At 56.2% G+C, this 230,686-nt stretch carries 204 protein-coding genes, 9 pseudogenes and 2 riboswitches (1 of these 215 cut by a window edge); of the genes and pseudogenes, 107 read left to right on the top strand and 106 right to left on the bottom strand.

Going from position 1 to position 230,686, the window contains the following annotated elements:
- A protein-coding gene (gene adhP, locus HF679_RS06560; protein ID WP_123754264.1) for an alcohol dehydrogenase AdhP crosses the window boundary here: on the bottom strand, positions 1-80 show its beginning. The gene continues 931 nt to the left of window position 1, outside the view; the window shows 80 of its 1,011 coding nt (coding positions 1-80); it begins with the start codon at positions 78-80; its stop codon lies beyond the left edge, outside the window.
- Positions 81-336: 256 nt separating this feature from the next.
- On the opposite strand from adhP, the gene HF679_RS06555 reads away from it, so the two are divergent.
- Positions 337-936 carry an inorganic diphosphatase gene (locus HF679_RS06555; RefSeq protein WP_123754265.1) on the top strand — a complete coding sequence of 200 codons (600 nt, stop codon included), beginning with the start codon at positions 337-339 and terminating at the stop codon, positions 934-936.
- A 201-nt stretch (positions 937-1,137) separates the two neighbouring features.
- Entirely contained in the window at positions 1,138-2,118 is a 981-nt protein-coding gene (locus HF679_RS06550) for a helix-turn-helix domain-containing GNAT family N-acetyltransferase (RefSeq protein ID WP_187042757.1), read from the top strand.
- Positions 2,119-2,141: 23 nt separating this feature from the next.
- On the opposite strand, the gene HF679_RS06545 is transcribed toward HF679_RS06550, so the two are convergent.
- The 4 genes from HF679_RS06545 to HF679_RS06530 all read right to left on the bottom strand — a co-directional run bounded on the left by HF679_RS06545 (position 2,142) and on the right by HF679_RS06530 (position 7,037).
- Positions 2,142-3,857, bottom strand: a complete 1,716-nt coding sequence (locus tag HF679_RS06545) for an ABC-F family ATP-binding cassette domain-containing protein (RefSeq protein WP_187042756.1) — start codon at positions 3,855-3,857, stop codon at positions 2,142-2,144.
- Between the two features lie 354 nt (positions 3,858-4,211).
- Positions 4,212-5,909: an NAD-dependent malic enzyme gene (locus HF679_RS06540; RefSeq protein ID WP_187042755.1), complete on the bottom strand. Its 1,698-nt coding sequence runs from the start codon at positions 5,907-5,909 to the stop codon at positions 4,212-4,214.
- Positions 5,910-6,082: 173 nt separating this feature from the next.
- Positions 6,083-6,223, bottom strand: a complete 141-nt coding sequence (sra, locus tag HF679_RS06535) for a stationary-phase-induced ribosome-associated protein (protein ID WP_123754269.1) — start codon at positions 6,221-6,223, stop codon at positions 6,083-6,085.
- Positions 6,224-6,398: 175 nt separating this feature from the next.
- Positions 6,399-7,037, bottom strand: a complete 639-nt coding sequence (locus HF679_RS06530; protein ID WP_154143796.1) for a LysE family translocator — start codon at positions 7,035-7,037, stop codon at positions 6,399-6,401.
- Between the two features lie 490 nt (positions 7,038-7,527).
- On the opposite strand from HF679_RS06530, the gene HF679_RS06525 reads away from it, so the two are divergent.
- Positions 7,528-8,505 (top strand): DUF1852 domain-containing protein, encoded by a 978-nt coding sequence (locus HF679_RS06525; RefSeq protein ID WP_187042754.1) that lies wholly within the window; start codon positions 7,528-7,530, stop codon positions 8,503-8,505.
- Between the two features lie 25 nt (positions 8,506-8,530).
- Positions 8,531-9,562, top strand: a complete 1,032-nt coding sequence (locus HF679_RS06520) for a methionine synthase (protein ID WP_123754272.1) — start codon at positions 8,531-8,533, stop codon at positions 9,560-9,562.
- A 67-nt stretch (positions 9,563-9,629) separates the two neighbouring features.
- On the opposite strand, the gene HF679_RS06515 is transcribed toward HF679_RS06520, so the two are convergent.
- From HF679_RS06515 to HF679_RS06505, 3 genes are all read right to left on the bottom strand, one after another.
- Positions 9,630-10,025, bottom strand: coding sequence for a DUF1360 domain-containing protein (locus HF679_RS06515; protein ID WP_123754273.1), 396 nt, complete (start codon positions 10,023-10,025; stop codon positions 9,630-9,632).
- Between the two features lie 145 nt (positions 10,026-10,170).
- The gene (locus tag HF679_RS06510; RefSeq protein WP_261802984.1) at positions 10,171-10,575 is read right to left on the bottom strand and encodes an Rrf2 family transcriptional regulator; all 405 of its coding nucleotides are present in this window, start codon (positions 10,573-10,575) and stop codon (positions 10,171-10,173) included.
- Positions 10,576-10,762: 187 nt separating this feature from the next.
- Positions 10,763-11,614, bottom strand: coding sequence for a Vmh family MBL fold metallo-hydrolase (locus HF679_RS06505; RefSeq protein ID WP_123754275.1), 852 nt, complete (start codon positions 11,612-11,614; stop codon positions 10,763-10,765).
- 113 nt (positions 11,615-11,727) lie between these two features.
- Here HF679_RS06505 and HF679_RS06500 point away from each other — a divergent pair, with 113 nt between their 5' ends.
- From HF679_RS06500 to HF679_RS06465, 8 genes are all read left to right on the top strand, one after another.
- Positions 11,728-12,612, top strand: coding sequence for a LysR family transcriptional regulator (locus HF679_RS06500; RefSeq protein WP_154143800.1), 885 nt, complete (start codon positions 11,728-11,730; stop codon positions 12,610-12,612).
- A 236-nt stretch (positions 12,613-12,848) separates the two neighbouring features.
- On the top strand, positions 12,849-13,631 hold the full coding sequence (locus tag HF679_RS06495; protein ID WP_187042753.1) for an SDR family oxidoreductase: 783 nt from the start codon (positions 12,849-12,851) through the stop codon (positions 13,629-13,631).
- Positions 13,628-14,005 (top strand): nuclear transport factor 2 family protein, encoded by a 378-nt coding sequence (locus tag HF679_RS06490; RefSeq protein WP_123754278.1) that lies wholly within the window; start codon positions 13,628-13,630, stop codon positions 14,003-14,005. Before HF679_RS06495 ends, HF679_RS06490 begins: the two co-directional genes overlap by 4 nt.
- Before the next feature lie 11 nt (positions 14,006-14,016).
- Complete coding sequence (locus HF679_RS06485; RefSeq protein ID WP_123754279.1) at positions 14,017-14,895, top strand: fumarylacetoacetate hydrolase family protein; 879 nt, start codon at positions 14,017-14,019, stop codon at positions 14,893-14,895.
- Positions 14,892-16,115 (top strand): DUF3500 domain-containing protein, encoded by a 1,224-nt coding sequence (locus HF679_RS06480; RefSeq protein WP_187042752.1) that lies wholly within the window; start codon positions 14,892-14,894, stop codon positions 16,113-16,115. The genes HF679_RS06485 and HF679_RS06480 overlap by 4 nt, the downstream gene beginning before the upstream one ends.
- Positions 16,116-16,418: 303 nt before the next feature.
- Positions 16,419-17,597, top strand: coding sequence for a hypothetical protein (locus HF679_RS06475; protein WP_227540098.1), 1,179 nt, complete (start codon positions 16,419-16,421; stop codon positions 17,595-17,597).
- A 48-nt stretch (positions 17,598-17,645) separates the two neighbouring features.
- Positions 17,646-18,026 carry a RidA family protein gene (locus tag HF679_RS06470; protein WP_123754282.1) on the top strand — a complete coding sequence of 127 codons (381 nt, stop codon included), beginning with the start codon at positions 17,646-17,648 and terminating at the stop codon, positions 18,024-18,026.
- 135 nt (positions 18,027-18,161) lie between these two features.
- Positions 18,162-19,007: a DUF2218 domain-containing protein gene (locus HF679_RS06465; RefSeq protein ID WP_187042751.1), complete on the top strand. Its 846-nt coding sequence runs from the start codon at positions 18,162-18,164 to the stop codon at positions 19,005-19,007.
- A 450-nt stretch (positions 19,008-19,457) separates the two neighbouring features.
- Here HF679_RS06465 and HF679_RS06460 read toward each other — a convergent pair whose 3' ends face one another.
- The 4 genes from HF679_RS06460 to hpaD form a co-directional block, all read right to left on the bottom strand.
- Complete coding sequence (locus HF679_RS06460) at positions 19,458-20,504, bottom strand: amidohydrolase family protein (RefSeq protein WP_123754284.1); 1,047 nt, start codon at positions 20,502-20,504, stop codon at positions 19,458-19,460.
- A gap of 41 nt (positions 20,505-20,545) precedes the next feature.
- Positions 20,546-21,835 carry an FAD-dependent monooxygenase gene (locus HF679_RS06455; protein ID WP_123754285.1) on the bottom strand — a complete coding sequence of 430 codons (1,290 nt, stop codon included), beginning with the start codon at positions 21,833-21,835 and terminating at the stop codon, positions 20,546-20,548.
- 79 nt (positions 21,836-21,914) lie between these two features.
- Positions 21,915-23,156, bottom strand: coding sequence for a CynX/NimT family MFS transporter (locus HF679_RS06450; protein ID WP_187042750.1), 1,242 nt, complete (start codon positions 23,154-23,156; stop codon positions 21,915-21,917).
- Positions 23,157-23,244: 88 nt separating this feature from the next.
- Entirely contained in the window at positions 23,245-24,258 is a 1,014-nt protein-coding gene (hpaD, locus tag HF679_RS06445; protein ID WP_123754287.1) for a 3,4-dihydroxyphenylacetate 2,3-dioxygenase, read from the bottom strand.
- Between the two features lie 340 nt (positions 24,259-24,598).
- On the opposite strand from hpaD, the gene HF679_RS06440 reads away from it, so the two are divergent.
- From HF679_RS06440 to HF679_RS06420, 5 genes are all read left to right on the top strand, one after another.
- Positions 24,599-25,030 carry an OsmC family protein gene (locus HF679_RS06440; RefSeq protein WP_123754288.1) on the top strand — a complete coding sequence of 144 codons (432 nt, stop codon included), beginning with the start codon at positions 24,599-24,601 and terminating at the stop codon, positions 25,028-25,030.
- 135 nt (positions 25,031-25,165) lie between these two features.
- Positions 25,166-26,035 carry an oxygenase MpaB family protein gene (locus tag HF679_RS06435; protein ID WP_187042749.1) on the top strand — a complete coding sequence of 290 codons (870 nt, stop codon included), beginning with the start codon at positions 25,166-25,168 and terminating at the stop codon, positions 26,033-26,035.
- 426 nt (positions 26,036-26,461) lie between these two features.
- Positions 26,462-27,379, top strand: coding sequence for a bestrophin family protein (locus HF679_RS06430; protein ID WP_123754290.1), 918 nt, complete (start codon positions 26,462-26,464; stop codon positions 27,377-27,379).
- 178 nt (positions 27,380-27,557) lie between these two features.
- Positions 27,558-29,858 carry an FdhF/YdeP family oxidoreductase gene (locus HF679_RS06425; RefSeq protein ID WP_187042748.1) on the top strand — a complete coding sequence of 767 codons (2,301 nt, stop codon included), beginning with the start codon at positions 27,558-27,560 and terminating at the stop codon, positions 29,856-29,858.
- 227 nt (positions 29,859-30,085) lie between these two features.
- Positions 30,086-30,970: a LysR family transcriptional regulator gene (locus HF679_RS06420; RefSeq protein WP_123754292.1), complete on the top strand. Its 885-nt coding sequence runs from the start codon at positions 30,086-30,088 to the stop codon at positions 30,968-30,970.
- Positions 30,971-30,989: 19 nt separating this feature from the next.
- Here HF679_RS06420 and HF679_RS06415 read toward each other — a convergent pair whose 3' ends face one another.
- From HF679_RS06415 to katG, 5 genes are all read right to left on the bottom strand, one after another.
- Positions 30,990-31,427, bottom strand: a complete 438-nt coding sequence (locus HF679_RS06415) for a hypothetical protein (RefSeq protein ID WP_123754293.1) — start codon at positions 31,425-31,427, stop codon at positions 30,990-30,992.
- A 134-nt stretch (positions 31,428-31,561) separates the two neighbouring features.
- Positions 31,562-32,971 (bottom strand): MFS transporter, encoded by a 1,410-nt coding sequence (locus HF679_RS06410; RefSeq protein ID WP_187042747.1) that lies wholly within the window; start codon positions 32,969-32,971, stop codon positions 31,562-31,564.
- Positions 32,972-33,233: 262 nt separating this feature from the next.
- Positions 33,234-34,247 (bottom strand): ABC transporter substrate-binding protein, encoded by a 1,014-nt coding sequence (locus tag HF679_RS06405; RefSeq protein WP_123754295.1) that lies wholly within the window; start codon positions 34,245-34,247, stop codon positions 33,234-33,236.
- Between the two features lie 8 nt (positions 34,248-34,255).
- A complete protein-coding gene (locus HF679_RS06400) occupies positions 34,256-36,379 on the bottom strand; it encodes a TonB-dependent receptor (RefSeq protein WP_123754296.1) in 2,124 nt (707 codons plus the stop codon).
- Between the two features lie 235 nt (positions 36,380-36,614).
- On the bottom strand, positions 36,615-38,792 hold the full coding sequence (gene katG / locus HF679_RS06395; RefSeq protein ID WP_154143809.1) for a catalase/peroxidase HPI: 2,178 nt from the start codon (positions 38,790-38,792) through the stop codon (positions 36,615-36,617).
- A 677-nt stretch (positions 38,793-39,469) separates the two neighbouring features.
- Positions 39,470-39,568: riboswitch (guanidine-I (ykkC/yxkD leader) on the top strand.
- A gap of 59 nt (positions 39,569-39,627) precedes the next feature.
- Between katG and HF679_RS06390 the strand changes: the two genes are divergently transcribed.
- From HF679_RS06390 to HF679_RS06335, 12 genes and pseudogenes are all read left to right on the top strand, one after another.
- The gene (locus HF679_RS06390; RefSeq protein ID WP_123754298.1) at positions 39,628-40,686 is read left to right on the top strand and encodes a putative urea ABC transporter substrate-binding protein; all 1,059 of its coding nucleotides are present in this window, start codon (positions 39,628-39,630) and stop codon (positions 40,684-40,686) included.
- Between the two features lie 24 nt (positions 40,687-40,710).
- Positions 40,711-41,526 (top strand): ABC transporter permease, encoded by an 816-nt coding sequence (locus HF679_RS06385; RefSeq protein ID WP_187042746.1) that lies wholly within the window; start codon positions 40,711-40,713, stop codon positions 41,524-41,526.
- On the top strand, positions 41,523-42,302 hold the full coding sequence (locus HF679_RS06380; protein ID WP_187042745.1) for an ABC transporter ATP-binding protein: 780 nt from the start codon (positions 41,523-41,525) through the stop codon (positions 42,300-42,302). Before HF679_RS06385 ends, HF679_RS06380 begins: the two co-directional genes overlap by 4 nt.
- Before the next feature lie 4 nt (positions 42,303-42,306).
- Positions 42,307-43,035 (top strand): urea amidolyase associated protein UAAP1, encoded by a 729-nt coding sequence (locus HF679_RS06375; protein WP_187042744.1) that lies wholly within the window; start codon positions 42,307-42,309, stop codon positions 43,033-43,035.
- A gap of 10 nt (positions 43,036-43,045) precedes the next feature.
- Positions 43,046-43,681: an urea amidolyase associated protein UAAP2 gene (locus HF679_RS06370; protein WP_187042743.1), complete on the top strand. Its 636-nt coding sequence runs from the start codon at positions 43,046-43,048 to the stop codon at positions 43,679-43,681.
- Between the two features lie 170 nt (positions 43,682-43,851).
- A complete protein-coding gene (gene uca, locus HF679_RS06365; RefSeq protein ID WP_187042742.1) occupies positions 43,852-47,457 on the top strand; it encodes an urea carboxylase in 3,606 nt (1,201 codons plus the stop codon).
- Positions 47,454-49,253: an allophanate hydrolase gene (atzF, locus tag HF679_RS06360; RefSeq protein WP_154143813.1), complete on the top strand. Its 1,800-nt coding sequence runs from the start codon at positions 47,454-47,456 to the stop codon at positions 49,251-49,253. The genes uca and atzF overlap by 4 nt, the downstream gene beginning before the upstream one ends.
- A gap of 208 nt (positions 49,254-49,461) precedes the next feature.
- Complete coding sequence (gene mrdA / locus HF679_RS06355; RefSeq protein ID WP_187042741.1) at positions 49,462-51,384, top strand: penicillin-binding protein 2; 1,923 nt, start codon at positions 49,462-49,464, stop codon at positions 51,382-51,384.
- A 197-nt stretch (positions 51,385-51,581) separates the two neighbouring features.
- Positions 51,582-52,574 carry an alpha/beta hydrolase gene (locus HF679_RS06350; protein WP_123754306.1) on the top strand — a complete coding sequence of 331 codons (993 nt, stop codon included), beginning with the start codon at positions 51,582-51,584 and terminating at the stop codon, positions 52,572-52,574.
- Positions 52,575-52,658: 84 nt separating this feature from the next.
- Positions 52,659-53,411 carry a response regulator gene (locus tag HF679_RS06345; protein ID WP_187042740.1) on the top strand — a complete coding sequence of 251 codons (753 nt, stop codon included), beginning with the start codon at positions 52,659-52,661 and terminating at the stop codon, positions 53,409-53,411.
- Positions 53,408-54,751, top strand: a pseudogene (locus HF679_RS06340) (sensor histidine kinase). Before HF679_RS06345 ends, HF679_RS06340 begins: the two are co-directional and overlap by 4 nt.
- A gap of 102 nt (positions 54,752-54,853) precedes the next feature.
- Positions 54,854-56,041 (top strand): cytochrome c biogenesis protein/redoxin, encoded by a 1,188-nt coding sequence (locus tag HF679_RS06335; RefSeq protein ID WP_187043037.1) that lies wholly within the window; start codon positions 54,854-54,856, stop codon positions 56,039-56,041.
- A gap of 116 nt (positions 56,042-56,157) precedes the next feature.
- Here HF679_RS06335 and HF679_RS06330 read toward each other — a convergent pair whose 3' ends face one another.
- The 6 genes from HF679_RS06330 to HF679_RS06305 form a co-directional block, all read right to left on the bottom strand.
- Entirely contained in the window at positions 56,158-57,639 is a 1,482-nt protein-coding gene (locus HF679_RS06330) for a pyridoxal phosphate-dependent decarboxylase family protein (protein ID WP_187042739.1), read from the bottom strand.
- A 9-nt stretch (positions 57,640-57,648) separates the two neighbouring features.
- Positions 57,649-59,034, bottom strand: a complete 1,386-nt coding sequence (locus HF679_RS06325) for a diaminobutyrate--2-oxoglutarate transaminase (RefSeq protein WP_123754310.1) — start codon at positions 59,032-59,034, stop codon at positions 57,649-57,651.
- A gap of 306 nt (positions 59,035-59,340) precedes the next feature.
- Complete coding sequence (locus HF679_RS06320) at positions 59,341-60,276, bottom strand: ABC transporter substrate-binding protein (RefSeq protein ID WP_123754311.1); 936 nt, start codon at positions 60,274-60,276, stop codon at positions 59,341-59,343.
- 27 nt (positions 60,277-60,303) lie between these two features.
- The gene (locus tag HF679_RS06315; protein ID WP_123754312.1) at positions 60,304-61,044 is read right to left on the bottom strand and encodes an ABC transporter permease; all 741 of its coding nucleotides are present in this window, start codon (positions 61,042-61,044) and stop codon (positions 60,304-60,306) included.
- Complete coding sequence (locus HF679_RS06310) at positions 61,041-61,769, bottom strand: ABC transporter ATP-binding protein (RefSeq protein ID WP_187042738.1); 729 nt, start codon at positions 61,767-61,769, stop codon at positions 61,041-61,043. Before HF679_RS06310 ends, HF679_RS06315 begins: the two co-directional genes overlap by 4 nt.
- Positions 61,766-62,461, bottom strand: coding sequence for a TenA family protein (locus HF679_RS06305; protein ID WP_123754313.1), 696 nt, complete (start codon positions 62,459-62,461; stop codon positions 61,766-61,768). The genes HF679_RS06310 and HF679_RS06305 overlap by 4 nt, the downstream gene beginning before the upstream one ends.
- 65 nt (positions 62,462-62,526) lie before the next feature.
- A riboswitch (TPP riboswitch) is annotated at positions 62,527-62,628 on the bottom strand.
- A 296-nt stretch (positions 62,629-62,924) separates the two neighbouring features.
- Here HF679_RS06305 and HF679_RS06300 point away from each other — a divergent pair.
- The 8 genes from HF679_RS06300 to HF679_RS06265 all read left to right on the top strand — a co-directional run bounded on the left by HF679_RS06300 (position 62,925) and on the right by HF679_RS06265 (position 71,206).
- Positions 62,925-64,052 (top strand): BamA/TamA family outer membrane protein, encoded by a 1,128-nt coding sequence (locus HF679_RS06300; protein ID WP_123754314.1) that lies wholly within the window; start codon positions 62,925-62,927, stop codon positions 64,050-64,052.
- A gap of 16 nt (positions 64,053-64,068) precedes the next feature.
- On the top strand, positions 64,069-65,028 hold the full coding sequence (locus HF679_RS06295) for a hypothetical protein (RefSeq protein ID WP_154143816.1): 960 nt from the start codon (positions 64,069-64,071) through the stop codon (positions 65,026-65,028).
- Between the two features lie 52 nt (positions 65,029-65,080).
- Positions 65,081-66,202: a DUF4056 domain-containing protein gene (locus HF679_RS06290; RefSeq protein ID WP_123754315.1), complete on the top strand. Its 1,122-nt coding sequence runs from the start codon at positions 65,081-65,083 to the stop codon at positions 66,200-66,202.
- 217 nt (positions 66,203-66,419) lie between these two features.
- On the top strand, positions 66,420-67,661 hold the full coding sequence (locus HF679_RS06285) for a GGDEF domain-containing protein (protein WP_123754316.1): 1,242 nt from the start codon (positions 66,420-66,422) through the stop codon (positions 67,659-67,661).
- Between the two features lie 19 nt (positions 67,662-67,680).
- Positions 67,681-68,313 (top strand): class I SAM-dependent DNA methyltransferase, encoded by a 633-nt coding sequence (locus tag HF679_RS06280; RefSeq protein WP_187042737.1) that lies wholly within the window; start codon positions 67,681-67,683, stop codon positions 68,311-68,313.
- A 156-nt stretch (positions 68,314-68,469) separates the two neighbouring features.
- The gene (locus tag HF679_RS06275) at positions 68,470-69,423 is read left to right on the top strand and encodes a hypothetical protein (RefSeq protein WP_410003354.1); all 954 of its coding nucleotides are present in this window, start codon (positions 68,470-68,472) and stop codon (positions 69,421-69,423) included.
- A 167-nt stretch (positions 69,424-69,590) separates the two neighbouring features.
- The gene (gene hipB / locus HF679_RS06270; RefSeq protein ID WP_123754319.1) at positions 69,591-69,848 is read left to right on the top strand and encodes a type II toxin-antitoxin system antitoxin HipB; all 258 of its coding nucleotides are present in this window, start codon (positions 69,591-69,593) and stop codon (positions 69,846-69,848) included.
- Positions 69,848-71,206, top strand: coding sequence for a type II toxin-antitoxin system HipA family toxin (locus HF679_RS06265; protein ID WP_187042735.1), 1,359 nt, complete (start codon positions 69,848-69,850; stop codon positions 71,204-71,206). Before hipB ends, HF679_RS06265 begins: the two co-directional genes overlap by 1 nt.
- On the opposite strand, the gene HF679_RS06260 is transcribed toward HF679_RS06265, so the two are convergent.
- A complete protein-coding gene (locus tag HF679_RS06260; RefSeq protein ID WP_123755473.1) occupies positions 71,112-72,500 on the bottom strand; it encodes a glycoside hydrolase family 10 protein in 1,389 nt (462 codons plus the stop codon). The two genes, HF679_RS06265 and HF679_RS06260, sit on opposite strands and share 95 nt — an antisense overlap.
- Positions 72,501-73,297: 797 nt before the next feature.
- On the opposite strand from HF679_RS06260, the gene HF679_RS06255 reads away from it, so the two are divergent.
- The 5 genes from HF679_RS06255 to HF679_RS06235 all read left to right on the top strand — a co-directional run bounded on the left by HF679_RS06255 (position 73,298) and on the right by HF679_RS06235 (position 78,262).
- On the top strand, positions 73,298-74,356 hold the full coding sequence (locus HF679_RS06255) for a branched-chain amino acid ABC transporter substrate-binding protein (protein ID WP_187043036.1): 1,059 nt from the start codon (positions 73,298-73,300) through the stop codon (positions 74,354-74,356).
- A gap of 109 nt (positions 74,357-74,465) precedes the next feature.
- Positions 74,466-75,380 (top strand): ABC transporter permease subunit, encoded by a 915-nt coding sequence (locus HF679_RS06250; RefSeq protein ID WP_123754322.1) that lies wholly within the window; start codon positions 74,466-74,468, stop codon positions 75,378-75,380.
- Positions 75,381-75,390: 10 nt separating this feature from the next.
- Complete coding sequence (gene livM / locus HF679_RS06245; RefSeq protein ID WP_187042734.1) at positions 75,391-76,677, top strand: high-affinity branched-chain amino acid ABC transporter permease LivM; 1,287 nt, start codon at positions 75,391-75,393, stop codon at positions 76,675-76,677.
- Positions 76,674-77,549, top strand: a complete 876-nt coding sequence (locus HF679_RS06240; protein WP_154143820.1) for an ABC transporter ATP-binding protein — start codon at positions 76,674-76,676, stop codon at positions 77,547-77,549. The genes livM and HF679_RS06240 overlap by 4 nt, the downstream gene beginning before the upstream one ends.
- On the top strand, positions 77,546-78,262 hold the full coding sequence (locus HF679_RS06235; protein WP_123754325.1) for an ABC transporter ATP-binding protein: 717 nt from the start codon (positions 77,546-77,548) through the stop codon (positions 78,260-78,262). Before HF679_RS06240 ends, HF679_RS06235 begins: the two co-directional genes overlap by 4 nt.
- Positions 78,263-78,417: 155 nt before the next feature.
- On the opposite strand, the gene HF679_RS06230 is transcribed toward HF679_RS06235, so the two are convergent.
- Entirely contained in the window at positions 78,418-79,056 is a 639-nt protein-coding gene (locus HF679_RS06230) for a TetR/AcrR family transcriptional regulator (protein ID WP_154143821.1), read from the bottom strand.
- A gap of 113 nt (positions 79,057-79,169) precedes the next feature.
- On the opposite strand from HF679_RS06230, the gene HF679_RS06225 reads away from it, so the two are divergent.
- From HF679_RS06225 to HF679_RS06200, 6 genes are all read left to right on the top strand, one after another.
- Positions 79,170-80,192 carry an HlyD family efflux transporter periplasmic adaptor subunit gene (locus tag HF679_RS06225; RefSeq protein WP_154143822.1) on the top strand — a complete coding sequence of 341 codons (1,023 nt, stop codon included), beginning with the start codon at positions 79,170-79,172 and terminating at the stop codon, positions 80,190-80,192.
- Positions 80,176-81,963, top strand: coding sequence for an ATP-binding cassette domain-containing protein (locus HF679_RS06220; protein WP_187042733.1), 1,788 nt, complete (start codon positions 80,176-80,178; stop codon positions 81,961-81,963). Before HF679_RS06225 ends, HF679_RS06220 begins: the two co-directional genes overlap by 17 nt.
- Complete coding sequence (locus HF679_RS06215) at positions 81,956-83,083, top strand: ABC transporter permease (protein WP_187042732.1); 1,128 nt, start codon at positions 81,956-81,958, stop codon at positions 83,081-83,083. The genes HF679_RS06220 and HF679_RS06215 overlap by 8 nt, the downstream gene beginning before the upstream one ends.
- A gap of 3 nt (positions 83,084-83,086) precedes the next feature.
- Positions 83,087-84,205, top strand: a complete 1,119-nt coding sequence (locus HF679_RS06210) for an ABC transporter permease (protein ID WP_154143825.1) — start codon at positions 83,087-83,089, stop codon at positions 84,203-84,205.
- Positions 84,206-84,218: 13 nt separating this feature from the next.
- Positions 84,219-85,715 carry an efflux transporter outer membrane subunit gene (locus HF679_RS06205; RefSeq protein ID WP_154143826.1) on the top strand — a complete coding sequence of 499 codons (1,497 nt, stop codon included), beginning with the start codon at positions 84,219-84,221 and terminating at the stop codon, positions 85,713-85,715.
- Positions 85,716-85,934: 219 nt separating this feature from the next.
- Complete coding sequence (locus tag HF679_RS06200) at positions 85,935-86,807, top strand: NAD(P)-dependent oxidoreductase (protein ID WP_187042731.1); 873 nt, start codon at positions 85,935-85,937, stop codon at positions 86,805-86,807.
- A gap of 139 nt (positions 86,808-86,946) precedes the next feature.
- Here the strand turns inward: HF679_RS06200 and HF679_RS06195 are convergent, their stop codons facing one another.
- From HF679_RS06195 to HF679_RS06175, 5 genes are all read right to left on the bottom strand, one after another.
- On the bottom strand, positions 86,947-88,866 hold the full coding sequence (locus HF679_RS06195; RefSeq protein WP_187042730.1) for a heavy metal translocating P-type ATPase: 1,920 nt from the start codon (positions 88,864-88,866) through the stop codon (positions 86,947-86,949).
- Positions 88,863-89,942 carry an SPFH domain-containing protein gene (locus HF679_RS06190; protein WP_187042729.1) on the bottom strand — a complete coding sequence of 360 codons (1,080 nt, stop codon included), beginning with the start codon at positions 89,940-89,942 and terminating at the stop codon, positions 88,863-88,865. The genes HF679_RS06195 and HF679_RS06190 overlap by 4 nt, the downstream gene beginning before the upstream one ends.
- Positions 89,939-90,943, bottom strand: coding sequence for a protease modulator HflC (gene hflC, locus HF679_RS06185; protein WP_154143829.1), 1,005 nt, complete (start codon positions 90,941-90,943; stop codon positions 89,939-89,941). Before hflC ends, HF679_RS06190 begins: the two co-directional genes overlap by 4 nt.
- 31 nt (positions 90,944-90,974) lie before the next feature.
- Entirely contained in the window at positions 90,975-92,849 is a 1,875-nt protein-coding gene (gene hflK, locus HF679_RS06180; RefSeq protein ID WP_154143830.1) for a protease modulator HflK, read from the bottom strand.
- 438 nt (positions 92,850-93,287) lie between these two features.
- Entirely contained in the window at positions 93,288-95,264 is a 1,977-nt protein-coding gene (locus HF679_RS06175) for an alkyl/aryl-sulfatase (protein WP_123754327.1), read from the bottom strand.
- A gap of 718 nt (positions 95,265-95,982) precedes the next feature.
- On the opposite strand from HF679_RS06175, the gene HF679_RS06170 reads away from it, so the two are divergent.
- The gene (locus HF679_RS06170) at positions 95,983-97,695 is read left to right on the top strand and encodes a pectate lyase (RefSeq protein ID WP_187042728.1); all 1,713 of its coding nucleotides are present in this window, start codon (positions 95,983-95,985) and stop codon (positions 97,693-97,695) included.
- An 85-nt stretch (positions 97,696-97,780) separates the two neighbouring features.
- Here the strand turns inward: HF679_RS06170 and HF679_RS06165 are convergent, their stop codons facing one another.
- The gene (locus tag HF679_RS06165) at positions 97,781-98,128 is read right to left on the bottom strand and encodes a response regulator transcription factor (protein ID WP_187042727.1); all 348 of its coding nucleotides are present in this window, start codon (positions 98,126-98,128) and stop codon (positions 97,781-97,783) included.
- Complete coding sequence (locus HF679_RS06160; protein ID WP_187042726.1) at positions 98,125-98,370, bottom strand: hypothetical protein; 246 nt, start codon at positions 98,368-98,370, stop codon at positions 98,125-98,127. Before HF679_RS06160 ends, HF679_RS06165 begins: the two co-directional genes overlap by 4 nt.
- An 890-nt stretch (positions 98,371-99,260) precedes the next feature.
- On the opposite strand from HF679_RS06160, the gene HF679_RS06155 reads away from it, so the two are divergent.
- Together HF679_RS06155 and HF679_RS06150 are read left to right on the top strand one after the other, a co-directional pair.
- Positions 99,261-99,809 carry a fimbrial protein gene (locus HF679_RS06155; RefSeq protein ID WP_187042725.1) on the top strand — a complete coding sequence of 183 codons (549 nt, stop codon included), beginning with the start codon at positions 99,261-99,263 and terminating at the stop codon, positions 99,807-99,809.
- Positions 99,810-99,882: 73 nt separating this feature from the next.
- Positions 99,883-100,437 (top strand): fimbrial protein, encoded by a 555-nt coding sequence (locus HF679_RS06150; protein WP_123754333.1) that lies wholly within the window; start codon positions 99,883-99,885, stop codon positions 100,435-100,437.
- A 337-nt stretch (positions 100,438-100,774) separates the two neighbouring features.
- Here HF679_RS06150 and HF679_RS06145 read toward each other — a convergent pair whose 3' ends face one another.
- Both HF679_RS06145 and HF679_RS06140 read right to left on the bottom strand, forming a co-directional pair.
- Entirely contained in the window at positions 100,775-101,239 is a 465-nt protein-coding gene (locus HF679_RS06145; protein WP_187042724.1) for a hypothetical protein, read from the bottom strand.
- Between the two features lie 33 nt (positions 101,240-101,272).
- A complete protein-coding gene (locus HF679_RS06140; protein ID WP_187042723.1) occupies positions 101,273-101,644 on the bottom strand; it encodes a nitrogen fixation protein NifS in 372 nt (123 codons plus the stop codon).
- Positions 101,645-101,854: 210 nt separating this feature from the next.
- On the opposite strand from HF679_RS06140, the gene HF679_RS06135 reads away from it, so the two are divergent.
- Positions 101,855-102,871: an alcohol dehydrogenase gene (locus tag HF679_RS06135; RefSeq protein WP_261802981.1), complete on the top strand. Its 1,017-nt coding sequence runs from the start codon at positions 101,855-101,857 to the stop codon at positions 102,869-102,871.
- 116 nt (positions 102,872-102,987) lie between these two features.
- Positions 102,988-104,292 (top strand): type II toxin-antitoxin system HipA family toxin YjjJ, encoded by a 1,305-nt coding sequence (gene yjjJ / locus HF679_RS06130; protein ID WP_187042722.1) that lies wholly within the window; start codon positions 102,988-102,990, stop codon positions 104,290-104,292.
- A gap of 43 nt (positions 104,293-104,335) precedes the next feature.
- On the opposite strand, the gene HF679_RS06125 is transcribed toward yjjJ, so the two are convergent.
- A complete protein-coding gene (locus tag HF679_RS06125) occupies positions 104,336-104,725 on the bottom strand; it encodes a hypothetical protein (protein WP_187042721.1) in 390 nt (129 codons plus the stop codon).
- A 280-nt stretch (positions 104,726-105,005) separates the two neighbouring features.
- Between HF679_RS06125 and HF679_RS06120 the strand changes: the two genes are divergently transcribed.
- Together HF679_RS06120 and HF679_RS06115 are read left to right on the top strand one after the other, a co-directional pair.
- Positions 105,006-106,172, top strand: coding sequence for an efflux RND transporter periplasmic adaptor subunit (locus tag HF679_RS06120; protein WP_123754338.1), 1,167 nt, complete (start codon positions 105,006-105,008; stop codon positions 106,170-106,172).
- A 3-nt stretch (positions 106,173-106,175) separates the two neighbouring features.
- The gene (locus HF679_RS06115) at positions 106,176-109,283 is read left to right on the top strand and encodes an efflux RND transporter permease subunit (protein ID WP_187042720.1); all 3,108 of its coding nucleotides are present in this window, start codon (positions 106,176-106,178) and stop codon (positions 109,281-109,283) included.
- Positions 109,284-109,286: 3 nt separating this feature from the next.
- On the opposite strand, the gene HF679_RS06110 is transcribed toward HF679_RS06115, so the two are convergent.
- Positions 109,287-109,958 carry a helix-turn-helix domain-containing protein gene (locus HF679_RS06110; RefSeq protein ID WP_123754340.1) on the bottom strand — a complete coding sequence of 224 codons (672 nt, stop codon included), beginning with the start codon at positions 109,956-109,958 and terminating at the stop codon, positions 109,287-109,289.
- Positions 109,959-110,232: 274 nt separating this feature from the next.
- On the opposite strand from HF679_RS06110, the gene HF679_RS06105 reads away from it, so the two are divergent.
- Genes HF679_RS06105 through HF679_RS06090 form a run of 4 tightly spaced genes read left to right on the top strand, consistent with a single transcriptional unit; the run spans position 110,233 to position 112,604 of the window.
- Positions 110,233-110,727, top strand: a complete 495-nt coding sequence (locus tag HF679_RS06105; RefSeq protein ID WP_187042719.1) for a fimbrial protein — start codon at positions 110,233-110,235, stop codon at positions 110,725-110,727.
- 42 nt (positions 110,728-110,769) lie between these two features.
- Positions 110,770-111,279: a fimbrial protein gene (locus HF679_RS06100; RefSeq protein WP_123754342.1), complete on the top strand. Its 510-nt coding sequence runs from the start codon at positions 110,770-110,772 to the stop codon at positions 111,277-111,279.
- A gap of 38 nt (positions 111,280-111,317) precedes the next feature.
- A complete protein-coding gene (locus tag HF679_RS06095) occupies positions 111,318-111,980 on the top strand; it encodes an EAL domain-containing protein (RefSeq protein WP_187042718.1) in 663 nt (220 codons plus the stop codon).
- Positions 111,981-112,004: 24 nt separating this feature from the next.
- Entirely contained in the window at positions 112,005-112,604 is a 600-nt protein-coding gene (locus tag HF679_RS06090) for a helix-turn-helix transcriptional regulator (protein ID WP_123754344.1), read from the top strand.
- Positions 112,605-112,645: 41 nt separating this feature from the next.
- On the opposite strand, the gene HF679_RS06085 is transcribed toward HF679_RS06090, so the two are convergent.
- Genes HF679_RS06085 through HF679_RS06075 form a run of 3 tightly spaced genes read right to left on the bottom strand, consistent with a single transcriptional unit; the run spans position 112,646 to position 116,324 of the window.
- Positions 112,646-113,902, bottom strand: a complete 1,257-nt coding sequence (locus HF679_RS06085) for a glycerate kinase (protein ID WP_123754345.1) — start codon at positions 113,900-113,902, stop codon at positions 112,646-112,648.
- Between the two features lie 2 nt (positions 113,903-113,904).
- Positions 113,905-114,993, bottom strand: coding sequence for a tartrate dehydrogenase (locus tag HF679_RS06080; protein ID WP_123754346.1), 1,089 nt, complete (start codon positions 114,991-114,993; stop codon positions 113,905-113,907).
- A gap of 14 nt (positions 114,994-115,007) precedes the next feature.
- Positions 115,008-116,324: an MFS transporter gene (locus tag HF679_RS06075; protein WP_187042717.1), complete on the bottom strand. Its 1,317-nt coding sequence runs from the start codon at positions 116,322-116,324 to the stop codon at positions 115,008-115,010.
- 130 nt (positions 116,325-116,454) lie between these two features.
- Here HF679_RS06075 and HF679_RS06070 point away from each other — a divergent pair, with 130 nt between their 5' ends.
- On the top strand, positions 116,455-117,363 hold the full coding sequence (locus HF679_RS06070; protein ID WP_123754348.1) for a LysR family transcriptional regulator: 909 nt from the start codon (positions 116,455-116,457) through the stop codon (positions 117,361-117,363).
- A gap of 58 nt (positions 117,364-117,421) precedes the next feature.
- Here HF679_RS06070 and HF679_RS06065 read toward each other — a convergent pair whose 3' ends face one another.
- Entirely contained in the window at positions 117,422-117,571 is a 150-nt protein-coding gene (locus tag HF679_RS06065) for a helix-turn-helix domain-containing protein (RefSeq protein WP_187042716.1), read from the bottom strand.
- Here HF679_RS06065 and HF679_RS06060 point away from each other — a divergent pair.
- The 3 genes from HF679_RS06060 (at position 117,555) to HF679_RS06050 (ending at position 120,597) form a co-directional block, all read left to right on the top strand.
- Positions 117,555-118,841, top strand: a complete 1,287-nt coding sequence (locus tag HF679_RS06060) for an MFS transporter (RefSeq protein WP_187042715.1) — start codon at positions 117,555-117,557, stop codon at positions 118,839-118,841. The two genes, HF679_RS06065 and HF679_RS06060, sit on opposite strands and share 17 nt — an antisense overlap.
- A gap of 144 nt (positions 118,842-118,985) precedes the next feature.
- Positions 118,986-119,855, top strand: coding sequence for an aldo/keto reductase (locus HF679_RS06055; protein ID WP_123754350.1), 870 nt, complete (start codon positions 118,986-118,988; stop codon positions 119,853-119,855).
- 34 nt (positions 119,856-119,889) lie between these two features.
- Positions 119,890-120,597 (top strand): carboxymuconolactone decarboxylase family protein, encoded by a 708-nt coding sequence (locus HF679_RS06050; RefSeq protein WP_123754351.1) that lies wholly within the window; start codon positions 119,890-119,892, stop codon positions 120,595-120,597.
- A 56-nt stretch (positions 120,598-120,653) separates the two neighbouring features.
- Here the strand turns inward: HF679_RS06050 and HF679_RS06045 are convergent, their stop codons facing one another.
- The 4 genes from HF679_RS06045 to HF679_RS06030 form a co-directional block, all read right to left on the bottom strand.
- The gene (locus HF679_RS06045) at positions 120,654-121,718 is read right to left on the bottom strand and encodes an alpha/beta hydrolase (RefSeq protein WP_187042714.1); all 1,065 of its coding nucleotides are present in this window, start codon (positions 121,716-121,718) and stop codon (positions 120,654-120,656) included.
- Positions 121,719-121,825: 107 nt separating this feature from the next.
- Positions 121,826-122,410, bottom strand: a complete 585-nt coding sequence (locus HF679_RS06040) for a flavodoxin (protein WP_123754353.1) — start codon at positions 122,408-122,410, stop codon at positions 121,826-121,828.
- A gap of 12 nt (positions 122,411-122,422) precedes the next feature.
- Positions 122,423-123,184 (bottom strand): carboxymuconolactone decarboxylase family protein, encoded by a 762-nt coding sequence (locus tag HF679_RS06035; RefSeq protein WP_123754354.1) that lies wholly within the window; start codon positions 123,182-123,184, stop codon positions 122,423-122,425.
- On the bottom strand, positions 123,162-123,641 hold the full coding sequence (locus HF679_RS06030; protein WP_123754355.1) for a cupin domain-containing protein: 480 nt from the start codon (positions 123,639-123,641) through the stop codon (positions 123,162-123,164). The genes HF679_RS06035 and HF679_RS06030 overlap by 23 nt, the downstream gene beginning before the upstream one ends.
- Before the next feature lie 618 nt (positions 123,642-124,259).
- Between HF679_RS06030 and HF679_RS06025 the strand changes: the two genes are divergently transcribed.
- Both HF679_RS06025 and HF679_RS06020 read left to right on the top strand, forming a co-directional pair.
- Positions 124,260-125,309 (top strand): alpha/beta hydrolase, encoded by a 1,050-nt coding sequence (locus tag HF679_RS06025; protein WP_154143847.1) that lies wholly within the window; start codon positions 124,260-124,262, stop codon positions 125,307-125,309.
- 301 nt (positions 125,310-125,610) lie between these two features.
- Positions 125,611-126,570 carry an alcohol dehydrogenase catalytic domain-containing protein gene (locus HF679_RS06020; protein ID WP_187042713.1) on the top strand — a complete coding sequence of 320 codons (960 nt, stop codon included), beginning with the start codon at positions 125,611-125,613 and terminating at the stop codon, positions 126,568-126,570.
- Between the two features lie 13 nt (positions 126,571-126,583).
- Here HF679_RS06020 and HF679_RS06015 read toward each other — a convergent pair whose 3' ends face one another.
- The 3 genes and pseudogenes from HF679_RS06015 to HF679_RS06005 all read right to left on the bottom strand — a co-directional run bounded on the left by HF679_RS06015 (position 126,584) and on the right by HF679_RS06005 (position 128,621).
- Complete coding sequence (locus tag HF679_RS06015; protein WP_154143849.1) at positions 126,584-127,207, bottom strand: helix-turn-helix domain-containing protein; 624 nt, start codon at positions 127,205-127,207, stop codon at positions 126,584-126,586.
- Positions 127,208-127,218: 11 nt separating this feature from the next.
- Positions 127,219-127,653 (bottom strand): annotated as a pseudogene (locus tag HF679_RS06010) (dihydrodipicolinate synthase family protein); the annotation flags it as partial.
- A gap of 77 nt (positions 127,654-127,730) precedes the next feature.
- Positions 127,731-128,621: a DMT family transporter gene (locus HF679_RS06005; RefSeq protein WP_187042712.1), complete on the bottom strand. Its 891-nt coding sequence runs from the start codon at positions 128,619-128,621 to the stop codon at positions 127,731-127,733.
- 104 nt (positions 128,622-128,725) lie between these two features.
- Between HF679_RS06005 and HF679_RS06000 the strand changes: the two genes are divergently transcribed.
- Positions 128,726-130,060 (top strand): PLP-dependent aminotransferase family protein, encoded by a 1,335-nt coding sequence (locus tag HF679_RS06000; protein ID WP_123754360.1) that lies wholly within the window; start codon positions 128,726-128,728, stop codon positions 130,058-130,060.
- Positions 130,061-130,172: 112 nt separating this feature from the next.
- Here HF679_RS06000 and HF679_RS05995 read toward each other — a convergent pair.
- A pseudogene (locus tag HF679_RS05995) lies at positions 130,173-130,397 on the bottom strand (alpha/beta fold hydrolase); the annotation flags it as partial.
- Between the two features lie 63 nt (positions 130,398-130,460).
- Here HF679_RS05995 and HF679_RS05990 point away from each other — a divergent pair.
- Positions 130,461-131,041 (top strand): annotated as a pseudogene (locus HF679_RS05990) (integrase core domain-containing protein).
- A 176-nt stretch (positions 131,042-131,217) separates the two neighbouring features.
- Here HF679_RS05990 and HF679_RS24965 read toward each other — a convergent pair.
- Positions 131,218-131,589: pseudogene (locus HF679_RS24965) on the bottom strand (hypothetical protein); the annotation flags it as partial.
- Between the two features lie 312 nt (positions 131,590-131,901).
- On the opposite strand from HF679_RS24965, the pseudogene HF679_RS24840 reads away from it, so the two are divergent.
- From HF679_RS24840 to HF679_RS05970, 3 genes and pseudogenes are all read left to right on the top strand, one after another.
- Positions 131,902-132,285, top strand: a pseudogene (locus HF679_RS24840) (ISNCY family transposase); the annotation flags it as partial.
- Positions 132,286-132,843: 558 nt separating this feature from the next.
- Positions 132,844-133,902: pseudogene (locus HF679_RS05975) on the top strand (FAD-binding oxidoreductase); the annotation flags it as partial.
- A gap of 116 nt (positions 133,903-134,018) precedes the next feature.
- The gene (locus tag HF679_RS05970) at positions 134,019-135,296 is read left to right on the top strand and encodes a TonB-dependent receptor (RefSeq protein ID WP_187042711.1); all 1,278 of its coding nucleotides are present in this window, start codon (positions 134,019-134,021) and stop codon (positions 135,294-135,296) included.
- A 73-nt stretch (positions 135,297-135,369) separates the two neighbouring features.
- Here HF679_RS05970 and HF679_RS05965 read toward each other — a convergent pair whose 3' ends face one another.
- Positions 135,370-135,972, bottom strand: a complete 603-nt coding sequence (locus HF679_RS05965; RefSeq protein ID WP_187042710.1) for a DJ-1/PfpI family protein — start codon at positions 135,970-135,972, stop codon at positions 135,370-135,372.
- Between the two features lie 567 nt (positions 135,973-136,539).
- On the opposite strand from HF679_RS05965, the gene HF679_RS05960 reads away from it, so the two are divergent.
- The 4 genes from HF679_RS05960 to HF679_RS05945 all read left to right on the top strand — a co-directional run bounded on the left by HF679_RS05960 (position 136,540) and on the right by HF679_RS05945 (position 140,695).
- Positions 136,540-137,565 carry an amino acid ABC transporter substrate-binding protein gene (locus HF679_RS05960; protein ID WP_123754368.1) on the top strand — a complete coding sequence of 342 codons (1,026 nt, stop codon included), beginning with the start codon at positions 136,540-136,542 and terminating at the stop codon, positions 137,563-137,565.
- A gap of 65 nt (positions 137,566-137,630) precedes the next feature.
- Positions 137,631-138,809, top strand: coding sequence for an amino acid ABC transporter permease (locus tag HF679_RS05955; RefSeq protein WP_410003353.1), 1,179 nt, complete (start codon positions 137,631-137,633; stop codon positions 138,807-138,809).
- Positions 138,810-138,824: 15 nt separating this feature from the next.
- Entirely contained in the window at positions 138,825-139,925 is a 1,101-nt protein-coding gene (locus HF679_RS05950) for an amino acid ABC transporter permease (RefSeq protein ID WP_410003352.1), read from the top strand.
- Positions 139,926-139,933: 8 nt separating this feature from the next.
- Positions 139,934-140,695 carry an amino acid ABC transporter ATP-binding protein gene (locus HF679_RS05945; RefSeq protein WP_123754371.1) on the top strand — a complete coding sequence of 254 codons (762 nt, stop codon included), beginning with the start codon at positions 139,934-139,936 and terminating at the stop codon, positions 140,693-140,695.
- Between the two features lie 45 nt (positions 140,696-140,740).
- On the opposite strand, the gene HF679_RS05940 is transcribed toward HF679_RS05945, so the two are convergent.
- Genes HF679_RS05940 through HF679_RS05920 form a run of 5 tightly spaced genes read right to left on the bottom strand, consistent with a single transcriptional unit; the run spans position 140,741 to position 149,944 of the window.
- On the bottom strand, positions 140,741-141,634 hold the full coding sequence (locus HF679_RS05940) for a transglutaminase N-terminal domain-containing protein (RefSeq protein WP_187042708.1): 894 nt from the start codon (positions 141,632-141,634) through the stop codon (positions 140,741-140,743).
- Positions 141,631-144,177, bottom strand: coding sequence for a circularly permuted type 2 ATP-grasp protein (locus HF679_RS05935; RefSeq protein WP_123754373.1), 2,547 nt, complete (start codon positions 144,175-144,177; stop codon positions 141,631-141,633). The genes HF679_RS05940 and HF679_RS05935 overlap by 4 nt, the downstream gene beginning before the upstream one ends.
- A 24-nt stretch (positions 144,178-144,201) precedes the next feature.
- Positions 144,202-147,546 (bottom strand): DUF2126 domain-containing protein, encoded by a 3,345-nt coding sequence (locus HF679_RS05930; protein ID WP_187042707.1) that lies wholly within the window; start codon positions 147,544-147,546, stop codon positions 144,202-144,204.
- The gene (locus HF679_RS05925) at positions 147,543-148,493 is read right to left on the bottom strand and encodes an alpha-E domain-containing protein (protein ID WP_222618226.1); all 951 of its coding nucleotides are present in this window, start codon (positions 148,491-148,493) and stop codon (positions 147,543-147,545) included. The genes HF679_RS05930 and HF679_RS05925 overlap by 4 nt, the downstream gene beginning before the upstream one ends.
- Complete coding sequence (locus HF679_RS05920) at positions 148,490-149,944, bottom strand: circularly permuted type 2 ATP-grasp protein (protein ID WP_154143857.1); 1,455 nt, start codon at positions 149,942-149,944, stop codon at positions 148,490-148,492. The genes HF679_RS05925 and HF679_RS05920 overlap by 4 nt, the downstream gene beginning before the upstream one ends.
- Before the next feature lie 389 nt (positions 149,945-150,333).
- On the opposite strand from HF679_RS05920, the gene HF679_RS05915 reads away from it, so the two are divergent.
- Positions 150,334-150,726, top strand: coding sequence for a cell envelope integrity TolA C-terminal domain-containing protein (locus tag HF679_RS05915; protein ID WP_123754375.1), 393 nt, complete (start codon positions 150,334-150,336; stop codon positions 150,724-150,726).
- A gap of 52 nt (positions 150,727-150,778) precedes the next feature.
- On the opposite strand, the pseudogene HF679_RS05910 reads toward HF679_RS05915, so the two are convergent.
- Positions 150,779-151,048 (bottom strand): annotated as a pseudogene (locus HF679_RS05910) (SDR family oxidoreductase); the annotation flags it as partial.
- A gap of 682 nt (positions 151,049-151,730) precedes the next feature.
- Between HF679_RS05910 and HF679_RS05905 the strand changes: the two are divergent.
- The 3 genes from HF679_RS05905 to HF679_RS05895 all read left to right on the top strand — a co-directional run bounded on the left by HF679_RS05905 (position 151,731) and on the right by HF679_RS05895 (position 153,944).
- Positions 151,731-152,258, top strand: coding sequence for a fimbrial protein (locus tag HF679_RS05905; RefSeq protein WP_187042706.1), 528 nt, complete (start codon positions 151,731-151,733; stop codon positions 152,256-152,258).
- A 124-nt stretch (positions 152,259-152,382) separates the two neighbouring features.
- Positions 152,383-153,198, top strand: coding sequence for an EAL domain-containing protein (locus tag HF679_RS05900; RefSeq protein WP_187042705.1), 816 nt, complete (start codon positions 152,383-152,385; stop codon positions 153,196-153,198).
- Between the two features lie 131 nt (positions 153,199-153,329).
- Positions 153,330-153,944: a maltose acetyltransferase domain-containing protein gene (locus tag HF679_RS05895; protein WP_187042704.1), complete on the top strand. Its 615-nt coding sequence runs from the start codon at positions 153,330-153,332 to the stop codon at positions 153,942-153,944.
- A gap of 51 nt (positions 153,945-153,995) precedes the next feature.
- Here HF679_RS05895 and oxlT read toward each other — a convergent pair whose 3' ends face one another.
- The gene (gene oxlT, locus HF679_RS05890; protein WP_123754377.1) at positions 153,996-155,267 is read right to left on the bottom strand and encodes an oxalate/formate MFS antiporter; all 1,272 of its coding nucleotides are present in this window, start codon (positions 155,265-155,267) and stop codon (positions 153,996-153,998) included.
- A gap of 326 nt (positions 155,268-155,593) precedes the next feature.
- Positions 155,594-156,793 (bottom strand): MFS transporter, encoded by a 1,200-nt coding sequence (locus HF679_RS05885; protein WP_123754378.1) that lies wholly within the window; start codon positions 156,791-156,793, stop codon positions 155,594-155,596.
- A 108-nt stretch (positions 156,794-156,901) separates the two neighbouring features.
- Between HF679_RS05885 and HF679_RS05880 the strand changes: the two genes are divergently transcribed.
- Entirely contained in the window at positions 156,902-157,849 is a 948-nt protein-coding gene (locus HF679_RS05880; protein WP_123754379.1) for an AraC family transcriptional regulator, read from the top strand.
- A gap of 13 nt (positions 157,850-157,862) precedes the next feature.
- Here the strand turns inward: HF679_RS05880 and HF679_RS05875 are convergent, their stop codons facing one another.
- The 4 genes from HF679_RS05875 to ttrB form a co-directional block, all read right to left on the bottom strand.
- Positions 157,863-158,141 (bottom strand): VF530 family DNA-binding protein, encoded by a 279-nt coding sequence (locus tag HF679_RS05875; protein WP_187042703.1) that lies wholly within the window; start codon positions 158,139-158,141, stop codon positions 157,863-157,865.
- Positions 158,142-158,246: 105 nt separating this feature from the next.
- Positions 158,247-161,327 carry a tetrathionate reductase subunit TtrA gene (ttrA, locus tag HF679_RS05870; RefSeq protein ID WP_187042702.1) on the bottom strand — a complete coding sequence of 1,027 codons (3,081 nt, stop codon included), beginning with the start codon at positions 161,325-161,327 and terminating at the stop codon, positions 158,247-158,249.
- Positions 161,320-162,333: a tetrathionate reductase subunit TtrC gene (ttrC, locus tag HF679_RS05865; protein ID WP_187042701.1), complete on the bottom strand. Its 1,014-nt coding sequence runs from the start codon at positions 162,331-162,333 to the stop codon at positions 161,320-161,322. Before ttrC ends, ttrA begins: the two co-directional genes overlap by 8 nt.
- Complete coding sequence (gene ttrB / locus HF679_RS05860; RefSeq protein WP_123754383.1) at positions 162,320-163,069, bottom strand: tetrathionate reductase subunit TtrB; 750 nt, start codon at positions 163,067-163,069, stop codon at positions 162,320-162,322. The genes ttrC and ttrB overlap by 14 nt, the downstream gene beginning before the upstream one ends.
- Positions 163,070-163,236: 167 nt before the next feature.
- On the opposite strand from ttrB, the gene ttrS reads away from it, so the two are divergent.
- Together ttrS and ttrR are read left to right on the top strand one after the other, a co-directional pair.
- Positions 163,237-164,982, top strand: a complete 1,746-nt coding sequence (gene ttrS, locus HF679_RS05855) for a tetrathionate respiration histidine kinase TtrS (RefSeq protein ID WP_227540101.1) — start codon at positions 163,237-163,239, stop codon at positions 164,980-164,982.
- Entirely contained in the window at positions 164,979-165,557 is a 579-nt protein-coding gene (gene ttrR / locus HF679_RS05850; RefSeq protein WP_123754385.1) for a tetrathionate respiration response regulator TtrR, read from the top strand. The genes ttrS and ttrR overlap by 4 nt, the downstream gene beginning before the upstream one ends.
- On the opposite strand, the gene HF679_RS05845 is transcribed toward ttrR, so the two are convergent.
- A complete protein-coding gene (locus HF679_RS05845) occupies positions 165,529-166,629 on the bottom strand; it encodes an NAD(P)H-dependent flavin oxidoreductase (protein WP_123754386.1) in 1,101 nt (366 codons plus the stop codon). The genes ttrR and HF679_RS05845 overlap by 29 nt on opposite strands.
- Before the next feature lie 95 nt (positions 166,630-166,724).
- On the opposite strand from HF679_RS05845, the gene HF679_RS05840 reads away from it, so the two are divergent.
- Positions 166,725-167,567, top strand: a complete 843-nt coding sequence (locus HF679_RS05840) for a LysR family transcriptional regulator (protein ID WP_123754387.1) — start codon at positions 166,725-166,727, stop codon at positions 167,565-167,567.
- A 6-nt stretch (positions 167,568-167,573) separates the two neighbouring features.
- Here HF679_RS05840 and HF679_RS05835 read toward each other — a convergent pair whose 3' ends face one another.
- The 3 genes from HF679_RS05835 to HF679_RS05825 form a co-directional block, all read right to left on the bottom strand.
- Positions 167,574-168,752 (bottom strand): YbfB/YjiJ family MFS transporter, encoded by a 1,179-nt coding sequence (locus tag HF679_RS05835; protein WP_187042700.1) that lies wholly within the window; start codon positions 168,750-168,752, stop codon positions 167,574-167,576.
- Positions 168,753-168,843: 91 nt separating this feature from the next.
- Positions 168,844-169,464, bottom strand: a complete 621-nt coding sequence (locus HF679_RS05830) for a LysE family translocator (RefSeq protein WP_123754389.1) — start codon at positions 169,462-169,464, stop codon at positions 168,844-168,846.
- A gap of 154 nt (positions 169,465-169,618) precedes the next feature.
- A complete protein-coding gene (locus HF679_RS05825) occupies positions 169,619-170,062 on the bottom strand; it encodes a glyoxalase (RefSeq protein WP_123754390.1) in 444 nt (147 codons plus the stop codon).
- 192 nt (positions 170,063-170,254) lie between these two features.
- On the opposite strand from HF679_RS05825, the gene HF679_RS05820 reads away from it, so the two are divergent.
- From HF679_RS05820 to tam, 3 genes are all read left to right on the top strand, one after another.
- Positions 170,255-171,445 (top strand): MFS transporter, encoded by a 1,191-nt coding sequence (locus HF679_RS05820; protein WP_123754391.1) that lies wholly within the window; start codon positions 170,255-170,257, stop codon positions 171,443-171,445.
- Between the two features lie 228 nt (positions 171,446-171,673).
- Positions 171,674-171,964 (top strand): hypothetical protein, encoded by a 291-nt coding sequence (locus HF679_RS05815; RefSeq protein ID WP_123754392.1) that lies wholly within the window; start codon positions 171,674-171,676, stop codon positions 171,962-171,964.
- 193 nt (positions 171,965-172,157) lie between these two features.
- Positions 172,158-172,919: a trans-aconitate 2-methyltransferase gene (tam, locus tag HF679_RS05810; RefSeq protein WP_123754393.1), complete on the top strand. Its 762-nt coding sequence runs from the start codon at positions 172,158-172,160 to the stop codon at positions 172,917-172,919.
- 215 nt (positions 172,920-173,134) lie between these two features.
- On the opposite strand, the gene HF679_RS05805 is transcribed toward tam, so the two are convergent.
- The 7 genes from HF679_RS05805 to sad all read right to left on the bottom strand — a co-directional run bounded on the left by HF679_RS05805 (position 173,135) and on the right by sad (position 180,347).
- The gene (locus HF679_RS05805) at positions 173,135-173,575 is read right to left on the bottom strand and encodes a GNAT family N-acetyltransferase (RefSeq protein WP_187042699.1); all 441 of its coding nucleotides are present in this window, start codon (positions 173,573-173,575) and stop codon (positions 173,135-173,137) included.
- Positions 173,576-173,891: 316 nt separating this feature from the next.
- Positions 173,892-175,343: a tagaturonate reductase gene (locus HF679_RS05800; protein ID WP_123754396.1), complete on the bottom strand. Its 1,452-nt coding sequence runs from the start codon at positions 175,341-175,343 to the stop codon at positions 173,892-173,894.
- A gap of 102 nt (positions 175,344-175,445) precedes the next feature.
- Complete coding sequence (locus HF679_RS05795) at positions 175,446-175,973, bottom strand: GNAT family N-acetyltransferase (protein WP_123754397.1); 528 nt, start codon at positions 175,971-175,973, stop codon at positions 175,446-175,448.
- A gap of 81 nt (positions 175,974-176,054) precedes the next feature.
- On the bottom strand, positions 176,055-177,476 hold the full coding sequence (locus tag HF679_RS05790) for a GGDEF domain-containing protein (RefSeq protein WP_154143869.1): 1,422 nt from the start codon (positions 177,474-177,476) through the stop codon (positions 176,055-176,057).
- A gap of 115 nt (positions 177,477-177,591) precedes the next feature.
- Entirely contained in the window at positions 177,592-177,957 is a 366-nt protein-coding gene (locus tag HF679_RS05785) for a DUF4186 domain-containing protein (RefSeq protein ID WP_123754399.1), read from the bottom strand.
- Complete coding sequence (gene glsB / locus HF679_RS05780) at positions 177,957-178,883, bottom strand: glutaminase B (RefSeq protein WP_123754400.1); 927 nt, start codon at positions 178,881-178,883, stop codon at positions 177,957-177,959. Before glsB ends, HF679_RS05785 begins: the two co-directional genes overlap by 1 nt.
- 78 nt (positions 178,884-178,961) lie before the next feature.
- A complete protein-coding gene (sad, locus tag HF679_RS05775) occupies positions 178,962-180,347 on the bottom strand; it encodes a succinate-semialdehyde dehydrogenase (protein WP_154143870.1) in 1,386 nt (461 codons plus the stop codon).
- Between the two features lie 105 nt (positions 180,348-180,452).
- Between sad and ptrR the strand changes: the two genes are divergently transcribed.
- A complete protein-coding gene (ptrR, locus tag HF679_RS05770) occupies positions 180,453-181,331 on the top strand; it encodes a putrescine utilization regulator PtrR (RefSeq protein WP_123754402.1) in 879 nt (292 codons plus the stop codon).
- On the opposite strand, the gene HF679_RS05765 is transcribed toward ptrR, so the two are convergent.
- Positions 181,285-181,767 (bottom strand): GNAT family N-acetyltransferase, encoded by a 483-nt coding sequence (locus tag HF679_RS05765; RefSeq protein WP_123754403.1) that lies wholly within the window; start codon positions 181,765-181,767, stop codon positions 181,285-181,287. The two genes, ptrR and HF679_RS05765, sit on opposite strands and share 47 nt — an antisense overlap.
- A 143-nt stretch (positions 181,768-181,910) precedes the next feature.
- Here HF679_RS05765 and HF679_RS05760 point away from each other — a divergent pair, with 143 nt between their 5' ends.
- Positions 181,911-182,858 carry an L-lactate dehydrogenase gene (locus tag HF679_RS05760; RefSeq protein WP_187042698.1) on the top strand — a complete coding sequence of 316 codons (948 nt, stop codon included), beginning with the start codon at positions 181,911-181,913 and terminating at the stop codon, positions 182,856-182,858.
- 63 nt (positions 182,859-182,921) lie between these two features.
- On the opposite strand, the gene HF679_RS05755 is transcribed toward HF679_RS05760, so the two are convergent.
- On the bottom strand, positions 182,922-183,716 hold the full coding sequence (locus HF679_RS05755; protein WP_123754405.1) for a PhzF family phenazine biosynthesis protein: 795 nt from the start codon (positions 183,714-183,716) through the stop codon (positions 182,922-182,924).
- 9 nt (positions 183,717-183,725) lie between these two features.
- The gene (locus tag HF679_RS05750) at positions 183,726-184,520 is read right to left on the bottom strand and encodes a PhzF family phenazine biosynthesis protein (RefSeq protein WP_123754406.1); all 795 of its coding nucleotides are present in this window, start codon (positions 184,518-184,520) and stop codon (positions 183,726-183,728) included.
- 202 nt (positions 184,521-184,722) lie between these two features.
- On the opposite strand from HF679_RS05750, the gene HF679_RS05745 reads away from it, so the two are divergent.
- Positions 184,723-185,919, top strand: a complete 1,197-nt coding sequence (locus tag HF679_RS05745; protein ID WP_187042697.1) for a sugar transporter — start codon at positions 184,723-184,725, stop codon at positions 185,917-185,919.
- Between the two features lie 88 nt (positions 185,920-186,007).
- Here HF679_RS05745 and HF679_RS05740 read toward each other — a convergent pair whose 3' ends face one another.
- A complete protein-coding gene (locus tag HF679_RS05740; protein ID WP_123754408.1) occupies positions 186,008-186,676 on the bottom strand; it encodes a MarC family NAAT transporter in 669 nt (222 codons plus the stop codon).
- 234 nt (positions 186,677-186,910) lie between these two features.
- On the opposite strand from HF679_RS05740, the gene marR reads away from it, so the two are divergent.
- The 3 genes from marR to marB are packed head-to-tail and all read left to right on the top strand — an operon-like array spanning position 186,911 to position 187,980.
- Positions 186,911-187,345 (top strand): multiple antibiotic resistance transcriptional regulator MarR, encoded by a 435-nt coding sequence (gene marR / locus HF679_RS05735; protein WP_123754409.1) that lies wholly within the window; start codon positions 186,911-186,913, stop codon positions 187,343-187,345.
- A 17-nt stretch (positions 187,346-187,362) separates the two neighbouring features.
- Positions 187,363-187,743, top strand: coding sequence for an MDR efflux pump AcrAB transcriptional activator MarA (gene marA, locus HF679_RS05730; RefSeq protein ID WP_123755483.1), 381 nt, complete (start codon positions 187,363-187,365; stop codon positions 187,741-187,743).
- Between the two features lie 30 nt (positions 187,744-187,773).
- Positions 187,774-187,980 carry a multiple antibiotic resistance protein MarB gene (gene marB / locus HF679_RS05725; protein ID WP_123754410.1) on the top strand — a complete coding sequence of 69 codons (207 nt, stop codon included), beginning with the start codon at positions 187,774-187,776 and terminating at the stop codon, positions 187,978-187,980.
- Between the two features lie 64 nt (positions 187,981-188,044).
- On the opposite strand, the gene HF679_RS05720 is transcribed toward marB, so the two are convergent.
- Positions 188,045-188,521 (bottom strand): GNAT family N-acetyltransferase, encoded by a 477-nt coding sequence (locus HF679_RS05720; RefSeq protein ID WP_123754411.1) that lies wholly within the window; start codon positions 188,519-188,521, stop codon positions 188,045-188,047.
- A 73-nt stretch (positions 188,522-188,594) separates the two neighbouring features.
- Positions 188,595-189,494 (bottom strand): O-acetylserine/cysteine exporter, encoded by a 900-nt coding sequence (eamA, locus tag HF679_RS05715; protein ID WP_123754412.1) that lies wholly within the window; start codon positions 189,492-189,494, stop codon positions 188,595-188,597.
- Between the two features lie 192 nt (positions 189,495-189,686).
- Here eamA and ydeE point away from each other — a divergent pair, with 192 nt between their 5' ends.
- Both ydeE and HF679_RS05705 read left to right on the top strand, forming a co-directional pair.
- Positions 189,687-190,886, top strand: a complete 1,200-nt coding sequence (gene ydeE, locus HF679_RS05710; RefSeq protein WP_174509283.1) for an efflux MFS transporter YdeE — start codon at positions 189,687-189,689, stop codon at positions 190,884-190,886.
- 116 nt (positions 190,887-191,002) lie between these two features.
- Entirely contained in the window at positions 191,003-191,473 is a 471-nt protein-coding gene (locus HF679_RS05705) for a helix-turn-helix domain-containing protein (RefSeq protein ID WP_187042696.1), read from the top strand.
- Positions 191,474-191,514: 41 nt separating this feature from the next.
- Here the strand turns inward: HF679_RS05705 and urtE are convergent, their stop codons facing one another.
- The 7 genes from urtE to HF679_RS05670 all read right to left on the bottom strand — a co-directional run bounded on the left by urtE (position 191,515) and on the right by HF679_RS05670 (position 198,894).
- Positions 191,515-192,213, bottom strand: coding sequence for an urea ABC transporter ATP-binding subunit UrtE (gene urtE, locus HF679_RS05700; RefSeq protein WP_123754415.1), 699 nt, complete (start codon positions 192,211-192,213; stop codon positions 191,515-191,517).
- A 9-nt stretch (positions 192,214-192,222) separates the two neighbouring features.
- Positions 192,223-193,020 carry an urea ABC transporter ATP-binding protein UrtD gene (gene urtD / locus HF679_RS05695; RefSeq protein WP_123754416.1) on the bottom strand — a complete coding sequence of 266 codons (798 nt, stop codon included), beginning with the start codon at positions 193,018-193,020 and terminating at the stop codon, positions 192,223-192,225.
- Positions 193,020-194,093: an urea ABC transporter permease subunit UrtC gene (gene urtC, locus HF679_RS05690; protein ID WP_154143873.1), complete on the bottom strand. Its 1,074-nt coding sequence runs from the start codon at positions 194,091-194,093 to the stop codon at positions 193,020-193,022. The genes urtD and urtC overlap by 1 nt, the downstream gene beginning before the upstream one ends.
- Positions 194,093-195,658, bottom strand: a complete 1,566-nt coding sequence (gene urtB, locus HF679_RS05685; protein WP_123754418.1) for an urea ABC transporter permease subunit UrtB — start codon at positions 195,656-195,658, stop codon at positions 194,093-194,095. Before urtB ends, urtC begins: the two co-directional genes overlap by 1 nt.
- Before the next feature lie 102 nt (positions 195,659-195,760).
- Positions 195,761-197,032, bottom strand: coding sequence for an urea ABC transporter substrate-binding protein (gene urtA, locus HF679_RS05680; RefSeq protein WP_123754419.1), 1,272 nt, complete (start codon positions 197,030-197,032; stop codon positions 195,761-195,763).
- A 175-nt stretch (positions 197,033-197,207) separates the two neighbouring features.
- Entirely contained in the window at positions 197,208-198,311 is a 1,104-nt protein-coding gene (locus HF679_RS05675) for a cobalamin-independent methionine synthase II family protein (RefSeq protein WP_123754420.1), read from the bottom strand.
- Between the two features lie 190 nt (positions 198,312-198,501).
- Complete coding sequence (locus tag HF679_RS05670; RefSeq protein WP_123754421.1) at positions 198,502-198,894, bottom strand: rhodanese-like domain-containing protein; 393 nt, start codon at positions 198,892-198,894, stop codon at positions 198,502-198,504.
- A gap of 68 nt (positions 198,895-198,962) precedes the next feature.
- Here HF679_RS05670 and ftrA point away from each other — a divergent pair, with 68 nt between their 5' ends.
- From ftrA to HF679_RS05650, 4 genes are all read left to right on the top strand, one after another.
- The gene (ftrA, locus tag HF679_RS05665) at positions 198,963-199,979 is read left to right on the top strand and encodes a transcriptional regulator FtrA (protein WP_123754422.1); all 1,017 of its coding nucleotides are present in this window, start codon (positions 198,963-198,965) and stop codon (positions 199,977-199,979) included.
- Between the two features lie 50 nt (positions 199,980-200,029).
- Positions 200,030-200,245, top strand: a complete 216-nt coding sequence (locus HF679_RS05660; protein ID WP_123754423.1) for a DUF4177 domain-containing protein — start codon at positions 200,030-200,032, stop codon at positions 200,243-200,245.
- A gap of 147 nt (positions 200,246-200,392) precedes the next feature.
- Positions 200,393-200,488, top strand: a complete 96-nt coding sequence (mgtS, locus tag HF679_RS05655; protein ID WP_004102377.1) for a protein MgtS — start codon at positions 200,393-200,395, stop codon at positions 200,486-200,488.
- Between the two features lie 727 nt (positions 200,489-201,215).
- Positions 201,216-202,994, top strand: a complete 1,779-nt coding sequence (locus tag HF679_RS05650) for a tannase/feruloyl esterase family alpha/beta hydrolase (protein ID WP_123754469.1) — start codon at positions 201,216-201,218, stop codon at positions 202,992-202,994.
- A 105-nt stretch (positions 202,995-203,099) separates the two neighbouring features.
- Here HF679_RS05650 and HF679_RS05645 read toward each other — a convergent pair whose 3' ends face one another.
- From HF679_RS05645 to HF679_RS05635, 3 genes are all read right to left on the bottom strand, one after another.
- Positions 203,100-203,543, bottom strand: a complete 444-nt coding sequence (locus tag HF679_RS05645) for a GNAT family N-acetyltransferase (protein ID WP_123754470.1) — start codon at positions 203,541-203,543, stop codon at positions 203,100-203,102.
- A gap of 141 nt (positions 203,544-203,684) precedes the next feature.
- Complete coding sequence (gene yajD / locus HF679_RS05640) at positions 203,685-204,032, bottom strand: HNH nuclease YajD (protein ID WP_123754471.1); 348 nt, start codon at positions 204,030-204,032, stop codon at positions 203,685-203,687.
- Positions 204,033-204,159: 127 nt separating this feature from the next.
- Positions 204,160-204,801 carry a helix-turn-helix domain-containing protein gene (locus tag HF679_RS05635; RefSeq protein WP_123754472.1) on the bottom strand — a complete coding sequence of 214 codons (642 nt, stop codon included), beginning with the start codon at positions 204,799-204,801 and terminating at the stop codon, positions 204,160-204,162.
- Between the two features lie 342 nt (positions 204,802-205,143).
- Here HF679_RS05635 and HF679_RS05630 point away from each other — a divergent pair.
- A pseudogene (locus HF679_RS05630) lies at positions 205,144-205,596 on the top strand (DUF1214 domain-containing protein); the annotation flags it as partial.
- 84 nt (positions 205,597-205,680) lie between these two features.
- Here the strand turns inward: HF679_RS05630 and HF679_RS05625 are convergent.
- Complete coding sequence (locus tag HF679_RS05625; RefSeq protein WP_154143875.1) at positions 205,681-206,532, bottom strand: helix-turn-helix domain-containing protein; 852 nt, start codon at positions 206,530-206,532, stop codon at positions 205,681-205,683.
- A 176-nt stretch (positions 206,533-206,708) separates the two neighbouring features.
- Here HF679_RS05625 and HF679_RS05620 point away from each other — a divergent pair, with 176 nt between their 5' ends.
- Positions 206,709-207,347 (top strand): helix-turn-helix transcriptional regulator, encoded by a 639-nt coding sequence (locus HF679_RS05620; protein ID WP_154143876.1) that lies wholly within the window; start codon positions 206,709-206,711, stop codon positions 207,345-207,347.
- Here HF679_RS05620 and HF679_RS25005 read toward each other — a convergent pair.
- The 6 genes from HF679_RS25005 to HF679_RS05590 form a co-directional block, all read right to left on the bottom strand.
- Entirely contained in the window at positions 207,323-207,481 is a 159-nt protein-coding gene (locus HF679_RS25005) for a small membrane protein (RefSeq protein ID WP_154143877.1), read from the bottom strand. The two genes, HF679_RS05620 and HF679_RS25005, sit on opposite strands and share 25 nt — an antisense overlap.
- Positions 207,482-207,746: 265 nt before the next feature.
- Positions 207,747-208,577 carry an alpha/beta fold hydrolase gene (locus HF679_RS05610; RefSeq protein WP_123754475.1) on the bottom strand — a complete coding sequence of 277 codons (831 nt, stop codon included), beginning with the start codon at positions 208,575-208,577 and terminating at the stop codon, positions 207,747-207,749.
- A 229-nt stretch (positions 208,578-208,806) separates the two neighbouring features.
- Positions 208,807-209,142 (bottom strand): TonB family protein, encoded by a 336-nt coding sequence (locus tag HF679_RS05605; protein ID WP_261802980.1) that lies wholly within the window; start codon positions 209,140-209,142, stop codon positions 208,807-208,809.
- 143 nt (positions 209,143-209,285) lie between these two features.
- Positions 209,286-209,714, bottom strand: a complete 429-nt coding sequence (locus tag HF679_RS05600) for a glycine zipper 2TM domain-containing protein (RefSeq protein ID WP_123754477.1) — start codon at positions 209,712-209,714, stop codon at positions 209,286-209,288.
- An 80-nt stretch (positions 209,715-209,794) separates the two neighbouring features.
- The gene (locus tag HF679_RS05595) at positions 209,795-210,205 is read right to left on the bottom strand and encodes a Spy/CpxP family protein refolding chaperone (RefSeq protein ID WP_123754478.1); all 411 of its coding nucleotides are present in this window, start codon (positions 210,203-210,205) and stop codon (positions 209,795-209,797) included.
- A gap of 451 nt (positions 210,206-210,656) precedes the next feature.
- Positions 210,657-211,721 (bottom strand): LacI family DNA-binding transcriptional regulator, encoded by a 1,065-nt coding sequence (locus tag HF679_RS05590; RefSeq protein ID WP_123754479.1) that lies wholly within the window; start codon positions 211,719-211,721, stop codon positions 210,657-210,659.
- 222 nt (positions 211,722-211,943) lie between these two features.
- On the opposite strand from HF679_RS05590, the gene HF679_RS05585 reads away from it, so the two are divergent.
- Positions 211,944-215,054, top strand: a complete 3,111-nt coding sequence (locus HF679_RS05585) for a beta-galactosidase (RefSeq protein WP_154143879.1) — start codon at positions 211,944-211,946, stop codon at positions 215,052-215,054.
- A 183-nt stretch (positions 215,055-215,237) separates the two neighbouring features.
- Positions 215,238-216,503, top strand: a complete 1,266-nt coding sequence (locus HF679_RS05580) for an MFS transporter (protein WP_123754481.1) — start codon at positions 215,238-215,240, stop codon at positions 216,501-216,503.
- Positions 216,504-216,558: 55 nt separating this feature from the next.
- On the opposite strand, the gene HF679_RS05575 is transcribed toward HF679_RS05580, so the two are convergent.
- Positions 216,559-216,819 (bottom strand): hypothetical protein, encoded by a 261-nt coding sequence (locus HF679_RS05575; RefSeq protein WP_174509397.1) that lies wholly within the window; start codon positions 216,817-216,819, stop codon positions 216,559-216,561.
- 355 nt (positions 216,820-217,174) lie between these two features.
- On the opposite strand from HF679_RS05575, the gene bla reads away from it, so the two are divergent.
- Complete coding sequence (bla, locus tag HF679_RS05570; RefSeq protein ID WP_187042695.1) at positions 217,175-218,041, top strand: PLA/ORN/TER family class A beta-lactamase; 867 nt, start codon at positions 217,175-217,177, stop codon at positions 218,039-218,041.
- A 77-nt stretch (positions 218,042-218,118) separates the two neighbouring features.
- Here the strand turns inward: bla and HF679_RS05565 are convergent, their stop codons facing one another.
- The 3 genes from HF679_RS05565 to HF679_RS24835 form a co-directional block, all read right to left on the bottom strand.
- On the bottom strand, positions 218,119-218,349 hold the full coding sequence (locus HF679_RS05565) for a hypothetical protein (protein ID WP_123754483.1): 231 nt from the start codon (positions 218,347-218,349) through the stop codon (positions 218,119-218,121).
- Positions 218,350-218,514: 165 nt separating this feature from the next.
- Positions 218,515-220,560 (bottom strand): peptidyl-dipeptidase Dcp, encoded by a 2,046-nt coding sequence (dcp, locus tag HF679_RS05560; RefSeq protein ID WP_187043031.1) that lies wholly within the window; start codon positions 220,558-220,560, stop codon positions 218,515-218,517.
- Positions 220,561-220,662: 102 nt separating this feature from the next.
- Entirely contained in the window at positions 220,663-220,785 is a 123-nt protein-coding gene (locus tag HF679_RS24835) for a hypothetical protein (protein ID WP_255417649.1), read from the bottom strand.
- A gap of 365 nt (positions 220,786-221,150) precedes the next feature.
- On the opposite strand from HF679_RS24835, the gene ydfG reads away from it, so the two are divergent.
- On the top strand, positions 221,151-221,900 hold the full coding sequence (gene ydfG, locus HF679_RS05555; RefSeq protein WP_123754485.1) for a bifunctional NADP-dependent 3-hydroxy acid dehydrogenase/3-hydroxypropionate dehydrogenase YdfG: 750 nt from the start codon (positions 221,151-221,153) through the stop codon (positions 221,898-221,900).
- Positions 221,901-221,992: 92 nt separating this feature from the next.
- Positions 221,993-222,679 carry a GntR family transcriptional regulator gene (locus tag HF679_RS05550; protein ID WP_123754486.1) on the top strand — a complete coding sequence of 229 codons (687 nt, stop codon included), beginning with the start codon at positions 221,993-221,995 and terminating at the stop codon, positions 222,677-222,679.
- Between the two features lie 57 nt (positions 222,680-222,736).
- Here the strand turns inward: HF679_RS05550 and HF679_RS05545 are convergent, their stop codons facing one another.
- The 5 genes from HF679_RS05545 to HF679_RS05525 form a co-directional block, all read right to left on the bottom strand.
- Positions 222,737-223,165, bottom strand: a complete 429-nt coding sequence (locus HF679_RS05545; RefSeq protein ID WP_187042694.1) for a universal stress protein — start codon at positions 223,163-223,165, stop codon at positions 222,737-222,739.
- A 343-nt stretch (positions 223,166-223,508) separates the two neighbouring features.
- Complete coding sequence (locus HF679_RS05540; RefSeq protein ID WP_187042693.1) at positions 223,509-224,975, bottom strand: mannitol dehydrogenase family protein; 1,467 nt, start codon at positions 224,973-224,975, stop codon at positions 223,509-223,511.
- Between the two features lie 214 nt (positions 224,976-225,189).
- A complete protein-coding gene (locus HF679_RS05535; RefSeq protein ID WP_187043030.1) occupies positions 225,190-226,566 on the bottom strand; it encodes an MFS transporter in 1,377 nt (458 codons plus the stop codon).
- A gap of 49 nt (positions 226,567-226,615) precedes the next feature.
- A complete protein-coding gene (locus tag HF679_RS05530; protein ID WP_187042692.1) occupies positions 226,616-227,629 on the bottom strand; it encodes a Zn-dependent oxidoreductase in 1,014 nt (337 codons plus the stop codon).
- 410 nt (positions 227,630-228,039) lie between these two features.
- A complete protein-coding gene (locus HF679_RS05525) occupies positions 228,040-228,366 on the bottom strand; it encodes a YnfA family protein (RefSeq protein WP_123754491.1) in 327 nt (108 codons plus the stop codon).
- A gap of 142 nt (positions 228,367-228,508) precedes the next feature.
- Between HF679_RS05525 and HF679_RS05520 the strand changes: the two genes are divergently transcribed.
- Positions 228,509-228,850 (top strand): DUF1283 family protein, encoded by a 342-nt coding sequence (locus HF679_RS05520; protein ID WP_123754492.1) that lies wholly within the window; start codon positions 228,509-228,511, stop codon positions 228,848-228,850.
- A 60-nt stretch (positions 228,851-228,910) separates the two neighbouring features.
- Positions 228,911-229,471, top strand: a complete 561-nt coding sequence (speG, locus tag HF679_RS05515; protein WP_123754493.1) for a spermidine N1-acetyltransferase — start codon at positions 228,911-228,913, stop codon at positions 229,469-229,471.
- Here speG and HF679_RS05510 read toward each other — a convergent pair.
- On the bottom strand, positions 229,465-230,142 hold the full coding sequence (locus HF679_RS05510; RefSeq protein ID WP_410003358.1) for a YnfC family lipoprotein: 678 nt from the start codon (positions 230,140-230,142) through the stop codon (positions 229,465-229,467). The two genes, speG and HF679_RS05510, sit on opposite strands and share 7 nt — an antisense overlap.
- 137 nt (positions 230,143-230,279) lie before the next feature.
- On the opposite strand from HF679_RS05510, the gene HF679_RS05505 reads away from it, so the two are divergent.
- Positions 230,280-230,543 (top strand): DUF1161 domain-containing protein, encoded by a 264-nt coding sequence (locus HF679_RS05505; RefSeq protein WP_123754495.1) that lies wholly within the window; start codon positions 230,280-230,282, stop codon positions 230,541-230,543.
- Positions 230,544-230,686 lie beyond the last annotated feature (143 nt).

Here is a 230,686-nt window from a genome sequence, read left to right as displayed (position 1 = left end):
GCCTCTCCGTGTTGCAGAGGGCGCAGTGTTTTTTCCGTTACATTGACCTGATGATCCTGGGTGACAACGGCTGCCTTCATATCTACTCCTTGAAATTTGAGGAAAAAATAGTGGTATTACTTAGGAATAATACTCATTAAGGATTAACCCATATGGCAAGGAATGCAAGCGCAGTAGTCAAATGTGTGGGATTTGTCAACACGGATAGTGAAAAAGATGGCTATCTTCCGCTCGCATGGCTGTTAATAATGATGAAACACAAATGTCATTATTCTTTCATAGCTTATCGGCACGCTGTCAGCGACAAATTTCTTATAACGACAGAGTGATACAACAATGCATCTGGTAAAAACCATCTTCAGCGCTGCACTTTTCCTGTCTGCTGCCGTTCAGGCTGACAACATCCTTGATTTTCCACAGCCGGAGAACAACCCGGAAGAGTTCTACGCGGTCACCGAGATCCCGACCGGTGGGATTATCAAGTATGAAACCGACGCCAAAACCGGCTTTATTATTGCCGACCGTTTCCAGTCAATGCCGGTGGCCTATCCGGCCAACTATGGTTCACTGACCCAGTCGCTGGCGGGGGATGGCGATCCGCTGGACGTGGTGTTCTACACCCGCGCACCGATGGCACCGGGGACGCTGATAAAACTGCGGGCCATCGGCGTGCTGAAAATGATCGATGGCGGGGAGAAGGACGATAAGATCATTGCGGTCCCGGCCAGCAAAATCGACCCGACCTATGACGACATCAAAAACATCAGCGACCTGCCGAAAATTGAGCAGGAACGCCTGCAGGCCTTTTTCCGCGTCTATAAGCAGTTACCGGATGGCCGCAAAAAAGTGGAGCTGAACGGCTTTAATGATGCCGATGCCGCGAAGCAGGAAATTAAACAGGCCTGGGATGCCTGGAAAGCCAAAAAACCGCAATAAGATAAAAACAGGCGTCTGACGGCGCCTGTTAACCACTCAATCTGCAAAGACTACCGCCTGCCATTTTTTCTTCTGACTCGCTGGCGATAAGCCAGAATATCCCGCCAGTGACGGGCCGGGTGCCGCCAGCCACGCCGGTTGACAGGGCAATATCAACAATGGTTGTATTGTGCAACTATAAATCACCTTGCTACGACGCCAATGACTAATACACCGCTGATCAATGATATCCGCCGCGCCTCCCGCCTGATGGTTCGCGAACTCGGCTTTATGAATTCCACTCTCGCAGCAACCGAGTATTCCCCCTCCGCCGTCCATACGCTGCTGGAGATCGCCGGACACGGGGCGATGACCGCCGCGCAGCTGGTACAGATTCTGGGCCTTGAGAAATCGAGCGTCAGCCGCATGCTGTCGCGGCTGCTGGCGGCGGGGGAAATTGAGGAGAAAACCGCCGAGAACGACGCCCGCTTTAAGCAGCTTGAGCTGACGGATAAGGGCCGGGCAACGGTGGTCAGGATCAACGAATACGGCGCAATGCGGGTGGTTGACGCGCTGGCGCATCTCAATGCTGAACAGCAGATCGGCGTGGCGCAGGGGCTCAACGCCTACGCGCAGGCGCTGGCACAATGCCGCGATCGGCCGCTGGCGGAGGCCGGAAAGCGTATTGAGATCGTCACCGGCTATCATCCTGGAATGATTGGCCGTATCGCGCAGATGCACGGCGAGTACTACGCCCGGAACTATAATTTTGGTCACTTTTTTGAGGGCAAAGTCGCCAGGGGCGTGGCGGAATTTTCCCCACGGCTTAGCGCCGAACGCAATCAAATCTGGCTGGCGATACACAACGGCACGATTGTCGGCTCGGTGGCCATCGATGGCGAAGACCTCGGTGATAACCAGGCCCATCTGCGCTGGTTTATCCTTGATGACAGCTGCCGGGGCAGCGGCGTCGGACGACGCCTGTTGGCGCAGGCGATGGCCTTCTGCGATCGCCACGCCTTTTCGGGGGTGCAGCTGTGGACCTTCAGCGGTCTGAACGCCGCGCGCAAGCTGTATGAATCCTTCGGATTTACGCTGTCTAAAGAGTGGCAGGGCGATCAGTGGGGGATGATGATGACCGAACAGCAGTTCAGCAGAATAATCTCCTCGACCGTTGGTGAGGAAAAGCCGGCTAAGGGGTGACCTTAGCCGGCGGTCGTGCGGGATTATTGCAGTCTGGCATGAAGCGCAGCGATAGCCTCTCGCCATTGCGCCTGAAGCTGGGGCTTCTGGTGCTTCGGCTTGCGGGACAGATCTTCCGCCAGCCGTTGCTCCAGCACAATCAGCTGTTCCAGCAGATCGTCCTCATCTTCAGCAGGCGCTGCGGGTGCCGTCGTGCTAGCAACGTGCATGGCGGGCTGGTGCGTCGTCTCGCGCAGACGCGCGTAAATCTCATCCGCGCTGTACCACTCGCTCAGTCCGTTTTCGTCAATCAACCAGAAGCGGTTACAGCTCTGGTCGATCAGCTGACGGTCGTGACTGACCAACAGCAGGCCGCCGGGATAGTCCCGCAGGCAGCCTGCCAGCGCCTCTTTGCCTTCCATATCCAGATGGTTGGTCGGTTCATCCAGCAACAGCAGACTGTAACGAGCCAACGACAGGCCGACAAACAGCAGCCGCGAGCGCTCGCCGCCGCTGAGGGTACTGACCTTTTGCCCGTGACGACTCCAGCCAAAACCGGCGCCGATCAGCGCCCGTTTGCGGGATTCCGCGGTGGGTTCAAAAGGTTCCAGTGCCTCCAGTAAGGTGGCGTCATCCGGCAACTGACGCAACGACTGGTCATAGTAGCCAGGCTTCAGCCGGGGATGCAGGCTGAGTCCGTCAACCACAACCGACTCCTGCATCTGCCGCCAGAGCAGGCGCAGCAGCGACGATTTGCCGCCGCCGTTACGCCCCATGATTGCCACCCGATCGCCGCTGCGCAGGCGCGCGTGTTCGGCGGTGAACAGGGCAGGCAGGCCTGGGGCCGGAGCGACCGGGAGCTGCGAGATTTCAAGCAACCGGTCAGCGCGCAGCGCATCGCCGTTTAACGCCAGTCGCCACGGGGTGCCGTTGGTCAGTTCGGTCTGGCTCTCCTTCAGGCGGGTGACCTGCTTTTCCATCTGCTTGGCTTTGCGCGAGAGATCTTCGTTGTCATAGACCTGTCCCCAGGTCGCCAGCCGTTTGGCGCTGGCGCTGACGCGGTCAATTTCTCGCTGTTCGGCCTTATGACGCAGCGCGTCACTTTCATCCCGTTCCGCCAGCGCTAAACGGGCGGCGGTGCAGGGCAAAGAGAAGGCGTGCAGGGTGTGGTCGCGCAGGATCCAACTGGTATTAGTTACAGCATCCAGTAAGAGGTTATCGTGCGACACCACGACGAAGCTCCCCTGCCAGGTTTGCAAGAAGCTTTCCAGCCACAGCAAGGTCGGGAGATCGAGATGGTTGCCCGGCTCGTCCAGCAGTAACAGGTCCGGTTGTTGAATCAATGCCCGTGCCAGCAGCAGTCGAGTATGCTGACCGCCGCTAAGCGTCGCGGCGCACTGGCTGAATTCCGCGGCGACAAACCCCATCTCCGCCAGCAGCCGTTCAGCCTGCCAGCGTTGGCGTTCGCGCTCGGCGGCGGGCAGGCGTGCCAGCACCACTTCAACCAGAGGATGTTGCAGCAGATCAGCGGCGATATGTTGTTCAACCCGCGCCAGCAGGCAATGGTGCGCCAGCGCCACGCTGCCGGAATTCGGCGTCAACGTGCCGTCCAGTACCTGTAGCAGGGTGCTTTTGCCACAACCGTTGTGGCCTATCAGGCCAATGCGGTCGCCTTTTTTCAGCGTAAAAGAGAGGTCGATGAAAAGCGGCCCGAATGCCGTTTCAACATGCAGGGATTGTGCGGTAAATAATGTACTCATCGTGAACTTACTCAAGAGTTACAGGCATAGAAATGCCTCGTCAAACATCGCTGACGATAACCCGGTAAGCCCGAGGGAAGGGAGTTAGTCTCTGGTGTCTTCGCTCAAGCCGAAGTTATCGCAGCACGATATCGATAACGCTTGAGCGGGTACGATGACCAAATGTCAGTGAAAAAGTCGATATTTCACGTAACAGCATGGGGTCCTCCTTATTTTATCCAGTAGGTTGATGGGTAGAGGCAGTGTAGAACCCTTGCCGGGATTTGGCTAGTGACAAAAGATGGTGGGGGCGGGCACAAAAAAAAGGGCCTGCAAGCAGGCCTGTTAAGCTTATCGAACGCGTCCAGCGAACAATCAGATCGAGGTCCGGCGGTAGTTGCGGTACTCCGGCAGCCAGAAGTTATCGCTGATGGACTGCAGCAGCGCTTCGGCCGAAGTCTTGACCGCGACACCTTGCTCCTGGGCGACTTTCCCGACCGCAAAGGCGATGGCGCGCGAAACGGTCTGGATGTCTTTCAGCTCCGGCAGCACCGGGCCTTCGCCGTTGTTGACCAGCGGCGAGTGTTTTGCCAGGGTTTCGCTGGCGGCCATCAGCATGTCTTCCGTGACTCTGGAAGCGCCAGAGGCAATAACCCCAAGACCGATACCCGGGAAGATATAGGAGTTGTTGCACTGGGCAATTACATACTGCTTGCCTTTGAGGGTGACTGGCGCAAACGGGCTGCCGGTGGCAACCAGCGCTTCGCCGTCGGTCCAGCTCAGGATGTTCTGCGGCGTCGCTTCCACTCGTGAGGTCGGGTTCGACAGCGGCATCACGATCGGACGCGGGCAGTGTTTATGCATCTCGCGAATAATCTCTTCGGTGAACAGGCCCGGCTGGCCAGACACGCCGATCAGAATATTCGGTTTGACGTTACGCACCACGTCGAGCAGGGACAGGACTTCGTTGGTGGTGTCCCACTGCTGCAGGTTGTCGCGCTTCTGCACCAGCTTGCTCTGGAACGGCAGCAGATTAGGCATGGCGTCGGTCAGCAGGCCGAAACGGTCAACCATAAAGACGCGCCGGCGTGCTTCTTCTTCACTCAGTCCTTCACGCTGGATCTGCGCGATGATCTGCTCGGCGATACCGCAACCGGCAGAACCGGCGCCGAGGAAGACAATTTTCTGTTCGCTCAGCTGGCTTCCCGCGCCGCGACTGGCGGCAATCAGCGTGCCGACGGTAACCGAAGCAGTACCCTGAATATCATCGTTGAATGAACAAATTTCATTACGATAGCGGTTAAGCAGCGGCATGGCGTTCTTCTGCGCGAAATCTTCGAACTGCAGCAGAACGTCCGGCCAGCGGTGTTTAATCGCCTGGATCACGTCATCGACAAACTGGTAATAGTCGTCATCGGTAATACGCGGATGACGCCAGCCCATATACAGCGGATCGTCGAGCAGCTGCTGGTTGTTGGTGCCGACATCCAGCACGATCGGCAGGGTATAGGCCGGGCTGATACCGCCGCAGGTGGTATACAGCGACAGTTTGCCGATCGGGATCCCCATCCCGCCGATGCCCTGGTCACCAAGACCGAGAATACGTTCACCGTCGGTGACGACGATAACTTTGACGTTGTGGTTCGGGACGTTTTGCAGGATGTCGTCAAGGTTGTGGCGGTTCTGATAGGAGATAAAGACCCCGCGTGAGCGGCGGTAGATCTCGGAGAAACGTTCACAGGCCGCGCCGACGGTCGGGGTATAGATAACCGGCATCATCTCGTCGAGATGGTTGCCGATCAGGCGGTAAAACAGCGTTTCGTTGGTGTCCTGAATGTTGCGCAGGTAAATGTGTTTATCGATCTCAGTTTTAAATCCCTGGTACTGGATCCAGGCACGTTCAGCTTGCTCTTCGATGGTTTCAACGACTTCAGGCAGCAGGCCCAGCAGGTTAAAGCTGCTGCGCTCTTCCATGCTGAAGGCGCTACCTTTGTTGAGAAGGGGGAATTCGAGCAGAACGGGGCCAGCGTAAGGGATATACAGAGAACGGTTTTTCTTATGGGTGAATTGCATCGCACTAACTCCTTGATGTTCACTTCAGACCGGGCGCGGCGATAAGCGTGCGGGCTGGCAGGGAAAGCAGCGGGGCAGATTATAGAGCAGATGCTATCAAAGAGGGGGAATTGTGTTAAAAAAACACCATCCTGACGAAAGGACGGTGTTTTTATCATCACTCAGCTGAAGAATTAGCCAGCGCGGCGTTTGCGGCCGGTGGCATGAGCATGGTTAATGGTGGTTTCACTCTCGCCGTCCAGCACCACTTTTTTCTGCTGGGAGAGTTTATAGTTCAGACCGAGAAGATGACGTGCATGGTGGTTCGATTTCATTCTTACTCCTTAATCCACTTCTGTTTCAAGGACAAGCCCGGCGCCGCCGGACGAAATGTAACCCTAAGAACGGCACCCGATGGATACCGTGCTATCTATCGTGGTCTATTTTGGCGGCAATGGCAACCTCATCAGTCTGAATGTGGGCGCCGACCGCCTGAAGGCAAACAGTGGTTCAGATATACGGATGCAGGGCGGAAATCAGGAGTCCTGCAGCAAAACACATGAACACCATCCCGCCGGTTTTATTGAGTTTGCGAAAGAGGTTGCCAGAAGACATCTTCTTCTTTACCGAATGAGCGAAAAGGGCGTAAAGGGAATGGATGGTTATCACCAGCAGGCAGAAGATCCCAGACAGCAGCGAAAACTGGGGAACAAAGGGCTGCTGCGGATTAATGAACGGTGGGAACAGCGCCATAAAGAAGACGATAGGCTTGGGATTGAGCAAGGAAACCAGCAGTCCCTGACGAAAGCGCTGAGCGGTGGACGGCGGGGTGACAGCCTCTGGCGTATTGGTGTGCTGGTTCAACACCCGAGGGGCGGAACGGTATAATTTGATCCCCAGATAAATCAGGTAAGCGGCCCCGGCTATCTTCACGGCTAGCAATGCGAATGGCGACGTCGTAATGAGCACGCCGACGCTGCTGGCCGCGATAATCGATATCACGCCCATGCCAGCGGCTACGCCGACGATCCCGGCCATGGCATTACGCAGGTTATAATTGAGGGTGTTGCTCAGGGTGAGTAACACGCCCGGTCCGGGGCTGGCAATGGTCAGGCTGGCAATAAGAATATAAAACGCGATCTGTTGCATCTGGGATATCCTGTCAGGCAGCGAGCGCACCCGGCGTACAGCAAAACAGTACGCAACACGTTCTGCGCTATCTCCTTCAGTTTCAGTGAAATTTTACTTTATAGTCCCATTTAATTATTGTCATTAATTATTGCCGCGTTTTTTAATATCAATTAAAAGAGCCGAAGCTGCCTTAATTAACCACAATAATATTATGGCTTCAGGTTTATCCAGCATCAGAATAACCTTGGCTTTTCAGGTTAATTCTCTTAGCCCCTCCGTTTGCGCAACCATCTGCTTTCCGGGTTAATCCCCGACCATGAAAATGGCTCATGTTGTGATGAAATTAAGTCGCTTTCTCTGCTCTAAGGGCTCTGGCATAAAATATAACTCATCAACGGTAGCCAAAATGAAAGCCCCTAAATGGGAAAGCCCGCAGATAATAAGTGGCTATTCCCGTTGTTCAAGCAATATATTCAGCTTTCATCGCAGAACGCAGGTACAAGACATCATGAGCAAAGATTTCAGCTTCACCATTAAAAGCAGTTGTTTCGATGAGAATTATAACCCTTCGGACAATACGCGTATCACCACTAACTTCGCCAATTTGGCCCGGGGAGAGAATCGTCAGGAGAACCTGCGTAACACCCTGGTGATGATTAACAATCGTTTTAATACCCTGGCGTACTGGGATAATCTTAAAGGCGGCCGCTATTCCGTTGAGCTGGAAATCATTTCTGTTGAGATGAACGTCGAAGCGCAGGGCGATGCGTTCCCGGTCATTGAAATTCTGAAAACCAATATCATCGATAAAAAAACCAACGAGCGTATTGAAGGCATCGTCGGTAATAACTTCTCGTCTTATGTCCGTGACTATGACTTCAGCGTGTTGCTGCTGGAACACAATAAAAATCAGGCTAACTTCAGTATTCCTGAAAACTTTGGCGAACTACACGGCAATATTTTCAAGCATTTCGTCAATTCAAATGAATACCACCAGCACTTTAGCAAATTGCCGGTGATCTGCCTGAGCGTGTCCAGCAAAGATGTCTATCACCGCACCGGGAATCAGCATCCGGTACTGGGGGATGAGTATCAGCAACAGGACTCTTCGCTGACTGAGCAGTATTTTAAGAAAATGGGCCTGCAGGTGCGTTACTTCATGCCTAAAAACAGCGTCGCGCCTTTGGCTTTCTTTTGCGCCGGTGATTTGCTGAGTGATTACACCAGCCTGGAGCTGATCGGTACCATCAGCACCATGGAGACTTTCCAGAAAATTTACCGCCCGGAAATTTACAATGCCAACGCCGCCGCCGGGCAATACTATCAGCCGAACCTCAGCAACCAGGATCACTCGTTGACAAAAATTGTTTACGACCGCGAAGAGCGGAGTCATCTGGCGATTGAGCAGGGCAAATTTACGGAACAGAACTTCATCCAACCCTATAAACATATTCTTGAACAATGGTCCGCTAGCTGCGCGCTGTAATTAACACATTAAAAGGTCTTCTATTATGAAAATATTATTACCGACGTCGACAGCGGGCAGTTTACCGAAACCTTCGTGGCTTGCGCAGCCGGAGACGCTGTGGTCGCCGTGGAAATTGCAGGATGAAATCTTAGCTGAAGGCAAACAGGACGCCCTGCGTTTATCTCTTCAGGAACAACAGCTGGCGGGGATTGATATCGTCAGCGATGGCGAGCAAACGCGCCAGCACTTTGTCACCACCTTTATTGAACATCTCGACGGCGTGGATTTTGAGAACCGCCAGGTGGTGAAAATTCGTAACCGCTATGAGGCGAGCGTGCCGAGCGTGGTGGGGGAAGTTGCCCGTAAGAAGCCGGTCTTTGTCGACGATGCGCGATATTTACGTCAGCTCACCGACCAGCCGATTAAATGGGCCTTGCCGGGGCCGATGACGATGATCGATACGCTGTATGATAACCACTATAAAAGCCGCGAAAAACTGGCATGGGAATTTGCGAAGATCCTCAATCAGGAAGCCAAAGAGTTAGAAGCGGCCGGAGTGGATATTATTCAGTTTGATGAGCCAGCATTTAATGTGTTTTTCGATGAGGTTAATGACTGGGGTATCGCCGCGCTGGAAAGAGCGGTTGAAGGGCTGAAATGCGAAACCGCGGTACATATCTGCTACGGATACGGTATCAAGGCCAACACCGACTGGAAAAAGACGCTGGGTTCCGAGTGGCGGCAATATGAAGAAGCATTCCCGAAACTGCAAACGTCGAAAATCGATATTATCTCGCTGGAGTGCCATAACTCGCGAGTGCCGATGGATCTGCTGGAATTGATTCGCGGTAAAAAAGTGATGGTCGGGGCAATCGACGTGGCAACCAACGCCATTGAAACGGCGGATGAAGTGGCCAACACCCTGCGCAAAGCGCTGCAGTTTGTTGATACTGACAAACTCTACCCGTCAACCAACTGCGGCATGGCACCGCTATCGCGTCAGGTTGCCAGAGGCAAGCTGCAGGCATTAAGCGCCGGCGCCGAGATTATCCGCAAAGAACTGTTGGCGAAATAATCCCGCATCACGTTGGCCATCACGGTTAACCGATCCGAATAAGGCGATCTCCACGATCGCCTTTTTTTTATTTTTGACTGTTTTTATTCATCATCGCTTTAAGCTCACTCTCTTTCATCTTTTTATCCATAACGTGAGTAAAAGAACGGAACATAAAACCGCTGACGAAAGTGGCGAGGGTAATCGTGAAAAACAGCGTAATAATAAGGTCAATATAAATATTACCGCTGCTGATAATCACCGGGCGGTAAATGAGGACCCCGGCGAGGACCACCCAGTGGCTCATGCAATAAAAACAGTGGAACAGATAGCCGGTCATATGGCCGATTTTATTGGCAAAATTGCGCAGCGGAACAAAAAGTTCGGTCTGGGTGATAGTAAACGAAATACTGGCGGCAGCAACGCTGAGCACGATGCAGGACCACAACGCCTGAAGAGTAGATGGATCAATAACCTGATGCACAATGACTCCTGATAGTTTTAACAACTCATGTAACAACAAAAGGTACGATATAAATCAGACAAAATCAACACGGCGCCTGGACACCGTGAAACCGAAAGCACGTAGGGATAAATGTCGGGTGGGGAAATGCTAGTGATTAACGCGCTTAGCGATTGTTTTCTTTAAATTTATCGCAAAGGTAGCTGAGTGTTATTTCATTCAGACGGTTCATTAACAGTAATTCCGCCTGGTTTAACGCGTCGTCCAGCTCCGCGTTAACGGCATTTTCAATCAGGCAGTGAGGATTATCCCTGTTAATACCGAGGTTATAAAGATGGGTAATCCCCAGCGCTTTATAAATATCCAGCAGGGTGACCTGATGAGGATCGCAGCTTAATGACCAGCCGCCGTTATGCCCTTTTTCTGAACGTACATAGCCGGCCTCGCGCAACCCGGCCATGGTCCGGCGCACCAGAACGGCATTGGTATCCAGCATGTCAGCCAGTTGCTGCGAAGTATAGTTTGCGGAGTCGCAGGCCAGATGAACCAGTATGTGCAAAACGCGTGACAATCGTGTGTCGCTTCTCAAGTTCCCTCCGACGGGCAATGTGCGGTGGCCGTCTGTATTCAACAGCCACCCGAAGCCTGGCATCATAACGCAACCCGGCAGGATACTGAACTGCCTGATGAATCATCTTCATGATGCCCGTCGGCGGTGTGGGATCCCGGCGCAGTTGGCTCCGTCAGCCTGGCACCTGCTACCACTTCATCTCGCCGGTATTCACCTTCGCGCTCAGCTCCAGCGAGCTTTCTTCCGCCAGCCCTGGCCAGCGCTGTTTCATCTCGCCGATCACGCCAGCGGAATCGTGATGCGTCTTAAGCGCCTGCTCAAACTGCTGCAGATAGTCGCGGGTGAAGGTAATCGCACGGTCTCCGTCCGGTAACGTCCCAAGGTAGTGACCGGGGATCACCCGCTGCGGGTGCAGGGCGGCCATGTCGTTGAGGGTCTGACGCCATTGCTGGCGGCTTTCTGCGCTTTGGGTATCGGCGGTCCACACGTGCATCCCCCAGGCAACGCCGGTTCCACCGAGCAGGGTTTTATTGCCCGGGATCCAGACGAAGGCGGCATAGTGTTGCGGCTGACGGATCTCCACTTTTTCACCGTCGATGGTGAAGGTGGTGGCGTCGATCACCTGCGGGGTGTACAGCTGCTTCGGCGCGCCATCTTTCATCTGCGGGCCCCACCAGGCGAGCTTCGCCGCTTTGGTGGCGTTAATATGCTTCACTACCTCGGCGGTGGCGACCACTTTTGCCTGCGGGAAGGCCTTCACCAGCGGCTCCAGTCCGAAATAAAAATCCGGGTCGCCGGACGTTATCACGATGCGGGTCAACGGTTTGCCGTTGTTACGGATCATCTCAACCAGTTTTTCACCGTCTTTCACGCTAAATTGCGCATCAAACAGCACCGCTTCATGGGGGCCGGAGACCAGCGTCGAGTTAACGGCAAACATCCCTTTATCCTGCGGGTTGTAGGTCTCGAGGGTTAAGGGTGCGGCAAGCGCGGCGCTGCTGAACAGGGCGGTGGCAATAGCAAGGGCAGATAATTTCATGGTGTTTTTCTCAGTATCAGGTGAATGACGCTATTTTACGGATTTCCTGATTTGCGAAAATTCCTGAAAAAAGAGATGCTGAGTTTCATAAAACGTGCAGATGGAAGTGACAGATGGACAGAATTATCGCCGCGCAGGTCTATATGCGGATCTGCGAACTGGGAAGCCTGAGCGCCGCCGCCCGCGCGCTGGGCATGTCGCGACCCATGGTCAGCCGCTACCTGGAACAGATGGAGCACTGGGCCGGGACCCGACTGATCCACCGTTCGACCCGTAAACTCACCTTAACCGCCGCCGGTGAGAAAGTGCTGCAAAAAACCCGCAGCCTGACCCAGCTTTCGGACGAAATTGCCGGTCAAACCGAACGGGCGGTGCCCAGCGGGACGCTACGTGTTGCCTGCGCCCATTTCACGGCGATGCAGTTGATTTCGCCGCTGTTGCCAGACTTTCTCGCCCGTTACCCACAGCTTCGCCTTGAGCTGGATATCAATAACCACCCGGTGAGCCTGATTGGCGAACGCATCGACGTGGCGATTCGCATTACCGACAACCCGGAGCCTGGCGCCATTGCCCGCCGTCTTGGCGTTTGTCGCTCGGTGCTGTGTGCCTCCCCGCGCTGGCTACAGCTGCACGGCCAGCCGCAGACTCTGGCAGAGCTGAGCCAGCACAACTGCCTGCATTACAGCCATTTTGCCGCCCCGCAGTGGCAGTTTACCGATCCCGAAGGGGAAGCGGTGTCGGTGGCGGTCTCCGGCAACCTTAGCGCGGGGATCTCCTCATTGCTGCTCGACGCGGCGGTGGCCGGATGCGGCATTGCGATGCTGCCGGTGCTGGAGGCGCAGCGCGCCCTGAACAGTGGGGCGCTCAAGCCGGTACTGCCCGCCTGGACCCCGAAAGCGCTGAGCGTCTACGGCATTTATCTCTCCCGGGATTACCAGCCCAGCGCGCTGCCGCTGTTCCTCGATGAAATCCAGCAGCAGCTGGCGCAAATCAGTTAACGATACCGTCTCCCGCAGCCCGATCCTGATAATACCCTGCAGACCCCGAATCACGCGGTCTGCAGGTCTGTTCCTGCCTGCAATCTGGCGCCACGGATATTTTGTGTACGGTTATCTTTCGTGAGCCATCTCCGACTTTCATTCTAATCCTCTGAGCATATCTAGACATATCGCAATTTGAGATATATCAATATATGTACATTATTTTACCAATGATTAACATTCAGGAGCGGAGAATGGATCTGGGGATTGCCGGCAAGCAGGCGTTCGTCTGTGCATCATCGCAGGGGCTGGGCCTGGCCTGCGCGACGGCGCTGGCGGCTGAAGGGGTCAACGTCGTCCTTAACGGGCGTCATGAAGAGAAGGTGGCACGGGCCGCGGCGGCGCTGAGCGCGCGTTTTCCGCAGATTGCGGTGGCGACGATGGCGGCCGATCTGACGCAGCAGGAAGGCAGGGCGGCGATCCTCGCGGCGTATCCGCAGATCGACATTCTGGTCACCAACAACGCCGGTCCGCAGCCAGGGGCGCTCGCCGACTGGCATGAAGAGGCGCTGCTGTCGGCGATGGCGGCCAATTTCATTCCGGCGGTGCAGTTGATTCGGGCCTGGCTGCCGGGCATGCAGCAGCGGCGCTTCGGGCGCATCGTCAATATCACTTCGGCGATGGTCAAGGCGCCGCACTACATGATGGGGCTTTCCACCTCGGCCCGCACCGCGCTGACGGCTATCTGTAAAGCCATTAGCCGCGAGGTGGTCGCCGATAACGTGACCATCAATAACCTGCTGCCGGAGCGCATCGATACGCCGCGCCAGGCATTTATGCTGGAGCGATTGATGGCCAAAGAGGGCATTAGCCTGGAAGAGGCGCGCCGCCGCAATGAAGCCACCATCGCCGCTGGTCGTTTCGGCCGCCCGGACGAGTTTGCCGCCGCCTGCGCTTTTCTCTGTAGCCATCAGGCTTCCTACATTTCCGGACAAAACCTGCAGCTCGACGGCGGGTCCTACGAGGGGCTGCTATGAACGCCGATATCCAGGCATTGCTGGCGCTGGAGAACGAACGCCAGCAGGCGTTGGTTGCCGGAGACCGCCGGCGCCTCGCGCCGCTGCTGGCTGACGATCTGCTGCATATTCACAGCACCGGCATGGCGCACAGTAAAGACGCTTTCCTCGAGCATGTGGTCAAAATGGGTGGTTTTGTCGCTATTGAGCGGCCAACGCCGGAGATCAGGCTGCTTGGCAATATTGCCATTATCAGCGGCGAAACCTGCAATGTTGTGCGTTTGCTGAGCGATGGCACCGAACAGGTTCGCCACGGTTATTCCACGCTGGTGCTGCGTCGTACCCCGCAGGGCTGGCAGATTGTGCTGTCACAAATGACGCCCTTCGCGGCATAAAAAGGAGTGATATGAAGCTCGTGCGCTATACCCACCAGGGACGAACGCGTCTCGGAAAAGTTGTCGGTTCCACGGTTATCGATCTGTCCGAAATTGCCGGCATCGAGCATTCGATGCGTCAGTTGCTCAACGACCTGCCGGCGCTCCGTGCACGGCTCGAACAGGCGAGCGGCCCGGCGGTAGCGCTGGAGGATGTCCACCTTGAGGCGCCGATTATCGATCCGCAAAAATTTCTCGGCATCGGCATGAACTACCGCAAGCATGCCGAGGAGGCACGTCTGGCGGGCATTACGATCCCGTCGTCGCAGCTGTGGTTTAACAAACAGGTGTCCTGCATCAACGGCCCGTTCGACCCGGTGGTGAAGCCGCGTCTGAGCGAGCAGATGGATTATGAAATCGAGCTCGGGGTGGTTATCGGTCGCCGCTGTCGCCACGTCCGCGCCAGTGAAGCGCCGGGGGTGATTGCCGGCTACCTGATCGTCAACGATCTCTCCGCCCGCGACTGGCTGAAAAAATCGCCGACCTTCACGCTGGGGAAATCCTTCGATACCCACGGGCCGCTGGGCCCGTGGCTGACCACCGCCGATGAAATCACCGACCCGATGGCGCTAAATATGACGCTGACGGTAAACGGCGAATGCCGCCAGCAGGCAGTCACCGGCGATATGATTTACGACATCTATCAACAAATTGAATATCTTTCCTCGGTGATGACGCTGGAGCCGGGCGACGTGCTCGCCACCGGAACGCCTTCGGGTATTGGTGCGCCGCGCGGCTGCTTCCTGCAGCCGGGAGATGTGATGCAGCTGACTATCGATGGCCTGGGATCGATGACCCATCGTGTTATCGCCGACGAAGACGCTGACGCGGCGACAGGAGAGGCAAGATGAGCCGACACCTGTTTCGCGACTATCTGCTGCCCGCCGACGCGCCACGAATTCTGGCGGCCCGCAATGTTGACGTCGCCACCTACGGCGCGAGGATGCTGGCGACGGAGAAAGCCCGCGATCTGCAGGCCCAGTGGCAGGCGAAACTGGATGAGACGTTTCGCGGGATCACCACTGACGGGGCAGTTCGCCACGGACTGTTCCCGTTAGCGGATGAAGGTTTTGCCGTTGAAGAGGCGGTTGCCGCCGCCACGGTTTTGCTGGAGACGCTGGACGCCAGCGCCCGGCAGCGCGTCTGTCAGCCGATTGACGCCCCGCAGTGGCGGGCCTGGTATAACCCGGAAATTCCGTTCAATGACTATGGCGCGCGCCTTGAAGATACAGGCCCGGCGACGCGCGAAGCGTTTCTCGGCCTGCTGCGGGCCTGTACCAGCGACAGCGGGTTTAACAAAGTCACCCGGCTGATGGACGCCAACCATTTTCTCGGCGAGTTGTATGACCTTAACAACATCATGAATCGCTGGAGCTTTCACTTCATGCTGTTTGGCGAGCCTGCCGCCGACAGGCCCTGGGGATGGAATATTTACGGCCACCACGTCGCCTTTTGCTGCTTTATCGTCGGTCGCCAGCTGACCATCGCCCCGACCTTTATGGGCGTAGAGCCGAACGTTATCGACCGCGGCGATGACAGCGACGGGGCGTTGTTTACCGAAGAGGAGCGCTGCGGCCTGGAATTAATGCAGGCGCTGACGCCAGACCAGCAGACACGGGCGACGATTTTCCAGCACATGGAAGACCCGGCGATGCCGGCGGAACGCTTTAATTTTGCCGACCAGCGTCATCTTGGCGGCGCATTCCAGGATAACCGCATTATTCCCTATGAAGGGATTTGTGCGGCGGAATTTACGCCGTCACAACGGGCGCTGCTAATGGCGACGGTGGCCTGTTTCCTGGATTTTCTACCCGATGCTCCGCGACAGCACCGGCTGGCGTTAATCGAACAGCACCTGGCGGACACCTGGTGGTGCTGGATCGGCGGTTGCGGCGATGACGATGTCTTTTATTACCGAATCCAGAGCCCGGTGGTGATGCTGGAGTTCGACCACCATAGCGGGATGTGGCTGACCAACGAACAGCCGGCGCGTTTTCATATCCATACGATTACGCGTATTCCCAATGGCAATGATTATGGTAAAGCGTTATTGAAACAGATTCAGCCGTAAGCTGTGCAGTTCATTTCTGTCAATATCACCTGTCGCCGTGACTATTATTCACGGCGCGGGTGGGCGCACTGACGCGCCACTCACTAAGCGGTAATAAGCGGTAAATAAAAATATCTCTGTCCCCTGTAATGAGGTTATCTGGCAATGGAATTAAACGGTTCATTCAGAGTCCCGACGCGGGCATTATTCCCGTTGGCGTTATTATGCAGTAGCGCTTACGCCAATACAGCCCCCATTGGCAATGATTCTGATTCATTTAACGACTGGCTGGCGCAAGGTAATATCTATGGCGAAGTCAAGACAATGCAATTTTTTAAGGAGTACAGTGGCACCGTCGCCGATAAACAAACCCACGCCTTCGGTGGCGATATTCAATATGTCAGCCCGGAATTTTATGGTTTTAGCTTTGGCGTCGCGGAATATGGTTCATGGAACCTGGGGCTGAACCCCGATAATAGTGAAAAAACCGAAGGCTATCTGCCGGCGGATAATATCAATGTGCTGGGTAAAGCCTATCTGCGCTACCGCGGATATGGTTTTAACCTGCAGGGCGGGCGCATCGCGCTGGATACGCCTTTCGCCAACGGCGGTGAAGGCCGGACGATGATCCCGGCGTTGTATGAAGGTTTTGGCGGCGACTACAGCCTGCTGGATAAGCAGCAGCTGAAGCTGTACGGCTACCGGATATATCGCTTCAAGCCCTTTAGTTCTGATACCTTTGGCAAAGGCGATACCGGCGCGCCTGAAGTGGACGATACCTCTATTCCGTCGGTGGACAGCGATGGTTTTACCACCTTCGGGCTGCGCTATGGTCATCTGTACGATGCGCAGGCGGAAGCCTGGTATTACCATTTCGATAAGCGGGCGCAGATGGCGTTTGCCGGGACTGAACTGCCGGTTCGGGGGTTAAGCATCGGTGACTGGACGCCATTTTTTGGCGCGCAATATCTGCATGAATGGGATACTTCCGATCAATCCTGGCCGTATAAAAATATCGATACCGATCTCTATTCCGCGCGCATCGGTATTCGTTCGCGGCAACACAGTTTCTCGGTAATTGCCACCCATGTGCCGAGCAAAGATGACGCCTTTTTAAATGGCGCCTATTTTGCGCCATATAACTTCGGTATTTATGACACGACCCCCATTGAGGCCGGGCAGCCGCTGGCGTCGATGATTACCAGTAATCAGCCCGGCGACGCGCTGGCAGTGCGCTATGTTTATCATAATCAAAATGCGCTGGCGGTTCTCGGCTATACGCGGCTGGATTTAAAAGACTCCAGCGGGATTTATTATCCGATTGCCGCCAAAGATATTAATGCCGGGTTTATGATCTTAGGCTATAACCTGACGCCACGGTTACATGCCGAATTTGAATTTGATTATATTGACTCACCGTCGCCGGTTACCGGTGATTATCATGCCGAACGTCTGCGCCTGGTGTATAAATTTGGCGCAATGATGCCGGATAACGATTATTAATTGTCAGCAGGATCTGCCGTAGCGGCAGATCCTAAAAGGAGCATAAACATGAGTGACCGAAGCAGTATTTATAGTCAGGGCTTTGTCCACAGTAACCCCGTGCCGGCGGCCTGTCGGATTGGCAATATGGTGTTTTCCGGCGTGATATATGGCCGCGATCCGCTAAGCGGGGTCGTCCCGGATGATATCGATGCCCAGTGTGCGTTAATGTTCGCTAATCTCAAAACCGTGATTGAGGATGCCGGAGGCTCGCTGGATAATATCGCCCGGTTGACGCTATGGATGGCGGATAAAAGCGAGCGGGAGCGGGTCAACCCCCATTGGCTGCGTTATTTCCCCGACCCGGCATCGCGCCCGGCCCGCTACGCCATTGATGCGGTACTCAGCGGCAATATTCGCGTGCAGTGTGATTTTATCGCCGTACTTTAACCGCCATTTCACCAACGTTTTCTCCGCAGAAATCACTCTTATTCCTCACGCGAATAAAATTCAAACCGGCATCATCGCTTTACGATATATTTAAAGTCTAGTTATGTTGCAATGGACGAAAAACAGGAGTCGACGATGGAACAAACACAACGCTCCGGAAAAAAGTCCGCCGACACCAAAACCTTGACTGTCCCGCAGAATGCGGGACAGACCGGGCGTCGTGGGCGGGTATTCGATTACGGTGAGCTACGCGTGCTGCTCCTGGCGATGCTGTCTGAACAGCCGAGCCATGGGTATGAACTCATTCATGACATTAAAGAACGCTTCGGCGGGTTGTATAAACCAAGTCCCGGAGTCATCTATCCGACCCTGACCTGGCTGTACGACCGTAACTATGCGGTGATCGACCTGGAAAAGGGCGGTCGCAAACGCTACAGCATTACTGATGAAGGACAGGCCTGGCTGACGGCGAATCAGTCGGTGATGGATATGCTTAAGTCGCGGGTGGCGCCGCAGGCCAACCGGGTGTCACCGCCGGTGATGGTCGAGGCGATGGATCATCTGAAGCGGGCGCTGAGCCTGCGGATAAAGTATGAGCCGCTGCCCGCCGGGATGATTGATAGCCTGGCGCAGGCGATTCATCTGGCCGCCGAGCGGATTGAGCATCTGCTGACTACCCCGGTACCCGCTGAGGGGCTGCATTCGAGTATTGCCCATATCACGACGCCAAATGCGCCGCGCTTTATGCGCCGGCTGTGCAGCCATTTTCAACATCGTACCCCGGTGGTCAGCGATGAGAACAGCGGGCAGTTTCGGCTGAGCATCGGCGATGTGCGGCTGGATGTGCTGGATAACGCGCTGCAGATTACGCTGACCGCGTCGGAGACCGACGATCTTGCGGAGATGGAAACCATTCTGGAACGCCATCTGGCAGAGGCGGCGGTGCGCGAGACCTTAGATATTCGCTGGCAGCGGAGCTGATATTAGTGGTGTAGCCTGAGGGTGGCGCACGAAAAGGGTTCATGTTGTTTATGAACCCTTTTTTTATGGTGTGGTGTAGGGACTGGTGGTTTGGTTGAAAATGGCGGATTCAGGATTGTCTGTGGGATATTCCGTTCACGATAAGTTCTGCGTCATTTCTCAATGTCGTTGTGGGTGAACGGCCTGGGGGGCGTTTCGCTCGCCCCCCAGGACCCCCGGCATTGCGCTGAAAATTGCCGCTTCGCGGTGTGCTCCACTCCGGCTTCATCTGGCGGACCGGGCCGGACTCGACATCCCTGTCTCGACCAGCCCTCTGACGGCCGTCGTGGCCGTCAGTCCTGGATGCGCACCTGCGTTCCCGCCAATTTTCTTGATGCGCCTAACCCCCTTGCTGCCAGCCCGTTGTCGACAGAACCTTCTGCTGTAGCGAAGCAGATCTATGGTGAACGATTAGTCGAGATGGAACATCCGCGCCGCATTTCCGCCGAGGATATTGGCTTTATCTTCCGCTGAGATATCCAGGCTCTGGATCGTATCTACCCCCTGGAAGAACCAGTCTTTACGGATCGGGTAGGAGCTACCGTAGATGATATTTTTGCCACCGATTACCTTCACCGCAGCCTCCAGCTGGGCTTTACCCCATTGCGGTGCGCCGGAAGTATCAAAGAAGATATTGTTGCTTAACTGCGCGCGCAGATTGCCGGTGCCGGTCTGGAAACGATCCACCGCATCGTTGAACTGATGCTGCGGCGGCACCAGCATATCGGCGAAGGCGTAGAACGCGCCACCCAGCATGGAATGGATAAAGCGCAGGTTCGGCAGCTCATCAAACATACCGCTGAACAGCTCGCGTCCGACGGCGGTGGCCTGGTCGATACAGCGACCAAACTGGCGACGCTGGTTGGTGTACGGCAGCACCGAGTTGTAGTCCACCGGCAGCGGCGTATGGTGAACCACCACCGGCACCTCCAGCGAGTTCAGGTAGCGCAGGTAAGGGCGGAACGCCGGATCGTCAAGGTAGATTTGCCCGTAGTGCGCGACAATCTGTGCCCCACGGAAACCCAGTTCATTCAGGCAACGATCCACTTCACGCAGACAATCTTCGGTACCCCACGGCGGTACTACCGCCAGCGCCGACATCTTGCCGCCGCTGCGTTTCACATACTCGGCCATCCGGTCGTTGACCTTTTTGCAGGTCTCAAGATCCAACCACTCCTGCCACACCGGCAGACGGAAGATCGCATGGTCAATGCCCGCTTTTTCCATGTCCGCCAGCTGGCTTTCAAGGGTGTACTGGCCTTCGGCGTAGTTAAGGTTCACGTAGCCTTTAGGCTGTTCGATGATCAGCTGACGCAGCGGTTTACCTTCAATCTGCTCAACCCGGGTGTGCACGCCGTACTGTTTCGGCACGCAGTCGAGAAACGCGTTCAGCAGTTTCTGGTCAGAAAACAGGTCGCCTGGCAGCCAGTGCATGTTGGCATCGATAATTTTAGTCATCTGTACTTTCCTTTTGTTTTTGATATGACGTTGGGGTGTTGTTATTTCTGTTCTGTAGCAAAAACGGACTGATATTTTCCGGGCGCCGCGTTCTCTTTCTGTCCAGGGATCCGCATCCCGGCTTTGGCGTGATATTCGCTAAAAATCGCCAGCGCCTCTTCATGAGGGAAAATGGTTTCGATATCGTCAAACGGCTTACCGCCGCTGCGCTCCTCGACAATCCGGCGCACCACCTCCGGGCCTTCGCCACGGGACGCCAGCACCAGCCAGTTCACCTTGTCGCGGCGCTCTTCTTCGTAGGCCTGCAGTGCGGCGACCGGGTCGCTGATGGCGCTCAGTTTTTCCGCCAGCACCCGGGCGTCAACGAACGCCTGGCACACGCTGTTGCCGCCGCGTGGGTACATGGCATGGGCGGCGTCGCCGAGCAGGGTGATTCGGCCAAACGACCACTGGGGGAGCGGGTCATGATCGATCAGCGGGAACAGGTAGCATTCACGGGCCTGGCGGATCATCTCGCTGACGTTGAGAAAACCGAGCTGGCAGTCGTCGAACACATGTTCGATCTCTTTCACGCCGGTCTGCTGGTTCCAGTCCTCTTCGCTTTGCGGTTTTTCCGCCTGCTCAATCACCCAGTTAACCAGTTGATTGCCCTGACCATCGACGTTGTCCTGAATGGGGTAGACGATCAGGGTGCCCTGACGAATCGGGTCGCCGATGTGCAAAATCGAGCCGCCGGTTTTGATCGGCGGCATCACGGTGACGCCGCGATACAGCGTCAGGCCGGAAAAGTGGCTGCGCTCAGACGCTGGCAGCAGTTGGCTGCGGACCACGGAACGAATGCCGTCGACGCCAATCACCACGTCGGCGCGTACCTGCTGCGGTGCGGCGGGATTCTGGCTGTTGTCGAAGGTCACGGTCACGCCGTGCTGATCCTGAGTGAAATCCACACAGCGGCAGCCGAGAGTAATGGCGTCGGGGCCCAGGCGTTCCTGCACGGCGCGGTAGAGCATCATCTGCAGATGACCGCGGTGCACAAACCGTTGATCATGCTCATACCCCATATGGCGACCGCACTGTTCGCCGAAAATCTGCTGGCCATAGCCGGTGTAGAAGATGGACTCCTGAGCCTCGACGGAGATTGCGCAAAACTCCTCGTAAAGCCCCAGTTCTGTTAACTCTTTCACCGCGTAAGGTTTGATATCCACGCCGACGCCCAGCGGTTTAATTTCCGGCACGGCTTCAAATAAACGTGGGGTAAATCCCTGCTGGTGTAAGCGCAGGGCTGCAGCCAGCCCTGCCGGACCGGCACCAATAATGACGATATCCAACATAATGACTTCCTCAGTGTGTTTTATCGGCAGGCCTGATGGCCTGCCATCGTTAATTCACAAACAGTTAATTCAGCAACCGTTAGTTCACGGACGATTTGTTAATGCCTGCGCGCTCGGTGGCGCGATGTTCAACGGTCGGTTTATGGTTCGGATCGCGTAACCACACGGGGATACCGACCAGGCACACCGCCAGTCCTGCCATCACCAGCAGCGACAGCGAGTGGCCGGTATGGTTGTGCAGCGCATTGAAGAACAGCGGCGGGCCGAGAAACACGCCGATCAACGTCAACTGCGTGATAAGCCCGCTGGTTGCGCCAATGCTGTCCCGCGAAGGCGCCACCACCGGTGCCAGCGCCCACATGCCCACCAGCAGACCGCTGCCGAAGGTAAAGACCCACGACGCCACCAGCGAAGGCCACAGCCCCAACTGCAGGCTGAAGATCATCAGTGCCGGAAGACCCGTAAGCACGATCCCCATCGCCCCAATCAGCGTTGCCCGGACCCCGCGGTTGAGCAGGGCGCCGACCATCAGACAGCCGATGCCGTTACAGACCATCGCCACCACGTTCCAGCGCGAGACCGCCAGCACATCCACGCCATAGCTTTTGGCCAGCCACGGTGCGAGGGTGGTGATCACGCCGGTCTGCAAAAATGCATCAGCACCGAAGGAGATCCCCAGCAGCCACGGCAGCGGGCTTCTCAGGACATCGCGCAGACCCCGGGTTCGCGAGAACATGACCTTTTCTTCCGCACTGCGTCGCGGCAGGCACAGTTGCGCCAGCACCACCAGCAGTAGCGTGAGGATCGAGTGGGCCAGGAACGCCGCCCGCCAGTCGGCAAAATGCTCCGCCAGGCCGGCGGTCAGGAACGGCAGCAGAAAGCTGGCGGGGACAAAGGTCGACCACAGCGCCATCGCCATCGTTCGCTGTTTGCCGGTGGTGATGCGGATCAGCAGCGTCACCGCGGCCACCGCCGTCAGAACGTAGCCGACGCCGGTAATCGCGCGGCAGATAAGCAGCAGCTTGAAGGTCGGAGAAGCAATCACCAGCAGATCGCCGGTGACGATCGCCAGCGCGCCAATCAGCAGCACCACCCGGTCGCCGAAGCGGTCGACGGTGTAGCCCGCCAGCAGCGCACCGAGGGCGACCATCAGGGAAGGGAGCGACATGATCAGCCCCACCTGACCGTGCCCGTTAATCTGAAACTCTCTGGCAATGGCGCCCAGCTCGGTCACCGCCTCGCTGACGGTCATTGCCGCCATCACGCCGAGGGCGTAGGTCACCAGAATTCTGAGGTAAGCATTTTGAAAAAATGTAGCCACAATCGTACTCCTGGATGCTGTTAAGTTTGCTCTCAGGCCGCGTGCGACGCCGGGAGCGATGAGGTACAGCGTGTGACGATGTGCAAAATCAGGCGTCGTTGGCCATGGCCAGGAAGCGCTCCAGATCCGGCGGCTCCACCCGCAGACGCGGCGGCTGCGGCGTGACCCCGACGAAGGTGGTGGCTTCGGTAAACCACTTGTTCTGTGCCGGCAGCCCCCACTGGTCGGCCCGTTTCGGGTCGGCGAGATCCCAGCCGATCGCCGGTTCCGGATCGATGTGCTGGTAATGGGTGTTGAACAGCTCGATGCGGTGCCCGTCGGGGTCGCGGAAATAGATGAACAGCGCGCCGCTGATCCCGTGGCGTCCTGGGCCGCGCTCCAGCTGCGGGGCATAGCCCAGCGCGCCGGCCACATCACAGGCGCGGATCATGTCGTTGGTGTCCGGGATGGTGTAGGCAAAGTGGTGCAGGCGCGGGCCGACGCCGTTGGTAAAGACGATGTCATGCGGGTTGCCTTTGCGCTGCATCCACACACCCCACAGCTGCGTTTCGCCTTCCAGTTCGGACCAGGTGTATTCGCTGGTGCGAAAGCCCAGGCGCTGATAGAAGTCGAAGGCGGTACGCACGTTGCTGGCCTGCAGCTGGTAGTGGTCAAGCCGCTGGGCGCAGGCGCCGCGATAGCGATCGTACTGCTTAAACATTCGCTCACACGGCTCCATGCTGGCGCAGAATTCCAGCGGTACGCCGATGCTGTCATTAACGTGCAGGGTTAATCCCTGCCAGGGAACATCCACCAGTCGGGCATCAATGCCCTGGTCGTTGAAGTAGGCCATCGCCCGCAGAATGTCCTCATCGCTGTGGACCCGCATGCCGATACGCGCACAGCCCGGTTGCGTACTTTTACGCAACACCAGACTGTGGTGACCGCGCTCTTCCAGGCCGCGTAACCAGACGGTGGATGCATCTTCATCGCTGACGATCAGGCCAACCAGCTCGCAATAGAAATGTTTACTTGCCTGCAGGTCCCGTACGTTCAGAACCACATGGCTGGCCCGCGTCACGTTGAAGGGGGGCTGGCCGACGATCTCATTTATGTGCTGCATTGTAGGGTTCTCTCTTTCAGTCATCACTTCAGGTATCGGATAGGTGGCGACTCTGCGGTCGCCTGTGCTGATCAAGACAATGCTCAATTGAGATATATCTTTTATTGCGATATATCGCGTAATGAACTGATAGTAGATGAGCCGAAAAAATTCGCTATCTCGCAATGATGAAAATGTGATCTGTTGCGCGAATGTTAATCATTGTCATTAAGCTGTTAAAAACTGGCCCGCGGCGTGCGCTGTGTTAACGTTTTGTTTTCGATAGAATTGTCCGAATCGGGACCCGAGTTCGCCTACGCCATCTATACTCAGGATTCGACATCTCAACAGGAGCGAATCGATGGCAATCCATAAGAAAGGTCAGGCGCACTGGGAAGGGGATTTGAAAAGCGGGAAGGGGACGGTATCGACCGAAAGCGGCGCGTTGCACCAGCAGCCCTATGGTTTCAATACCCGTTTTGAAGGGGTGAAGGGGACCAACCCCGAAGAGTTGATTGGTGCGGCGCATGCCGCCTGTTTCTCGATGGCGCTATCGCTGATGTTGAGCGAAGAGGGGTACACGGCCACGTCGATTGACACGGTCGCCGTGGTGACCCTGGATAAATCCGGCGGCGGTTTTGCCATTACTCAGGTGGCGTTGCAGAGCCAGATAGTCCTGCCGGGCATTGATGCGGCGGCCTTTGATGGCATTATTCAGAAAGCAAAAGCCGGCTGCCCGGTATCGCAGGTGCTCAACGCCGAAATTAGTCTCGACTACCAGCTAAATCCTTGAGCCTCCGGTGCCCGTTTGCTGCGGGCACTTTCTCCACCGCGTTACGCGGAATATCATCATCCGGGTTAAATTTCGGGCCAGTTTCGCGCCAGATAGTGGTATCTTTTGCCGTCACGGACAGCATCAGGCACAGCAATGACCCGCATACGAGAAGCGATCGAGGCCCAGGTTCTGGGGCTCACCGGTATGGCATTAAAAGAGATTGATTTTGAGCAGCCGAAAGGGGAGCCGGGGCTGTTTGGTCCGTCCTCCGCCATCTGGCAGGTACACGGCGATTTCACTTCGATGCTGTGCGGCGGCATCAGCGCCTTGCTGTTGCAGATGCTGCACCCGCTGGCGCTGGCCGGCGTCTGGGATCACTCCAACTTTCGTGACGATATCTTTGGCCGCCTGCGGCGCACCAGCCAGTTTATTTCTGCCACCACCTTTGGCGCCACTCCTGACGCCGAGCGCCTGATTGCCAAAGTGCGCGGGATTCACCTGCGGGTCAGCGGCTGGGACAAAGACGGTACCGCATATGAAGCCAGCGATCCGGCGCTGTTGACCTGGGTGCATGTGGCGGAATGCAGTAGTTTTATGGCGTCGCACCTGCGCTACAAGCGCACCGTGGTCAGCGAAGCGCAGCAAACGCAATATTTCCATGAAGCGGCGGAAATTGCCCGCCGTCTGGGGGCGCGGGATATTCCGCTGACTCCGCGCCAGGTGGCGGAGTATCTGCAGGATATGCGCCCGTCGCTGCGCTGCGATGAACGCACGCGGGAGGTGGCCGATGTGTTGCTCAACACCCGATTACCCAGCCGCCTGAGCAAGCCGGTGGGGCAGTTGCTGATGCGTGCCGGGGTAGATCTGTTGCCGCCCTGGGCGCAGGAGATGCTGTCGCTGCGACAACATCCTGTGCAGCGACATACCGCGAGGCTGGCGGTGCATGGGGTGGCCAGAGTGCTGCGGGCTTCGGTGCGTAATGGGGCTTATCATTGTGCAATGCGCCGCATGAGCGAGCATTAATTAACATATATAAATGAGTGTGTATTCATTATTTCCTGGCGCGACATGCCCCATGATAATGCTATTTTTCCGGTGCCGGACGTTATTTCGTTAGTATATATTTCGCCCGCGCAAACGTATTATTTCGGGTGCCGAAACGTGCGCGGACGTTATTTCCCACGCTGGCGAGAAAATGGCCGCTATTTGCTGTTTATCGCCACTACGGCGGCCGATGCCGCATGATAGCTGGTTCCACGCGCCGCAGGTGCAGGATTGCCTGAACGCGAAAAAGGGACCATACTTGATCCGCCATTATTCCATCGCTGGTTTATGGTTATTCACCAACGCGCGTACGCTTGCAGTATGCCGGGGATTTGTTCAATACAATAAGCCAATCGGTTAATAGCCTGACGCTATTGCCAGAATCGGCATTCAGGAAGTTAGCTCATGATCATTCGACCAGAACAACACTGGTTTCTTCGCCTGTTTGACTGGCATGGCTCCGTGCTGTCAAAAATCGTTTTTCGCCTGCTGTTGAATGTCCTGATGTCGGTGACCGCCATCATCAGCTATCAGTGGTATGAACAGCTGGGGATCCACCTGACCGTGGCGCCGTTTAGCTTACTGGGGATTGCCATCGCCATTTTCCTCGGCTTTCGTAACAGCGCCAGCTACAACCGTTTTGTCGAAGCGCGCAATCTGTGGGGCACGGTGCTGATTGCCGAGCGCACCCTGATGCGGCAGCTGAAAAACATCCTGCCGGCAGAGCATCACACCCATCAAAAAATCGCCAGCTATCTGGTTGCCTTCGGCTGGAGCCTGAAACACCAGTTGCGAAAAACCGATCCCCAGGCCGACCTCAACCGGCTACTGCCTGCAGAAACGGTGGCGGAGATCCTCGGCAGCGCGATGCCGACTAACCGCATCCTGGTGCTGGTGGGCAACGAGTTAGGACAGCTGCGGGCCGACGGCAAGGTGAGCGATATCACCTACGGCCTGATGGACAATAAACTCGACGAGTTGGCTCATGTGCTTGGCGGCTGCGAGCGGCTGGCCGGCACGCCGGTGCCGTTTGCTTATACCCTGATTTTGCAGCGCACCGTCTACCTGTTCTGCTCGTTGCTGCCGTTCGCTCTGGTGGGGGATCTGCACTACATGACGCCGTTTGTCTCGGTGTTTATCTCGTACACCTTTTTGTCCTGGGATTCGCTGGCGGAAGAGCTGGAAGATCCGTTTGGCACCGCGGCGAACGATTTACCCCTCAACGCCATGTGCAACACCATTGAGCGCAACCTGCTGGATATGACCGGCCAGCACCCGCTACCGGAGCCGCTGCGTCCCGACCGCTACTACAACCTGACCTGATCGACTGCCGGGCATGACTGTTAAATAAGTTAAATCTAACGCGTGATAGATAACATTGATTATACAGTTCTGCGCCTGATTGTTATGCTTTCGTTAACAAAACGTCCGCCTGCGGTTATCGCGGCGGACGTATCGTTTTTACGTCGACCCGCCGTTCGACGGGCATTCAGGAGCAGATATGAACATGAAAAGACGCGCAGTGCCTGGCGTGCATCCTTATGACGGTCCGGCCGGCGGCTGGGGCGCGCTGAAAGCGACCGCCATTGCTGTGCGTACCCAAATGGATGCCCTCGTTGCGCCGCAAACGCTGCTTCGCACCAACCAACCGGATGGTTTTGACTGCCCCGGCTGCGCGTGGCCGGACAAAGAGCACAAGTCGACCTTCCAGTTTTGTGAAAACGGTGCCAAAGCGGTGACCTGGGAAGCGACCAGCAAGCGCGTGACCCCGGCATTTCTGGCGGCAAACACCGTCAGCTCGCTGCTGGCAAAAAGCGATTTTGAACTGGAAGGCTACGGGCGTATCACCACGCCGCTGGTCTACGACCGGGGCAGCGACACGCTGCGTCCAACCTCATGGGAGCAGGCTTTCGCGCGTATCGGCGAGGTGGTCAGCACCATGGCGCCGGACGAAGTGGAATTATATACCTCCGGTCGTGCCTCCAACGAAGCGGCTTATCTGTTCCAGTTGTTTGCTCGCGAACTGGGTACCAACAACTTCCCGGATTGCTCCAATATGTGCCATGAATCGACCAGCGTCGGGCTGCCGCAGTCGATCGGGATTGGCAAAGGCACGGTTTCGCTGGATGACTTTGACACCACCGAACTGGTGATTTCTATCGGCCATAACCCCGGCACCAACCATCCGCGCATGATGGGCACGTTGCATGAACTGTCGCGCCGTGGGGTGCCGATTATCGTCTTTAACCCGTTGAAAGAACGCGCGCTGGAGCGTTTTGCCGATCCGCAAAACGTTATCGAGATGGCGACCTATGGCTCCACGGATATCGCCTCAACCTATTTCCAGGTCAAGGCGGGCGGCGACGCGGCGGCGCTGAAGGGCATTGCCCGGGCGCTGCTGGAGATGGAAGAAGCGCAGGGTAACGTGCTCGACCGGCAGTTTATCGCCGAGCATACCCAGAACTTTCAGGCCTTCGCCGACGATTTACTCGCCACCCAGTGGCAGGATATCGAGCGTGAATCCGGCCTGACCCGCGCGGACCTGCAGCGGGTGGCGCAGGCCTATGCGGCATCAAAGGCGACGATCGTCACCTACGGCATGGGGATCACCCAGCACAATAAAGGGACCTCGAACGTTCGGCTGATCGCCGACCTGCTGCTGATGCGCGGCAATATCGGTAAACCCGGCGCCGGGATCTGCCCGTTGCGCGGTCACTCAAACGTTCAGGGAAACCGCACCGTCGGCATTACCGAGAAACCGAGCGCCAGCTTCCTCGCGAAGTTGCAGGCGGAGTTTGGTTTCGTGCCGCCGCAGCAACATGGCCATGATGCGGTGAAAGCGCTGCAGGCGATGATCGAGGGTAAATCGAAGGTGCTGTTGTGCCTGGGCGGTAACTTTGCGGTGGCGATGCCCGATCATGAGCGGGCCTTCCCGGCGATGCGCGGGCTGGATCTCAGCGTGCATGTTGGCACCAAACTGAACCGCTCGCATCTGCTGGTGGCGAAAGAGACCTTTATTCTGCCGTGCCTGGGGCGTACCGAGCTGGATGAACAGGAGACCGGGCGCCAGTCGATCACCGTGGAAGATTCGATGTCGATGGTTCACGCCTCGTCGGGCAAGCTGAAACCGGCTTCGCCGCAGCTGCGTTCGGAGCCGGCGATTGTGGCCGGTATGGCGATGGCGGCGTTGCCCGCCACTAAAATCGACTGGCTTTCGCTGGTGGCGGACTACGATCGTATCCGCGATCTGATCGAGCGCACCATCCCCGGTTTTGACAACTACAACCAGCGCATTCGCCACCCGGGCGGTTTCCGGATGCCGCTGCCGCCGACGGAGCGTATCTGGCCGACCCCGAGCGGTAAGGCGATGTTCTCGGTGTTCCACGGGGTTCATGAAAATGTGCAGGTCGAAGGCGAGGAGGTAATGCGCCTGGTGACCTTGCGCAGCCACGATCAGTACAACACCACCATTTACGCTATGGATGACCGCTACCGCGGCATTTTCGGCCGCCGTGACGTGCTGTTTATGAACGAGCAGGATATGGCGAAGCAGGGGTTTGAGCATGGTGACCGGGTGGATATCACCACCGCCTTGCCGGACAGCGACCTGCGGCTGGAGGATATTACCCTGGTGGCCTACAGCATCGCTCCCGGTACCGTCGGCGCCTACTATCCGGAAGCTAACGTGCTGGTTCCGCTGGACTATATCGATCAAGAGAGCGGCACGCCGTCGTATAAATCGGTGCCGATTCGTCTGACTCTGCGTTCGAAAGAGATCCTGCCGCTCGCAGGCGTGCGCTAATCCCTCCCGTCCGGCTGCCGGTACCCACCGGCGGTCGGATGGTCACCATTGACATCCCCCCAATCACCGGTACTGAACAGCACGGTATCGCCTGCGTATTCCCGGCGCGGCTTGTATTTGGCCGATGCGGAACGTAACATTTAGCTAACATGTTTTTTTCCGCGACGAACGAGGTCTGCATCGTCGCGAGGTTCGTCATTAGCGGACGGTTCTACACCGGGTCAACCATGGATATCAAACAGCTCAAATACCTGATCGCCCTCGATCAAACCCGTCACTTTGGTCAGGCCGCGGCGCTTTGCCATATCACCCAGCCCACTTTATCCATGCGTATCCGCAGTCTGGAAGAGGAGCTGAATCTGGTGCTGATCCAGCGAGGACAGCGCTTCGAGGGCTTTACGGCGGAGGGCGAGCGCATTCTGGCGTGGGCGCGGGCGCTGCTGGCGGCCCATGACGGGCTGGAAGCGGAAGCGGCGATTTGCCGCGGTCAGATGGTGGGGCAGCTGCGGGTAGGAATGGTGCCGCTAGCCAGCCTGAACCCGATGCAGTTGATTAAACCGCTCAGCGAGAAATATCCCGAGCTGCAGTTCAGCCTGCTGTCGCTGACTTCTGAGCAGATTATCGACGGCGTGAGCCGCAACCAGCTCGATCTTGGGATCTGTTATCTGCACCATGTCGACAGTCAGCTGTTCCACGTGCAGTGGCTGCCGACCACGCGGATGGGGCTGCTGCACGATAAACGCCATTTTCAGTTTGCCCAGGGCACCCCGGACTGGGAGACGCTGGCCGCCTTGCCGCTCGGTTTTCTCACCAAAGGCATGTACTACCGCGAATCTATCGAGATGAGCTTTAAGGGCAAAGGGCTGACGCCGAAAACGGTGTTTGAAAGCGACTCGACCTTCCAGATAATCCAGGCGGTACAGGCCGGGATCTGCTGCGCGATTATGCCGCTCAACAATGGTCTGGAAGCGCTAAGCGATAACCTCGACATTATTCCCATCGCCGAAACCGAAGTGGATTCCATGCTGGCGCTGATTATGCGCAATAAAGAGCCGGTGTCGTCGCTGGCGGAAAAATGCTTTGCCGATGCTCAGCGGATATTTAACGAGTAGCCGTTACCCTGAAGACTTATTATTTGCAGCCATCCTGATTGAGACGGGTAAATAACGTTTCGAAGGATTCTTCGTGCAGAATATCGCCTTGCAGCACCGAGACTTTAAGGTCAAATGAGGGCGAAAACAGCGCAATGAGATCGGGGTAATTGAGCTGGCGCAACCCGCAGGCGGCATACAGCTTGCCGGCAGGGGTGGTGGATGCGGCCCGGGCCACCATCACCAGTGTGTTGACGGCATCAGCCGACGCAACGAGGGTGGCCAGCGCCTGCTGTTCATCGTTGTTGTGCGCCATAAAACCGTTAGCACCCCGGGAAAAATAACCAGCGGCACTGATTTTATCGCCCGGCAGCGGTGCTGATTGTGCCGCGAGAGCAGACGTTGACAGAACGGCGATTAATGCCAGCACCAGCCGGCTGGGAAGTGCGGTGGACTTTCTTTTTCCATTGATAGACATGATGACGCTCCTTGTCATGGGGATAATAACGGCTGACAGGAGTAATAACATGGTGACCGGTAGCGCGCAATGAAGCCACTGTGGTTTCTGAAAGCGCGCCGCCAGGAATTACCCGGCGGCGCGGCACGCGGTTATCAGATATCTTCCAGCTGAATACCGCGGGTTTTCGGGCCAAAAATACCCACCGACAGCATCACCATCAGCATACTGACCACGATAAAGCTAATCACCCCCGGTGCCCCGGCGTATTGCAGAATAATACCGATCAGAATACTGGTTATCGCCGTTGACAGGCGGCTGAAGGAGTAGCAGAAGCCAACCGCGCGGGCGCGAATATGGGTCGGGAACACCTCGGCCTGATAGGCGTGGTAGCTGATGGTCAACCAGGCGTTAGACCAGGTGATCATAAAGCCGCAGATCACCAGCATCACCGGGTTGTTCTGCAGGGCAAACAGGGTACCGAACACCACCGTCATCAGCGCCGAAAGCACGATTTGCCATTTGTTCTCAAAGCGGTGAACAAAACGGGTGCAGAACAGGCAACCAATCGGGTAGGCGAGGGTAATGAAAAAGGCGTACAGCAGGCTGTGGGTAATGCTGGCGCCCTGGCCGGACAGCAGCGCCGGCAGCCAGTTGCCGAAACCAAAGAAGCCAATCGCCTGGAAGAAGTTCATCACCATCAGCATGATCGTGCGGCGGCGATACTCCGGCGCCCAGATGGCTTTAAACGAGCCGGTTTTGCGCTGGGCCTGGCTGGTGTCGGGCTGATGCGGTGCCGAAGGGGCGATACCGCAACGTTGTTCCATCTCGCTCATCACCGCGTGGGCGTCCTGATGGCGGCCTTTGACTTCCAGCCAGCGGGCGGACTCCGGCAGTTTTTTACGAATCACCCAGATGATCAGCGAACACAGGGCGCCGAAAATAATCACCCAGCGCCAGCCGGTGAGGCCGAAGAGGGTGATCGGCACCAGCATCCACGACATCAGCGCCACGGCGGGCACCGACAGAAACTGAATAAAGAAAGCGAAGGCAAAGGCCTTGTTGCGCAGGTGCGTCGGCACCCATTCGCTCAGGTAGGTATCGATAGTGACCAGCTCAATACCCAGCCCGATACCCACCAGGAAGCGGCAGAAGATCACCCCTTCGGCGCTGTTCTGAAAGGCCATCAGCAGCGAAAACACGCCGTACCACGCCAGCGCAAACATGAACGTCAGGCGGCGGCCCAGCTTGTCCGCCAGCGGTGCCAGCAGGCTGGCGCCGATAAACAATCCGAAGAAGGTGGCCGAGGCAAACGCGGCCTGATCCGAGATGCCAAAAATTCCCTGTTGTCCGGTATGGAAGATGTTTTCGGCCAGCAGACCGGTACTGATATAGCCGGTCTGGAAAAGATCGTAGAGTTCAAAGAAGCCGCCCAGCGCCAGGAGCGTAATAAACGACCACAGGCCGAATGAGGCCGGCAGGGCATCAATACGCTGGGTTAAGCTGGTGTGGGAGTGTCCTGGGGATGCAAAAGGCGCATCCCCCAGAACCTGGGTGGTAGACATATTATTATTTTCCTCAGATAAAATGTTTGCCTGCTAATGTTATTGGATTGTTAATGGTTTTAAATTTTTAATTGCTCTTCTCATTAACATTCTTCAGCGAAAAATCTGGTCATATCGAGAGGTTGTGGAGAAGTGAACTGGTTTGCGTCAGCTTGAACCGGTGAATTTGAAGGATATGACTTAGCGAGAGGGGGAATCGGACAGGATGAGAAGGGACGGCACTGAAACCAAATGGCCCCGTTTTAGCGGGGCCACCCGGCGATTATTTCCCCTCCGGTGGCAACGCCTGCAATATCCGCTTAGCTTGTGACTCAGTCAGCGGGTAATCAAAGAAACGCTGATAAAAATCGCGGGTGATGGCCGTCATGTCGAGGTCGGCGAAGCGCTGCGGTTGCAGCTGCTTTGCCGCCCATTGGATCTGCAACGCGCTTTCAGTGCCGTAGCGATCCCAGGGGAAAACCCCCGCCGGATTCTGCCAGACCTTGCCCTTTTTCACCGCCTGCAGCGTCGAGAAAAGTTGACCATAAGCCGAGTGCGCTAAATCGCCGCATCCGGGGCCGAGGATGATCGCATCTGGCTGCCAGGCGAGGACTTTCTCCGGGGAGATCTCCTGCATATTGCCGACAATCCCGCTGGCGGCGTTTTGCCCGCCGGCCAGCTGAATCCAGGTATCGATCAGCGTATTGCTGCCGTCAACCTTGAGTGGTTTCAGCGACTGGATATGCAACACGCGCGGCCGTTCGGTAGAGGGTAAATCCCGAGTCCGCTCCCCGACATGGGCAAGAACCTGCTGTAGATACTGGTTGTAGGCCCGTGCTCTGGCCTGCGTTTCGGGCGTACCGAAGACCTCAGCGGTTGTTGCCACGGCATGGGCCAGCGACGGGTAGTCGGTAAAGCGCATTTCCATCACCGCCAATCCTGCCTGGCGGTAAGCGTCGGCATCGCCGTTGCCCTGCGCGACAAACACCACCTGAGCACCCCGCGCCAGCAGTGCCTCGCTGGTGAAGTGCGGGCCACGGCTTATCAGCGCCTGAGTGAGCCGGGGATCGAGATAGAACATCCACGGACGGCTATCCGGACGATTAACCGTCGCTACGATGCGGTCCCCGACGCCAAGTGTCATCAGCAGCGAGTGGTGCGCATACCAGCCTTCCGCCACCTGAGTCACCCGATCCGGTAGGATCACCCGGTTACCGGCGTCGTCCGTTACCTGGCGTTCGGCCAGCGCGGGGAAGGCCAACAGCAACATCAACAGACCAGCGGCGATTTTTTTCATGCTATTCCTCAGAAATCAAACTGAACCGAAGCCGTCGCTTCACGCGGTGCACCGAGTTGGGCGCTGGCGTAACCGGCGCCGGTATAGCCCGTCAGCGCACCAGGCACGATATTGGTCCAGTAGTGACGATTGGTGATGTTAGTGACTGCTAACCTGAAGGTCGTGTCGGTGCCGAACACACGGGTGCGATAATTGCTGCCGATATCAACGGTGGTATAGCTGCTGACCCAGCTGTCGTTGGCATTATCGGTGGCGCGACGTCCGACGTAGTGGATATTGCCGTTGACGTCGAGTCCCGGCAGCGCATCGATGCTGTAAATCGCCAGCATGTTGGCGGTAAAGCGCGGCAGACCGACCACCTGCTTATCATCCGCATCGGCGCTGGCGGTGTTATGCAGACGTGGGTCGAGCCAGGTTCCTCCGCCGAGTAGCCGCAGGTTGCGAGTGACGTGGCCATCGGCCATTAATTCCAGACCACGGTTCTTTTGCGTACCGTCTTCAGCAAAATAACCGCTGTCGTTGGTGTAGGCGAACGGACGTTCGGCCTGGAAAAGCGCGGCGGTTAAGAGCAGGTCGCGGTGTGGCGCATATTTCGCGCCGACCTCCACCTGATGACTACGATACGGGTCGAGGACATCTCCGGCATTTTTCGCCCCGGTCGGGGCCGTGTCGCCCTGTTGCATGCTGTTGGCCCACGTCGTATAGAGCGTCACATTCTCTACCGGTTTATACATCAGGCTGGCTGAGCCGCTGGCGCCCCGGTCATTATGATTACTGCTGCGATTGCCGCTTTTATTGTAGTTGTCGACGGTGAACAGGTTTTCGCTACCCGAGAGCAACAGGCTCCACTGTGGATTGAAAGTCAGAGTATCGCTCAGTAAAAAAACGTGCTGCGTGGTGGTCGCTGAATGATAGCGGTCGGTAAAGTCAGGGTATGCGGGACGGGCATAATCCGGCGACTCGTCCAGCGATGAGTGTCCCAACGTTTGGGTACCTCCATCGTGCGGATTGTAGTTTTTCCATACGAATCCACGTATCCCCACCGCCAGGTCATGTTGTAGCCAGCCGGTCTCCACGCTGCCGGTAAGATTGGCAAGGTAGCTGTTGATGGTAAATCGGCTGGCGGCAGAGTTTGCCGTTGTGGTGGTGTAATGGCCGTGATTATCGGTGAGCGTATTGGTCACGGTGGTGGATTCACGGCCAGCAATCTGGCGCAGCACGCCGACGTCCAGCAACCAGTTACCGTCAAAATCATGCTTAATATGCAGGCTTGCGGTGGTGGTGGTGTCATCGTTACCGGCATAGTACTGACCATATTTGCTTTTGGTCGGGTCAAGCGGCGATGGGAAGTGGGTGCCTTTTGCCAGGGCAAAGGAGCCGGGAAGTCCTTTTTGATAGAAGTGGTAGTAGCTGAAATTGCTCTCCAGCACCGTCTGATCGGTCAACTGGTAATCGAGCGCCAGACCGGCATACTGGTTGCGCTGGCGGCTGCCGTGAGTATAGCTGCTACCGTCCTGATCCATCAGGTTCAGGCGGTATTTCAATCTGTCTCCCGCATCCAGCGGGCCGCTGAGATCCAGCGCGGCATTCGCACCGGAAGCAGTCCCGCCGCCTACGGTCACCCTGCGCAGCGGCACATCGGTGGGCCGTTTTGACACCAGATTAAACATCCCGGCCGGGTTCGCCGGGCCATATAGCGCGCCGACCATGCCGTTCAGCACTTCGATACGCTGAAACTGTTCGGCGGGGTACTCGGTGGTCGATACCGCGTTCAGACCATCAATCATGTTGTTCTGGACGACGCTACCCTGCATGCCGCGAGTCTGGGGCCGAACACCGTCGCCCTGGACGGAGGGCAGATAACGATAGATATCTTTGACGCTGCTGGCCTGCACCTGACGAGTCAGAGAGTCCGACAGCGTCTGCACGGACCACGGAACGTTAATCAGTTTCTGCTTACCGAGGTTACCCAACGTGGCCTGCTGTTCAGCGGCAGGCGTAACATCATCAAGGGATTGCGTTTGCGGTTCTGCGGTAACAATCATGGTTTCTGCCGCATATGCCGGGGTCGCCAGCAAAACGGGCGAACAGGGAATCATCCCGGTTAATAAAACGAGTTTATATGAGCGCATTAATTTTAAGTTCAGACGAATGAAAGCGGAGTAAGGCGGGGAAAACCTCGTCTCAGTCTGAAGGGTACGGTTTTTATTTGTATGACAAAAAAATAAAGAATATCGCTGTATATGTCAATATATAGCGGTGGTTTATATGTGATTTATGCCAGCCGTTTGATTAAGCGGCAGCGTTTGCGGGGTTCACATTGAAGGGAAAAACCCCGGCGGGCAAGGCGCCAGCCGGGGAGGGAGATTACAGATCGTAACGGTCGAGGTTCATGACTTTGGTCCAGGCGGCAACAAAGTCTTTCACCAGTTTCTGCTGGGCATCCTGGCAGGCGTAAACTTCCGCCAGGGCGCGCAGTACCGAGTTCGAGCCGAAGACCAGATCGGCGCGCGTCGCGGTGTACTTGCTTTCGCCGCTCTTACGATCGCGACCTTCAAACAGTTCACCCTGTTCGTCGGTGGCGTTCCAGACTGTGGACATGCTGAGTAAGTTGACGAAGAAGTCGTTGCTCAGAACGCCGACGCGGTCGGTAAAGACCCCGTGCTGACTGCCGTCATAGTTGGCGCCCAGCACCCGCAGGCCGCCGACCAGTACGGTCATTTCCGGCGCGGTCAGGGTTAACTGCTGCGCTTTATCCAGCAGTAAGGTTTCGGTCGATACGCCACCTTCAATGCGGCGATAGTTACGGAAACCATCCGCCAGCGGCTCCAGCAGATCGAACGCTTCGATATCGGTCTGATCCTGACGCGCATCTACGCGACCCGCTGCAAAAGGTACGCTGACCTGCACCCCGGCGGCTGCCGCGGCTTGTTCAACACCCACCACACCGGCCAGCACGATGATATCCGCCAGCGACGCTTTGCCTGAAGCTTTCTGAATCGCCTGCAGCGTTGGCAGAACCTTCGCCGCAATCGCGTTAACCGGCCAGTCTTTTTGCGGAGCCAGCGCCAGACGCGCGCCGTTGGCGCCGCCACGTTTGTCACCGCCACGGAAGGTAGACGCGGAGGCCCAGGCCACCGAGATCAGCTCACTAACTGGCAGGCCAGCATCAGCGATAGCGGTTTTCAGCGTCGCAATATCCGCCGGGGTTGGGTTATGGCTGGCCGCCGGTAACGGGTCCTGCCAGATCAGATCTTCTTTCGGGACTTCCGGGCCGAGGTAACGGGATTTTGGCCCCATATCACGGTGGATCAGTTTGAACCAGGCGCGGGCAAAGGCTTCATTGAAGGCCTGCGGATCGTTCAGGAAACGGCGGGAAATTTTGCCAAATTCCGGGTCGAAGCGCAGCGTCAGGTCGGTGACCAGCATCGTCGGCTTACGTTTTTTCTCCGGATCGAACGGATCGGGGATCACATCCGGTGCGTCTTTGGCTTCGAACTGAATGGCGCCAGCCGGGCTACGGGTCTGGACCCACTCATATTTGAACAGGTTCTCGAAGAAGTAGTTGCTCCACTGGGTCGGGGTCTGGGTCCAGACCACTTCAAGACCCGAGGTGATGGCATCGGCACCCGCGCCGCTGCCGAAGCTGCTGGTCCAGCCGAGCCCTTGAGCCTCGATCGGTGCGGCTTCTGGTTCAGCGCCCACGTGGCTGGTGACTGCGGCACCGTGGGTTTTACCCAGGGTATGGCCGCCGGCAATCAGGGCAACGATCTCTTCATCATCCATCGCCATGTTGCCGAAGGTGGCACGAATAGCGGCGGCGGCGGAGAGCGGGTCACCGCTGGCGTTCGGGCCTTCCGGGTTGACGTAGATCAGACCCATCTCAGTGGCCCCCAGCGGCTGCTGGGTCAGGCTTTCCGGGTGACGGTGTTCGAGCCAGGCTTTCTCATTACCCCAGTCAACGTCGAGATCCGGCTCCCAGACATCTTCACGACCGGCGCCGAAACCGAAGGTGCGGAAACCGGCGTTTTCCAGCGCCACGTTACCGGCCAGCATATACAGGTCGGCCCAGGAAATTTTCTGGCCATATTTTTGTTTCACCGGCCACAGCAGGCGGCGGGCTTTATCGAGGCTGACGTTGTCCGGCCAGGAGTTCAGCGGCGCAAAACGCTGCTGGCCGCGACCCGCGCCGCCACGTCCGTCCACGGTACGATAGGTACCGGCGCCGTGCCAGGCCATACGAATAAACAGCCCAATATAGCTACCCCAGTCTGCCGGCCACCACTCCTGGGAGTCGGTCAGCAGCGCGCGCAGGTCGGCCTTCAGCGCGGGGTAGTCGAGTTTCTTAAACTCTTCACGGTAGTTAAAATTCTCACCCAACGGGTTTGAGCGGTTGGAATGCTGGCTCAGCAGATCAACGCGCAGTTGATTCGGCCACCAGTCGCGGTTGCTGGTGCCGCCACCGGCACTTTGTGTGGGCGTCCCTGTGTGAAAAGGGCACTTCCCGGCGGATGCGTTGTTCGATGGATCGTTCGACGTGCTCATATCAGGCTCCGTTTGCTTTTGTGAATGCCATTACGATATACATTGCTTCCAATAACTGATACTCGAATGAATCTACGGAATTAATAGTTATATCCTTTTAACAATGGGCGATAAAGAAATCCATATAATAGTTGTGGGTAAGTGCAAAATACGTAAAGTGACTTAGCGTCTGGCTATCAGGCTATTTTATTTGCCATTTTGGCCCTGGGCAGTGCTCAAAACCTCACGTACTGCGTGTACGCTCCGGTTTTCCCGCGCTGTCCGTGTCCAAACTGGCTGCAACAATGTACGCCTGATAGGCCAGACCCTTATGCTTATGCACATTCTCATTAGCTAATCAGTATAGGACACTGCCGCGACTCGTCTGGCGATAAAAGCAGCACTTACATAAAAGCTAAGCATGTGAATTCCGGTGAGTTACTGCTCACAGAGGCAGAAAAGGAGAAATAACCTGCCGGTGGGCCTGATTTCTCGCGGTTATTCCGCCGTATTGCCCGACGGTTATTTTGCCGGGCAGACGGCCTGCACCAATTCGACGCATTGCCCCAAAACGACTCCCCATTGTGGTGTTATTCCCCGAAAAAATCAGATATCAGACTGAATTTACGCGCTTTATTTTCTGGCATGCACTTTGCTTTTACTCTTGCAGAAGGCAGCGCAACAGACCATTGAGATGACCAATAGCTGGCTAGGGTTCCGGTTCATATAAATGAACGTCTGGTCCGAGAGCTGGCGACCTCTGCGAGGTTACACGGCGGGACAAAAGCCCGGGAGACAGCAGCACCGTCAGGTGTCGCGCTGCTCCTGTTATTTTTGTGCCAACCAGAGGTTCATCATGAAGAGATCCCGCGTCATCCGTAGTTTTGTGTTATCGCTGGCGCTGCTGGCCAGCACTCCTTCCTTCGCCGCCGTCAAAAAAGAGTTCAACGTCTGCTGGACTATCTATGCCGGCTGGATGCCCTGGGGCGCCATCAGTAACGAAAAAATCATTGATAAATGGGCCACTAAGTACGGCATTAAAATCAATATCGTTCAGCTCAACGACTACATCGAGTCGATTAACCAGTACACCGCCGGCCAGTTTGATGGCTGCACCATGACCAACATGGATGCGCTGACCATTCCTGCGGCAGGTGGCGTCGACACCACCGCGCTGATCGCCGGCAGCTATTCCGACGGCAATGACGGCATCGTGCTGAAAGGCGTTGATAAAAAGCTCGGCGATCTGAAAGGGATGCAGGTGTATCTCCCGGAACTGTCGGTATCGCATTATCTGTTGGTTCGCGGCCTTGAGAAGGCGGGCCTGCAGGAAAAAGATGTCAAAGTGGTGAACACCTCCGACGCCGATATTGTCTCGGCCTTCGGCACCAACAGCGTCCGTGCCACCGTGGCGTGGAACCCGCAGCTGTCGGCCATCAAAAAGACCCCGCAAACCACTGAAGTCTTTAGCTCAGCCCAGGTGCCTGGTGAGCTTATCGATATGATGGTGGTCAACACCCAAACCCTGAAAGATAACCCGGCGCTGGGTAAAGCCTTGACCGGCGCCTGGTTTGAAATGATGAGCAAAATGCACGCCGGTGATAAACCCGCGCTGAGCGCTATGGCGGCGGACTCCGGAACCGATCTCGCCGGTTACCAGGCACAGCTGAAAACGACCCATCTGTTCTGGACCCCGGCCGAGGCTCTGACCTTTATCAGCGACCCGGAGCTGGCAAAAACCATGCAGCGGGTGGCGCAGTTCTCCTTTGATAAAGGGCTGCTCGGCGAGGGGGCGCAAAGCGCCGACTTCATCGGCATGGGCTTCCCGGGCAACGTCACCGTCGGCGACAGCGGCAACGTCCGCCTGCGCTTTGACGACAGCTACCTGAAAATGGCCGCCGCAGGCCAGCTCTGATCCTTGACCACGGGAGTGATCGCCATGCGACAAATTAACCGCCATCCACAGCAGGGCATGCGGCTGATGCTGATGCTGTTGCCCTTTGTGTTACTGATTGCCGCCTGGTGTTTTGGTTCTGCCATTCGTCTTGAGGCAAACCCCCAGGACAAGCTGCTGCCGGGGCTGTCACAGATGGCCTCTGCGATCGAACGGATGGCGTTTATGCCGGACAAGCGCAGCGGAGAATACCTGCTGTGGGCCGACACCGTGATTAGCCTGACCCGCCTGCTGATTGGGCTGGCGGTGTCGGCGCTGATTGGCCTGAGCATCGGTATCGTCGCCGGGGTGTTTCCGGTCTACCGCGCCGCGCTGTCACCGTTGATGACCGTGGTGTCGATGGTGCCGCCGCTGGCGATCCTGCCGGTGCTGTTTATTGTCTTTGGCCTCGACGAGCTGTCGAAGGTGATGCTGATTGTGATCGGCATTACCCCGATGCTGGCCCGCGACCTTGAGCAACGGGCGCGAGAAATCCCGGCGGAGCTGTTTATCAAGGCGCAGACCCTCGGCGCCAACAGCTGGACGGTGGTGCTGCGGGTGGTGCTGCCGCAACTGCTCTCACGTTTAATTACCTCGCTGCGCCTGCTGCTCGGTTCGGCCTGGCTGTTCCTGATTTCGGCGGAGGCCATTTCCGCCACCGCCGGGCTGGGGTACCGCATTTTCCTCGTCCGCCGCTACATGGCGATGGACGTGATTATTCCCTACGTCATCTGGATAACCCTGCTGGCCTGGCTGATGGATCTGGCGCTGCGCCAGCTGCACAAAGTCTGCTTCCCGTGGGCCGAAGGAGGCCGGGCATGAGTTTTATCACCATCAAGAATATCTGGCAGGAGTACGGCGACCACGTGGTGCTGGAACGCATCAATTTAACGGTGAAAGAAGGGGAGTTTTGTTCGATGGTCGGGGCCTCCGGCTGCGGTAAATCGACGTTCTTACGTCTGCTGTTGGGCCAGGAGACGCCGACCCGGGGGCAGATCACCCTTGATGGCCAGCCGCTGGCCCTTGAGCCGGATCGCAGCCGCGGCGTGGTGTTTCAGCGCTATTCCGTTTTCCCGCACCTCAACGTGCTGGATAACGTTGCGGTCGGTCTGGAGCTGCCGTCATCCCCTTGCTTTGGTCGTCTCTTTGGCGCCCGCAAACGCGCAGCCCGGGAACAGGCGGCGCAGATGCTGGACAAGGTCGGCCTTTCCCATGCGCTGGATCGCTACCCGGCGCAGCTTTCCGGCGGGATGCAACAGCGGCTGGCGATCGCCCAGGCGTTCGTGATGCAGCCGCGGGTGCTGCTGCTCGACGAACCGTTCGGCGCGCTCGACCCCGGTATTCGCAAAGATATGCACGCGCTGCTGCTCCAGTTGTGGAGCGAGACGCGAATGACGGTCTTTATGGTCACCCACGATCTGGCCGAAGGGTTCAACCTCGGCACCCGTCTGCTGGTGTTCGACAAAGTGCGCCACGACCCGCAGGCCCCCAACGCCTACGGGGCGCGCATTACCTACGATATTCCGCTCAACGAGACCCGGATGTCGCACATGCTCGGTACCGGCACCCATGACAACGTCTACACCTTAAGGAGATAGCCTGATGACCACGCCTTTACACACTTCACCGAGCCTGCGCGAAGAGCGTCTGCCGGGTGGGGGACAGACCTCGTTTATTCTGCGTCGCGGACAGATCCTGCGTCTCACCGATCTAGACGGCGGCGCTAACCTCAGCATGATGATGCTCAACCCCCACGAAAAGAGCGAGCGACTGAACCTGCCGGACACCCTCAAAGGGCAACACACCGCGCGACTGACCCGCGGTCACTGTTTCTACTCCGATATGGGACGGGTGCTAGCCGGGATCGTTGCCGACAGCTGCGGCTGGCACGACCCGTTTGGCGGCGTGCTTAACGCCCAGGAGACGGCAGAAAAATATGGCACCGGGCGCTACCAGGAGCTGCGCAACGCCTTTCATCGCAACGGTACCGACAACCTGCTGGTTGAAATGGGCAAATGGGATCTCGGCCTCGAAGACCTGCTGATGGTGGTTAACTTCTTCAGCAAAGTGACCGTCGACGGCGCAGGACGTTTCGCCTTTTGCACCGCACACTCCGCACCGGGAAGTTATGTGGAGCTGTTCGCCCCGATGGACGTGCTGATGGTCATGACCGCGATGCCGCATCCGCTGGATCCCGCTACCGACTACGCGCCACGCCCGATTCAACTGAGCTGGTACCAGGCCGACGACGAGCAGGCGACGGTGGAATCGCTGTTTACCCGCGATGAGAACCAGCGCGCCTTTACCAACACCCAGCTGTTTGCCTTATAAGGAGTCTGCGATGAACCTTGTCACCAGTACCCGTAACCCGGCCGATGCCGTCTATCGCCACGAGATCCCGGCGGGCGAACCGTGGATGTTCGAAATCAAACAAGGCCAGACCCTGCGCCTGCTCGATCTTGAAGGAAATCAGGCGGTCGATACCCTGTTTTACCATGCCGATAACCCGCGCGAACGGTACGATGCACAGCGCACGTTGCGCCGTCAGGGCAATGTCTACCTGACGACCGGCAGCGTGCTGTACTCCAATCTCGGCAACCCGTTGCTGACCATCTTGGCCGATACCTGCGGGCGTCACGATACCCTTGGCGGCGCCTGCGCCCAGGAGAGCAACACCGTGCGCTATGCCCTGGACAAGCGCTACATGCACAGCTGCCGGGACAACTTCCTGTGCGCCTGTCTGCATGACGGCAGACTGCATAAGCGCGACATCGCCGCCAACATCAACTTCTTTATGAACGTGCCGGTGACCGAAGCGGGCGGCCTGACCTTCGAAGACGGGATCTCCGGCGCCGGGAAGTACGTTGAGCTGCGCGCCGAATGCAACATCATCGTGCTGATCTCCAACTGCCCGCAGCTGAATAACCCGTGCAACGGCTGGAACCCTACGCCGGCGGAGGTGCTGGTATGGAACTGAACCGCTGGCAACGCTGGCGCCTGCTGGCCTACCGCCTGTTTGCCGTCCGCGCCGAACGTCTGACAACGACACCTACGCGTAAGTCCTGACTCCTTGCGCGCCTCGGGGACGACCCTGGGGAGGCTGATTCTTTTGCTGCGGGACGACCCGCCACGATGTGAGTCCCGTGTATGTTCAAGACCTTATTAATTGCTAACCGTGGCGCCATTGCCTGTCGCATTCTGCGCACCTTACGCGCCATGCAGGTGAAAGGCGTGGCGGTCTATTCTGATGCGGACCTGAGCAGTCTGCACATTCGCGAAGCCGATCGGGCCATTAGCCTTGGCGACGGCCCGGCGGCGCAAACCTATCTGGTGACCGACAAGATCATTGCCGCGGCGCGCGACAGCGGGGCCGAGGCGATTCACCCCGGTTATGGTTTTTTGTCGGAAAACGCCGCCTTTGCCGAAGCCTGCGAAGCCGCCGGACTGGTGTTTGTCGGCCCGACCCCGGAGCAGCTGCGAACCTTTGGCCTGAAACATACCGCCCGGGCGCTGGCAAAAGCGCAGGGCGTGCCGATGCTGGAAGGGACCGGCCTGCTGGCCGACAGCGATGAAGCCTGCCGCGCGGCACAAACTATCGGCTATCCGGTGATGTTGAAAAGCACCGCCGGCGGCGGCGGGATCGGGATGCGGGTGTGCTATGACGCCACTGAACTGGCGGAAGCCTTTGAAACCGTCCAGCGCCTCGGCAAGAACAACTTTAGCGATGCCGGCGTGTTCGTCGAAAAATACATTGAACGCGCCCGTCATCTGGAAGTGCAGATCTTCGGCGACGGCCGCGGCGAGGTGATTGCCCTTGGGGTACGCGACTGTTCGATCCAACGGCGTAATCAGAAAGTGATCGAAGAAACCCCGGCGCCCGGCTTACCGGAAGGCATGGCGCAGGCCCTCTGTGATGCGGCGGTTGCCCTCGGTAAAGCAGTGAACTACCGCAGCGCCGGGACGGTGGAGTTTGTCTACGACAGCGCGGCGCAGCGTTTCTATTTTCTCGAAGTGAACACCCGCCTGCAGGTGGAGCACGGCGTCACCGAACAGGTCTGGGGCGTCGATCTGGTGGGCTGGATGATTGCCCTCGCCGCCGGAGATTTACCGCCGCTGTCCACGTTGCTGGACGGGCTGAAACCACGCGGCCACGCGATTCAGGCGCGAGTGTACGCCGAAGATCCGGGCCGCCAGTTCCAGCCGTCGCCGGGGCTGCTGACCGAAGTGGTGTTTCCACCGGCGGATGGCAAGACCCTGCGTATCGACCGCTGGGTGGAAGCCGGGTGCGAAGTCCCGGCCTTCTTTGATCCGATGCTGGCAAAAGTGATCGCCTGTGCAGATGATCGTGAGACGGCGATAGCTGAACTGGCGCAGGCGCTGGCGGCGACCCGGCTGTACGGCGTCGAAACTAACCGGTTGTACCTGCAACACATTCTGGCGTTCGCGCCGTTTGCCGATGGCGAGCCCTGGACGCGTTGTCTGGATCAGCTGTATTACCGGGCCACGACCATCGAGGTGCTCAGCGCCGGAACGCAGACCAGCGTGCAGGATTATCCCGGTCGCCTGGGTTACTGGGCGGTTGGCGTCCCGCCATCCGGGCCGATGGACGACCGGGCTCTGCGTCTGGGCAACCGTCTGCTGGGCAACCCGCAAGGCGAAGCGGCGCTGGAGATCACCCTTAACGGGCCGACGCTGAAATTTAACTGCCAGACGCAGGCGGTAGTCTGCGGGGCAGAGATCGTGGTGAAGTTGGACGGTGTCGCCCAGGCGATGCACCAGGTCTTCACCATTCCCGCCGGGGCGACCTTGAAAATTGGCGCCGTAGCCGACGCCGGCGTGCGCAGCTATCTCTGCCTGCGCGGCGGGCTGCAGGTACCCGAGTATCTCGGCAGCAAAAGCACCTTTACGCTGGGGCAGTTCGGCGGTCATGCCGGACGCGCGCTGCGCAGCGGGGATGTGCTGCATCTCGCGGCGGATGCACCGGCGGTGCCGGACGCCACGCTGCCTGCCGCGCTGGCGCGTCCTCTCGCCGAGACCCGCACGCTGCGGGTTATCTACGGCCCCCACGGCGTGCCGGAGTTTTTTGCCGCCGACTATATCGACACCTTTTTCGCCACCGACTGGGAAGTGCATTTTAACTCCAGCCGCACCGGGGTGCGGCTGATTGGCCCGAAACCGCTGTGGGCGCGCGACAGCGGCGGCGAAGCGGGGCTGCATCCGTCGAATATTCACGATAACCCCTATGCCGTCGGCGCGGTGGATTTCACCGGCGATATGCCGGTGATCCTCGGGCCAGACGGGCCGAGCCTCGGTGGGTTTGTCTGCCCGGTAACGGTCATTGAGGCCGACCTGTGGCAGCTCGGCCAGCTGAAAGCCGGCGATAAAGTCCGCTTTGTGGCGGTGGATCTGCCTACCGCCCGTCAGCTGGCGGCGGGCTACCACGCGGAGCTGGCCACCCTTGAGACCGCCGACGTGGCCTGGCAACCCGCGCCCCTGAGTTCGCCGATTGTGATGAGCTGCGGCGAGGCGGATAAACGCCTGGTGGCGCGACTGTCCGGCGATACTCACCTGCTTTTGGAAGCCGGGGAGCCGGAGCTGGATCTGGTGCTACGTTTTCGCATTCACGCCCTGATGCAGGCCCTGGAAGGCCAGTCCCGCCCTGGGGTGATCGACCTGACGCCGGGCATCCGCTCGTTGCAGGTCCACTTCCAGCCGGAAACCCTGACTCTCGACGCGCTGCTGGCGTGGGTGGCGAGCGAATGGGCCACGGTGTGCGTCAGCGACGATCTGCAGGTGCCGACGCGGGTAGTGCATCTGCCGCTGTCATGGGATGACCCGGCCTGCCGCAAGGCCATCGATAAATACATGACCACCGTGCGCCGGGATGCGCCGTGGTGCCCGAGCAACCTCGAATTCATCCGCCGGATCAACGATCTGCCGGATGAGCAGGCGGTGTGGCAGACGGTATTCGACGCCAGCTATCTGGTGATGGGGCTGGGGGATGTCTATCTTGGTGCGCCGGTGGCGACGCCGCTCGACCCGCGTCACCGGCTGGTGACCACCAAATACAACCCGGCGCGCACCTGGACGGCGGAAAACTCGGTCGGTATCGGCGGGGCTTATCTGTGCGTCTACGGTATGGAAGGCCCCGGCGGCTACCAGTTTGTTGGCCGCACGCTGCAGATGTGGAATCGCTATCACGAGGTGGCCGATTTTGCCGGTAAGCCGTGGCTGCTGCGCTTCTTCGATCAGCTGCGTTTTTACCCGGTCTCCGCCGACGAACTGCTGCAGATCCGCCGCGATTTCCCGCTGGGGCGCTATCCGCTGCGCATCGAACACAGCACGCTGCGTCTGGCGGAGTACCAGCAGTTCCTGGCCCGTGAGGCGACAAGCATTGAGGCGTTTCGTGAGCATCAGCAGCGCGCCTTTAATGAAGAGCGCGATCGCTGGATCGCCAGCGGGCAGGCACATTTCGACAGCCAGGAAGTGCTGAGCGAAGAGGGCGACGACGCGCCGTTGCAGGGCGGACAGCAGGGGGTGGAAAGCCCGATCTCCGGTAATCTCTGGCAGGTGCAGACCGTGGCGGGCAGTCGGGTTCGCGCCGGTGATGTGCTGCTGGTGCTGGAATCGATGAAGATGGAGATCCCGCTGCTGGCACCGTGCGATGGCGTGATCCAGCAGGTGAATGTTCAACCCGGGGCGTCGGTTCGCGCCGGGCAACGTGTGGCGGTGATTCTGGAGGAAAAAGTATGAGCCAGCCGACCTTTGATTTACGCCTGAGCAGTCTGGCGCAGGCCTGGCAACGCGGGGATTTCACGCCGCGCGAGTTGCTGGCCAACCTGCGCCAGCGGGCGCAAGCGCTGAACCCGGAATACCAGCTGTTTATCCATATATTGACGGCCGAGGAGCAGGAGCCGTGGCTGGCGGCGCTCGACGGCGTTGAACCGCACACGCTGCCGCTGTACGGCGTGCCGTTCGCCATCAAAGATAATATCGATCTGGCCGGGATCGCCACCACCGCCGCCTGTCCGGCGTGGTCACGCACCGCCTCCGAGGATGCCACCATCGTGGCGCAGCTGATTGCCCTCGGCGCGATACCGGTCGGCAAAACGAACCTCGACCAATTTGCTACCGGCCTGAACGGCACCCGCTCGCCGTACGGACGCTGTCGCAATGCCTATCATGCGGACTATCCGTCTGGTGGTTCAAGCTCCGGGTCGGCGTTGGCGGTGGGGCTGGGCGTCGCCAGTTTTGCCCTCGGCACCGACACCGCAGGCAGCGGGCGGGTACCGGCTTCGCTGAACAATCTGGTTGGCCTGAAGGCCAGCAAGGGGCTGATCTCCACCGCCGGGGTGGTCCCGGCCTGCCGGACGCTGGACTGCACCACCTTCCTGACCGCTACCGCTGAAGAGGCCAGCCAGCTGCTGGCGCTGACCGCGCAATATGACCCGCGGGATGCCTACAGCCGCCGTAACCCGCAGTGGAACGGGCGTCAGGCGTTTGGCGCACCGCCGGCCCGTTTCCGCTTCGGGGTTCCGCAGACGCTGAACTTCCTCGACTGCCCGCAGAGCGAAGCGCTGTTTATGCAGGCCAAAGCGCGGTTGATGGCGTTAGGCGGAGTGCCGGTCAGTCTCGATATGACGCCGTTCCTCGACGCCGCCCGCCTGTTGTATGAGGGGCCATGGGTAGCGGAACGCTATGCGGTGGTGGGGCCGTTGATTGAACAGCAGCCGGAGGCGGTGCTGCCGGTGATCCACGACGTGCTGGCGAAAGCGCCGCAGACCGACGCGGTAGCAACCTTCGAAGCGATGTACCAGCTGCAGGCCTATAAGGCGCTGTGCGATGCGCTGCTGGAGGGACTGGACTGCGTGCTGACGCCGACCTATCCTCGCCCGGTCACCCTGGCGGAGCTGGAGGCCGAACCGGTGAAGCGCAATGCCGACCTCGGTTACTACACCAACTTTATGAACCTGCTGGATTACGCGGCGGTCAACGTGCCGGTCGGCTTTATGGATAACGGCTTGCCCTCCGGCGTGACCCTGTTTGGCCGGGTCTTTACCGACCAGTACCTGCTCGGGCTGGCGGATGCCTTTCAGCGGATCCAGCCGCTACCGCTGGTTGGCGGTCATCTGATTCCCGACACGTTGCCGCGCACCCAGGCCAGCCACGATCGTCTGTTGCTGGTGGTGTGCGGCGCTCATCTTGACGGGCTGGCGCTGAACGGCCAGCTGCGGGAGCGGGGCGGACGGCTGCTGACGGCGACGCAAAGCGCCGCCCATTACCGGCTGTACGCTCTGGCTGACGGCAAACGTCCGGGTATGGTTCGGGATAACGACCGCGGCGCGGCGATTGCCGTGGAAGTCTGGGATCTGCCCTCTGCGGAGCTGGGTTCGCTGCTGGCGGCCATTCCCGCCCCATTGGGGCTGGGGAAGGTGGAGCTGGCGGATGGCCGCTGGTTGAGCGGGTTTATCTGTGAGGCTTATGGCCTGCAGGGCGCCATCGATATCACCGAGTTTGGCGGCTGGCGCGCCTGGCTGAACCGCCAGTAATCTCCGAAGCCTCTGCCTGCATCAGGCAGGGGCTTTAACGTGACACTGTCACCCTGACGGCGCGCTATTCTCCTGCCTGCTTAACATGCTGAAACATTTCTCCTAAATCATTAGCAACCTTTCTGTAGGGCTAACGCCTTGATAAGGCTATCCTGCTGCGCTTTTTCTTTTTTTAGCCTTCCATTGAAACTCAAGTGAATTGCCGTTAATGAGCCAATTGAGAGATGAAATACGCGATCACTCAGCAGAAGAGATGCTGTTTATTCGTCGAGCCGTGGTCGCATTTCTACTGGTTGTGGTCTGTTTTGGCGTGCTGATTTTTAACCTCTACCACCTGCAGGTTGAGCAGCATGACTTTTACCAGACCCGATCGAACCAGAATGACATCAAAATGGTGCCTATCGCGCCGAGCCGCGGGCTTATTTTCGACCGTAACGGTATCCCGTTGGTCCAGAACATCACCCTGTATCGCTTAGAGGTGATCCCCAGCAAAATCCCGGATATGACCGCGCTGCTGAACGCCTTAACGCCGATTGTCGATTTAACCCCGGACGATATCGCCAGCTTCCGCGATGATATGCACCATAACAGCCGCTACAAGCCGGTGACCCTGAAGTCGGATCTCAGCGACGTCGAAGTGGCCCGTTTTGCGGTGAACGAATTTCATTTTCCCGGCGTGACGGTAGAGAATTACCAGCAACGCGATTATCCCTATGGCGCGCAGCTGGCCCACGTGGTGGGCTATGTCTCGAAAATCAACGACAGCGACCTGCAGCGGCTGGCGAAAAACGGCGAGTCGGAGAACTATGCCGCGGACCATAACATCGGCAAGCAGGGCATTGAAGGCTATTACGAGCAGCAGCTGCATGGCACCACCGGCTATCAGGAAGTGGAGGTAGATAACCACGGTCGCGTCGTGCGCCTGCTCAAAGAGGTGCCGCCGGTCGCCGGGAAGAATATCTATCTGACGCTGGATCTGCATTTGCAGCAGTACATCGAAGGGGTGCTGAAAGGCCAGCGTGCGGCGGTGGTTGCCGTCGACCCGCGCGATGGCGGCGTTCTGGCGATGGTCTCCAGCCCCAGCTACGACCCGAATCCTTTTGTTAAAGGCATTGGTTATAAAGCCTATCGCTCGCTGCTCGATAACCAGGATCGGCCGTTGATCAACCGCGTCACCCAGGGGCTGTATCCCCCGGCGTCAACGGTAAAACCTTATATGGCGCTCTCGGCGCTCTCCGCCGGGGTGATTACCCCCAACACCAGCTTCTTTGGCGCGCCAACCTGGACGCTGCCCGGCACCCAACGCCGCTATCGTGACTGGCTGAAAAGCGGCCACGGGATGCTGAACGTCACCAAAGCGATTGAAGAGTCCGCCGACACCTTCTTCTATCAGGTGGCCTTTGAAATGGGTATCGACCGGATCCATAGCTGGTTAAGTAAGTTTGGTTACGGTCAGTCCACCGGCATCGATTTGAATGAAGAGTATGCCGGCGTGCTGCCGAGCCGCGAATGGAAGCAGCGGGTTCACAAGAAGCCGTGGTATCAAGGGGATACCATTTCGGTGGGGATCGGCCAGGGGTACTGGATCGCCACGCCGATCCAGATGGTGAAAGCACTGACCACGCTTATCAACAACGGGAAGGTGAAAAATCCCCATCTGCTCTATTCGATGAAGCAGGGCAATAAAGTCGAGCGCTATCAGCCGCCGGAGAATACTCCGCAGGTCGGTGATCCGAAATCGCCGTACTGGGGCATCGTGCGCAACGGAATGTACGGGATGGCGAACCTGCCGAACGGTACCGGCTATAAACTGTTCCATACCGCGCCCTATCAGATTGCGGCGAAATCCGGGACCTCGCAGGTCTTTAGCCTGAAAGAGAATCAGACCTACAACGCCAAAATGATCCCGGTGCGCCTGCGCGACCATATCTTCTACACCTTGTTTGCGCCGTATCAGCATCCGAAGGTGGCGATGGCGCTGATTCTGGAGAACGGCGGCGGCGATGGCGTGGTAGCCGGACCGACGGCACGCGCTATCCTCGACCACATCTTTGATCCGGCTAATGCCCCGAACGTTGATGCAGCGACCGATCCTAACGTTCCGCAGGTGGACAGCGCCGACGCGCAATAACCCGCCAACGCCCGGTCAGCTTCTGGCCGGGCACTCTTCGGTATAGATTCAGCGCTGCTTTGTACCACATTGTATCTGGCGTACCGCGCTCTACACAGTGATACAAAAACCCGCCTGTTCCACCATATGCCATATACAAAACCCTGCTTAACTGTTGGCGTACTCTCTTATTTCTCCGTTAACAGGTGGGGTTGCTGATGAACACATTATCTCTGTTCCGTAAAAGTAGCGCGCTGATGCTGGCGTTATCGGCGCTGTGGTCGGCTGGCGTGTGTGCGGCGGAAGATGCCGAGGCCTTCAATCATATTCAACACATTAAGGCCGGCGACCTGAACGTCGGTTATGTCGATATTGGCCCGCGCGATGGTCAGCCGGTATTCCTGCTGCACGGCTGGCCCTATGATATCCATAGCTACGAGAAGGTGGCGCCGGCGTTAGCGCAAAAAGGGTTTCGGGTGATCGTGCCTTACCTGCGCGGCTATGGCAGCACGCAGTTTCTCTCCGCCAGCACGCCACGTAACGGCCAGCCTTCGGCCCTGGCGGAAGATATTGTTCACCTGATGGATGCCCTGCAGATTAAACAGGCCGATTTCGCCGGGTTTGACTGGGGCGCACGGACGGCGGACATCGTGGCGGCGCTGTGGCCGGAGCGGGTGAAATCGCTGGTTTCGGTGAGCGGGTATCTGATTAGCAGCCAGCAGGTGGGTGAAAAACCGCTGCCGCCGCAGGCGGAACTGTCATGGTGGTATCAGTTTTATTTCGCCACCGCGCGCGGTGAGGCGGGCTATCGCCAGAACACTCACGACTTTGCGCAACTGATCTGGCATCAGGCCTCGCCGGGCTGGACATTCAGCAACGCCGAATTCGCCCGCAGCGCCAAAGCGCTGGATAACCCGGACCATGTCGCGGTGACGGTGAGTAACTATCGCTGGCGGCTGGGGATCGATAAAAGTGAACCGCGCTATGCTGCCTATGAGCAAAAACTGGCGCAGCTGCCGCCGATTAGCGTGCCGACCATCACCCTTGAAGGTGACAACAACGGCGCGCCGCATCCGAAACCGGAAAGCTATCGGGCGAAATTTACCGGAAAATATCAGCACCGTACCTTAACCGGCAACATCGGCCATAACCCGCCTCAGGAAGATCCGCTGCACTTTGCGCAAGCGGTGATTGATGCCGACCGTTTGTAGCCCCTGCGCCGGGGGCGTAGGGTTGCGCTTCCGGCAACAACGCATATTCTTTTTGAGTTGTACTCATTCTGAATGGAGCCGGCATTGGAACATATTGACCACATTTTAGTTGTCGATGACGACCGCGATATTCGCGAACTGCTCAGCGACTATTTGCAAAAGTCAGGCTATCGCGCCACCGGAGCCGCCACCGGAGCCGCCAGCGGCAAGGCAATGTGGTCGGTATTGCACAGCCAGCATGTAGATTTGATCGTGCTGGATATTATGCTGCCCGGCGACGACGGCCTGACCCTCTGCCGCCAACTGCGCAACGACGGTCAGCACAACATCCCGGTGCTGATGCTGACCGCGCGGGCCGATGACAGCGATCGTATTCTGGGGCTGGAGATGGGCGCCGATGACTATCTGGTTAAACCCTTTGTCGCCCGTGAACTGCTGGCGCGCATTAAAGCCATCCTGCGGCGCACCCGCGCGCTGCCGCCCAATCTGCAAATTACCGAAGCGGGCAGGCTGATCGCCTTCGGCGACTGGCAGCTGGATACCTCGGCACGTCACCTGCTGGATCACGACGGCATCATTGTGGCCCTCAGCGGGGCGGAGTATCGTCTGCTGCGGGTTTTTCTCGACCATCCGCAGCGGGTGCTCAACCGCGATCAATTGCTGAATCTGACCCAGGGACGTGATGCAGAACTGTTTGAGCGCTCGATCGATTTGCTGGTCAGCCGCTTGCGGCAGCGGCTACGCGAGGACGCCCGCGAACCGGCCTATATCAAAACCGTACGCAGCGAAGGCTATGTACTGTCGGTGCCGGTGGCCATCCGTGAGGCGCGGGAATGAAACTGTGGCCCGCCTCGCTGCGCACCCGGCTGATGGTGATGATTTTCCTCGCCCTGATCCTGACTAACGCCCTGACGCTGTCGCTATTGCTGTATGAGCGGATGAGCAGCGCCCGCAGCGTGATGCTGGGCAACCTCGAATACGATGTGGCCACCAGCGTGGCGATCCTTGACCGGCTGCCCGCTGCCGAGCGGCCGCACTGGCTGGCACGGCTGGCGCGGGGTAACTACCGGTATCAGCTCTCTGCCGGGTCGAGCGGCGAATATCCCACCAGCTGGCGTTCCCGCGATGCGGTACGTTCGTTACAGGAGGCGCTCAGCGGGCACTATCCGCTTAGTATTGTGGCGCTGCCCGGCCCGCGAGAGCACATTCAGGCGCACGTCATCCTCCACGATGGCGCGCCGTTGAGTATCGACCTGTGGCCGCGCTTACCGGCCATCGCCCGCTGGCTCCCGGCGGTGCTGTTCGCTCAGTTTGTGCTGCTGCTGGCCTGCACGTGGTATGCCGTGCGTCAGGTGGTCAGCCCGATGACCCGTTTTACCCGGGCGATTGATGCCCTTGAACCGGCGGACAGCACTCCGGGAATGATGGCGGAGCAGGGGCCGCTGGAAGTGCAGCACGCCGCCCGGGCGTTTAATGCGATGCAGACGCGGATCCACGACCATCTTCAGGAGCGGGCGCGGATCCTCGCGGCCATCTCCCACGATCTCCAGACCCCGATTACCCGCATGAAGCTGCGGGTAGAAATGGCCGACGCGCCGGAGCTGCGCGATAAGCTGCTGCAGGATCTCGATAATATGAGCCGTCTGGTCAGGGAAGGCATCGCCTTTGCCCGTTCGGCGCAGCCGCTGGAGGAGAAGCGTCAGAACCTGAGCCTGAATGCGTTCCTCGACAGTATTGCGCTGGACTATTCCGACGTCGGCAGGCCGGTAACTTTTACGCCTGCCGCGGGTGATGCGCCGGTGCGGGTCGCGCCGCAGGCGCTGCGGCGGATTATGACTAATCTGATCGATAATGGCTTAAAGTTCGGCGAATAAGTCGCGATTACCCTGAACTATAGCGACAACGGCGATGCGATTATTGCGGTTTGTGATAACGGTCCGGGGATCCCGGAGGCGTATCTCGATGCTGTGCTGCAGCCGTTTTATCGCCTGGAAAACTCGCGCAACCGCGATACCGGCGGTACCGGGTTAGGGCTGGCGATTGCCGCGCATCTGGCGAGCCAGATGCAGGGAACCCTGACACTGCGCAACCGTGAGCAGGGCGGGCTTGAGGTCAGCCTGCGCCTCGACGCCGCCGCTTTGTATCCTTCTGTATCTCCCGTGGAAAGCGATACCTGAGCTGACAATACCCCATGATTTCAGACACATTGCCACGACATCCGCCTGCTGTAATGGGCCCGTAGCCACTTCCGGCCACGCGTTGATGATGAGGTGAAGATGATGTCTGTGCTAATCGCTTTTTTCGGCGGCATGCTGACGCTGCTGAGTCCCTGTACCTTACCGGTCATTCCGCTTATTTTTGCCAGCCTGCGCGGGAAACGCTGGTATCTGCTGCTGACTCTCGGCGGTATGGTGCTGATGTTTACCGGCGTATCGCTGCTGGTGACCGTCACCAGCAGCTGGGTGGTGACCCTGACCGTGGTGGGGCGCTGGCTGGCGTTGCTGTTCCTGGCGCTGGTCGGCCTGAGTCTGCTGTCGACCGGCCTCGCCCAGCGCCTGAGCGCGCCGCTAGTGGCGTTGGGTAATCGAATAAACGATCGCAGCTATCGCCAGACGGGTGGCGCCTCGGCCCTGCTGGCAGGGCTGGCCATCGGCCTGCTGTGGGCGCCCTGCGCCGGTCCGGTGCTGGGGGCGATCCTCAGCGTTGGCTTTCTCAGCGGCAGTTCGGTCACCACCGGGGTCCTGCTGGCGGCTTACGGCTGCGGCTGTGCGCTGATGCTGGCGCTCCTGGGGTGGTTTGGTTCGCGACTGGTGGCGCGTCTGCAGCACGGACTGGCGTTCAGCCAGCGGCTGCGGCAGGTGGCGGGAGTGGCGATCCTCGCGTCGGTGACGCTCATTGCCAGCGGGGCAGATCGCTACCTGCAAGGGGCCAGCGGCCTGACTCAGGCGCTGGAGCAGCGGCTGAGCGCCGGTCTACCGACGGTCCAGCCGGCGGCGGTACTGCAACCCGTCGCGCCGCCGCCTTCCAGCGCGTTACCGTCGCTGGCCGGAGGAAGCGGGTGGATCAACAGTCCGCCGCTGCGCCCGGAAGATCTGAAAGGGAAGGTGGTGCTGATCGACTTCTGGACCCGGGACTGTATTAACTGTCAGCACACGCTGCCGCACGTGGGCGAGTGGGCTAACAAATATCGCGCCGAGGGCCTGGTGGTGGTTGGGGTACATACGCCGGAATACCCGTGGGAACGTTCGCTGCCGGCGCTGCGTCAGGCGGTTGCGCAATGGCACATTACCTATCCGGTGGTGGCGGATAACCGCTATGCCATCTGGAATGCCTTCGGTAATCAGTACTGGCCGGCCCATTATCTGTTTGATGCCCATGGTCAGCTGCGCTACACCGCATTTGGCGAGGGGGATTACGCCCGGCAGGAGCAGGTTATCCAGCAGCTGTTGCAGGAGGCCAGAAGCTGAAAATATGTGACGATGTCACGTTGTATTTCAGACATAAAAAAGCCGATAACCACAGTTATCGGCTTTTTGTACGCTGCTGCGACATCAGGCTCGAATGCCAGGCATTCGGTGACCCCTTATTTCGCCAGCAGCTCCTGCGCGGTGCGCTCAACCAGATCCAGCAGAACCTTCACGTCATCCAGAGTGACAATCGGGTTCAGCAGCGTCAGCTTCAGACAGGTCACGCCGTTGTGCTCGGTCACGCCGACGTTGGCCCGGCCGGAATCAAGCAGCGCGTCGCCGACACGTTGGTTCAGCAGGGCAATGGCGGCGGCATCGCTGCCGGCCATCTGCTGCGGACGTGAACGGAACAGTACGCTTGCCAGCTGCGGTTCCATCACCAGCTCCAGCGTAGGCTGGGCCGCGACGTACTCCGCAACGCGCTTCGCCATGGTGACACCATGATCGATAATTTCGGCGTACTGTTTCTGACCCAGCGCTTCCAGGCCCATCCACAGCTTCAGGGCATCGAAGCGGCGGGTGGTCTGCAGCGATTTGGAGACCAGATTCGGCACGCCATGCTCTTCATCGAACTCGGAGTTCAGATAGGCCGCCTGGTAGCGCATCAGCTCGTAGTGACGCGGATCTTTTAACAGGAACGCGCCGCAGCTGATGGTCTGGAAGAACTGCTTGTGGAAGTCCAGGGTAATGGAATCCACACACTCAATGCCGTCCAGATAATCGCGATACTGCTCGGACAGCAGCAGCGCGCCGCCCCATGCCGCATCGACGTGCAGCCAGATCTGATGCTCTGCCGCAATACCAGCAATGGTGCGCAGCGGGTCGATAGCACCGGCGTCGGTGGTACCGGCCGTTGCGACGATAGCCATGATCTGCTCACCGTTGGCCTGCGCTTCGGCGATTTTCGCTTTCAGGTCTTCGACGTCCATGCGCGCAAAGCGGTCAGTTTTGACCAGCGTGACGGAACGGTAGCCGAGGCCCATCAGCGCCATGTTCTTCTGCACCGAGAAGTGGGCGTTTTCAGAACACAGCACTTTGTACTGACGAATATCGCCAGGCAGACCATCCTGCTGGATCGAGTGGCCCTGACGTGCAAAGAACGCATCACGCGCCAGCATCAGGCCCATCAGGTTGCTCTGGGTGCCGCCGCTGGTGAAGACGCCGGCGTCGCCTGACTGGTAACCCACCCGGGCACGCAGCCATTCGATCAGCTTCATCTCGATGATGGTGGCCGACGGGCTTTGGTCCCAGGAGTCCATACTCTGGTTGGTGGCGTTGATCAGCACTTCCGCCGCCTGGCTTACCACCAGGCTTGGGCAATGCAGGTGCGCCACGCACTGCGGGTGGTGTACCGACAGGCTGTCTTTCAGGAAGTACTCGATCGCACGTTCAATCGCCGCCTGGTTACCCAGACCCTGCTCGGTGAACTCAAGGGTGATGCGCTCGCGCAGTTCGGCGACGCTTTTCCCTTGGTACATCTCAGGCTGCTGTAGCCACTGCGCGACGGCCTGGCTGGTCTGGTTGATAACCTGCTGGTAGGCCTCAATACTTTGCGGCGAACCGGCAAGGATCGGATTCAATTTGGACATTGCGGTCATTCGCTCCATTCAGACCGGTTTTACACCGGCGGCCAGCATGGCCTGTTCAAATTTGTCGAGGAAAATCCCGAGCTCAGCGTCGCTGATCAGCAGGGACGGCAGCAGGCGCAGTACGCAGCCACCGCGACCGCCGCGCTCAAGGATCAGGCCCGCTTCGAAGCATTTCTTCTGCAGCAGGGCAGACAGCGCGCCGTCAGCCGGGTAGCAGCCCATGTGATCCTGTGCTTCGTTCGGGTTAACGATCTCAATACCGATCATCAGGCCCAGACCGCGAATGTGGCCCATCACCGGGTAGCGTTTCTGCATCTCGGCCAGTTTGCCTTTCAGCCACTCGCCCTGTGCCGCCACTTTGCCAGCAATGTTGTTATCTTTCAGGTGACGCAGGGTGGTCAGGCCGGTTGCCATCGCCAGCTGGTTGCCGCGGAAGGTGCCGGTGTGGTGACCAGGTTCCCAGGCATCAAACTGTTTCTTGATACCCAGAACGGCCAGCGGCAGACCGCCGCCGACGGCTTTTGACATCACAATGATGTCCGGCTCGATGCCGGCGTGTTCGAAGGCAAACAGTTTACCGGTACGGGCAAAGCCAGCCTGAACTTCGTCGATGATCAGCAGAATGCCGTGTTCCTGAGTCACTTTACGGATGCGCTGCAGCCACTCGACCGGAGCCGGGTTCACGCCGCCTTCACCCTGAACGGCTTCAAGGATCACCGCCGCCGGTTTACGCACGCCGCTTTCCACGTCGTTAATCAGGTTTTCGAAGTAGTAGGTCAGGGCTTTAACGCCAGCCTCACCGCCGATACCCAGCGGGCAACGGTACTGGTGCGGATACGGCATAAACTGCACTTCCGGCATCATGCCGTTAACGGCTTCTTTCGGTGACAGGTTACCGGTCACCGACAGCGCACCGTGGGTCATCCCGTGATAGCCGCCGGAGAAGCTGATAACGGAAGAACGACCGGTGTATTTTTTCGCCAGCTTCAGGGCCGCTTCCACGGCGTCAGCGCCGGACGGGCCGGTGAACTGCAGGCAATATTCTTTCCCTTCGCCAGGCAGCAAAGAGAGCAGGTATTCGGAGAAGCGATCTTTTAACGGGGTGGTCAGATCGAGAGTATGTAACGGCAAGCCGCTGGTAATGACACTTTGGATGCTTTGCAGCACATCAGGGTGGTTGTGGCCAAGGGCCAGGGTCCCAGCACCGGCAAGACAATCCAGGTACTGTTTGTTATCCGCATCGGTTAACCACACACCTTCCGCTTTAGCAATCGCCAGCGGCAGCTTACGTGGGTAACTCCTGACGTTCGATTCGAATTCAGCCTGACGGGCCAAAAAGGTTTCGTTGTTAGCGTCCAATAAATCTGCACTTAAAGTATCAATACGGACTTTATCCGTCATCATATCACTCCCACAACCAGCGCTACGGTTGAGCTCTGGTTGAATAATTGGTTTAAGAAAATGAATCGCCATTCATAAAGCGCGCACAATATATGGCTTTTTAAATTTGCATTCAATGTTTTATTGATTGCGTTATTTTTACGTTATTTTTACGTTGCTGATTTAACCTATAAACATATGATTCATATGGTTTAATTTGATTATAAAAAAAGCAATAAAAGTGTAATTTCTGGTAAGCAAATCAGCAGGTGGTAATTACCGCTTCGTTGGGTTTGCTGACGGAAAAAGTTCCGTCAGCGGTAGGGTGACTCACTGCAGTTCAACCGCATAATTGCTCAAAGGTGTGATTTTTTTGAGCAACTTGTTGTTATATAAAAACTGTTCGTAAGCTTCATAGCGCGACTTATCCAGCGCCGCCGGATGATCGGCAAACAGCGGCACCGTTTGTATCCAGGCCTGCTTGTTCAGTTCGGTGTTGAGCTCCGGGTGGGCGGCGGCAAAGGTCTGCCAGGTCTCCTGCGGATGGGCGCGCAGATAGCTCACACCCTGTTGTAACGCCACGAGGAACTTTTTGATTTTCGCCGCGTGCACCTGGTCGCGATTGGCTACAATCACCAGTTCGTCATAGGCCGGGACGCCGAAATCTTCGACGTTCATCACCTGCGGCGCTTTGCCCTGCAGTTTCAGCTCCAGCGCTTCTATATTACGGTAGCCGCCAATCACCGCATCAACCTGGCCCGCCAGCAGGGCGCTGGTCAGCTGGAAGTTAACATTGATCAGGCTGATGCTTTTCGGGTCGATATGGGCGTTCTGCGCCATGGTCGCCAGCGTCGCCTGCTCGATGCCGCTCACCGAGTACCCGACCTTTTTGCCCTTCAGGTCGGCCGGGGTTTTGATGCTTTTATCAAGGGCGATCACCGTGTTTAACGGCGAGTCAATTAGCGTGCCGACCCGAACCAGCGGCAGCCCTTCATCGGCGAAGAAGTGCACCTGCGGCTGATAGGTTATCGCCAGGTCCGCCTGGCCTGCTGCCACCAGACGCGGCGGCAGCGCCGGATCGGACGGCGGAACGATCTTGACGTCCAGCCCCTGGGCTTTGAACGCGCCAATCTGCTCTGCCACCATAATCGGGGCGTGGTCCGGGTTGATGTACCAGTCCAGCACCAGCGTCAGCTTTTCGTTAGCGACGGCCTGCCCGCTGAGCAGGGCGCTGAAGGTCAATCCGGCGAACATCGATTTATTCATGGCTATTCCTTGTTTCCGTGTCGGTCATCATTCCGGCGACCAGTTAATCAGCCGGTGTAAAAAGGCATCTACCGCCAGCCACAGCAGGACCGTCAGCAGCACTAAAATAAACAGGGCGGCAAAACAGACGTCGGTCTGCATGCGCGCATTGGCGTTGAGCATCACGTAGCCGAGGCCTTCCGCCGACCCGACCCATTCACCGATGATCGCGCCGATTGGCGCGACGGCGGCGGCCATCCGCAGACCCGAGCCGAGCGCCGGCAGCGCCGCCATCAGGCGCACGTGACGCAGCTGCGCGCCGAAAGAGGCGCCCATGGTGCGGGCCAGATCGAGATAGTCATGATTGACCCGCCGCAGGCCGTCAAAGAAGGCCGAGGTCACCGGGAAGAAGATCACCAGCACCGCCATCATGACTTTGGCGCTCATCCCGAAGCCAAACCACAGCACCAGCAGCGGGGCGAGGGCGAAGACCGGAATGGCCTGGCTGGTCAGCACCAGCGGCATCAGCCAGCGCTGCAGTCGTGGCGAGACGATCATGCACAGGGCCAGCACCACCCCGAGCAGCACGCCAAGCACCAGGCCGCTGAGGATCTCGCTGAGGGTGACCAGGGTGTGCCCGCTCAGCCAGCTGCGATTAACCCACAGGGCTTCGGCCACCGCCGCCGGTGACGGCAGCAGGAACGCCGGGATACCGCTGCGGCTTGCCAGCCACCACAGCAGCAGCAGGCCACAGAACACCACGCCGCCGCGAAACAGTTTGCCGCTCATCCGTTGGCCCTCATCAGCTGTTGCAGCAGTTCGGCCTGGCTGCTCAGCAGCACAGAATCGTCCGGCGCGCGGGGCGGGACTCCCGCCAGATGATGTGAATCGTCCATGCCGCCCGCCGCGGGAGAGAGCACCAGCAGCCGATGGCTCAGCCGGCAGGCTTCCATCGGGTCGTGCGTGATCAGCACCACGGTGCGATCAACCAGCAGCTCCGCCGCCAGCGTCTGAATGCGCGTGCGGGTAATGGTATCCAGCGCGGAAAAGGGTTCATCCATCAGCACCAGCGGGCGGTCTTCGTATAAGGTGCGTGCCAGGGCCGCCCGCTGACGCATGCCGCCGGAGAGCGCAGCGGGGCGATCGTCGGCGCAGTGGCTGAGCCCAACCTGTTCTAACAGGCGGTTCACGCGCGGCGTGTCGGTGCGCTCTCCGCGTAGCCTGGCCCCTAACGCGACGTTCTCACGCACGCTCAGCCAGGGATACAGCAGATCTTTTTGCCCCATCCACGCCAGGCGATGACCGAGCGGTTCGCCGTCGCTGGCGTAAACCCGCCCGTGAGTCGGCGAGGCCAGTCCGGCGATAATCCGCAGCAGGCTGGTTTTACCCGCGCCGCTGGCCCCCAGCAGCGAGGTCCACTGCCCGCCAGGAAGATCGAACGACAGATCGGCGAAAATCATCCGCGTGCCGAACTGCAGGCTCAGATCCCGGACATGAAGGGTCGGGGCTGTCACGCCGTAGCCTCCGTGGTGGCATTCAGCCCCATTTGCCAGAAGTTGGCTTCCAGCCTTGTTGCGGTGGCGAAGATTTCGCTCAGTTCCGCAAAGCGCGATTCGGCGCCGCGCTGTTGCCACAGGGTTTCCAGCAGACCCATGGCGGCAGTGACGCCGTCGAGATAGCCAGCGTCGCCGTAGTTGCGGATCCACGATGCGTAAGGGTTATCGGTAAAGCGGGTTTCCGGGTCGTGCAGTAACCCGAGGCCAATCTCCGCGTAGCCGGCGACGCAGGGCATCAGCGCCACCAGAAGATCCAGCGCATCGCCGGAATGGCCAATATCCAGTACGTAGCGGGTGTAGTTCACCGTTTCAGGGGCTTCGCGCTCGGCGGCCATCAGCGCTTCGTCCAGTCCCCAGCAGGCGCAATAGCCGACATGCAGCGGCAGTTCGCCGAGAATAGCGTTCAGTGAGGCGGACGCGGCGCGCATCTCCGGCAATGTGCGCAGTTTGCTGACCAGCAGGGCATAGCTGCGGGCAAAGTGGATCAGGAACAGATAGTCCTGGGTCAGATAGCGGCGGAAGGCCGGTTCGGGCAGGGAGCCGTCAGCAAGCTGGCGAACAAAAGGGTGCGCGACGTAGTGTGTCCAGTCGTCTCCTGCCTGCTGGCGCAGACGACCATAAATACCCTGGGTGAAGAGGGGAAGAATCACAGGACCTCCTGAGTAAGGGGAGATCCGGGCGTGCGGAAGTATGAACAGGCAATGGCGGTAGCGTGGCAAAATTGCCGACCCGTCCCTTCGCTGGCATGACCCAGATCAGGTTCAAAGGGTTCGGCTTACGCCATCTCAGCCCTCACGGGACACCCCTCGGTTGCGCCATGTTATACGGCATTCACTTTTTGATTACAATCCCCTGGTTCATCGCTGAAAAGTGGCCACATAAGTGACAACGTCACACAGCCTGGCAACGACAATTCGCCTCGCTCGTTGCATATTCCCGTTAACTTTTGTTAGCAATTTGTGTGCTAAATCTCCTTATTTCGTCCAAAATTAAAGAAAACCTGTAACCGAAAATTGGTAGTTCAGGGCGCCATAGGATATATTTTTGCTATCTGAAACCCATTATTCTTCAGTTACCTGGGTGTTCAGAATCCATCTTATCCCCGGAGAGTGCATGAAGTTTCCGCTTTCAACCTTACTGCTAGCGCTTATCGGGCCGCTTTCTATTCCTGCTATGGCGAGCAGTCTGTTTGATCCTGAAGATGGCATGGTGGACATGAGCCACTACCTGCAGGACAACCAGTACGGATTTCTTCCGGTGCCGATGGTCATCACCGAGCCGGCGGTGGGCTACGGCGGCGGTTTGTTTGGCCTCTTTTTACACGGTAAAGGCACCCACAAAGGGGATAATTTTATTCCCCCACCGATGACCGCTTTTGGCGGCGGCGCGACGCAGAACGGCACCTGGTTTGTCGGCGGCGGCCATCGCCATACCTGGAATGACGACCACATTCGTTACCTGGTGATGATGGGCTACGCCAATATCAAACTCGATATCTACGGCGACGGCTTAAGTCATTTTGATACAAATAAGGCCATTCACTCACAAACCAAAGGCTACGGCGGGCTACAGAAGCTGCTGTTCCGCGTCGGCGATTCGCCGGTGTTTGTCGGGGCTTCTCAGGTTTACGCGAAAACCGATATTTCAGCCGAAAACCCGGTGGTCAATCGGGTCTGGCAGCAGGTGTTCGGCCAGGAGAGCACGTCGTCGGCTTTAGGGGTGGTGGCTGAATATGACACGACGGATAATTTTTTCTATCCTAAGAAAGGGTTATCGGTGCAGGGAGAGTACCGGTTCTACCGCTCATTGTTAGGCGGCGATTATCACTACAACCAGTTCTCTTTAGACGGGAAATACTTTTTCCCGCTGAGCCGCACGTTAACGCTCGCCGTCGCCGGTAACTACCAGTCATTAACCCACCACGATAATCGCCTGACGCCAATGGCGCGTCCTTATATCGAATTACGCGGCATCTCTCGTTACCGCTATCAGGGCGATTACGTGACGACCGCACAAACCCAGCTTGCCTGGGAGTTTACGCCGCGCTGGATCCTGCAAGGATTTGTTGGCGTTGGCAGCGCAGCCGATGAGGCGCATGCATTGTGGGACCAGACAGAAGTGGCGTGGGGGACAGGTTTTCGTTACCTGATAGCGCGCCAGTATGGATTACATACGGGGATAGATATCGCCTTCAGCGAGCATGAACAGGCGGTCTATTTTAATGTAGGTTCCGGACTTTAAGGTCAGATGAAAGAAAATGCGATGGACTAAAACCGTAATTACGTTGTTGTTAACGTCGGGTACCGCCTGGGGGGCCAGCACTGCCGACAGTACCGGCAGCAGTAACGACAGCTATTTCCCTATCTGGGGTGATGAAGCAAGAGCGCGTGGCTATTCCATTCCGCTGCCGTTCGGGGTCAATTTAAGCTACATGAACATCCGCCAGGATATCCTGGTCGACAGCATCTCTTTTTCCGGTCTGGCGCTCGGCAACCACGCCATACCCAGCGATATGTTCGCCATTGACGCCGGTCATACGCGGCAGAAAAGCAAAACCGAAAACCTGCGTCTGGATATGTGGGTGTTTCCTTTTCTTAATGTCTACGGCATCGTCGGCCACACTCGTGGCTCCTCGTTGTCAAAAGTCTCCGTTGACGCCGACCCGTCAAAATACCGCGGTCTGGACCGGGTGATTGCCGGGTCGGTGCATCGTTTGTATGAAAGCGGCCAGCTGCAAAATATCGACTTCGCGCTGGATTTTAAAGGGACCACCTGGGGCACCGGCTTTACCCTCGCCGGGGGCTATGGCAATTGGTTTGGTCTGGTGGATACCAACTATACCCGTACCGATTTCGATATCCTCGATGGCAAAATCTCCGCCACTACCGTGTCGCCGCGGGTCGGATACCGCTTTAATCTGCAGGGGATTGCCGGGCCGTCGAACTTAAGCATCTGGGTAGGTAGCATGTACCAGAACGTGCAGCAGGAGTTCAAAGGCAACCTCTCTGATTTGCACATGCCGCCGGAGCTTCAGCCGTTAATCGCCGCCGTCAATAAAGACGATCAGGGCAAGTTCGATGTGAAGCAGCGCCTCTCTTCGCCATGGAATATGCTGATCGGGGCGCAATATGAAATTACGCAGAATTTTAACGTGTTAACCGAGATTGGCTTTAACGAACGTAACAGTTTCTTTGTCGCCGGAGAGTACCGTTTTTAACATCACAGGCGCTGGTTGTGATGCATAATTTTCTGTCCTGGAGACAATGTTAATGCGCAATGGCTTGTTTGTATTATTGGCGGCCGCTTTTTCGGTCTGTGCCCAGGACCCGGTATTGCCGATCGTTCCCGTTTCCCATGTGACACCGGTGGTCAGTCATCTGACGGCGCCGGAATCGCTGCGTCCGTGCTGTGCTTTTGGTTATGACCTGCATGTCAGGGCTATCGGGGTGCCGATCCCGGTTTATCAGATTGGCAACGTCTTAACCCTCGATACGCTGGGGCGGCATCATTACAACGACAGCGCGTTAGGGGCGGTCAAAAATCTGGTGGGTCTGAGCGAAGAGAAAAATGGCCTGATCTATACCCGGCGCGGCGGGTTTATTGATATTGCCCACGTGCGCGATACGGCAGACAACACCTTTTATCTGTTTAGCCGCATTTTCCCTAATCTGGGGCAAAGCGGGCGGGTGTTCTACAGCGAAGAGTTGGGGGTGCGGCGAATTCAGCTGAACGCCTTTACGCCGCCAGCTTCGATGCACCAGCGCTATGAAATTGCCGCCTGGCTGGCAGGCTATCTGGCCTATGAACTGGCGCAGTGGCATGAGATTGCTCAGTGGTATGGTTTCCAGTCGGTACCGGGTTTTTCGGAAGAGATCTCGGCATTTTCACCGGAAGATCTCTATTCGAATCTGCTGGGCGCCAGGCTTGCGATCAACGTCATTCTGCAAGGCCATGTTGACTCCGTCGACGAGTATAATCAGGCCATGGAGAGCGCGCTGAAGCAGGTGCTGGTTAAATTAACGGTGGCGCCACGCAACGAAACCGAAGCGATGTTCCGCAAGCTCGATGGCGACTGGTGGAACAGCAAGCGGCGGGTGCCGGATAAATTCCTGGTGCTTAAACGGAACTATGCGCTGAGCGATACGCGGTTGCCGACGCCGGTGCCGTTCGAAAACGCCATTCCTTACCAGCTCACGCTGCCGGTGTCGGTGGATGGCTTTACGCTTGCTCAGCTTGGGCAACTGCAAATTCATCCGGGACATGATATGCGCTCGTTGCCGATGCCCGATAGCTTCTATACCCCGGAGCAGTTCCAGGGGCTGGCGGATCGCGCGCAGCAGGCGGATAAAACCCAGCTTGAACGAATACAGCTTGAACGTATAGAGAAGTAATAAAATGCGATAAACCGGGTAAGTTGCCCGGTTTGCGTAATTGCATGGCAAAGTTTGTTGTTGCGCCTTGTATTAATGCATAAAAAACGAACTATACTTCCCCCGTCTTCATCATGTATCGACATTCCCTGAATCCTCTTATTTCCTTTATCCCATGGAGGGGTATTGGCGACAGGTTATTATTTTGATGCGTGGTGCCTGTCAGATGGAGGGCTGCATGTTATTAAAAGAACTAACGATTTTTGATTTATTAAGTACTCCTGTATGGGTAGTTCATCCTTTTAAAGAAACCATCGTCTATGCCAACCCTGCCTCCAGAACGCTCAGTGGGGAGATGTCGCTGGATGAGATGCGCAAAGGTAGCGTCTCGAGCTGCCCGGAGCTCAGCCTGCAGAGCTACCTTTACTATTTCAAAAATATTGTTGAAGTATTCGAAGTCTGGACAATAAAAACGACTGAAGGTCTGATTTCGGTCTATTGCAAAACCACGTTAATTAAATCAGAAGAATATGACACCTTAATTCTGTTTGAAGCCGTGAAGATTCTGCAAAAGAATGAATCGCTAAGTGTTGCGGCCTCTCAACATTACAAGCGACGCAGTAATCGCTTTTTTGCTCGCTTTTTTATGACCAGCTCAGCGCCCATGTTGTTAATCGATCCGGCACAAGATGGCCGAATTATTGATGCGAATATTGCCGCCCTGCGTTTTTATAATTACACCGCCGAGGAGATGCGTACCCGCCATACCTGGCAGATTAACTCGATGGGCCGGGATGTGCTGCCGGTGATGCATAGCGTGGCGAACCTGCCGGGCGGGCATAAGCCGCTCAATTTTACCCATGTGCTCAGTGATGGTTCGCTGCGCTACGTTCAGACCTACGCCGGGCCGGTGGTGCTGCACAACATTCGCCTGATGCTGTGCATTATTCATGACATAACCGAAGAGGTGCACCTGAAAAAGGAGCTGGAATTTGCGGCGACCCACGACCCGTTAACCGGACTGCTCAACCGCCGTGAGTTTTATCGCATTGTGGATTCGTCATTATTTAAAATGGAAGGTTTTTGCCTGCTGCTGGTTGATGTCGATAATTTCAAAGCCATTAATGATAACCACGGTCATCAGAAAGGTGATGAGGTGTTGCTGGCGATTTCGCGCATTCTTGAAGCCGCCGGCAAGCCGCAGGACAAAATTTACCGCTGGGGCGGCGAGGAGTTTTTGTTGTTTCTCCCGGCCACCGCCATCGACCGGGCGCTGGAGATGGCCGAAGCGATTCGTCTGGCAGTGAGTCATTTCCATATTCCTGAACAGGGGGCGGGTATCACCGTCAGTATTGGCGTCGCCGAGCATCAACAGAACGAGCAGATCGATCAGTTGTTTAACCGTGTTGATAAGGCGTTGTATGCTGCCAAGAAAGAGGGGCGCAATAAAGTGAAGCTCTACCTGGTGGAAAAATACTGAACCTGAAGGGAAGCGTACTATGTCATCCAATGAGAACGGCACTCCAGACCATCCGTGCGCCGGGGATATTATCAGTCTGTATGAGCGATATGCGGATCGTTGGGCCGTGTTGCGCCCGACCAGCTTGTTTGAACAATCCTGGCTTGACGCATTTCTGGCGCAGGTCAGACCCGGCGGTGACATTCTGGATATCGGCTGCGGCAACGGCACGCCGATCGCCGGGTATCTGCTCCGGCAGGGGTTTTCCGTCAGCGGGGTGGACAGTTCTGCCGCGATGATTGCCCGCTGTCGTCGTGACTATCCCGGCCAACAGTGGCAGGTCGCGGATATGCGGAGCCTGGCGTTGGCAAGACGCTTTGATGGCCTGCTGGCGTGGGACAGCTTTTTTCACCAAACCCGGGATGCGCAGCGGGCGTTGTTTCAGCGGTTCGCGGACCACGCCAATCCCCATGCGCCGCTGATGTTTACCAGCGGCACCAGTAACGGTGAGGCGATTGGCCAGTTTGAAGGGGATGCGCTGTATCATGCCAGCCTGGCGCCGCAGGAGTATCGCCAGCTGCTGGACACCCACGGCTTTGAGGTTCTCCAGCACGTGGTGGAAGACCCGCACTGCGGCGGGCGGACGATCTGGCTGGCCGTTAAACGCCCCTGATCGGTCGTCTGCCTTGCGCGCGCGCGAGGCCGCAAGAGGAGGAATGTGAAACTGCCGCTATACTCAGTGATAATGGCAACTGTCTGTTTTGTCTGCATGATCAGACGCGGTTGAACATCCCATCTTCTGCACCATGGCTGAGGTTTCAACGACGAAATGAGGGGCTCTTTGCGCCGTACTTCCATGCTGTTTAGCGTCTTATTGCTGGTGTGTCCGGCCAGTTTCGCCCTTGACGGCAGCCAGTTAAAACAACGCTCAAATGCCGTGCTGATGCTGATGAGCTATACCGTCGTACCGGATGTCACCGCCAGCGACCTGAATATTGGCTCCGGCACAAACGAGAAAAACCAGCTGTCGATTACCCAGTTTGGCGGCGGGGCCACGTTAAGCCAGCAATTTCCCATTTATCTGGAAGGCACTCTGGGTTACAGCCGCTATGATCCGCAATTTGTGGTGAGCGATGGCGATCAAAGTCGCAAAGTGCCGACCAAATGGAACAGTCTGACCGGCACCGGCGGCATTGGCTGGGATTTCAAGCTGTACACCGACAAATTGGGCGGCACGCTGGTGCTGCGACCGATTTTCAATTTTATGCTCGGGACGATGGCCAGCGATGTGCGGATCGGCAGCAGGGTGATCGAACATCGCCGGGATGCGGATTTCAAGTTTCTTGACGGTGGCCGGCTGAATGCCTACGGGCTTGGTGGTTCGCTGATGCTCGACTACGAGCTGTTCTCTGAGGCCCAGGATATCGATGTCGAGTTACGCTATTCCGGGATGAGCCTGCAGACGTTCGGCAGCACGCCGGAAGCCGTCAGCGGAAGCTCCAGCGCGGAAAATCTTGGATTGTACCTGCGCCGACGGGCGCCCATCTCTGACTGGACGCTGCTGAAAAGCCCGGTGCGCTACGTGCTGGAAGGGGCGCACACCGAGTATCTCGGCGATCAACGCGGAACCCTGGGGTTTAACGGACTCACGTCCCTTGGCGTCGGGCTGGAGCTGGACAGCAGCAAGTATCCGGTGTTCATCAGCCGTACCCGTCTGGTGGCGCGCTATATGTTCGGGGATAACACCCGAGGCTATGGCGTCGGCCTGGCGATGAGTTTTTAGTTCCTGGCGACCGATCACCGCATTCTCTTGTTTATCCCCTTGTGGGGATATCATCGCCATTATCCCCACAAGGGGATAAAGCTCATGGATTGACTTTATCCCCACTAGGGTATAAAAAATGCATTATCCCCACAAGAGGATAAGGAGAGGGCGTGAGTGATTTACCGATGATATACAGTCCGGTCCAGTTGGCGAACTACCTAAAGTTAATGCGCCAGAAAAATCAGTGGACGCAAAACGATCTGGCCCGGCGGATAGGGATTAAGCAGGCAACCATTTCTAACTTTGAAAACCATCCAGATAAAACGTCGCTAACCACGTTGTTCAAAATTCTCCAGTCGCTGGAAATGTCGATGGTGGTAAAGGCGAAAAACGGCGACAACAACGCTGAGCATGACGACAACACAGAGGATCTGAACTGGTAATGGCAACTCTGGAAACATGGATGAACAACGAACGAGTTGGCGAGTTAGTTAAGCAAGCTAACGGGGCGCATATTTTCCGCTATGACGATGCCTGGATGCGTAACCCTCGTACCAGACCGCTCTCTCTGTCGCTGCCGTTGCAGTACGGTAACATCACCAGCGACGCGGTATTCAATTACTTCGATAATTTGCTGCCAGACAGCCCTGTGATTCGGGACCGGATCGTCAAACGCTATCAGGCGCGGTCAAAACAGCCCTTCGATCTGCTGGCCGAAATTGGCCGGGACAGCGTCGGGGCTGTGACATTACTGCCGCCAGGTGAAAACACCGGACAGAGGGCATTGCGCTGGAAGACGCTGGATGACAACGCGCTAGACACGCTGCTGACCGCCTATCAGGCCGATATTCCACTCGGTATGGTCAATGAGCATGATGACTTTCGTATTTCAGTCGCCGGCGCGCAGGAAAAAACCGCGCTGCTGAAAATCGGCAACCAGTGGTGCATTCCTACCGGAACCACGCCCACCACCCATATCATTAAGTTGCCGATCGGTGAAATACGCCAGCCCGATGCGGTGCTCGATCTCAGCGAAAGCGTCGACAATGAATTCTTGTGTTTAGCGCTGGCCCGGGCGCTGGGTTTTACGGTGCCGGACGCCGGTATTATTCAGACCAGGAACACCAGGGCACTGGCGGTCACGCGATTTGATCGACGCTGGGCGCAGGACAACACGGTGCTACTGCGTCTGCCACAAGAAGATTTGTGCCAGGCGTTTGGCCTCCCTTCATCGATGAAGTATGAGTCAGATGGCGGGCCGGGGATTCGTCAGGTTATGGCTTTTCTGTTGGGATCAAGTCATGCGCTGAAAGATCGTTATGACTTCATGAAATTTATTGTTTTTCAGTGGCTTATTGGCGCCACCGATGGTCATGCAAAGAATTTCTCTGTGTTCCTTCAACCCGGAGGCAGCTACCGGCTGACGCCGTTCTACGACATTATTTCGGCGTTTCCGCTGCTGGGAGGCACGGGACTGCATCTGAGCGATCTCAAACTCTCGATGAGCATGAAGGCCACCAAAGGCCGAAAAACGGAGATTAGTACGCTCTATCCACGCCATTTTTTAGCCACCGCCAAAGAGGTGGGGTTTGCTCAGGAGCAGATGCTGGAGATTTTGCACTATTTTTCCGACCACATTCCCCAGGCGATTGAGGCGGTAACGCGGACTTTACCGCCTGATTTCTCACCCTCGGTCTGTCACGCCATTACTTCTCACCTGCGAAAACGCCATTTACGCTTGCGGACTGCGCTGGCGTCACCGGCTGCTGACCGTCACCCCAGCGGCTTTTCAGATAGTTGACCGCCTGCTGGGTTTGCGGCTGGTTGAGGTAGTTCTCCCGGAACAGAATGGTGCCCTGGATTTGCGGCGTCGATTCGTTTAAATCCAGCTGTTTTTTCAGCTCCGGCACGCCGCCGTTGACCATCCAGTCAGGCTCATTTTTGGACGGTTCGCCGACCTTATATAGCGCAATACCAATATACAGTCGGGTTCCGGTTGGTTTCACCACGTCCGCCCACCATTTTGCCAGCACATCATAGCGCGCCGCATCGCGGGCGAAAGGCCAGTAAATCTGCGGGGCGATGTAGTCGAGCAGCCCTTGCTGCACCCAACTGCGGGTATCGGCAAAAGATTCATCGTAGGCCGCCGCGCCGCGGGTATCAGACCCCGCCGGATCGTGGGAGCGGTTACGCCAGACGCCAGCGGGGCTGACGCCAAATTCGATCGTGGGATTCTGCTGCTTGATAGCCTTTGAGACCTGGGCAATCAGCTGTTGGGTGTTATGCCGTCGCCAGTCCGCCTTTGAGGCATATCCCTGACCGTAGGTGCGGTAGGTCTGATTGTCATTCAGGGTAGAGCCCGGCGTTTCGGTATAGAAGTAGTCATCAAACTGGACGCCGTCCACCGGGTAGTGCTCCACCACTTCGGCAACGATGCTGGTGATCCAGTCGCGGACTTCGGGAATACCGGGGTCGAGGACAAAGCGGTCGCCGGAAGTTCGGATCCAGTCGCGATGCAGCACGAAGACGCTGGCGGGGGTCTGCGACAGCGTGGCGTTGAGCTCGCTGACGGTACGAGGCCGGGTATTCACGGAAACGCGATAGGGATTAAACCAGGCGTGCACCCGCATCCCGCGTTTGTGGGCCTCATCCAGCATAAACTTCAGCGGGTCGTAGCCCGGGTCCTGACCAATTTTACCGGTCAGCATATCCGACCACGGCAGGATCTTTGACGGCCACAGGGCGGTACCATCCGGTTTAACCTGGAAAAACACGGTGTTGATCCCGAGGCTTTTCAGCTTATCCAGTTTGGCAGTCAAGGCGTTCTGCTGCTGGCGGATGCGCATCTGCGGATCGCTGAGGGTGACGGATTCTACCGGCGGCCAGTCGAGGCGGGAGACCGTGGTCAGCCAGACGCCGCGCACCGGTTCATTGCTGCGGGGCAGACCGGGCTGTTTAATCGGTGACGGCAGCGGGGTCACGAGAGATACCGGTGGCTTGCTGGAGCAATGGACCAGCATCAATGCGCCAGCGACGGCCAGGCCGGCAAGGGTAATTTTAGAGACAACACGCGCGCTACGAGAGCAGTGGATCATATACGCCAGCTCGTGAAAGAGTTGCAAAAGGGACATTGTCCTATGATGCGCGGCTAAGTCAATCAGCGCGACGGTATCCCGGCGATCCCGTTGGCGCACATAGCGTGAAATTTCCGTTTCCGCCAGCGCCTGGCGAGGCACGCCTTGATTTCTATTAACTTCTTGTTAGTTTGTTCACACTACTGCAACAAAATTATTCACTCTCATGATCATTTTCGCACTTTTGCACCAGGCCAGTGCGCAACGGCGAAAAAGAGCAGCTATGTTTAGCTCGCTGGCTAATATGGACGCCTCAGTTCCCGACTCGCCACGTGATGGCAACAGACCTCCTGACTTGTACTGAAATGCACGTTAGCCGGAGGCGGTACGCGTGGCTACCACGCGTTACCTCTATCCATTAGTAAGCGATCTGGCTTGTCATTTCTCTCTGGCGGGATTATTGCTTCTTCCACCCCGGATATACCCGTCATTCTTCACGTTGCCTGGATGTTGGCTGCACCGGCTATTCGGCTCATCCATGAGCCTCACCCTTATCAGGGCCGCTGCTCGCAGCGTTCAAATCTGTTCCAGACAGATTTGTCACCCCAGTCACTTACCTGAGTAAGCGCCTGGGAATATACGGTCTTGCCGCCGACAGGCAACGCGAATTATTGAGGGTGTATACGGCACATACCAAACAGTAAATGATATTTTCCGCGCCATGAAATGGCGCCAGGCTATAGATCGCTGAGGAATATCGAATGTCTCTGAAACTTAAAAAGTTAGCGCTTCATTTTGCGATTGCGGGTTGTATGAGCGTGGCATTTTACGCACAGGCGGATGTGAAAATAGGCGTCGCCGGACCGTTCACCGGCCCCAACGCCACCTATGGCGCCCAGTACTGGAAAGGGGCATCGCAGGCGGTCGCGGATATTAATGCGGCAGGAGGAATCAAAGGCGAGAAAATTGTTCTGGTTCAGGGCGACGATGCCTGCGAACCGAAACAGGCGGTGGCGGTGGCCAACCGTCTGGTCGATGAGTCCGGGGTTTCTGCGGTGGTGGGTCACTTCTGTTCTTCCTCGACCATGCCAGCATCAGAAGTGTATGACGAGGCCGGTATTCTGACCATCACCCCTGGCTCGACTAACCCGTTAATCACCGAGCGCGGCATGAAGGATATGTTCCGGATGTGCGGTCGTGACGATCAGCAGGGGGCCATCGCGGCGAACTATATGCTGGATGTGCTGAAGGCTAAAAAAATCGCCGTGATCCATGATAAAGACACCTACGGCCAGGGGCTGGCGGATGCCACCCGTGCCGCGTTGGCGAAGCGTGGCACCAAAGAAGTGCTGTACGAGGGCTTATCCCGTGGCGAAAAGGATTTCAACGCGCTGGTCACCAAGATTGGTGCGCTCAAGCCTGACGTGGTCTTCTTCGGCGGCTGCCATCCGGAAGCCGGTCCGCTGGTTCGCCAGATGAGAGAACAGGGCGTTCAGGCCAAATTCTTCTCCGGCGACTGTGTGGTTACGGAAGAGCTGGTCACTGCCGCCGGTGGTCCGCAGTTCACCAACGGAGTGCTGATGACCTTCGGTAAAGATCCGCGCACGATCCCTGAAGGGAAAACGGTGATTGAAAAATTCCGCGCCAGCGGTTTTGAACCGGAAGGCTACACCCTGTATGCCTATGCTTCTATTCAGGCAATTGCCGCCGCCTATAACGCTGTCGGGACCGATAACGCCAAAGCCAGCGAATGGCTGAAAACCAATAGCGTCGATACCGTGATGGGTAAAAAAGCCTGGGATGGTAAAGGCGACCTGAAAGTGTCGGATTACGTCGTTTATCAGTGGGATGACAAAGGCAAATATCATCAGCTTTAACGGCTAACTGACTTTTCCGGCCCTGGAATAACAAAGGGTGTGACTCGTAAAAAAGGCAGCGTATGGCGGGATGCGCCGTCGCTGCCTGTTTACCGGCAGGATGGTGTCTATGGAAGCGTTTTTTCTGCAACAACTGATCAATGGGCTGACGCTGGGGGCCGTATACGGTCTGATAGCGATTGGCTACACCATGGTTTATGGCATCATCGGTATGATTAACTTCGCCCACGGCGAGGTGTATATGGTCTCAGCCTACCTGTGCGCTATCGGGCTGGCATTACTCTCTTATTTTGGCATCCACTCGTTCCCTTTACTGATCTTCGGCACCCTGGTGTTCACCATTGTCGTGACCGGCGTTTATGGCTGGACCATTGAACGCATTGCCTACCGGCCGCTGCGTAACTCCACCCGACTGGCTCCGCTGATCTCGGCCATCGGCATGTCCCTTATTCTGCAAAACTATGTGCAAATCAGTCAGGGCCCTAATCAGCAGGGGATCCCGACCCTTATCACCGGCGTTCTGCGTTTTGACGTAGGCGACGGCATTGTGCAAATCACCTGGACCAAGCTGTTTATCCTCGCGGCGGCGCTGGTCGGGATGATCGTCCTGACCTGGGTGATTCAGTACACCCGTCTCGGGAGGATCTGCCGGGCGACACAGCAGGACCGGCGTATGGCGGCGATCCTCGGGATTAACACCGACCGGGTTATCTCGCTGGTCTTTGTGATTGGCGCGGCGATGGCCGGGCTGGCCGGCGTGCTGGTCACCATGAACTATGGCACCTTCGATTTTTATATCGGCTTTATTATCGGGATCAAGGCCTTTACCGCCGCGGTGCTGGGGGGAATTGGTTCGTTACCGGGTGCGATGCTGGGCGGTTTGCTCCTGGGCGTTGCCGAGGCGCAGTTTGCCGGGCTGGTGAACTCTGATTACAAAGATGTGTTTTCCTTCGCTCTGCTGGTGGCGATCCTGATTTTCCGTCCGCAAGGGCTGCTGGGTCGTCCAATGGTTGCCAAGGTTTAAGGGGTAAAACATGGCTGAAGTATCCCGTCAGCCAGGGCTCGACATCAGGCGTAGCCTGATTGATAGCGTCCTGGCCGGATTGTGTGCGCTGGTTGTCTTTGGCCCGGTCGTGGGCATTGTTCTCAAGGGTTACAGTTTCAATATGTCGACGCATCGCGTAGCGGTGCTGGTCGGGATTGTGATGGTCGGGCGACTGGCGCTCAGCTTGCTGTTGCAAAGCCGTCGCGGCCGTCAGTTTCTCGCCCGCTTTGAAGGGGCGGATGATGGTGTCTACGTGCGTCAGGTTGGCTATCGTTCACGCCTGCGTTGGATCCTGCCTCTGCTGATGGTGGTGGCGTTGGCCTTTCCGTTCATCGCCACGAAATACCTGCTGACGGTGGCGATCCTCGGGCTTATTTACGTGCTGCTCGGTCTGGGATTGAATATCGTGGTCGGTCTGGCGGGGCTGCTGGATCTGGGTTACGTGGCGTTCTATGCCATTGGCGCCTATGGTCTGGCGCTCGGCTATCAGTATCTCGGGCTGGGGTTCTGGGCGATGCTGCCGATTGGCGCCATTATGGCCGCGCTGGCGGGGGCGTTACTGGGGTTCCCGGTACTGCGTATGCATGGCGACTATCTGGCGATCGTCACCCTCGGCTTTGGCGAGATTATCCGCCTGGTGCTCAACAACTGGGTCAGCTTTACCGGCGGGCCTAACGGTGTGTCAGTCCCTGCGCCGACGCTGTTTGGCCTCGAATTTGGCCGACGGGCAAAAGACGGCGGGGTGCCGATCCACGAGTTTTTTCACATCAGCTATAACCCTAACCTCAAGTTTATCTTTATCTACGGCGTGCTCTGTCTGGTGGTGCTGCTGGTGCTGTTCATTAAACATCGCCTGACGCGGATGCCCATCGGCCGCGCCTGGGAGGCGCTGCGCGAAGATGAGATCGCCTGTCGGGCGATGGGGCTGAACCATGTGCTGGTGAAACTCTCGGCATTTATGCTGGGGGCGTCGACGGCCGGGATTGCCGGGGTCTTTTTTGCCACCTATCAGGGGTTCGTCAACCCGACGTCGTTTACCTTCTTCGAGTCGGCGCTGATTCTGGCGATCGTGGTGCTGGGCGGCATGGGATCGACCCTTGGGGTGGTACTGGCGGCCTTCGTGCTGACGGTGGCGCCGGAGCTGCTGCGTGGTTTTGATGAGTATCGGGTGCTGCTGTTTGGCGTATTAATGGTGCTGATGATGATCTGGCGGCCTCGGGGGCTGGTACGTACCAGCCGCACCGGGGTGGCGGTACGTAAGGGAGTGGCGCCATGAGTGACAACATTTTGCAGGTTGAGCATCTGATGATGCATTTTGGCGGAATTAAAGCCCTGAATGACGTCAACCTTGAGGTAAAGAGAGGGTCAATTACCGCGCTGATTGGCCCAAACGGCGCCGGGAAAACCACGGTGTTTAACTGCCTGACCGGCTTTTATCGCGCTACCGGCGGGGCCATCCGCTTGCATGCCCGGACCAAAATGACCGATGTGATTCAGGTGCTGGGGCAAAAGATCCACCCGGCCGATTTTCTCCATCCGTCGGCGTTGGGCAGCCGCCTCTATTACAAGATGTTTGGCGGGACCCATCTGGTGAACCGGGCGGGGCTGGCGCGGACCTTCCAGAACATCCGACTGTTTCGCGACATGTCGGTGATTGAAAACCTGCTGGTGGCCCAGCATATGCAGGTCAATCGTAATTTGCTGGCGGGGATCTTAAATACCCGTGGCTACCGTCAGGCGGAGAACCAGGCGCTGGACCGGGCCTTTTACTGGCTGGAGGTGGTCGGCATGGTGGATTGCGCAAACCTGCTGGCGGGCACGCTCTCCTATGGTCAACAGCGGCGGCTGGAGATCGCCCGGGCGATGTGTACCGGGCCGGAGATGATCTGTCTGGATGAACCCGCCGCCGGTCTTAACCCGGTGGAAACGCAAACCCTGAGCAAGATTATCCGCTTCCTGCGCCAGCATCATGGCGTCACGGTGCTGCTGATTGAGCATGACATGGGGATGGTGATGGAGATTTCCGATCATGTCATCGTCCTCGATCATGGCGATGTGATCGCCCGCGGCGAGCCGAAGGAAATCCAGTCGAACACCAGCGTGATTGCGGCCTATCTGGGCACGGATGAAGAGGAGATCGCCGAATGAACCAGCCGTTGCTTGAGTTTCGTCAGGTTGACGTGTTTTACGGCCAGATTCAGGCGCTGAAGCAGGTCTCGTTAACGGTCAATGAAGGGGAGACGGTGGCGCTGATTGGCGCCAACGGCGCCGGTAAATCGACGCTGCTGATGTCTATTTTCGGCCAACCGCGCATCGCCGAGGGGCAAATTCGCTATCGCGGGGAAGATATCAGCCGCCAGTCTACCCACTTTATCGCCAGCAACGGGATTGCCCAGGCCCCGGAGGGGCGGCGGATCTTTGCCGACATGACCGTTGAGGAAAATCTGTTGATGGGGACCATCCCCATCGGCAACCGCTATCAAAACGAGGATAAGGCGCGGATGTACCAGCTGTTTCCCCGTCTGGAGGAACGCCGATCCCAGCGTGCCATGACGCTCTCCGGCGGCGAACAGCAGATGCTGGCGATTGCCCGCGCATTAATGAGCCGCCCCAAACTGTTGCTGCTGGATGAACCCAGCCTCGGACTGGCGCCGCTGGTGGTGAAGCAGATTTTCCAGATCCTGCGCGAGTTGACGCAGCAGGGCATGACGCTGTTCCTGGTGGAGCAAAATGCGCATCACGCGCTGAAGCTCTCCGATCGCGCCTATGTGATGGTTAACGGCCAGATCCAACTGAGCGGCACGGGCAGGGAGCTGTTAAACAACCCTGAGGTCAGAAATGCTTATCTTGGGGTGACTTGATCTGACATGGTAAGTGACAGTGTCACGTAAATAATGACCTGTTGTACGGTAAATGCCGAAAATACGGTTCTGTGAGCGAGCGTGACGACTTCCACAAGCGTCCGCTCGATCGCATCAACGGTCAGTTCGTCCTGCTAATCACGCTTTCTGCAACCTTACTGATTGCTGTGCTCACGAATAGCCTTTAACCCAGCAAGGGAGAAAAGTGTAAAGTGAGAGGTGAGCGCCTTAGCCTGCATGGCAACAATCTCCTGTACTGGCCCTGGCATGCGATTGCCTGCCACCATCAGCATCATGCAGGGGGCAACCACGCTCAACATGCATGGAAGGAGACGAGGATCATCTTCAGCAAGCCCGGCAGCTTCACCAACAATCCGCCGTACAGCCTGAATCTTTTTTGCCCCTTCGGTATTCACAAAATCGCCTAGCTGTACGGAAGGCGCCAAAAGCTCACGGGCAAACACACGCCCATGCCAGTCATCAGGGTTACTCAGCTTGGTCAGAAACGTTTCGAGAAAAACACCTAACTTCTCTTCAGAAGAGCGCTCAGATGCCGCAAGTTCAGCCAGCTGGTCACCGTCCAGATAATGGTGATGGGCAAGCGTCAGCACGGCGAGATAGAGCCCATCCCGGCCACCAAAGTGATAGTTGATTGCGGCAAGATCAACGCCTGCTTTTTTGGCTATCTCTTTGTTGGTGGTCTGCGCAAATCCTTTCTCTGCAATGAGTTCTCCTGCCGCCTCGAGGATGTTTTCCCGGGTTACATCTCCATCGCTTCGACGTGCTCTGCCCATGATTCTCAATTTCCTGATCTGCGATTTTGCTAATGAGGGGTTTATTATTACACAATTAAAGTTTAAATTAAATTTAAACTATCTATCTCAGGGAACCTCAGGACACGTTTGCTATGAATAAAAAAATTATCGTCGGAGCCGTCGCTGCCGCACTCCTTGTCGCTGCCGGAGCTTACTGGCTCTTCGGAAGAAGTGATAACGACCAGAGTCATCTGACACTTCATGGAAACGTGGATATCCGCCAGGTTTCGCTGGCATTTGAAAGCAGTGGTCGCATTCGCTCACTGGCCGTTGATGAAGGCGATCGCGTAACCGTCGGGCAGGTCGTGGCAACGCTTGATACCGAAGCCCTGAAAATTCAGGAGCAACAGGCGATAGCGCAGTTGGATATTCAGAAGCAGACGGTTCGTGAACAACAAGCGGGGGCTCGGCCGGAAGAGCTGGCACAGGCCAGGGCGCAGCTATCATCCGCACAGGCCCAGCTGCAAAAGGCCAGCGAAGATATCAGCCGTATTCAGCGTATTTCAGCCAGTACCGGTGGCAAAGGAATCAGCAAGCAGGAGCTTGATACGGCCAGAAGCAATCTGCGGATTGCTCAGGCCAGCGTCAAAGAGCGCCAGGCCAGTCTCGCCTTAATGGAAAAAGGGGTGCGAAGCGAACAACGAGAAGCCTCCGTCGCCCAGGTTCGTGCCACTCAGGCGCAGCTGGCGCTATTGCAATATCAGCTTTCACAGGCCGAACTGCGTGCTCCTGTTGACGCGGTTGTGCGGGCCCGTCTGCAGGAGACCGGGGACATGACCAGCCCGCAGAAATCGGTATTCACCCTGGCACTCAGCGCCCCTAAATGGGTTCGGGTCTGGTTGAACGAAAGTGATTTAGGCCGGGTAAAAGCAGGTATGCCCGCAGCGATCATAACCGACTCTTTCCCTGACAAGCCTGTTAAAGGCAAGGTTGGTTTTATTGCTTCGGTTGCGGAATTCACACCCAAATCGGTACAGACCGAAGAATTACGCACAAAGCTTGTCTATGAGGTGCGTGTCATTGCTGACGACCCGGACAACGTGTTGCGCATGGGGCAACCCGCCACGGTTACCATCGAAACCAAAACCGGAACGCAAAATGAACGCAACAACTGACGCTCAGTATGTGGTCATCGCCCGCGATCTGGTACGCGTGTTTCCGGGAGCCAGTAAAAAAATGGCGGAAACGCGGGCGCTTGGCGGACTAACGCTGAGCATACGCGCAGGCGAACTGACCGCGCTGGTCGGCCCGGATGGCGCAGGAAAAACCACATTTCAGCGGCTGATCGCCGGTCTTTATGCGCCAACCTCCGGAAGCCTGATGGTGCTGGATACCGATGTGGTGACGGACCCACAATCGGTGCAGAACCGGATCAGTTACATGCCGCAGCGGTTTGGGCTGTATGAGGATTTGAGCGTACAGGAGAACCTCGACCTCTACGCCGATTTGCATGGCGTGGCTCAACAGGAAAGAGCATCCCGCTTTGCGCGATTATTATCGATTACCGACCTGGCGCGTTTTACCGATCGTCCCGCAGGAAAGTTGTCCGGTGGCATGAAGCAAAAGCTGGGGCTGGCCTGCACACTGGTGCGTTCACCTGATTTGCTGTTGCTGGATGAACCGAGTGTCGGTGTCGATCCGCTGTCGCGCCGCGATCTGTGGAAAATCATTGAACAGCTGGTTCAGGACGAAAATCTGAGCGTCATCATCAGCACCGCCTATATGGATGAGGCTGAGCGCTGCGCCCAGGTTTACGTGATGGATCAGGGCAAAATTCTGGCGTCCGGGACGCCGGAAGCATTGCGAGAGAAAGCGCAAGGCAGGACATGGCAGGCGATACCGTCTGAAGGGACGAAGTCTCGAACGCTCCAGGCACATCTGCTTGAAAAGCGCGACACGATTGTGGATGCGGTTCCCAAAGGCGATGCGGTGCGCTTTATCTGTCAGTCACCTGACGATAAGACAACGCCTGCGCAAGTCAGCGCTGCCCCCCGTGACGCTGAGCTGGAAGACGGCTTTATGCTGCTGCTTCACCAGGCACAGCGGAAAGATGCCGATCCGGCCGCCACTGCCCCGGTAAAAGCTGACATGGTCTCCTCACGTGATGCAGGGCATCACGATGAGAAGCCGGTCATCACCGTGAAAGATCTGGTGCGCCAGTTCGGCGATTTTACCGCTGTCGCCAGCACCTCTTTTGACGTCAAGCGTGGCGAGATCTTTGGGCTGCTTGGGCCAAACGGGGCGGGTAAAACCACGACCTTTCGCATGCTGTGCGGGCTACTCCCGGCAACCAGCGGGCACCTGGAAGTCGCCGGGCTGAATCTGCGCACTGCAAGGGCAAAAGCCCGTGCCAGGATTGGCTACGTCTCACAAAAATTCGCGCTTTACAGCAATCTCAGCGTCAAAGAAAACCTGACCTTTTTTGGTGGCGCTTATGGCCTCTCAGGCGAAAAGCTTTCCCGCCAGATTGCATCCTCACTGAATCAGTTCGGGCTCAATCCGGATGCCATCAGCGGTGAATTGCCGGGAGGTTTCAAGCAACGGCTTTCCATGGCCGTGGCCTTACTCCATGAACCCGAGATTGTGTTCCTTGATGAACCTACCAGCGGTATCGATCCGCTGGCCAGAAGGCTGTTCTGGTACACCATCGGGGAACTGGCCAATAAAGGGATCACTATCATCGTGACGACCCACTTTATGGAAGAGGCGGAGTATTGCGATCGTATTGCTATTCAGGATGCCGGAAAAATGCTGGCGCTCGGAACGCCGAAAGAGGTGCGCCAGATGGCAGGATTAGACCACAACGTCGATATGAATACGGCGTTTATTGCCATTGTTGAAAATGCGAGATCCAATATAAAAAGCAAGGAGTCATCACATGCATGACTCGACTTTTGTCACTCGCCTGATCTCCCTGACCCGCAAAGAAACGCGCCAGCTCGTCAGGGATAAAAGTAATCTGGCGGTCGGTTTCCTGCTCCCCATTGTGCTTATTTTACTGTTTGGCTACGGGGTATCTTTTGATCTGACTAACGCACGCGTGGCCGTGGTTCAGGAGCAAAATACGCTACAAAGCCGGCAGGTTATCAATGCCTTGCAGGGCAGTCGTTACCTCACGGTTCAGGAATATCCCAGCCTCGTGGACGCACAGAAGGCCCTGCTGCAGGACAAAACCGATGCCATTGTCAGGATCCCTTCCGACTATGCAGAAGGCGTTGTCGCGGGGAGCGGAAAATTACAAATCCTGCTCAATGGCGCGGTCACCAGCGTCGCCTCAGCGGCTCAGGGCTACATCACCGGCGCGTTAGGCGTGCAGGCAGCCATTGAGTCGGACAGACAACGCGTTGATTCCACGACCGGCTCGGTGTCAGTAGAACAACGGATGTGGTTTAACGAATCGAGCAACAGCACCTGGTTTATCGTACCAGGCATCATCGTGCTTATACTGACGCTGATTGGCGCATTTCTGACCGGGTTGCTGATTGCCCGTGAACGAGAACGCGGAACCCTGGAGGCACTCTTTGTCACTCCTGTTCGCCCACTGGAACTGGTACTTGCCAAGCTCGCGCCGTACATGGTGATTGGTGCCGTCGATCTCGCCATCTGTCTGCTCGCGGCCCACTATTTGTTTGCGGTTCCTGTCCGTGGTTCTCTGCTGGCGATCGTTATCGCGTCGATGCTCTATCTGCTGGTCGCCCTTGGCCTGGGGCTGGCGATATCAGGCTTTGCGCCCAGCCAGTTTATGGCAAGCCAGGTTGCCCTGATTGCGAGTTTCATGCCTGCAATGATGCTCTCAGGTTTTGTTTTCGATATCCGAAACCTTCCTGTGGCCATTCAGGTTGTCAGTCAGATCCTTCCCGCCACCCATTTTATGTCGCTCATTAAAACGCTTTTCCTCGGCGGTGATGACTGGCCAATGTTCTTCCGCCAGTGCGGCATTCTTCTGCTTTACGCGGTCATTCTGATTAACGCCTCACGGCTTTCACTTGGTAAACGGCTGAGATAGCACATGATTAATGAATTACAACAGTGGCTGCTGCATATCAGCTTTCTGATAAAAAAAGAAATTCTGACCATCGTAAAAGAGCCGGCCAACCGGGTCATTTTGATCGCCCCGGCATTTATGCAGGCATTACTGTTTGGCTATGCGGCGACCTACGATGTTAATCACGTGGACTATGCGGTTCTCGATCAAAGCAGAGGCCAGGCGTCGGTAGAAATTCTGTCTCATCTCGACGGAACCGGGGTGTTTTACCGTACTGCGACCCTGACTTCGGCCACGCAAATTGAGCAGGTGGTGATGGAGGGTAAGGCATTGATGGTGCTGACGTTCCCACCTGATTTTGAAAATAAGCTCAATAAGGGCGAAACATCACCGTTGCAGGTGATCCTCGACGGGCGTAACTCGTCAACGGCGGGCGCGGCTGCGAGTTATATCTCAGCCGTGGTCAATGATTTTAACCAGCGCCGAGCCGGTGGCGTTGCGCCATTGAGCGTCGAGGTCCGGGCCTGGTACAACCCAAACCTGGAGTCACGCTGGGGGCTAATGCCGACGTTGATTGCGGCGCTCAGTATGATGCAGACGCTGTTACTCTCGGCACTTTCCGTAGCCAGAGAGCGGGAGCAGGGGACATTTGACCAACTGCTGGTGACACCCTTTACCCCGATGCAGTTATTGATAGGGAAAGCGATTCCGCCCGTACTGGTTGGCCTGGTGCAGTCAACGATCATCCTACTGATTATCCTGTTCTGGTTCCGGATCCCTATGAATGGTTCGTTGCTGGTCCTCTACATTGGCCTTATCAGTTTCAACATTGCGGCCGTAGGGCTGGGCCTGTCGATTTCCGCCGTGTCGGTGAATATGCAGCAGGCCATGCTGTACACCTTCTTATTGATCATGCCGTTAATGCTGCTTTCAGGGCTGCTGACCCCGGTCCAGACCATGCCAGCGGTACTGGATACGCTGACCTATGCAAACCCACTGCGCTTTGCCATTGACCTCGTGCGAAGAGTGTATCTCGAAGGTGCCGGGCTGGCTGACGTTGCGTTTGATTTTGTCCCAATGTTGGTGATGGCTGTACTCACGATGCCTCTGGCCGCATGGCTGTTTCGTAACCGACTGTACTGATGCAGGAATAAAGATGAATAACCGTTTTTCCCCTTTGAATCACCGCCCATTAACGGTCATGGCGGCTTTACTGGCGCTAACCTTGCTGAGCGGGTGTACCGTGGGCCCCGATTTTACAGCGCCAAAACCGGCGGCGCCTGAAAACTGGACCACCTGGCGAAGTGCCGATCCGGCCTTACTTCAGCTCCCGGGGGCCGCGGCCGTCGCCGATAACCAGTGGTGGAAGCGCTATAACGATCCGGTACTGAACACCCTCGTGGAGAAGGCATTAATTGCCAGCCCGGATATCAGAAGTGCAACGCTGCGCTTCGCCAGTGCCCGGGCGCAACAACGCATTACCTCATCGCAACAAACACCATCAGTCAATGCGACCGCAAGTCTTACCCGGGCGCAACAGAGTGAGAACAGCCCATCAACCCGGGCGCTGAAAGAGGCCCTTCCGAACCCGGACGAGCTGATACAGCTCATGGCTGAGCCTTATAACTGGTATCAGGGCGGGCTGGATTTTAGCTGGGAAATTGACCTGTGGGGACATGTTCGCCGGGCAGTTGAAGCCTCCGAGGCTGATAGCGAATCACAAAAGGCAATGCTTGAGCTTGCCCGGTTGAGTATTGTCGGGGATGTGGTCAACAGTTACTGGAGTCTGCGGGGGATCCAGCAGCAGATTGCCATGGCGAAAGAGGATGAGAAGGCCCTCAATGAGCGGTTGACGCTGATTAAAGCCAGAACGGATGGCGGTGCCCTTGATGAGACGGATGTCGAACGCCAGCGTAGCGAACTGGCGGTGACCAGAGCGAATCTCATCGAATTACAGGCACAGGAAGGGGTGGCGACAAACCAGTTGCTTGTTTTGCTGAACGAACATCCCGGGTCGCTTAACGATTTACTCCGCGACAAATCCGACAGCCTGTCTGCTGGCGTTTTACCTCAATTAGCGCTGGGTATTCCTTCGGATGTCGCCTTAAACAGGCCAGACATCCGGGCGGCAGAGGCGACTCTGCATGCCGCTACGGCAAGAATCGGTGTGGCGGAAGCGGAGCTTTACCCGAGTATCACGCTTGGTGCGAAGATTGGTATGGATACCTACAGTGCCGACAACTTCACCGAATGGGGCAGCCGCGCCTGGTCTGTTGGACCGAGTCTTAATTTGCCATTATTCGACCGGGGACGGCGCAAGGCCACGGTGGTATTGCGCGAAACCGATCAGCAGCAGGCCGCGGTGGACTACCATAAAACCGTGTTGAAAGCCTGGCAGGAAATTGATGATGCGCTAAGCCGGTATGCCGCAGCCCAGCAAAAACTCATCGAACAGCAAACGGGTGCAGAGAGTGCAGCACAGGCTCTCAGGCTCATTGAAGCACGCTATAACGGTGGATTAACCAGCTTTATTAACGTCCTGGATGCGCAGCGCAGCGATATTCAAGCCCGACAGTCGTTAGCAGCAGGTCAAAGAGATGTGAAAACCGCCTGGGCGGCAGTGAACCGTGCCGTGGGTAACTATCCGCGCTGAACAGATTGAGAGCTGGCGCATCAAGGCTCGTCATCGCCGGAGGAAAACCTCCGGCGTTTTTTTTCGCCAGGGTAACCCACTGTTTTGGTGGATAAAGGCCACAATGGTAGTGGCCTCGCTGGCAGAAACAGGCATACTGGATGACCTTATACTCCGCCGCGGTGATGGACATTCAGGTCACGGCAGGAGGAAATAAACCTACACGCGGGAGAAAATGTCATGAGTTTACCGGTTGTCGCCGTTCTGGGACTGGGTGCGATGGGGCATGCATTTGCCAGTAATCTGTTAAAAAAAGGCTTCACCGTTCACGGCTGGAACCGTTCCCCAGAACGGGGTGAAGATTTACTCGCGCACGGGCTCGTTCGCCATGAGACGCCGCAGCAGGCCGTGGCGCAGGCAAATGTGATCCTGTCGGTGCTGACCGATGGTGAAGCGACCCTGCAGACGATCCGTGAGATCGCCCCGGCTGCGCAGGCCTCGGCCATTTTTTGCCAGATGGGCACCATTGGCGTAGAGAGTACCCGCGACGCCATCGGCCTGCTGGAATCCCTGCGCCCGACCATGGTTTACCTTGATGCGCCGGTGTCCGGCACCAAAAAGCCCGCCGAGAACGCCCAGATTCTGGTACTGGCCAGCGGCGACCGCCAGCGCAGCGCAGATGCCGAAACGGTATTTGACGCGATCGCCCGCGGTACACAATGGTATGCGGAAGCCGGGGACAGCCAGAAGATGAAGCTGGTGCTCAACGCGTGGTTGATCACCATGATGGAAGGGGTGGCGGAGAGCACGCTGCTGGCAGCGAAGTTAGGCTTTACGCCGCAGGCGCTGTGGGGCGCACTGGATGGTGGCCCGCTGGCCGCACCTTATATCAAAGGCAAACTGGATATGATCGCCGGGAATGACTTCACCCCGCAGATGCAGCTGAGCCATGCCTTGAAGGACGCGAAGCTGGCGCTTGATGCTGCAGAGGGTACCGAATTACCGATCCTCGCCAAAATTGCCGACTGTTGGGATGAGGCCGCCGGCGAAGGGTTTGCCGAACAGGATCTCGCGTCAGTGTATGCCTGGCTCGCCGGACAGCCGACGGCCTGACGGTTGCCGGGAAAGTTAGCCTGAAAAATCCGCGTGCCTGCGTGAATGTTTTCGCACATTGCTACTGCAAAAATGACAGAATTCACACAGCGCACGCGTTTTTCATTAATTACTTATAAATCAATAAGTAAATATATTCTTACTTCGTCTCATCAAACTGCAGCAGGCGCCCGGTGTTGCCGAGCACCATCAGGGTGCTCAGGTTATGCAGCAACGCGGCAACCAGCGCGCCGGCGCCACCTAACCATCCAAGCGCTGCCGCCACGACGATCATGATGGTCCAGCCGATACCGATAAAGACGTTAACCAGCAGGGTACGCCGACATTTCCGGCTCAGGCGAATGGCGCAAGGCAGGCGACGCAGGTCACTCCCGGTGAGAACCACATCGGCGGAAACCAGCGCTATATCGGCGCCATTGGCGCCCATCGCCATCCCGACGGCACCGGCTTTCAGGGCCAGCGCATCATTGATGCCGTCGCCCACAACCAGCGGCCGCCAGCCTTCAGAGACCGCTTTCTGCACCTCGTGTAACTTGGTTGCCGGCAACGCTTGCGCCACGACATCCTCAATGCCCAGCGATTGCGCCACGCTGTTGGCCGCCGGCAGCCGGTCCCCCGTTAGCATCAGTTGCTTATCAATCCCCATCTGCACCAGCTCCTGCAGGGCGCCGTGCGCTTCCGGTCGCAGCGTATCCGCCAACAACAGCCAGCCTTTGAATACCCCATCGAGGGACAGACCAACCAGCGGGCCATTGTGTTCCGGCAGCGGCAGGGTGCTGACATCAAAAGCGGCAAACAGGTCGGCACGCCCCAGCAGCGCCGTGCCGCTGGCGGTGTGGGCCACAATCCCCATGCCTTGCTTCTCTTCAGCCTGCTCAATGACGATGTAACTCTCCGCCTGAGCATACTCCGCCAGCGCATGGCTGACCGGATGGCTACTGGTGGCGCCCAGCGCCGCGGCAAGTTGCAGCACGGCGTGGTAATCGGCGTCGGCGGCCAGCACCGCATCCACCAGCTGCAGACGCCCCTGGGTCAGGGTGCCGGTCTTATCGATGATCAGCGCATCGACATCGGCCAGCTCTTCGAGGAATGCCGCATTGCGGATCAAAATCCCGTGGCGCGCGGCAACCGCGACCCCGGCCATCGCCGTGGCGGGCGCAGACAGCACCAACGCACAAGGGCAGGCCGCCACCAGAACCGCCAGCATCGCCTGGCTATCGTAGGTCAGGAACCAGGTGCTGGCGGCAATCAACAGCACCAGCACCAGGTAATGCGTGGCATAGCGCTCAAGCATCCGGGTGATCGGCGGTTTGGCCTGCTCGGCGTCCTTCATCAGGGCAATGACTTTGCCCAGCGTGGATTGCTCGCCGGTGTGGGTGACTTCCATGCGCAGCAGGCCGTTCAGGTTGATAGCTCCGCCGTAGATCGCGCTGCCGGGACCCGCTTCTTGCGGAACGGATTCGCCGGTAATGGAGGCCACATCCAGGCTGGCATAGCCGCTCAATATCTTACCGTCGGCCGGTACTTTATCCCCGGCACGAATTTCAACCACATCACCCTGGCGAATAGACTGGCTGTCGATTTCCTCAAGCGAACCATCGGCTTTCACTCGACGGGCCTTACTGCGGGTCAGTTGCGTCAGCCCGGCGATCGCCTGGCGGGTGCCCATCACGCTGCGCTCTTCAAGGATGTGACCGAAAATCATCAGCACCGGCAGCAGCGCGGCGGTCACCAGATCCCCCAGCGCCCACGCGCCGAGCATGGCCAGCACGACCAGCAGATCCGTCACGCCATGTAAATCCGGGTGACGCAGGCTGTGCCAGCCCGCGCGAAACACCGGAATGGCGACGATAAGCCATGCCACACCGGCGAGCAGGTCGCTGATGGCGGAGTGCTGGGGCGCGATGGAGCGCCACAATACACTCAGCAGGATCAGCGCAATCGTGCTCATCGCCAGGGTCAGCTGTACGGTCATCCGGCGGCGCTCTTCCGGGGTGAGCAAGGCCTGACTAAAGTCAGGGTGGATATGGACATGCCCGTGACTGCATTGATGGCTCATGGAATACTCCCGTACAGCGGCAACGACTCGAAGGACCCGCCTTTTGGTACCGGCCCTGGTAAAATTAACTGACTGTTGTCTTGTGGATTGACGGTGACCACCGACCCGGCATGGGATAACACCGTGGCGATACGATCGCGCCAGATACGTTGCAACATCCCCGCGCCATTCTCGGTGGCGCGCGTCTGCGCCAGCTTGGTGATGGTCTGGGTAGCAACTTCGGCCTGGGCGTGGGTTTCACTGCTGCTCGCCTCGGCCTGCTGGATCACCCGGTCGGCCTGTTGCTGTGCCTTTTGCAACTGCAGGGTGGCATCATTCTGCGCCTGTGCGACATCGCGTTCCGCCTGCTGGCTGGCGGTCAGCACCGAGTTAAACGCCTCGACCGCGCTATCGGGAAGCGCAGAAGAGACGTCGATGCGCTCAATGGTGATCCCCGGGTTGTTGCTGCTGTTCGCCAGACGCTGGATATCGTGCTCCATCATCTGTTTGAGATCGCTACGCAGGCGGGAACGCTCCTGGGCGGCATGGCTGTCGTTCTGCATCATTTCCGGGCGGGCAACCAGGATAGTATCGAGGTCGCGCCCGGCAGAGACTAAGGTCGCCGCACGCTGCGCCAGGCGGTCGAGCAGGGCGTTGATGTGATCGCGTTGCAGGACATAGCGCAGCGGATCGCTGATGCGATAGAACACCTGCATGTTGAGCTGAACCACCCCGGCATCCCCGGTCAGCAGATAGCCCGCGCCGGCACCGGCATCGGTCTCTTGCTGCGCCGCGCTGAGCTGTTTGAGCTGCTGGTCGCGCTGCAACGGCAGGACGTTATGCTGCAAGATCCGCGCCGGGCCCGGTATGATTTCGACCTGGTCAACCGGCTTTGGCCAGGCAAACAGTACCCCGGAATGCTCAACGGTCAGCGGCTTCCCGAAGCGAAACACCACCGCCTGGGTATCGGGCGTCACCTGGTGAAAACTCGAAAATAACCAGGCCGCCGCTGCCAGCAGCGTGGCGCCATACAGGGCAAAAAACGCGATGCGGTAGGATTGCCCCCAGGCGCTGTTACCTATGGTTTGTTTTTTCATGGCGCAGCCTTAGCGACATCGTTGGGCTTTTGTACCAGCGAGGTAAACGGCGCGGAATCGGTGCTCAGAACAATACGGGTGCTCTTGTTGACGACATCATTCAGGGTGTCGAGCGAGCGCAGTAAATTGTAGAGCTGCGGGTCATGTGCATAGGCTTTGGCATAAATCGCCGCCGAGTCTTTTTGCGCCTGGGCGGTAATGGTCGCCGCTTTAACCGAGGCGTCGGCGACGGTGATCCGCGCATCGCGGTCGGCTCTGGAGCGAATTTCTGCCGCCTGACGGTTGCCTTCGGCCGTGCGTTCAGTGGCGATGGTTTCCCTTTCGGCGCGCATTCTGTCGACGGTGGCGTTCAGCGTCACCGCCGGTAAGGTCAGACGCTCGATGCCAACCTGGATCAGCTCGATGCCGTAGCTGTTCAGCAATTGGGTTTTCAGCTGATCTTTGATCTGCTGTTCCAGCTGCGGGATTTTCACCTGCCTGCCATCGGTATTCACAATATCGGCGAGGGCATAGTTACTGGTAGTGGTCTCCAGCGCCGACCCAATAAAGGTACGGATCTGGCGGGCGGCTTCATCCGGCTGGTTTTGCACGGCGCGGATAAAACGCAAGACATGCGGCTTATCCGGGCTGACTTTCCAGATAGCCCACGCCTGCACGATCACCCGCAGGCCATCGCGCGTCCCGACATCCTGCAGCCCGCTTGAGGTTGAACGGCTGCGTAAATCGACCTCCAGCGGCGTTTCGAAAGGCGCCGGCAAACGCCATCCGAGGCCCGGTTTTAACAGCACCCGCACCGGACTGCCAAAACGGGTAATAATCGTCGCGCTCCCGGCATGTACCTGCACCAGGCACGCGGTTAACAGGGCGAGGATCACTAACAATATGGCGACAGCATATCGCGGCCATTTCCGGGTACGACGAGGCATTTCCGACGGCGACGCTGTGGGAGTAAGCCCAACTTTTCCGGGGGTCGCAGGCGTGGTAATGGTATGAATTTTCATTTTTGCACTGGCCTTGTTGTATCAATCAGAATTATTGCGCTGAAGGTGAAAACTGACGTAAATCGAGCATCGGCGCATGCTGGCCCGCGACCTGACTATCAATAATCAGGAGTGGCGCGTGGGAAAGCGCTTTGCTCATGGTCTGGTAACGTCGCTCGTTGATGAACGCCTCGGGGTTAATGGCCCACGCGTCATGCTCCGCGCTGTACATGGTCAGCGCATTATTGGCCTTCGCCTGGACTTCCGTTGCCGTGGCCTGTGACGCATCAATGGCTTTGCTGGCTTTTTGATGGGCGTCATTGCCCTGGACTGCGGCATAACCGCGTTCATGAGCGATCTGCGCGTTGGCGGTGATCTGCGCCGCCTGCACGCCGTGGTAGGCATTGGCTGCCCCGGCCGGCGGATGAATCGACTCGATCTGTGTCGAGAGCAACTCGACGCCCATGTCGAGCTCATTCAGGCGCTGTTGGATTTGCTGGTTGAGGGTTAACGCCATCGCCGCGCGCTGTTCATTGAGCAGAACATCTAGTTGCTGATGGGCGAAATACTGCGTCAGCACCTGGCTGGCAATGCGCTGGATGGTCGTCGGCAGATCGTCGGTACGGTACAGGCTGTTGATCGCATCGCGATTGTCCATCCCGACACGCCAGATCAAGCGAATATCCATGTTCACAATCTGGAAGCTCTGTTTGCTCCCCAGCGCGCTGGCGATGACCTGCGCCTGGTCTGTCACATGGGTGTTATCCCACAGACGCCAGCTGCTCTGCGGTGCCGGACCTTCAATGGCATCCACGGTAGTGGCCGCCGCTGGCGTCGCGAGCGAGGAGGCGGAAGGTTTTTCGTTGAGCTGCAATTCGTGAATCGCGCCATAGTCCACGGCGATCACCCGGCCAAAAGGCCACGGCAGCCCGACATGTAACCCCGGCAATAAGACATCGACCGGGCGACCGAAGCGCTCGTAAACGCCGCGCTGATGCAGCGACACTTCATTGACGCTGCTCATCAGCCAGCCCACCAGGGCGGCGCTGCAGAACACCGGGAAGAAGATCTTGCCCATCAAGCGGAAGGCCTGGATTTTGCTGATATCCACGCCGAAGTGCTGCATGATTTTTTTACGGATCAGCAGCAGCGGATTCAGCGGCCAGCGATAGTATTCTGCGAGCAGGCTCTGGGTTAAGAAGGGGCGGGCTTTATTTTGCGCCGGGATGACCAGCATGGCGGCCAGCGATCGCAGGAAGAATTCAACGGCAATCAGCAGGACGATGGCGCTGGCCAGCTGCACAATCCAGCCGGCAGGCGTCGGGGCGAAACACGACACCGCGAGGGCGATGGTTATCAGCAGACAAATGCTGAGTAACGCCCGCAACAACCCGGTGCAGGCGCTTTGCTGGGGCCAGTGGCGGATGCGGCGCAGGCTCATCATACGTTCACCCACTAACAGCGCAAAGCAGATTGCCAGCAACGCCAGGCTTACCGGGATCAGTTCGCTTTTCAGCGGGGGGTGTGCCGCGCTAATCAATGCATTGTGACTGACGATGGAAATAGCCAGCAGGGCGCAAAGGGCGGTTAACAGCAACTGATAGCCATGACCCGCCCAGAGCCGGACCCGCGGCGAACGCCAGAATCTGAATCGTTTGCCGGCGGCGTTCTCTTCACCAGCTTGCGATGTTAACCCCGGCGGGCAGTGGCGGAGGGCGTTTTCAATCACCGCGCATGTCAGCAACAGTGCGGCAATCAGGGGGCGGGCAAATATATACCAGACATTTTGCTGCGCGTGCGGAAAGCCAAAATAATAGCTGGCTCCCGCGAACAGCAGAAGAATGAAAATGACGGCCCGACACCATAATAAACGTGAACGTAACCGAATATTTGTGCCGCTGAGTAGATGTTGGTGGCTAGACACCATAGAGACTCCATTGTCAGTCAGAACAAGACACTAAAAATACAGGCCTGCTTACATAGAAAACCGGCTGGTATTATTTAATGGCAGGGGAAAGTATCTCCGACAGGGGAATGGTAAATAATAATGATGCGTTCTCCCTGTCCTTGCGGGGTTGCCGGGCGCTAACATAAATCAGGCTTAAGTATCTGCGTGATTTATATTCGGTGGCGGTGATGCTTACGGGGAGTATAGAGGATGAGCACAGGCAAATAACATGACTAAATATGATTAAAAAACACTTCGTGCATATTGCACTTTAATAACGTGTAGTTTAATACTACGCGGTTTTATTTGTTAGCGATGACGTCCAGTACTGGACTAATAATCATCCATAAGTGTTATTTAAAAATAAAAAAGCCCGGGAATATTTCCCGGGCCTGATGGTGATGACGTCGCGATGGCTTACGGCGTCACGATGTTGAACCAGAACTCGAACTTGTCCATATAGCCCAGCATCTCGTTGAGCTTGTCACCGTTGCCGGTGATTTTGACTTCGCCCTTATCTTCAGCCTGTTTCAGCGTTTCTTCTTTCAGGATGATTTTGTTGAGCGTCGCACGGTCAAGCACGATGGTCGCATCGGCATCTTTCGCTTCGGCATTGGCGGTGTGGTTCAGCACGCCGTTTTCCAGCTCCAGCTTATATTTGCCGCCATCGTTGCCAAGGTCGATGTTAAACACCGCTTTGGCCTTACCGGCTTTTTCACCGTTAATATGTACCGCCAGATAGTCGAAGAACATTTCCGGGGTCATCGCACGAACGGTATCCGGGCTGGCGGTATTTGGGGTTGGTCCTTTCACCACGCCGTTACGCAGTTCCTGCGCACCGGTCAGGTAGAAGTTACGCCACGGGCCAGATTCAGCCTGATAGCCCAACTGCTCCAGCGCATCCGCTTCCAGATTACGCGCGTCCTGGTTTTTCGGGTCAGCGAAGACAATTTTGCTGACAACCTGCGCTACCCAGCGATAGTTACCCTGTGAGTAGTCTTCTTTCGCTTTCTTCATGATGGCATCGGCGCCGCCCATGTACTCCACGAATTTCTTCGCCGCTTCTTCCGGCGGCAGTTCGTCGAGGGTTGCCGGGTTGCCGTCGAACCAGCCGAGGTACAGCACGTAGGTGGCTTTCACGTCATGGCTGACGGAACCGTAGTAACCGCGGTTAGCCCAGGTATGAGCGAGGCTGTCCGGCAGTTTGAATTTGGCGGCGATTTCGTCACGGGTCAGGCCTTCGTTGGCCATGCGCAGAGTCTGGTCGTTAATGTAACGATAGAGGTCACGCTGGCTTTTCAGCAGCTTAACGACGTTCTCGTTGCCCCAGGTCGGCCAGTGGTGCTGAGCCATGATGATCTCGGCTTTATCACCCCAGCGAACAATCGCTTCGTTGATATATTTCGACCATGGCAGCGGTTCACGGATCTTCGCGCCGCGCAGGGAGTAGGTGTTATGCAGGGTGTGGGTCACATCTTCTGCTGCTTCGATGAGTTTCTTCTCTTCGATAAACCACAGCATTTCAGACGGAGCTTCGGAGCCCGGGGCCAGCATAAAGTCGTAGGTCAGGCCATCGATCACTTCTTTCTGGCCGTCTTTTTCGATGATGTTGGTCGGGGCAATCAGGGTCACCGTACCGGCAGAGGTGGTGGTCCCCAGACCGGCGCCCACCTGGCCTTTGGTATCAGGCTTCAGCAGGTTGCCGTACATGTAGCTGGCGCGGCGGCTCATGACGTTACCGGCCATGATGTTTTCCGCTACGGCCGCTTCCATAAAGCCAGACGGTGCGTAGACTTTGACCTTGCCGGATTTCACATCGGCTTCGTCAATCACACCGCGCACGCCGCCATAGTGGTCAACGTGGCTGTGGGTGTAGATCACGGCAACTACCGGTTTTTTACCGCGGTTTTTGTAGTACAGATCCATCCCGACTTTCGCCGTTTCAGCAGAAACCAGCGGGTCAACGACGGTAATCCCTTCTTTCCCTTCAATGATGGTCATGTTGGAAAGGTCGAGGTTACGGATCTGATACACGCCGTCGGTAACTTCAAACAGGCCGCTGATGTTGATCAGCTGGGACTGGCGCCACAGGCTTGGGTTAACGGTATCTGGTGCTTTTTCGCCTTCTTTAATGAAGGAGTACTGCTCAGGGTTCCAGATGACGTTGCCTTGCTCACCTTTGATCACTTCGGTAGGCAGTGCGGCAATAAAACCTTTGTGGGCGTTGGTGAAATCGGTGTTATCGGAGAAGGGGAGTTGGTTATACAGCGCGTCGTTGGTCTTCTTAGTTTCCGCCGTCGCTTCTTTTGGCGTGACGTCCGCCAGAGCAGGAAGCGCAATGGTAGATAGCACACCGGCTAATACCATTCCCTTCATTATGGGTGTCAGTTTCATTAAATTCCTCGTCGGTTTACACATCCGAACGGAAGGTGTGTTCGGATATTCAAATTACACATCTGCCCATAAATATAACCGATATTTTACATTCAGCAAGTAAATGGTTACAAAAATATTTTATTGTAAACTTTTGGAAAGGCCTTATATAACATGACGTTATATGGTAACGCGCATCCGCATCAAACCCTGGAAATACCGCCGATCAACTATCAGGCTTTACCTGTGCTAATAACATTTTCTAAACATAATTACCGAGGTTGTTTGTGTTTTATACACCGACCTCGACACAAAAATATGCCGCTGGCTCCAGATGACGTAGATAAACAAAGGCGCTGATTGCCATCCTCACCATGTTGTTATCCAGCAGGCCGTAAATTGAGACGAATCTGATGAGCGATAGCCGCTGAGAGGAAGGTTCCGCAGGCATAAACATCTCCGATTGCTAAACCATCATTCATTTCAATTTAAATGAAACGATGTTTTGTGATGTGCTACGCGGTTCCTGTGCGGCGTGCATGATAAATACGTATTTTCTTATCGGGAGGTGTATATGGACGAATAGTTTAGGGCCACTCCAGCGCCGCAAAGATACCTATGGCGCGAATATCAGCTATGACTACCACAATACCAGGGGATGACTGCCTCAGAGGTCGGTGTTGCCGCGTCGGCACGATTTCTCCGGGCAGCAGGCTTATTATTAAAATAAGGGGTTTCAATGAATTTCCGTTTAATCGCTGTCTCCAGTAGTTTATTGCTTTTGTCTTGCTCCACGGCGTTTGCCGATAATTCACGTTTAGACGCCGTGAAAATCTTTGCCGATACCGTGCTGGATAAAGCAGGGGATAAATACCATGGCAGCAGCCCGTCACCACTGCTTGCCAGCGGCGTCGATCCGCGAACCGGCGAACAGATGATGTGGGTCTTTCCTGATGGCCGCACTGCGGTACTGTCAAACTTTTCCGCGCAGCAAAATCTGATGCGGGTGTTGGTTGGTCTGAGCAATCTCACCGGTGACGAGAAATATAAAAAACGCGCCGAAGAGACCGTTCGCTATTATTTCAAACATTATCAGGACAACAGCGGATTACTGATCTGGGGCGGCCACCGCTTTATTGATCTGAAAACCCTGCAACCCGAAGGCCCCAGCGAGAAAGAGCTGGTTCATGAATTAAAAAATGCCTATCCCTATTATGAGCTGATGTTTGCCGTGGATAAACCGGCAACGGTGCGGTTTATTCGCGGTTTCTGGAACGCGCATGTCTACGACTGGGAGGTGATCGAAACCAGTCGTCACGGCCAGTATGACAAGAAAATGGGTAAACTGTGGGACAGTAGCTTTACCCAACAGCAGCCATTTTTTGCCACCAAGGGGCTGAGCTTCCTCAACGCCGGTAATGACCTGATTTACTCCGCGTCGATGCTGTACAAATACAATAACGAGCCGGGGGCGCTGGTGTGGGCCAAGCGCCTGGCGGAGCAGTACGTTTTACCGCGCGATAAGCAAACCGGCCTTGGCGTCTATCAATTTACTCAGCCGCTCAAGCGGGCCGAAACCAGCGACGACAGTGACACCAATTCAAAATATGGCGATCGCGCCCAGCGCCAGTTTGGCCCGGAGTTTGGCCCGACGGCGCTGGAAGGCAATATGCTGCTGAAGGGGCGGACCAGTACGCTGTATTCAGAAAATGCGCTGATGCAACTGGCGCTGGCGAAATCATTGGGCAGCAACGGCGCCGATATTCAGAAATGGACGATCGACGGACTCAAAGCCTTTGCCCATTACGCCTATGATGCCAGCAATAATACCTTCCGCCCGATGCTGGCCAACGGAACCGACCTGTCGAATTACACCTTACCGCGTGATGGTTACTACGGTAAAAAAGGCAGCGTACTGAAACCTTATCCGGCCGGCAGTGAATTTCTGTTGTCCTATGCCAGAGCCTATACCCTGGCCAAAGATAGCGAACTGTGGAAGGTGGCCCGCGGGACTGCCAGCAGCGAAGGGTTGGGGGATATCGGCGAGCCAGACGGCATTAAGGCGCAGCTCAATATGGGCACCAAAAACAGCGATCCGTACGCTATTTTCGCCCTCATCGATCTGTGGCAGGCCACCAGCCAGCAAAATTATCTGCAGCTGGCCCGGAAGGTGGCGGATAACATCCTGCAGCAGCACCGCCTGAACGGTTTTTTTGTTGACCAGCAAAATATCCAGTACGCCAATATCGATAACATCGATCCCTATGCGCTGTTAGCTCTCGAAGCCGCACTGCAAAATAAAGCGGATGCCGTCCCTCAGTTTCTCAACGGTTCAGGATTTACTGAAGGCGCGTATCGGTTAGCCGACGGCAGCGTGCGCATTTCAACCCGCGATGAAGAGCTGTTCGCCCTGAAAACCGGGGAACAGTTAAAACCCAACGGTAAAAAATAGTAGCCGGTAGATAGGTCACCGATCCAAAGGGCGGGAAGCGTGGCAGGCTTCCCGCCTGACGCTGCCTGTCGCCCCCGCTGAACCCTTATGACAGCTGCGACTCTTCGCTGGATACTAACCACCAGGCATGATTTTTTTGCTGGATAATCATGCCGCTTTGCAACATCCAGTCGTACAGTTCCTGATTGCTGGTGAGCTTTAATTTGCGCATCGCCGAGTGTTTATGCGAGCTGACGGTCTTCACGCTAAGCTGCATTTTACGGGCGATTTGGCTCAACGGCAGCTGCGCCGATATTTTTAACAGCACCTCTTGCTCCCGCGATGTAAAGCGGATGAGGGTGGTCTCACCCCGTTTAGTATGTATCCCGGCAGGCGTCAGTAATTTATCCAACAGGCTGACTATTGCCGCCGGTTTCTCATTGCGGTTGATCATCCCCTGAAGATAAATACAATCCCCCAAAAATGCTCATGTATTACCGTGATTTTAATCGTCTTTTTCTCGCCCCCCCACGGAAAAGCACTATTCACAATCAGGTTCGCCCGGTGACCGCTATTTGCAGGTGTAAATCTGACGCTCATTCCCTTTGCAAGAAAGTAGTCATCTAAAATATGCCGCATGCCTTGTAAAAAGAAAATGTTAGTGTCATGCAGAGCAATTGCGATAGATGTTTTCATTGTATCTCCTTGAATATGCACTTTCTGGCAGCACAAAATCGATACGTCCTTTGAATTATTTTTCTTACTGAAATTAGAAGCTGCAGTTATCGCTAATCAAGACATCTAATCGAGATAGCAGCGGGTTGTATTTTTTATAACCTGACGAAAAACAGTCAATTCCAATTAACCTTTCCAGGTGTCTTTAAGACTTCTCTTCGATTAATAAGAAAATTCGCATACCCTTACACTCCGTGGCTTTTAAGATTTCGCTATTCACCTGCAAGAAGATTCTTATAAAGCAGTGTATTACAGGCTTAAATGTGCCGAGATATAGCGAACGGCAACGTTTTGTAGTGGTTTCATATGCTATCAATCAGCGTCTTTTTGAGCAAATTGATCGCCAAACCGACATTTACAGGATTTAACCCCATAAAAGGGAGTTGTTTCCATCGTAAAGATTGCCAGGTTTAGCGACGAATTAAGTGGTTGTGATTTTGTTTTGAAATGCATTTTTTGATCAAAAACATCTTTTAAAAAAATAATTTTAGCGATAATTTATTCACACCAAAACACGGTGGGAAATAAATCTAAAGCATCATTCTATTCAATGCCTTAGCATCATCAAGCATGATAAAAATGACCTGAAATTTAATAAAATCGAATGTTCTGGCGCAAATAAGATGCCTGTTTAATACGAGCCTGAATTTGATGCAGACACATTCTCCTGCCTGTTTTACCAGGATCCTTTTTATAAAAATGAAAGGATGCAAACTGAATGCATCTGTTTTTTCCAGTAGCCCTTTATATACCTTAACGGCAAAAGAGGATTACTGGCCTGAGCGGATACTATTCAGAGCGACTCGTTATATTCACTTAAATTAGCGTTTTTAAGGACTTAAGGAAAAAAGATGAAACTGAATAAAATTGTATTGGCTACCGTTATGACCATGGGACTGGGTATGGCATCTGTGGCAAATGCAGCCGACGAGGGACAAGGGAAAATTACTTTCACGGGTTCAATTGTTGATGCTCCGTGCTCTATTACTGCAGGTTCTGCTGACCAGACCATTCCTTTAGGCGCTATTTCTAACATCGCTCTGGCTGCTAACGGCGGTACCGGTGTTTCTGTGGCACAGCCTTTTAGTATTGAGCTGGTTGATTGTGTGTTCTCCACTCCGGCTACCCGTGACAAAGTCACGGTGACCTTTACCGGTGCTGCATCCAGCTATGATGCGGACAGCCTGGGACTGATCGGTTCCGCTAAAGGTGCATACATCCTGATGTCTCAGGCCGATGGCGACAAAGTTGTCCTGAACACGCCGACCAATGCGCAAACCCTGAAAAATGGTAACAACACCCTGGCCTTCACTGCGGCACTGAAAGGTGGCGGTAACCCATTGGATATCGTCCCGGGTAACTTCAACGTCCCGACCAACTTCATGCTGAGCTACAACTAAGTCCGTTCCCTGAGCTAGTCAACCTGCGGCGCTCGTGCCGCAGGTTCCTTTGATTATCCCATGGAGTAGGGCAATGAAATGGATTCATGACGCTGCAAGGCGTGCGGCACCTTCACTATTCATTTGCTGCGCCGCGATTTTTTCTTCCTGTGCATGGTCTGCCGACTTTGCCGGAGAGGGGCGCGTCAGTCTGGAAGGGTCCATCGTAGAGACGCCATGCGCGATTGACGTCGGGGATCGCGATCAGAGTCTGTCCATGGGCACGATGCCGCTAAGTCAGCTGATTCGGGATGGCCGCGGGCCAAAAAAACTGTTCTCAATCCGTCTGGTGAATTGTGTTCTGACACGTATCGACCCGACGCAACCGAACTGGCAGCGCTTTATGGTGACTTTTGACGGCGATAACGACCGTGGTCATTTCGGCCTGACGGGCGAGGCTCGTGGGGTGGCCTTGATGATCCACGATGTCACCGGCGTCAGAGCCATACCAGGGGCCGCCATGCCGTCCAGACTCATCCTCCCTGAAGAGATGCAGCTGCGTTATTCCCTGAACCTTGTGGGTAATCAGCAAACGTTGCACGTAGGGAATTACCGTTCGGCAATACGCTTCAGAATCGATTATTACTAAAGGGAATTTCTTCATGGTGCGTTATTTTTCCCGCTCTCTCCTTGCTGTTTTATGTCAGGCAAGATCGGCAGTTTGGCGCGAGTTTCAAAACTTGTGCGAGACTTACGTTAACACTCATAGTCCACCTCAGTCTTGGGTATTTATCTTCTTAATACTTCACGTTATTTGGCGCAGGTCGGTTCTTTCCCATTGCGAAAATACAATGGAAATGAAGATAAAACAGTCACACAAGAAATAAGTGTAGTGAGTGGGATTCGCCGGCTAGATATTGTAATATTTGTTATTTTATTACTAAATGTAAACTTCTTGTTTTTCAAAAAGTCAATGCCTTCGCGGGCTATCCTGTCGTGATGATCAACGAACCAAAAATATACAACCCGGCAATAACCAAAATGATAACAATACCGCGACGAACTGGCCGCCACTGCGCATATTCTGTGGCGTCAGCTTCACGTATCATGCGGTCGGATTCACTTTCATTATCGCGATTTGCGCCTCTTACCAGCAGGTGGCGATAGTGTTTTCGCATCCCATAAATCGTAAACTGGCTCCAGATAAATAGCCCTGGATACAACGAGACCAACAGTCTCAGGATGCCCCTTGAGGATGTCTTTGCACCAGGCACGAAATAGTCAAACGCCATGGCGGAAAAGAGATACCACACAAAGGCAATCATGAGCCCCACCCAATATTCCCGGTGTGTTGCGATAGCTCTGTAGGCATCTCTGAAATTTTTACTACGCACTGACGGTGGCAGTCCTGCTAGTTCAGGAATGCTTTTCCGCGTCCAGTATATCTTCATGCTATGACCGCTCCGTTGGTATTTTCACACCCATTACGCCTCGAATTTATTTATTATTTCCCTGATTTTTCTTATTACCGGCATAACATCACCGTAGGCATATTCCATCGTTGTTAAATAAACAATATGGTTTTTATCAAATTCCGCGTGGTAAAACTGAAAACGTAATCCCGGCACACAAACCAGTAACGTGACGTTCTGCGCGATGAGTTTCTCTATATCGGATTCGGTAGTATCAAGCTCTGCCTGCCAGTCGATCCCTTCTGCGGCCAACCTGTTGTTTAATCTTAACAGGTAATCACCGGATCGATACCAGCCAAAAAGACCGCCGCCTGTGCCGTGCGGAACTAAACGACCTAGCGTCGGCGATGGTTTAACAATGAGAACGACTTTTTTAACGCTCATTCGCACTCTCCATTTGCAAAAGACGTTGACTGTCCTGGTAAAAAAATATCACAGACAGGGAGCGTGTCCATTGATTTGTCATGCATTACTGCGTTTCAGTGATTACTTTTTATCAGATAGATTTTCTTTCTACGTCGCCATGAAAATCTCATTTGCTGGCAGTAAAGCGTCACTCAATAATGACGATATTCTGACGTGATGAGAGGCAATATGACCACTTATAAAGCGATGCAAATTACCCGCCCGGGTCAACTCGGATTCGTTGAGCGGGCTATCCCCAAACCTGGAAAAGGAGAGGTGCTGCTGCGTATCGAAGCGTGCGGCATCTGTGGGGCGGATGCCGGCGCGATCGAAGGGCGGGAAAAAAACACGGTTTATCCCCGTGTGCCTGGACATGAAGTGGTTGGGATCATCGTATCGCTGGGTGACGGGGTTCCCTCGTATCTGGCGGTAGGACAACGGGTCGGCATAGGGCGACTGGGAGGTCACTGCAACGACTGTGAACAATGCCGTCGGGGACACTTCAATTTGTGCAGCCATCAACCGGTGGTAGGCAGCTCGCAGGATGGGGGCTATGCCGAGATGATGCTGGCCAGGGCGACCGGGCTGGTTGTTATTCCCGATGCGTTAGTCTCAGAAGAGGCGGCTCCGTTGCTCTGTGCGGGAATAGCGACCTTCAATGCCTTGATCAAATCCGGGGCACGTCCTGGCGATACGGTTGCCATCCTGGGTATAGGAGGGCTCGGGCACCTTGCGCTGCAGTATGCCAGGAAGATGGGCATGCGGGTTGTCGCTATCGGCCGCGGTGAGGACATTGCTCAGGATGTCAGCGCGCTTGGCGCGCACATTTATCTGGATGTCCGTCAGGTCGATGCGGTCGACGCGTTAAAAAAAATGGGCGGCGCGCAGGTGATCTTAACCACCATTACCGATAGTACCGCCGCCTCTGAACTGGTTAAAGCGCTCGCGCCGCGAGGCCGGTTAATGGTGGTTGGTGCCGGCAACGATCCGTTGACGATTGCGCCGGGGCAGGTGGTCGGTAACGAATTATCGCTTGAAGGATCGATTACCGGAACGCCGTTTGAGGTAGAGAAAACGCTGGATTTCAGTTTGTTAACCGATGTTCGCGCTCGAATTGAAACAATGCCCCTCGAGCGAGCGTATGAGGCTTATCAGCGAGTGATGTCAGGGGACGTTAAGTTTCGCATGGTGCTGACGATGCGCTAAGCCTCCCTCTTTATATAGAAATATGCCTCCGGCGCAGATGACAGGTGAGCAAATAGCTGATAAGTTACCTATTCAAAAAGCTATTCACCAATCTATTCATAAAGTGATTCATCGCCATGACAAACCGTTCTGACACCATCCGCCAGTTGCTACGCCAGGGGCCAACACCTGTAAGGCAACTTACTGATATTATGGGTATAAGTCAGCCCACGGTTTCTCGTGCCTTAAAAGCGCTGGGCGATGAGGTCGTGCGAATTGGTGCCGGACCATCTATTCAATATGCCTTGCGTGACGCGTTTCGCGGCTTCAGTTCGGTCCCTATTTACCGCATCACTGAAGAGGGGCAAATCAAAGCCCTCGGGAAACTCATTCCGGTTCACCCCGGCGGGTATGTCATGGAGCAGACCGATAACGTTTGTCTGCATAGCGACGGGCTGCCGTGGTGGTTGTTCGACATGCGACCGCAGGGATACCTTGGCCGGGCATATGCCTCCGCGCATTCAACCGCGCTGGGGTTGTCGCCCAATCCGGAAGTGTGGACGGACGCCGAGGTGATTAGCGCGCTGCTGACGCATGGGCACGATGCGGTGGGGAACCTTCTGATCGGGGAGCAGGCCAGAACCCAGTTCCTGGAAATGGCGGAGCCTGAAGCGGTGGATCGCGCCACGACCTATCCCACGCTGGCGCTGGCGGTAAGTTCCGGGGAGGTTCCGGGGTCATCTGCTGGCGGCGAGCAGCCGAAATTCTGTACCTATACCGACCGCGGCCACGTGCTGGTGAAATTCACCGCGCTGGACGATAACCCCGTCAGCGAACGCTGGCGCGACCTGCTGCAGGCTGAGCATCTGGCCTTGAAAGTGCTGGGAGTTCACACCGAGGTGTTTGATTTTGGCGGACAGCGCTTTCTGGAGATCCCGCGGTTCGACCGCACCGGGCCGCTGGGCCGTATTGGTCTGTTTTCTTTGCGGGCGCTGGAGGCGGAGTTTGTTGGTCGGGCGAGAGACTGCTGGCCCGTTCTGGTTAATGAACTGGTGAAGCAGCAGCTGGTTCATCCTGATGCCGCCATGGGGACGGCACGGCTCTGGGCGTTTGGCATGCTGATCGGCAATACCGACATGCACCACGGTAATCTGTCGTTCCTCAGCAGCCATGGCCGCCCGTACCACCTTGCGCCAGCCTACGACATTCTGCCCATGGGTTTTGCCCCTAAATCCGGTGGCGCCATGGTGAATACCCTGCGGCCCGCCACGCTGCTTGAGGCGATCGACGGGGAAATCTGGCGCGAAGCCCTGGCGCTGGCTGAGGACTTCTTCACGTTAGTCGCTGAGTGCCGCCGTTTCTCCCCGCAGTTCGCCCCATGTCTGGCGGCGTTACGTGGCCACCTTGACGAGGCGCAGGTGCGGATATCACGTCTGGGCTAATACGGCAAAAAAAAACAAAAGGCGCCGCTGCGCCTTTTAAACGCTACTGCATGCCTTTCTGATACATCTCTACCAGCTTCTGTTTTTGATCCGCGGTCAGCATATTGCTGACGCTGGTGTAGTAGGTCATTTTACAGCGCGCGGCCTGGTCGTGAAGCTTGCTCTGAATGGCCATTTGTTGAGTGAATGTCGCTTCGTCCACTTTGCCTTTTTTCACCATCTCAACGAACAGGTGCGGCTGATACTTTCCGCTATCGATATTATTAAAACATTGCTCGGCGGTGGCGTGGAACTGAATAAGCTGGTCTTTCTGTTGTTTATTTAAATGCAGAGCACCGCCCATTTCTTCAGGGTTTGTTGGGGCTTCGGCGGCCACGGTCATACCAGAGAAAATAAGTGCGCTCAGGCCAATAATAATAGTATTAAGTTTCATATGTCGTGCTCCATATTATGGTTGGTCGTGCCCGAAAAAGCTTCTGCCGCAAAGGACCTGTACGGCAGAGGAATCGGACTTTCAAGGTTTACAGCACCTGCAGTTTAGCGTCGTCTGAGCTGAGTCTTCTGGCGCTGTAAATACGGTAATTCGCACGGCCGCATTCTGGCAATAAATAAGCAGTCCCAAATGAAACTCTTTTCATCGCCGCTATTTTGTATAGTTCCTCACTCGATATAAATAACAATATTTTTTCTCGGACTTATCAGGCGGAATTATAATGAATACGCTTCACAGAATGCTGTCTGGTGGCTTGCTGATATCATGCGCCACCCTGTTAACGGCGTGCGATCGCCCGGCCACCCCGGCGGCTAATACATCACCCCACGCGGTGGGTGTCGTGACATTGCGCCCGCAACCCTTGCCGGTAAAAACAGAGCTGCCGGGCCGCGTGCTGGCGTTTCGCGTGGCCGACGTTCGCCCCCAGGTGAACGGGATTATCCTCAAACGCAATTTTGTTGAAGGCAGTCACGTGAAGGCGGGAGAATCGCTGTATCAGATCGACCCGGCACCTTACGAGGCGGCGCTGAGTAACGCCAAAGGCGATCTGGCCAAAGCCAAAGCAGCCGCGGTGCAGGCGCATCTGACCGCCGCTCGCGAGCGGGCATTGATCAAAAATCACTACGTCAGTCAGCAGGATTACGACGCGGCGATTGCCAGCGCCGAGCAGGCCGATGCCCAGGTGGTGGCGATGCTGGCAGAAGTGCAGACCGCGCAAATTAACCTCAATTACACCCATGTCACGTCGCCGATTTCCGGGGTGATTGGTAAATCAAGCGTGACCGAAGGGGCGCTGGTGACCAATGCCCAGTCCTCGGCGCTGGCCACCGTGCAGCAGCTTGATCCGGTGTACGTCGATGTCACGCAATCCAGCGATGATTACCTGCGTCTGAAAAGCGAGCTGGATAACGGCGAAATACAGCAGCAAAACGGCAAAGCCGACGTGATGCTGCAGCTGGATAACGGGCGTCTCTACCCGCAGCAGTGCAAGCTTGAATTCTCCGACGTCACGGTGGATCAAACCACGGGGTCAATTACGATCCGCGCCGTCTGTCCTAACCCCGAGAATGTTTTGCTGCCTGGGATGTTTGTGCGGGCTTTCCTGACCGAAGGGGTTCGCGAGAACGCGCTGCTGGTGCCTCAGCAGGCGATCGCCCGCACGCCTCATGGCGATGCCACCGCTCTGGTAGTGGATAAAGACAACAAAGCGCAGCTGCGTCCGGTGGTGGCGGCGCAGGCGATGGGCAACCAGTGGCGCGTCTCTTCCGGCCTGCAAGCGGGCGACCGGGTGATTGTGACCGGCCAGCTGATGCTGCGTCCGGGGATGCCGGTAACAGCGACCGAAGATGACAGCATGGCGGCCTGGGCTAACGGAGCGGGGAAATAAGCGATGTCGAGCTTCTTTATTAATCGGCCAATCTTCGCCTGGGTCATCGCCATCGTGCTGATGCTGGCGGGCGGTCTGGCGATCCTCAAGCTGCCGGTATCGCAGTATCCGACCATTGCGCCACCGGCGGTGCAGATCACGGCCAGCTACCCGGGTGCTGATGCCAAAACCGTGCAGGACACGGTAACGCAGGTTATCGAACAGAAGATGAATGGCCTTGATGGTCTGATGTATATGTCTTCCAACAGTGATGCGATGGGCAATGCCACCATCACCCTGACTTTTGCCAACGGAACCGATCCGGATATTGCCCAGGTGCTGGTGCAGAACAAGCTGCAGCTGGCGATGCCGCTGCTGCCGCAGACGGTACAGAGCATGGGTATCAACGTGCAGAAGGCCAGCAGCAGTTTCCTGATGGTGGTGGGTTTTACCGGCGCGAAGGGCAGCTCCCTGACCCAGGCGGATCTGGCCGATTACGTGGCATCGACGGTGCAGGATCCGATTGGCCGGACCCAGGGGGTCGGCCAGGTGCAGCTGTTCGGTGCGCAATATGCGATGCGCGTGTGGTTGGATCCCAACAAACTCAACAACTATCAGCTCACGACCGAAGACGTGGTGCGGGCTATCAAGTCGCAAAACAACCAGATTGCCGGCGGCCAGCTCGGCGCGTTGCCGGCACCGCAGATGCAGCGGATGAATGCGTCGATCATCGCCCAGACGCGTCTTAGCACGCCGCAGCAGTTTGGTGACATCATCCTGCGGGTGAACGAAGACGGCTCCCAGGTGCGCCTGCGTGACGTGGCGCGTATTGAGCTCGGCAGTGAGAACTACAGCACCAGCGCCGAATACAACGGGCGGCCTGCCGCCGGGCTGGGTATCAAGCTTGCCACCGGGGCGAACGCCCTGGATACCGCCAAAGCGGTGAACGAGGTCATCGACAACCTGAAACCGTTCTTCCCGCAGGGCATGCAGGTGGTCTATCCGTATGACACCACGCCGTTTGTCAAAATCTCCATTCACGATGTGGTGACCACACTGCTGGAAGCAATCGTCCTGGTATTCCTCGTGATGTATCTGTTCATGCAGAATCTGCGGGCCACGCTGATCCCCACCATTGCGGTTCCGGTGGTGCTGCTGGGGACCTTTGCGGTGCTGGCGCTGTTTGGCTTCTCGATAAATACCCTGACGATGTTCGGCATGGTGCTGGCGATAGGCCTGCTGGTGGATGATGCCATCGTGGTGGTGGAAAACGTCGAGCGGGTGATGATGGAGGAGGGGCTCTCGCCGAAAGAGGCGACGCGTAAATCGATGTCGCAGATCCAGGGGGCGCTGGTGGGTATCACCATGGTGCTGTCGGCGGTGTTTATCCCAATGGCCTTCTTCGGGGGTTCCACCGGGGCCATCTATCGCCAGTTCTCGGTGACGATCGTCTCGGCCATGGTGCTGTCGGTGCTGACCGCGATGATCCTTACGCCCGCCCTGTGCGCCACGATCCTCAAACCGGGAAATCATGCGCCGCAAAAAGGGTTTTTCGCCTGGTTCAACCGGATGTTCGCTAGCAGCACCGATCACTACGCGGGCAGCGTCGGGCGCATTATTCATAAAACGGGCCGCATGATGGCTCTGTATCTGGTGATTGTGCTGGGTATGGCGGCGATGTTTATTCTGCTGCCGACATCGTTCCTGCCGGACGAAGACCAGGGCGTGTTTATGAATATGGTGCAGCTGCCGTCCGGGGCGACTCAGGCCCGTACCCAGGCAAGCCTGGATAAAGTGACGCAGTATTATCTGCATAAAGAGGCGAAAAACGTTAATTCGGTGTTTACCGTTGCGGGCTTTGGCTTCAACGGTAACGGGCAGAATAACGGCCTGGCGTTCGTCAGCCTGAAAGACTGGAGCCAGCGCAGCGGTGCGGCAAATCATGTGGAGGCGATTATTCATCGCGCCAATATCGCGTTTCATCAGCAGATCAAAGACGGCGTGGCGTTCGCCTTTAACCTGCCGGCGATTACCGATCTGGGCACCGCGACAGGTTTTGACTTCGAACTTATCGATAAAGCCAATCAGGGGCATGCGGCGCTGACCAAAGCGCGTAATCAGCTGCTGTTTATGGCGCATAAATACCCGAACGTGGTGACCAAAATCCGGCCTAACGGTCTGGAAGATGCGCCGCAAATGAAGCTGGAGATCGATCAGGAGAAAGCCGAGGCGTTGGGCGTCAGCAACGATGCCATAAACCAGACGATCTCCACGGCGCTGGGTGGAACCTATGTTAATGATTTCCTTGACCGCGGACGGGTTAAAAAAGTCTACGTTCAGGCCGATGAGCCATACCGCATGCTGCCGGACGATATCAATAGCTGGTACGTCAAAGGTAAACACGACCAGATGGTGCCGTTCTCGGCGTTCGCCACCGCGAAGTGGGAATACGGCTCGCCGCGCCTGGAGCGTTACAACGGTCAGCCGTCGATGGAGATCCTCGGCGAACCGGCCGCAGGGCGCAGCTCCGGCCAGGCGATGATGCTGATGGCCAAACTGGCCGCTAAGCTGCCGCAGGGCTTTGGCTATCAGTGGACCGGCATGTCATATCAGCAGCAGCTTTCGGGCAACCAGGCTCCGGCGCTGTACGCCATTTCGCTGGTGGTGGTGTTCCTGTGTCTGGCGGCGCTGTATGAGAGCTGGTCGGTGCCGTTGGCGGTGATACTGGTGGTGCCGCTCGGGGTGACTGGCGCCCTGACAGGCGCGATGTTGCGCGGGCTGAACAACGACGTCTATTTCCAGGTCGGGCTGCTGACCACCATCGGCCTGTCGGCGAAGAATGCGATTTTAATCGTGGAGTTCGCCAAAGAGCTGATGGAGAAAGAAGGCAAGGATCTGATGGCGGCAACCCTCGAGGCGGTGCGCCTGCGTCTGCGGCCGATCCTGATGACCTCGCTGGCCTTCATTCTCGGCGTGCTGCCGCTGGTGATAAGCGATGGTGCCGGCAGCGGGGCGCAAAACGCCGTCGGTACCGGGGTGATGGGCGGGATGATCAGCGCCACGCTGCTCGCCATCTTCTTTGTCCCGGTATTCTACGTGGTGGTGATGCGCTGCGTTAAGCGCAAGAAATAAGGCCTAATAGCGCAGCGGCAGATGAACGATACGAATCAGTTTCCCGCGCTGCGCTTCCAGATACCCACCATCCGTCAGATTTTTCATCACCCGCAGAATGGTGCTGCGCGACAGCTTGGTCGTACCGAGAATGTAGTTGAGGATCGTGGTCGATTTGCGTAGCGATTCATCGTGTTTTTCCAGCTCCAGCAGCTTGCCGCGAATGGTGTCGTAGGCATTGTCATTCAACAGGTGCAGATCACGCCAGGTGGAGAAATGCAGGTGGAAGGCGAGTATCCGGGAAACGTCCTGCCACAGGGCCGGTTGTTCATTCAGCAACGCCTGCGCTTTTGCCCCGGAAAGGGCATAGACCTCGCTGTCGGCAGCAAATTTAACGTAGGTGGTATCGCCCACCGGAATAAGCAACTCGGCCAGGCCAAAAATATGCGGGGCCTTCGCCATACTCATTTGCAAATCGTCCACGCGGCGATGCAGCCAGAAATGCCCTTCCTTTAGCAGGTAAATCTCCGGACCATTTTTGTGAAAACTGCGCGGGCGCCGCGCCACGATTTCATCGGCCTGCGGCAGCAGGAGCGTCATCAGCCGCTCGATACTGTCCAGCGGCTTCAGGTCCATGATTTTATCCAGCGTCAGCTGGAAGGGATCGTCAGAATGGAGTTTGGGCGTTGTTGTCATTCAGAGGCCATACGAGTAGACGTGCTGCCGGTGTCATTGTTTTTAAAAAGATACTTACACCATAGAGCAATAACCGGGGTGCTTCAAACGGCTTTCTGTAAGCCGGTCTCAACGACGGAAACAAAAAAACAGCGACCGTGGTCGCTGCTTTTAGGGAAGGAAGAGAGAAGGGGTTACCAGCGGCGAGATGCCATGCGTCCGCCAAAGCGATCGCCGCTTCTGATGGAGGCCATCAGCCCCTGACGCGGGTCAAAACGATCGGAATAGTTTTTCATTGGCGATAACCTATTTTCTTTGTACTCATGGCAGTGTACAGGCCGCAGATCCGGTCACGCTGAATATAACAGGGAATGTTGTAGCCTCTCCGTGCCAGGTAAGTAGCGACAGCATCAGTAAAGCCATTGATTTAGGGCAGAATATTCAATCTGCGAGTCTGCAAACTGCTGGCGCTACCACATCATGGGTTAACTTTGATATCAACCTTACTGCCTGTCCCGCAGGAACCACCGTCGCTATTATGACCATGCACGGTACCGCAGACAGTAATAATCCCGCAGATATGTACCAAAGTACCGGAACAGCAACCAGTCTCGCCGTGCAATTACAAAGCCAGGCGGGCGATCCGTTAGGTAATAGCAAAACACTGTCTGGCACCATTGCCAGTAATGCCTACACCTACAAATTACGTGCTCGGGCATACACCCAGAATGGCGGCGTCCTGCCAGGCACCATTAATTCTGTTGTAACCGCGACCTTTGTCTATCAGTAATGTCATTACGCCCAATACGTTAGGGCAAACAGGAGAACAGCAATGATTAAAGGTCAATGGCTATATGGAATAATACTGTTATTTCTGCCGTGGCTAGTATTTGCTGACGCCAGTATGTCAATAACCGGCGTCGTGGTTGCCAGTCCCTGCACGGTAGATTCGGACACGGTCAACAAGACGGTTGATTTCGGTACGCTGCAGCGTCGGGATTTGCGCACAGCCGGTGATGCCGGCGCGTGGCAAGATTTCAATTTAGTATTAACCAATTGTCCTACGGGAACCACCACAGTCCAGGCGACGCTCAGCGGTACTGGCGATACCTCTGACTCAACCGCATGGAAAAATAGTGGTTCAAGCGGAAATCTGGCGCTACGGATCACCAACGGCGACCATACGATCGTTTATGCTCCAGGCGCTTCATTGCTGAATAATATTAATACCAGCAGTCGCTCGGCCATATTCCCGATGTCGGCCAGGATCTTCACGCCGCAAGGTAGCGCGACAGTGGGTACGTTCCGTGCCGTCATGAATATCGAGTTTACCTGGCAATAAGACCCGGTTAATTTTTAACATCTCCTTAGGGTGACTTTATGTTTGTTACTTTATCCCCAGATCAAGCCTTATGCGGCATACGTTTTCAGCCCATTTTTTCGCTACGTGAAAAACAAATACAGTCCTGGGAAGTTCTCAGCATATTGCATCCAGAATTGAACCATGAGCACTTCTTTGCCAATCAAAGTGAGGACTTTTATTTGAATGTGTTGTGCTGGCAACTGCAGGCAGTCAACAAAATAAATAATCATAAGCGTTATTATTTTAATGTTCCCGCAAGAATACTTTGTCAACAAGAATGGGTAGGGCACATTGCCCGCTTTTTACGCCGCGGCCTGGTGATAGAAATACAGGATCCACAAGGCTTTATTTCACTGTCGGCAGCAGACAAAAAATCATTCAAAAGAAGTCTGCAGTGCATCAGGGCCACCGGGGCCGAAATTTGGTTGGACGATTTACTGCCTGAATACTTACCTGACGTAATGTCCGATCTGGTACTGTTTGATGGTATAAAAATTGATAAGAGTTTACTCAGTACGTCATCGTACAGCCAAGCCATTTTAAAAAAATTAATTGCAGACTGCCTGACAAAAGTGAAGTCCACGCTGGTAGAGGGCATCGAACACCACCAGCACTTTGCCCTGACTAAAGCGCCGGATGTCAATTTCTCCAGGGTTTTATGTGGCCTGAGCAACGTTTAAAACTACGTTATACACCGGTGTTAAATGGTTAACATTTTAATAAAAGAGACCGATGTCCTTTTTAGCTACGGCCTGAAATATTTTTTGAAAAGCCTGTTCTCTCAGAATTTTAATGAAGACATCTATTTCATTAATGAATACACGCCTGACAATATCTCGATTGCTGATATTATTATCCTGTCGTTGCGTCCGGGGGAGAGATACACCTGTTTTCCGGAACTACGGTTGCGCAGGAGGGGAGTGATCATCGGGATCGTCAACGAAGCTGAATCCGCGGAACGTTCACCTACTTGTTTCGCCGATATCGTCTATGTCTCGCGACGCTCTTCGCTAGCGGATATGAACACTACAATTTCTTTGCTGTGGCGGGACTGGCTGGCATCGCCGCATTTTATGCAATTCACCGACTGTCTGAGCTGTAAATGCCGACAGATGTCGACAAAACAATTCCAAATTGTCACGCAATACTATGAAGGCAAATCTGTTAACGAAATTGCGATTGATATGGGGCTAAATTACAAAACCGTTTTCCGGCACAAATACCAGGTGATGAATAAATATAACCTGCATAGTGACATTGAGCTATTAACGTTCCTCAATGTACTTGCACAAAAAACCACCTAAAAAACTAACAACTCTGCTCTCCCAGAGAGAGAGCAGAGCATTCAGGCAATTAATATCCCTCTAATATCATTGACGTTGGTTAACGTTGGCCCCGTGATAATCAGGTCATTCGTTGAGTGAAAGTAGCTATAGCTATCGTGTGCATCCAGATATTCCCTGGCATTGAGACCATAATGGTTGCCTCGTGACAGCGTATCGGGATAAATCATTGCTCCGGCCGCGTCTTCCGTACCATCAATACCGTCACTGTCACCAGCCACAGCCCAGATGTCGGGTTCACCCTGTAAGGAACAGGCGAGGCTAAGCAGAAATTCCGTATTGCGTCCGCCTTTTCCGCCTTTGCCTGCGCCTACAGTAACGGTCGTCTCACCCCCTGAAAGCAAAATGGCAGGCCTTTTAACGGGATGACCATATGCCTTCACTGACTGTGCAATTCCCGCCATCACGATAGCGACCTCACGGCTTTCACCTTCAATAGCATCTCCTAATATCAGTGGCGTAATACCATGCTGCCGGGCTGATTTCGCCGCAGCCTGCAACGCCATTGAAGGCGTGGCAATCATTTTCACCTGACTACGAGGAAAGGAAGGTTGCTCGCAAGAACGCAACAGAACCTTCCGCACCGCTTCGCTAACAGAGATACGATACCGTTCGAGCACGTTGAGAGCATCGGCGGGAGTACTGTTATCCGCAATCGTCGGCCCGGAAGCCACATCGGTGGGGTTATCGCCGGGGACATCACTGATGATCAATGACACCAGGCGTGCAGGTTGGGCAAGTAATGCGAGCTTACCGCCTTTGACTGCCGAAAGATGACGCCTGACTAAATTCATCTCTTTGATATTGGCGCCGCTATGCAACAAAGCACGGGTAATTTCCTGCTTGTCAGCAAGGGTAAGACCCGGCACAGGTAAAGCCATCAGCGCTGAGCCGCCCCCTGAAATCAGAGCGATGACCAGATCGTCGGCGGACAAATCTGAAATAGCCTGAACTATCAGCATGGCCGCCGTTTGGCTCATCGAATCCGATACCGGGTGCGCCGCTTCCAGAATGCGGATCCTACCGGCGGGTACGGTGTGGCCGTAACGCGTTACGACTACGCCGCTAACCTCCACATCCGGCCAGGCTGCATCCACTGCCGCGGCCATGGCAGCAGATGCTTTACCTGCACCGATGACCACACATCGACCTTTGGGTTTTTCTGGCAGAGAGGGCGAAATGACTGGCCCTGGACGGGCACTATCAATGGCCTGTTGAAAAATATCCCGCAGGATCTCTGCAGCCTGTTCATTTTTCATGATTACGCGGTCTCAGATAGGTGTACTTTAGCTTCAATAAAATGCACCAAAGCGTGTGTAACATCAGCGGTATTGGCAGTTCCACCGACATCGGGCGTCAGAATGCCGTTCTCGCATACGTACTCGATGCCTTCCATGATAAGCGCTGCTGAATCACGTTCGCCCAGGTGCTCAAGCATCTGCACTGCTGTCCAGAACGTCGCTATCGGATTCGCAATACCTTTTCCTGTGATATCAAATGCTGAACCATGTATCGGTTCGAACATCGATGGGAAACGGCGCTCGGGATCGATATTGGCGGTCGGTGCGACACCTAAACTGCCCGCCAGCGCGCCGGCAAGGTCAGACAGGATATCGGCATGTAAGTTGGTTGCGACGATGGTATCCAGCGTGCCGGGATGCAGAGTCATGCGGTGCGTCATAGCATCAACCAGCATTTTATCCCACTGTACATCCGGGAACTCCTGAGCCACTTCAGCCGCGATCTCATCCCACATCACCATACCGTGACGCTGGGCGTTAGATTTCGTCACTACGGTAAGGAGCTTACGTGGACGAGACTGCGCCAATTTGAATGCATAGCGCATAATTCGCGTGACGCCGACACGTGTGAAAATCGCCACCTCGGTACCGACTTCTTCCGGTAAACCACGGTGTGCCCGGCCGCCATTACCGGAATATTCGCCTTCAGAGTTTTCACGCACGATAACCCAATCAAGATCGCCAGGGCCGCGGTTGCGCAGGGGCGAAGTAACGCCCGGCAAAATTTTAGTCGGGCGCACGTTGGCGTACTGATCGAAGCCCTGACAAATAGGGAGTCGCAGCCCCCATAGCGTGATGTGGTCAGGCACATCTGGTGCACCTACAGCACCAAAGTAAATCGCATCGAATTTTTTCAGCGTACTTAATCCATCTTCCGGCATCATCACGCCATGTTTTTTGTAATAGTCAGAGCCCCAGTCAAAGGTCTGGATATCAAACTTCAGCTGCGGATCGTGCCGGGTAAGCGCATGCAGTACTTCAACACCGGCTGAGATGACTTCCGGGCCGATACCGTCGGCAGGAATGGCTGCAATTTTGTAGTTACGCATAGGTATTTCTCCGATCAATGGCTATGGGTATGAGGATGGGGAATATCTACCATTTGCGGTTTATTCCCCTTAATAGAAAGAATCAGAACAATCATGGCTGAGAGCGTCAGCAGCCCGGCAACAAAGTACAGTCCCCAGGTATAGCTGTCGGTTTGCTGGCGAATGACACCAATCATCATTGGGCCAACAAACCCGCCGAGATTACCGATGGAGTTAATGGTGGCTATCCCTGCAGCCGCCGCAGGACCGCTAAGGAATACCGTTGGCATGCTCCATAACGGTGGTTTGGATGCACTAATCCCAACGGTGACGAGCATCAGTGCGACGATCACGGTGAACAGGGAGCCCGCGCTGCCAGCGTAAATAAGTCCTGCTGCCGCCAGTAAGCAGGCACCAATCACATGCCAACTGCGTTCTTTCGTGCGATCTGAGTGGCGAGCCCACAGAATCATGCCAATGACGCCGAATATTGCCGGGAAAGCGTTGAGGAAGCCGATCTCCAATGACGAAGCACCGAAGCTTTTAATGATCTGAGGTGACCAGATCCCCAGCGTGTATAACCCTGCAGAGGTGCCGAAATAGACCAGCGCCAACGCCAGTACTCGCATATCGGCCAGGCCACGCCATGCGCTGGTATGGCTTCGTTTTGCCGCCGTAGCCATCTGTTCCGCCTGCATGGTGTTTTCTAACCACTCGCGCTCTTCATCCGTCAGCCATTTGGCTTTAGCCGGGCGGTCAGTCAGGAAGAAAAGTACGACGACACCGAGCACGACAGCGGGAATCGCTTCAAGGATAAACATCCATTGCCAGCCCGCATAACCGAGCAGACCATGCATCTCCAGCAAGGCAGCAGAAATAGGGGACCCTAATGCAGTAGACAGTGGCGCGGCGGCCATAAATATCGCGGTCACTTGAGCGCGTTTTGCAGCAGGGAACCAATAGCTGAGATAAAGGATGATGCCAGGGAAGAAACCAGCTTCAGCCACGCCGAGCAGGAAACGCAGCGTGTAGAAGCTGGTTGTGCCTTGCACGAATGCCATACATCCAGAGACTAATCCCCAGGTGATCATCACTCGGGCAATCCAGATACGAGCACCGACTTTATGCAGTATTAAATTCGATGGTACTTCGAAGAGAAAATAACCAAGAAAGAAGATACCTGCCCCAAAACCAAATATTGTTGGCGAGAATCCCAAATCCTGATTCATCGTTAGTGCGGCAAAACCAATATTGACTCTGTCGAGAAAGGCGATGAAGTACAGCAGCATGATAAAGGGAATAATGCGCAGCGTTATTTTACGCATTACCCTTTTTTCGAGTTGAGAGTTCATATTAACCTGCTCCAGATTGTGTAGGGTTGTGTTGGTTTTTTGTTATCAACTCCAGTATGCAGTTTTAGCTTGTCAGATCAGCCGAAGTAGATTATATAAACTATATGAATAATGCTTTTTCGAGATAAAAATGGATATAAATCAACTACGTTGCTTTGTGATTGTGGGTAAAGAACTCCATTTTGGTCGGGCGGCCCAAAGAATGGAAATGATGCCTGCGTCACTTTCTCGCTTCATTCGCCTGCTCGAAGAAGACCTCGGCGTGCGGTTGTTAAATCGCTCAACACGTAACGTTTCGTTAACCTCAGAAGGGGCTTTATTTATCGATGAGGCCTGTAAAGTTATCGACCAATTTGATGCGCTGGCGATGAGTTTTAAAAAAAGAGTGAAAGACGAGCGACGTACATTTCGTATTGGTGCGATTGATAGCGCAGCACACGGATTAGTTCCGGCGTTACTCAACCGTTTTTTGCCAAAACACCCAACCAGCGACATTCATATCATCGAAGATAAGACCATCAACCTGTTGCCAAAATTAAAATCAGGCTGGCTGGATATCATTTTAATTCGTGCGCCGCAAATTATAGATGCGTCGATTGATATCAAGTTTATTACTCAGGAAAGCTGTGTTCTGGCGGTGCCGCTGAATCATTCATTAGTCGATAGATCAGCAGTGACAATCGAAGACTTTAAACATGAACCGATCATTATTCCCGATCGTCGGACCCGGCCGCATAGCCATGATCTGACCATGAGTTTGTATAAACATGCGGGCCTGACACCGCATATTGCTCAGTTTGCTGAAGAAAAACAGACTATATTGAGCCTGGTTGCGGCAGGTTTAGGTCTGGCGGTGGTGCCTTCATCCTATAACACGATGAACAGAGAAAATATTAAATACATACCGTTAGCACTTCCAGAAACAATCAAAGGCTTACCTCTCAGCATTGCCTGGCAGAAAGGCAATGAAGACGCTTATTTGCATGAAATACTGTCTGTGTTAAATGATTACAAGCACGAGCTTACCGAAAAACTTTAAACGGACGCGATCCTCTCTTTTGCGCGGATTGCTGACCAGCAGCGGGGGATGGCCCATTTTAAGCCTGCCGCCGATGTTCCAGTAGCGAACAACCGTAAACGCGTTTGAATGCCGTACTGAAGGCGCTCTCCGAACCATAACCCAACGAAAAACCAATCTGACCGACCGGCGTCTGGGAGGATCTGAGCGCTTTGCTGGCCAGACGCATTCGCCAGGCCTATCATGCCAATATTGCAGATCTCGAGTGGGTCATTAATACCTATTCTCTCTTGTTTGCCGCGCTTCTATTGAGTTCAGGTAGACTGGGAGAACGTTACGGTGTCAGAAAAATATTCATAACGGGGGTAGCGATTTTTATTACCGCCTCTGTTGGCTGCGCACTGGCGCCCAGTCTGCTAATGCTCAATATTTTTAGGGGAATACAAGGCATTGGCGCGGCGCTGCTGGTTCCCGGTTCTCTGACGCTAATAAAACTCTATTTTTCCGATCCCGCCACTCGTACCTACGCCGTAGGTATGTGGGCAGCTTCCGGTGGTTTCTCTCTGGCTGCCGGACCGATACTTGGCGGCACGCTGATAAAATTAATGGGTTGGAAAAGTATTTTTCTTATCAATGTTCCGGTAGGGATCATCTGCATAATTATTACCCTAAGGTTTGCCCCAAAAAGTACACCAGCTAAGCAAAAATTTAATTTTGGCGGTCAATTTCTGGTGGCGCTGACGCTTGGCCTAATGACGTTTGCCCTTACTGAGGCCGGGCGATACGGGTTGATGAGTACCGTCACTCTTTTACCATTAGCTGCCGGTCTGATAGCACTCTGGTTATTCGTTGCATCAGAAAGAAGGGCGGCAATACCGGTCCTGGCACCTGCCGTTATTAAAAACCGCACCATCACTAATGCGTTATTAATCGGTTTTATCTGTAATTTAGTGTTTTACGGCGCTGTTTTTATTTTAAGCATTTTCTTTCAAGGCGAAATGAAACTGGATGCCTTTCAGACTGGCTTCGCTTTCCTGCCAATGATGCTGTTTACGGCATTGGTCAACTTCAGTTGCGGTTGGCTATCGCGTTTTTTCAACATCAGAACGCTGGTTGTCACAGGTGCTGCGATGAGTTTCGTCGGGTTCAGCCTCTTATTATTGCTCAATGACAGCTGGACTCTGTGGCAGCTTTTCATTCCAACTATGTTATTGGGTGGGGGCACCTGTCTGGGCACGCCAGTCATGGCAACGCTAATTTTGTCTGAGGCCAGAGATGCTGATGCCGGGTCTGCCTCTGCGCTTTTTGCATGCGCCCGGCAGGTCGGAGGCGTTACGGGAGTGGCACTGTTTGGTTTGATGATCAATATCGTCGGGACTGGCGATCTGATCGCGGGTTTGAAAGTGGTCGCCGGGGCAGCCATGCTGCTGGTTATGCTCTGGATGTACATCGGGAGTATGCGCCTGCTCAAACACAAAGCCCGTAATCAGGCTCAGTAGAACCTCAGCGATGAAAGTGTTCACATCCAGAATGAATCGGTTCATTAATGAATTTTTTGCACTAATGCATTCGCAATTCACAGACTAATCGTAGTCGGATTTTTATCTTAAAATGAAGGCTCTTACAGGGTGGAGGTACTCACAGTGGAATTTTCAGTATTAAGCAATAACAGTAAAATGCCGATGGCAGGTTTTGGTGTTTTTCAGGTCACCAACAAAGACGAGTGCAAACAGTCTGTGTTAACTGCCATTCGCGCCGGTTATCGCCTCATTGATACTGCCGCAGTGTATGGCAATGAAGATGCGGTTGGTGACGCAGTTCGTGAGGCGATCGCTGAAGGCTTGTGCACACGTGAAGAGTTATTTATCACCTCAAAGCTATGGGTTCAGGACATGGCTAACTACGATACAGCCAGAAAAGGTATCGCGGCATCGTTAGCAAAATCGGGCCTTGAATACTTTGACCTTTACTTATTGCACCAGGCGATGCGCGACTATTTTAGCGCGTGGCGTGCATTAGAAGATGCTTACGACGAAGGTAAACTTAAGGCCATTGGCGTATCCAATTTTTATGCTCACGTATTAACAAACTTTTGTGAGACCGTCAGAATCAAACCGATGGTGAACCAGGTTGAACTGCATCCTTACTTTGCACAACCCGAGGCGTTGGAAACGATGAAATACTATGGCGTTCAGCCTGAGGCCTGGGCACCTTTAGGCGGCGGAAGACATAACCCGTTTGAAAATAAAATGCTCCAGCATATTGCTGACGCTCATCAAAAATCAATTTCTCAGGTTATATTGCGCTGGAATATCCAACGCGGCGTTACTGTTATCCCAAAATCCACTCATCAGCAGCGCATTGAAGAAAATATCGCCATCTGGGATTTCGCATTGACGGACGGTGAAATGGAACAAATTAGCGCTCTTGATTTAGGCTATGTTGGTGAATCGGTAAAACACTTTAACCCTGAGTTTGTTCGTGGTTGCCTTGGCGTAAAAATTCACGATTGATTTAAATTAGACCACGCCAAACAGGAGTTCAAAAATGAAACCCGAAGAGAATACGCATAGCGTTGTTGCTGAAGTCGCGCCCGCGATGGCTGCGTATGCTGAACGATTTATTCAAAAGGATCTCTGGAATCGTCCGGAATTATCCCGTCGTGACCGCAGCTTAGTGACGGTTGCGGCGCTTATCAGCCGTCACGACACGGCTGAACTTCCCCATTATCTCAGCGTTGCGCTGGACAGTGGCGTGAAGCCAGCGGAAATCGCGGAGACGATCACCCACTTAGCCTTTTACGCCGGCTGGCCAAATGCCACTGCTGCGGCGCTGGTTGCACATAACATTTTTGTGCAACGCCATATTGATATGGCGTCATTGCCGGGTGAGACAGTGGACTTTCTCCCTCTGGATGAAGAGACGGAGAACAAACGTGCCACCCTGGTCGAGTCAAACTTTGGTAAGGTTTCGCCGGGCGTGGTGAAGTACACAACGCAGGCGCTGTTCCTCGACCTGTGGTTGCGGCCAGGCCTGGCACCGCGCGACAGAAGTCTGATAACCGTAAGCGCACTGGTGACTGCCGGACAGGTGGCCCAGGTGCCTTATCATCTGAACCGGGCAATGGATAATGGCCTGACCGAAACTCAGTCCTCAGAGATATTGACTCAGTTAGCCTTTGTTTCGGGTTGGCCAAATATCTTCTCGGCGCTACCGGTATTTAAAGAGGTGTTCGCAGGCAGAAATCCGGACTAGCCGGTAATGTGCATCAGAGGCCTGGTTGGTTTCACGACCAGGCCTCTGATGGGCCGTTAATCGAGCTTTTTATCGTGAATGAACTGGCTGACTAAATCAGCAATCTGCACATTATTGAGGTCAGAGAACGGGAAGTGGGTATTCCCTTTGATGCCGATCTCAGGTAGATGCGTCACCGTCACATCCCCGCCATGCTTGTTCACCACGTCACGCCACTCGCGAGCCATTGCCAGACGTACGCGCCAGCTGTCCTGAGCGGGCATGGCGACAGGCTTATCCGGTATGTTATCGCCGTAAATAATCAGAATCGGGATTTTAGTCAGCGCCATAAACTGTTCCATCGGCACTGGCTCACCCTTCAGCGTATCGAACGCGCTGGGCATCGGGGCAGGGAGTTCTTTCTCCGGGAAGACAAAGCTGCTGCCTGGCTCGAAGGCGACAATGGCTTTAACCTTGTCGTTTTTCATCGCCGTGTACCAGCCTGGTCCGCCGCCTTGCGAGTGGGTGAAGAGGATCGCCGGGCCGGATTTATCCACGACGGCGGACATCGCATCCGAGATAACATTGATGTCAAACGGCCCGGTATTCGGGGTCATCTGCCGGAAATACTGATTCAACGCTTCTTTGTCGTGAGAGAACTGGACGCCTTTAAAATAGTCTGGCCACACGCCAACACGGAACTGATTAAACCACAGCTGCTCATCCGGTTTTGGCGTTACCGTCCCTTCTACGGTTGTGCGCCCGGCGCTGCCCCGACGTGGCTGATCGACAAGATAAGTTGAGAACCCGCGACGCAGGAATATATTCTGGAACCCTACGCGGCCATCCGGGGTGCTTTCCCAGGTACGGGAGAACTGACCGGCGCCGTGCAGCATGACGATAGGGTATTTATGCGGATTTTCCGGGATTTGGTAGAACACCGACGCATGATCGCCATGATAAGTTTGACCGGCAGCGTCCAGCGGCTTTTTCGCGTCAAATGTGCCAGGTGCTGTAATAATAGTGCCGCCAGCAGCAAAGCTCCCTTGTTCCTGAATGACCAGCGGCTCGGCATAGACCGACTGCGCCACCAGGCCGCCTGCCATCACGCCGATGGCCAGCATTTTTACTATTGTCTTCAAAATGACATCCTCTGTTATGTTTGCTGTTCAATCATATCTGAGTTAGCGGGGTTAATTATTTAGCACCCTTGATTGCCCTTATTGGGCTGGCTCATCAATACGTACAATTAGCCGCGTATTGCCTCTAACCAACTGGTGACCGTTTCTGTGGTTCGGCGCTCCTGATCGCATTCAATGACCAGCGGTTTTTCCCGGCGGGCAGAGGGGGCCAGACCGGCAAGGATGTTGTCGCTGTCGCCTTTACCGTAGCCGCCGTGGGTAATAAAGGGGATCAGCAGTTTGCCCGCAAGGTTATGGCTGCTAAGAAACGATTGCACGACGGGAGGCACGCTGGTTCCCCAGATGGGGAAGCCCAGATACACGGTTTCATAGCGTGAGATGTCGGCAACACTATTTTTTAATGGTGGTTTGACTCCCCGTTGGCGCTCATTTTTCGCCTGTTCAACGGTCTGAAAATAGTCTTCCGGATAAGCGGTGGCCGGTTCGATTTCAAACAGATCGGTATTCAGGCTGCGGTGAATGACGCCCGCAATCACCCGTGTGTTGCCGCTGCGGGAAAAGTACGCCACCAGAATTCGGCTTGTGCCGCGCACGTTTGCGTTTCCCGTCGCAGCGGATGCCAGGGAGACGTTTGCCAGCGTCAGCCCGGCAAGTGCGGTAATCAGCATTCTACGGGTGGGATCATGCGCCATAATTAACCCTCTTTATTTGCTCGCGAGCGCTTGTTGCAGCGCCTTTTCAGCTCGTATTGCCGCATCTTCTTCGCCATGTTCACGCAGCACCTGTGCCAGCTGACGCAGCTGGGCTGCCGTCAGACCGACCCGCATACTTGCTCGCGTGTGCGATAGCAGCTGTGCTTCAACGCCTGGTGTGGCCGCTAATGCGCCAACCGTTGCTAGTTCGCGGCTTTGCCAGTCGAGGTTATCGCGGGCAAAAATGTCGCCGAACAGATGCGTTTGCAGAAATTGATTAATGACCGGCGCAAAATCAAACAGAGGGCCGCGGACGGGAGCGCCTGAGATGGTGGTCTGGTTCGCGGTACCGACACGACGCAGCTCATCTCCGACGGGGACGGGGGCGACCGGTTCTTTACCCACGACGTCTTCAATGCCCCGTTGTTGACGTGCTTCGACGACCTTCATCAGTTCACTCAGGGCATTCAGGCTACGGGGGAAGCCCGTATAAGCGTAGAGCTGGACCAGAATTTCTTTGCTTTCGTTGATGGTGAGACCGGCATCAAGCCCCTGATTCAGGGCAGCATTTAATTTATCCATCTGACTGCTGGCCATCGATGCGGCAATCAAAGGGATAGCCTGCTGACGAGCGGTCAGCGTATCTGAAACCGTTTGTGCCTGGTTCATTTCTGCGGTTCCTGTATTAACTGGCGCAGCATTTGCCGTGAGAGCGAAACTAAAGGTTAGCAGTGCTGCTGCCGTTAAGGTCTTAATGGGCGTGGTATTGTTCATCTGTCACTTTCTCCATCCAGTCAACGCTTTTACCCTCTACAACCCCGGTTATCGCCAGGTGTGTCATGGCACTACCAGGCGCAGCGCCATGCCAGTGTTTGACGCCTGCCGGGCAAGAGACAACGTCACCAGCCCGGATGATCTGTACCGGTTGGCCTTCCTGCTGGGTGAGCCCGATGCCGGAGGTCACAACCAGTCGCTGACCTGCCGGATGCGTATGCCAGGCGGAGCGGGCACCAGGTTCAAAAGTGACATACGCGCCGGAAACCTGAATCTCGTTATCCGGTATGAACAAGGGATCAACCCGCACGCGACCGGTAAAGTTCTCCGCTGGCCCATTCACTGCGTTCTGGCTTCCGGCGGGCGCGATCTGGACCGCGGAGGGTTGCTCTGCAGCCCAGGATGAAACGGTAAAAAGAGGCAATAACAGCCCGAGGTAACGTAAATGTCTGTTCATTACAAAGCGTCCTTATCTACGATGGTGAGGATGACCTGTAATAATTCTAATAAGGGTGTGATGTCGTCAGGCTGACGCCCCCCTGACAATTCTGTCAGTTAACGGTTATTGCGGTGAGACGGCTTTGTATTTTCTGAAAATAAGACACCAAAGCAAGAATCGGGTAATTATCGAAAATAAAACGACAATGGATGAGTAGCGCAAATAAAAAAGAAGGGCGGATTCATCGTAGTCAAAAAAGGAGAAGTCAACCTTCATCAACAAATAGTCGAGATAGTCCTGGTTCAGTAACCAGTACAGGCCCAGCATTCCCCAATGAACCGACGTCATATGCACTTTTCTGACCCAGTTCGCTGGGTTGTGGAAAGGCAGGTCCAGAAGGATATGTCGTGACAGCATCATGCCGGAAATAGGTCACTACGTTAATGACTCGGTTAACTATCCGCATCGTTAACGGAATTTTCGGCGGCAGTGACCACAGACGATGCCTGCTAAGGGTTTCCTGACAAAAATGTTATTTCATTGTCACGTTGCTGACAGCGCTATATCCCTAACCTGAGTTGGCAAATTTAATTCTGCTGGCATGCATGGCCAGGCTGACAATTAACGGGAGACACAATGAAGTTCAGTCTTTTAAGTGCAATACTGCTCACGGCAATGGCCGGAGTGACGTCAGTCAATGCGGCTGATTACAAGAAAAATCCCTTCACGCTGGTCTATGACGGTGCCATCACTGAGAACGTCAAAGGCAAGGTCAACATCCACCCGGTGAAATACGATCTGCACGGCATCCAGATTGCGGCGAATGTCTATACGCCGGCGAATTACGATCCTGCCAAAAAATACCCTGCCGTGGTGGTCGCACATCCTAATGGCGGTGTAAAAGAGCAGGTCGCGGGTTTATATGCCCAGCGCCTCGCCGAGCAGGGGTACATCACAATTACCGCCGACGCGGCTTATCAGGGCGCAAGCGGGGGAATACCTCGCAGTGTGGATAAACCGGCTAACCGTATTGAGGATGTTCACGGCATGGCTGATTACATTAGCCAGTATCCGGGCGTTGATACTTCCCGCCTCGGTCTGCTGGGTATCTGCGGAGGCGGTGGGTATTCACTGGTGGCCGCCGAGACGGATAAACGATTCAAATCGATTGCTACCATCAGCATGTTTAACTCAGGTCTGGTACGCCGCAATGGTATGCAGGATTCACAGCTGGATACCATCCAGCAGCGGCTTCAGCAGGCTTCTGATGCACGCGCTCAGGAAGCTGCCGGCGGCGAAGTGCTTTATTCAGGCGATGCAAACCTGACAGATGAACAGATCGCCAAATTACCCTTTGCCTTATATCGGCAGGGCTATGAGTACTACTGGAAAACGCACGCACACCCGAATTCAACGTTTAAATACACCACCAGCAGCTTGTTGGATTTGATGAACTTTGATGTGACCGATCATATCAATCTCATCAATAAACCACTGCTGATGATTGCCGGCACAAAGGCGGATACGCTGTATATGACCGAGGATGCGTTCGCGAAAGCGACCGGAACGAAGGACAAAGAGCTGTTCCTGATCGATGGCGCCACCCATATCGAGACCTACTGGGTGCCTAAATACGTTGACCAGGCAGTGCAAAAGTTAGACGTTTTCTTCGATAAGAATATTTAGTTACTCTCCGCTGATACCCTGGCCGTGCAGGCTGGGGTACTTCTTCACGTGATATTGCCGGGATACTCTCTGAGCACATTTCCGGCCTGTCCCATTTGCACATCCTGGTCACAGTTACCACCGCCCGCTGGCGTACCGACCAGCTTACCTTTGTATGTCAGTGGATAACCATCTGCGATCAGGATCGTGCCTTTTTCTCACTGTTTCGGGCAAGCCTCGATGAAAACTCCTTTCTAAAATAAGCGTCACTTCGGTCATCTGACCGTGATTTTAAAACACGCGACACAGGAGATACTCTGACATGGCAAAAATGAAAGCGATTCAGGTTCTGGCAAAAGGCGAGCCGATGACACTCGTTGAGATCGACATCCCGGAGCCACAGGAAGGACAAGTTCTAATCCGGGTTGAAGCATGTGGCGTCTGCCACGGAGATGCTAAAGTCAGCGAAGGGATGTCTTCTTCTTTCCCACGGATCCCGGGGCATGAAGTCGTTGGTATTGTGGAAAAATCAGGCCCGGGCGCTTCAAAATGGAAAACGGGCCAGCGAGTTGGGGCTGGCTGGCATGGCGGTCACGGGCATACGACGGCTCTGACCATCGATGGGGGGTATGCAGAATATATGGTGGCCTATGAAGATAGCCTTATTTTTATCCCTGACGATCTCTCCTCCACTGAAGCTGCGCCGTTACTCTGTGCCGGCGAAACGGTTTTCAGCGCGCTTCGTAACAGTAAGGCTCGTCCCGGCGATCTGGTTGCCATTTCCGGTGTTGGCGGCCTGGGACACCTGGCCATTCAGTATGCTAAAAAATCGGGCTTCCGTACCGTCGCAATGTCACGCGGAACTGATAAAGAAACGCTGTCCCGTGAGTTAGGTGCTCATGAGTATATCGATACTCAGACCACCGATGTTGCTGATGTGCTGCAGGCAATGGGGGGCGCTAAAGTGATTATCGCGACCGCTCCCGTTGCTAGTACCATTAACCCCTTAATCAGAGGTCTGGGTAAAGACGGTGAACTGATTATTGCTGCCGTTTCTGATGAAAAACTAGACTGGTCTGCAATGGATTTCCTGATGGGGCCAAATACAGTAAAAAGGACATTCACTGACATTAACGAAATGGAAGCCGCCATCAAATTCAGCGTGTTGACAGATGTTCGCCCCATGATTGAAGTTTTCCCGCTGGAACGTGCAAAAGAAGCGTTTGATAAAATGATGGCGGCCAAAACACACTTCCGCGCAGTTCTCAGCATGAATACCTAATCGTTATCGTTTTCTACCGCAGCCCGCTCTTAAGCGGGCTGTTTTTTATGGCGCCACGCAGCTGCTGAATATCTTTGAGGGGGGTTAATCCGAACTGGCGGCGATAGTCCCGGATAAACTGCGAAAGGCTTTCGTAGCCCACTTCCATGCCAGCTTCAGTGACGGACAGATCCTGTACCAGCATCAGTCGCCTTGCTTCGCTCAGTCGCAATTGCTTCTGACACTGTAGCGGCCCCATCCCGACTGCTGTTTTAAACTTTTGATGAAAGCGTGAAACACTCAAACGCGTTTTATCTGCGAGTTCCTGTACACTGAAAACACCTCTGAAATTCTGTTTTATCCAGCGGTTAATCTGATAAATATCCCCGGCATTTTGAATATTCATCACGCCTTTAAGCAAAGCATCACCAAAACGACCAGTAAGAATGGCAAACATCAATTCACGTTTGAGGTGTTTCCCCATAAAGCCGACGCTTGATGGATGGCGGCTCAACGATAACATCCGCTCGAGAATGGAGAGTAAATGCTCAATATTCTCAGGAACATCGTGATCTTCCTTGCTTGCTGCATTCTCAAAAGGCGTACCTCCTTCAGTATCGAGAATGACGCCAATGATATCTGCCAGGGAGAAATTCACTGATAATGCTAAAGTTCATCTGTGAACTCGAATCCTGTGGTGGCCGCATTATCATAAATGCAAAGCGGGACAGACAGCTCAGTCGCGACCCGGTCATACAGCCGAAACACTTCATCGGATGTCAGTCTCTGATAGGATACAGGGGCCAAAAGCACACCGCTGACACCGGCGTTCTGTGCATCTTCCGCGAGCCTCATCACTTCATCAGTACTGACATGCCCAATACTGGTCATCACCGGGATTCCTGCAGCTGCGTTTACCGCCAGCCTTGTAGCTCTGAGCCGTTGTTCGCGGGTCAGATAGGCATAACTGCCCGTCGAACCCAGCGCGCCGATAGAATTCACCCCTGCGTCAGCCAGGTTTTCAATCAACGAGACAAATGATGCTTCAGCTATTTCACCATCCACAAGGGGGGTAAGGGGAAATGCACTCAAACCAGTAAACATATTGGCGTCCTTATAAAAGAAATAATCATTCCCCGGATCAGGATGGTCACCGGGGTGCGCTTCCTGTCTGACGAACGCTATCGGGCGAACTTACGGGAGCCGATAACACACAGAATGACCCCAAGCGTGACGAGCACCATCAGGGGGCTGACGGTTTCATGCAGGAGCGTGGCCGAAAGACCCAGGCCAAAGAAAGGCTGCAGAAGTTGCAACTGGCCGACCGCAGCAATGCCGCCGATCGCCAGCCCTTTGTACCAGAAGATAAAACCAATCAGCATGCTGAAAAGCGACACGTATCCCAGCGAAACCCAGGCAGGCGAACCGATGCCAGAAAAGGTGGCAGGCATGGTGAATAAGGCCGCGATGAGCATGAAGGGCAGGGAAATAATCAGCGCCCAGCTGATAACCTGCCATCCGCCCAGGACGCGGGTCAGTTTGGCACCTTCGGCATAGCCCAGGCCGCAGGCAATCACCGCCGCCAGCATCAGTAAATCACCGGTAAGTGAAGCGGAGGCTCCTTTTGAGAGAGCAAAGCCCATCACTAGCAGGCTGCCGATGACGGAGAAGATCCAGAAGGCCAGTTTAGGTCGTTCGCCACCCCGCAGGACGCCAAAAATCGCGGTTGTCAGGGGCAGAAGCCCCAGGAAGACGATCGAGTGGGCAGAGGTGGCATGTTGCAATGCCATCGCCGTCAGTAACGGAAAGCCAATCACCACGCCCAGTGACACAATGACGAGTGGGATGAGTTGTGATGCGTGCGGGCGCTTTTCCCGAAAACCGAAGATCAACATGACAGCCAGGATGCCGGCAATGGACGCACGGAGGAATGTCAGGAAGAACGGATCCATATCAAGTACGGCGACACGCGTAGCAGGTAATGAGCCACTAAAAATCACGACGCCCAACAGACCGTTAATCCAGCCGGAAGCTGCGCTGGGATCGGTTTTATGTACCACTGAATTAACCACGTTGACCTCGTTATCTATGTTTTGCCCGCAGGCTTGAGCATGTGTTGGGCGGATGGTAATCTCATCAATCTAATACAATCAAATTATTGTCATGGATACATTTGATGAAAGCACGTTATAAAGCCATCGTGGATAAATTTGCGGAGATGATTCGCAGCGGGAAAATCCTGGCCGGCAGCCGTTTGCCGACTCACCGCGATCTTTCAGCTCAGGAACATATCTCGCTGGCTACGGCGACGCGGGTCTATAGCGAACTGGAAGCAATGGGCCTTGTCAGCGGCGAGACCGGCCGGGGGACGTTTGTCCGGGAAATTTCGTTACCTTATGGCCATGGTATCGACCAGCTTGCCGTGGCAACGGACGTGCTGGATCTGAATTTCAACTATCCCGCGCTGCCCGGGCAGGGTGAGCTTCTGCGCGATGCACTCCGGCAGATAGCTACCGCCGGGGATATCGAATCGCACCTGCGTTACCAGCCTCATGCGGGCAGGCTGGCTGAGCGCGAGATCATTGCAGAACATCTGTCAGGAAGGGGGTTTAAACCGACAGCAGACAGTGTGGTGATTGTGAATGGCGCACAGCATGGGCTAACGGTGACAGCTATGGGCCTGCTGAGGCCTGGAGACGTCGTGGCTGTGGATGCACTTACCTATCCGGGGTTTAAAGTCCTGGCCGAACTGTACCATCTTGAACTCATCGCCATCCCGTCCCTGACCGATGGCCCGGATTTCAACGTACTCAGGCAGCTATGTCAGAAAAGACGTATCAGGGCAGTGTATGCCATGCCGACCTTACATAACCCCCTGGGATGGGTGCTGACGCATCGCCAGAGGAAGGATCTGGCGGCGATCGCCCGCGAACATGACTTACTGATTATTGAGGATACCGCCTATTCCTACCTGATCCGCAGACCGCCGCCGCCGATTGCGTTTTACGCACCCGAGCGCACGGTTTACGTCACCGGCTATTCGAAGAATGTCGCCACCGGTCTTCGGGTTGGCGCCGTTGTGTGCCCTGAAGCATACCGTCCCGCCATCGAAAGAGCCGTCCGGGCAACGACCTGGAATACCCCGTCAGTGATGACCACGCTGGTGTGCAACTGGATACAGGATGGCACCGTTGAACGCTTTGAAGAGCTAAAGCGACAGGATGCTCGTCACAGACAGGCAGTGCTCAGGGATGCCCTGGGCGATATTCCCTGTATTACACATCCAGGTTCCTATTTTGCCTGGCTGCCACTTTCCGATGAATCACGGGCCGATCGTGTCGTGAAAGTTCTGATGGATAGCCATATTTCGGTTTCAACTGCCGAACCTTTCTGCACCTCACAGACCATACCCCAGGCCATTCGGATAGCGCTTGGGTCTGTCTCGATTGAGAACTTGCAGAAAGCATTGGTGAAAGTACGCGAAGCCGTTGAAAATGAACAATATCGTTAATTTCAGAGGCCATAGTCCGTTGTGCCAAAACGGTAACGAGGGACGATTCGAATTTTGCAAACGCCTGGCAGGTAGGCCGGTGATGTCAACCACCGGCCCCTTTAATCTGCTATTAACTGCGGATAAAAGCCAGAATATCGGCATTAATCACTTCGGCATGAGTTGTATGCATGCCGTGCGGAAAACCAGGGTAGATTCGCAGCGTGCTATTAGAGAGTAACTTATCCTGCAGGATAGCGGCATTTTGGTAGGGAACAACCTGATCATCATCCCCCTGCATCACCAGGACGGGAATGGTAATCGCTTTAAGGTCACTGGTCTTGTAAGTATCCCGGTAAACCGGACCATTCACATTTAGAGATCTTCCGGCATACTGATTATGTCCCCGGAGGAGATCGCCATGCGTAAAGCACGATTCACCGAACACCAGATCATCACCGTTCTGAAGTCCGTCGAAGCCGGACGCACCGTTAAAGACGTCTGCCGCGAGGCCGGGATCTCTGAGGCCTCGTACTACAACTGGAAAGCAAAGTTCGGCGGTATGGAAGCCTCTGATATCAAAAAGATGAAAGATCTTGGATAGAAATCGACCTGAATATTCCAGCTCAACGGGTCGTCAGGGTGCTGGACAGGATAGTGGCAAACCGTGGATATCCGTTGAAGATGCGTATGGACAACGGGCCAGAACTCGTCTCACTTGCGCTGGCGCAATGGGCCGAAGACCATGGTGTGGTGCTGGAATTTATTAAACCAGGCAAACCGACACAGAATGCGTTTATCGAACGGTTTAACAGGACGTACAGGACAGAAATTCTGGATTTTTATCTGTTCAGAACCCTGAATGAAGCGAGGGAAATCACAGAGCGCTGGCTGACAGAATATAACAGCGAGCGACCTCATGAATCCCTGAATAACCTGACACCGGAAGAGTATCGGCTGATGGCTGAAAAACCAGAAACCTCAAAAAGTGCGTGGAACTAAAACGGGTGTACTTACAATGGAACTGCTACGAAATTTAAGGTTGAATAATGATAGTGGAATCAGGCATAGCCTACGACTAAATCAATCGCGAGCTGATTGAAGAAAAAACTTCAACGAGTTGAAATGGAAAGAGATATATTAAAAAACCACTGTAGATTCAATTGGTCAACGCAACTAAAGCGAATAACCACATGTACATGCCTGATGTTTGTACGACTTAGAGGAGTGGTCTGCGTAGTAGACCAGATGGTTAACACTGGTACACATAAATGCTCATTTTCCAGATAATGAAAAAAGGCTGTCAGTCCATCAATGGCGATCATTGGATTGTGATTGGAGGAATAGAAACTGAAGCAAAACGTCACGCCATGTTTCTGGTGCCAGAATTCATAGAAAAACTTGAGCGCTTGAAGTGAAGCGGATTGCGTGGCTGATGAACGCAAAGCCAGACGGTCTATAAGATATTGTAACGGGTATAAAAGCGGCTGGCACGTGTGGACCCATAGACGCTGCCGTTGGTTGATATTGAGTTGTGTGAGTATGAACATGCGGCATTTGTCCTCATAAACAGTATGAGTATGAAGAAAGTAACCAACAAACATAATGTCCTGCGAGAAGAAGATGGGGTACAGGGTAAATGTATGATTATCTGCAGATGAGAAATTTGATTTAACATAATATACATTATGCGCACCAATAGGGCTGTAGCCAAAATGCACGGTTTCCACAGGACTAATCCAGCATGGCTATGTTGCGCTACAATCTCTCACTCAATGCTCAATTCTTTTTGCAGGATGAACACCGTCCTGACATTTTCGCGATGCACCACTTCAACCGACTCAGGATCTTCAGGATACCCTCGACGTGGCCAGCCTGGTAATCGGCAGTTGATGTCAGGCCTTGCAGAGCCTGTACTGCGCATCATCCGCGAACGTTACGCCGACTTTGGTCCGACATTAGCCTGCGAGAAGCTTGCTGATATTCATGATCTTAATCTTGCTAAAGAGATTGTGTGTAAGCTCATGACCCGGGACGGTTTATGGATCCTACGTAAGCACGGCCGCCTCGTGTGCATCAGCCACGCCTGCGTCGGACCTGTATCGGTGAGTTGATTCAGATTGATGGCAGTGAACATCACTGGTTCGAGGACCGTGGTCCGGCCTGCACGCTGCTCGTTTACGTTGATGATGCAACGAGTCGGTATGCAGCTTCTCTTCGTCAGTTCGGAGTCCACATTCACCTATTAGCAGGCTACCGGCGGAGATGGCCAGACTCAGTTTTGTCGTGCCATGAACGAGCTGAATATTACTGGCATCTGTGTCAACACCAGACTTCCCTGCCCTTTACCGCTTATGACCGACTTGTGAATTAGACTTTATGTGAGTCAACAGATTTTGATTGCATGCAAATACAGGTAATGACGTCGGAGCTACACTAGCCCCTCCAGCCATAGTTATGTCCTGTTTTGTAGTGTCGTATTTTTATCTCACGGATAACTTCGTGTGCCTGGCATAAAGTTACGGTGTAACGACTTGCCTGTGAAGTCGATTAGAAAAGCGGCTCCCGCTTTTACCGGTATTCAAGGTTATAAATGACGCTGCTATCCGCCCGCCCGGGACTAACCTGAGTTTCCGTCTGGATATAGCGGGCAAAAATCGGGATGGTCACAGAAGCCATACCATCCAACGGGAAATCTCCGCTAAGCTCAGCGCTGAGATGAATAAAAGACGACTCATCCTGCGCGGTGGCAAGTTGGATCCCGATCCCGCTGGCGTCGTCTGTCCCCGAGCTATCAAGTTTGAGTAAGCGCCCAGGCCGGCATTCGCCTGGCGGACATTGAGGCCGCAACCCGTCCGACAGGATGGGAGTTGCGCTGCATGCCATCAACCTTCCGGTTGGCCAGCTTAGGCGGCCTCTACTGCGGCGGTTTTGGCGGTATCGGCTCCATTAACTACGGCCCACTGGCGGCGCCCGGCAACGTGCTCAGCGTCAAAGTCATGACCGTGGAGGCTTCTCCCCGAGTGCTGACCATTCCGGCGCCGCAGGCGCTGCTGCTGCACCACGCCTACGGCAGTAACGGCATCATCCTTGAAGTCGAACTGGCGCTGGCCCCCACGCACCGCTGGATCGAACGCCTTGACGTGTTTGACGACTTCGCCGACGCCCTGAATTATGCCAACGAGTGCCTCCGTTCTCCCGGATTCGTCAAGCGCCAGCTGGCGCTGCTTGCCGCACCGATCCCGGACTATTTTAGCCACCTCAAGGACCATTATCGTGCCGGGCAGCACGCGGTCATCAGCGTTATCGCCGAGGAGAGTGAAGGCTTCTGCACCGGGCTGGTGCTGAAGCATAAAGGGGAAAATGCCATCCGCCAGAGCGGCGATGAGGCCCGGGAGCGCAATGCCTCATTAATGGAGTACTGCTGGAACCACACCACACTGCATGCGCTGAAAATCGACAATACGCTGACCTATTTACAAACAGCGTTTAATTATCAGAACTTCCCTCAGCAAATTTTGCAGATGGCGCAGCGATTCTCAGGCGAAGTCATCTCGCATATTGAATTCCTGCGTGATAATGATGGCAATATTACCGCCAGCGGCCTGCAACTGGTGCGCTATTCGACCGAAGAGCGGCTAAATGAAATTATGCAGATATTTCGCGATAATGACGTCAAAATTAATAACCCACATGTTTATCAGGTTGAAGATGGCAAGCAGGGAGTTATTCGACCCGACGTTGTCGCCGTCAAAAAATATATCGACCCGGACGGTTTGCTTAATCCAGGCAAGCTACGAGGCTGGGCCCAGCGCGACCAGCTAGCCTTAGACAGTAACCCCTTGTCCTTACACGATAAATAAAGCCCCGAGCCTTACTGGCCGCCCTACAAAATAAAAACACGATGGTATCACCTGCCATTTTTATGGCAGGTATTTTTCTTCCCAAAATTGAAGTGATATTTAACAGGGTGATCTCAATGAAAAGCAAAACCATGACTCGTGGACTAACGTTGGCTGCGTTACTCATTTCCCAGGGGATATTGATCCAGGCCGGCCACGCCACAATTTCCTTAACCACGGACTGTAAATCCAGCGTCGCCAGTTCACTCACCGAATTCTTTACCTGCGGTAGCGTCAGCGGCAGCCTGCGCATATTATATTATTCAACCCATAACGCCTATTTTGTTTCGGGCCTATCGCAGGACACGGTCAGCTACGGCGGCAGCGTAAAATATGCCACGGCGGAATATTATGGCGTCAGCCTCGGCGTCAGCGGCATTCTGCAGCGTGGGATTTCCCATAACGATGACCATCTGGTTAGCGAACTCGGCCCCAATCAAACCGGCATCGGCGAAGCCTGGCTCAGCTGGCATGACGATGGGTTCAGGATCACCGCCGGCGACCAGCGGATTAATATTCCTTTTATCGGCGACTATGACTGGCGCATTACGCCAATACTTTTCCGGGCGATTGATGCCAGCTATGGCGATAGCGACAATTTCCTGCATGCCACCAAAATCACCCGCTATAAACCCTGGGGCGACGACCAGTTTCTGGATACCACCGCGTATACCGACATCGAGCAAAGCACCAACGGGATGTGGGGCGTCGGTGGCGGGAAGTCCATCGCGTTTGGCGATCGCAAAGTTAACGCCCAGATGTGGTACGAAGACTATGACGACTATACGCGGATCGTCTATGCCGACAGTTTTCTCTCGTGGAATGAATATGCCACTGAGCCAAAAATCGGTCTCCAGTTCATTCGCGGGCTGAGCGAAGGTAAAGCGCTGGCCGGCGAGGTAAACAGCACCAGCTATGGCGCGCAGTTCAGTATGAAACTCGCTCCGTCTCTGGCGTGGACGCTGAATTATAACCACATCTCCGCCAACGGTAATGCTTATGGCAACGGCGCCCTGGTGACGCCGTACGCGCACAATACCTCTTCCGGTCCCTACTTCGCTCAGCCCTTCTTTACCAGCACGCAGGATCTGGGCAGCGGCAACGCCTACTCCACCGCTCTGAACTGGGCCGCCACCGAGCAGGTTTCCCTCGGCAGCCGCTACTCGTTTATGGATTTAACCCCCACGCCAGGCGCTTCCAGCAGCAACCAGTCTGAATATCTGGTCTACGGCACCTACCGTTTCACAGGACTGCTGAACGGGCTGAGTCTGACGGACTTTGCCGGCGTACAGACCAACTCCACCTCGGCTAAAAATTTCTGGCAAAACCGTCTCGCGTTACAGTATGACTTTTAAGCCTCTGGCAACCACGCAAGCCGAGGGGACCGATAATGCGCCTGCGGGCGCATCTTCGGTTTTTTTTAACACCTCATCCCCCCGCGGTATTCTCGGTCCAGTCAAACGCCAGCTGTTTCGCGGTCCGTTCCGCCAGTGCTCTGTCCGCCAGGCGTTCAACTAAATGCAGGCACATATCAATCCCCGCCGAGATCCCCGCCGAAGAGACAATCTTCCCCTCATCAACCCAACGCAGGCCCTCTTTTACGACTAGCTGCGGGAACATGGCGCGCAGCTCGGCGATATCCTCCCAATGGGTGGTGGCCGATTTATCCGTCAACATACCGGCCTTCGCGAGTAAAAACGCGCCCGTGCACACCGAAGCGGTGATCGTCGTGGTTAAGGACTGCTGGCGGATCCAGGCGATGACGGCGTCCTTTTTCAGCTCTGCATCAACAACGCCTCCGGGAATGATCAGGCAGTCGATTGGCGGGTGGTTGTCGATTGTCACTTCCGGGGTTAGCTTCAGGCCGGCGCGTGCATGGATGGTGTCCTGCGTTTCGCCGATCGTAAAGACGTTAAACAGTGCCGGCTCTCCCCGATGCACCCGGGAGGCACAGGTAAAGACCTCATAAGGCCCGGCAAAATCGAGCACTTCAACATTATCGAAAATATATATCCCCACGTTTACTGCCATAAATTCACTCCCTCGGCGGTGCAAAATAAACAGCGAAATCGCTTTTTTAAACCCGATCAACATTACCCTGTTTTATTTTTTCTACCAAAATACAGAAATCGAATGATGCCCGAATGAAACAGTTGTCGTCATATGCTGGCGATAGTTGCATCACATAGTGTGCGGTCTTTCCTGTGCATCTCTTCCGCCCGTGGGCGATCCCTTCCCTCTTCCCGCAAACCGAAAGCGCTCAAGGCCGCAACAGGCAGGATCCAACGCCGTCGCGATCGTCAAGACAACATTTCGGTAGCTGCTCTGCCTGGGTGCACGCCGTGCTTTGTTTTTGTGAAACTCTTGCACCTTTTTTGACGCTAACGGCTCGTATTGTTCCTTTTTGGTGCTCGGGAATATCCGTCACTTTCTAGGTACTTCAGTCGATAAATAAATATTTCCATATGTTTCATCAAGATAAAAAGATGGCATCAAAATTGCCTTTATCGACGTGGCAGACCGACACAGTAAAAAAAACGTACGGTTAAATGCACACACAACCACATAACAACACGATTTCTCCATACAGGATGCTTTATGAAAAAAATGATGCTCTCTACTCTGGTTGCCGCCGCGTCTCTGTTCGCTGTCGCGCAGCAAGCGCATGCTGGCACCACGTTGGATGCAATTAAGAAAAAAGGGTTTGTTCAGTGCGGTATCAGTGATGGTTTGCCGGGCTTCTCTTATGCCGATGCGAGCGGCAAATTCACCGGTATTGATGTCGATCTGTGCCGGGCGACGGCCGCCGCGGTGTTTGGCGACGCCAGCAAGGTCAAATACACTCCGCTGACGGCCAAAGAGCGCTTCACCGCCCTGCAATCCGGCGAAGTGGACATTCTGTCCCGCAATACCACCTGGACGTCGTCACGTGATGGCGGGATGGGATTCTTGTTCGCCGGGGTCAACTATTATGACGGGATCGGCTTCCTGACCCACCAAAAAGCCGGCCTCAAAAGCGCGAAAGAGCTGGATGGCGCCACCGTCTGTATTCAGGCCGGGACGGATACCGAGCTGAACGTAGCGGATTACTTCAAAGCCAACAAAATGCAATACACCCCGGTGACCTTCGACCGTTCTGACGAATCCGCGAAAGCCCTCGACAGCGGCCGTTGCGATACCCTGGCTTCTGACCAGTCTCAGCTGTATGCGCTGCGTATTAAGCTCGGCAAACCGGATGAGTTTATCGTGCTGCCGGAAGTGATTTCGAAAGAACCGCTGGGCCCGGTGGTCCGCCGTGGTGATGACGACTGGTTCACCATCGTCAAATGGTCGCTGTACGCCATGCTGAACGCCGAAGAAATGGGGATCACCTCGGCAAACGTCGAGCAGATGGCGGCGAAACCGTCCAACCCGGACATCGCGCACCTGCTGGGCGCGGAAGGTGACTTCGGCAAAGACCTCAAGCTCGACAACAAATGGGCGTTCAACATTATCAAACAGGTCGGTAACTACCAGGAAAGCTTTGACCGCAACGTGGGTAAAGACAGCGCGCTGAAAATCGCACGTGGCCAGAATGCGCTCTGGAACCAGGGCGGCATCCAGTACGCACCGCCGGTACGTTAATTCTGTTTCCAGTCGGGTACCGCACCCTGCGGTACCCAATGCGCTTTTTTGATTGAGGTTTCATCATGTCTCAACGCCCAACCGTAAAAAGGGATTTTTCGTTCGGTAATCCTACGGTTCGCGCCTGGCTTTACCAGATAGCCGCCATTGTGGCCGTCTTTGTTGTCGTGGGGTATCTGATCCATAACACGGTGATCAACCTGGCCAACCGCGGTATTACCTCCGGTTTTGGTTTTCTTGATCGTAGTGCCGGGTTCGGCATCGTCCAGCACCTGATTGATTACTCGGAAGGCGATACCTACGCGCGGGTATTCCTCGTGGGGTTAACCAACACCCTGCTGGTTTCCGCGTTGTGTATTGTTTTCGCCTCGGTACTCGGGTTTTTTATCGGCCTGGCGCGCCTGTCGGATAACTGGCTGCTGCGCAAGCTCTCGACTATCTATATTGAAACCTTCCGTAATATCCCGCCGTTGCTGCAAATATTCTTCTGGTATTTCGCGGTGCTGCGTAATTTACCCGGCCCGCGAGAAGCACTGAGCGCCTTCGACCTGGCCTTTGTCAGCAACCGCGGGCTGTACATCCCCTGGCCTACCTGGGCCCCCGGCAGCTGGCCGTTCGTGATTGCCCTTGGACTGGCGATCGCCGGTAGCATCGGCCTGCGCCATTACAACCGTCAACATCAGTTGAAGACCGGGCAGATGCGCCGGACCTGGCCGCTGGCCGCCGGGATGATTATCGTCTTTCCGCTGGTCGCCCATCTGCTGTTTGGTGCCGCCACCCACTGGGATGTCCCGCAGCTGCGCGGCTTCAACTTCCGCGGCGGCTTCGTGATGATCCCGGAGCTGGCGTCGCTGACGCTGGCGCTGTCGATCTACACCTCATCGTTTATTGCCGAAGTGATCCGCTCAGGCATTCAGTCGGTTCCTCACGGGCAAAGTGAAGCGGCCCGTTCGTTAGGCTTGCCGAACCCCGTGACCATGCGTCAGGTGATCATCCCGCAGGCGATGCGGGTCATCATTCCGCCGCTGACCAGTCAGTACCTCAACATTGTGAAAAACTCCTCACTGGCGGCGGCAATCGGCTACCCGGATATGGTCTCGCTGTTTGCCGGTACGGTACTGAATCAGACCGGTCAGGCAATCGAAACCATTGCCATCACCATGGCGGTGTACCTGATTATCAGTCTGCTGATTTCGCTGCTGATGAACCTCTACAACCGCAAAATCGCGCTGGTTGAGCGTTAAGAGAACGGAATGACTATGTCTGTGACCACACATGAAACACCGCCAGTGCCGACCAACCCGGCAAGTAAAGCCTGGGCCTGGGCACGTAAAAACCTGCTCTCCAGCTGGACCAACGCCCTGCTAACCCTGCTGTGCCTGTGGATTATCTGGAGCGTTATTCCACCCGCGCTGAACTGGCTGGTCTTCCAGGCCAACTGGCTGGGAACCACCCGCGCCGACTGTACCAAAGAAGGCGCCTGCTGGGTGTTTGTCCATGCCCGCTTTGGCCAGTTTATGTATGGCCTGTACCCGCATGAACTGCGCTGGCGCATCAACCTCGCGCTGGTCATTGGTCTGCTGTCCATCATTCCGATGTTCATCAAATCGATGCCGCGCCGGGGCCGCTATATCGCCTGCTGGGCGGTGGCCTATCCGCTGGTGGTCTGGTTCCTGATGTACGGCGGTTTCTTCGGCCTCGAGCGCGTCGAGACCCGCCAGTGGGGCGGCCTGACGCTGACGCTGATTATCGCCTCTGTCGGGATTGCCGGGGCCTTGCCGCTGGGGATTTTGCTGGCGCTGGGGCGACGCTCAACCATGCCGGTGGTGCGCACCCTGTCGGTGATTTTTATCGAGTTCTGGCGAGGCGTGCCGTTGATCACCGTGCTGTTTATGTCATCGGTGATGCTGCCGCTGTTTATGGCCGAAGGAACCACCATCGATAAGCTGGTGCGTGCCCTGGTCGGGGTGATCCTGTTCCAGTCGGCCTATGTTGCCGAAGTGGTGCGCGGCGGTCTGCAGGCGCTCCCGAAAGGACAATATGAGGCGGCGGAATCGCTGGCGCTGGGCTACTGGAAAACCCAGATGCTGGTCATCCTCCCCCAGGCGCTGAAGCTCACCATCCCCGGGCTGGTCAACACCATTATTGCGCTGTTCAAAGATACCAGCCTGGTGATCATCATCGGCCTGTTCGATCTGTTCAGTAGCGTACAGCAGGCCACGGTTGACCCCACCTGGCTGGGGATGTCGACAGAGGGCTATGTTTTTGCCGCCATGGTCTACTGGATTTTCTGTTTTAGCATGTCGCGCTATAGCCAGTATCTGGAAAAGCGCTTTCACACCGGGCGTAAATCGCACTGAGGTTTTACATGACACACACAATGACTAATTCTGCTGACGCAATGATGATTTCGCTCGAAAATGTGAATAAATGGTACGGCCAGTTTCACGTATTAAAAGATATCAACCTGCAGGTGAAACCGCGCGAGCGCATTGTACTTTGCGGGCCTTCAGGCTCGGGTAAATCGACCACCATCCGCTGCATCAACCACCTGGAAGAACACCAGCAAGGGCGTATCGTCGTTGATGGTATTCATCTCAACGATGATGTCCGCAACATCGAGCGCGTTCGTACCGAAGTCGGCATGGTATTCCAGCACTTTAACCTTTTCCCCCACCTGACCGTATTGCAGAACTGCACCCTGGCGCCGACCTGGGTGCGCAAGATGCCGACCAAAGAAGCAGAAGCCCTGGCCATGCACTATCTGCAGCGCGTCCGTATTGCCGAACATGCGCATAAGTTCCCAGGGCAGCTCTCCGGGGGCCAGCAGCAGCGCGTGGCGATTGCCCGCTCTCTCTGCATGAAGCCCAAAATCATGTTGTTTGATGAGCCAACCTCCGCGCTGGATCCGGAGATGGTCAAAGAGGTGCTCGATACCATGATTGGCCTGGCGGAAGATGGCATGACCATGCTATGCGTCACTCATGAAATGGGCTTTGCCCGCACGGTGGCGGATCGGGTGATCTTTATGGACCGCGGTGAAATTGTCGAACAGGCGCCGCCGCAGGAGTTCTTCTCCAACCCGAAATCAGAACGTACCCGGGCGTTCCTGTCGCAGGTAATACACTAAACCAGCTTGCAACTCGCCCCTCTGTATTAAGGGGCGCAGTTTTATTCAGCCAGCAGACTCCTGACGCTGGACATCTACCGCCACTTCCAGCGCCAGCGTTGCCCCGCCATCGAAAATCACCCCCTGGAGCGGCGTGACATCGGCATAATCCCGGCCCCACGCGGTTACAATATGTTGCCCCTGCGGCATGAGATCGTTGGTCGGATCGAACTCCAGCCAGCCTCTGTCAGGGATAAAAATGGCGAACCAGGCATGTGACGCATCGGTCCCGACCAGTTTTTCCTGCCCCTCTGGCGGCAGGGTTTCAATATAGCCGCTGATATAACGCGCGGGTAAGCCGACGGAACGCAGGCAGGCGATCGCCAGATGGGCAAAATCCTGGCAGACGCCGCGCCTCTCCTCTAAGACCTGTTCGGGCGGCGTGGTAACGCTGGTCGCCACCGGGTCGAAAGTAAACCCGGTAAAAATGCGATGAGTCAACGCCATTGCCGCCTGCAGCACCGGGGCATCGTCGTGGAACAGATCCGCCGCATAGCTGGCCAGCCGTTCTGAACGACGGATTAACCCGGAATCCAGCACATACTCTTTCGCCATGCGCAGGTCCGCCGTTGGGCAGGCGTGCAGCAGGTATCGATATTCGCCGCAGGTCAGCGCGTGGCTCTGCAGCAGATCCGCGTGGTGGATTTCGTCAATCTCAAACTCACTTTCCATCTCAATGGTCAGCGTGTCGTGCGGCACCTGAATCGAGAAATAAAAGGTCTGGTTGCCGAAATAATCACACCCCTCGTTCTGATAAACCGGCATCGGCGTGACGGTGATCCGACGCTGTAAACAGCGCTGGCTGGCGGTGTTGCGCGGCAACAGGTGCGTCATGTTGTAGCATAACGTCACCGGCGAATTGTACTGGTACCTGGTAAGGTGTCGTACCCGATATTTCATAGATCAGTCTTCCACTGCGCGTTAATCAGTTGCTGCGGCCCGTCGGCGTGATCGAAATACTTGTCGCTCAACAAGGTGGTGAATTGCTCCAGCTGACTGATTATCTGGGTCATCAGGGCATCCAGCTGCAAACGCTCACCGCTGGTTTCATCGACCTGTGCCAGCACTTCCACTTCAGCCAGCTGAATATCCGTCAGGGATTTAATGATCGGCCGCAGATCTGACGTCAGGCTGGAGGTCTGGGCCTCCTGGCGCGGCAGATCGAGGAGATATTTGCGCAGACGATCGACCTGATAAATCAACGAACGCGGGTTCGTCCCGTCCAGCATGAGTAAGTCCAGACCAGAAATGATATTCATCTGCCCCCGGTAGCGACGGCGGAAAGAAATCAGCGCCTCAACGCTCATCAGCACCGACTCCAGAATTTGCTGTTGCTGTAGACCCGGCACCGCGGGGGTCAGCGTGTGCTTCAGCAGAATGGCGGTCAGGCGCGCCCGCTCGGCACGCCGGCCAATCTCCTGGAACCGCCAGTCCATCCCGCGCAGCATGCTTTCATGATTCAGCCCGGATAACGCCAGCAATGAGGTCACCAGATTATCCAGCGACTCTTCCGGCAGCTCCGGCAGCCCGTCCTGATAGGCAACCTCTACGGTGCGAATATAATCGCGTAATTCATTGATAATGATCCGCGTATCGGCCGAGAGCATCTCTTTGACCTGCTCGCCGCAGGCCAGCATATTGAGGATATTAAACTTGATGGAGCCGGTGCGTTGACCATCGCAAACCAGCGACGCGAGTTCATGATTGAGGTCGTCGGGGGCGTCGCTTTCTGGCACCGTTCCGGTCAGCGCAGATAACGCCGCCAGCAGAATGTCGCGGCTTTCAGGCATAAAATACTCCACGCCGTTGAGCTGCTTGAACAGAATACGGATCAGGCGCAGGCTCATCTCCGCGCGCTCCGCATAGCGGCCAAACCAGAACAGGTTTTCGATCACCCGGCTCGGCAGATTCCCCTCATCGCGAGGCAGAGAGTCCGCCAGCGTCGGCTGCACGGTATCCACGCTTTCCCCGAGTATCCACGTATCTTTACTGCGCGCGCCGGACAGATCGCTGACGATAAACGCCCCAGCTGACTCGGCGACTCGCGACAGGGTTCCGGGCATCACGCAGTACCCTTCCTCGGTGGCGACGGTGAACCCGCGGAAAATCGTCGGGCGATACTCAATGCGCTGATTATCCCAGACCGGAACCTGCGATCCCGGAACATAGGCCTGAGCCACGTAATCGTGCGGACGGGCAGAGATCTGCTGAATAATCTGCTGGCGGCTATCCGCATCGAGGCAATGGCCGTAGATACTTTTGCTGTCAAAACTGCGGTAAGCCGGTTTGATGATCAGCTGCTCAAGGTGGCTAATTACAAAATCGCGGTCTTCCGCCCGTCCGCACCACCAGGTTTGCACCGTGGGGATCGATAGCGGTTCACCAAGCAGATACTGGCTGATGTCCGCGAGGAATGCCAGCAGGGCCGGCGCTTCAAGCACCCCCGAGCCCAGCGGGTTTGCCAGCACCACGTTACCGTTGCGCACCACTTCCAGCAGCCCCGGCACCCCCAGTCGCGAATCGGCGCGCAGTTCCGTCTGGTCGCAGTAAGCATCATCCATCCGCCGCAAAATCACATCGACTTCCGACAGGCCATTCAGGGACTTCAGCCAGACCCTGCCGTTACGCACCGTCAGGTCGCCGCCCTGCACCAGCTGGAAACCGAGATAGTTCGCCAGATAGGCATGTTCAAAATAGGTGCTGCTGTAGGCGCCGGGCGTCAGAACCACAATGCGCGGGGTATCGGTTTTATGGCTGGCGAGGCTCGCCAGGGTATGGCGTAGCGCATGAAAGAACCCGGACAGCCGCCGCACATGGCTGGTGCGAAACAGCGAGGGCAGCACGCGGGAAACGGCGATACGGTTTTCCAGAACGTAGCCGGTGCCGCTCGGCGCCTGGGTGCGATCGCCAATGGCCACAAACTGACCATCGCCACCGCGCACTACATCGACCGCGTGGAAAATCAAATTGTGCGCCCCCGGCAGGCGGATGCCGTGGCACTGGCGCAGAAAGCCAGGGTGAGAAAAGATAATTTCCGACGGGATAATCCCGTCTTTCAGTAACCGCTGTTCGCCATAGAGATCTTTCAGCATCAGATCGAACAGCCGTGAACGCTGTGCCAGCCCGCGTTCCACGCTGGACCACTCCTCTTCCGCCAGCAGCGTCGGGATGATATCCAGCGCCCAGACGTTGGGCGACAGCGGATCGCCATTGAGGTTATAGGTCGCGCCATCATCGCGCAAAATACGCTGGGCCTGGCGAAGACGGTTTTCCATCCCCTCCACGCCCATCTCGCTGACGCTGTTAATCACTTCCGCCCAGTGCGGGCGGAGGGTGTTCGTCAGATCGCAGGCTTCGTTATAGATGGCTGTCGGCACATTCCCGACAGAGAAAGAGGCCGGCTCACAGGCCGGCGCGCTTGATTCAGAAAAAGAAGCTGTCATGTATGCTGATTACCCGGCTCAAAACTAAATCCTAGTAGACTTCCTGCGAAGGTCCAACGTATGCGGGTATTCGTCGCCAGGCTCTTCCGCAGGCGGAGCCATCGGGCGTGGAACCTGTTCGTGCTCATAGAATGTCCTGAGCGCGCTGAAGGCCGGCGGAGGGATCAACGCCCCCTGGGTGAAGCCATGATCCCAGAAGCGATTGACCCGCCGGGCCTCGGCTTCATTGCTGTTAACCGGCCGCGTGTCGTAATTACGCCCGCCAGGATGGCTGACGCGATAGCTACAGCCGCCAATGGAAAGCCCGTTCCAGGTATCGATCAAATCAAACACCAGCGGCGTATTGACCCCCAGCGTTGGATGCAGCGCCGACGGCGGCGCCCAGGCGCGATAACGAACCGCCCCCACCATCTCCCCTTGCCTGCCGGTCGCCCGCAGCGGCACGCGGCGGCCGTTGCACGCCAGCACGTAGCGACCTTCGGTCAACCCCGACAGGCGTACCTGAATGCGTTCGACGGAGGAATCCACGTAGCGCGAGGTTCCGGACAGCGTCACTTCTTCGCCCAGCACGTGCCACGGCTCGATGGCCCAGCGAAGCTCCAGCTCGATATCATCAATTTGCTGGCGCCCATAATGCGGGAAACGGAACTCTTCAAACGGCAACAGCCACGCCAGCCTGAACGGATAGCCATGCCGCTGCAGGTCATCCACCACCTCTTTGACGTCCTGCCAGACGTAATGCGGCAGCATAAACTTATCGTGCAGCTGGGTGCCCCACCGGACCAGCGGCTTGTGATACGGCTCGTTCCAGAAACGCGCTACCAGACAGCGGAGCAGCAGCAATTGCACCAGCGACATGCGGGAGTGCGGCGGCATTTCGAAGCCGCGGAACTCCAGCAGCCCCAGACGGCCGCTACTGCTGCCCGCGGCGTACAGTTTATCGATGCAAAACTCTGAGCGATGGGTATTCCCGGTGACGTCCACCAGCAGGTTGCGCATCAGCCGGTCCACCAGCCATGGCGTATCAACCAGCCCTTCCGGCATATTCTGGAAGGCGATCTCCATTTCATAGAGCACTTCATCGCGCCCTTCGTCCGGACGCGGCGCCTGGCTGGTGGGGCCAATAAACATCCCGGAAAATAAGTACGACAGGCCGGGATGATGCTGCCAGTAGGTCACCAGGCTGCGCAGTAGATCGGGACGCCGCAGCACCGGGCTGTCTGCCGGGGTCACGCCCCCCAGGGTCACGTGGTTACCGCCTCCGGTACCGGTGTGACGCCCATCCAGCATAAACTTCTCGGCCCCCAATCGGGTCTGGTGCGCCTGCTCGTACAGCGTTTCGATATGATGAACCAGCTCATCCCAGTGGCTTGCCGGGTGAATATTGACCTCGATAACCCCGGGATCGGGGGTTAACAGCAGCTTCTGCAAGCGCGGATCTTTCGGTGGCTCATAACCTTCAATCACCACCGGGAGTTGCAACGCGCTGGCCGTCGCCTCGACGGCGTGGATCAGGGCGACATAATTTTCCAGATGAGTGACCGGCGGCAGGAACAGATGGAGCTTGCCCTCGCGCGGTTCGAGGCACAGCGCGGTGCGGACTACGCTCTGGCTGCCGTTAGCCGTCGGTTTTTGTTGCTGTAGGGCCTGCCGGGCAACGGGGGTATCCGCCGCGTCCCCCAGCGCAAAGAGCGGCAGCGGCTCGCGCGGCTCGAAGGGATCGCGGTCGATAACCCGCTCATCTTCGGTGAGTGCCGGCAGTGAATTAAGCGGCAGACGGTAGCCCATGGCGCTGTCTCCGGGGATCAGCGTAATCAGCCCGCCGCGCATCGGCCAGGCGCTGCTCCGCCACTGCTGGCCCACAAACTCAACGGGCAGAATGTAGCCCGTCGCGCTTTCCATCCCGCGGCTCAGTAGACTGGCGAGCCGTCGCCGTTCAAGGTCATCATCAAGCTTCGCCTTCCTCGGGTCGGCCCCTTCCGGCAGCCCGCGTTCCAGCCACAGATAGTAGAGCGTATCTTCATACGCGGGTTGCAGATAGCCGTTATCGACGCCAAGCTGCCGACATAGCGCCTGACCAAAGCGCTGCGCATCAGCAATGTCGTGACCGTAATCTTGATCGACGCGGGCCAGCAGTTCCGGATCGTGCCACAGCGCCTCGCCGTCGGTGCGCCAGAAGCATCCCAGCGCCCAGCGCGGGACTTCCTCTCCCGGATACCACTTGCCCTGACCGTAGTGCAGCAGCCCCCCATGACTGAACTGCGCTTTTAGCCGCAGCAGCAGATCTTTGGCGAGACGTAATTTGTCCTTACCCAGCGCCTCGGTATTCCACTGTGCAGAATCCATATCGTCGATGGAGATAAATGTCGGCTCGCCCCCCATGGTCAGGCGCACATCGTTGGCCTGCAGCTCAACGTCAACGGCGCGTCCCAGCGCATTAATGTTCTGCCATTCATCTTCGCTGTAAGGCCGCGTGACTCGCGGATCTTCATGAATGCGCGTGACAATGTTGGTATAGCTGAATTCACATTCGCACGGGTCGGTTGCGCCGGTAATCGGGGCTGCAGACTGCGGGTCGGCCGTACAGGCTAAAGGAATATGCCCTTCGCCAGCGAACAGGCCGCTGGTCGGATCCAGCCCCACCCAGCCGGCGCCGGGAAGATAGACTTCACACCAGGCGTGCAGATCGGTGAAATCCTGTTCCGGGCCTGACGGACCGTCGAGCGCTTTGACATCGGCGGTCAGCTGCACCAGATAGCCGGAGGCAAAGCGCGCAGCCAGCCCCAGATGACGCAGTATCTGCACCAGCAGCCACGAGGTATCTCTGCACGAGCCTTTTTGCAACATCAGGGTTTCCTGACAGCTTTGCACCCCCGGCTCCAGGCGAATGCCATAGGCAATTTCGTTGGCCAGCCGGCTGTTGAGCTGTACCAGGAAGGTCACGATGGGCACCATTTCCTCGCAATCAACGCTGTCCAGCCACGCGTCCAGTTCAGGGCTCTGCTCGGTTATCTTCAGATACGGCGCGAGTTCTTCCTGCATCAAGGCATCATACGCAAAGGGAAAATACTCGGCATACTCTTCAATAAAGAAGTCGAACGGGTTGATCACGGTCATGTCCGCGATCACCTCCACCGCAAACTCCAGCCGTTTCATCTTTTCAGGAAACACCAGCCGCGCCTGATAGTTACCGAACGGATCCTGCTGCCAGTTAATAAAGTGGTCTTCGGGCGTCACTTTCAGCGAGTAGCCATGAATATGGGTACGTGAATGGGGCGCTGGCCGCAGGCGCAAAATATGCGGCGCTACGTTGATCAAACGATCGAACTCGTACGTCGTAGTATGTTGAATCGCAACCCGGATGGTCATACGGCATCCCCTTGCAGGAAATGAAACCAGTTATCGGTAATCAGGTGATGAAGCGCGATCAGGCTAAGCTGAACCTCATTGAGATACAGGCTGAATTCGCGGTTCAGATCGTGTGAATTATCGACGCCCCGGGTTGCAAGCAGAAGACTGTCGATGTGATCGGAAACGGCCGACGCCCGCGGCAGTTCAGCGGCGGCCAGCTTGATTTGCTGCAGGCAATAGCGCTGCGAACGGGGGAAATGCCCATCGGTGAGCAGCAGCGTCACCACCAGCGAGCCTTTAATCGAACAGCGCATCACCCGGCGAAAGCTGAGATAGGCGCTTTGCGATTTGAGCACCTTAGACCACACCACCTGGCCTAGCTTGATGCTCTCTTCTTCACGCGCCTGCATCATCAGCGAGTTCGCGGCGTCCAGAATGCGGGTGTTCATATCGGCGCGCTCCAGATAGCGCCCCATATTGAGAAAATGCCAGCCGGCATCGCGGCTCATCGACCCGGTCAGCAGACCGATAATTTTCTGGCAGCCTTCAATTACGGTATTGAGATAGGTATGCCGTTCAGAGCGGTTGATCCCCTGGCGGATATTCTGTCTGGCGTAGAGATCCAGTTCATTAATCAGCTCCCACATTTCGCCCGGCACCACATCGCGGCTGGTCCGGATATTTTCACGCACCATTTTTAATGACGACAGCAGCGAGTCGGGGTTGCTCTCGTCGGCCAGCAGAAACTTCAGCACATTGCGCTCGTCTTTAATCTTATAGCGCTGGCTGAACAAGGCGACGCCGCTGTTAATTTCGATCAGGTTATACCAGGAAACGGCGATATCGCGTGGCAGATCGTAAAGCAGGTCGTCATACACGCTGACTAACCGTGCGATATTCTCCACACGTTCCAGATAACGCGCGCTCCAGTACAGGCGCGCCGCAACTCTTGATAGCATGTTCATTTGCGTTTGCTCTCCACGATCCAGGTATCCTTGCTGCCGCCGCCCTGCGATGAGTTCACCACCAACGAGCCTTTTTTCATCGCCACCCGCGTCAGGCCGCCGGTCGTCACGTAGGTCTCTTTGCTTTGCAAAATAAACGGGCGTAAATCAAGGTGGCGCGGCTCGAGATAATCTTTGGCAATGAGCGCCGGTGCGGTGGAGAGCTTCAGCGTCGGCTGAGCAATATAATTTCGCGGATTTTGCTGGATCAGTTCGGCAAACATCTGCTGCTCTTTTTTGGTCGAGTGCGGCCCGACCAGCATGCCGTAACCGCCGGATTCGTTGGCCGGTTTGACCACCAGCTTATCCAGATTCTGCAGAACGTACTCGCGGTGGTCATCATTCTGGCAGAGGAAGGTTTCGACATTCGGGAGAATCGGCTCTTCGTCGAGATAGTAACGGATCAGGGCCGGGACATACGCATAGACCACCTTGTCATCCGCCACCCCGGCGCCAGGCGCGTTAGCCAGCGCCACGTTTCCGGCTTTCCAGGCCCGCATCAGGCCAGGCACGCCCAGTACCGACTCAGGATGGAAGACTTCCGGGTCGAGGAACATATCGTCAATGCGCCGGTAAATAACGTCCACCCGCTCTGGACCGTAGATCGTTTTGGTGTAGACGCAGTCGTCGTCGCCGACAAACAGATCGGCGCCCTCTACAAGTTCAACCCCCATTTGCTGGGCCAGGAAGGCATGCTCGAAGTAGGCGGAATTATAAATCCCCGGCGTCAGCACCACGATTTCCGGGCGTTCAATCTGCCGCGGCGACAGGGCCGTCAGGGTTTCCAGCAGCTGCGCCGGATAGGCGTCAATCGGTTTGATATCGTCACTTTCAAACAGTTCCGGCAGGACGCGCTTGGTAATGGCGCGGTTTTCCAGCATATAGGAGACGCCGGAGGGAACCCGCAGGTTATCTTCCAGGACGTAGAACTGCCCGGTTTCATCCCGAACTAAATCGGTGCCGCAAATATGCGCCCATACGCCATACGGCGGCGACATGCCGACACACTCGGGACGGAAATTTTTCGATTCCTTAATGATATATTCGGGAATGATGCCGTCTTTGATACACAGTTGTTCGTTGTAGAGGTCATTGATAAAGCGGTTCAGGGCGGTAAGACGCTGCTTGAGGCCGGTTTCGGCTATCGCCCAGTCCTTGGCATCAATGGTGCGGGGAATAATATCGAATGGCCAGATCCTGTCGATATTGCCTTTATCGGTATACACCGTGAAACTGATGCCCATTTCCTGAATTGTCGCCTCCGCCGTCAGACGACGCTTTTCCAGTTCGTCCGGCGGCAGTGAATCAAGGCATTGGATCAATCGCTGTGCGGAAAGGCGGGGATTCCCCTCATGGTCGATCAGCTCGTCGAAATAGACATCGGCTTCGTAGTTTTTTATGAGTTTATGCATCAGCATTGTTCCTTGTTAAATAGCCGATCGTGGCAATAGTTACTTCACCTACACGAAACCCGCCCCCTTTCATTTACCCGAAATAGTGAATACCGTTATCGTTACGCTTACAAAGATAAGCATAAAGCATGCCATTGATTATCATGTTTACTATCAATGACATAAAAACATCGCTGTCGTCTTGTTCACGGACGAACTGCATCATCATGATGCAGGGAAATTTCAGTGGGGCACCAAAATAAGATAGTGCTGTGGGTTCTGACGGATGGCCTGAATTTTCCGTTGCGGAGAATATTAATTGGCAGTAAAAGCAGCCCGAATAAGCGTAAACTGGCGGGACCTTAAACGGATGTAACCCAGGAAGAAACGCCTGGACAGGGAGCGGTGATATGGTGAACAAAGTCTTACTGCTGGCAATTCTGGTCAGTCTGGCAACGGGATGCGCGCCGTTGCAGCCTTCCGGGTGCCATAAAACCACAGCAACAGGGAGTTGCGGTTCAGGACGCTGGGAAGATCAAGACGAATGGGGAGCCCAGGCGCGAGCCATCAAAGCAGCTATCGATGCTCAGGTGGAAGACCCGCAACGCTGGGAAGGGAAAAAGTGCCGGTTGCATCTTGAATTTGCTAAAGATGGTACGGTTTTGAACATCTCAACCAGCAAGGGTAATAAAGCCTATTGTGAAGCGCTAAGATCTGCAGCCCGCAAAGCCACGTTCCCGGGCTTCACCAATCCAGAGGTCTATCGCGATTTTCAAAAATCGGGGTTTGATATGCGTGGATAACCCAGCTCCGGGCATGGCCAGAGCTGAATTAATATGGGGTTGATCTGCAAACTTACTGAGGGCGCAATTCGCCGTACTTGTAGGCCGCCGTGGCGCCACCGTCTATCAGCAGATCGCTGCCGGTGACGTAGGTACCATTTGGCCCAAAAAGGAATTCCGCCAGGGCGGCGATTTCATCCGCCGTGCCCCCGCGGCCAGCCGGGGATTTTGCCAGCATATCGCGATAGAAGGCGCCCCTTTCCGGGCTGTTAAGTTCGTCATAGGCCAGCGGCGTAAAGACGATACCGGCGCTGATACAGTTAATGCGCGCCCCGCGCTTTCCTTCGCCCGCAGTAAGATTTTCCGGTTTATTTCGGGTCGATACAAAAATAAGCGTACTAGTATTGGTTATCATTTCCCTTTTGCATTAAATTAAAAACGCTGGTACAACAACCTATTATCTATTCCATGTTCCCTGCCGCTACCCCCTGCAAGTCGCCATTTTTAAGCCTCGTCCTATACGTGTAGTCCCATCCCCACAGAAGAATCAGGTATCACTGATGTTGCTATCCTGTGAACCAGGTAGAATTAGTCCTGTTCCAACGAACTGGATTTAATGTACTAAAGAATATATGCATTTTTATGTTGTTGATAAGCGATGTCGGTTAGCGAAGTTCTATCCTGCCTGTATGTCAATAATTCGCAGTATATATCAGGTCTACATCAAGTCATTACGATGAGGGGAGCAAAAATGCCTCGTCGTAAATATGGTTTGTTTGAATGAATGCGCCGGACGGAACATTCACACCAGCCTCTTTTACTTTATATAAAGAAGAAGCAGACCGGATGTGAATCTCTTTGTCACAACATAGTGCACGCAGGAATAAACAACAATTCCTGAATAGACTTTACCGCAATCAACAGGCTGTCAGGTCTGATTGGTTTGCGGAGATGATGAAAACATTAATGAATGTCGTTAACTCATCAAAATCACATTTAACATTAACTTATTATTGGATTTATATATGAAAAAGATTGCTTTGATCTCCGCGATTACCACTATTCTGTCTTTCAGCGCACTGCAGGCCGCCAATGCTGCCGATGGCGTAATTAACTTCACCGGTAATATTACCGGCACCGCCTGTGTTGTCGATCCTTCGACTATTGCGCAGCCGGTTGACCTGGGCACCGTTTCTACCAGCGCGTTCGCTGGCGGCACCGGTACCACTGCTGCGGCTAAGCGTTTTAACATCGTACTGACCTCTTGCCCGGAAAGCATTTCCAGCGCCAGCATCCGTTTTGATGGCGTCACCGACAGCCCCAACACCTCTATCCTGGCGCTGAGCAATGGTCAGACTGCCACCAACGTTGGCGTTGCCCTGTATGAGCAAGACAGCACCACGCTGATCCCGGTTGGTTCTTCCTCCGCCAGCGTCGCGCTGCAGGAAAACGTCGATAACACCCTGACCTACTTCGCAAAATACATGGCAACCGGTGCAGTCGGTGTCGGTACCGCGAACTCTTCAACGGCCTTTACCGTTATCTATCAGTAATCAATAAAGGGCCATTCGTGGCCCTGAATTCTTCTTTCAGGATAACTTATGTTTGCAAAAGTATTTAAAACCGCCGCGCTTGGCTCGCTGTTAGCTTCCTCATTCGCCTTCAGCGGCGTTGAAATTGGCGGTACCCGCCTGTTATCTGCAACGGCGGACCACCCTGCTGTTCATGCTCGCTCAGGCGATCGATAAGCAGCAGCTCACGCCGTTTATTCAGCCGATCGTTGAGGCGCGTTCCGGGAACGTCGTGGCCGGTGAAGTGCTGCTGCGCTGGGTGCACCCGCGGCTCGGCCCCATCGCACCGGACCGGTTTATTCCCCTCGCCGAACAGCACGGACTCATTACCCGCATCACGACGTTCTGTCTGCAGTCTGTTGCCAGTATTGCGGCCGCTTCGGGGCTGAATGAGCAAGAGGAAACGATGCTGTTTTTTAACGTGTCGGCCGACGACTTTAAAAGCCAGCAGATCCTCGAAAGCTGCCAGCGCTTCCTGCAGCAGACCGAAAAAACGCGCTTACGTATTGGCCTCGAAATGACGGAACGCGACAGCGTTGAAGATACCGCGGCGGTGACGGCCCTGTGCGCGCGTCTGGAGGCGCTCGGTATCCCGCTGTCGATTGATGATTTTGGTACCGGCAATGCCAATTATCACCACCTGATGCGCTTCCGCCCTCGCTACATCAAGATAGATAAGCTGTTTACCGCCGATATCGAAAACGATACGGCAAAAGCTGCGATTGTGCGCAACATCATCGCTATCGCCAGAGAAATGCAGTGCATGACCATCGCCGAAGGGGTCGAAACCGCAAGCCAGATGGCAACGCTGGCGGCACTGGGGGTGTCGCATTTTCAGGGCTATTTCTTTGCCAGGCCCGTTGACGCGGCAGCGTTTTTCCGCGACCGCTGTGGCGGGTTCGGCCATCGACTCGAAATATAATCCTATGATATATATCGCCATGTTAATTCTGCGACCGACGGCATTTTTGTGACTCACCTGCTGGACATGGCCCTACATCCTTAACCGCGCCAGCCGCCGTCGGCAATACCCACAACAATAAGGTTGCTACGATGATGACACAAAGGGAACGGCTCGCTGGTGGATATTTATATACCGATATGGGGGAAGGCATGCCAGAGGAGCGCCTGCGCGGAAAGACGCTGACCTTTGAATTTAACCACACCTCGCCGGCGGAACCGGAAAAACGCGTGGCGCTGATCCGCCAGTTAATGGGCAGCGTCGGTAAAAACGTGTGGATTGAACCTCCGCTGCATGTCGCCTACGGCAGTCAGATCACCCTCGGTGACAACTTCTATGCCAATTTCAATCTTGTCGTGGTTGACGACGGTAAAGTAGTTATCGGCAATAACGTCATGATTGCCCCGAACGTCACCATCTCAACCACCGGCCATCCGGTCGATCCGACCGTGCGCATCACCGGCCAGCAGTTTTCGCAGACCGTCACGCTGGAAGACAACGTCTGGATCGGCAGCGGCGCGGTCATTAATCCCGGGGTGACCATCGGTCGCAACAGCGTCATCGGCGCCGGCAGCGTGGTGACCAAAGATATCCCGGCTGACGTGGTGGCCGCAGGCGTGCCCTGCCGGGTACTGCGGCCGATCGGCGAACAGGACCGGCAGAACGCGCTGGCGGGCCTGCCGCAACCGGCGGTGACGACGGAGTAAGTAAGGGATCCAGCGCCGGACGCATCTGCCCGGCGCTGAACAAGACGAGAGCTATCGGGACGCGGTGGCGCTATGCTGGCGGATAAACCGCGCGCGCCAGGGTTTCAGCACCATAATCGCCAGCGCGGCGGTGATGAAATCCAGCCCGATGGCGCAGCTGAAGACTACGTGCCAGCCGTGAGTATGCTGATACAGCAGCGCCGCCAGCGGGCCGCCGAAAATCGAGCCGATACCCTGCGAGATATACAGCCAGCCATAGTTTGAACTCGCGTACTCGCTGCCAAAGGTATCGGTCAGCGTCGAGGGGAAGAGTGAGAAAATTTCTCCCCAACCGAAGAACACCACCCCGGACAGCAGCACGAACAGCAGCGGATCTTCCCGGCACGCCAGCCACAAGCTCATCGCCACCCCTTCGAGGGCGAAGGCGATAAACATCGTGTTTTCCCGGCCATAGCGATCGGAGATAAAACCAAACAGCGGGCGCGTCAGACCATTGGTAAAACGGTCGATGGTCAGCGCCAGCGGAAGTGCCGCCATGCCGAAGACCACCGCTTTACTGATGCCAAAATCTTCCGCGAAGACCGCCATTTGCGAAGTCACCATTAACCCCGAGGTCGACATCATCGCCATCATGGCAAACATCAGCCAGAACAGCGGTTGGCGCAGCATTTCGCGAGAGGTAAACTGACGGGTATTCTGCGCGACGGTCTGGCTGACCGGCATCGCTTCGCGCTCGGGCGGTAGCTTCAGTCCCTGGCTGGCGATCAAACCCACCGCGGCGAAAATCAGCCCGAACACCGTCATGGTCTGTTCAAGCCCGTAGCTGCCCAGCGAGACGGAGATCGGGAAGGTGGTCATGATCGCCCCCATGCCATACCCCGCTGCGACGGCGCCGGCGGCAAACCCGCGATTGCGCGGAAACCAGCGCACCATTAAACCGACCACGCCAATATAGACAATCCCGGTACCGAGCCCGCCGATGCAACCGTAGACCAGGTACAGCGCCGCCAGGCCGCTGACATGGGCGGAGAGTACCCAGCTCAGTCCGGCCATCACCGTGCCGATGGAGATAAGCAGACGGGGGCCGAATCGCTCAACCAGTCGCCCCTGGAAGGGTGAGAAAAAGGTCTGCAGGATAATCAGCAGCGAAAAGGTGACCTGTAATTCCGCCAGCCCGACGCCCAGTTTCTCGGTCAACGGGCGGGTCAGCAATGTCCAGACATATTGTGGACTGGAAATCGATGCCATACAGATCAGGCCCAGCGTGAGTTGTGTCCATTTGCCAAATTTGGCTACAGCCAAAGATTCTCTAAGAACGGTCATAAGCAAGCTCCAACAATCCGTTAGCAACGTATAAAAACCCCAGCCGCGGCGCACTCCTGCATCCAGTGTTTGAATTCCTCGAAAACACGGCCTATCCCGGTTCACAGCAATACTTACACTGCTAAGCATTAAGCGTGCCACGTTGAACAGTGGATGTTTATCAATGGGTTAGATTGAATTTCGGCGTGCTGGAGGTCAAAATGGCTGGTGTTGCACCGACGAAGTGCGGCCGGTTGTTCCTGCAACGTGCAGCGCCGTGGCGGTTGCCCAACGAAAAATGCGCCCGCAGGCGCATGAGTAAAGGAGTAAAGGAAGAGGGTGTCGCGCTAGCGGCTGGCGATGGTCGAGGTCACCCGGACGCTGGCGAAAACCATCACCATGGCGCTGATCAGCAGCAGCCCGCTGCCGGCAAAGACCCCGCTGGCGCCGGTGAGGTCGAACACCGCCCCGCCACCGGCCGCACCGGCGCTGATTGCCAGCTGAATTGACGCCACCAGTAAGCCCCCCGCGCTTTCCGCCTCGTCCGGTACCGTGGTCGCCAGCCAGGTGGACCAGCCGACCGGCACCAGGCCGAAGGCAAAGCCCCACAGGGCGACCAGCAGTCCGTCCACCATCGCGATATGCCCGAAGGTGACCATCATCAGTGCCAGCAGACCCATCACGAGCGGCACCAGCGCCAGCGTCAGGCGCAGGCTGCGGCTCAGCAGATGCCCGGCGATAGAGGTCCCGACGAAGTTCGCCACCCCAAAGCCCAGCAGGATCAACGACACCCCTTCCACGCTGGCCTGAGCCACGGTTTCAAGGAACGGACGCAGGTAGGTGAAAAAGGCAAAGTGCCCGCTGAAGATTAAAATGGTCGCCAACAGCCCGCCCACCATGCCGGGACGACGCAGGACCTTAAGCAGCGTGGCAAAGCTACCGGTGCTTTCCGGGCGCATCGATGGCAGAACCCACAGCTGCCACAGCAGCGCCACCAGGCTCGGCACCGTGCACAGGATAAACACGTTGCGCCAGCCAATCAGCCCGCCTAAATAGCTGCCCAGCGGCGCGGCCACCACGGTCGCAATCGACACGGCGGAGAAGATCACCGCCAGCGCTTTTGGCACGAAGGCCGCCGGCACCAGGCGCATCGCCGTGGCGGTGGACATTGACCAGAATCCGCCGATGGCCACCCCGAGCAGCAGGCGTCCCAGCAACAGAAACTCCAGCGAGCTGGCGAAAGCCACCATCAGGCTGGAGACGATCTGCAACAGCGAAAAGAACATCAGCACCCAGCGGCGGTCGATATTTTTAGTCGCCGGGGTGATCAGCAGCCCGGTCACCAGCGCCACCAGGGCCGTGGCGGTAACCGCCTGCCCCGCCATCCCTTCACTCACCCGCAGGCTGGCGGCCATCGGGGTTAACAAACTGGCGGGAAGAAACTCTGCAACGATCAGGCCGAAAACGCCCAATGCCAGAGCATAGACGGCGCGCCACGCGGGTTTGGCCGTAGCCATCTCCGCTTCGGCAGTTATGCAGGAACTCATATACATCTCTCCAGAATAATTAACATTGCGACAAGCGTAGGGGTTTCCGTTCGGACGATCTATGATGCATACTCTGCAATTATTGATAATTCGTCCGGGATTGTTTTGATGACACGCCAGCCTATCGATCTCACCAGTGAACTCCTGCGCGGCATGCGCCTCTCCGGCGTCCATTACCGCCGCATCGAACTTGGTTCTCCGTTCGGCGTCGCGTTTAACGCGGTCCCCGGCAGAGCCCAGTTCCACTTTGTCAGCCGTGGCCCGGTGCAGCTGCAGATGGCCAGCGGCCAGCAGCTAACGCTGGAGAGCGGCGACGCGCTGTTTATTCCCAACGGCGAGAGCCATACCTTTATGTCCGATGCGCAGGCGCCGGTGATTGACGTGATGCAGCTCGCCAGCGAGACGGTGTGCAACACCGTCTGCTGCGTGAAAGGCGATAGCGCCTGCAAAACGGCGGACAACACGGTTATCTTCAGCGGATGTATGGATTTTGAACTGGGGGGAATGCAGCCGCTGGTCAAGGCGATGCCGGAAGTGATGCTGGTCAGCCGGCTGTTGAAAACCTGGCCTGAAATTCACCCGCTGCTGCTGGCGATGGAGCGAGAGTCACTCACCCGTCAGGCGGGCTATGCCGGGATTCTGGCGCGTCTGGCCGATGTGGTGGCGGCACTGATCGTCCGCGGTTGGGTTGAATGCGGCTGCGGCAACGCCACCGGCTGGGTGCAGGTGCTGCGCGATCCCCGCCTGGCCAGGGCAATCTATGCCATGCATCAGCAGCCCGGCGTCAACTGGAAGGTTGAAGCCCTTGCCCGCGAAGCCGGAACCTCGCGATCCGTTTTCGCCGAACGCTTCCTCGCCGCCACCGGCACCACCCCGGCGCGCTATCTGACGGAGCTGCGGATGCGGCTGGCGGTGCAGTATATTTCCCAGGAGGGCCAGGCGCTGGAGAAAGTGGCCTTCAGGCTGGGTTACAGCTCGCTGGCGGCCTTCAGCCGCGCCTTTAAGCGCATTACCGGTAAAGCCCCGGGCGCGCTGCGCGGCGAAACGGCACAGTAAGCGCGCCCCGCTTTTATTTCTTATTCTGCCAGTTGGCCCACGGATTATCGGCCGGCGGCGTGGCGGGCTCAGACGCTGGCTCATCCAGCGAATCAATATAGAGCGCTTCGACTTCTTTGCGCGCCCATGGTGTACGGCGCAAAAACTTCAGGCTCGATTTGATGCTCGGGTCGCTCTTAAAACAGTTGATGTTGATCCGTTTTGCCAGCTCGGCCCAGCCGTATTTTGCCACCAGGGCATTCAGCAGGGCCTCAAGGGTGACGCCGTGAAGAGGATCTTTCGAAGGCTGCATTGCGATGTGTGTTCCTGATACCGTGGAAATGCCGCACACCATACTGGCTACGCCCGCCCGGTGCAAGGGAGGGCATCGCTTTTGCCTGCGATTAAACCCATTCCGCTACCCGCGTTCCACTTTAGCAATCTTCGCCGGCAGTCCCTGGCGCACGGAAGCGCCCGTGACCCAGTCCAGCCACGGCCCAGGCACTTTCCGGGTGGGGTCGGCAAAACCAAGATCATTGAGATTGACGCCTGAGGCAATATGGTTTTTTTGCGCCATGGGCACACCGTCCAGCCAGTGCTGTCGCGCCCCCATCTCCTTATGCCCGTACCCGTGCTCCATGGCGATCACCCCCGGCATTACCCCGGAGAGCACGCTGACCTGTACCTCAACGCTGCCGCCTGGCGTGCTGATACGCGCGATATCCCCATGCTGCAGACCATAACGCTTACCGTCGTCAGGATGGATTGCCACCAGTCCGCTTGGTTTCACGTGGTGCAGGCGTTCAATCACGGTGGACGAGCTGCTCATGACATTCGATTTAAACGACATCAGTTTCAGCGGCCATTGCGATAGCGGATAGACCGCCTCCAGCGCCTGACCATCCGCCATGCGGGCCGGATACCAGGTCGGACAACCGCTGTAGCGCTCGCCGGTCATCGCATGGCGGTATCCCGCCACCTGTGGATTCCAGATTTGCAGTGGCTTTTGCCACTCCACTCCGACCGTATCGCCTCGACGACCGGAGGCCTGCGGCGCAAAGCGGCCACCCCGGCAGTAGAGAAACGCCACGGGCAAGGCCTCATCGGGTTTTAAAGTACTGCGGATGTCCGGATAAATACGCTCAACCCCCGACAGCGCGATATCCTGGGCTTCGGCAGGCGGCAGCGGTTTTTGCCCGGCAAAGGCGATATTGGCGGCCACCCGCAGGTAGTAATCTTCGGCGCGGTGTAGCCCCTGCATTACGCCCTGGGCATCGGGTATCGCCTGGTCGCCGAAGCCGGGGAGTCCCATGCGTTTAGCCACCGCAATGCAGAAGGCTTCCATCGAGACCGCTTCTCCCTGCGCCGTTTTCGCCGTGGCTGGCGACACCACCGGCCAACGGGCGGTTGAGGTTTTAGTGGCTACGCCGCCCCAGGGAGCGCTGAATCCCCAGCTCTCGAAATTATGCGTATCCGGAACGATGTAATCGGCAAATGCCGTCGTCTCGTTCATAAAGGCATCGATGGCGATAAACAGCGGCAGATGCTGCGGATCGCGCAAGCGTTGCTCGATCACGCTCCGCAGTCCCGGTACGCCGTACAGCGGGTTTGCCATATTGGAGATCCACGCCTTGAGCGGATACGGATAGCCCGCCAGCGCCGAAGGTAAGATCTCGGTCAGCTGCCCGGCGGCAAAGGGATACCACGGCGCTTTCGCCGGCCACGGTGAATGCTGTCCGGCGAGCTTCTCGCGATACTCATCCGACTGCGCATAATCGGCTTTGCTGCGGGCGATATTGAGGCCTTTGGGCGCCACTTTACCGGGGAACTGCGCAAGGTCGTAGCGCGGCCCGCTGGCCTCGCCGTTAAATTTCCCACCACCGACAAACACCCCGCCGCTGAGGCTCATATTGCCCAGCAACACGTTCAGCATCATCACCGACCAGGCGTTATAAAAGCCGTTGCCGGACATCATGCCGCCGTGCGTCACCACCGCGGCTTTACGCCCGTGACGGGTAAAGGCCTTCGCCAGCGCAATAATTTGTTTTTCCGCCACCCCGCACAGCTGACTGTATTCGGCGAGGGTGAAGCGATCGGCGGACGCTTTCAGGCACTGAAAGCTGCTTTTTACCGCCACCTGGGAGCCGTCGTGTAGGGTCACGGTTCGATCAACCAGCAGTTCACCGCGATCGCACTGGCTCACCGGAACCACCTCGCCCTGCGGGTTAACCACCAGAGGCTCATCGTTCTCGCGGGTTTCACCGCTCAGCGCCGATGCGCTCAGGTGCTGCCCTGCCAGCGGATGCTGTGCGTCGGCGATCACCAGCCAGCTGGCATTGGTCCAGCTTTTCTCCCCGGCACGCTGCATCGCATCACGACCGGTCAGAGCCAGATACTCAGCCATATAGCGCTGGTTATCGATAATCCAGCGGATCATCGCCATCGCGAGGGCCGAATCGGTGCCCGGCAGCACCGGTAGCCAGTGACCATGGTCGTCGGCGAGTACCGTGGTTAACGGTAATGCCGGGGCCACCACCACATAATTGAAGTCGCGACGCACGCGGGCGCTGGCCAGCTGGCGAGCCTGGCGTTTAAAGGGGTTGCCCGACTGCGCCGGCGAGGTCCCCATAAACAGCGCGAACTCCACCTGATCCCAGTCCGGTTTAACATGAGGGTTCTTATCGAGATCGCCCAGCAGCGCCCCGGAACCGGCACGATACGCCAGGCCGCAGTACGCGCCGTGGGCGCCAAAATTCTTGCTGCCGAAGCTGTGCTGGGCGAAACGGCGGAAAAAGCCGTCCCGACCTTCATCGCTGGTATTGGTGGCCAGCAGCTGATTGGCTTTCGGGCCATAGGCCGGGTGACGCGGATCGACCGGGGTGGTCAGGTCACGAATGGCCCTCAGCCCCTCAACATGGCCTTCACCAAACAGATTGCCGCCTTCCACCACCTCTTCAATCAGTTGTTCAAAACTGATGTGCTGCCATTTCCCTTCCCCACGCTTGCCGGCCCGCTTCATCGGCGTGAGCAGGCGCAGCGGGCTGGTCAGGCTTTCCAGTAACGTGGCGCCCCGTGCGCAGGCGGTAGATCGCGACGCCAGCCCGCTTTCACCGGCCAGTTTGTTCATCGCCTCGGCGAAAGGCATCATGCTGTCGAACGGTTGCTCATGGGACAGCGGATGCCAGGGATTGCCGGCGATCCGCAATACCGTATTCGTCTGTTTGTCCACCCGCGCGCGGATCCCGCACAACGTCCAGCAGCCAAAACATTGGGTCATGGAAACCGCCTGTCCGGAGTTACCCTGCCAGCCATTCTGCGCCGCGCCTTCCGGAACCAGGGCGTTGCCGTAAATATGATCGCGCGTCACCTTGCCTGAGGTCCCGTTAACCAGACCCTCGACCGCTCGTTTCGCGACATCGCGATAGCTCAGGCCAAACGCCGCAAAGCCACCGGCGGCGACACCTATTTTCAACCATTGACGACGAGTTAACTTAGCCATGCTGGACTCTCCTTGAAAACCAATTCACGCACTCCCCAATCACGATCATCAGCGCCAGCCACAGGCCGAATGTCCCGACAATGGCCAGCAGGCCATCGGTCCCCATCGGCAGCTGGTAGTCATTACTGAGGGCGTTGTATTTCGGTATCACCTGCCCGCCGATCAGCCATGTCCAGCGCAGGAGCCAGCACAGCCCGGCCACGATAACCACGTTGATCAGTAGCAGGACACGCGGCGGTACGCGGCAACAGCTGTACAACGCGATCGCCATCGCCGCGGCCCATAGCAGGATGCCGGCGATCAGATCGCTGCGAATTGTGCTGGCGAGGTGCCACTGTTGACGCAGTGCGGCGCCGGATAGCGTTTCGCCGTGGTACCACGCCAGCAGGCATCCGCCCAGCAGTGCGAGCATCGCCAGTTGCCCTTGTGCCAGCGGACGCATCAAGCCGCTGTGCCGCCGATAAATCAGCGCCAGCATCGCCAGCAGCGCGCACATGGCGCTGATAAACATCACCAGCGGAAACCAGTAGCTGAACCACAGCGGTCTGGCGCGCACCACCGAGACTTCCCGCCCGGTATACAGCAGCAAGCCGATGGCGGCGATGGCGCTGGCCACAGCAATCCAGCGCCGCCACGGCGTCTCGCGCCCGGTCAGTTTGCGCAGGTGAAAAAGAACAAACCACGCCCCGACCAACAGGGTGAACAACGGCAGCAACAGCGCTCCCCACGGCATCCACGACCACGGCGTTGGCCAGGCATAAAAATGCCAGAACCGCGCGGTCTGATGCAGGTCGGCGGTCAGCGCCAGCGGCGCGGTGATGCCGCAGGTCAACGCCAGGAATAAGCAGGTGCCTTCGATTCGCTCGCGCCAGGCGGGCTGCACCCAGCGCACCCCGCAGGCCACCAGTACCGCGCAGGTCGATACGCCAATAAAAAAGAAGTACTGCACGGCCCAGGGTAGCCAGGTGACCGGCTGCGGCTGCGCGACAATTTCAGAGATGTTCATGTTCGACCTCCTGCCACAGTGCGGGCTGAGCGCGGCCCTGAAGCGGTGAGACAAACGCCTCGTCGAGCCCCAGGTAAAAGACGTGAGGCGCGGTGCCGTTCTCCGGCTTAAGCACTTTGATCTCATCCCAGTGCGCCGCCAGCAGCGTGCTGATCGTACTGTCGGGATCTTTTAAATCACCGATGATTCTGGCCCCGCCCACGCAGGATTCGACACAGGCAGGCAGCAGCCCCGCTTCAAGCCGGTGGGCGCAGAACGTGCATTTGTCCGCCGTCTGGGTGGCATGGTTAATGAAACGGGCATCGTACGGGCAGGCCTGCACGCAGTAGGCGCAGCCGACGCAGCGGGTGTTGTCGATCACCACGATGCCGTCTTTTCGTTGAAAGGTGGCCTGTACCGGACAGACCGGCACGCACGGCGGATTATCGCAATGGTTACACAGCCGGGGCAGCAAGACGTTGGTCACCTCATCGCGATGCTCCAGCATCACCTGGTACTGATTGACGGTGGTGCGAAACGCCCCCTGCGGGGTCTGGTTTTCGATGGTGCAACTCACCGTGCACGACTGGCAACCGATGCAGCGACGCAGGTCGATCAGCATCGCGTAACGGTGCGCCTCTGAGCCGCCATGGCGTTGCGGCTGGAAGGTGGTGCCCGCTTGCGCCAACGGCACCAGAGAGGCGCCGGCGGTGACCACGCCCAGTGTCTTCAAAAAATGTCGCTTACTGATGTCCATGTTGTTCTCCACCCAGTGCGCGGCGAGGGAAAGGATTAGGGATGGTATTACCTAACCAAATGTGATTAGTTACAGTCTAAAAATCCTGCCGGGTCTGGCTCTATTGTGGTTAACCACATAAACGAGGCGGGCTTGATCTGGCGCAATAGAAAGGGGTCATTTGTCGCATGGAGCGCATCACAACATTCCTTATGGTGCTCATCGTTAGCGCGCTGACCTCCCCTGTTTTCGCGGCCGACTGGACCATCGGTATCCTGGCATTGCGCGGCGATGCAGCCACCCGCCAGCACTGGCAACCGCTGATCGATGGGTTAAACCGCAGCGTCCCCGATACCCGTTTTCAACTCCTTCCCCTCGACCTTAACGAGATGCGCGAGGCGGTGAACACCGGCCGCGTCCAGTTCGTGCTGACCAATCAGGCGCAATTCGTCCAGTTAAACAGCCACTATCATTTGCGCTGGCTGGCCTCGCTGCGTTCGGGGGACGGGGCGACGGCCGAGAGCATGGCGACCGGTAGCGCCATCCTGGTTCGCCGCGACAGCCCGATCCAACAGCCGGCGGACCTGACGGGGAAAACCCTGGGCGCGGTCGATGCGCAGGCGTTTGGTGGCTATTTGCTGGGCTATCGCGAATTGCAGAAGGCCGGTTTACAGGTGGACGACCGGCTGACGGTGCGCTATATGGGTTTTCCGGCGGATGCGCTCCTGTACCTGCTGCGTGAGAACGCCATCCAGGCGGCGATTGTCCCGGTGTGCTTGCTGGAGAACATGGATAAAGAAGGACTGATCGACAAGCGCGCTTTTCGTCCGTTGCTGCAAAAAACCAGCGATTTTCCCTGCGTGACCAGCACCGCGCTGTATCCCGACTGGTCTTTTGCCGCCCTGCCTGGCGTTGGCGATCGGATCGCCGATGCCGTCGCCAGATCGTTGCTCAACTCGACGCAAAGCAACGGCTGGCGCTGGGGCGCGCCGGCCTCAACCAGCGACACCGAGGCCCTGCTTCGCGAGCTGCACCGCCATCCCGAACAGCAGCGCATGGCGCAGACGCTACTCGGCTGGCTGGACCAGCATAAATTGATGATCGGGGTGATATTATTATTACTGGTGCTTTTTATCGCCAACTATGGCTGGGTGATGGTGCTGGTCCAGCGGCGCGGTAAAGCGCTGGAGCAGGCCAACCAGCGTTTACGCGAACAGCAGCAGACTCTGGAACAGGCCAGGCAAATGAGCGTGCTGGGGGAAATGGCCTCCGGCTTTGCTCATGAGCTGAATCAGCCGCTGTCGGCCATACGGATGTATGCGCAAGGCGGGTTAAATCATCTCTCGCGGCCCGATAATCAGCAGGCCCTGACGACCGCCCTCAGCCATATTGACTCTCAGGCCGAGCGCTGCGGGATGATCATCAAACATCTACGCAGCTGGGCGGCGTCCGAATCCGCACCTGCCAACGCGACAGAGCCGAATGTTCGCTGCGATGTCGCCCACACAATCGGGCATGTGCTGCGGCTTTTGCAACTGGAGAATATCCGCGTGCACCATGACGCCACGCCAACGGCCGGCTTGTGGCTGCCGCCGATTTTACTGGAGCAGGTGCTGGCAAATATTCTGCTCAATGCCGTTCAGGCGGGTGCCAGCGACCTCTGGGTCAGCGCAAGCCCCCCTGGCGCGTCGCCCACGATCGTCATTCAGGACAACGCCGGCGGCCTCACTTTGGAGCAGCAGAGCAACCTGTTTCGCCCTTTCCACTCCAGTAAAAAAACGGGCATGGGGCTTGGGCTGGTCATCTGCCAGCGCCTGCTGCGCCGCGTCAACGGCGAGATCCGCGTTGATAATCACCCTGCACCGGATGGCCGGCGTGGGGTACGGGTCACCCTGACCTTCGCTACCGGGACAGATAACGAGAACAGACAATGATCCATTTGGTCGATGACGATGATGCCGTCACCCGTTCATGCTGCTTTTTGCTAGAAAGCATGGGCTACAGCGTACAGTGCTGGAATCACAGCGAGCAGTTTTTACATGAAGCGCCACTGACCACCACCGGTATTGCGCTGCTGGACATGCGGATGCCGGTCATGGACGGCCACAGCCTTTTTCAGGCGATGCGCGAGGCCGACAGCACGCTGGCGGTGATTTTCCTCACCGGACACGGCGACGTGCCGATGGCGGTCAAAGAGATCCAGCACGGGGCGGTGGATTTTCTCGAAAAACCCGTGGCGACGCCTGCGCTGCAGGCGGCCATCAGCAAAGGTTACGAGCACTCTGCGCAACTGACGGCCATGCAGACGCTGAAGCGACGCTTCGACACGCTGACCGCCAAAGAGCAAGAGGTCGCCCGCTGTGTGGTCGCCGGTCTGATGAACAAAGATATCGCCACGCACATGCATATCGCCGTGCGCACGGTCGAGGTGCATCGCTCCCGAGTGATGGAGAAAATGGCGGCCAGAAATATGGCGGAGTTTATCGGACAGATGCGCCAGATCGGGTAACGCGACGAGTTTCCGCTGCCGAAAAACCGCACTCCGCCATTAACGTCTGCATCAGTTCCGCGGCCGACAGCGCGCGGATCATCCCGACGTTCTCCCCGGCCCAGTGGGCGCCAAACCCCTGCTCGCCCATCGCTTTTGCCGCGCTGGCCAGCGCTTTACCCGCATCGTAAGCCACCGGATACGCGGGGACGTCTGACGCGGCGTGCTGGCGCCCGAGCTGGCAAAATGCGTTATCAATGCAACGGGCGGGACGACCGGAGATCGCACTGGTCAGCACCGTTGGCGGCACAGGCTGGCGAGTCAGCGCCTGGCGATAGCCAGCATCCGCCGAGGATTCCGGACAGAGCAGGAATGCGGTGCCCAACTGGGCGCCTTGCGCACCTAGCTGCATCAGGTGACGAATACCGGCGCCATCCATTATTCCGCCGGCGGCCACCACCGGCAGCGATACGGCGCGGTTAATGGCCTGAACCAGCGCATCCGTTGACAGCTGGCGATCGTCGCCCAATGGGTCGAAGATCCCGCGATGACCGCCTGCCTCATAGCCCTGAGCAATCACGATATCAATCCCCTGGGCGGCAATCTGCTGCGCCTCCGCGACGCTGGTGGCGCTGGCCATGGTCACCACGCCTTTCTCCTGCAGACGGCGAACCAGGGTCTTGTCCGCCACGCCGAAGTGAAAGCTGACCACCGCAGGTGCGAGATCGAGCAGCAGTTCGGCCATCCGCTGATGCCCGAGAAAGCTGTCATAGATTTCTGCCAGCGTTTCCGGCGGCTCGTAGCCAAAACGGGCAAAATACGGCCTGAGCGCCGCAATCCACCGGGCTTCCCGTTGTGGGTCCCGCTGCGCCGGCGCATGACAAAACAGATTGACGTTAAAGGGTTGCGAGGTCTGCTGGCGGGTGGCGTTGATCAGCGCTTCCGCCTGTTCCACCGTCGAAGCGCCTAATCCCAGCGAGCCCAGGCCGCCGGCGTTACTGACCGCGGCGGCCAGCGCCGGGGTTGAGACACCGGCCATCGGCGCCTGGATAATGGGGTATGCAGTATCAATAAGCTGGGTGAGGCGATTCATGCCGGGAATCCTGTCTGAAGATGTGATAACGGATACTTAACTTCTCTTTTTGAGATGTTAAGATCAATATCATTTCCATTTTAAGAATAAAAACTATGAACCACACCACGTTGCAGATATTTAAAATGGTGGCCCAGGAGCACAGTATTACCCTGGCGGCGAAAAAGTTAGGCCGTGCGCAGTCGAACATCACCACCCGGATCCAGCAGCTGGAAGAGGAGCTCGGGGTCGAGCTGTTCGTGCGGGGGAATAAAAAAATGGTGCTCTCCGCTGCCGGCAGCTGCTTCCTCGATTACGCCCGGCGGATCCTGAGCCTGGCGGACGAGGCGAAACAGGCGCTGCACCCGGCGACACCGGCGGGAAGCCTGCGGCTGGGCTCGATGGAAGCGGCGGCAATCAGTCGGCTGATGCCGCGACTCCCGGCCTTCCGGGCGGCCTGCCCGGAGGTTGAACTGACGCTACAGGTAATGCCGACCCAGCCGTTAATCGAGCAGGTGCTGAACGCCACCCTCGACTGTGCGCTGGTCTGTTTACCGCTGACGGCCGAAGATGAGCCCGCCTGTCCGGCGGAGATCGAATTTGCGGAACTCTATGTCGAACAGTTGATGCTGGTCACCGCGGAAAAGCCAGGTAACATCCGGCTGGCGGCCTTCCCGCGCGGCTGCAGCTACCGGGCGATCGCCGAAGCCCATTTTGCCGCAGACGGGAACGTCGATATTCAGGATGTCGGCTCGTATCAGGCGATGATCGCCTGCGTGGCCTCCGGCGGCTATGCCGGGATCCTGCCGCAAAGCGTTATCGAACGGATGACGTTGCCGCAGGGCAGCCAGCTGCAAGCCATACAACCGGCACGCACCCAGCTGATCTGGCGGCGAGGCTACGGCTCCCCTGCGCTGACTGAATTACGCCGCGTTATGACCTCTGCCACTGCTGGTTGATGCACATTAACTGCGGCGAGGCGATGGCGGCAACACCACCAGCCCCGCCGCCAGAAACAGCGCTGCGGCCGCCGCGATCAACGACAGGCTAAAGGAACCACTTAGCCGATGGAGCGTACCGGCCACCAGCGGCCCGACAATTTGTCCGACCCCGTACAGCGCCGTCATGGCGGCGATCATATTGAAGCTGACCAGGTGATTCAGACGTCTGGCCAGCGGCAGCGCGATGGTCACCGTCCCCATAAAGGTAAAGCCAACCAGCAGCGCGCTCAGCAAGCACATCCCTAACGACGGCTGCCAGGCCGGCAGAATGACGCCCGTTGCCTGAACCAGCAGATTACCGGTCAATGCCCGACGATAGCCGAATTTCACCGCCAGTTTGTGCCAGATAAAGCACGACGGCACCGCCGCAAGGCCAAACAGCGCCCAAATCTGCACCGGATCCACCCCGCCCAGCGAGCCTGACAAAAACAGCGGCAGATAGGTCGCGGTAATGATGTAGCCAAATCCTGCAAGACCGTACACCAGCAGTAAGGTCCAGGCCCCGGCGGTTTGCCCTTGCCCTGCTGTTAATACGCTTTCCGCCTGCACTGACGTGTGCGGCGTTTCGAAGGCTGGCGTTAATAGCAGACGCACGGCCAGCAGCAACAGGATCGTTGCGCTGACCGCGCAAATAAGCCATATCTGCGGGCTGGAGAGCGCCCACGCTTTGCCAAGGGCGATAATTTCGGCGGATAAGAAAATCCCCATCCCGACGCCAGAATAGAGCACCGGTGCGCCATTATGTTGCTTCATATGCTGGAGCAGCCACAGCGAGGCGGCAATCAGCGTCACCGCGCTGAGTACCCCGGCGATACCACGGACCACGATAATTGCCAGCGGCGTGGTGACCCAGGCCAGCAGCGCCAGACACACCAGGGTGAGCCCGACCGAGACCAGGCTCAGCCGCGTGCTGTCAGCCGGCCGGGCTTTTGAGAGCAGCAGCGCTCCCAGCAGATAGCCCGCGTAGTTGACCGATGCCGCCAGGTTTCCCTGGCTGAGCGAGACGATCTGCTCGCTCAGCATGACCGGAAGAATACCGGTATAGGCAAAACGCCCGAATCCCATCCCGATAATCAGCACCGCTGAAGCGGCCAGCGCTAGCAGAAAAGCCTGAGGTTTCGCCCGAGGTTTACGCACATTCATAGTCTGTCTCTGTGATGTGAAAACCCAACTGTAGCGGAGCCCCACAAAAACACTTCGTTGCCGGGCGAAATATGGCGGCAAGGTAACCCGATCAGCGGCTGCTTAACGCCAGACGGGCGGCAAAGAGCATAAACACCCCGCCGGTGACGCGATCCATCCAGCGAACAACCGGCGGTTTTTTTAACACGCCGGAGGCATAGCGCGTCGCCAGAATCAGGGTTAATGACCACAACGTGCCTATCAGCACATGGATCGCGACCAGCAGGAAGGTCCAGATCACCGGCGAATGGCCGCTTGGGATAAACTGCGGCAAAAAGGAGACGTAGAAGACCCCCATTTTGGGGTTCAGCACATTACCGAGCATCCCTTTGACAAACCAGTTGCTGGTTGTCGCCGACGTGCCGGGCTGAGTGTCAAAGCTCTGGCGCGGGCGAAGTAAAAGCTGGATCCCTAACCAACACAGGTAGGCCGCGCCGCACCACTTCAGCAGGTTATAGGCCATCTCCGAGGCGGCGAGGAGCGCCCCCAGTCCAAACGCGACAATCGCGCCCCAGATAAAACAGCCGGTATCAATACCCAGTGCGGCCTGAAACGCTTTCTTACCGCCTTCAACGCTGGAGGTGCGAAGAATCAACGCGGTATCAAGTCCAGGGGTAAGGGTCAACAGCAAGGCGGCTAAGGAATAAGCCAGAAGGGCATCGGCGACGGACATCTACTCTTTCTCCGAAAGCGATGATTCTATGGAAAACGGGCTGCGTCAGCAACGAGAGAAATGTCAGCAGCCGCCCGTTGCGATGGTCACGACGGGCAACTGCTGACATTGTCTTTTACTCGTTAGCTGTCGGTGGCAAACCGGAGAGCCTTCATCATACCGCCTCGCGCAGCCAGGGCGTGATGGTCAGGCCGGTCAGCAGCCCTTCCGGGCTGAGCAGTCGCGTGACCGTCTGCCCCCATGGCTCTACCCGATTGGCGATCAGCAGTTGATAACCTTTAGCGAGCAGCTGATCGGTGGCGAGCGCAATATCGCGCACTTCGAACTCAATCCACGCCTGAGGTACCGTGACTTCGGCGGGCCATTGTTCCTGACCAAAGCAGGACGTCGCCGCCTGGGCCAGCGGCCAGAGGGCAAAATGTTTCACCCCTGGCAGCGCATCCTTTTCAGTCAGCAGGTAGTCGGGATTACCGGGCATCGGCTTCAGGGGAAGCCCCAGCGCCGAACAATAAAACGAGTGGCTGTCAGCGGTGTTCTGCGTAATGGGGCCAAATCCCGCCACAAACAGCACTTCACTATGCGCTAAATCTTCAGTCATGTTCCCTCCTGGATAATGAGCAAGCCGATGAGGCAGAGAGAAAATATATACAGTGAAAACCCGGACTTGCACAGATTCGTCTTGTCGCAATGCGAATTTTGGTGGGTTCGGCTGAAAACGCATCCTTTACTCGTCCCGACGGCTGGGTCTGCGCTATGCTGATCGCCCGTTTGTTTTCACTGCCATGGCGTTATGACCTCTTCAGTCAGTAATACTCAGCTTAATCTGCGCATCATTTCGATCGTCGTCTTCACCTGCATCTGCTATCTGTCGATCGGGCTTCCGCTCGCCGTGTTGCCCGGCTATATCCACTATCAACTGGGCTACAGCACGCTTATTGCCGGGGTAGTCATCAGCCTGCAGTACATTTCAACCCTGTTCAGTCGTCCGCACGCCGGGCGCTATACGGATATCTGGGGCCCCAAAAAAGTGGTCAGCTTCGGGATCGTCTGCTGCCTGCTGAGCGGGCTGTTTACGCTGATTGCCGTAGGGTTGCAGTCGACGCCGCTGCTGGCGATTGGCGCATTGCTGATTGGCCGCGTATTTCTCGGCGTCGGCGAAAGCTTTACCGCCACCGGAGCAACGCTGTGGGGAATTAAAACCGTCGGGGCGATCCATACCGCGCGCGTTATCTCGTGGAACGGCGTGGCGACCTATGTCGCGATGGCGGTAGGTGCACCGCTGGGGGTACTGCTGAACAGCTATTTTGGCATCAGCGGCTTCGCGGTGGTGGTGGTGGCGGTGGCGTTTGTTGGCCTGCTCTTTGCCCGTACACGCCAGGATGTCAGCGTGACGGCGGGCGTGCGCGCGCCATTCCATGTGGTGGTTCGTAAAATCTGGCCCTACGGTCTGGGCCTGGCGCTGGGCACGGTCGGATTCGGAGTTATCGCGACCTTTATTACGCTCTACTTTTCTGCCCATCAGTGGCAAGGCGCAGCCTTTACGCTGTCGCTGTTCAGCGTCGGGTTTATCTGCATCCGGCTGGTCGCCGGCAATATGATCACCCGTTACGGCGGCGTGCGCGTCTCGCTGGTCTGTTTTGCCGTGGAGTGTGTTGGGCTGATGATCATCTGGCTGGCGCCTTCCGCATGGATTGCCGGCTTCGGCGCCCTGCTGACCGGCTCCGGCTTCTCGCTGGTATTTCCGGCGCTGGGGGTTGAAGCGGTACGCCAGGTTGAAGAGCAAAACCAGGGTACCGCGCTGGGCACCTATTCGGCCTTTCTCGATTTAGCGCTGGGGCTGACCGGGCCAGTGGCTGGATGGGTAGCCGGGTATTACGCGCTGGATACCATTTATCTTCTGGCCGCCGTGGTCGTGGTGCTGGCATTTATTCTGATTTTTCGCGTTTACCGACAACAACGTGCCAGTTTAGACCCTGCATAAAGTCCGTGCTTTGGTCACCACCGAGGCGCTGTACAGGCAAAAAAATAATCACTCATTGACGGGGATTCTGCATCCGTGCCAACATCCCCGTCACATCTGGTAACAGATGTACTGGCGTAACGGGTGAAATAACAGAGATCGCAGGACAACGATCCAGGCCCGCTACGTAGCCCAATCCGAATCACTGGCCTGTACAGTGAGTCCCTGAGTCTGGCGGGAAATACGCAAATGCATCAAAGTTTTAATCAGCGTGTTCATTTCTACTACTGCATTCTGGTGGCGCTGAAAATACATGGAAAATCAAAAAAATCAGGTGGCGTCAGGGGGAAGAATAACTTTCTGCTGAAGTGGTTACGTAAAGCCCAGGACAACAACATTTTCCACCCGGATATCACCAGCGAAATTGAGTGGTTGCGCGGAAAAATCATTCAGGCCGGTTATGACACTGACCTGGAGCCGATGCTGGATTTTGTCTACGCCACGGCGAAACGGGCTGAAACCCTCAAAGACAGCGAATAATCCCCGTCAAAGCCGGGCTCTCCGGCTTCTCTCGCGGTCAGCGGGATGATGCGTTTTAGCGACGAGAACCACGTGACGCTGTCACTTTTAGTGCCCACCATCGGTAACAACAATCAGCAACACTAAATGCGTTTTACCTTCGAGCATTGCCCTCTATGCTGATGAACGCGCTTAATTGTATCCGGAGATATGCATGGCAGACTGGAATCCCTCGTTATATCTGAAGTTTGGTGCCGAACGTACTCGCCCTGCGGCAGAATTAGTGGCCCGCATTGCAGACCAGCCGGTGACGTTTGCCGTTGATTTGGGCTGTGGACCGGGGAACAGCACCGCCTTGCTGCATCATGCCTGGCCAGAAGCCACCATTGTCGGGGTCGATAACTCACCGGCGATGCTGGAAGAAGCGGCGCAGGCCCTGCCGTCCTGCCACTTTGTCACCGCCGATATTCGCGAGTATCAACCTGAACGTCCGGCCGATCTTATCTATGCCAACGCGTCGCTGCAGTGGTTGACGGACCATGAAACGCTGTTCCCGCAGCTGGTCAGCCAGCTTGCACCGCATGGCCTGCTGGCGGTGCAGATGCCGGATAACTGGCAGGAGCCGTCCCATACGCTGATGCGTCAGACGGCACAGGAGCTGGGGTATGCAGAGAGCGGACGCCATCCGCTGCCGTCGGCTCAGGCCTACTACGATATTCTGACCCGCAGCGGCTGCGAGGTTGATATCTGGCGCACCACCTATTATCACCCTCTGGCATCTCACCAGGCGATTATCGACTGGCTGCAATCGACCGGGTTACGCCCGTATCTACAACCGCTGGATGCCGAACAACGCGAAGCCTTTCTCCAGCGCTATCTGGCGTTGCTGCAACAGCACTATCCGTTACAGTGTAACGGAAAGGTGCTGCTGTTATTCCCGCGCCTGTTTATCGTAGCCCGCAAGCACAGCGTCTGACAAAAGATCGTAACAACGGCGCCGGGATGGCGCCGAATGGCAGGTTTACCAGGAAAGATGATGCACCAGTGAGAGATCCCACGCGGTGGCCAGCAGTGACAGAAACACAATCAGGTTAATGGCGGTCTCAATACGTTTTTCCATTTTTCCTTCTCCTGAATCGTTTTCAGCGGTCAGACAGGCTGAGTGAAACCACATCCTACTGCTTATAAACGTTACAGCGTCACGCGATAACGTACGTAATCATCGGCGGGAGTAAACTCGTCATACAACCGGCGGGCAGGATTATCGTTGCGAGTATGCCAGTACAGGCGCGACCAGCCCTGAGCTTTGCCCTCGGCGTGCAGGGTCTGCAGGAGTTGCCTGGCGATACCCCGGCCGCGCATATGCGGTTCAACAAACAGATCTTCCAGATAGCAGATGGGGGTTTTCACCCATGTGCCTTCGTGCAAAACGCAGATCGCAAAACCCACCACGCGGCCGTCCACTACCGCGACACGTCCCAGCACCGGGGAGGCGTCATCGAGCAGACGTTGCCAGGTAAATTCGGTCACATCCTCAGGTTGCGGACTGCCGTAAAAGCCGGTGTAACCTTCCCACAGCAGCAACCACTGTGATTTATCATGTTGATGAATATCACGAATCTCTACGGCCATGGGCTATCCTCTTTGGCGTTTCATCCATCAGGCGATGTCTGCACGAACGTGTGCGATGTAAGCCCACCCGGAATGTACGATAAGCCATTATTTTCCGGTCAGAAAATTAGTTCAAGCACCGAGGGCACGATTTGCCTCTATTCGGCTTTATCTGGAGATTGTCAGGCAGGCCTGCTAAGCGAACGTTTCCCGATGTTCCAGACCTGCTCGGGCTAAGTATTCATAAAATAAATAAGTATGTTGTAACTACTGAGCGATAATAAAAAAACCCGGCAGCAGTATGGCCGGGTTCTCATCACATCACGACATCATCGTATCAGCACAGCGGTTTGACAGCTGCGCGCATGCCACGCAGTAAAATTGCGTCCAGGTCCAGGCTCACCTGCTCTACCAGCCCCGGGATCTGCGTCAGGTCCTGCTCCCAGTGGGAGGTTACCGACAGCACGGCTTTAACCAGTTCACTGGTGCAGAGCTGCGCATCACGATGCTGCGCCCAGAGGGTCTGGAAACGGGTCATCCATTCGGCATCATCCTGCACCGGATAGCTTTCGCCATCGCGCTCTCCCCGATAAAACGCAATCAGTGCCGCCAGCGCGAACGTCAGACGGGCCGGGAGTTTGCCCGATTTTGCCTGCCCTGCCAGCAGCTGCGGCAGAATACGCGTGCGGTATTTGGTCATGCCGTTGAGGGCGATAGACAGCAGCTGATGCTTAATGTACGGGTTGCGGAAACGCCCGGTCACGGCGCTGGCAAACGACTCCAGCTCGTCACGCGGCAGATCCAGCACCGGAATGATCTCTTCATAAATCGCCTTCTCGACGAAAGCGCAGATCTCCTGGTCATTCATGGCTTCACCCACGGTATCCAGACCAGCCTGGAAGGCCACCGGTACCAGCGCGGTGTGCGCGCCGTTGAGGATCGCCACTTTGCGCTCTTTGTACGGCTTGATATCGTCAACAATCAGGACGTTAAGCGGGAGTTTATCGAGACGCAGCTCGGCAGCCAGCGACTTCGGCCCCTGGATAACGAACAGGTAGAAATGTTCGGCGGTCGCCAGGAAACCGTCTTTATAGCCCAACTGGGCTTCAATCGCTTCGGCTTCATCGCGCGGATAGCCGGTCACAATGCGGTCCACCAGCGTAGAGCAGAAGGCATTTGCATCTTGCAGCCAGGTGATAAAGGCTGACGGCAGCGCCCACTCGTGAGCATAGCGCAGCACCAGTTCACGCAGCGCTTCGCCGTTGTAGTCAATCAGCTCGCAAGGAATGATGATCCAGCCTTTATCCGCCGCGCCCGCAAAGTGGCTGTAGCGTTCGTACAGCAGACGGGTCAGCTTCGCCGGGTAGCTCACCGCCGGCGCATCGTCGAAACGATCGCCCGCGTGGTAGCTGATACCGGCTTCGGTGGTATTGGAAAACACAAAGCGCATGTCCGGATTATGGGCCAGACGCAGGAACTCGTCGTAATCCGCGTAGACGCTGATCTCCCGATTGACCGAACGAATCAGGCGCGCGTCGCTGACCGCTTCGCCCTGCTCGTTCAGCCCGCGAATGATGGTGGTGTACAGCCCGTCCTGAGTGCTGAGCGAAGGCGGGAACGCACTCTCGATCGGACGAACGATGACCACCCCGGCATTCAGGTCGGTATGCTCATTCAGCAGGTCCAGCTGCCAGTCAACAAAGGCGCGAAGGAAGTTGCCTTCGCCAAACTGAATGATACGTTCAGGGTACTGCGCGCCGGGGAAATCACGACGATTTAATGTTTTCACAATAGGTTCCCTCTTAGAGTAGTCATACAACCTGAGTAATTGGTGTAATAACTTATCAGCTTTTCTAAGAATAAAACCGTGTTTTGATCAAACCTGTCTCTGTTATTGCAGGAACTTATAGAACAGTGAGGTGGCGGTCATCTTTCCGTCCGGCATCAAGGCATAGCGCGGGATTTCCCCGGCTTTTTCCCAGCCACACTGGACGTAGAAGCGTTCAGCACCGCTGCCTGTGGCGGTATCGAGTACCAGCACCGATTTGCCCTGCTGGCGCGCCTGCTGCTCCAGATATGCCATCAGCGCATTCGCTACCCCCTGACGTCGGGCATTTTGGTGAACCAAAAGTTTGGCTACGTCGGCGCGGTGCGGTTGGTTCTCTGGTTGATCGGTAATCAGCTGTACCGTCCCGACAATCTGCCCGGCCTGTTCAGCCACCAGCACCAGCCGTTCGCCAGCGTCGACGCTGCGTGCAGTGCGGTGCCAGAAGGCCTCGGCCGTCTGCGGGTCGAACGGCAGCATAAAGCTCACCGACGCGCCGCCATTGACGCTGTCTGCCAGAATATCGCTAAGTCGGGAAAGGTTGGCGAGAATATCGTCGTGCGAAAGGCAACGGAAAGAAAAGGATGTGGTCATGGGTCGCTCCCTGAAATTAACCACATCACTATGATTTTAACTAATATTTAACACAAGCGGCTTTATCATCGTATTTTCTTATTACCCATTCTCCGCCAGAGTCGGCGTGAAAATACGATTGCGCCCTGCTTTTTTGGCGCTAATAAGATAATCGTCGGCCACCATCAGCAGCTGATTAAAGAGTTCGGTGATCCGCCCGGAACCAATCGGACGACACTCAAGCCCCATGCTGATGGTCAGCTTGATCTGCTGTTGCCCCCAGACAAAGGTTTGCGCCTCGACGCCCTGGCGAATTTTCTCCGCCAGCTGCTGCCCGGCCTGCGCCGTCGCGCCCAGGCTGGCCACTGCAAACTCTTCCCCGCCGATACGCGCCACCATTCCCTGCTCGCCGGCCAGCTCCCGCACCCGCTGGGCCAGCTGCGCCAGCACGCAATCGCCGCACTCATGGCCCCACTGGTCATTGACCCGCTTGAAGCCATCGATGTCGAGCACCATCACCGTCAATACCTGCGCTTCGGACAGCGGCTGACGCTTCAGCGACTCGCTTAATCCCGAACGCGAATACACCCGGGTCTGGAAATCAAAATCGGCCCGCAGCGCCAGCTGTTTGACCAGGTTGTTAATCGCCTCCACGCTGGACGCCACAATCACCGGGCTAATCAACATCGCCGCAATCCCGAGACGGGTTGAAAACAGCTGCCACGGCTGCAGGTGGGTATCAGGAGAGAGATGAATCAGAGCGTTAGCCACCAGCAGGATCTCCCCGATGCCGGTCAGAAAAGTCAGCAGGCAGGTCAGCGGCAGCGGATAGCGAATAGCACACCAGATCAGCGCCGGCAGCGGGAAGGTGATGCTACCGGCGCCCCCCACGGCGACGCCCAGAATAACCGACAACACCAGCACGATAACCGGCAACAGCTGACTCCAGCGGAAACCGCTCAGTCCGGAGGGGATCGACACCGTCAGGATAAACGGCAGGATCAGCACCGCGGTAGAGAACTGTTCGCTAAACCAGTCCACCAGTAGTGAAATAAAGGTTTCTCGTTCCACATCCACAGAGCCCAGCGCCCCGACGGCCGCGCTGAGCAACGCCGCCAGCAGACAATAGCAGAACAGATTGAGGACATTTATCGGCCCGGGCATCGAGTCGGTGCGGCGTTTATCCCACAGCACCAGCTGCGCCAGGGTGACAATAAAGACAATATTCGAGAAGTTAATCAGCAGCGAGGCATAGCCCATTCCCCAACGCGAGGTTAAGCCATCGTAAACCAGCATCGCCCCAAAGCAGACGGCATAAAAGTAGCTACGATTTAGCCAGACATAACGCGCGAAGATCCCTGCCAGCACAGCATTCAGCGGCCAGAAAAAAGAGAGTTCCTGTACCAGACGCAGCATCGCGCCGAGAAAATGGAGCAATAAAGTGATTGTGAATAACACCAGTGCATCACGCACGGGCTGTTCCTCACGAAACGCAGTGAATGACCGAATCGACAGTGAAGACATTCAGTAATTATCCGTCTAATTGTTTCAGGCAATTATTATGTTAATAATTAGTTAGCGGATTATCATAGCATGAGAATATTTCTCAGGCATATACATGCCTGAGAAATGAACATAACTAACGTTGCGGGGAATTCATCTGTATCACTAACCAGTGATGGATAACCTGCACCACATAGCGCTGCTCGTCGGCGCTGAGCTCGCGCCCGGCAGGAATGGCGTGCCATTTTGCCAGACAGCCGCGACAGCAGGTGGCGGTGGCATGCTGAGCAATAAACACCGGATGGCCGCGCATCGGGGTCTGTTTGCCATCATTGGCAATATCAGCCGGGGCCAGGCGGCGAGCGATAAAGTCCGCCGCATGCTGATCGATTACCTCCGCCCCTTTATCCAGGCAATATTGCCGCTCTTTGATGCCCAGCCGAAAGCGCGAGCGAAAAGCGGAGCCCTGCAGACGAGTAAAAAGCATATCGATTGAGCGCATCAGAATACCGACCGCCCCAGCTGGTGAGTGAGTTTCTCCAGCACCGCCGTGCCCGCCAACGAGTTACCGGCCTCATCAAGCTCCGGGCTCCACACCGCTATCGCCATCTCCTGCGGCACGATCGCCACAATCCCCCCGCCGACGCCTGATTTTGCCGGCAGGCCGACGCGCCAGGCAAACTCACCGGCGTTCTGGTACATGCCGCTGGTCATCATCAATGCGTTCACCTGCCGCGACTGGATCGGGGCGATCACCGGCGCATCGAGATGTGGCGCGACACCGCGATCCGCGAGAAACAGAAAGGTTCGCGCCAGCTCGACGCAGCTCATTTCCAGCGAGCAGTAATGAAAATAGTTGTGCAGCACCGTGGCGACATCGTTATGGAAATTACCAAACGATTTCATCAGCCAAGCAATCGCAGCATTGCGCGCCGAGTGGTCAAACTCTGAACGTGCGACCACCGGATCGTAGGCAATATCGCTGACGCCGCTCAGACGACGCACAATCTCCAGCATTCTCTGGCGCGGCGCACTCAGTCGGCTTTGCAGCATATCGCAGACCACCAGCGCCCCGGCATTAATAAAGGGATTGCGCGGTTTGCCCTGCTCAATTTCCAGCTGTAACAGCGAGTTGAAAGGTTGCCCGGATGGATCTTTCCCCACCCGCTGCCAGATTTCGTCTTCCGGATAGTGGTTCATCGCCACCACCAGGCTCAGCACTTTGGAGATAGATTGAATGGAAAAACGCTCGTGGGCATCGCCGGCAGAATAGTGCTGACCGTCTACCGTACAAATTGCTACCCCGAGTTTATTACCGCTTACGCTGGCCAGCGCCGGAATGTAATCCGCCACCTTGCCGCGCCCAATCAGCGGCCTGATTTCTGCCAGAATGGTCTCCAGCATTGCATTATTGATGACCGTCGCCACACCCGGCTCCTTGCCCGCCGTCAAATTCGGGCTGGGAGTATAGCAGAGTGCGGCGACGGTCGTCAGGCGTGACGTCGGTTAGCGACGGTCTTTCCATACGGTTTGCACATTACAGAACTCATGCAGGCCGAAATGGGACAGTTCGCGACCAAAGCCACTCTTTTTCACGCCGCCAAACGCGACGCGGGCATCGCTGGCGCTGTAACCATTAATAAAGACGCCTCCGCACTCCAGCTCGCGGGAAAAACGCTGCGCTTCATCGACGCTGGTGGTATAGACGGTGGCCGACAGGCCAAAGTCGCTATCGTTGGCCAGGGCCAGCGCGTGATCGGCATCGCGCGCCACGCTGATGGTGGCCACCGGGCCAAACAGCTCCTGGCGGAATCCGGTCATTTCCGGTGTGACGTTACCCAGCACCGTTGGCGCATAGTAGTTGCCCGCCCCGGCCATTTTCTCTGCGCCCAGCAGCAAGGTCGCCCCTTCCGCCAGGGTCGCGGTCACCTGCTGATGCAGTTCATCACGCAGATCGAAGCGCGCCATTGGCCCGATGTAGTTGGCTTCATCACGCGGGTCACCCATCTTCAGGGCGTCGACGGCGGCGACAAAACGGCTGGTAAAGGCCTCGGCAATGCCGGCTTCAACGATAAAACGCTTCGAAGCGGCACACACCTGACCGCTATTTTGATAGCGACCAATCACCGCCGCTTTAACCGCTTCATCAAGGTCAGCATCATTGAGGACGATAAACGGATCGGAACCGCCCAGTTCAAGGACGCATTTCTTCAGAGCAGCACCGGCCTGTGCGCCGATAGCCTTGCCGGCACGCATGCTCCCGGTCAAGGTCACCGCGGCAATACGTGAGTCGTTAATCGCCTGCGACACGCCGTCGTTGGTGGCATTTACCCAACCGAAGACGCCATCCGGCAGTCCTGCTGCGTCAAAGATCTCGCCAATCAGCGCCGCGCTGCCCATCACATTCGGCGCGTGTTTCAGCAGGTAGCTGTTGCCCGCCAGCAGGATCGGTACCGCCCCGCGCAATACCTGCCACAGCGGGAAGTTCCACGGCATAATCGCGAGGATCGCCCCCAGAGGACGGTATTCAATCACCGCGTTGTTGTTTTCCACCGCGGTGGCTTCGGTCGCCAGCATCGCCGGACCATGCTCTGCGTACCAGTCGCAGAGGTTGGCGGATTTGGTCACTTCGCCACGGGCCTGGGCGATCGGTTTGCCCATTTCAAGGCTGATCATCTGCGCCATCTCTTCGGCGCGGGCGCGCAGCGCGCTGCCGACACGACGGAGTGCATCGGCACGCTCGGCGACACTGACGGTGCGCCACTGACGATAGCCCTGCTCAGCCAGCGCAATCGCCGAATCCACTTGTTGTTCAGTCGCCCAGGGAAGAGACGACACCATTTCTCCCGTGGTCGGGTTGATGGAAACCGCGTGCGTTGTCGATAAAGTCATCGTATTGCTCTCTCTGTTGATTGCGAATTGACCTCATTCTGGCGTACCCTTCCTTTCATTGAAAATGAATAATATTAAGTAACCCATTCACAAAAGAAGAACACTATGGACCTGACCCAGCTTGAGATGTTTAACGCCGTCGCCAGCACCGGCAGCATTACCCAGGCCGCGCAGAAGGTGCACCGGGTTCCCTCTAACCTGACGACCCGCATTCGTCAGCTGGAGGCTGACCTTGGCGTTGAGTTGTTTATTCGTGAGAACCAGCGCCTGCGCCTGTCGCCCGCCGGGCATAGCTTTTTACGCTATAGCCAGCAGATCCTCGCGCTGGTTGATGAAGCGCGGATGGTGGTCGCCGGAGATGAGCCTCAGGGCCTGTTTTCGCTCGGCTCGCTGGAGAGCACCGCGGCGGTGCGCATTCCATCGACGCTGGCGCTGTATAACCAGCGCTATCCGAAAATCCATCTGGCGCTCTCGACCGGCCCGTCAGGTACCATGATTGACGGCGTGCTGGAGGGCACCTTAAGTGCGGCATTCGTTGACGGGCCGCTGGTGCATCCCGGTCTTGAGGGCTTACCGGTGTTCCCGGAAGAGATGATGATTGTCGCGCCGGTTGGCCATGCGCCGGTCACAAGGGCCAGCGAAGTTAACGGCAGCGAGGTGTACGCCTTTCGCGCCAACTGCTCCTACCGCCGCCATTTCGAAAGCTGGTTCCATGCCGACCGCGCCACGCCGGGACGGATCCACGAAATGGAGTCCTATCACGGCATGCTGGCCTGCGTGATTGCCGGGGCCGGGCTGGCGCTGATCCCGCGCAGCATGCTCGAAAGCATGCCGGGGCACCAGCAGGTTTCCGCCTGGCCGCTGGCCGAAGAGTGGCGCTGGTTAACCACCTGGCTGGTGTGGCGCCGCGGCGCCAAAAACCGCCAGCTGGAGGCGTTTATAGCGCTGCTGAACGAAGATCGGCAACGAGCAGTTTCTCCATAAACAGGCTCAGCGGGTCGGGCTTATAGGGCGCAAAGGCGCAGCGGGTTTGATACCCGCTGCGGGTATACAGTTTGACCGCCGCGTGCTGATGGATCCCGGTCTCCAGACGCACGGTATGGCAGTCCCGGCGCAGAGCTTCGCTTTCCAGCGCCTCCAGCAGCCTCTCCCCCAGCATCTGTCCGCGATGGGTCGGGTCGATATAGACCCGCTTCATTTCACCAAAGCCCTGCTTATCCAGCACAATCGCCCCGCAGCCGACCGCCTGCTGTTGCGCGTCGCGGATTAGCAGCACGATCACTGACTCCGGTGCCAGCTGGGTCAAATCGACCAGATGGTTGCTTTCAGCTGGATAAAGAGACTCTTGGTAGGCATCCAGTTGGGCGATCAGGGCCGTCAGGTCGGGGTGGGCAAGCGTAGTGGGGGCGATGGTATACATAGGTAAGCTCCTTTTTTGACCACTGTAGCGCAGCGCGTACACCTGGCCCTCATAGCGTTAACTTATACCTCCGCCCTGCGCTTGCGCTAAGCCATTGAGCGGCGGTAATTTTATAAGATGACCTCTGATAGCGGGACAGGACCATGAATACCAAAGCACGTAAGGTGATGATTATTGGCGCCGGCAACGTCGGCACGTCGGCCGCCTACGCCTTGTTAAATCAAAATATCTGTGAGGAATTGATCCTCGTGGATTTGAATACCGCCCGGGCGCAGGCCCACGTTCAGGATCTCAGCGATGCCGCGGCCTATATGCCGGGGATGATGACCATTTCAGCGCGTGACGTCAGCGACTGCGCCGACGTCGATATTGCGGTGATCACCGTCTCCGGCGGTGCCCTGAAGCAGGGCCAGACGCGGCTTGATGAACTCACCGCGACGGCCGGCATCGTCAACAGCATCGTGCCGCAGATGATGGCCAACGGCTTCAACGGTATTTTCCTCGTCGCCACCAACCCCTGCGACATTATTACCTGGCAGGTATGGCAACTCTCCGGACTGCCGCGCAGCCAGGTGATCGGTACCGGCGTCTGGCTGGATACCACCCGCTTGCGCCGGGTGCTCGCCCAGGCTCTTGATATCGGCGCCCAGAGCATTGACGCCTTTATTCTCGGCGAACACGGCGATACGCAGTTTCCGGTGTGGTCGCACTCGTCGGTCTATGGCTCGCCGATTGCCGATGTGTACCGCAAACATACCGGGCAGGAGCTGGACCGCCAGCAGATTGCCGAGAAGGTACGCACCCTGGGGTTTGAGATTTACGCCGGGAAAGGATGTACGGAGTACGGCGTCGCCGGCACCATCGCCGAGATCTGCCGCAATATCTTTACCGGCAGCCATCGCGCACTGGCGATTTCATGCATTCTTGATGGTGAATATGGCGAGAAAAACGTGGCGGTTGGTGTGCCGGCGGTGCTGGCGCAGAGCGGTGTTCAGCAGATTATCGAGCTGCAGTTAGCCGCGGACGAGCGCGAGAAATTCGCCCAATCGGTCGCGGTGATTAAAGCCAATATCGCCCGCCTTCCCGCCTGACAGTGCGCAATGACCCGCCCGCAGAATGCGGGCGTGGTCAACGATCTCAATTCGTCTGACGCCTCAGGCGTCGCGCAGCAGAATTTTCCCCTGCAGCCAGGTCACCGCCTGCCCGGACATCAGCACCCGATCGCCCTTCAGCTCACAGCGCATATCGCCGCCGCGGGCTGACACCTGACGCGCCAGCAGGCTGTTTTTCCCCAGCTTCGCGCTCCAGAACGGGATCAGCATAGTGTGGGCCGATCCGGTAACCGGATCCTCCCAGACCGCTTCTCCCGGAGAGAAAAAGCGGCTGACAAAGTCATATTCACCGTCGCCAGGGGCGGTGATCGTCACTTTATGTTCACCGGGCGTCAGCGCGGCAATTGCCGGTCTGACCGCCTCAACCTCTGCGCGAGTCGCCAGTTCGATAAGCCATGCCCGGCCGCGCCGGGCGCTGACGTAGCGGTCGATGCCCAGTCCGGCCAGCAATGCCGCAGGCGGCACGCACTCTTCGGTGGCACCGGCCGGAAAATCCAGCGTCAGCCAGTCGCCTTCCCGGCTTACCGTCAGGCGACCGGAGGCGGTTGCGAACGCCACCGATGCCTGGGGATAGTCAAGATGATGGAAAATGACGTGGGCGCTGGCGAGCGTCGCATGACCGCAAAGATTGACCTCATTGCGGGTGGTGAACCAACGCAGGCTAAACGTCTCGCCTTCCCGTACCACGAAGGCGGTTTCAGACTGGTTATGTTCCTGGGCCATCTTCAGCAGTACGTCATCCGCCAGCCACTCCTCCAGCAGGCAGACCGCCGCCGGGTTGCCGGAAAACGGGCTATCGCTGAACGCGGACACCAGATACATCGGAATCGCTTTCACGGCTTCTCCTTAGCGTAGGGTGATCGACCCGGTCATGTAGGTGGTTGCCTGGCCGCCGATCAGCACCCGATCGCCCTGCCATTGGCAGCGCAGATCGCCGCCGCGGGCCGACACCTGACGGGCAAGCATCGTCGTTTTCGCCAGCTTGTCGCCCCAGTACGGGATCAGCATGCTGTGCGCGGAGCCGGTGACCGGGTCTTCGGCGACCGATTCGCCCGGGCAGAAGAAGCGGCTGACAAAGTCATACTCATCATCGGAGGCGGCGCTGATACAGACCATTTTGCCAAGCTGCTCGAGCTGCTGCATATCCGGCCTGACAGCTTCCACCTGCTGGCGGTTTTCGAGAACCACCAGATAGTCGCGCCCTTCGCGCACCTCAATCGCCTTACTCAGCCCCAGTCCGGATAACAGCGCCGGCGGCGGCGTCACCACCGGTGTGGTCTGCCATGCCGGGAAATCAAGGGTCAGCCAGTCGCCGTTGCGGGTCACCCGCAGCTCTCCGACAAAGCGGGTGCTGAACACGATGGTGGCGGAAGGATGATCGAGATATTCGAAAATAATATGTGCCGAAGCCAGCGTCGCGTGACCGCAGAGGTTGATCTCATACTGGGTGGTGAACCAGCGCAGTTCATACCCTTCATCGCTGCGCACGAAAAACGCCGTCTCGGACTGATTATGCTGCTGCGCCATTTTCAGCAGTACGTCATCCGGTAACCATTCGGTGAGTGGACACACCGCCGCCGCATTGCCGCCAAAATTGCGGTCGCTGAAGGCATCCACGAGGTAAAAATCAATTTCCTTCATCCTACAATCCTTCCTGTTTTTACATCTCATCAACATGACATAAAAGCGAATCATGCACACTATCTATATAAAAATGAATCCGTTAACGCTGGAATGTCTGCCAATGAAATAATGAGATCCAGATCACAAAGTGATTGTATTTTCACCACCGTTCGTTTTAAGATCGACGCCTCTCTTCTCTTCAGTTATCAGCTCAGAATCTATGATCACAAATACGGTTTCACGCAGGGTCGCGTGGCTTCGGGTCGTCACGCTTGCTATCGCCGCGTTCATCTTTAATACCACCGAATTCGCGCCGGTCGGTCTGCTGTCCGATATCGCCGACAGCTTTGGCATGGAGACCGCGCAGGTGGGCATGATGCTGACCATCTACGCGTGGGTGGTGGCGTTGATGTCGCTGCCGTTTATGCTGCTGACCAGCCAGATGGAGCGCCGTCGCCTGCTGATCGGCCTGTTTATTCTGTTTATTGCCAGCCACGTGCTGTCGTTTTTTGCCTGGAACTTTAACGTGCTGGTGATTAGCCGCATCGGCATCGCCTTCGCTCATGCGGTGTTCTGGTCGATCACCTCAGCGTTGGCTATTCGCCTGGCCCCGCCGGGGAAACGCGCGCAGGCCCTGAGCCTGATCGCCACCGGCACCGCGCTGGCGATGGTCTTTGGTATTCCGATTGGCCGTATCGTCGGGCAGTATTTCGGCTGGCGAACCACCTTCCTGGTCATTGGTATGGGGGCGCTGGTCACCTTAGTGTGTCTGTTCAAGCTGCTGCCAAAACTGCCGAGCGAGCATTCCGGTTCACTGAAAAGTCTGCCGCTGCTGTTCCGCCGTCCGGCGCTGCTGAGCATCTATCTGCTGACCGCGATTGTGGTCACCGCGCACTACACCGCCTACAGCTACATCGAACCCTTTGTTCAGACCGTCGCCGGGCTGAGCGGTAATTTTGCCACCGTCCTGCTGCTGACCCTGGGTGGCGCGGGGATCATCGGCAGCATTCTGTTTGGCAAACTGGGTAACCAGCACGCGTCTGGCCTGATCAACATCGCCATTGGACTGCTGCTGGCCAGTCTGTTGCTGCTGCTGCCGGCTTCGCAGAATGCGAACTACCTGATGATATTGAGCGTCTTCTGGGGCATCGCCATTATGATTATCGGCCTCGGGATGCAGGTGAAAGTGCTGGCGCTGGCGCCCGATGCCACTGACGTGGCAATGTCGCTGTTCTCGGGGATCTTTAATATCGGTATCGGCGCCGGTGCGCTGGTAGGTAGCCAGGTCAGTACCCATCTGTCGATGGCCTCTATCGGCTACGTGGGCGCCATTCCGGCGCTGGTGGCGCTGGTGTGGGCGGTGATGATCTTCCGCCGCTGGCCGGTGTCGCTGGAAGAGCGGCCGCATCACTCCTGATCGCTGATTGCAGCAAGTACAGGTAAACAAAAGCCCGCCCGGTTTATTCCCCGCGCGGGCTTTTTTACGATCTAACGAACAGACTGCATCAGGCGTGATAGGTGGTGATAATCTCCAGCACGCCGTTGATGATAAACTGCACGCCCATACAGACCAGCAGGAAGCCCATCAGGCGGGAAATCGCTTCGATGCCGCCCTTGCCCACCAGGCGCATAATCGCCCCGGAGCTGCGCAGACAACCCCACAGAATAATCCCCACCAGGCCGAAGATGATCGGCGGCGCCACCAGCACCACCCAGTCGGGAAAATCGACGCCGTGTTTCACCGTTGAGGCGGTACTGATCAGCATCGCGATCGTCCCCGGTCCGGCGGTGCTGGGCATCGCCAGCGGCACAAAGGCGATATTGGCGGTAGGCTCATCCTTCAGCTCTTCCGACTTCATCTTGGCTTCCATGGAGTCATGCGATTTCTGCTGCGGGAAGAGCATGCGGAAACCGATAAAAGCGACAATCAGGCCGCCCGCAATACGCAGGCCGGGAATGGAGATCCCGAAGGTGCTCATCACCACCTGACCGGCGTACCAGGCAACCATCAGAATAACGAACACGTACACCGACGCCATCAGCGACTGTTTGTTACGTTCTTCATTATTCATGTTGCCTGCGAGACCGAGGAACAGCGCCACGGTCGTCAGTGGATTTGCCAGCGGTAAAATGACTACTAGCCCCAGGCCAATCGCTTTAAAAAGTTCAATCATATTAATTAAAGCCCCGTTAATTTTTCATTCATCACCGTTTTGCTGGGGCAGTATAACTTTTGTCAGCGTTATCATACCAGCGCCGAAATCCCGCCAGCACCCGCTTCTCTGGTACCACCTGCTTGCTGCGTGGCTCACTTTAGCAAATCGTGTCATCAGCAATCGGTCAGGTTGACTTATGATTGCCTGGGCAATAATATCCACAGCAACTAACTAATTGCCTGGGCAACCATTGTGAAAAACACCAGTGATCTGTTTAACGAAATGATCCCTCTTGGTCGCTTGATTCAAATGGTTAACCAGAAAAAAGATCGCCTGCTCAACGAGTATCTCTCCCCGATGGATATCACTTCCACCCAGTTCCGGGTGCTCTGTTCCATTCGTTGCGAGGTATGCATTACCCCCGTTGAGTTGAAAACCGTGCTTTCGGTCGATCCTGGCGCAATGACGCGCATGCTCGATCGCCTGGTCTGCAAAGGCTGGATTGAACGGTTACCCAACCCTACTGACAAACGCGGTGTGCTGGTGCAATTGACATCAGACGGTGCGGCGCTATGTGAGCAGTGTCATCAGGTTGTGGGTCAGAAGTTGCACCAGGAATTAACAAAAAATCTGTCGGCGGACGAAATCGTCACCCTTGAGCATCTACTCAAGAAAGTCCTGCCGTAATAAGAAGAGGTAAGATGATGTCCAGACGCAATAATGACGCCATCACTATCCATAGTATTTTGTCGTGGATCGAAGATAACCTGGAATCGCCCCTGTCGCTGGAAAAAGTGTCCGAGCGTTCTGGTTACTCCAAATGGCACCTGCAAAGAATGTTTAAGAAAGAGACCGGTCACTCCTTAGGCCAGTACATCCGCAGCCGCAAGCTGACGGAAATCGCGCAAAAACTCAAGCAGAGCAACGAGCCGATTCTGTACCTGGCAGAGCGCTACGGTTTCGAATCGCAACAGACGCTGACGAGAACCTTTAAAAACTATTTCGACGTTCCGCCGCATAAATATCGCATGACCAATATACCGGGTGATTCCCGCTATCTGATGCCACTGAACAACTGCTGTTAACCGCCTGCAAAAAGACGTATTGAGGAAATCATGAAACTATTCGCTTCCGCTGCTTTTGTCCTGCTCGCGCTGGTCTCCAGCCAGAGCTTCGCGGAGCAAACCACCACGCCGGTACGCCACAATCAGCACGACGCCATGATTATGCCATCCGAGCACAACGACTCGCCGTTTGATTTCAATCATATGGCCGCCGGTAGCGATAAATCGGATGAGTTAGGCGTACCCTATTATAACTAATTGCACTACCCGAGCATTTTGCCCCGTTTACGGGGCTTTTTTTTGCCTGCCGGAAAGCCGCGGTTTACCCTTGCAGACGTTTGCTCATATTAATACCGGTGACATGAAAACCGGTAGCCTCATAGACGTGCCGGGCGCGCGCATTGTCGCCCGCGACGCGAAGCCCGATCTGCTCAAACCCCTGCTCCCGCATTGCATCTTCAAACACCTGCATGGCCTGCTTACCCAGCCCCATTCCCTGACAAGCGTTTAAGATATGAAAATCATAGATGAAGACCCGACGCTGGTCGGCATCGGGTTTGTACCACAGGTAGCCGACCAGCCTGTCGTTATTATCTTGTCGGGTCATTAAACACAGCAGGATCTGACCGGGCGTATTAACGCCCTCAGGAAGGTCGCGCTCGATCTCCTGCTTTGCCCTGGCCAGTGATGCCTCAGCAGAAAGCCGGTAGTTTGCCGCAATTTCTCGCGCGTAATCGGCAATAAAATAATCCAGATAGCCCGGATATTCATCCTCGCGCATGGGGCGCAGCGTAATCATTGAAATTCCTTTTAGCGTGTTTTCTTTATAAAGATCCGCGCTTGCCCGGTGAAATCAGCGCAAGCACCTGGGCTTATCTCGGCACCGCGCCAGCCCGACGCACCCGCAGACCGAACACGTTGATATACAGGCCGCCCATGATCAACACCGCCCCCAGCATCTGCAATCCGTTCAGGGTTTCGCCGAGCAGCAGCGCGGCGCTGGCCATTCCCACCACCGGTACCAGCAGCGACAGCGGCGCCACCCGCCAGGTTTCATAGCGCCCGAGCAGCGAGCCCCAGATACCGTAACCGACGATGGTGGCAACAAACGCCAGATACAGCAGCGAGAACACCGTCAACATATCGATATGGCGCAGGCTGTCGGCCATCACCTGCGGGCCATCAATAAACCATGACGCCAGCATAAACGGCAGGACAGGAATCAAGGCGCTCCACACCACCAGCGACATAATCTGCGGCTTCTCGGCATGGGACATGATCTTCTTATTAAAGATATTGCCCGTGGCCCAGCTCAGCGCGGCGGCCAGGGTCAGCATAAAGCCAATCGCCGGCACATGCTGGCCGCCGAGGCTCGCCTCAACCAGCACCAGCACGCCGAAGATGGCCAGCGCAATCCCCGCCATCTGCTTGCCCTGTAGCCGTTCGCCAAAGGCAAAGACGCCGAGAATAATAGTGAAGAACGCCTGCGCCTGCAGCACCAGCGATGCCAGCCCGGCGGGCATGCCTAAAGAGATGGCGCAGAATAAAAAGGCGAACTGGCCGAAGCTGATGGTCAGCCCATAGCCCAGCAGCAAGCGCAGCGGAATCTTCGGCCGGGCGACAAACAACAGCGCCGGAAAGGCCACCAGTAAAAACCGCAGCCCGGCCAGCATCAGTGGCGGCATATTATGAAGACCGAGCTTAATCACGACAAAATTAAGCCCCCATACCACGACCACCAGCAGCGCCAGCAGCCCGTCTTTACGTGTCATACCCTGCCTCTGTTGTTATGTAAATTTTTGTGAACTAAATCAAAGTACCGAAAAACTGCCCCGGCGGATAGATCATTATTTTTGGCAGGGTCGAAAAGCATCTCCGGACACCTGGCAAGGCTATACAAGCTATTAAGAGCATGATATTTCTGAAGGGTACAACATAAAAATAACATTTCATCAGGCAAAAAAATGATACCGACCATCAGGCGCTCGACCATTGCATTGCTGGCGTCCTCGCTGTTGCTGACTATCGGTCGCGGCGCCACGCTCCCCTTTATGACCATCTTCCTCACCCGTCAGTACCATCTGGCGGTGGATCACATTGGCTATGCGCTGTCCATCGCCCTGACGATCGGCGTGGTGTTCAGCATGGGGTTCGGCATCCTGGCGGATAAGTTTGATAAAAAACGCTATATGCTGATTGCGATACTGGCCTTTATCGGCGGCTTTATTGCCATTCCGCTGGTCAATAGCGTGACGCTGGTGGTGTTCTTCTTCGCCCTGATCAACTGCGCCTATTCCGTCTTCGCCACCGTGCTGAAGGCCTGGTTTGCCGATATGCTGTCGCCGGAGAAAAAAGCGCGGATTTTTTCCCTCAACTATACCATTCTCAATATTGGCTGGACCGTCGGGCCGCCTATCGGCACGCTGTTGGTGATGCACAGCATCAACCTGCCATTCTGGCTGGCAGCGGCCTGCGCGTCGGTACCGCTGGTGTTTATTCAGCTTTTCGTCCAGCGCACGACGGCGGCGGTCGCCCAGGATAACGCGGTGCAGTGGTCGCCGTCGGTGCTGCTACGCGACCGGGCCCTGCTGTGGTTTACCTTTTCCGGCCTGCTGGCCTCGTTTGTTGGCGGCTCCTTCGCGTCCTGTATTTCCCAGTATGTACTGGTGGTTGCCGATAGCAGCTTTGCCGAAAAGGTAGTGGCGGTGGTGCTGCCGGTGAACGCCGCGGTGGTGGTCTCCCTGCAGTACGCCGTGGGCCGGCGACTCAGCGCCAGAAACATCCGCCCGCTGATGACCTTCGGCACGGTCTGTTTCATCCTTGGGCTGGGCGGTTTTATGATCTCTGACAGCAGCTTGCTGATGTGGGGTCTGTCTGCCGCGGTGTTTACCCTCGGCGAGATTATCTATGCCCCGGGCGAATACATGCTGATTGATAACATTGCCCCGCCGGGGATGAAAGCCAGCTACTTTTCCGCCCAGTCGCTGGGCTGGCTGGGTGCGGCCTTTAACCCGATGATGACCGGCGCTATCCTGACCCATATGCCACACTGGTCGCTGTTTGTGGTGTTGATGGTGGCGATAATCGTCGCCTGGATCATGATTTTACGCGGCATGAAAGCGCGCCCGTGGCATAGCGGCGGTTGCGCAACCGCCAGCGCCTGAGCCACGTGTCATGGGGCTGTCAGGTTACTGTCGGGTGGCTGTCGGGTGCGGATCGTGGTGCCCGACGGTGCTCTGTCGCACACTCCATCTCAGGTTTTCACCCGGAGATAGACAACATGAACAGCAGCAATCAGGTTAAACAATTACGTCTGCAACGTGCCTGGTCCCAGGAGCAGTTAGCCGAACTCACCGGCGTTAGCGTGCGGACCATCCAGCGTATCGAAAATGGCGATCGTCCGGCGCTCGAAACCCTCAGCGCCCTGGCGGCGGTGTTTGAGGTCAACGTCGCCGACATTACCGCTGATGCGCCGGCTGGCAACGAGACGTCGCTGGACCAACGTATCGAAGAGGCAAAAGCGCGCCTGCATCAGGAGAGCCGCTTTTTGCGATCGATGTCGACGGCGCTGGTGGTATGCGTACTGCTGGTGCTGCTAAACCGCTTTACTCATCCGGACTATTACTGGTCTGCGTGGGTGGCCGCGATCTGGGGTACGCTGCTGCTGGTCCGCGGATTACGCCTGTTTGTCTTCGGCGGGCTCATCCGCAACTGGCGTCAGGCTCGCCTGCAGCGACTGCTGCGTAAATAGCGGCGGTGCGGACAACCCTCGGCCCCGCCGGGCCGATGGGGTTAAATCGTCACCATGCCGCGTACCCCTTCGGCTTCCATATCCGCGCCATTGCCCTGCTGAATAATCGTGCCGCGAGACATCACCAGATAGCGATCCGCCAGCGCCGCGGCGAAATCATAAAACTGCTCCACCAGCAGGATTGCCATGTCGCCACGGTTCGCCAACTGGCGGATCACCTCTCCTATCTCTTTGATGACCGACGGCTGAATGCCCTCCGTAGGCTCATCGAGGATCAGCAACTGCGGGCGGCTGGCCAGCGCACGCCCGATAGCCAGCTGCTGCTGCTGACCGCCGGAGAGGTCGCCACCGCGCCGCTGCTTCATGGTTTTCAGTACCGGAAACAGCTGATAAATCTCCTCCGGCACCTGGCTGGCCTCCCTGGCGGGAAAGCGCGACAGCCCCATCAGCAGGTTCTCTTCCACCGTCAGACGGGGAAATATTTCGCGCCCCTGCGGCACATAGGCAATCCCGGCCTGCACCCGCTGGTGCGGCTTACGCTGGGTGATGGGCTTTTCCTGCCAGATAACGTCGCCGCTGCGGGCCGGAATCAGCCCCATCAGGCACTTCAGCAAGGTGGTTTTGCCCACGCCATTGCGCCCCAGCAAGCAGGTGATTTCGCCCTGACGGGCCTCAAAATTTACGCCGCGCAGAATATGACTGCCGCCATAGTATTGATGTAACTGGTTAACCTGTAGCATCCGCGCTCCTTAACGTCCGAGATAGACTTCAATCACCTGCTCGTTGTCCTGCACTTCGCGCAGCGACCCTTCCGCCAGCACCTGCCCCTGATGCAGCACCGTGACCCGGTCGGCGATGGTTTCGACAAACCCCATGTCGTGTTCCACCACCATCAGCGAGTGCTGCCCGGCCAGGGTACGAAACAGCTCGGCGGTATACTCGGTTTCGGCATCGGTCATCCCGGCGGCGGGTTCATCGAGCAGCAACAGATGCGGCTCCTGCACCAGCAGCATGCCGATCTCGAGAAACTGTTTTTGCCCGTGGGAGAGCAGCCCCGCCGCGCGCCCGCGTTCGGCCTCGAGACGCAGCAGGCGCAGGATTTCGCTGATGCGGTCCTCCTGCTCGCCGTTGAGCCGCGCCCGCAGGCTGGCCCACACAGACTTATCGCCCTTCAGCGCCAGCTCGAGGTTTTCCGCAACGGTTAACGCTTCAAACACCGTGGGTTTCTGGAATTTGCGTCCAATTCCCTGACGAGCGATCGCGATAGGATCGAGGGTCATCAAGTCGATCGACTGGTCATACAGCGCCTTGCCGCTTTGCGGCCGGGTTTTGCCGGTGATCACATCCATCAGCGTGGTTTTCCCGGCGCCGTTGGGGCCGATGACGCAGCGCAATTCCCCGACGCCAATCTGCAAAGAGAGATCGGTCAGCGCCTGGAAACCATCAAAATTAACGTTGATTTTTTCCAACTGCAGCACCGGGTCGGTCTGTTCGCGAAAGCGGTCCGTCGGCTGCTGACGGGTAAATAAACCATCATCTGGTTGCATCAGCGATCTCCTTTACGCAGCAGGCCAATGACCCCGCGCGGTAAAAACAGGGTCACGATAATAAAAATCAGACCGAGGAACAGCTGCCAGTACTCCGGCATCGCCACGGTAAACAGGCTCTTGGCGCCGTTCACCAGTCCGGCCCCCAGCACTGGACCAATCAAGGTGCCGCGTCCGCCCAGCGCGACCCAAATGGCGGCTTCGATGGAGTTGGTCGGCGACATTTCGCTGGGGTTGATAATCCCGACCTGCGGGACGTACAGCGCCCCCGCCAGCCCGCACAACACCGCCGACAGCGTCCACACCAGCAGCTTAAATCCGCGCGGATCGTAACCGCAGAACATCAGGCGGTTTTCCGCATCGCGCACCGCGGTCAGGATGCGGCCAAACTTGCTTTGCGCCAGCAGATAGCCGATCCATAGCGTCAATAACAGCAGCAGAACCGTCGCTAAAAACAGCGCCGCCCGCGTGCTGGTCGCGGTGACGGAAAAGCCCAGCAGCGTAGTGAACCCGGTAAAACCGTTATTTCCACCAAAGCCGGTTTCGTTACGGAAGAACAGCAGCATCCCGGCATAGGTCAGCGCCTGGGTCATGATCGAGAAGTAGACGCCTTTGATTTTCGAGCGGAAGGCAAACCAGCCGAATACCAGCGCCAGCACGCCCGGCACCAGCACCACCAGCAGCATCGCCCAGGCAAAATGTTGCGTTCCCCACCAGAACCACGGTAGTTCGTTCCACGACAAAAACGACATAAATGCCGGCAGGCCGTCACCTGCCGCCTGACGCATCAGGTACATCCCCATCGCATAACCGCCAAGCGCGAAAAAGATGCCGTGGCCCAGCGACAGCATCCCGGCGTAGCCCCACACCAGATCCAACGCCACTGCCACAATGGCGTAGCACAGGATTTTGCCGGTCAACGTCAACAGCCAGGTCGATACCGCCAGCGGATGCGACTGGGGCAGCAGCGCCAGAAACGGCATGCTCACCAGGCCCAGAATCAGCAGCAGCCCGAGCCACTGCAAAGGTCGCGGCGCCTTACGCGCCAGCGTCAGTGTTATCGGTTGGCTCATCAGTCAATCACCCTGCCTTTCAGTGCGAACAGTCCCTGCGGACGTTTCTGGATAAACAGAATAATCAGTACCAGGATCAGGATCTTGCCCAGTACCGCGCCGAGCTGCGGCTCAAGAATTTTATTGAAGATACCCAGACCAAAGGCTGCCACCACGCTACCCGCCAGCTGGCCTACGCCACCGAGCACCACCACCAGGAAGGAGTCGATGATATAGCCCTGGCCCAGTTCCGGACCGACGTTACCGAGCTGCGACAGCGCCACCCCGCCCAGCCCGGCGATCCCCGAACCGAGACCAAACGCCAGCATATCGACCCGCCCGGTTGGCACGCCGCAGCAGGCCGCCATCGCCCGGTTCTGCGTCACCGCCCGCACGTTCATGCCCAAACGGGTTTTGTTGAGGATAAGCCAGGTAAAGAACAGGACCAGCAGCACAAAACCCAGCACCGCCAGCCGGTTCCACGGCAGGATCAGGTTTGGCAACACCTGCAAACCGCCGGAAAGCCAGGCCGGGTTTGCCACTTCGAGGTTCTGCGCGCCGAACAACATGCGCACCAACTGGATCAGCATCAGGCTGATCCCCCAAGTCGCCAGTAACGTTTCCAGCGGCCGGCCATACAGATGGCGGATAATGGTGCGTTCCAGCGCCATCCCGATACCGCCGGTGATCATAAATGCCACCGGCAGCGCAATCAGCGGATAAAAAGCCAGCCACTGCGGCGCGAATTGCGCCAGCGCTTGCTGAACCAGCCAGCAGCTGTAGGCGCCGAGCATCAGCATTTCGCCGTGGGCCATATTGATAACGCCCAGCAGACCGTAGGTAATCGCCAGTCCCAGCGCCGCCAGCAGCAGCACCGACCCCAGCGACAGCCCCATAAAGGCCTGCCCAAGAACATCGCCCAGCATCAGGCGCTGTTTAATCTGACTGAGACTGTGGGCCGCGGCCTGACGGACCTGCGCGTCCGGCTCATGCTGGACATCGGTAAAGGGAATTAACAGCGCCTGGGTGTCCGGGTCAACGGCGTGGCCGAGCCGCTCAACGGCGGCCAGGCGGCGAGCGCTGTCGGGGCTGGCCAGCTGCAGCCGGGCCAGCGCAATCTCCAGCTGGGCTTTCACACCGTCATTAGTCTCCTGCGCCATCCGCTGCTCGAGCAGGCCTGCCATTTCCGGCGTCGCCTCCCGTTGCAGGGTTTTGACGGCGGAGAGCCTTTCTGTGACGTTGTCACTAACCAGCAGGTGCGTCGCCAGCGCCCCGGCGACCAGATTACGCAGGCGGTTGGTGAGGCGAACCGGTTTTGTCGCCCCTTGCGGCGTCTGCGCGGCGCCCAGCGGCTGTTGCTGACTGAAGGCATGACCGCTGCCATCGACCGTCAGCGTTTCCGCCTTCAACGCCCGCAGCAGCGGCAGTCGTTGCGCCTGGGGCGCGGCGGCCCACTGCTCCAGCAGCTGCGCCTGCTGGCTGCGGGTTGCCACGACAAAATCGTCGGCTTCCGCAGCCTGGGTCTGCCACGGCAGCAGCATTATCAGCAACGCAAAACCGTAACTCATGATGCGCCATGCGTTCATGATCGTCTCCTTGTGCTGTCACCCGTTACGGGTATCCCCGGTCATAACAACGCATGCCGGGGCTACGGTGAGATATCCCGGGCCAGGCCCGGGTGGACAGGATTAATTCGCGGCGGTTTTTACCGGGTGATCGGGCTTCTTATCGTTACCGGCGATCCATGGGCTCCACGGCTGGGCGCGAACCGGCTCCTCGGTCTGCCAGACCACGTTGAACTGGCCGTTGGCTTCGATTTCGCCGATCATCACTGGTTTATGCAGGTGATGGTTGGTGGCATCCATGGTCAGCGTGAAACCTGACGGCGCTTTAAAGGTTTGTCCGGCCATCGCCGCCCGCACCTTATCAACATCCGTCGTACCGGCTTTGGCCACCGCCTGCGCCCACATGTGCATCCCGACCCAGGTGGCTTCCATCGGGTCGTTGGTGACTACGGTATCGGCGTTTGGCAGCTTATGGGCTTTGGCATAGGCGCGATAATCGGCGACGAACTGTTTGTTGGTCGGGTTATCCACGGACTCAAAGTAGTTCCAGGCCGCCAGGTTGCCTACCAGCGGTTTGGTATCGATGCCGCGCAGCTCTTCTTCACCCACCGAGAAGGCCACCACCGGCACGTCGGTGGCTTTCAGCCCCTGGTTCGCCAGCTCTTTATAGAACGGCACGTTGGAGTCGCCGTTGATGGTGGACACCACCGCCGTTTTGCCACCGGCGGAGAATTTCTTAATGTTGGCCACGATGGTCTGATAATCGCTGTAGCCGAACGGGGTGTAGACCTCTTCGATGTCTTTATCCTGAATCCCTTTGGCATGCAGGAAGGCGCGCAGGATTTTGTTGGTGGTGCGCGGATAGACGTAGTCCGTCCCCAGCAGGAAGAAGCGTTTCGCCCCGCCGCCATCTTCACTCAGCAGATATTCCACCGCCGGGATCGCCTGCTGGTTAGGCGCCGCGCCGGTGTAGAAGACGTTAGGCGACATCTCTTCGCCTTCATACTGCACCGGATAGAACAGCAGGCCGTTCAGCTCTTCAAACACCGGCAGCACCGATTTGCGCGATACCGATGTCCAGCAGCCGAACACCGCCGCGACTTTATCCTGAGTCAGCAGCTGGCGGGCCTTTTCAGCGAACAGCGGCCAGTTTGAGGCGGGGTCCACTACCACCGGCTCGAGTTTTTTTCCCAGCACCCCGCCTTTGGCGTTAATGTCGTCGATCGCCATCAGCGCCACATCTTTTAACGGCGTTTCGGAAATCGCCATCGTCCCGGAAAGCGAGTGCATAATCCCGACTTTAATGGTGTCGGCGGCGTAAACCTGGAATGAGTAGCCCATGCTGATCACAGAGGCGGAGAGTGCAAAAGCTTTTAATAATGTTCGACGCTGCATGATTCACTCCTGAATAGCGCAAAGACAAAAAATGAATTAACGACTAACCGGAAGTGATAAGGCAAAAATGGTGCCAGGTTATCTGGCAATCAGAAAGCGCGATGTAGCGCGAGGGGAAGGGAAAAAAGCGGCAGCGTTGCTTCAAAACGGTGCAACGCTGCGCTATGACGAGCGCTTACCAGACCTGCGCGGCGATCCCGGTGACCAGGCGGACTTTATCCCACTGCTGGGACTCGGTCAGGGCGTTCCCCTCTTCGGTCGAGGCGAATCCACACTGCGGGCTGAGGCAAATCTGCTGTAACGACACGAACTGCGAAGCTTCTTCAAGGCGGGCTTTCACCCCTTGCGGATTTTCCAGTTCGCCGTTCTTGGTGGTGATTAACCCCAGCACCACCTGCTGCTTGCCCGGGCGGATGAAGCGCAGCGGCGCAAAATCGCCGGAGCGGTCATTGTCATACTCGAGGAAGAAGGCATCGACATTAACGCCGCCAAACAGTACTTCCGCCACCGGCTCGTAGCCGCCTTCGGAGATCCAGGTCGAGCGGAAGTTACCGCGGCAGACGTGCAGGCCAATGGTTAAATCTTCCGGCTTACCTTCCAGGGCCTTATTCAGCACCCGGGCGTAGGTTTGCGCCAGCTCGTCAGGGTTATCACCGCGTTCGCGAACCTGTTGACGCTGCTCATCGGAGCATAAATAGGCCCAGACGGTGTCGTCGAGCTGAAGATAGCGGCAGCCGGCGTCATAAAACGCGCGGATCGCGTCGCGCCAGGTGGTTGCCAGATCGTCGAAGTAGTCGGCGAGATCCGGGTAGACGGTGGCGTCGATATCTTTACGCCCGCCGCGGAAGTGCAGCACGCTCGGGCTCGGAATGGTCATTTTCGGCTGGGCATCGCCGCTGATGCTTTTCAGAAAACGGAAATCCTCCAGCATCGGGTGATCGCCAAACCCCAGTTTGCCGGTGACTCGTACCCCGTGCGCTTTGGTCTGAATGCCGTTGAACTGGATCCCCTTATCGGAATCGTAGCGCTCAACGCCCTGTAAGCCGTCGAAGAAATCGAAGTGCCACCAGGCACGGCGGAATTCACCATCGGTCACCACGTGCAGGCCGCAATCGCACTGTTGCTGTACCAGCTGACGGATGGCCTCGTTTTCGATCTGGCGCAGATGCTGAGCATCAATGGCGCCTTCGGCGAGCTGCTGACGGGCGAGTTTTATTGCGTCCGGACGTAAAAAACTGCCGACGATATCAGCGCGGAACGGGGCCTGTTGACGTTGCATGGTGTCTCCTTAGCGGTGAGCAGAGTTAGTTGCCTGCCGTGATAGTTCACTATTTGAATTTATAGACTTCTGGATGGCTATATGTCCAAATACTGGCATGCACTGCCGTCAGCAGCAAACGAGAATATTTCATGGGAGATGAATTAAATTCATGTTGTGGCCGACGACCTTACGCCACCGGCCCTCGACACTATTGCGCGAACGCGAAACCTTCATCCTGCCAGCCGGTGATCCCTCCCAGCATCATTTTCACCGGTCGCCCCAGCTCCGCCAGTTTGAGGGCGGCGATATCGGCGCCGTTGCAGTGCGGGCCTGCGCAGTAGACTACGAACAGCGTCTCTGGCGGCCAGGCCTGCATCCGCTCAGCATCGATCTGCCGGTGCGGCAAATGCAGTGCCCCCGGCAGATGACGACGGGCAAAGGCTTCGGCGCTGCCGACGACATGCAGCAGGACAAAGTCGCCCTCGCCATCACGCATGGCGCTATGAACATCTGCGCAGTCGGTTTCAAGGCTCAGCTTGTGGCGAAACCAGGCAACGGCGTCGCGGGAAGTGGCTGGGGTAAAGGCGGTAACAACACTCATGGCTTATTCTCCTTCTCTGTGGTACCACTACTTTACCGAGCCTCTCCACTTCCCGTCCGCCGCTAACGATGACAGAAAACGCTGAAATCCTGACAAATTCTCCCGCCACGCCGTCACGCCATCAGATTGTGGCACTGGCCTACGATGGCTTATGTACCTTTGAGTTTGGTATTGCCGTCGAACTGTTCGGCCTTCCCCGCCCTGAGATGGGCGAACGCTGGTACCGTTTTGCGGTGGCCGCGGTAGATGATGGCGAACTGCGGGCGACCGGCGGGATCCGGCTGATGACCGATGGCGGCATGGCGTTGCTCAGCGAGGCAGATACCATCGTGGTTCCCGGCTGGCGCGGCGTTGATGCTCCGGTGCCTGCGGCACTGTGTGAGGCCTTAACCGCTGCTCATGCCCGGGGATGCCGGATTATCTCCATCTGTTCCGGGGTGTTTGTCCTGGCCGCCGCCGGGCTGCTCGACGGCCGCCGCGCCACCACCCACTGGCGCTATACCGAGATCCTGCGCGAACGTTATCCGCTGATTGAGGTGGTCGCCGATGTGCTGTATGTCGGCGCCGATGGCGTGATGACCTCCGCCGGCAGCGCCGCCGGGATCGACCTGTGTCTGCACCTGGTGCGTGAAGATTTCGGCGTTGAGGCCGCCAACACGGTGGCGCGACGACTGGTGGTCTCTCCGCATCGCGATGGCGCGCAGGCTCAGCAGGTGGTGCGCCCGGTCGCCCAGGCGCGAGAAAGCCAGCGGCTGGGGCTGGTATTCGATTTTCTGCATCAGCATCTTGCCGCCAGCCACACCGTCGGATCGCTGGCGCAGCAGGCGGGCATGAGCCCGCGCACCTTTTTGCGCCGTTTCCAGGCCGCCACCGGGAAAACCCCGGCCCGCTGGCTGCTGGAGGAGCGTTTGCAGCGCGCGCAGCAGCATCTTACCCATACCCGCCTGAGCATTGAGAAAATCGCCGAGCTCAGCGGTTTTGCCGATGCCAGCACCTTGCGCCACCATTTTCGCCAGCAGTTCGCCATCAGCCCTTCCCGCTATCGTCAGAAATTTTCGCCTGCCGCAGTGGAAAAATCGGCATAAGCAGTCACAATGGCGTTCACATTGATGAGATTGCGCAAGGAGCCTGTCTGATGAAAAAAGAGTGTCGCGTTGTTATCTATAAAGAAGGAATTCTCGGGAGTCTGTTTTTTGGTGAAGCCAAAGCCGACCCGGAGAAGATGAGCCGTTTCCTCAATGAGTTCACGATGCAGGGCTGGGAAGTCAAAACCATGTCCGTAGAGCGCCGCAGAACCGGACTGTTCTGGTCGCGGGAGGCCTATCTGTTCGTACTTGAACGCCCGCTGTGATCGTGACACGTTAATTTGTTTCATCACGAAATTGTATACCTGGTTAATTATTTGTTTAGATTAACCAGGCTATGATTCATTCAACAACCGTACACCACGTTCAAAAAGGACAACTTAGCGCACACGACACACTGATGGAGGTTAATCATGCTGGGAAATATGCATGTATTTATGGCAGTACTGGGAACCATTCTGTTCTTCGGATTTCTTGCTGCGTATCTAAGCCACAAATGGGATGACTGATGAACGACGATAATCCCCACCCGTAAAGGCCCCCTGCTGCAATCGCGCCAGGGGGCTTTCTGCTTTCAGGCTTTTCATCTAATGTTCTCATCATCGCAAAAATTAATGTCGGTCTGATGACCTGGCGTATTCAATTTTTAAACCGACAACCAATTATGAAGATTTTTGGGATTTACGTTTTGCTGAAACCATCGCCCAAACGCTTATTTATAATAAGTCCTTGTCACTAAGCACCTGTTCTTTATGCATGGTTAAACCCCTCTGTTGGGGCGATAAGCTCAGATTTTATTCTGGATTAATCCTGGTTAATGTGCGATAGCACGAATCACACCGCACTCTCCATAAAATATTCACATTTATGTTTTTGAATTAACACTCCCAGTTCAGGAGTCATCATGAAAAAAATAATCTGTTTAGTATTTGTGCTCTGCACAGCGATGTCACTATCCGGGTGTATTTTCCCCCCGGGAGGTCACGGCGGAGGCCCAGGCGGCCCTGGTGGCGGGTACTCTCATGGGCCTGGCCTTCGTTAATGTGTTAAAGCCTGTTGCTGCTGTGATTATTAAAAAGCCACCCTTGGGTGGCTTATCCAGGCGCAGCGCGTTGTAATAGTGGCCCGGACATCAGCAAAGTTATCGGCAGTGACAAGCGGCACGCATTTAATAAAATTCACTATAATCCACCCAACACAGCATAAACTTCACTGATTAAAACAGAGACCGATAATATGAAACGGGTTTGTACCAGCGTCTTTCAGTGGCTCATCGCCGCGGGTATTTTATTCATAGCGTCACCAACCTTCGCCGCAGAAAATTTACCCGCCATAAAACCCATTATAGATTGCAGCCAATTAGCTTCGATTAATTTTAATGACAAGATTGGCGAGAAAGTGGCTATTAACTCAGCCAGTTCGCTGAAAACCGACCAGGGGATGTTCTGTCAGATTAAAGCAACCATCGGCGCGTCAATTGGCGTAGAAATTGCCCTGCCGCAGCAGCAGTGGACGCAGCGCTTCCTGCAAGTTGGATGTGGCGGATTATGTGGACAAATCAACCTCACCCCGAGCAACGCCAGCGGCTGCGCGCCAGCCACCCGCGGTGAATTTGTGGTTGCGGCGACCGATATGGGCCACAGCGGCGGCATGATGGATGCCAGTTGGGCGGAAGATCCCCAAAAACGTATCGATTTTGCTTATCGCGCTAATCACCTCACCGCCCTGCTGGCGAAGGCGGCCATTCAGTCTTACTACGGCCAGTCGCAGAAATATGCTTATTTTATGGGATGTTCCGACGGTGGTCGCGAGGCACTCATGGAAGCACAACGCTTCCCGGAAGATTTCGATGGCATCAGCGCCGGAGCCCCGGCCGCTTTCTTCCAGTTCCAGAACTCATTTTTCCACGGCTGGAACGTTGTTGCTAACCAACGCAGCGATGGCTCGGCAATCCTGTTGCAGGATCGGCTCCCCATTCTGCATCGTGCAGTACTAAAGCACTGCCCGACACTCTCCGGCGTTAATGATGGCTTACTGGCGAATCCGTATGCTTGCACCTTCTCGCCTGATTGGGTGCAAACCTGTACCACAAATCAGGCCGATAAATCGAACTGTCTGACAGCGGAAGAAATTAACGTTGCGCAAAAACTCTATCGTGGGGCGAATGACAGCGCGGGCAATCAGTTTGTGATTGCAGGTTTGCCTCTCGGCTCCGAACTGCGCTGGCCAGTACCGGCGACGTCCGATGGTCACTCCATGTCTGAAATGATGGTGCTGCCTGCGCTGCAATCACTACTGCTACCCGGCGGAAAACAAAACATCACCACCTTGGGCGATTTCCCGTTAAATAAGCAGAACTTTGCTGCTGTCGCGCAACTGGCTCCGCTCTATAACGCGGCCAACACCAATCTCAGCGGTTTTATGAAACGCAACGGGAAGCTGATTATGTGGCATGGCCTGGCTGATGACTCCGTGAGCCCGGCATTCTCCATTGCCTACTACCGTGGCGTTGAGGCATATCTCGGTGAGCAATCTACCGAGCAGTTTGTTCGTTTGTTCCTGTTGCCCGGTGTCGGCCATTGTGGCGGAGGCGAAGGCTTAGACCAGCTCGACCTACTGTCACCGCTGATGAAATGGACCGAACAACATACTGCGCCAAAGGCACTGATTGCAGGTAAGTCGGCCGCGAATGCGCAGGAAAAACCGGCTATTCCAGCCCAGGGGAACAAACCGGAAAGGGATCAGGATGCAGAAGCTCATTTCCACGGCGTACAGCGCGCAAGCTCGCCGGTGGCTAGCGATATGCCAACTTTAAAAATGACCCGCCCGGTATTTCCTTATCCGTATATTGCCAAATATAGCGGTTCAGGATCGCCAGACAACGCGGAGAATTATATTGCGGTGAAATCGACAGCGTATGCCAACCTCGTGGTCGGACAGCCAGCCAGTGAATTTATCGGCCCGGATAATCAGAAAACGTATGTTGCTGAAGGGAGCCAGCTGAAGGCTCAGTAAGCGTTTTTTCAACCTTGCTGATAACACGAAAAGCCCCATTTCACTTTCTGGGGCTTTTTTAGCGCCGGGTATCAAGTGATCGGCATACCAGCCGACATCACACGTTTACTTCAGCAGCTTATTGTAAACGTAGAAATCGTTATCGCGCACAAAGCCATTGTGCTCGTACAACGCTTGCGCCTGGGTGTTATCCGTGGCGGTACTCAGCATGATAAACGCTGAATCGCTCTCTTTCGCGAGCTGTTCCGCACGGGCAATGAGCTGTTGCGCGACGCCCTGCTGGCGGGCGGATTCATCGACAAACAGATCGTAAAGCAACCAGATGCGTTTCATTTCCAGCGAACAAAACAGCGGATAGAGCTGAGTAAAGCCCACCGCTTTGCCGTCGATCTCGGCGTAGAAAATGACCGACTCATTGAGCTGTAGACGTTTGAGGATAAAATCCCTGGCCTGCGGGGCGTTTTCTTCAACCTGGTAGAAGCGGCGATAGCCAAGATATAAAGGCAGGACGGTATCGATATCCTGGGGCTGGGCTTGATAAATATTCATACAATAAAACCTCATAATCATTACGGGCGTAATTGTATTACAAATAGAGCCGAATGTCTGAAGAATACGACCATCTTATATTGCGGCTGGTACCTGGCGGGCTGCGTCTGCTACCCGACCAGGCGATCGTCAGGGCGACGATTATTTCTTCTTGTTGAGCATCGATTTTAAATCGGCAAAGGGGTTGTAGGTTGCTTCGCCCACGTCTTTTTGCGCGTCCTCACCCGCCACTACGGTCGTACCGTACTGGTCCGCTTCGGTGTATTTCGAGTGCTCGTGGTCGTGGCAATACAGGCACAACAGCTCCCAGTTGCTGCCATCTTCCGGGTTGTTGGTGTGATCGTGGTCGATATGGTGAACCGTTAATTCGCGGAGGTTGGAGTAGACAAACTCGCGGGCGCAGCGCCCACACACCCACGGGTAGATTTTTAACGCTTTCTCACGATAGCCGCTTTCCAGCCGCGCATAGTTTTTAGGGATCAGAGCCATGGCCGATGTTACCTGTTGCAAAGGGATAATGACGATAGTGTGCCCAATATATCCTGGAATGACCGTAAAAGAGAAACGGCACAGCGCCCGGGCGAGGAAACTCGCGGCTGTCCCGTGACTCTGCAGGCTAATAGTCGCTCGGCAGCTTTCGGTCTATCGAGATGAGCTTGCCTTTATTGACGGTAATATATTGCCCTTCCTTTAGCTCGGCCAGCACCCGAAAAACGTAGCTGCGGGACAGATTAGTCCGGCGGATAATAAAGTTAGCAATGCCCTCTTTTTCATCGGTATTTACGCTCCGGCGATACAGATAACGATGCAGCATGGCTTTAATGGTGTGATATCCCGAATCGGTTCTGCGCTCAACATGCACATCTAAAATAAAGATCAGCATATACGAAAGCACTGCCGCCAGCTCTTTCGTATATTCTTTAGATTCCCCGAAAAATATATTATCAAAGTCCGCCATCGAAATTTTGAGCATGCTTGTAGCGGTGAGCGCCGAATATTTAAAATCGGCAATCGGACAAAACCGTTCCAGAAGGCCAATGGGCATATACTCAATGGTAGTCCCGATAATTCTGGGGTCATTATCCACGGCGATGGACAGCACCCCGGTATCGACATAGTAAATAAAGCCTTTATCAAGATGCAGCGGCGCATTGGCTTTCATTGCAAAACGCTCAGCCACCGCGATGACGTCGTCACGATGGCGGCTGAAGTTCTGCTGCCGGTAAAATTCATGAATATTTTCAAACACTAGTTTCATTTTGCATCCTCTGTGTGCAGCAAACTATGGCATCCTGGACGCTGGGTATCAATCTTCAGCCGTCACTTTTTTGCAAAAGGTCTCCACAGGGACTTTTTTGAAATTCAACAAGGATTAAAATCTAACTAATCCCGATGTTAAGCCGACACTCATCTCGTTATTTCCGATTGATACGGAAGTAAATTCAATTGTCTGCAAAAAAGAGTGTTTCCTGAGTTTCTATTTTGATATCAAAGAAATTCTATGTGCTACATTTTACAAACCGCTGTTCTGTTGATGGAGTTATGATGAAAATAAAAGTCCCGGCGTTACGCTTTGCGGCGAGCGCGGTTTTGCTTGCCTGCCTCGGTTGCAGTAATTTATTACAACCGCACCGGTACGGCCAAATCGAACATGTTCGATAACAAGCCGGATGAAACCCAGTATTTCTATACCGACAATGATGCGACAGGGGCTCAGCTCTCCGGGGATCATGATTATACCGTCACCTTCCCGAAAGGCGGTCTCCCGCCGGTGAAAGGCTTCTGGTCGTTGACCCTTTATAACAGCAAGCATCTGTTCAGCCCGAACGAGCTCAATCGTTATTCGCTGGGTACCAAAAATAAGGATTTGAAATATAACGACGATGGTTCTCTTACGCTGTACATCAGCCAGAAGGATCCGGGTGGCGATAAAACCAACAACTGGCTCCCGGCACCACAGGGGACGTTGTCGCTGTACATTCGCGCCTACTGGGGCGAACAAGCGATTCTTGATGGTTCCTGGCAGCCGCCTAAAATCGAACAGGTCAAATAACCGCACCAGCGCCCTGCTCAGCCCCATGCATCATGGGGCTTTTTTATGCCCGCAAAAAAGTGCACCAGATAATGATGGCGTGGGCTACAGGTTCATGACCGGGACATAGTAAGTCAGCGTATAAAGATCCTGCCCCGTCTGCGCGCACTGGCGGCTCTCTTTGCTAAAACACTCGATGTCATCCCCCTGCCGACGACACAGGCCATAACGTGGCAACACATTGATATAGATATAATTAGACAGGCAGGCATACTCCTGCCAGCTGCCGGTAAACAAGAACCTCAAATAGCGCCCGGCGGCGGCCACGGTATGCGTGACTGCACAAGCCATGTGCGGACTTTTCACCCCGATAAACGCCTCCACGGCAATCATCTGCTGATTATCGGCCCCGGAATGAAAACGAGAGAGGATGTAGATATCGTCATCGGTTGCCAGGCGATAGCGGTCGAGTTGTTGCTTACTGGCTATTTTTTCAGGGCGGCGGTTATCCTGCGGCAGCACCTCATAATTAAACCTGTGCCCTGCGAAGCCTTGCTCCGCAAGGGTCACCAGCACCGGCGGCGCCAGTGACTGAAACGCGGTGGTGATTTTGTGATGTAGCAAGGTCGTATCCCACAGCGGGTTGTTCCTGTAGGCCCGCGGCGAGACGCCAAAGGTTTTCTTGAACTCGCGGGAAAAGGTTTGATGGGAGTCATAATGAAACCGATGGGCAATGGCGGCGATAGACTGCCGGGTCACTTTTAATTTCCCCGCCGCCAGCGTCATTCGACGCATGCGAATATAGTAACCAATGGGCTGCCCGGTAAATTCCTGAAACACGCTATAAATAAAGCGCCGGGAGTAGCCAACGTGGCTGACCAACTCTTCGACGGAAGGGTTTCGATATATATTATCTTCAACCCAGTGAAGCGTTGCTTCAAAAACGATATTCCTCATCCATTACACCTTAACCAGACGCCCTGTCCAATGCATTTATTCTAGCAAATAACTCTGCGCAAAACTAAGCTTTTCGTGCAAGTAAAATAATCGTGCTTGCAACCAGAAAAGTAATAAATTATAAAAATGCCGAACACTTTATTAACTCATCAGCCATAAGGTGCGGAAATCCGACCATGACGACGATATTAATTAATACTTCAGATATTTTCCTGCGCCAGGCAATCACGCATCTTGTCACTGAGATTATCGCTGACAAGGGCCGGGATAATCCGTTGGTCATGACTGACATGAGCAATATTGCGGATGCCGAGGTGATCATTACCGAAATGACGATGGGCGAACATCTGTTATGTCAAAAAGCGCTGGAAAACCGTAAGGCGGCGTCAGCGGTTTTCATTATCCAGCCGAGAACCGCGACCACGCCCGGCCACCAGCTACCTACCTGCATTCATGATGCGACGTTCATTCATCGTCAGGTATCGGTTACGGAATTTTCAGCGATACTGCGCCGCAAACTCAGCGCTATGGCTGGTTTCCGCCGCTCTGTTTCGCGCCCGGATAACCCACGATTTAAATGTATCAAATGCCCGCGAAAATCGTTAACCCCGACGCAGTTAAAGGTGGCACAGGCGCTCGGCATCGGTATGAATAGCCTGACCATCGCCGATCATCTGCAGGTGCATTATAAAACCATTTTCAGTCATAAAAGTAATATTATGAAATCCTTTGAGATCGCTAATAAACAGGAGCTTAACCGTTTTATTAGCGTAATCATGCGCAATGACGGTCAAATCCCGCGCTTGCGAAAATAGCGTTCATTCCTTCCAATACCATTTTTTCTGAATGGCAGCCTTCTTTTCTTCCAGTCATTAATATAGGAAATTAAACTCCAGACAGAAATGAACAATAGTATTGCAGCGATAATAATGTAGGCGATGCTACTCACAATGGCACCCTTAATAATCCGTTACTGTATTGTGCTGGCAGGATAATACAGCCATTATCATAACGACAAGCATGAGGTTATTTTTTCAGAAGGAGAAAAACTTATGCGAGATAATTCTTAACAGGGCAATAAAAATAGCAAAATAATGACCGCGTAAAACAAAAGCAGGCAGCCCGTCTCTGGCGCGCAAACGCACACGAACGGACTGCCTGGTGGAGCGGGTATTAGCGAAAGCCGCAGCCAGCGAGTCGCAACGGGTGCATCGTCAGCTGTTCACAAACGCCAGCAGGTCGGCGTTGATCTGATCCGCGTGGGTGGTGGGGATCCCGTGCGGCGCCCCTTTATAGGTATTCAGGGTACCGTTCTGCACCAGGTCGACCGAAAGCACCGCGGAATCATGATAAGGCACAACCTGGTCATCATCACCATGGATCACCAGTACCGGGATGGCGATTTGCTTGAGATCCTCAGTGAAATCCGTCTGCGAGAAGGCTACGATCCCGTCATAATGCGCCTTCGCTCCGCCCATCATCCCCTGTCGCCACCAGTTCCAGATAACGCCTGGTAGCGGTGTCGCACCGGGACGATTGTAGCCATAGAACGGCCCGGCCGGCACGTCATAATAGAACTGCTGCCGGTTGGCCGCGAGCTGCGCCTGGAAGGACTCAAACACCTCAAGCGGCGTGCCCTGCGGGTTGCTGTCGGTTTTTACCATCAACGGCGGAACGGCGCTGATCAACACCGCTTTTGAGACCTTATCCTCCGCGTGACGTACCACATAGCGCACCACCTCGCCGCCGCCGGTCGAGTGGCCGACATGCATCGCCCCCTGCACCCCCAGATGCTGAACCACCGCAGCGACATCATCCGCGTAGTGATCCATATCGTGACCGCTGCACACCTGACTGGAACGGCCATGCCCCCGTCTGTCGTGCGCCACCACCCGGAAGCCCTTATTCACGAAGAACAGCATCTGCGCATCCCAGTCATCGCTGGAGAGCGGCCAGCCGTGGTGGAAGAAAATCACCTTGCCCTCTTTTGGTCCCCAGTCTTTATAAAAAATCTCAACACCATCGCTCGTCGTTACGTAACCCATGTCTCTTCTCCTGAATACCGTTAGCTGTCGAAGGTTGAAGCAGGTCTTGCGTATGGCGCTGAGGTGGCCTGTTGCCATGCCGTGACGGGAACCATAGAGCCACGCACCGAGCCGCCAGCGATCGCCATCCGATCGCTGAGAGAGTATAGATTTAAAGTTGCGAGTTAGATCAAGAAATGGGACTTACGCCACACCGGCAGACATGCACAGAGAAGACGTCACAGCGCCACTACAGCGTGGGCTGCAGCTTAAAGCGAATGGTTTTGGTCATGTTTTTAAAGGGTTTGTTGGGTTCGAAACGCCATTTTGCCACCGCGCTGATCACCGCATCATCAAACAGGTGCTGCGGTTCAGATGACAGGATCCATAACTTTTCGACTTTCCCGTCGGCGCCCACATCAAAGCGAATCTTCACTTCACCGCAAATATTATTGGCCGCTGCATAGTAGGGATAAACTGGCTGGACAAGGTGAAGCAGCTTCGGCTCGTCTTGCCTGACCGGGCTACTGCAGGCCGACAGCAAGAAACCGACGGCTAAAAACAGCGCGCATTTGCGTTTCATCATCACATCCTTATTGATAATAATTATCAATAGTATCACGGAATTGTGCTTGATGATGGGTTTTTCCCGCTTCGGGGAGAGGTAACACGGAGGGAGATGGCGCAACGGAAGACCGCTTGCGTTATTCGCAGGCGGTCAGGTCAGCATCAGACGGCTTTATCCACGCTGGTGTTCGAGCCGGAGGTCAGGATGCGCACCTTGTCGCCCTGATTAAAGCTCATCCGGCCATCGTACTGCTGGAGCACCTGGATTATCTGACCAGACTGGGTCTTGATGGTCAACTGGACTTCCTGCATGGCCTGGCGCTGTGACTGGCGGTAGTGAGAAGCACTGGCCCCGGCGGCAGCACCGGCAACGGTCATGGCGGTCTGCCCTTTACCATTACCAAACTGGTGCCCGACTACGCCACCGACAGCACCGGCGGCAAGGGTGCGCAGCGGCCGTGAGTGGGTCTGATTACTGATGATCTGGCTTTGCTGTACCACACCATAGTCCACCACGGTTTTGGTACCGGCAACAGCAGACAGGCTGGTCAATGCGAGGAAGCTGAGAGCGATGAATGCAAGTCTCTTCATAATGTCTCATTTTTAGGTTTTCGCGCGGGCGATGAGCGCCTGCGGCAGGATAACCCCGCCATTGCTGGCGGGGTCGGAAATCAGTTCAGGGCGTCAACGAGATCGTTTTTCACCTGGGTGCGCTGTTCAGGCGTCAGCACCTGGTTCACGCCAAAATAGTATTTCACGCGGTAGTAACGCACTTGCTGATCTAACTGCCCAAAGGCCGCCAGCTGCTGCTTCACTTTCGCATCATCCCATTTGCCGGAGTGGATAACATCCACCAGCGCGCCGTCTTTGAAACCGTCGATTTTGATATTGTTAACGTTGGTCTCAAATTCTGTACGCAGGGTCTGAATTTTGCTCACCTGATCGTTGCTCAGCTTCAGATGTTGTACCACGGGATCCTGAGATACCGGCGGAACATCAGTGGTGCTGGCCGCTTGTGCAGCAACGGAGAAACCTGCGCTCAGGGCGACAGCAATCAGGGTGTTACGGAAGAGTTTATTCACAATCAATTATCCTTAATATCCATAATCAGAGCCTTAAGTATTGATCTCCAAATAAATCCCATCTGTAACAAAGGGTTAAATTTAAATTTGGACAATTTGCCGTGGCGACCATCGCCTGCCTCATCGGCGGCGACATCGCCCTTCTGCCATCAGCATTTTATGCTGGGTCCAAAACTCTCGCCCGGGAAGGTTTTGACACCAGCCACCGGAAAAACAGCGTGTTTATGCTGGTAAGCGCGTGAATTATCACCGCATGGCAGAGTTAAATAAAATAGCGGGCGGGGTTTTGCCTGCGGACAGGCAAAAAAAAACCGCCAGCGGTCTGGCGGTGAATCAATGCTTGCATGGATAGATTGTGTTTTACATTTTACATAAAGGCGATGTCCATCTCCCTTTATGACTGCGGCTACGCTAGCACATTCATCTTCAATGAAGGGTAAACCAACGCTGCTTACAGCTTCTCAACCAGCGCTTTCAGCTGGGCGACCCACTGCTCCTGTTGCTGTTCGCTGTTAAACGGCCAGGTGGACTGGCGGACAATCAGGCGGGTGGGCAGCAGTTCACGGATCCGCATCTGGGGCGTCACCATCAGCTGAACCAGCTGTTCCACCGCCCTTTTGCCCAGCAGATCGAAATCCTGGGCGACGGTGGTCAGCGGCGGCTGGAAATAGAGGCTATCGGCAGTGTCGTCATAACCGGTGACCGATACCGCACGGCTGCCGCTGCGGTTGAGCTGTGCCAGGGCGCTCAGCACCCCTAAGGCCATCTGGTCGTTGGCCACCACAATCGCGCTGATACGCGGCTGGAGATGGAGCAGTTCAAAGGTTTTGTGCCAGCCGCTGGCGGCGCTCCAGTCGCCGAACACGGTCTGGGCATGGCTGACGCCCTGGCGATGCAACGCCTCGCGCCAGCTACCAAGGCGCATACGCGCAGAGATCGAGCTTTCCGGGCCGGCCAGCAGGCCAAACTCCCGATGGCCTAATTCCCAAAGAAGCCGCACGCAGGCGCCGCAGCCGTCGCGATGATCAAAGCGCACGCAGGAGACCTCCGTTTCCGGCGAGACATCGAGAAACAGGCAGGCAATATCGGGATTTTCCTTCACCAGCCGCTCCGCCGTACTGCTCTCCAGCGGCAGGCTAACGATTGCCCCGCGAATATGTTGCGCACGAAACTCATCCAGTCGCGCCTGCAAAGCGGCGTAATCGCTACGCTCCGGCATGGCAATCGAGACTTCAAGCTGATGAATGCCCGCGTGGTTTTTTACCGCCGCCGCAATTTGCGACGGCGCATGCAGCGTCAATGAGGCGGTAATCAGCCCGATGGAAGGTGCCGCCTTCCCCGCCAGCAGCTGCGCGGAACGGTTGGGGACATAGTGCAGCGCCTGCATCGCGCGGACTACCTTTTCCCGGGTCCGCTCGGAGACGATCTGCGGATTATTCAGCACCCGGGAGACGGTCTGCTGGGACACCCCGGCTTCACTCGCCACATCCTCTAACGTTGCCGTACGCCGCTGCATGGTGCTCTCCTTTCGGGTCAGACTGAGGGGTTTTTACTATCAATGTCGTCCGCTAACATTTTATGTCTTATTGACGACAAAAATCTGCGCTTTTTTGGGTGTTTCGTGATCGAAGGTCGGTTTCGTTTTCGCCAATATTGCGGCACCAGAAAAAATATCTGATAACGACATCATTCTTGTCTAGCGAATGACATTTCTCTCACTTATCCGTCAGGTATGCGTATGCAACAACATGACTCAAGCGCGGTTCGCTCATTGACGTTTCACGACGTTCTGGCCCGCGAAGACTGGCAAAACCAGACCATTACCCACCTGAATCGCTTAACGGCCCACCCGACCTTTGCCAGCTGGCGTACGGTTGCCGACGCGCGGGATAACCGGGCTTCCGGGCGCCGTCGTCTGCTCGATGGTCAGTGGCAGTTCTCCTACGCCCACAGCCCGTTTGCTGTCGATCCTCGCTGGATCGAGCAGGATCTGGCGGATAGCCGCAGCACGCCGGTGCCGTCAAACTGGCAAATGGAAGGTTACGACGCGCCGATCTACACCAACGTTCGCTACCCTATCGACACCACTCCGCCGCGGGTCCCGGAAGAGAACCCGACCGGCTGCTACTCCCTGAATTTTACCCTCGACCCGCAGTGGCAGGCCGCAGGCCAGACCCAGGTGATTTTCGACGGCGTTAACTCGGCGTTTCACCTGTGGTGCAACGGCGAATGGGTGGGCTACTCCCAGGATAGCCGTCTGCCCGCCGCATTCGACCTGACCCCCTATCTGAAGGAGGGCAATAACCGTCTGTGCGTGATGGTTCTGCGCTGGAGCGCCGGGACCTGGCTGGAGGATCAGGATATGTGGCGGATGAGCGGGATCTTCCGCTCGGTCTGGCTGCTCAACAAACCGCAGCAGCATCTGAGCGACGTCCAGCTCACCCCGCAGCTGGATGCCCTGTACCGCGAGGGGGAACTGCTGGTTAATCTGACCATCAGCGCCCCTGCCGGCACTCTGGACCAGCTGGTAGCCGAAGTCAGCCTGTGGGACGGCGAGCAGCAGGTCGCCAGCGCGCGTCAGCAGCCGGGTTCACCGGCGATCGATGAGCGTGGCAATTATGCTGAGCGTGCCCAGCTGCGCCTGGCGGTCGATCGCCCGGCCCTGTGGAGCGCTGAAACGCCGCACTGCTATCGCGCGGTGGTGGCGCTGTGGCGCGGCGACGAACTGCTGGAAGCCGAAGCCTGGGATATCGGTTTTCGCAAGGTGGAGATTAACAACGGCCTGCTGCTGCTTAACGGCAAACCGCTGCTGATCCGCGGGGTCAACCGCCATGAGCATCATCACCAGCGCGGCCAGGTAGTCACCGAAGCGGATATGCTGCAGGACATTCTGCTGATGAAGCAGCATAACTTTAACGCCGTGCGCTGCTCACACTATCCCAACGCCTCGCGCTGGTACGAGCTTTGCAACCGCTACGGCCTGTACGTGGTCGATGAAGCCAATATCGAAACCCACGGCATGGTGCCGATGAACCGCCTCTCCGACGATCCGGCGTGGCTCCCGGCCTTCAGCGCCCGCGTCAGCCGGATGCTGCAATGTAACCGCAATCATCCGTCGATCATCATCTGGTCGCTGGGCAATGAGTCCGGCGGCGGGTCAAACCATGAAGCGATGTACCACTGGCTGAAGCGCCAGGACCCGACGCGCCCGGTGCAGTACGAAGGCGGCGGTGCCGACAGCAGCACCACCGATATCATCTGCCCGATGTACGCCCGCGTTGAGTATGACCAGCCGATCCCGGCGGTGCCGAAATGGGGCATTAAAAAGTGGATCAGCCTGCCCGGCGAACAGCGCCCGCTGATCCTCTGCGAATATGCTCACGCGATGGGCAACAGCCTCGGTAACTTTGCCGATTACTGGCAGGCCTTCCGCGACTATCCGCGCCTGCAGGGCGGTTTTATCTGGGACTGGGCCGATCAGGCGATCGAAAAAACCTTCGATGACGGCACCACCGGCTGGGCCTACGGCGGCGATTTTGGCGACAAGCCTAACGATCGCCAGTTCTGCATGAACGGGCTGGTCTTCCCGGATCGCCGTCCGCACCCTTCGCTGATTGAAGCGCAACATGCCCAGCAATATTTCCAGTTCGCTCTGCTGGAGCAATCTCCGCTGCGGGTCAGCGTGGAGAGCGAATATCTGTTCCGCACGACGGACAATGAACAGCTGTACTGGCAGGTGCAATGCGCTGGCGAAACCGTTGCCAGCGGAAGCCTCGCCCTGCACCTTGCCCCACAGGGCCACGGCGAACTCACTCTCTGTGAGCAGCTGACGCTACCGACTGGTGCGAAAGAGGTGTGGCTGATGCTGGAGGTTCGCCAGCCGCAGGCGACTGCCTGGTCTGATGCCGGGCACCGGGTGGCCTGGGGGCAGTTCGCCCTCGCCGCTCCGCTGGCCTTACCCGCGCCAACCGCCAGCGGCCCGGCGCCTGAGCTGGCGATCGCTAACCAGACCTTTACCGTCAGCCACGGCTCCCAGCAGTGGATTATCGATCGCCAGAGCGGTCTGTTAAGCCACTGGCAGGTCGAGGGCAAAGAGCAGCTGCTGACGCCGCTGAGCGATCAGTTCGTCCGCGCCCCGCTGGACAACGATATTGGCGTCAGCGAAGTGGAACGCATCGATCCCAACGCCTGGGTTGAGCGCTGGAAAAGCGCCGGGCTGTATCAGCTGGAAAGACACTGCGTGCACTGCGAGGCACACCGCCTGGATCATGAGGTGATCGTCGACAGCCGCTGGCACTATCTGCGCGGCGATGAAGTGGTCATCGTCAGCCAGTGGCGTATGACCTTCGACAGCACCGGCCAGCTGCAGCTTTCGGTGAGCGGCGAGCGTGCAGGTACCCTGCCACCGCTGCCGCGCGTCGGCCTTCATTTCCAGGTCGCCGACCAACAGACGCCGGTTTCGTGGCTTGGCTACGGGCCGCATGAAAACTACCCGGACCGCAAAAGCAGCGCCTGTTTCGCCCGCTGGCAGCTTCCGCTGGAGGAGATGACCACGCCGTATATCTTCCCGACGGAGAACGGCCTGCGTTGTGACAATAAAGCGCTGGACTGGGGACGCTGGCACGTTGCGGGCAAGCGATTCCACTTCTCGGTTCAGCCTTACAGTACCACCCAGTTAATGGAGACCGACCACTGGCACCGGATGACGCCAGAAAGCGGCGTCTGGATCACCCTCGACGGCCAGCATATGGGCGTCGGCGGGGATGATTCCTGGACACCGAGCGTGCTGCAGCAGTGGCTGCTGCTCGAGACACAATGGCAGTATCAGTTAGTGATTCATTTCCAGTAAAACAACAACGGGGGGCCTCGGCTCCCCATAATAAAAACAGTTATACCGGCATCATTCAGGATGTATTAGGCGGAAATCAGCTAAGAGCACAGGGACGAATGGGTTACTGTACGCAGCGGCACGCCGCAAATTGCGCAGTAGCTGGAATGATGATGACGAGTATAATAACAACGGAACATCTCTATGAAATTCTCTGAACTGGCGCCACGAGAACGGCATAATTATATCTACTTCCTGCTGTTCTTTTTCTTTTACTACTTCATTATGTCGGCCTACTTTCCCTTTTTCCCGGTATGGCTGGCGGACGTTAACCATTTAACCAAGACCGAGACCGGGATTGTCTTCTCCTCTATTTCGCTGTTCGCCATTATCTGCCAACCGATATTTGGCCTGATTTCGGACAAGCTCGGCCTGCGCAAACACCTGCTGTGGACCATCACGGTGTTATTAATTCTGTTCGCGCCGTTCTTTATCTTTGTGTTCTCGCCGCTGCTGCAGATGAATATTATCGCCGGGTCGCTGGTGGGCGGGCTGTATCTGGGGATCGTCTTCTCCAGCGGCTCCGGTGCGGTAGAGGCCTACATTGAGCGCGTCAGTCGCGCCAACCGTTTTGAATACGGCAAAGTGCGGGTCGCCGGCTGCGTCGGCTGGGCGCTTTGCGCTTCCATCACCGGTATCCTGTTCGGTATTGACCCCAATATCACCTTCTGGATTGCCTCCGGGTTTGCGCTGGTGCTGGGGGTACTGCTGTGGTTTTCCCGTCCGGAAAGCAGCAACAGCGCTCAGGTAATGGATGCCTTAGGCGCCAACCGTCAGGCCTTTTCCCTGCGCGTAGCGGCAGAGCTGCTGCGGATGCCGCGCTTCTGGGGATTTATTATCTATGTGGTCGGGGTTGCCAGCGTCTATGACGTCTTCGACCAGCAGTTTGCCAACTTCTTTAAAGGCTTCTTCGCCGACCCGCAGCGCGGTACCGAAGTATTTGGTTTTGTCACCACCGGCGGGGAGTTGCTCAATGCACTGATTATGTTCTGCGCTCCCGCCATCGTAAACCGCATCGGGGCCAAAAACGCGCTGCTGACCGCCGGGATTATTATGTCGGTGCGTATTCTCGGATCGTCGTTTGCCACCTCGGCGGTGGAAGTGGTGATATTAAAAATGCTGCATATGTTTGAAGTACCGTTCCTGCTGGTCGGGACCTTTAAATATATTTCGTCTGCATTTAACCCGAAACTGTCCGCCACCCTGTTCCTGATTGGCTTTAACTTATCGAAGCAGCTCTCTGGCGTGGTGCTGTCTGCGTGGGTGGGCCGGATGTACGATACCGTCGGATTCCATCAGGCATACCTGATTCTGGGGTCGATTACGTTAGGGTTCACGGTGCTCTCGCTGTTCACCCTGAAAGGCAGTAAAACCTTGCTGCCGGCTACCGGCTATAACAACGCGACGTAGGTCGCAGACCGGCGGCCCGTTGCGATTAACGGGCCGACCGATTGGCCTGCCGGGCTCAGCAAAGCGACTTTTTCATGCCTCTGCTCAGCGCCACTCGTTTGAGCTTGTCAGCGTCATCGTGAGACTCACTGAACACACCAAAAAAGTAGCGTTCGTCATCAATCGTCTGCGAGACGATCCGATAGCTCAGCGGCTGGCCGGATTTTGCACCATACTGTGCAGCAGTAACGGACAGCTCCGTCGCATTATCGGCGACGCTGACCAGCAGGCCATCAGCCCTTCCCCCCACCAGCATGACCTTAATTAACGGGTCCACCATGTTCCTCCTGGATGGGTCAATAAGTAATGTGTGATTGCCGACATCGTAGAGCATTTACGCTACCTTCAGTATATTCTTATAGTTCATACCAGCCTGAAATAAAAAATTGCTTTTTATAGCCTAAATAATTCGAGTGCTTCCAGGCGGTAAGGCCGTAAACCCCTGGAGCTTACTCCGGTAAGTGATACTGCGCTAAGCATTAATTATTGCTGGTAAAAGCTGGCGAATGATGAAGGAAAAAAGAGAAATTGTGAATCTTCATAAGTCTTATTTATCATGATTTCCGTTGCCCTGCCGCAGCCACTTCAGCCTTAGCGAACACTCACAATAAGACCCAAGGAAATCCCCCGAGATGCGCCATAGTCGCTTTGCCCTGCTCCCGTTACTCGCCGCGCTGGCCCTGCCAGCCTGGGCCCATGAGGCCACAATCAGCCGCGTTAAAACCGCCGAAAGCCAGCTTCAGGGCCGGGTTGGCTATGCTGAGCTGGATTTAACCACCGGCCGTTTACTGGCGGGCTATCGTGCGGACCAACGCTTTCCAATGATGAGTACCTTTAAGGTGTTGCTCTGCGGGGCGGTGCTGGCCCGGGTCGACAGCGGCGAGGAAAAACTCGATCGCCGGATCCACTACCGTCAGCAGGATCTGGTGGAATATTCTCCGCAAACCGAAAAGCACCTCGACGACGGACTCACCGTTGGTGAGCTCTGCGCCGCCACCATTACGCTGAGCGACAATACCGCAGCAAACCTGCTGCTGACCGCCATCGGCGGCCCGCAAGGGTTAACCGCGTTTCTGCGCCACAGCGGCGATCGCACCTCACGACTCGACCGCCGGGAGCCGGAGCTTAACGCCGCCGTGCCGGGCGACGTGCGCGATACCACCACCCCGCAGGCGATGGCCACCACCCTGCGCCGTCTGTTAACCGGCGGCGTGCTTTCCGCATCATCGCAACAGCAGTTACAGCGCTGGATGATCGATGATCAGGTCGCGGGTCCGCTGCTGCGCGCGTCGCTGCCGTCCGGCTGGTTTATCGCCGATAAAACCGGGGCCGGACAGCGCGGCTCACGCGGTATCATTGCCGCCCTCGGCCCGGACGGAAAACCGTCACGCATCGTGGTGATTTACCTCACCGACACCGACGCCACCATGGCGGCGCGCAATCAGCAGATTGCAGAGATCGGCGCCACGCTGGTCGAGAACTGGTCCGCAACGCCGTAGCGGCCAGCCAGACTGCAGGTGTTCCGGGCATAAAAAAGCCTCGCGATGCGAGGCCAGTCCGGGCAGCTGCGGCGAGGTTAGTCTTCCTCGTAACCTTCGAGGGCATCCTGGATGGCGTCCGCCAGCGAAGCGACTTCCTGCGCCACGTTGCGCAAATCCATCTGGCTACGAATACCGGAATTGGCGGTGGATGAAGAGACCGCTGCTTTCGAAATCTCCAATGCGGCCTGAACAGCAAGAAGACGCTTATGCTTTTCGATAGCCGTATCGCCGCTATCACCATCTAACTGAAAGTATTTATCTAACATATCGGTTCCTTCTCAGCCATTTCATTGTCGAAGGCCATATTCTGGTCTAAACGGGCGAAAATAAACAGCTAAAAAAGATTAATTACAAAGAGTTAACTTTTCATTACCCGCAAAACAGCCCAGGCCACCGCCCTTTTCTCGCCGGCGACCTGTTCAGATGGCGATTTACGCGTTCAACCCACGGTTCTCCAGCATCGGTTCAATCTTAGGGTCATGCCCGCGCCACTGGCGATACAGTTCAGCTAAATCAGTGCTGTTGCCGCGGGACAAAATCGCCTCGCGGAAGCGCTGGCCGTTTTCGCGGGTCAGACCACCATGCTCCACGAACCACTGATAGCCGTCGTCGGCCAGCATCTGGGTCCACAGATAGGCGTAATAGCCTGCCGCGTAGCCGCCGCCGAAGATATGCGAGAAATAGCTGCTGCGATAGCGCGGTGGCACCGCGGCAAGATCCATATGTTCCTCGCCTAAAGCCTGTGTTTCGAAAGCATCGACATCCTGCGGCACATCCGTTGACGCGAGGCGATGCCAGTGCATATCCAGCAGCGCCGCCGCCAGCAGTTCGCTCATGTCATAGCCTTTGTTAAACTTCACGGCCCGCAGCATGCTTTCCCGCAGCGCATCCGGCATCGCCTCACCGGTCTGGTAATGCCGGGCATAGCGGGCGAACACCTGCGGTTCGCTGGCCCAATGCTCAAAGATCTGCGACGGAAACTCGACAAAATCGCGCGGCGTATTGGTGCCCGACAAGCTGGCGTAGCGCTGGCTGGCAAACAGCCCGTGCAGGGCGTGACCGAACTCATGGAACAAGGTGATGACATCATCCCATGACAGCAGCGCACTGTGGCCGGCTTTGGGCTTCTGATAGTTGCAGACGTTGTAGATCACCGGGTGCTGGGCCAGCAGCGTCGATTGTTCGACGAAAACGTCCATCCACGCCCCGCCGCTTTTCGAATCCCGCGAAAAATAGTCGCCGTAGAACAGCGCAATCCCTTCGCCGTTGGCATCAAAGATTTCCCAGACCCGCACATCCGGGTGATAAACCGGGATATCAAAACGTTCGACGAAGCGCAGGCCAAAGAGCTGCGAGGCGGTCCAGAACACGCCATCCTGTAGAATGCGGTCGAGCGCAAAATAGGGTTTTAGCTGTGACTCATCGATGGCAAAGCGGGTGCGGCGCACCTGCTCGGCGTAGTAATGCCAGTCCCATGCCTCGGCGGTAAAACCGCCCTCTTGATGGTCAATGAGCTGCTGGATATCCGCCAGTTCCTGCTCCGCTCTCGCCCGCGCGGCCGGGGCAATCCGGCGCATAAAGGCCAATGCGGCCTCCGGCGTTCCCGCCATCTGATCGGCCATCGACCAGCTGGCATAATCCGCGACGCCCAGCAGTTCAGCTTTGCGGGCGCGGATCTCCGCCAGACGCAGCACCAGTTCGCGGGTATCGTTGGCATCGCCCTTCTGGTTGCGCTGCCAGCCGGCGGCGAACAGCTTTTCACGGGTCTGGCGCTCGCGTAACGCCAGCAGGGCCGGTTGCTGGGTGGTATTCACCAACGGCAGCAGCCAGCGGTCGTTCAGTCCTTTATCGCGCGCGGCGTCGGCGGCTTCGGCGATCTCATCGTCGCTGAGTCCCGCCAACCGATCGCGGTCATCCAGCACCAGGCCGCCGGATTTCACCGCCGCCAGCAGCCGCTGCTGGAACTGGCTTTGCAGCGCCGCGGCCTGGGTGTTCAGGGCCCGCAGCGCGGTTTTTTGCTCGGGTGCCAGCGTCGCGCCCGCCAGGGTGAAACGTTGCCACGTCACCTCCAGCAGCCGCCGGGATTCGTCGTCGAGGGTCAGGGTATCGCGTTGCTGCCATACCTGCTTTACACGCTGGAACAGCGCATCGTTGAGCCAAATATCGTTGCCCAGCCCGGCCAGTTCGGCGGAAAACTGCTCATCAAGCGCCTGCAGCGTCGGGTTAGTATGCGCCCCGGCCATGGCAAAAAAGACCCGGGTGACGCGCGTCAGCAACTGCCCGCTTTGTTCAAGCGCCACCAGCGTATTGGCGAAATCTGCCGGCGCGGGATTATTCACAATGGCGGCGATCTCGTCGCGCTGGCGCCGTCCCCCTTCATCAAAGGCCGGACGGTAATGCGTATCGTCAATCAGATCAAAACGCGGTGCCTGATAAGGCAGCAGGCTCATGCTTAAGAAAGGGTTGTTTTCGGCCATCATCATCTCCTGGACTCGGTTATCCAGTTAGATTAGGCAACGTGTTGATTAACCGCAATGATTTCCGCCTGCGGTCGCGATGTTCAGGCGGTCAGCGCAGCTTCAAAGCACAAAATAGAGCACAAATGCGATCATCACCGCGCCGGTGACGCCAAGAATATCGAGTCCGGTACGGGTTATGGTCGCGTGAGTCGCAATGCTCTCTTCTTCGTCCCATTCATTCATCTGTTCAATCTCCTGTCATCAAAAGCCCCGCCACAGCGGGCAGGTACAATAGGGAATCCCCACCAAAAATGGCAGCCCAACGGGCGCGGCGCGCAGAATAACAATCGGCAAAATGCCGCGATGATCAATTGATGCCATGAATGCCGCGCAGTTTATTTTTCGACAAAATCGCCCGAAAATGGCCCTCTGCCGTCGGCGTTATCAACCTTTTCCCGTCATCGCAATACCCTGTTTTGGAAACGTATTGCTCACGCGCTGAAGGTAGACGCCGTTTTCTTTTGTCGCTACAGTGCTGATGATATTGCCAGCCCTCTACAGTTGTGCGCGTGGTTCGGGGCTTAATGAGAAAATTGACAGGAGCGATGATGATTATTCTGGTTACTGGTGCAACCGCAGGTTTTGGTGAAAGTATGACTCGCCGTTTTATCGCCAACGGCCACAAAGTGATCGCCACCGGACGTCGTGAAGAGCGACTGAAAACATTAAAAGATGAGCTCGGCGACAACCTTTATCCGGTGCAGCTGGACGTCCGCAACCGCGCCGCCATCGAAGAGATGATTGCCGGACTGCCGGCAGAGTGGCAGGCCATCGATGTACTGGTCAATAACGCCGGTCTGGCGCTTGGTCTCGAGCCGGCGCACAAAGCCAGCGTCGAAGACTGGGAAGATATGATCGATACCAACAACAAAGGGCTGGTCTACATGACCCGTGCGGTTTTACCGGGTATGGTCGAGCGTAACCGCGGTCACATCATCAATATCGGCTCCACTGCCGGTAGCTGGCCTTATGCCGGCGGGAACGTCTACGGGGCGACCAAAGCCTTCGTCCGCCAGTTCAGCCTCAACCTGCGTACCGACCTGCACGGCACAGCGATCCGCGTGACCGATGTTGAACCAGGCCTGGTTGGCGGCACCGAGTTTTCTAACGTGCGCTTTAAAGGTGATGACAGCAAAGCCGGTAAAACTTATGAGAACACCCAGGCGCTGACGCCGGAAGATGTTACCGAAGCGGTATGGTGGGTCGCGAACCTGCCGGCGCATGTCAACATCAACACCCTGGAAATGATGCCGGTAAGCCAGAGCTTTGCCGGTCTGAGCGTTCATCGCGCTGGTTAAATCTCGCCACCCGGCCGCTTGACGGCCGGGTATGGGCTAACCGATAAAATACGCGTAAAATAACGCTTATAATCCACTAAAAGTAACCATCAATGGCCGCAGAATCGCAACTCAATCCGACACAACCTGTCAATCAGCAAATTTACCGCATCCTTCGCAGTGATATCGTCCACTGTTTGATCCCTCCGGGTACCCCGCTGTCTGAGAAAGAAGTGTCTGTGCGCTTTAATGTTTCACGCCAGCCGGTGCGCGAGGCGTTTATCAAACTGGCCGAAAACGGCCTGATTCAGATCCGCCCGCAGCGCGGTAGCTACGTCAATAAAATCTCGCTGTCGCAGGTTCGCAACGGCTGCTTCGTCCGCCAGGCTATCGAATGTGCGGTAGTCCGCCGCGCCGCCGGGATGATCACTGCCGAGCAAATCTACCAGCTTGAGCAAAATCTTACCCAGCAGCGTATCGCCGTTGAACGTCAGCAATTAAATGATTTCTTCCAGCTGGATGATGAATTTCATCAGAAGCTGTCGACGATTGCCGACTGTCAACTCGCCTGGGATACGGTAGAGAATATTAAGGCGACGATTGACCGTGTGCGTTATATGAGCCTCGACCACGTCACCCCTCCGGATATGCTCCTGCGCCAGCACCATGAAATATTCCAGGCGCTGGAAAAGCGTGATGTTGAAGCGGTGGGCAAGGCAATGAACGTTCACCTGCACGAAATTAGTGAATCGGTGCTGTTAATTCGTCAGGAAAATAGCGACTGGTTTAGCGAAGAATAATCGAATCTGGCGGCAGCAGAAAATATCACCGCTGCCGCGGTTTCTGAATGGCAATCCCTAACGTACTACCAGCACCGGAATTCTGGCATAGCGCAAAATGGACTCGGCGTTCGAGCCAAGCAGATGGGTAGACAGCCCCGGCGTGCGTGAGCCCACCACAATCACATCGAACTCATCGGCATTGCCGATCGCCACGATTTCATCGCGCACGTTGCCAAACACCACCCGGGAGTGGATCCGCGAGGCGGGGATGGAGAACAGACGAGACAGAGCCTTCATTTTCTTCTGCGACTCCTGCTCCATAAAGGTTTCGAACTTTTTAATATCGGCGGAAAAACCGCGCAGAATGGAACGACTGCTGTTGGGTAGCACGTTCAGCAGGGTAATTTCACCTTCGCTCTGCGCTAAAAACTCTGCATGACGTACCGCTTTATCACTCAAATCCATTTCGAACACATCGACAGGTAATAAAATTCTTTTATACATAGTCGGCACTCCTTATCCCGAGGATATTTATTTTTTACTGCAGCCATCATGCCATATTTATTTTAAACGCAGCACAAATAAGCCACTCGACGACCGGCAGAATCGTTAAAATAAACATCAATTATTTATAGTTAGTTCGGCATAGTTAAAGATATGTATAGTCTATGCGCCCGATCATTATTTTAGCGGATGGCGCAGTAAAATATTATTTACCGAAAGGTGTGAAGCTGTTTGTCGGAAACTATCAGGGCTAAGACAATAAGATGCTGGTCAGCATTATTTTACGTCAGAGCAGCCGTACCATATAAACATGCCGCCAGGGCTGGCGGCATGGTAGACGAGATTATGCCTGTGCTTTAGCCCAGGCAGCGATGGTCGCTTTCGCGCCATGCGCTTGCAGCGACAGCCAGGCATCGGTCACCGCATCGACGAAACGGCCTTCCTGCGGTAAATCGCGGCCAAAGATGGCGTCAATTCCCAGCAGGGCTTTCACACGCTCCGGCCCTTCAACGCTGTTCTGCACAACCTGCTGAATCACCGGCAGCAGCGGATCGCAAATTTCAATCGCCTGCCCCTGCTCATCAACACCACCGACGTAGCGCATCCAACCCGCCACGCCCATCGCCAGCAGGGTAAAGTCGCTGCCTTGCGCCAGATGCCAGCGAACCGAATCCAGCATACGCTGCGGCAGTTTCTGGCTGCCGTCCATGGCGATCTGCCAGGTACGGTGCTTCAGTGCCGGGTTACTGTAGCGGTCGATCAGCAGCCCGGCGTAGCGCTGCAGGTCAACGCCCTGCACTTTTAATGTCGGCGCCTGTTCATTGAGCATTAAAGCCCGGGCCGCACGACGATAATGCTCATCCTGCATGCAGTCATTGATGTGCTGATATCCAGCCAGGTAGCCGAGATACGCCAGGAAGGAGTGGCTGCCGTTGAGCATGCGCAGCTTCATCTCTTCGAAAGGCACCACGTCGGCGACCAGCTCAGCCCCCGCCTTTTCCCATTGCGGACGGCCAGCGACGAAATTGTCCTCAATGACCCACTGACGGAACGGCTCGCACGCCACGCCGGCAGGATCGCGCACGCCGGTCAGCTGTTCAATCTTATCCAGGGTATCGGCGGTGACGGCCGGTACAATGCGGTCAACCATGGTGGACGGGAAAGTCACATGTTCTGCAATCCACGCCGCCAGTTCACCGTCGATAGCCCCCGCCAGCGCACAGACCACATTGCGCATCACGTGGCCGTTTTCCGGCATGTTGTCGCAGGACATCACGCTAAAGGCCGGCAAGCCTGCCGCTTTACGCCGCGCCAGCGCTTCAACCACCACGCCCGGTGCCGATTTTGGCTGATGCGGGTTGCGAATATCGGCGGCAATCAGCGGATGATCCAACTGCAGTTCGCCGGTGGCCGGTGAGTGGCAGTAGCCTTTTTCGGTAATGGTGAGCGAGACGATCGCCACCTGAGGTTCACACAGCTTCGCCAGCACGCTTTCGAGACCGTCGACCTCGGCGTGCATCGCCTGTTTAACCACGCCAACCACCCGCGCGGTCCAGGCATCGGCGGACATTTCGGCGACGGTGTACATCAGATCCTGATGTTGCAGATCGGCAATCTGCTGCTCGCCGCCGATCAGGTTCACTTCGGTGTAGCCCCAATCGCTGCCATGTTCCGCGGCCAGGATATCGGCGTAAACCGCCTGGTGGGCGCGGTGAAATGCGCCAAATCCCAGATGGACGATGCGCGACACCAGTTTGCTGCGGTCGTAAGAAGGAAGCGTTGCCTTGGCTGTTAAAAGCGTGTTTTCCATGGTGACTCTCATTTTTATGATTACTAATCAACCATTCTCGAGGAGAATGCCTCTGTGAGGTAAACCATCTCATGCAATTGGTATGACATCTTTGATTTCCATCAACTACCATACAAGAAGATTTATCGCGCTTACTCTCGGTGATCATGCGACTGACGCCATGAAAAAGCCGGGTGGTTTCACCCGGCCACATCAACGTCGGTCAGGTGCGGTATCAGGTTAACTGACCGGCTCTTACTTCTTTATGCTGCGGGGCTTCGTCTGCGGCATCGTGCAGCAGGCTCAGGTCACGGTCGCGCACTTCCGGCATCAGCAGTGCGGAAATTAAGCCGATAATCGAGTAGCAAATCAGCATCGCGACAATTGGCCACCACGCGCCTGTGATATTACAGAAAATACCGGCAAGCACCGGGCCAAAGCCGACGGCCACCAGACCACCGGTCTCTTTGGAAATAGCCATTCGGGTAAAGCGGTTACGCGAGCCGAATATTTCCGCCATGGTGATATTCTCGAGCGCAAACAGGCCAAGTACTGCGATATTATGAATAACAATTAATGAGGCCATAATCGCGCCGACGCTGTAGCTCTTATCAACAATAATTGAGATCATCGGGTAGGCTAAAAGAATGGCCGATATATTGACGATAATATAAGGCAGGCGGCGGCCGACTTTATCGGACAGCCATCCCAGCAGTGGGATGGTAATAAACCCGATGCCGGAACTGATCATTAAGGCGTCGGTGGGAATCGCTTTATCAAACAGCAGGCTTTGCACCAGGTAACCGGCAAGGAATGTCTGTAAAAGTCCGGAGTTGCCGGCCTGACCAAAACGCAGCCCGGTGGCCAGCCAGAAGGATTTGCTTTTTAACATCGCGCCAAAGGTATTCTCTTCCTCAGCCGCGCTATTTTGCAGGCTTCCCTCTTCGCTGACCTGCTCAAATACCGGGCTCTCTTTGAGATTCAAACGCAACCAGATGGCGAAGACCATCACCACTACGCTTGCGAGGAACGGAATACGCCAGCCCCATGCCACCAGCTCTTCACGGTCGAGGAAGAAGAACATCACCGCCCAGATGGCGGTTGCGCTCAGGGTTCCACAGTTGGTCCCCATTGCCACCAGCGAGGAGATAATGCCGCGCTTACCCTTCGGCGCATATTCTGCCAACATGGTGCCGGCCCCGGAAATTTCCGCCCCGGCGCCCAGCCCCTGAATAATACGCAGCGTTACCAGCAGCACCGGCGCGAGAATCCCCACCTGCGCGTAGGTTGGCAGAATACCAATCAGGGTGGTACAGATCCCCATCATGGTAATGGTGATAAACAGCACTTTTTTTCGCCCGATTTTATCGCCCATCCGCCCGAAAATAAACGCCCCAACGATGCGGGCAATATATCCCGCGCCGTAGGTTCCCATGGCTAAAATCAGTGCCATAGCCGCCGATTGTTCAGGGAAAAATATCTCATGGAAGACGAGTGCCGCCCCCAGAGAATAAAGTTGGAAGTCCATGAACTCCAGAGCAGTGCCTAACCATCCGGACACCGCGGCCCGGATGAGGTCGGATGTTGTTCTCTCATTCTTCACTGTAGTCATCATTATGTTCTCTAATTGAAATATATAGAGTTTGTATTAATTATTAACATCAAAAAGTTAATAAGACCTTACAGCAGTTTTTCCTGTCGTTTTCAAAGAGTTCGATAGCATCAACAATGTGCTGATACTCAAAGGTATGAGTAATTAAAGCTTCTGGATCAATTAACCCCTGCGCTAACCATTCCAGCACCACAGGGAATTTATTGGCATTCAGTCGCGAAGAGAATATAGAAAGCTCTTTACCGGTAATCCCTTGCTGGGCAACCAGCGAAGGCTCGGTGGAGAAGCCCATCAGAACGATTCTCGCCGCCGGTGAGGCCAGCATTACGGCTTCTGACAATATAGAGGGATGGCAGGCGGCATCAATAATCAGCGTCGGCTTGATCCCGTCCGCCTGCAGACAGTCAGTTAGTGACTGCTCACCATTATTAATCACCCGATCCGCGCCGTTGCGTTTTGTCATTTGTAAACGCTCAGCGATCTGGTCCACGACAATCACCTGCTGAACGTTATACACATTTTTCAGCACCTGGATTGTGGTTAACCCCATCGGCCCCGCGCCGTAAATCAACACCGTATCCTTTGAGGTCGGCGACACCTGTCCGGTGACGTTGGCGGCAATGGTGAAAGGCTCAACCATCACACCGTGACGGTCCGGCACGCTGTCCGGCACCTGCCAGGCATTTTTGGCCGGGACGACGGCATACTCGCTAAACCCGCCATCCTGGTGCACGCCAAGCACCACCAGTGACGTACAGACGTTCGGCTTCCCCACCGAACACGGGTAACAATGCCCGCAGCTGATAACCGGGTCGACGCAGACGCGCTGGCCGACCGAACGGTCCTTCACGCCCTCACCCACGGCATCGATAACGCCGAAGAATTCGTGCCCGATGACCCGCGGGTATTTTGCGAAAGGATTATGCCCGCGATAGATGTGGCTATCGGATCCGCAGATGCCTGCCAGCTTCACTTTTACCCGCACTTCACCTGTCGCAGGTTCCGGTCGCGCCCTCTCTTCGATAACCAGCTCATTGGGTTGACGAATGACAATACTCTTCATTTTTTCTCCTTCACCAGTTTCACAACGTGCCAACGTCCAGTCGCCGCCCCGTCACCCTCAGCAACGGTCAGGCGGTTTTTTTGTTGTCTGTTTGTCAGCCAATCCTGATGCCGCTCAGGGCATCACCCACAACAGCCAAATGCGTCTTACGCTGACGATTCAGGCTGAGTTACCCCTGTTTTCCTGATATCCCTACGAACATCCGCTTAAAATTAAAGCATCAGACCTACTACCATACAAGTATGATGTTTAAAAAGGTGGTGTCCGATCACATTATCCAGCCGGGATCGCGCGACAGCGGATCCGTCATTTTCTAACGGGAATACGGGGTTAACAGGTGGGCTACGCAGTGCGTGAGAGACAGGCCGCCGATCGAGGCGATAGCGGCCCGTTGAGATGATACCGGACGGTCAGGCGCGTCCCCAGCCGGCGACGATGATCAGCATGCCGCACAGGGCCACCAGCGCCCCGGCCCAGTCATAATGGCTGAGCTTGACGCCATCGACAAAACGCAGCCACAGCAGCGCGGTGCAGACGTAAACCCCGCCATAGGCGGCGTATACTCGCCCGCTGGCGGCCGGATGAAGGGTCAGCAGCCAGACAAACATCACCAGCGCCACGCCGGCGGGGATCAACAGCAGCGGTGTCGCGCCACGCTTTAGCCACAGCCAGGGTAAATAACACCCGAGGATTTCACAGATCGCCGTCGCGAAGAAAAGCAGTGTTGTTTTGAACATAAAGACAGGTAAAGAGATTGGGTGGTCAGCCCATGTTACGCGATAATCCCCGCTGTCCGCACTCTTTTGTCGGGTATGCCGTCGACAGGAGATGTAGTAAACTTGAAGATGGCCGCAGGGCTATCACTCAAAGGAAATCGTGATGAAAATGACACAAAAAAAACGCTGGTGCCTGACGGCGATGCTGGCCGTCAGCGCCGTGGTGTTTACCGCGTCGTCTTTTGCGCAAACCAACAAGCTGGTGATTGAGTCCGGCGATAGCGCGCAAAGCCGCCAGCAGGCCACCATGGAAAAAGAGCAGTGGAACGACACCCGTTCACTGCGCCAGAAGGTCAATACGCGCACCGAGAAGGAGTGGGATAAGGCCGACGTCGCTTTCGATGCTCAGGATAACTGCCAGAAAAGCGCGAACGTGAATGCGTACTGGGAACCGAACACCCTGCGCTGCCTCGATCGCCGCACCGGCCGTACTATCGCACCTTAATCCTTCCTTCATGTCCGGCGCCTGCGGGCGCCCTGTTCGCTTTTATCTACAGGAATCATCATGCCTGACGCTCATACCATTAAACTGCGGCCGCTGGAGCGCGAAGACCTACGCTTTGTCCATCAGCTTGATAACAACGCCAGCGTGATGCGCTACTGGTTTGAAGAACCTTACGAAGCCTTCGTGGAGCTGTCCGATCTGTACGATAAACACATTCACGATCAGAGCGAACGCCGCTTTGTGATTGAATGCGATGGCGAAAAAGCCGGGCTGGTCGAGCTGGTCGAAATTAACCACGTCCACCGCCGCGCCGAGTTTCAGATAATCATTTCCCCCGATTATCAGGGCAAAGGGCTGGCGACGCGGGCTGCGAAACTGGCGATGGATTACGGCTTTACGGTCCTCAATCTGTACAAACTGTATCTGATCGTCGACAGCGAAAATGAAAAAGCGATCCACATCTACCGTAAACTCGGATTTATGGTCGAGGGCGAGCTGATTCATGAGTTTTTCATCAACGGCGAGTACCGCAACACCATCCGCATGTGTCTGTTCCAGCATCAGTACATTAGCGAACACCGTAATCAGGGTCAGACGCTGCTGAAGCCTACGGCTCAGTAATATTCGATGTTGTTTTTAATGGTGTATCGACGGGTTAATGGCGGCTGCACGCTATCGTCGATCACCTGAAGTTCACACTCCACCGGGTTATCGTGGCGATCGTAATCGCAGGTTTGATACACGCTCCCCAACTGCCGATCGTTAAAGGTGCTGGTCGCCGTGTAATCCAGTTTTTTACGCGGGTCAGACACCGGCGTAGAGCGCACCGTAAAACGCTCATCTTTCGCCACCGTGGTTTTCCCGGTCGGATAGCCTTCGCTGTCATAGTGGTAGGTGGCGGTGGTCTCTTTGCCCCGCGCGGCGATCACAAATCCGTTATCGTCCGTGTCCCAGACGATGCCCGCAGAGGGTAACTCAGCAAGCTGGCATTTCCCCTGCAAACGCAGGCGCTTCTCGCGGGTTCTGGCATCGAGATAAAAATTGGCGTCCAGCAGCAGCGTCGCGCCGGTTTTATTCTCCCGGTCTTCAAAATCCAACAGGTCAAAACAGCCTTCGCTGGACATATGGGCGCTCACCCGCTTCACCACCTCGTGGTGTTCGTCGAAGAGGGTCTGGCTGAAATCCTTCACCGGCCCCCGCAAGGGATCGAACTCAAACTCATTGGAAAAACTCGCCATTTCCGGCGTAAATGCTTGCGGTGACGCCGGCTTATCACAGGCGCTCAGGACCATTACCGCCGATATCAGCAAAAACCGTTTGTTCACGCCAGATTCCTTTTGTGGAGATTACAATCATAGTAGCAAATACAATTGTTTACACCAGTTCTGCTATGCTTAAAACCAGATGGATTGAATATAAGGAGTCTATGATGAAACGTTCACCCTGGCTATGTATGGTTCTGCTGCTGGGTTCAACCTCCGTGCTGGCTGCCCCCGATTCCTGCGAGCGCGTGAAAAATGATATCCAGCAAAAAATCGTCAACAACGGCGTGCCGGCGTCTGGCTTTAGCTTAGCGATCGTGCCGAATGACCAGCCTGACCAGCCCGGTACCCAGGTGGTCGGTCACTGCGCCAACGACACCTTCAAAATTACCTATACCCGTTCGTCTGGTGCCGAGAGCGACGCCCAGTAATACCCTGACCATTTCAGGTGAAGGATATTCTCCCGGAGTTGATGCGGGATAATATCCTGCTTCCCCGCCTTGCGTATGATGGCTCCCCCGGATGGTCGGAAACACCGTTCGGCGCGATAAGCCATGGGTCACAGGCCCGCGCC

This window comes from Enterobacter sp. JUb54, from assembly GCF_014298075.1.
In the GTDB taxonomy this organism is placed as follows: Bacteria; Pseudomonadota; Gammaproteobacteria; order Enterobacterales; family Enterobacteriaceae; genus Klebsiella; species Klebsiella lignicola.
Note: the sequence above shows the minus strand (reverse complement) of the source record. Positions and strands in the feature narration are given on the sequence as shown.

Bases quoted from the DNA above. Each gene is read 5' to 3' on its own strand.
- HF679_RS06155 (WP_187042725.1), top strand. From the start codon at position 99,261: ATGAAACTGAATAAAATTGTATTGGCTACCGTTATGACCATGGGACTG.
- HF679_RS06375 (WP_187042744.1), top strand. From the start codon at position 42,307: ATGACCACGCCTTTACACACTTCACCGAGCCTGCGCGAAGAGCGTCTG.
- HF679_RS05660 (WP_123754423.1), top strand. From the start codon at position 200,030: ATGAAAAAAGAGTGTCGCGTTGTTATCTATAAAGAAGGAATTCTCGGG.
- HF679_RS06295 (WP_154143816.1), top strand. From the start codon at position 64,069: ATGCGATGGACTAAAACCGTAATTACGTTGTTGTTAACGTCGGGTACC.
- marA (WP_123755483.1), top strand. From the start codon at position 187,363: ATGTCCAGACGCAATAATGACGCCATCACTATCCATAGTATTTTGTCG.
- ttrB (WP_123754383.1), bottom strand. From the start codon at position 163,069: ATGGACATCAGTAAGCGACATTTTTTGAAGACACTGGGCGTGGTCACC.
- urtA (WP_123754419.1), bottom strand. From the start codon at position 197,032: ATGCAGCGTCGAACATTATTAAAAGCTTTTGCACTCTCCGCCTCTGTG.
- HF679_RS06170 (WP_187042728.1), top strand. From the start codon at position 95,983: ATGAATTTCCGTTTAATCGCTGTCTCCAGTAGTTTATTGCTTTTGTCT.
- HF679_RS05750 (WP_123754406.1), bottom strand. From the start codon at position 184,520: ATGAAGGAAATTGATTTTTACCTCGTGGATGCCTTCAGCGACCGCAAT.
- HF679_RS05930 (WP_187042707.1), bottom strand. From the start codon at position 147,546: ATGACCATCCGGGTTGCGATTCAACATACTACGACGTACGAGTTCGAT.
- HF679_RS06140 (WP_187042723.1), bottom strand. From the start codon at position 101,644: ATGAGCGTTAAAAAAGTCGTTCTCATTGTTAAACCATCGCCGACGCTA.
- HF679_RS06370 (WP_187042743.1), top strand. From the start codon at position 43,046: ATGAACCTTGTCACCAGTACCCGTAACCCGGCCGATGCCGTCTATCGC.
- speG (WP_123754493.1), top strand. From the start codon at position 228,911: ATGCCTGACGCTCATACCATTAAACTGCGGCCGCTGGAGCGCGAAGAC.
- HF679_RS06030 (WP_123754355.1), bottom strand. From the start codon at position 123,641: ATGAACAGACATTTACGTTACCTCGGGCTGTTATTGCCTCTTTTTACC.
- HF679_RS06545 (WP_187042756.1), bottom strand. From the start codon at position 3,857: ATGAGTACATTATTTACCGCACAATCCCTGCATGTTGAAACGGCATTC.
- HF679_RS06500 (WP_154143800.1), top strand. From the start codon at position 11,728: ATGGACAGAATTATCGCCGCGCAGGTCTATATGCGGATCTGCGAACTG.
- HF679_RS05670 (WP_123754421.1), bottom strand. From the start codon at position 198,894: ATGAGTGTTGTTACCGCCTTTACCCCAGCCACTTCCCGCGACGCCGTT.
- HF679_RS06300 (WP_123754314.1), top strand. From the start codon at position 62,925: ATGAAGTTTCCGCTTTCAACCTTACTGCTAGCGCTTATCGGGCCGCTT.
- HF679_RS06400 (WP_123754296.1), bottom strand. From the start codon at position 36,379: ATGCGCTCATATAAACTCGTTTTATTAACCGGGATGATTCCCTGTTCG.
- HF679_RS05955 (WP_410003353.1), top strand. From the start codon at position 137,631: ATGTCTCAACGCCCAACCGTAAAAAGGGATTTTTCGTTCGGTAATCCT.
- HF679_RS05535 (WP_187043030.1), bottom strand. From the start codon at position 226,566: ATGACTACAGTGAAGAATGAGAGAACAACATCCGACCTCATCCGGGCC.
- HF679_RS06265 (WP_187042735.1), top strand. From the start codon at position 69,848: ATGGCAACTCTGGAAACATGGATGAACAACGAACGAGTTGGCGAGTTA.
- HF679_RS06085 (WP_123754345.1), bottom strand. From the start codon at position 113,902: ATGAAAAATGAACAGGCTGCAGAGATCCTGCGGGATATTTTTCAACAG.
- HF679_RS05785 (WP_123754399.1), bottom strand. From the start codon at position 177,957: ATGCGCTCAATCGATATGCTTTTTACTCGTCTGCAGGGCTCCGCTTTT.
- HF679_RS06200 (WP_187042731.1), top strand. From the start codon at position 85,935: ATGAGTTTACCGGTTGTCGCCGTTCTGGGACTGGGTGCGATGGGGCAT.
- sra (WP_123754269.1), bottom strand. From the start codon at position 6,223: ATGAAATCGAACCACCATGCACGTCATCTTCTCGGTCTGAACTATAAA.
- HF679_RS06480 (WP_187042752.1), top strand. From the start codon at position 14,892: ATGAGCCGACACCTGTTTCGCGACTATCTGCTGCCCGCCGACGCGCCA.
- uca (WP_187042742.1), top strand. From the start codon at position 43,852: ATGTTCAAGACCTTATTAATTGCTAACCGTGGCGCCATTGCCTGTCGC.
- HF679_RS06550 (WP_187042757.1), top strand. From the start codon at position 1,138: ATGACTAATACACCGCTGATCAATGATATCCGCCGCGCCTCCCGCCTG.
- HF679_RS05960 (WP_123754368.1), top strand. From the start codon at position 136,540: ATGAAAAAAATGATGCTCTCTACTCTGGTTGCCGCCGCGTCTCTGTTC.
- HF679_RS06475 (WP_227540098.1), top strand. From the start codon at position 16,419: ATGCAATTTTTTAAGGAGTACAGTGGCACCGTCGCCGATAAACAAACC.
- HF679_RS06420 (WP_123754292.1), top strand. From the start codon at position 30,086: ATGGATATCAAACAGCTCAAATACCTGATCGCCCTCGATCAAACCCGT.
- sad (WP_154143870.1), bottom strand. From the start codon at position 180,347: ATGACTTTATCGACAACGCACGCGGTTTCCATCAACCCGACCACGGGA.
- HF679_RS05740 (WP_123754408.1), bottom strand. From the start codon at position 186,676: ATGATTGAACTTTTTAAAGCGATTGGCCTGGGGCTAGTAGTCATTTTA.
- hflK (WP_154143830.1), bottom strand. From the start codon at position 92,849: ATGGTGTCTAGCCACCAACATCTACTCAGCGGCACAAATATTCGGTTA.
- ttrR (WP_123754385.1), top strand. From the start codon at position 164,979: ATGATCCATTTGGTCGATGACGATGATGCCGTCACCCGTTCATGCTGC.
- ydeE (WP_174509283.1), top strand. From the start codon at position 189,687: ATGATACCGACCATCAGGCGCTCGACCATTGCATTGCTGGCGTCCTCG.
- urtE (WP_123754415.1), bottom strand. From the start codon at position 192,213: ATGCTACAGGTTAACCAGTTACATCAATACTATGGCGGCAGTCATATT.
- HF679_RS06225 (WP_154143822.1), top strand. From the start codon at position 79,170: ATGAATAAAAAAATTATCGTCGGAGCCGTCGCTGCCGCACTCCTTGTC.
- HF679_RS05875 (WP_187042703.1), bottom strand. From the start codon at position 158,141: ATGCAGCCTTCGAAAGATCCTCTTCACGGCGTCACCCTTGAGGCCCTG.
- HF679_RS06040 (WP_123754353.1), bottom strand. From the start codon at position 122,410: ATGGCGCATGATCCCACCCGTAGAATGCTGATTACCGCACTTGCCGGG.
- urtD (WP_123754416.1), bottom strand. From the start codon at position 193,020: ATGCAACCAGATGATGGTTTATTTACCCGTCAGCAGCCGACGGACCGC.
- HF679_RS06405 (WP_123754295.1), bottom strand. From the start codon at position 34,247: ATGAAAAAAATCGCCGCTGGTCTGTTGATGTTGCTGTTGGCCTTCCCC.
- HF679_RS06335 (WP_187043037.1), top strand. From the start codon at position 54,854: ATGTCTGTGCTAATCGCTTTTTTCGGCGGCATGCTGACGCTGCTGAGT.
- HF679_RS05645 (WP_123754470.1), bottom strand. From the start codon at position 203,543: ATGAATATTTATCAAGCCCAGCCCCAGGATATCGATACCGTCCTGCCT.
- HF679_RS06075 (WP_187042717.1), bottom strand. From the start codon at position 116,324: ATGAACTCTCAACTCGAAAAAAGGGTAATGCGTAAAATAACGCTGCGC.
- HF679_RS06380 (WP_187042745.1), top strand. From the start codon at position 41,523: ATGAGTTTTATCACCATCAAGAATATCTGGCAGGAGTACGGCGACCAC.
- oxlT (WP_123754377.1), bottom strand. From the start codon at position 155,267: ATGACCGTTCTTAGAGAATCTTTGGCTGTAGCCAAATTTGGCAAATGG.
- HF679_RS06080 (WP_123754346.1), bottom strand. From the start codon at position 114,993: ATGCGTAACTACAAAATTGCAGCCATTCCTGCCGACGGTATCGGCCCG.
- HF679_RS06465 (WP_187042751.1), top strand. From the start codon at position 18,162: ATGGAACAAACACAACGCTCCGGAAAAAAGTCCGCCGACACCAAAACC.
- ttrC (WP_187042701.1), bottom strand. From the start codon at position 162,333: ATGAACATCTCTGAAATTGTCGCGCAGCCGCAGCCGGTCACCTGGCTA.
- mgtS (WP_004102377.1), top strand. From the start codon at position 200,393: ATGCTGGGAAATATGCATGTATTTATGGCAGTACTGGGAACCATTCTG.
- HF679_RS05880 (WP_123754379.1), top strand. From the start codon at position 156,902: ATGACACGCCAGCCTATCGATCTCACCAGTGAACTCCTGCGCGGCATG.
- HF679_RS06195 (WP_187042730.1), bottom strand. From the start codon at position 88,866: ATGAGCCATCAATGCAGTCACGGGCATGTCCATATCCACCCTGACTTT.
- HF679_RS05745 (WP_187042697.1), top strand. From the start codon at position 184,723: ATGATCACAAATACGGTTTCACGCAGGGTCGCGTGGCTTCGGGTCGTC.
- HF679_RS06125 (WP_187042721.1), bottom strand. From the start codon at position 104,725: ATGAAACTTAATACTATTATTATTGGCCTGAGCGCACTTATTTTCTCT.
- HF679_RS06025 (WP_154143847.1), top strand. From the start codon at position 124,260: ATGAAGTTCAGTCTTTTAAGTGCAATACTGCTCACGGCAATGGCCGGA.
- HF679_RS05545 (WP_187042694.1), bottom strand. From the start codon at position 223,165: ATGTATAAAAGAATTTTATTACCTGTCGATGTGTTCGAAATGGATTTG.
- ptrR (WP_123754402.1), top strand. From the start codon at position 180,453: ATGGACCTGACCCAGCTTGAGATGTTTAACGCCGTCGCCAGCACCGGC.
- urtC (WP_154143873.1), bottom strand. From the start codon at position 194,093: ATGAGCCAACCGATAACACTGACGCTGGCGCGTAAGGCGCCGCGACCT.
- eamA (WP_123754412.1), bottom strand. From the start codon at position 189,494: ATGACACGTAAAGACGGGCTGCTGGCGCTGCTGGTGGTCGTGGTATGG.
- tam (WP_123754393.1), top strand. From the start codon at position 172,158: ATGGCAGACTGGAATCCCTCGTTATATCTGAAGTTTGGTGCCGAACGT.
- ftrA (WP_123754422.1), top strand. From the start codon at position 198,963: ATGACAGAAAACGCTGAAATCCTGACAAATTCTCCCGCCACGCCGTCA.
- HF679_RS06065 (WP_187042716.1), bottom strand. From the start codon at position 117,571: ATGCGTCTGGCCAGCAAAGCGCTCAGATCCTCCCAGACGCCGGTCGGT.
- HF679_RS06485 (WP_123754279.1), top strand. From the start codon at position 14,017: ATGAAGCTCGTGCGCTATACCCACCAGGGACGAACGCGTCTCGGAAAA.
- HF679_RS05585 (WP_154143879.1), top strand. From the start codon at position 211,944: ATGCAACAACATGACTCAAGCGCGGTTCGCTCATTGACGTTTCACGAC.
- HF679_RS06070 (WP_123754348.1), top strand. From the start codon at position 116,455: ATGGATATAAATCAACTACGTTGCTTTGTGATTGTGGGTAAAGAACTC.
- HF679_RS06470 (WP_123754282.1), top strand. From the start codon at position 17,646: ATGAGTGACCGAAGCAGTATTTATAGTCAGGGCTTTGTCCACAGTAAC.
- HF679_RS06280 (WP_187042737.1), top strand. From the start codon at position 67,681: ATGTCATCCAATGAGAACGGCACTCCAGACCATCCGTGCGCCGGGGAT.
- HF679_RS05915 (WP_123754375.1), top strand. From the start codon at position 150,334: ATGGTGAACAAAGTCTTACTGCTGGCAATTCTGGTCAGTCTGGCAACG.
- HF679_RS06095 (WP_187042718.1), top strand. From the start codon at position 111,318: ATGTTTGTTACTTTATCCCCAGATCAAGCCTTATGCGGCATACGTTTT.
- HF679_RS06455 (WP_123754285.1), bottom strand. From the start codon at position 21,835: ATGTTGGATATCGTCATTATTGGTGCCGGTCCGGCAGGGCTGGCTGCA.
- HF679_RS05815 (WP_123754392.1), top strand. From the start codon at position 171,674: ATGCATCAAAGTTTTAATCAGCGTGTTCATTTCTACTACTGCATTCTG.
- HF679_RS05830 (WP_123754389.1), bottom strand. From the start codon at position 169,464: ATGTCCGTCGCCGATGCCCTTCTGGCTTATTCCTTAGCCGCCTTGCTG.
- ydfG (WP_123754485.1), top strand. From the start codon at position 221,151: ATGATTATTCTGGTTACTGGTGCAACCGCAGGTTTTGGTGAAAGTATG.
- HF679_RS06430 (WP_123754290.1), top strand. From the start codon at position 26,462: ATGATCATTCGACCAGAACAACACTGGTTTCTTCGCCTGTTTGACTGG.
- HF679_RS05945 (WP_123754371.1), top strand. From the start codon at position 139,934: ATGACACACACAATGACTAATTCTGCTGACGCAATGATGATTTCGCTC.
- HF679_RS05565 (WP_123754483.1), bottom strand. From the start codon at position 218,349: ATGTTAGATAAATACTTTCAGTTAGATGGTGATAGCGGCGATACGGCT.
- HF679_RS05705 (WP_187042696.1), top strand. From the start codon at position 191,003: ATGAACAGCAGCAATCAGGTTAAACAATTACGTCTGCAACGTGCCTGG.
- HF679_RS05950 (WP_410003352.1), top strand. From the start codon at position 138,825: ATGTCTGTGACCACACATGAAACACCGCCAGTGCCGACCAACCCGGCA.
- HF679_RS06410 (WP_187042747.1), bottom strand. From the start codon at position 32,971: ATGTCTACCACCCAGGTTCTGGGGGATGCGCCTTTTGCATCCCCAGGA.
- HF679_RS05580 (WP_123754481.1), top strand. From the start codon at position 215,238: ATGAAATTCTCTGAACTGGCGCCACGAGAACGGCATAATTATATCTAC.
- HF679_RS05540 (WP_187042693.1), bottom strand. From the start codon at position 224,975: ATGGAAAACACGCTTTTAACAGCCAAGGCAACGCTTCCTTCTTACGAC.
- HF679_RS06390 (WP_123754298.1), top strand. From the start codon at position 39,628: ATGAAGAGATCCCGCGTCATCCGTAGTTTTGTGTTATCGCTGGCGCTG.
- HF679_RS05825 (WP_123754390.1), bottom strand. From the start codon at position 170,062: ATGACTGAAGATTTAGCGCATAGTGAAGTGCTGTTTGTGGCGGGATTT.
- HF679_RS06320 (WP_123754311.1), bottom strand. From the start codon at position 60,276: ATGAATAAATCGATGTTCGCCGGATTGACCTTCAGCGCCCTGCTCAGC.
- HF679_RS06415 (WP_123754293.1), bottom strand. From the start codon at position 31,427: ATGTCTATCAATGGAAAAAGAAAGTCCACCGCACTTCCCAGCCGGCTG.
- HF679_RS06115 (WP_187042720.1), top strand. From the start codon at position 106,176: ATGTCGAGCTTCTTTATTAATCGGCCAATCTTCGCCTGGGTCATCGCC.
- HF679_RS06285 (WP_123754316.1), top strand. From the start codon at position 66,420: ATGTTATTAAAAGAACTAACGATTTTTGATTTATTAAGTACTCCTGTA.
- HF679_RS06205 (WP_154143826.1), top strand. From the start codon at position 84,219: ATGAATAACCGTTTTTCCCCTTTGAATCACCGCCCATTAACGGTCATG.
- HF679_RS24835 (WP_255417649.1), bottom strand. From the start codon at position 220,785: ATGAATGAATGGGACGAAGAAGAGAGCATTGCGACTCACGCGACCATA.
- HF679_RS06110 (WP_123754340.1), bottom strand. From the start codon at position 109,958: ATGACAACAACGCCCAAACTCCATTCTGACGATCCCTTCCAGCTGACG.
- HF679_RS06520 (WP_123754272.1), top strand. From the start codon at position 8,531: ATGAAAATATTATTACCGACGTCGACAGCGGGCAGTTTACCGAAACCT.
- HF679_RS06020 (WP_187042713.1), top strand. From the start codon at position 125,611: ATGGCAAAAATGAAAGCGATTCAGGTTCTGGCAAAAGGCGAGCCGATG.
- HF679_RS05895 (WP_187042704.1), top strand. From the start codon at position 153,330: ATGATGACACAAAGGGAACGGCTCGCTGGTGGATATTTATATACCGAT.
- HF679_RS06435 (WP_187042749.1), top strand. From the start codon at position 25,166: ATGACCCGCATACGAGAAGCGATCGAGGCCCAGGTTCTGGGGCTCACC.
- HF679_RS05920 (WP_154143857.1), bottom strand. From the start codon at position 149,944: ATGCATAAACTCATAAAAAACTACGAAGCCGATGTCTATTTCGACGAG.
- HF679_RS05885 (WP_123754378.1), bottom strand. From the start codon at position 156,793: ATGAGTTCCTGCATAACTGCCGAAGCGGAGATGGCTACGGCCAAACCC.
- HF679_RS05620 (WP_154143876.1), top strand. From the start codon at position 206,709: ATGACGACGATATTAATTAATACTTCAGATATTTTCCTGCGCCAGGCA.
- HF679_RS06090 (WP_123754344.1), top strand. From the start codon at position 112,005: ATGGTTAACATTTTAATAAAAGAGACCGATGTCCTTTTTAGCTACGGC.
- hpaD (WP_123754287.1), bottom strand. From the start codon at position 24,258: ATGCAGCACATAAATGAGATCGTCGGCCAGCCCCCCTTCAACGTGACG.
- HF679_RS06210 (WP_154143825.1), top strand. From the start codon at position 83,087: ATGATTAATGAATTACAACAGTGGCTGCTGCATATCAGCTTTCTGATA.
- HF679_RS06540 (WP_187042755.1), bottom strand. From the start codon at position 5,909: ATGCAATTCACCCATAAGAAAAACCGTTCTCTGTATATCCCTTACGCT.
- HF679_RS06275 (WP_410003354.1), top strand. From the start codon at position 68,470: ATGAGGGGCTCTTTGCGCCGTACTTCCATGCTGTTTAGCGTCTTATTG.
- HF679_RS05720 (WP_123754411.1), bottom strand. From the start codon at position 188,521: ATGATTACGCTGCGCCCCATGCGCGAGGATGAATATCCGGGCTATCTG.
- HF679_RS06440 (WP_123754288.1), top strand. From the start codon at position 24,599: ATGGCAATCCATAAGAAAGGTCAGGCGCACTGGGAAGGGGATTTGAAA.
- hflC (WP_154143829.1), bottom strand. From the start codon at position 90,943: ATGAAAATTCATACCATTACCACGCCTGCGACCCCCGGAAAAGTTGGG.
- HF679_RS06100 (WP_123754342.1), top strand. From the start codon at position 110,770: ATGATTAAAGGTCAATGGCTATATGGAATAATACTGTTATTTCTGCCG.
- HF679_RS06145 (WP_187042724.1), bottom strand. From the start codon at position 101,239: ATGAAGATATACTGGACGCGGAAAAGCATTCCTGAACTAGCAGGACTG.
- HF679_RS05760 (WP_187042698.1), top strand. From the start codon at position 181,911: ATGAATACCAAAGCACGTAAGGTGATGATTATTGGCGCCGGCAACGTC.
- HF679_RS05610 (WP_123754475.1), bottom strand. From the start codon at position 208,577: ATGGGTTACGTAACGACGAGCGATGGTGTTGAGATTTTTTATAAAGAC.
- HF679_RS06190 (WP_187042729.1), bottom strand. From the start codon at position 89,942: ATGAAAAAACAAACCATAGGTAACAGCGCCTGGGGGCAATCCTACCGC.
- HF679_RS05835 (WP_187042700.1), bottom strand. From the start codon at position 168,752: ATGAATGTGCGTAAACCTCGGGCGAAACCTCAGGCTTTTCTGCTAGCG.
- yjjJ (WP_187042722.1), top strand. From the start codon at position 102,988: ATGACAAACCGTTCTGACACCATCCGCCAGTTGCTACGCCAGGGGCCA.
- HF679_RS06150 (WP_123754333.1), top strand. From the start codon at position 99,883: ATGAAATGGATTCATGACGCTGCAAGGCGTGCGGCACCTTCACTATTC.
- HF679_RS05520 (WP_123754492.1), top strand. From the start codon at position 228,509: ATGAAAATGACACAAAAAAAACGCTGGTGCCTGACGGCGATGCTGGCC.
- HF679_RS06555 (WP_123754265.1), top strand. From the start codon at position 337: ATGCATCTGGTAAAAACCATCTTCAGCGCTGCACTTTTCCTGTCTGCT.
- HF679_RS05805 (WP_187042699.1), bottom strand. From the start codon at position 173,575: ATGGCCGTAGAGATTCGTGATATTCATCAACATGATAAATCACAGTGG.
- HF679_RS06290 (WP_123754315.1), top strand. From the start codon at position 65,081: ATGCGCAATGGCTTGTTTGTATTATTGGCGGCCGCTTTTTCGGTCTGT.
- HF679_RS05550 (WP_123754486.1), top strand. From the start codon at position 221,993: ATGGCCGCAGAATCGCAACTCAATCCGACACAACCTGTCAATCAGCAA.
- HF679_RS05905 (WP_187042706.1), top strand. From the start codon at position 151,731: ATGAAAAAGATTGCTTTGATCTCCGCGATTACCACTATTCTGTCTTTC.
- HF679_RS05625 (WP_154143875.1), bottom strand. From the start codon at position 206,532: ATGAGGAATATCGTTTTTGAAGCAACGCTTCACTGGGTTGAAGATAAT.
- HF679_RS06235 (WP_123754325.1), top strand. From the start codon at position 77,546: ATGAACCAGCCGTTGCTTGAGTTTCGTCAGGTTGACGTGTTTTACGGC.
- HF679_RS05790 (WP_154143869.1), bottom strand. From the start codon at position 177,476: ATGTCTTCACTGTCGATTCGGTCATTCACTGCGTTTCGTGAGGAACAG.
- HF679_RS05795 (WP_123754397.1), bottom strand. From the start codon at position 175,973: ATGACCACATCCTTTTCTTTCCGTTGCCTTTCGCACGACGATATTCTC.
- HF679_RS05675 (WP_123754420.1), bottom strand. From the start codon at position 198,311: ATGCAACGTCAACAGGCCCCGTTCCGCGCTGATATCGTCGGCAGTTTT.
- HF679_RS06530 (WP_154143796.1), bottom strand. From the start codon at position 7,037: ATGCAACAGATCGCGTTTTATATTCTTATTGCCAGCCTGACCATTGCC.
- bla (WP_187042695.1), top strand. From the start codon at position 217,175: ATGCGCCATAGTCGCTTTGCCCTGCTCCCGTTACTCGCCGCGCTGGCC.
- HF679_RS06220 (WP_187042733.1), top strand. From the start codon at position 80,176: ATGAACGCAACAACTGACGCTCAGTATGTGGTCATCGCCCGCGATCTG.
- marB (WP_123754410.1), top strand. From the start codon at position 187,774: ATGAAACTATTCGCTTCCGCTGCTTTTGTCCTGCTCGCGCTGGTCTCC.
- HF679_RS06425 (WP_187042748.1), top strand. From the start codon at position 27,558: ATGAACATGAAAAGACGCGCAGTGCCTGGCGTGCATCCTTATGACGGT.
- mrdA (WP_187042741.1), top strand. From the start codon at position 49,462: ATGAGCCAATTGAGAGATGAAATACGCGATCACTCAGCAGAAGAGATG.
- ttrS (WP_227540101.1), top strand. From the start codon at position 163,237: ATGGAGCGCATCACAACATTCCTTATGGTGCTCATCGTTAGCGCGCTG.
- HF679_RS06165 (WP_187042727.1), bottom strand. From the start codon at position 98,128: ATGATCAACCGCAATGAGAAACCGGCGGCAATAGTCAGCCTGTTGGAT.
- HF679_RS06035 (WP_123754354.1), bottom strand. From the start codon at position 123,184: ATGAACAATACCACGCCCATTAAGACCTTAACGGCAGCAGCACTGCTA.
- HF679_RS05590 (WP_123754479.1), bottom strand. From the start codon at position 211,721: ATGCAGCGGCGTACGGCAACGTTAGAGGATGTGGCGAGTGAAGCCGGG.
- HF679_RS06160 (WP_187042726.1), bottom strand. From the start codon at position 98,370: ATGAAAACATCTATCGCAATTGCTCTGCATGACACTAACATTTTCTTT.
- HF679_RS05970 (WP_187042711.1), top strand. From the start codon at position 134,019: ATGAAAAGCAAAACCATGACTCGTGGACTAACGTTGGCTGCGTTACTC.
- HF679_RS06215 (WP_187042732.1), top strand. From the start codon at position 81,956: ATGCATGACTCGACTTTTGTCACTCGCCTGATCTCCCTGACCCGCAAA.
- HF679_RS06000 (WP_123754360.1), top strand. From the start codon at position 128,726: ATGAAAGCACGTTATAAAGCCATCGTGGATAAATTTGCGGAGATGATT.
- HF679_RS05840 (WP_123754387.1), top strand. From the start codon at position 166,725: ATGAACCACACCACGTTGCAGATATTTAAAATGGTGGCCCAGGAGCAC.
- HF679_RS06490 (WP_123754278.1), top strand. From the start codon at position 13,628: ATGAACGCCGATATCCAGGCATTGCTGGCGCTGGAGAACGAACGCCAG.
- HF679_RS06050 (WP_123754351.1), top strand. From the start codon at position 119,890: ATGAAACCCGAAGAGAATACGCATAGCGTTGTTGCTGAAGTCGCGCCC.
- HF679_RS06315 (WP_123754312.1), bottom strand. From the start codon at position 61,044: ATGAGCGGCAAACTGTTTCGCGGCGGCGTGGTGTTCTGTGGCCTGCTG.
- HF679_RS05635 (WP_123754472.1), bottom strand. From the start codon at position 204,801: ATGAAACTAGTGTTTGAAAATATTCATGAATTTTACCGGCAGCAGAAC.
- HF679_RS05925 (WP_222618226.1), bottom strand. From the start codon at position 148,493: ATGAACATGCTATCAAGAGTTGCGGCGCGCCTGTACTGGAGCGCGCGT.
- HF679_RS06260 (WP_123755473.1), bottom strand. From the start codon at position 72,500: ATGATCCACTGCTCTCGTAGCGCGCGTGTTGTCTCTAAAATTACCCTT.
- HF679_RS06240 (WP_154143820.1), top strand. From the start codon at position 76,674: ATGAGTGACAACATTTTGCAGGTTGAGCATCTGATGATGCATTTTGGC.
- HF679_RS05600 (WP_123754477.1), bottom strand. From the start codon at position 209,714: ATGAAGAGACTTGCATTCATCGCTCTCAGCTTCCTCGCATTGACCAGC.
- HF679_RS06325 (WP_123754310.1), bottom strand. From the start codon at position 59,034: ATGATGACGGATAAAGTCCGTATTGATACTTTAAGTGCAGATTTATTG.
- HF679_RS06385 (WP_187042746.1), top strand. From the start codon at position 40,711: ATGCGACAAATTAACCGCCATCCACAGCAGGGCATGCGGCTGATGCTG.
- atzF (WP_154143813.1), top strand. From the start codon at position 47,454: ATGAGCCAGCCGACCTTTGATTTACGCCTGAGCAGTCTGGCGCAGGCC.
- HF679_RS05940 (WP_187042708.1), bottom strand. From the start codon at position 141,634: ATGAAATATCGGGTACGACACCTTACCAGGTACCAGTACAATTCGCCG.
- HF679_RS05765 (WP_123754403.1), bottom strand. From the start codon at position 181,767: ATGTATACCATCGCCCCCACTACGCTTGCCCACCCCGACCTGACGGCC.
- HF679_RS05530 (WP_187042692.1), bottom strand. From the start codon at position 227,629: ATGAAGAGTATTGTCATTCGTCAACCCAATGAGCTGGTTATCGAAGAG.
- HF679_RS06525 (WP_187042754.1), top strand. From the start codon at position 7,528: ATGAGCAAAGATTTCAGCTTCACCATTAAAAGCAGTTGTTTCGATGAG.
- HF679_RS06175 (WP_123754327.1), bottom strand. From the start codon at position 95,264: ATGAAACTGACACCCATAATGAAGGGAATGGTATTAGCCGGTGTGCTA.
- HF679_RS06495 (WP_187042753.1), top strand. From the start codon at position 12,849: ATGGATCTGGGGATTGCCGGCAAGCAGGCGTTCGTCTGTGCATCATCG.
- HF679_RS06120 (WP_123754338.1), top strand. From the start codon at position 105,006: ATGAATACGCTTCACAGAATGCTGTCTGGTGGCTTGCTGATATCATGC.
- HF679_RS05965 (WP_187042710.1), bottom strand. From the start codon at position 135,972: ATGGCAGTAAACGTGGGGATATATATTTTCGATAATGTTGAAGTGCTC.
- urtB (WP_123754418.1), bottom strand. From the start codon at position 195,658: ATGAACGCATGGCGCATCATGAGTTACGGTTTTGCGTTGCTGATAATG.
- HF679_RS06460 (WP_123754284.1), bottom strand. From the start codon at position 20,504: ATGACTAAAATTATCGATGCCAACATGCACTGGCTGCCAGGCGACCTG.
- HF679_RS05820 (WP_123754391.1), top strand. From the start codon at position 170,255: ATGACCTCTTCAGTCAGTAATACTCAGCTTAATCTGCGCATCATTTCG.
- yajD (WP_123754471.1), bottom strand. From the start codon at position 204,032: ATGGCTCTGATCCCTAAAAACTATGCGCGGCTGGAAAGCGGCTATCGT.
- ttrA (WP_187042702.1), bottom strand. From the start codon at position 161,327: ATGGCTAAGTTAACTCGTCGTCAATGGTTGAAAATAGGTGTCGCCGCC.
- HF679_RS05505 (WP_123754495.1), top strand. From the start codon at position 230,280: ATGAAACGTTCACCCTGGCTATGTATGGTTCTGCTGCTGGGTTCAACC.
- livM (WP_187042734.1), top strand. From the start codon at position 75,391: ATGGCTGAAGTATCCCGTCAGCCAGGGCTCGACATCAGGCGTAGCCTG.
- HF679_RS05845 (WP_123754386.1), bottom strand. From the start codon at position 166,629: ATGAATCGCCTCACCCAGCTTATTGATACTGCATACCCCATTATCCAG.
- HF679_RS06250 (WP_123754322.1), top strand. From the start codon at position 74,466: ATGGAAGCGTTTTTTCTGCAACAACTGATCAATGGGCTGACGCTGGGG.
- HF679_RS05935 (WP_123754373.1), bottom strand. From the start codon at position 144,177: ATGACAGCTTCTTTTTCTGAATCAAGCGCGCCGGCCTGTGAGCCGGCC.
- HF679_RS06505 (WP_123754275.1), bottom strand. From the start codon at position 11,614: ATGAAATTATCTGCCCTTGCTATTGCCACCGCCCTGTTCAGCAGCGCC.
- dcp (WP_187043031.1), bottom strand. From the start codon at position 220,560: ATGGCCGAAAACAACCCTTTCTTAAGCATGAGCCTGCTGCCTTATCAG.
- HF679_RS05605 (WP_261802980.1), bottom strand. From the start codon at position 209,142: ATGATGAAACGCAAATGCGCGCTGTTTTTAGCCGTCGGTTTCTTGCTG.
- HF679_RS05525 (WP_123754491.1), bottom strand. From the start codon at position 228,366: ATGTTCAAAACAACACTGCTTTTCTTCGCGACGGCGATCTGTGAAATC.
- HF679_RS06330 (WP_187042739.1), bottom strand. From the start codon at position 57,639: ATGACCGCAATGTCCAAATTGAATCCGATCCTTGCCGGTTCGCCGCAA.
- HF679_RS06135 (WP_261802981.1), top strand. From the start codon at position 101,855: ATGACCACTTATAAAGCGATGCAAATTACCCGCCCGGGTCAACTCGGA.
- HF679_RS06350 (WP_123754306.1), top strand. From the start codon at position 51,582: ATGAACACATTATCTCTGTTCCGTAAAAGTAGCGCGCTGATGCTGGCG.
- katG (WP_154143809.1), bottom strand. From the start codon at position 38,792: ATGAGCACGTCGAACGATCCATCGAACAACGCATCCGCCGGGAAGTGC.
- HF679_RS05650 (WP_123754469.1), top strand. From the start codon at position 201,216: ATGAAACGGGTTTGTACCAGCGTCTTTCAGTGGCTCATCGCCGCGGGT.
- HF679_RS05510 (WP_410003358.1), bottom strand. From the start codon at position 230,142: ATGGTCCTGAGCGCCTGTGATAAGCCGGCGTCACCGCAAGCATTTACG.
- HF679_RS06230 (WP_154143821.1), bottom strand. From the start codon at position 79,056: ATGGGCAGAGCACGTCGAAGCGATGGAGATGTAACCCGGGAAAACATC.
- hipB (WP_123754319.1), top strand. From the start codon at position 69,591: ATGATATACAGTCCGGTCCAGTTGGCGAACTACCTAAAGTTAATGCGC.